The 230,686-nt window shown below is 47.9% G+C and carries 210 protein-coding genes, 1 tRNA gene and 9 pseudogenes (2 of these 220 cut by a window edge); 99 read left to right on the forward strand and 121 right to left on the reverse strand.

Annotated elements, in window-relative coordinates; all coding sequences use genetic code 11:
• Both KDW_RS15165 and KDW_RS15170 read right to left on the reverse strand, forming a co-directional pair.
• Positions 1 to 830 carry the 5' portion of a hypothetical protein gene (locus tag KDW_RS15165; RefSeq protein ID WP_151756732.1) on the reverse strand. 310 nt of this gene lie to the left of the window's left edge, so only the first 830 of its 1,140 coding nucleotides appear in the window; it begins with the start codon at positions 828 to 830; the stop codon falls past the left edge of the window.
• A gap of 246 nt (positions 831 to 1,076) precedes the next feature.
• A complete protein-coding gene (locus KDW_RS15170) occupies positions 1,077 to 1,325 on the reverse strand; it encodes a hypothetical protein (RefSeq protein WP_151756733.1) in 249 nt (82 codons plus the stop codon).
• 542 nt (positions 1,326 to 1,867) lie between these two features.
• On the opposite strand from KDW_RS15170, the gene KDW_RS15175 reads away from it, so the two are divergent.
• Positions 1,868 to 2,839: a helix-turn-helix domain-containing protein gene (locus tag KDW_RS15175; protein WP_151756734.1), complete on the forward strand. Its 972-nt coding sequence runs from the start codon at positions 1,868 to 1,870 to the stop codon at positions 2,837 to 2,839.
• A gap of 136 nt (positions 2,840 to 2,975) precedes the next feature.
• Here the strand turns inward: KDW_RS15175 and KDW_RS15180 are convergent, their stop codons facing one another.
• The 3 genes from KDW_RS15180 to KDW_RS35900 form a co-directional block, all read right to left on the reverse strand.
• Complete coding sequence (locus KDW_RS15180; RefSeq protein ID WP_151756735.1) at positions 2,976 to 4,121, reverse strand: tyrosine-type recombinase/integrase; 1,146 nt, start codon at positions 4,119 to 4,121, stop codon at positions 2,976 to 2,978.
• Between the two features lie 4 nt (positions 4,122 to 4,125).
• On the reverse strand, positions 4,126 to 5,283 hold the full coding sequence (locus KDW_RS15185) for a hypothetical protein (protein ID WP_151756736.1): 1,158 nt from the start codon (positions 5,281 to 5,283) through the stop codon (positions 4,126 to 4,128).
• A 147-nt stretch (positions 5,284 to 5,430) separates the two neighbouring features.
• Positions 5,431 to 5,742, reverse strand: a complete 312-nt coding sequence (locus tag KDW_RS35900; protein WP_151756737.1) for a helix-turn-helix domain-containing protein — start codon at positions 5,740 to 5,742, stop codon at positions 5,431 to 5,433.
• 374 nt (positions 5,743 to 6,116) lie between these two features.
• On the opposite strand from KDW_RS35900, the gene KDW_RS15195 reads away from it, so the two are divergent.
• Positions 6,117 to 6,332 (forward strand): helix-turn-helix domain-containing protein, encoded by a 216-nt coding sequence (locus KDW_RS15195; RefSeq protein ID WP_151756738.1) that lies wholly within the window; start codon positions 6,117 to 6,119, stop codon positions 6,330 to 6,332.
• A gap of 287 nt (positions 6,333 to 6,619) precedes the next feature.
• On the opposite strand, the gene KDW_RS15200 is transcribed toward KDW_RS15195, so the two are convergent.
• From KDW_RS15200 to KDW_RS15220, 5 genes and pseudogenes are all read right to left on the reverse strand, one after another.
• Complete coding sequence (locus tag KDW_RS15200; protein WP_151756739.1) at positions 6,620 to 7,093, reverse strand: hypothetical protein; 474 nt, start codon at positions 7,091 to 7,093, stop codon at positions 6,620 to 6,622.
• A gap of 64 nt (positions 7,094 to 7,157) precedes the next feature.
• A complete protein-coding gene (locus KDW_RS15205; protein WP_151756740.1) occupies positions 7,158 to 7,529 on the reverse strand; it encodes a hypothetical protein in 372 nt (123 codons plus the stop codon).
• 56 nt (positions 7,530 to 7,585) lie between these two features.
• A pseudogene (locus KDW_RS35905) lies at positions 7,586 to 7,840 on the reverse strand (ATP-binding protein); the annotation flags it as partial.
• A 20-nt stretch (positions 7,841 to 7,860) separates the two neighbouring features.
• The gene (locus tag KDW_RS34945) at positions 7,861 to 8,385 is read right to left on the reverse strand and encodes an ATP-binding protein (RefSeq protein WP_151756741.1); all 525 of its coding nucleotides are present in this window, start codon (positions 8,383 to 8,385) and stop codon (positions 7,861 to 7,863) included.
• Positions 8,373 to 9,773 carry a hypothetical protein gene (locus KDW_RS15220; RefSeq protein ID WP_151756742.1) on the reverse strand — a complete coding sequence of 467 codons (1,401 nt, stop codon included), beginning with the start codon at positions 9,771 to 9,773 and terminating at the stop codon, positions 8,373 to 8,375. The genes KDW_RS34945 and KDW_RS15220 overlap by 13 nt, the downstream gene beginning before the upstream one ends.
• A gap of 344 nt (positions 9,774 to 10,117) precedes the next feature.
• Between KDW_RS15220 and KDW_RS15225 the strand changes: the two genes are divergently transcribed.
• Positions 10,118 to 12,892: an NACHT domain-containing protein gene (locus tag KDW_RS15225; protein WP_162005254.1), complete on the forward strand. Its 2,775-nt coding sequence runs from the start codon at positions 10,118 to 10,120 to the stop codon at positions 12,890 to 12,892.
• A gap of 102 nt (positions 12,893 to 12,994) precedes the next feature.
• On the opposite strand, the gene KDW_RS15230 is transcribed toward KDW_RS15225, so the two are convergent.
• From KDW_RS15230 to KDW_RS15245, 6 genes are all read right to left on the reverse strand, one after another.
• The gene (locus tag KDW_RS15230) at positions 12,995 to 14,092 is read right to left on the reverse strand and encodes an alpha/beta hydrolase (RefSeq protein ID WP_151756744.1); all 1,098 of its coding nucleotides are present in this window, start codon (positions 14,090 to 14,092) and stop codon (positions 12,995 to 12,997) included.
• Positions 14,093 to 14,633: 541 nt separating this feature from the next.
• Entirely contained in the window at positions 14,634 to 15,176 is a 543-nt protein-coding gene (locus KDW_RS15235; protein ID WP_233097794.1) for an ISAs1 family transposase, read from the reverse strand.
• Positions 15,167 to 15,316 carry a hypothetical protein gene (locus KDW_RS33855; RefSeq protein WP_233097807.1) on the reverse strand — a complete coding sequence of 50 codons (150 nt, stop codon included), beginning with the start codon at positions 15,314 to 15,316 and terminating at the stop codon, positions 15,167 to 15,169. Before KDW_RS33855 ends, KDW_RS15235 begins: the two co-directional genes overlap by 10 nt.
• A 170-nt stretch (positions 15,317 to 15,486) precedes the next feature.
• Positions 15,487 to 16,299, reverse strand: coding sequence for a hypothetical protein (locus tag KDW_RS31765; RefSeq protein ID WP_162005256.1), 813 nt, complete (start codon positions 16,297 to 16,299; stop codon positions 15,487 to 15,489).
• Positions 16,300 to 16,657: 358 nt separating this feature from the next.
• Positions 16,658 to 17,215, reverse strand: a complete 558-nt coding sequence (locus KDW_RS15240) for a hypothetical protein (protein ID WP_151756746.1) — start codon at positions 17,213 to 17,215, stop codon at positions 16,658 to 16,660.
• A 16-nt stretch (positions 17,216 to 17,231) separates the two neighbouring features.
• Positions 17,232 to 17,687: a hypothetical protein gene (locus KDW_RS15245; protein ID WP_151756747.1), complete on the reverse strand. Its 456-nt coding sequence runs from the start codon at positions 17,685 to 17,687 to the stop codon at positions 17,232 to 17,234.
• Between the two features lie 377 nt (positions 17,688 to 18,064).
• Between KDW_RS15245 and KDW_RS15250 the strand changes: the two genes are divergently transcribed.
• Both KDW_RS15250 and KDW_RS15255 read left to right on the forward strand, forming a co-directional pair.
• Positions 18,065 to 18,604: a competence protein CoiA gene (locus KDW_RS15250; protein ID WP_151756748.1), complete on the forward strand. Its 540-nt coding sequence runs from the start codon at positions 18,065 to 18,067 to the stop codon at positions 18,602 to 18,604.
• Positions 18,605 to 18,653: 49 nt separating this feature from the next.
• The gene (locus KDW_RS15255) at positions 18,654 to 19,004 is read left to right on the forward strand and encodes a hypothetical protein (RefSeq protein WP_151756749.1); all 351 of its coding nucleotides are present in this window, start codon (positions 18,654 to 18,656) and stop codon (positions 19,002 to 19,004) included.
• A gap of 314 nt (positions 19,005 to 19,318) precedes the next feature.
• On the opposite strand, the gene KDW_RS34950 is transcribed toward KDW_RS15255, so the two are convergent.
• The 4 genes from KDW_RS34950 to KDW_RS15270 all read right to left on the reverse strand — a co-directional run bounded on the left by KDW_RS34950 (position 19,319) and on the right by KDW_RS15270 (position 22,033).
• On the reverse strand, positions 19,319 to 19,447 hold the full coding sequence (locus KDW_RS34950) for a hypothetical protein (RefSeq protein ID WP_269822446.1): 129 nt from the start codon (positions 19,445 to 19,447) through the stop codon (positions 19,319 to 19,321).
• 98 nt (positions 19,448 to 19,545) lie between these two features.
• Positions 19,546 to 19,896, reverse strand: a complete 351-nt coding sequence (locus tag KDW_RS15260) for a hypothetical protein (RefSeq protein WP_151756750.1) — start codon at positions 19,894 to 19,896, stop codon at positions 19,546 to 19,548.
• A 305-nt stretch (positions 19,897 to 20,201) separates the two neighbouring features.
• Positions 20,202 to 20,744 carry a hypothetical protein gene (locus tag KDW_RS15265; RefSeq protein WP_151756751.1) on the reverse strand — a complete coding sequence of 181 codons (543 nt, stop codon included), beginning with the start codon at positions 20,742 to 20,744 and terminating at the stop codon, positions 20,202 to 20,204.
• A gap of 137 nt (positions 20,745 to 20,881) precedes the next feature.
• Positions 20,882 to 22,033 (reverse strand): helix-turn-helix domain-containing protein, encoded by a 1,152-nt coding sequence (locus tag KDW_RS15270; RefSeq protein ID WP_151756752.1) that lies wholly within the window; start codon positions 22,031 to 22,033, stop codon positions 20,882 to 20,884.
• Between the two features lie 143 nt (positions 22,034 to 22,176).
• Here KDW_RS15270 and KDW_RS15275 point away from each other — a divergent pair, with 143 nt between their 5' ends.
• The 4 genes from KDW_RS15275 (at position 22,177) to KDW_RS15290 (ending at position 25,692) form a co-directional block, all read left to right on the forward strand.
• A complete protein-coding gene (locus tag KDW_RS15275; protein WP_151756753.1) occupies positions 22,177 to 22,404 on the forward strand; it encodes a hypothetical protein in 228 nt (75 codons plus the stop codon).
• A complete protein-coding gene (locus tag KDW_RS15280; protein WP_151756754.1) occupies positions 22,401 to 22,664 on the forward strand; it encodes a hypothetical protein in 264 nt (87 codons plus the stop codon). Before KDW_RS15275 ends, KDW_RS15280 begins: the two co-directional genes overlap by 4 nt.
• Positions 22,665 to 22,960: 296 nt before the next feature.
• The gene (locus KDW_RS15285) at positions 22,961 to 25,228 is read left to right on the forward strand and encodes an AfsR/SARP family transcriptional regulator (protein ID WP_162005257.1); all 2,268 of its coding nucleotides are present in this window, start codon (positions 22,961 to 22,963) and stop codon (positions 25,226 to 25,228) included.
• A gap of 11 nt (positions 25,229 to 25,239) precedes the next feature.
• Entirely contained in the window at positions 25,240 to 25,692 is a 453-nt protein-coding gene (locus KDW_RS15290) for a hypothetical protein (RefSeq protein ID WP_151756756.1), read from the forward strand.
• A 556-nt stretch (positions 25,693 to 26,248) separates the two neighbouring features.
• Here the strand turns inward: KDW_RS15290 and KDW_RS15295 are convergent.
• Positions 26,249 to 26,935 (reverse strand): hypothetical protein, encoded by a 687-nt coding sequence (locus KDW_RS15295; protein ID WP_162005258.1) that lies wholly within the window; start codon positions 26,933 to 26,935, stop codon positions 26,249 to 26,251.
• 854 nt (positions 26,936 to 27,789) lie between these two features.
• Here KDW_RS15295 and ppdK point away from each other — a divergent pair.
• Together ppdK and KDW_RS15305 are read left to right on the forward strand one after the other, a co-directional pair.
• Positions 27,790 to 30,564 (forward strand): pyruvate, phosphate dikinase, encoded by a 2,775-nt coding sequence (gene ppdK / locus KDW_RS15300; protein ID WP_151756758.1) that lies wholly within the window; start codon positions 27,790 to 27,792, stop codon positions 30,562 to 30,564.
• A 427-nt stretch (positions 30,565 to 30,991) separates the two neighbouring features.
• Positions 30,992 to 33,076 carry an AfsR/SARP family transcriptional regulator gene (locus KDW_RS15305; RefSeq protein WP_151756759.1) on the forward strand — a complete coding sequence of 695 codons (2,085 nt, stop codon included), beginning with the start codon at positions 30,992 to 30,994 and terminating at the stop codon, positions 33,074 to 33,076.
• A 9-nt stretch (positions 33,077 to 33,085) separates the two neighbouring features.
• On the opposite strand, the gene KDW_RS15310 is transcribed toward KDW_RS15305, so the two are convergent.
• Positions 33,086 to 33,946, reverse strand: coding sequence for a GNAT family N-acetyltransferase (locus tag KDW_RS15310; protein WP_162005259.1), 861 nt, complete (start codon positions 33,944 to 33,946; stop codon positions 33,086 to 33,088).
• A gap of 593 nt (positions 33,947 to 34,539) precedes the next feature.
• Between KDW_RS15310 and KDW_RS15315 the strand changes: the two genes are divergently transcribed.
• Positions 34,540 to 35,286 (forward strand): FkbM family methyltransferase, encoded by a 747-nt coding sequence (locus KDW_RS15315; RefSeq protein ID WP_162005260.1) that lies wholly within the window; start codon positions 34,540 to 34,542, stop codon positions 35,284 to 35,286.
• A gap of 129 nt (positions 35,287 to 35,415) precedes the next feature.
• On the opposite strand, the gene KDW_RS15320 is transcribed toward KDW_RS15315, so the two are convergent.
• From KDW_RS15320 to KDW_RS35915, 7 genes are all read right to left on the reverse strand, one after another.
• The gene (locus tag KDW_RS15320) at positions 35,416 to 35,970 is read right to left on the reverse strand and encodes a histidine phosphatase family protein (protein WP_198925276.1); all 555 of its coding nucleotides are present in this window, start codon (positions 35,968 to 35,970) and stop codon (positions 35,416 to 35,418) included.
• Positions 35,868 to 36,146 carry a histidine phosphatase family protein gene (locus tag KDW_RS35910; protein ID WP_198925277.1) on the reverse strand — a complete coding sequence of 93 codons (279 nt, stop codon included), beginning with the start codon at positions 36,144 to 36,146 and terminating at the stop codon, positions 35,868 to 35,870. The genes KDW_RS15320 and KDW_RS35910 overlap by 103 nt, the downstream gene beginning before the upstream one ends.
• Before the next feature lie 399 nt (positions 36,147 to 36,545).
• Positions 36,546 to 37,823 carry a glycosyltransferase family 9 protein gene (locus KDW_RS15325; RefSeq protein WP_162005261.1) on the reverse strand — a complete coding sequence of 426 codons (1,278 nt, stop codon included), beginning with the start codon at positions 37,821 to 37,823 and terminating at the stop codon, positions 36,546 to 36,548.
• 83 nt (positions 37,824 to 37,906) lie between these two features.
• On the reverse strand, positions 37,907 to 39,217 hold the full coding sequence (locus KDW_RS15330) for an RIO1 family regulatory kinase/ATPase domain-containing protein (RefSeq protein WP_151756763.1): 1,311 nt from the start codon (positions 39,215 to 39,217) through the stop codon (positions 37,907 to 37,909).
• 5 nt (positions 39,218 to 39,222) lie between these two features.
• Positions 39,223 to 41,337: an alcohol dehydrogenase catalytic domain-containing protein gene (locus KDW_RS15335; RefSeq protein ID WP_162005262.1), complete on the reverse strand. Its 2,115-nt coding sequence runs from the start codon at positions 41,335 to 41,337 to the stop codon at positions 39,223 to 39,225.
• A gap of 34 nt (positions 41,338 to 41,371) precedes the next feature.
• Entirely contained in the window at positions 41,372 to 44,404 is a 3,033-nt protein-coding gene (locus KDW_RS15340; RefSeq protein WP_151756765.1) for an ROK family protein, read from the reverse strand.
• A gap of 10 nt (positions 44,405 to 44,414) precedes the next feature.
• Complete coding sequence (locus KDW_RS35915) at positions 44,415 to 44,609, reverse strand: HAD family hydrolase (protein ID WP_151756766.1); 195 nt, start codon at positions 44,607 to 44,609, stop codon at positions 44,415 to 44,417.
• Positions 44,610 to 44,679: 70 nt separating this feature from the next.
• Here KDW_RS35915 and KDW_RS15350 point away from each other — a divergent pair, with 70 nt between their 5' ends.
• On the forward strand, positions 44,680 to 45,891 hold the full coding sequence (locus KDW_RS15350; RefSeq protein ID WP_162005352.1) for an IS256 family transposase: 1,212 nt from the start codon (positions 44,680 to 44,682) through the stop codon (positions 45,889 to 45,891).
• On the opposite strand, the gene KDW_RS15355 is transcribed toward KDW_RS15350, so the two are convergent.
• From KDW_RS15355 to KDW_RS15365, 3 genes are all read right to left on the reverse strand, one after another.
• Positions 45,847 to 46,527, reverse strand: a complete 681-nt coding sequence (locus KDW_RS15355; RefSeq protein ID WP_162005263.1) for an HAD family hydrolase — start codon at positions 46,525 to 46,527, stop codon at positions 45,847 to 45,849. The two genes, KDW_RS15350 and KDW_RS15355, sit on opposite strands and share 45 nt — an antisense overlap.
• Positions 46,528 to 47,868: 1,341 nt before the next feature.
• Positions 47,869 to 50,208: a DEAD/DEAH box helicase gene (locus tag KDW_RS15360; protein ID WP_151756768.1), complete on the reverse strand. Its 2,340-nt coding sequence runs from the start codon at positions 50,206 to 50,208 to the stop codon at positions 47,869 to 47,871.
• Positions 50,205 to 52,211: a site-specific DNA-methyltransferase gene (locus KDW_RS15365; RefSeq protein ID WP_151756769.1), complete on the reverse strand. Its 2,007-nt coding sequence runs from the start codon at positions 52,209 to 52,211 to the stop codon at positions 50,205 to 50,207. Before KDW_RS15365 ends, KDW_RS15360 begins: the two co-directional genes overlap by 4 nt.
• Positions 52,212 to 53,601: 1,390 nt before the next feature.
• On the opposite strand from KDW_RS15365, the gene KDW_RS15370 reads away from it, so the two are divergent.
• Positions 53,602 to 54,120, forward strand: a complete 519-nt coding sequence (locus KDW_RS15370) for a site-specific integrase (protein ID WP_151756770.1) — start codon at positions 53,602 to 53,604, stop codon at positions 54,118 to 54,120.
• A gap of 47 nt (positions 54,121 to 54,167) precedes the next feature.
• Here the strand turns inward: KDW_RS15370 and KDW_RS15375 are convergent, their stop codons facing one another.
• The gene (locus KDW_RS15375) at positions 54,168 to 55,520 is read right to left on the reverse strand and encodes a transposase (RefSeq protein ID WP_151756115.1); all 1,353 of its coding nucleotides are present in this window, start codon (positions 55,518 to 55,520) and stop codon (positions 54,168 to 54,170) included.
• A gap of 128 nt (positions 55,521 to 55,648) precedes the next feature.
• Here KDW_RS15375 and KDW_RS15380 point away from each other — a divergent pair, with 128 nt between their 5' ends.
• Together KDW_RS15380 and KDW_RS15385 are read left to right on the forward strand one after the other, a co-directional pair.
• Complete coding sequence (locus tag KDW_RS15380; protein ID WP_162005264.1) at positions 55,649 to 56,008, forward strand: hypothetical protein; 360 nt, start codon at positions 55,649 to 55,651, stop codon at positions 56,006 to 56,008.
• A 616-nt stretch (positions 56,009 to 56,624) separates the two neighbouring features.
• The gene (locus tag KDW_RS15385; RefSeq protein ID WP_151756772.1) at positions 56,625 to 57,254 is read left to right on the forward strand and encodes a hypothetical protein; all 630 of its coding nucleotides are present in this window, start codon (positions 56,625 to 56,627) and stop codon (positions 57,252 to 57,254) included.
• Here KDW_RS15385 and KDW_RS31770 read toward each other — a convergent pair.
• A complete protein-coding gene (locus KDW_RS31770) occupies positions 57,247 to 57,417 on the reverse strand; it encodes a hypothetical protein (RefSeq protein WP_162005265.1) in 171 nt (56 codons plus the stop codon). The two genes, KDW_RS15385 and KDW_RS31770, sit on opposite strands and share 8 nt — an antisense overlap.
• Before the next feature lie 269 nt (positions 57,418 to 57,686).
• Here KDW_RS31770 and KDW_RS15390 point away from each other — a divergent pair, with 269 nt between their 5' ends.
• The 4 genes from KDW_RS15390 to KDW_RS15405 all read left to right on the forward strand — a co-directional run bounded on the left by KDW_RS15390 (position 57,687) and on the right by KDW_RS15405 (position 64,701).
• The gene (locus KDW_RS15390; protein ID WP_151756773.1) at positions 57,687 to 58,493 is read left to right on the forward strand and encodes a hypothetical protein; all 807 of its coding nucleotides are present in this window, start codon (positions 57,687 to 57,689) and stop codon (positions 58,491 to 58,493) included.
• Positions 58,448 to 58,690, forward strand: coding sequence for a hypothetical protein (locus KDW_RS15395; RefSeq protein ID WP_151756774.1), 243 nt, complete (start codon positions 58,448 to 58,450; stop codon positions 58,688 to 58,690). The genes KDW_RS15390 and KDW_RS15395 overlap by 46 nt, the downstream gene beginning before the upstream one ends.
• Before the next feature lie 21 nt (positions 58,691 to 58,711).
• Positions 58,712 to 59,461, forward strand: coding sequence for a hypothetical protein (locus KDW_RS15400; protein WP_151756775.1), 750 nt, complete (start codon positions 58,712 to 58,714; stop codon positions 59,459 to 59,461).
• A gap of 98 nt (positions 59,462 to 59,559) precedes the next feature.
• Complete coding sequence (locus KDW_RS15405) at positions 59,560 to 64,701, forward strand: DUF6094 domain-containing protein (protein WP_151756776.1); 5,142 nt, start codon at positions 59,560 to 59,562, stop codon at positions 64,699 to 64,701.
• Positions 64,702 to 65,719: 1,018 nt separating this feature from the next.
• Here the strand turns inward: KDW_RS15405 and KDW_RS33860 are convergent.
• The 3 genes and pseudogenes from KDW_RS33860 to KDW_RS15420 all read right to left on the reverse strand — a co-directional run bounded on the left by KDW_RS33860 (position 65,720) and on the right by KDW_RS15420 (position 67,969).
• Positions 65,720 to 66,916, reverse strand: coding sequence for an RNB domain-containing ribonuclease (locus tag KDW_RS33860; RefSeq protein ID WP_151756777.1), 1,197 nt, complete (start codon positions 66,914 to 66,916; stop codon positions 65,720 to 65,722).
• Positions 66,904 to 67,284, reverse strand: a pseudogene (locus KDW_RS34955) (RNB domain-containing ribonuclease); the annotation flags it as partial. The gene KDW_RS33860 and the pseudogene KDW_RS34955, both read right to left, overlap by 13 nt.
• Positions 67,285 to 67,423: 139 nt before the next feature.
• The gene (locus tag KDW_RS15420) at positions 67,424 to 67,969 is read right to left on the reverse strand and encodes an NUDIX hydrolase (protein WP_151756779.1); all 546 of its coding nucleotides are present in this window, start codon (positions 67,967 to 67,969) and stop codon (positions 67,424 to 67,426) included.
• Between the two features lie 94 nt (positions 67,970 to 68,063).
• Here KDW_RS15420 and KDW_RS15425 point away from each other — a divergent pair, with 94 nt between their 5' ends.
• A complete protein-coding gene (locus KDW_RS15425) occupies positions 68,064 to 68,357 on the forward strand; it encodes a hypothetical protein (RefSeq protein ID WP_151756780.1) in 294 nt (97 codons plus the stop codon).
• A gap of 56 nt (positions 68,358 to 68,413) precedes the next feature.
• On the opposite strand, the gene KDW_RS15430 is transcribed toward KDW_RS15425, so the two are convergent.
• Positions 68,414 to 68,743, reverse strand: coding sequence for a hypothetical protein (locus KDW_RS15430; RefSeq protein ID WP_151756781.1), 330 nt, complete (start codon positions 68,741 to 68,743; stop codon positions 68,414 to 68,416).
• A gap of 578 nt (positions 68,744 to 69,321) precedes the next feature.
• Here KDW_RS15430 and KDW_RS15435 point away from each other — a divergent pair.
• The 8 genes from KDW_RS15435 (at position 69,322) to KDW_RS15470 (ending at position 80,058) form a co-directional block, all read left to right on the forward strand.
• Entirely contained in the window at positions 69,322 to 70,617 is a 1,296-nt protein-coding gene (locus tag KDW_RS15435; protein WP_162005266.1) for a hypothetical protein, read from the forward strand.
• 63 nt (positions 70,618 to 70,680) lie between these two features.
• Positions 70,681 to 71,028, forward strand: coding sequence for a divalent-cation tolerance protein CutA (cutA, locus tag KDW_RS15440; RefSeq protein ID WP_198925278.1), 348 nt, complete (start codon positions 70,681 to 70,683; stop codon positions 71,026 to 71,028).
• Positions 71,029 to 71,371: 343 nt separating this feature from the next.
• Positions 71,372 to 72,739 carry a hypothetical protein gene (locus KDW_RS15445; protein WP_151756783.1) on the forward strand — a complete coding sequence of 456 codons (1,368 nt, stop codon included), beginning with the start codon at positions 71,372 to 71,374 and terminating at the stop codon, positions 72,737 to 72,739.
• Between the two features lie 14 nt (positions 72,740 to 72,753).
• Positions 72,754 to 73,482, forward strand: a complete 729-nt coding sequence (locus KDW_RS15450) for a CHAP domain-containing protein (RefSeq protein ID WP_151756784.1) — start codon at positions 72,754 to 72,756, stop codon at positions 73,480 to 73,482.
• Positions 73,483 to 73,523: 41 nt separating this feature from the next.
• On the forward strand, positions 73,524 to 73,817 hold the full coding sequence (locus KDW_RS15455) for a hypothetical protein (protein ID WP_151756785.1): 294 nt from the start codon (positions 73,524 to 73,526) through the stop codon (positions 73,815 to 73,817).
• A 15-nt stretch (positions 73,818 to 73,832) separates the two neighbouring features.
• Positions 73,833 to 74,276, forward strand: a complete 444-nt coding sequence (locus KDW_RS15460) for a hypothetical protein (protein ID WP_151756786.1) — start codon at positions 73,833 to 73,835, stop codon at positions 74,274 to 74,276.
• Positions 74,267 to 77,125, forward strand: coding sequence for a VirB4 family type IV secretion system protein (locus KDW_RS15465; protein WP_151756787.1), 2,859 nt, complete (start codon positions 74,267 to 74,269; stop codon positions 77,123 to 77,125). Before KDW_RS15460 ends, KDW_RS15465 begins: the two co-directional genes overlap by 10 nt.
• Positions 77,122 to 80,058, forward strand: coding sequence for a type IV secretion system DNA-binding domain-containing protein (locus tag KDW_RS15470; protein ID WP_151756788.1), 2,937 nt, complete (start codon positions 77,122 to 77,124; stop codon positions 80,056 to 80,058). The genes KDW_RS15465 and KDW_RS15470 overlap by 4 nt, the downstream gene beginning before the upstream one ends.
• A 134-nt stretch (positions 80,059 to 80,192) precedes the next feature.
• Here KDW_RS15470 and KDW_RS15475 read toward each other — a convergent pair whose 3' ends face one another.
• The 4 genes from KDW_RS15475 to KDW_RS15490 all read right to left on the reverse strand — a co-directional run bounded on the left by KDW_RS15475 (position 80,193) and on the right by KDW_RS15490 (position 84,392).
• Positions 80,193 to 81,290 carry a restriction endonuclease gene (locus tag KDW_RS15475; protein WP_151756789.1) on the reverse strand — a complete coding sequence of 366 codons (1,098 nt, stop codon included), beginning with the start codon at positions 81,288 to 81,290 and terminating at the stop codon, positions 80,193 to 80,195.
• 273 nt (positions 81,291 to 81,563) lie between these two features.
• On the reverse strand, positions 81,564 to 82,553 hold the full coding sequence (locus KDW_RS15480) for a hypothetical protein (protein WP_151756790.1): 990 nt from the start codon (positions 82,551 to 82,553) through the stop codon (positions 81,564 to 81,566).
• Between the two features lie 163 nt (positions 82,554 to 82,716).
• The gene (locus tag KDW_RS15485) at positions 82,717 to 83,973 is read right to left on the reverse strand and encodes a hypothetical protein (RefSeq protein WP_151756791.1); all 1,257 of its coding nucleotides are present in this window, start codon (positions 83,971 to 83,973) and stop codon (positions 82,717 to 82,719) included.
• The gene (locus KDW_RS15490) at positions 83,970 to 84,392 is read right to left on the reverse strand and encodes a hypothetical protein (protein WP_151756792.1); all 423 of its coding nucleotides are present in this window, start codon (positions 84,390 to 84,392) and stop codon (positions 83,970 to 83,972) included. Before KDW_RS15490 ends, KDW_RS15485 begins: the two co-directional genes overlap by 4 nt.
• Before the next feature lie 296 nt (positions 84,393 to 84,688).
• Here KDW_RS15490 and KDW_RS15495 point away from each other — a divergent pair, with 296 nt between their 5' ends.
• Genes KDW_RS15495 through KDW_RS15510 form a run of 4 tightly spaced genes read left to right on the forward strand, consistent with a single transcriptional unit; the run spans position 84,689 to position 90,852 of the window.
• The gene (locus KDW_RS15495) at positions 84,689 to 86,344 is read left to right on the forward strand and encodes a type I restriction-modification system subunit M (protein WP_151756793.1); all 1,656 of its coding nucleotides are present in this window, start codon (positions 84,689 to 84,691) and stop codon (positions 86,342 to 86,344) included.
• 24 nt (positions 86,345 to 86,368) lie between these two features.
• Positions 86,369 to 87,610: a restriction endonuclease subunit S gene (locus tag KDW_RS15500; RefSeq protein WP_151756794.1), complete on the forward strand. Its 1,242-nt coding sequence runs from the start codon at positions 86,369 to 86,371 to the stop codon at positions 87,608 to 87,610.
• A 15-nt stretch (positions 87,611 to 87,625) separates the two neighbouring features.
• Positions 87,626 to 90,502, forward strand: coding sequence for an HsdR family type I site-specific deoxyribonuclease (locus KDW_RS15505; RefSeq protein ID WP_198925279.1), 2,877 nt, complete (start codon positions 87,626 to 87,628; stop codon positions 90,500 to 90,502).
• Entirely contained in the window at positions 90,499 to 90,852 is a 354-nt protein-coding gene (locus KDW_RS15510; protein WP_198925280.1) for a M48 metallopeptidase family protein, read from the forward strand. Before KDW_RS15505 ends, KDW_RS15510 begins: the two co-directional genes overlap by 4 nt.
• 248 nt (positions 90,853 to 91,100) lie before the next feature.
• Here the strand turns inward: KDW_RS15510 and KDW_RS15515 are convergent, their stop codons facing one another.
• On the reverse strand, positions 91,101 to 92,636 hold the full coding sequence (locus KDW_RS15515) for a hypothetical protein (RefSeq protein ID WP_151756795.1): 1,536 nt from the start codon (positions 92,634 to 92,636) through the stop codon (positions 91,101 to 91,103).
• A gap of 552 nt (positions 92,637 to 93,188) precedes the next feature.
• Positions 93,189 to 94,412, reverse strand: a complete 1,224-nt coding sequence (locus KDW_RS15520; RefSeq protein WP_151756796.1) for a helix-turn-helix domain-containing protein — start codon at positions 94,410 to 94,412, stop codon at positions 93,189 to 93,191.
• 298 nt (positions 94,413 to 94,710) lie between these two features.
• Here KDW_RS15520 and KDW_RS15525 point away from each other — a divergent pair, with 298 nt between their 5' ends.
• Positions 94,711 to 95,853 (forward strand): radical SAM/SPASM domain-containing protein, encoded by a 1,143-nt coding sequence (locus KDW_RS15525; protein ID WP_151756797.1) that lies wholly within the window; start codon positions 94,711 to 94,713, stop codon positions 95,851 to 95,853.
• Between the two features lie 509 nt (positions 95,854 to 96,362).
• Here the strand turns inward: KDW_RS15525 and KDW_RS15530 are convergent.
• From KDW_RS15530 to KDW_RS15555, 7 genes are all read right to left on the reverse strand, one after another.
• Positions 96,363 to 97,196 (reverse strand): PHP domain-containing protein, encoded by an 834-nt coding sequence (locus KDW_RS15530; protein ID WP_233097706.1) that lies wholly within the window; start codon positions 97,194 to 97,196, stop codon positions 96,363 to 96,365.
• Between the two features lie 75 nt (positions 97,197 to 97,271).
• The gene (locus KDW_RS31775; RefSeq protein WP_162005267.1) at positions 97,272 to 97,442 is read right to left on the reverse strand and encodes a hypothetical protein; all 171 of its coding nucleotides are present in this window, start codon (positions 97,440 to 97,442) and stop codon (positions 97,272 to 97,274) included.
• A 152-nt stretch (positions 97,443 to 97,594) separates the two neighbouring features.
• Positions 97,595 to 97,933: a cupin domain-containing protein gene (locus KDW_RS15535; protein WP_151756798.1), complete on the reverse strand. Its 339-nt coding sequence runs from the start codon at positions 97,931 to 97,933 to the stop codon at positions 97,595 to 97,597.
• Positions 97,934 to 97,954: 21 nt separating this feature from the next.
• Positions 97,955 to 98,152, reverse strand: coding sequence for a hypothetical protein (locus KDW_RS15540; protein ID WP_151756799.1), 198 nt, complete (start codon positions 98,150 to 98,152; stop codon positions 97,955 to 97,957).
• A 55-nt stretch (positions 98,153 to 98,207) separates the two neighbouring features.
• Positions 98,208 to 98,906: a YdcF family protein gene (locus tag KDW_RS15545; protein ID WP_162005268.1), complete on the reverse strand. Its 699-nt coding sequence runs from the start codon at positions 98,904 to 98,906 to the stop codon at positions 98,208 to 98,210.
• Positions 98,907 to 98,929: 23 nt separating this feature from the next.
• The gene (locus KDW_RS15550; RefSeq protein WP_233097707.1) at positions 98,930 to 99,367 is read right to left on the reverse strand and encodes a hypothetical protein; all 438 of its coding nucleotides are present in this window, start codon (positions 99,365 to 99,367) and stop codon (positions 98,930 to 98,932) included.
• A gap of 128 nt (positions 99,368 to 99,495) precedes the next feature.
• Entirely contained in the window at positions 99,496 to 100,257 is a 762-nt protein-coding gene (locus KDW_RS15555) for a helix-turn-helix domain-containing protein (RefSeq protein ID WP_151756802.1), read from the reverse strand.
• Between the two features lie 247 nt (positions 100,258 to 100,504).
• On the opposite strand from KDW_RS15555, the gene KDW_RS15560 reads away from it, so the two are divergent.
• From KDW_RS15560 to KDW_RS15580, 5 genes and pseudogenes are all read left to right on the forward strand, one after another.
• The gene (locus KDW_RS15560) at positions 100,505 to 100,801 is read left to right on the forward strand and encodes a hypothetical protein (RefSeq protein ID WP_151756803.1); all 297 of its coding nucleotides are present in this window, start codon (positions 100,505 to 100,507) and stop codon (positions 100,799 to 100,801) included.
• Between the two features lie 14 nt (positions 100,802 to 100,815).
• A complete protein-coding gene (locus tag KDW_RS15565; RefSeq protein ID WP_151756804.1) occupies positions 100,816 to 101,175 on the forward strand; it encodes a hypothetical protein in 360 nt (119 codons plus the stop codon).
• 65 nt (positions 101,176 to 101,240) lie between these two features.
• A pseudogene (locus tag KDW_RS15570) lies at positions 101,241 to 102,038 on the forward strand (radical SAM protein); the annotation flags it as partial.
• Positions 102,039 to 102,144: 106 nt separating this feature from the next.
• Positions 102,145 to 102,927: a hypothetical protein gene (locus KDW_RS15575; protein ID WP_151756806.1), complete on the forward strand. Its 783-nt coding sequence runs from the start codon at positions 102,145 to 102,147 to the stop codon at positions 102,925 to 102,927.
• 127 nt (positions 102,928 to 103,054) lie between these two features.
• Complete coding sequence (locus tag KDW_RS15580; RefSeq protein WP_151756807.1) at positions 103,055 to 103,507, forward strand: NUDIX domain-containing protein; 453 nt, start codon at positions 103,055 to 103,057, stop codon at positions 103,505 to 103,507.
• Between the two features lie 108 nt (positions 103,508 to 103,615).
• Here the strand turns inward: KDW_RS15580 and KDW_RS15585 are convergent, their stop codons facing one another.
• From KDW_RS15585 to KDW_RS15600, 4 genes are all read right to left on the reverse strand, one after another.
• A complete protein-coding gene (locus KDW_RS15585) occupies positions 103,616 to 104,803 on the reverse strand; it encodes a serine/threonine protein kinase (RefSeq protein WP_151756808.1) in 1,188 nt (395 codons plus the stop codon).
• Positions 104,804 to 105,304: 501 nt separating this feature from the next.
• On the reverse strand, positions 105,305 to 108,166 hold the full coding sequence (locus KDW_RS15590; protein ID WP_162005269.1) for a pPIWI_RE module domain-containing protein: 2,862 nt from the start codon (positions 108,164 to 108,166) through the stop codon (positions 105,305 to 105,307).
• On the reverse strand, positions 108,156 to 111,479 hold the full coding sequence (locus KDW_RS15595; protein ID WP_151756810.1) for a pPIWI_RE_Z domain-containing protein: 3,324 nt from the start codon (positions 111,477 to 111,479) through the stop codon (positions 108,156 to 108,158). Before KDW_RS15595 ends, KDW_RS15590 begins: the two co-directional genes overlap by 11 nt.
• A complete protein-coding gene (locus KDW_RS15600) occupies positions 111,476 to 112,828 on the reverse strand; it encodes a restriction endonuclease-related protein (protein WP_151756811.1) in 1,353 nt (450 codons plus the stop codon). Before KDW_RS15600 ends, KDW_RS15595 begins: the two co-directional genes overlap by 4 nt.
• Positions 112,829 to 113,048: 220 nt before the next feature.
• On the opposite strand from KDW_RS15600, the gene KDW_RS15605 reads away from it, so the two are divergent.
• Together KDW_RS15605 and KDW_RS33865 are read left to right on the forward strand one after the other, a co-directional pair.
• Positions 113,049 to 113,198: a hypothetical protein gene (locus KDW_RS15605; protein ID WP_162005270.1), complete on the forward strand. Its 150-nt coding sequence runs from the start codon at positions 113,049 to 113,051 to the stop codon at positions 113,196 to 113,198.
• Between the two features lie 9 nt (positions 113,199 to 113,207).
• On the forward strand, positions 113,208 to 113,651 hold the full coding sequence (locus KDW_RS33865; protein ID WP_151756813.1) for an AHH domain-containing protein: 444 nt from the start codon (positions 113,208 to 113,210) through the stop codon (positions 113,649 to 113,651).
• Positions 113,652 to 113,685: 34 nt separating this feature from the next.
• On the opposite strand, the pseudogene KDW_RS35585 reads toward KDW_RS33865, so the two are convergent.
• The 3 genes and pseudogenes from KDW_RS35585 to KDW_RS15625 all read right to left on the reverse strand — a co-directional run.
• A pseudogene (locus tag KDW_RS35585) lies at positions 113,686 to 113,754 on the reverse strand (site-specific integrase); the annotation flags it as partial.
• Positions 113,741 to 114,205 carry a tyrosine-type recombinase/integrase gene (locus KDW_RS15620; protein ID WP_151756814.1) on the reverse strand — a complete coding sequence of 155 codons (465 nt, stop codon included), beginning with the start codon at positions 114,203 to 114,205 and terminating at the stop codon, positions 113,741 to 113,743. The gene KDW_RS15620 and the pseudogene KDW_RS35585, both read right to left, overlap by 14 nt.
• Positions 114,202 to 114,708 carry a tyrosine-type recombinase/integrase gene (locus tag KDW_RS15625; protein WP_162005271.1) on the reverse strand — a complete coding sequence of 169 codons (507 nt, stop codon included), beginning with the start codon at positions 114,706 to 114,708 and terminating at the stop codon, positions 114,202 to 114,204. The genes KDW_RS15620 and KDW_RS15625 overlap by 4 nt, the downstream gene beginning before the upstream one ends.
• A 331-nt stretch (positions 114,709 to 115,039) precedes the next feature.
• Here KDW_RS15625 and KDW_RS35920 point away from each other — a divergent pair, with 331 nt between their 5' ends.
• The 5 genes from KDW_RS35920 (at position 115,040) to KDW_RS15650 (ending at position 124,696) form a co-directional block, all read left to right on the forward strand.
• Entirely contained in the window at positions 115,040 to 115,210 is a 171-nt protein-coding gene (locus tag KDW_RS35920; protein ID WP_151756816.1) for a transposase, read from the forward strand.
• Between the two features lie 962 nt (positions 115,211 to 116,172).
• Complete coding sequence (locus tag KDW_RS15635) at positions 116,173 to 117,546, forward strand: hypothetical protein (protein WP_162005272.1); 1,374 nt, start codon at positions 116,173 to 116,175, stop codon at positions 117,544 to 117,546.
• A 41-nt stretch (positions 117,547 to 117,587) separates the two neighbouring features.
• On the forward strand, positions 117,588 to 123,443 hold the full coding sequence (locus KDW_RS15640; RefSeq protein WP_151756818.1) for an RHS repeat-associated core domain-containing protein: 5,856 nt from the start codon (positions 117,588 to 117,590) through the stop codon (positions 123,441 to 123,443).
• Between the two features lie 360 nt (positions 123,444 to 123,803).
• Positions 123,804 to 124,223, forward strand: coding sequence for a hypothetical protein (locus tag KDW_RS32830; RefSeq protein ID WP_198925281.1), 420 nt, complete (start codon positions 123,804 to 123,806; stop codon positions 124,221 to 124,223).
• A gap of 363 nt (positions 124,224 to 124,586) precedes the next feature.
• Positions 124,587 to 124,696: transfer RNA gene (locus tag KDW_RS15650), tRNA-OTHER, on the forward strand.
• Positions 124,697 to 124,796: 100 nt separating this feature from the next.
• Here KDW_RS15650 and KDW_RS15655 read toward each other — a convergent pair.
• Positions 124,797 to 125,930 (reverse strand): tyrosine-type recombinase/integrase, encoded by a 1,134-nt coding sequence (locus KDW_RS15655; RefSeq protein ID WP_151756819.1) that lies wholly within the window; start codon positions 125,928 to 125,930, stop codon positions 124,797 to 124,799.
• 265 nt (positions 125,931 to 126,195) lie between these two features.
• Here KDW_RS15655 and KDW_RS15660 point away from each other — a divergent pair, with 265 nt between their 5' ends.
• Together KDW_RS15660 and KDW_RS15665 are read left to right on the forward strand one after the other, a co-directional pair.
• The gene (locus KDW_RS15660) at positions 126,196 to 126,468 is read left to right on the forward strand and encodes a hypothetical protein (RefSeq protein ID WP_151756820.1); all 273 of its coding nucleotides are present in this window, start codon (positions 126,196 to 126,198) and stop codon (positions 126,466 to 126,468) included.
• 271 nt (positions 126,469 to 126,739) lie between these two features.
• Entirely contained in the window at positions 126,740 to 127,783 is a 1,044-nt protein-coding gene (locus tag KDW_RS15665) for an RNA polymerase subunit sigma-70 (protein WP_162005273.1), read from the forward strand.
• 95 nt (positions 127,784 to 127,878) lie between these two features.
• On the opposite strand, the gene KDW_RS15670 is transcribed toward KDW_RS15665, so the two are convergent.
• From KDW_RS15670 to KDW_RS15680, 3 genes are all read right to left on the reverse strand, one after another.
• The gene (locus KDW_RS15670) at positions 127,879 to 128,187 is read right to left on the reverse strand and encodes an SRPBCC family protein (protein WP_151756822.1); all 309 of its coding nucleotides are present in this window, start codon (positions 128,185 to 128,187) and stop codon (positions 127,879 to 127,881) included.
• 32 nt (positions 128,188 to 128,219) lie between these two features.
• Positions 128,220 to 128,552 carry a VOC family protein gene (locus tag KDW_RS15675; protein ID WP_151756823.1) on the reverse strand — a complete coding sequence of 111 codons (333 nt, stop codon included), beginning with the start codon at positions 128,550 to 128,552 and terminating at the stop codon, positions 128,220 to 128,222.
• A gap of 182 nt (positions 128,553 to 128,734) precedes the next feature.
• Positions 128,735 to 129,274: a dihydrofolate reductase family protein gene (locus KDW_RS15680; protein WP_151756824.1), complete on the reverse strand. Its 540-nt coding sequence runs from the start codon at positions 129,272 to 129,274 to the stop codon at positions 128,735 to 128,737.
• A 406-nt stretch (positions 129,275 to 129,680) separates the two neighbouring features.
• Here KDW_RS15680 and KDW_RS34960 point away from each other — a divergent pair, with 406 nt between their 5' ends.
• Entirely contained in the window at positions 129,681 to 129,809 is a 129-nt protein-coding gene (locus KDW_RS34960) for a hypothetical protein (RefSeq protein WP_269822447.1), read from the forward strand.
• A gap of 174 nt (positions 129,810 to 129,983) precedes the next feature.
• On the opposite strand, the gene KDW_RS15690 is transcribed toward KDW_RS34960, so the two are convergent.
• The 6 genes from KDW_RS15690 to KDW_RS15715 all read right to left on the reverse strand — a co-directional run bounded on the left by KDW_RS15690 (position 129,984) and on the right by KDW_RS15715 (position 134,586).
• Positions 129,984 to 130,496, reverse strand: coding sequence for a DUF6398 domain-containing protein (locus tag KDW_RS15690; RefSeq protein ID WP_151756826.1), 513 nt, complete (start codon positions 130,494 to 130,496; stop codon positions 129,984 to 129,986).
• Between the two features lie 37 nt (positions 130,497 to 130,533).
• Positions 130,534 to 131,181 (reverse strand): Uma2 family endonuclease, encoded by a 648-nt coding sequence (locus KDW_RS15695; protein ID WP_151756827.1) that lies wholly within the window; start codon positions 131,179 to 131,181, stop codon positions 130,534 to 130,536.
• Between the two features lie 749 nt (positions 131,182 to 131,930).
• A complete protein-coding gene (locus tag KDW_RS15700) occupies positions 131,931 to 132,197 on the reverse strand; it encodes a recombinase family protein (RefSeq protein WP_151757383.1) in 267 nt (88 codons plus the stop codon).
• Between the two features lie 29 nt (positions 132,198 to 132,226).
• Entirely contained in the window at positions 132,227 to 132,814 is a 588-nt protein-coding gene (locus KDW_RS15705; RefSeq protein WP_151756828.1) for a PIN domain-containing protein, read from the reverse strand.
• 83 nt (positions 132,815 to 132,897) lie between these two features.
• Positions 132,898 to 133,338: a helix-turn-helix domain-containing protein gene (locus KDW_RS15710; protein ID WP_151756829.1), complete on the reverse strand. Its 441-nt coding sequence runs from the start codon at positions 133,336 to 133,338 to the stop codon at positions 132,898 to 132,900.
• A gap of 267 nt (positions 133,339 to 133,605) precedes the next feature.
• Complete coding sequence (locus tag KDW_RS15715) at positions 133,606 to 134,586, reverse strand: hypothetical protein (RefSeq protein ID WP_151756830.1); 981 nt, start codon at positions 134,584 to 134,586, stop codon at positions 133,606 to 133,608.
• Positions 134,587 to 134,758: 172 nt separating this feature from the next.
• Here KDW_RS15715 and KDW_RS35925 point away from each other — a divergent pair, with 172 nt between their 5' ends.
• The 4 genes and pseudogenes from KDW_RS35925 to KDW_RS15730 all read left to right on the forward strand — a co-directional run bounded on the left by KDW_RS35925 (position 134,759) and on the right by KDW_RS15730 (position 137,477).
• Complete coding sequence (locus KDW_RS35925) at positions 134,759 to 135,166, forward strand: DUF6585 family protein (protein WP_371876237.1); 408 nt, start codon at positions 134,759 to 134,761, stop codon at positions 135,164 to 135,166.
• A pseudogene (locus KDW_RS35930) lies at positions 135,099 to 135,291 on the forward strand (transposase); the annotation flags it as partial. The gene KDW_RS35925 and the pseudogene KDW_RS35930, both read left to right, overlap by 68 nt.
• Before the next feature lie 256 nt (positions 135,292 to 135,547).
• Positions 135,548 to 136,063: a hypothetical protein gene (locus tag KDW_RS15725; RefSeq protein WP_151756832.1), complete on the forward strand. Its 516-nt coding sequence runs from the start codon at positions 135,548 to 135,550 to the stop codon at positions 136,061 to 136,063.
• Between the two features lie 274 nt (positions 136,064 to 136,337).
• Positions 136,338 to 137,477, forward strand: coding sequence for a hypothetical protein (locus tag KDW_RS15730; RefSeq protein ID WP_151756833.1), 1,140 nt, complete (start codon positions 136,338 to 136,340; stop codon positions 137,475 to 137,477).
• Between the two features lie 279 nt (positions 137,478 to 137,756).
• Here the strand turns inward: KDW_RS15730 and KDW_RS15735 are convergent, their stop codons facing one another.
• A complete protein-coding gene (locus tag KDW_RS15735; protein ID WP_151756834.1) occupies positions 137,757 to 138,680 on the reverse strand; it encodes an ADP-ribosylglycohydrolase family protein in 924 nt (307 codons plus the stop codon).
• A 239-nt stretch (positions 138,681 to 138,919) separates the two neighbouring features.
• Here KDW_RS15735 and KDW_RS15740 point away from each other — a divergent pair, with 239 nt between their 5' ends.
• Positions 138,920 to 139,711, forward strand: a complete 792-nt coding sequence (locus KDW_RS15740; protein ID WP_151756835.1) for an alpha/beta fold hydrolase — start codon at positions 138,920 to 138,922, stop codon at positions 139,709 to 139,711.
• A gap of 91 nt (positions 139,712 to 139,802) precedes the next feature.
• On the opposite strand, the gene KDW_RS15745 is transcribed toward KDW_RS15740, so the two are convergent.
• From KDW_RS15745 to KDW_RS31780, 3 genes are read right to left on the reverse strand one after another with little or no spacing between them, the layout of a single operon-like run.
• The gene (locus tag KDW_RS15745) at positions 139,803 to 140,414 is read right to left on the reverse strand and encodes a site-specific integrase (RefSeq protein WP_307767752.1); all 612 of its coding nucleotides are present in this window, start codon (positions 140,412 to 140,414) and stop codon (positions 139,803 to 139,805) included.
• 21 nt (positions 140,415 to 140,435) lie between these two features.
• Positions 140,436 to 140,960, reverse strand: a complete 525-nt coding sequence (locus KDW_RS15750; protein WP_151756837.1) for a tyrosine-type recombinase/integrase — start codon at positions 140,958 to 140,960, stop codon at positions 140,436 to 140,438.
• Positions 140,961 to 140,999: 39 nt separating this feature from the next.
• Positions 141,000 to 141,206: a helix-turn-helix transcriptional regulator gene (locus tag KDW_RS31780; protein ID WP_162005275.1), complete on the reverse strand. Its 207-nt coding sequence runs from the start codon at positions 141,204 to 141,206 to the stop codon at positions 141,000 to 141,002.
• 487 nt (positions 141,207 to 141,693) lie between these two features.
• Here KDW_RS31780 and KDW_RS15760 point away from each other — a divergent pair, with 487 nt between their 5' ends.
• The 4 genes from KDW_RS15760 to KDW_RS15775 all read left to right on the forward strand — a co-directional run bounded on the left by KDW_RS15760 (position 141,694) and on the right by KDW_RS15775 (position 145,902).
• On the forward strand, positions 141,694 to 142,182 hold the full coding sequence (locus KDW_RS15760) for a DUF1579 domain-containing protein (protein ID WP_151756839.1): 489 nt from the start codon (positions 141,694 to 141,696) through the stop codon (positions 142,180 to 142,182).
• Between the two features lie 1,007 nt (positions 142,183 to 143,189).
• Positions 143,190 to 144,074: a tyrosine-type recombinase/integrase gene (locus KDW_RS15765; RefSeq protein ID WP_151756840.1), complete on the forward strand. Its 885-nt coding sequence runs from the start codon at positions 143,190 to 143,192 to the stop codon at positions 144,072 to 144,074.
• Positions 144,075 to 144,230: 156 nt separating this feature from the next.
• On the forward strand, positions 144,231 to 145,058 hold the full coding sequence (locus tag KDW_RS15770) for a MerR family transcriptional regulator (protein ID WP_151756841.1): 828 nt from the start codon (positions 144,231 to 144,233) through the stop codon (positions 145,056 to 145,058).
• Between the two features lie 55 nt (positions 145,059 to 145,113).
• Positions 145,114 to 145,902 carry an SDR family NAD(P)-dependent oxidoreductase gene (locus KDW_RS15775; protein WP_151756842.1) on the forward strand — a complete coding sequence of 263 codons (789 nt, stop codon included), beginning with the start codon at positions 145,114 to 145,116 and terminating at the stop codon, positions 145,900 to 145,902.
• A 292-nt stretch (positions 145,903 to 146,194) separates the two neighbouring features.
• Here KDW_RS15775 and KDW_RS15780 read toward each other — a convergent pair whose 3' ends face one another.
• Together KDW_RS15780 and KDW_RS15785 are read right to left on the reverse strand one after the other, a co-directional pair.
• Positions 146,195 to 146,983, reverse strand: a complete 789-nt coding sequence (locus KDW_RS15780; protein WP_151756843.1) for a DUF899 family protein — start codon at positions 146,981 to 146,983, stop codon at positions 146,195 to 146,197.
• A gap of 493 nt (positions 146,984 to 147,476) precedes the next feature.
• The gene (locus KDW_RS15785; RefSeq protein WP_162005276.1) at positions 147,477 to 149,075 is read right to left on the reverse strand and encodes an FAD-dependent oxidoreductase; all 1,599 of its coding nucleotides are present in this window, start codon (positions 149,073 to 149,075) and stop codon (positions 147,477 to 147,479) included.
• A gap of 134 nt (positions 149,076 to 149,209) precedes the next feature.
• Between KDW_RS15785 and KDW_RS15790 the strand changes: the two genes are divergently transcribed.
• Positions 149,210 to 149,851 carry a TetR family transcriptional regulator gene (locus KDW_RS15790; protein ID WP_151756845.1) on the forward strand — a complete coding sequence of 214 codons (642 nt, stop codon included), beginning with the start codon at positions 149,210 to 149,212 and terminating at the stop codon, positions 149,849 to 149,851.
• A 96-nt stretch (positions 149,852 to 149,947) separates the two neighbouring features.
• Here KDW_RS15790 and KDW_RS15795 read toward each other — a convergent pair whose 3' ends face one another.
• The 6 genes from KDW_RS15795 to KDW_RS15820 form a co-directional block, all read right to left on the reverse strand.
• Positions 149,948 to 150,430 (reverse strand): nucleoside 2-deoxyribosyltransferase, encoded by a 483-nt coding sequence (locus KDW_RS15795; protein WP_151756846.1) that lies wholly within the window; start codon positions 150,428 to 150,430, stop codon positions 149,948 to 149,950.
• Between the two features lie 102 nt (positions 150,431 to 150,532).
• A complete protein-coding gene (locus tag KDW_RS15800; protein ID WP_151756847.1) occupies positions 150,533 to 150,778 on the reverse strand; it encodes a DUF6429 family protein in 246 nt (81 codons plus the stop codon).
• A gap of 48 nt (positions 150,779 to 150,826) precedes the next feature.
• Positions 150,827 to 152,194 (reverse strand): hypothetical protein, encoded by a 1,368-nt coding sequence (locus KDW_RS15805; RefSeq protein ID WP_151756848.1) that lies wholly within the window; start codon positions 152,192 to 152,194, stop codon positions 150,827 to 150,829.
• 374 nt (positions 152,195 to 152,568) lie between these two features.
• Positions 152,569 to 153,420: a TrmH family RNA methyltransferase gene (locus KDW_RS15810; protein ID WP_198925282.1), complete on the reverse strand. Its 852-nt coding sequence runs from the start codon at positions 153,418 to 153,420 to the stop codon at positions 152,569 to 152,571.
• A gap of 364 nt (positions 153,421 to 153,784) precedes the next feature.
• Complete coding sequence (locus KDW_RS15815) at positions 153,785 to 154,318, reverse strand: GNAT family N-acetyltransferase (protein WP_151756849.1); 534 nt, start codon at positions 154,316 to 154,318, stop codon at positions 153,785 to 153,787.
• Between the two features lie 287 nt (positions 154,319 to 154,605).
• Complete coding sequence (locus KDW_RS15820) at positions 154,606 to 154,920, reverse strand: Ada metal-binding domain-containing protein (protein ID WP_151756850.1); 315 nt, start codon at positions 154,918 to 154,920, stop codon at positions 154,606 to 154,608.
• 557 nt (positions 154,921 to 155,477) lie between these two features.
• Here KDW_RS15820 and KDW_RS15830 point away from each other — a divergent pair.
• Genes KDW_RS15830 through KDW_RS36510 form a run of 4 tightly spaced genes read left to right on the forward strand, consistent with a single transcriptional unit; the run spans position 155,478 to position 157,470 of the window.
• A complete protein-coding gene (locus KDW_RS15830) occupies positions 155,478 to 156,068 on the forward strand; it encodes a DUF4291 domain-containing protein (protein WP_151756852.1) in 591 nt (196 codons plus the stop codon).
• A gap of 56 nt (positions 156,069 to 156,124) precedes the next feature.
• On the forward strand, positions 156,125 to 156,640 hold the full coding sequence (locus tag KDW_RS15835; RefSeq protein ID WP_151756853.1) for a hypothetical protein: 516 nt from the start codon (positions 156,125 to 156,127) through the stop codon (positions 156,638 to 156,640).
• A 38-nt stretch (positions 156,641 to 156,678) separates the two neighbouring features.
• On the forward strand, positions 156,679 to 157,155 hold the full coding sequence (locus KDW_RS33875) for a WapI family immunity protein (protein WP_233097711.1): 477 nt from the start codon (positions 156,679 to 156,681) through the stop codon (positions 157,153 to 157,155).
• Positions 157,156 to 157,188: 33 nt separating this feature from the next.
• Positions 157,189 to 157,470 (forward strand): hypothetical protein, encoded by a 282-nt coding sequence (locus KDW_RS36510; protein WP_233097712.1) that lies wholly within the window; start codon positions 157,189 to 157,191, stop codon positions 157,468 to 157,470.
• On the opposite strand, the pseudogene KDW_RS35935 reads toward KDW_RS36510, so the two are convergent.
• The 6 genes and pseudogenes from KDW_RS35935 to KDW_RS15865 form a co-directional block, all read right to left on the reverse strand.
• Positions 157,363 to 157,680: pseudogene (locus KDW_RS35935) on the reverse strand (pentapeptide repeat-containing protein); the annotation flags it as partial. The gene KDW_RS36510 and the pseudogene KDW_RS35935 overlap by 108 nt on opposite strands.
• Positions 157,677 to 157,913 carry a pentapeptide repeat-containing protein gene (locus KDW_RS15845; RefSeq protein WP_151756855.1) on the reverse strand — a complete coding sequence of 79 codons (237 nt, stop codon included), beginning with the start codon at positions 157,911 to 157,913 and terminating at the stop codon, positions 157,677 to 157,679. The pseudogene KDW_RS35935 and the gene KDW_RS15845, both read right to left, overlap by 4 nt.
• An 87-nt stretch (positions 157,914 to 158,000) precedes the next feature.
• A complete protein-coding gene (locus KDW_RS15850) occupies positions 158,001 to 158,714 on the reverse strand; it encodes a hypothetical protein (protein ID WP_151756856.1) in 714 nt (237 codons plus the stop codon).
• A gap of 524 nt (positions 158,715 to 159,238) precedes the next feature.
• The gene (locus KDW_RS15855; protein WP_151756857.1) at positions 159,239 to 159,538 is read right to left on the reverse strand and encodes a hypothetical protein; all 300 of its coding nucleotides are present in this window, start codon (positions 159,536 to 159,538) and stop codon (positions 159,239 to 159,241) included.
• Between the two features lie 202 nt (positions 159,539 to 159,740).
• Entirely contained in the window at positions 159,741 to 160,055 is a 315-nt protein-coding gene (locus KDW_RS15860) for a hypothetical protein (RefSeq protein ID WP_151756858.1), read from the reverse strand.
• Complete coding sequence (locus KDW_RS15865; protein WP_269822448.1) at positions 160,034 to 160,552, reverse strand: transposase; 519 nt, start codon at positions 160,550 to 160,552, stop codon at positions 160,034 to 160,036. Before KDW_RS15865 ends, KDW_RS15860 begins: the two co-directional genes overlap by 22 nt.
• Positions 160,553 to 160,978: 426 nt before the next feature.
• Between KDW_RS15865 and KDW_RS15870 the strand changes: the two genes are divergently transcribed.
• Positions 160,979 to 161,977, forward strand: coding sequence for a Fic family protein (locus tag KDW_RS15870; protein ID WP_151756860.1), 999 nt, complete (start codon positions 160,979 to 160,981; stop codon positions 161,975 to 161,977).
• Positions 161,978 to 162,051: 74 nt separating this feature from the next.
• On the opposite strand, the gene KDW_RS15875 is transcribed toward KDW_RS15870, so the two are convergent.
• A complete protein-coding gene (locus KDW_RS15875; protein ID WP_151756861.1) occupies positions 162,052 to 162,513 on the reverse strand; it encodes a hypothetical protein in 462 nt (153 codons plus the stop codon).
• Between the two features lie 272 nt (positions 162,514 to 162,785).
• On the opposite strand from KDW_RS15875, the gene KDW_RS15880 reads away from it, so the two are divergent.
• On the forward strand, positions 162,786 to 164,564 hold the full coding sequence (locus KDW_RS15880; protein WP_151756862.1) for a HEAT repeat domain-containing protein: 1,779 nt from the start codon (positions 162,786 to 162,788) through the stop codon (positions 164,562 to 164,564).
• A gap of 282 nt (positions 164,565 to 164,846) precedes the next feature.
• On the opposite strand, the gene KDW_RS15885 is transcribed toward KDW_RS15880, so the two are convergent.
• From KDW_RS15885 to KDW_RS15895, 3 genes are all read right to left on the reverse strand, one after another.
• Positions 164,847 to 165,158 carry a pentapeptide repeat-containing protein gene (locus KDW_RS15885; RefSeq protein WP_151756863.1) on the reverse strand — a complete coding sequence of 104 codons (312 nt, stop codon included), beginning with the start codon at positions 165,156 to 165,158 and terminating at the stop codon, positions 164,847 to 164,849.
• Entirely contained in the window at positions 165,131 to 165,625 is a 495-nt protein-coding gene (locus tag KDW_RS35940) for a pentapeptide repeat-containing protein (RefSeq protein WP_151756864.1), read from the reverse strand. The genes KDW_RS15885 and KDW_RS35940 overlap by 28 nt, the downstream gene beginning before the upstream one ends.
• A gap of 325 nt (positions 165,626 to 165,950) precedes the next feature.
• Positions 165,951 to 166,562, reverse strand: a complete 612-nt coding sequence (locus KDW_RS15895; protein ID WP_151756865.1) for a Uma2 family endonuclease — start codon at positions 166,560 to 166,562, stop codon at positions 165,951 to 165,953.
• A gap of 727 nt (positions 166,563 to 167,289) precedes the next feature.
• On the opposite strand from KDW_RS15895, the gene ltrA reads away from it, so the two are divergent.
• The 7 genes from ltrA (at position 167,290) to KDW_RS15925 (ending at position 173,931) form a co-directional block, all read left to right on the forward strand.
• Entirely contained in the window at positions 167,290 to 168,981 is a 1,692-nt protein-coding gene (gene ltrA / locus KDW_RS15900) for a group II intron reverse transcriptase/maturase (RefSeq protein ID WP_151756866.1), read from the forward strand.
• Positions 168,965 to 169,297 (forward strand): hypothetical protein, encoded by a 333-nt coding sequence (locus KDW_RS15905; RefSeq protein WP_151756867.1) that lies wholly within the window; start codon positions 168,965 to 168,967, stop codon positions 169,295 to 169,297. The genes ltrA and KDW_RS15905 overlap by 17 nt, the downstream gene beginning before the upstream one ends.
• Before the next feature lie 479 nt (positions 169,298 to 169,776).
• A complete protein-coding gene (locus KDW_RS31785) occupies positions 169,777 to 169,950 on the forward strand; it encodes a hypothetical protein (RefSeq protein ID WP_162005277.1) in 174 nt (57 codons plus the stop codon).
• A gap of 63 nt (positions 169,951 to 170,013) precedes the next feature.
• The gene (locus KDW_RS15910) at positions 170,014 to 170,688 is read left to right on the forward strand and encodes an AAA domain-containing protein (RefSeq protein ID WP_162005278.1); all 675 of its coding nucleotides are present in this window, start codon (positions 170,014 to 170,016) and stop codon (positions 170,686 to 170,688) included.
• A gap of 51 nt (positions 170,689 to 170,739) precedes the next feature.
• Complete coding sequence (locus KDW_RS15915; RefSeq protein ID WP_151756869.1) at positions 170,740 to 171,147, forward strand: hypothetical protein; 408 nt, start codon at positions 170,740 to 170,742, stop codon at positions 171,145 to 171,147.
• 24 nt (positions 171,148 to 171,171) lie between these two features.
• Entirely contained in the window at positions 171,172 to 172,362 is a 1,191-nt protein-coding gene (locus KDW_RS15920; RefSeq protein WP_162005279.1) for a DEAD/DEAH box helicase, read from the forward strand.
• A gap of 156 nt (positions 172,363 to 172,518) precedes the next feature.
• A complete protein-coding gene (locus tag KDW_RS15925) occupies positions 172,519 to 173,931 on the forward strand; it encodes a tetratricopeptide repeat protein (protein ID WP_151756871.1) in 1,413 nt (470 codons plus the stop codon).
• Positions 173,932 to 174,189: 258 nt separating this feature from the next.
• Here KDW_RS15925 and KDW_RS15930 read toward each other — a convergent pair whose 3' ends face one another.
• The 3 genes from KDW_RS15930 to KDW_RS15940 all read right to left on the reverse strand — a co-directional run bounded on the left by KDW_RS15930 (position 174,190) and on the right by KDW_RS15940 (position 176,019).
• Positions 174,190 to 174,657 carry a hypothetical protein gene (locus tag KDW_RS15930; protein ID WP_151756872.1) on the reverse strand — a complete coding sequence of 156 codons (468 nt, stop codon included), beginning with the start codon at positions 174,655 to 174,657 and terminating at the stop codon, positions 174,190 to 174,192.
• An 86-nt stretch (positions 174,658 to 174,743) separates the two neighbouring features.
• Positions 174,744 to 175,637 carry a class I SAM-dependent methyltransferase gene (locus KDW_RS15935; RefSeq protein ID WP_151756873.1) on the reverse strand — a complete coding sequence of 298 codons (894 nt, stop codon included), beginning with the start codon at positions 175,635 to 175,637 and terminating at the stop codon, positions 174,744 to 174,746.
• A 106-nt stretch (positions 175,638 to 175,743) separates the two neighbouring features.
• Positions 175,744 to 176,019, reverse strand: coding sequence for a hypothetical protein (locus KDW_RS15940; protein ID WP_198925283.1), 276 nt, complete (start codon positions 176,017 to 176,019; stop codon positions 175,744 to 175,746).
• Between the two features lie 189 nt (positions 176,020 to 176,208).
• On the opposite strand from KDW_RS15940, the pseudogene KDW_RS15945 reads away from it, so the two are divergent.
• Positions 176,209 to 177,419, forward strand: a pseudogene (locus KDW_RS15945) (IS256 family transposase).
• Between the two features lie 55 nt (positions 177,420 to 177,474).
• On the opposite strand, the gene KDW_RS15950 reads toward KDW_RS15945, so the two are convergent.
• Positions 177,475 to 179,058: an ISL3 family transposase gene (locus tag KDW_RS15950; RefSeq protein ID WP_162005113.1), complete on the reverse strand. Its 1,584-nt coding sequence runs from the start codon at positions 179,056 to 179,058 to the stop codon at positions 177,475 to 177,477.
• A gap of 482 nt (positions 179,059 to 179,540) precedes the next feature.
• Between KDW_RS15950 and KDW_RS15955 the strand changes: the two genes are divergently transcribed.
• Together KDW_RS15955 and KDW_RS15960 are read left to right on the forward strand one after the other, a co-directional pair.
• Entirely contained in the window at positions 179,541 to 180,149 is a 609-nt protein-coding gene (locus KDW_RS15955) for a Type 1 glutamine amidotransferase-like domain-containing protein (protein ID WP_233097713.1), read from the forward strand.
• Between the two features lie 229 nt (positions 180,150 to 180,378).
• On the forward strand, positions 180,379 to 180,993 hold the full coding sequence (locus KDW_RS15960; protein ID WP_151756874.1) for a dihydrofolate reductase family protein: 615 nt from the start codon (positions 180,379 to 180,381) through the stop codon (positions 180,991 to 180,993).
• 302 nt (positions 180,994 to 181,295) lie between these two features.
• Here the strand turns inward: KDW_RS15960 and KDW_RS15965 are convergent, their stop codons facing one another.
• Complete coding sequence (locus KDW_RS15965) at positions 181,296 to 181,742, reverse strand: ATP-binding protein (RefSeq protein ID WP_151756875.1); 447 nt, start codon at positions 181,740 to 181,742, stop codon at positions 181,296 to 181,298.
• 212 nt (positions 181,743 to 181,954) lie between these two features.
• Entirely contained in the window at positions 181,955 to 182,314 is a 360-nt protein-coding gene (locus KDW_RS15975; RefSeq protein WP_151756877.1) for an STAS domain-containing protein, read from the reverse strand.
• 282 nt (positions 182,315 to 182,596) lie between these two features.
• Between KDW_RS15975 and KDW_RS15980 the strand changes: the two genes are divergently transcribed.
• The gene (locus tag KDW_RS15980) at positions 182,597 to 183,757 is read left to right on the forward strand and encodes a PP2C family protein-serine/threonine phosphatase (protein ID WP_151756878.1); all 1,161 of its coding nucleotides are present in this window, start codon (positions 182,597 to 182,599) and stop codon (positions 183,755 to 183,757) included.
• 32 nt (positions 183,758 to 183,789) lie between these two features.
• On the opposite strand, the gene KDW_RS15985 is transcribed toward KDW_RS15980, so the two are convergent.
• On the reverse strand, positions 183,790 to 185,874 hold the full coding sequence (locus KDW_RS15985) for an amylo-alpha-1,6-glucosidase (RefSeq protein ID WP_151756879.1): 2,085 nt from the start codon (positions 185,872 to 185,874) through the stop codon (positions 183,790 to 183,792).
• 511 nt (positions 185,875 to 186,385) lie between these two features.
• Here KDW_RS15985 and KDW_RS15990 point away from each other — a divergent pair.
• Positions 186,386 to 187,300, forward strand: coding sequence for a peptidoglycan-binding domain-containing protein (locus KDW_RS15990; protein ID WP_170296547.1), 915 nt, complete (start codon positions 186,386 to 186,388; stop codon positions 187,298 to 187,300).
• 329 nt (positions 187,301 to 187,629) lie between these two features.
• On the opposite strand, the gene KDW_RS15995 is transcribed toward KDW_RS15990, so the two are convergent.
• The 3 genes and pseudogenes from KDW_RS15995 to tnpA (KDW_RS16005) all read right to left on the reverse strand — a co-directional run bounded on the left by KDW_RS15995 (position 187,630) and on the right by tnpA (KDW_RS16005) (position 189,569).
• A complete protein-coding gene (locus KDW_RS15995; RefSeq protein WP_151756881.1) occupies positions 187,630 to 188,637 on the reverse strand; it encodes a zinc ribbon domain-containing protein in 1,008 nt (335 codons plus the stop codon).
• A gap of 93 nt (positions 188,638 to 188,730) precedes the next feature.
• A pseudogene (locus tag KDW_RS36515) lies at positions 188,731 to 189,143 on the reverse strand (RNA-guided endonuclease TnpB family protein); the annotation flags it as partial.
• Between the two features lie 33 nt (positions 189,144 to 189,176).
• Positions 189,177 to 189,569, reverse strand: coding sequence for an IS200/IS605 family transposase (gene tnpA / locus KDW_RS16005; RefSeq protein ID WP_233097714.1), 393 nt, complete (start codon positions 189,567 to 189,569; stop codon positions 189,177 to 189,179).
• 326 nt (positions 189,570 to 189,895) lie between these two features.
• Here tnpA (KDW_RS16005) and KDW_RS16010 point away from each other — a divergent pair, with 326 nt between their 5' ends.
• The gene (locus KDW_RS16010) at positions 189,896 to 190,354 is read left to right on the forward strand and encodes a carboxymuconolactone decarboxylase family protein (RefSeq protein WP_151757385.1); all 459 of its coding nucleotides are present in this window, start codon (positions 189,896 to 189,898) and stop codon (positions 190,352 to 190,354) included.
• A gap of 223 nt (positions 190,355 to 190,577) precedes the next feature.
• Here KDW_RS16010 and KDW_RS16020 read toward each other — a convergent pair whose 3' ends face one another.
• The 3 genes from KDW_RS16020 to KDW_RS16030 all read right to left on the reverse strand — a co-directional run bounded on the left by KDW_RS16020 (position 190,578) and on the right by KDW_RS16030 (position 191,980).
• Positions 190,578 to 191,042 (reverse strand): SRPBCC family protein, encoded by a 465-nt coding sequence (locus KDW_RS16020; protein WP_233097716.1) that lies wholly within the window; start codon positions 191,040 to 191,042, stop codon positions 190,578 to 190,580.
• Positions 191,023 to 191,430, reverse strand: coding sequence for an ArsR/SmtB family transcription factor (locus tag KDW_RS16025; RefSeq protein WP_151756884.1), 408 nt, complete (start codon positions 191,428 to 191,430; stop codon positions 191,023 to 191,025). Before KDW_RS16025 ends, KDW_RS16020 begins: the two co-directional genes overlap by 20 nt.
• Before the next feature lie 88 nt (positions 191,431 to 191,518).
• On the reverse strand, positions 191,519 to 191,980 hold the full coding sequence (locus KDW_RS16030; protein WP_151756885.1) for an SRPBCC domain-containing protein: 462 nt from the start codon (positions 191,978 to 191,980) through the stop codon (positions 191,519 to 191,521).
• Between the two features lie 330 nt (positions 191,981 to 192,310).
• Between KDW_RS16030 and KDW_RS16035 the strand changes: the two genes are divergently transcribed.
• Positions 192,311 to 192,664, forward strand: a complete 354-nt coding sequence (locus tag KDW_RS16035; RefSeq protein ID WP_233097717.1) for a VOC family protein — start codon at positions 192,311 to 192,313, stop codon at positions 192,662 to 192,664.
• Positions 192,665 to 192,735: 71 nt separating this feature from the next.
• Here KDW_RS16035 and KDW_RS31790 read toward each other — a convergent pair whose 3' ends face one another.
• Positions 192,736 to 192,909: a hypothetical protein gene (locus tag KDW_RS31790; RefSeq protein ID WP_162005280.1), complete on the reverse strand. Its 174-nt coding sequence runs from the start codon at positions 192,907 to 192,909 to the stop codon at positions 192,736 to 192,738.
• A 116-nt stretch (positions 192,910 to 193,025) separates the two neighbouring features.
• On the opposite strand from KDW_RS31790, the gene KDW_RS16040 reads away from it, so the two are divergent.
• The 5 genes from KDW_RS16040 to KDW_RS34965 all read left to right on the forward strand — a co-directional run bounded on the left by KDW_RS16040 (position 193,026) and on the right by KDW_RS34965 (position 197,995).
• The gene (locus KDW_RS16040; protein WP_151756886.1) at positions 193,026 to 193,328 is read left to right on the forward strand and encodes a hypothetical protein; all 303 of its coding nucleotides are present in this window, start codon (positions 193,026 to 193,028) and stop codon (positions 193,326 to 193,328) included.
• A 719-nt stretch (positions 193,329 to 194,047) separates the two neighbouring features.
• Positions 194,048 to 195,148 carry an AAA family ATPase gene (locus KDW_RS16045; RefSeq protein WP_151756887.1) on the forward strand — a complete coding sequence of 367 codons (1,101 nt, stop codon included), beginning with the start codon at positions 194,048 to 194,050 and terminating at the stop codon, positions 195,146 to 195,148.
• A gap of 13 nt (positions 195,149 to 195,161) precedes the next feature.
• Positions 195,162 to 196,979, forward strand: a complete 1,818-nt coding sequence (locus KDW_RS16050; RefSeq protein WP_151756888.1) for a vWA domain-containing protein — start codon at positions 195,162 to 195,164, stop codon at positions 196,977 to 196,979.
• Between the two features lie 219 nt (positions 196,980 to 197,198).
• Positions 197,199 to 197,819 (forward strand): hypothetical protein, encoded by a 621-nt coding sequence (locus tag KDW_RS16055; protein WP_151756889.1) that lies wholly within the window; start codon positions 197,199 to 197,201, stop codon positions 197,817 to 197,819.
• Positions 197,820 to 197,866: 47 nt separating this feature from the next.
• Entirely contained in the window at positions 197,867 to 197,995 is a 129-nt protein-coding gene (locus tag KDW_RS34965) for a hypothetical protein (protein WP_269822449.1), read from the forward strand.
• A 21-nt stretch (positions 197,996 to 198,016) separates the two neighbouring features.
• On the opposite strand, the gene KDW_RS16060 is transcribed toward KDW_RS34965, so the two are convergent.
• Together KDW_RS16060 and KDW_RS31795 are read right to left on the reverse strand one after the other, a co-directional pair.
• Entirely contained in the window at positions 198,017 to 199,201 is a 1,185-nt protein-coding gene (locus KDW_RS16060) for an MFS transporter (protein WP_162005281.1), read from the reverse strand.
• The gene (locus KDW_RS31795; protein ID WP_162005282.1) at positions 199,173 to 199,436 is read right to left on the reverse strand and encodes a hypothetical protein; all 264 of its coding nucleotides are present in this window, start codon (positions 199,434 to 199,436) and stop codon (positions 199,173 to 199,175) included. Before KDW_RS31795 ends, KDW_RS16060 begins: the two co-directional genes overlap by 29 nt.
• Positions 199,437 to 199,681: 245 nt before the next feature.
• Here KDW_RS31795 and KDW_RS16065 point away from each other — a divergent pair, with 245 nt between their 5' ends.
• From KDW_RS16065 to KDW_RS16080, 3 genes and pseudogenes are all read left to right on the forward strand, one after another.
• Positions 199,682 to 200,275 carry a dihydrofolate reductase family protein gene (locus KDW_RS16065; RefSeq protein ID WP_151756891.1) on the forward strand — a complete coding sequence of 198 codons (594 nt, stop codon included), beginning with the start codon at positions 199,682 to 199,684 and terminating at the stop codon, positions 200,273 to 200,275.
• 171 nt (positions 200,276 to 200,446) lie between these two features.
• A complete protein-coding gene (gene tnpA, locus KDW_RS16070) occupies positions 200,447 to 200,839 on the forward strand; it encodes an IS200/IS605 family transposase (RefSeq protein WP_233097718.1) in 393 nt (130 codons plus the stop codon).
• Positions 200,840 to 200,869: 30 nt separating this feature from the next.
• Positions 200,870 to 202,383 (forward strand): annotated as a pseudogene (locus KDW_RS16080) (zinc ribbon domain-containing protein).
• Between the two features lie 57 nt (positions 202,384 to 202,440).
• Here the strand turns inward: KDW_RS16080 and KDW_RS16085 are convergent.
• The 6 genes from KDW_RS16085 to KDW_RS16110 all read right to left on the reverse strand — a co-directional run bounded on the left by KDW_RS16085 (position 202,441) and on the right by KDW_RS16110 (position 208,573).
• A complete protein-coding gene (locus KDW_RS16085) occupies positions 202,441 to 202,797 on the reverse strand; it encodes an SDR family NAD(P)-dependent oxidoreductase (RefSeq protein ID WP_233097719.1) in 357 nt (118 codons plus the stop codon).
• Between the two features lie 305 nt (positions 202,798 to 203,102).
• Positions 203,103 to 203,903 (reverse strand): alpha/beta fold hydrolase, encoded by an 801-nt coding sequence (locus tag KDW_RS16090; RefSeq protein ID WP_151756895.1) that lies wholly within the window; start codon positions 203,901 to 203,903, stop codon positions 203,103 to 203,105.
• 97 nt (positions 203,904 to 204,000) lie between these two features.
• Positions 204,001 to 204,972: a 3-oxoacyl-ACP synthase III family protein gene (locus KDW_RS16095; protein ID WP_233097720.1), complete on the reverse strand. Its 972-nt coding sequence runs from the start codon at positions 204,970 to 204,972 to the stop codon at positions 204,001 to 204,003.
• Between the two features lie 114 nt (positions 204,973 to 205,086).
• Positions 205,087 to 206,820: a thiamine pyrophosphate-binding protein gene (locus KDW_RS16100; RefSeq protein ID WP_151756897.1), complete on the reverse strand. Its 1,734-nt coding sequence runs from the start codon at positions 206,818 to 206,820 to the stop codon at positions 205,087 to 205,089.
• A gap of 95 nt (positions 206,821 to 206,915) precedes the next feature.
• Complete coding sequence (locus tag KDW_RS16105) at positions 206,916 to 208,016, reverse strand: methyl-accepting chemotaxis protein (protein WP_151756898.1); 1,101 nt, start codon at positions 208,014 to 208,016, stop codon at positions 206,916 to 206,918.
• Positions 208,013 to 208,573, reverse strand: a complete 561-nt coding sequence (locus KDW_RS16110) for a hypothetical protein (protein WP_151756899.1) — start codon at positions 208,571 to 208,573, stop codon at positions 208,013 to 208,015. Before KDW_RS16110 ends, KDW_RS16105 begins: the two co-directional genes overlap by 4 nt.
• Positions 208,574 to 208,948: 375 nt before the next feature.
• Here KDW_RS16110 and KDW_RS16115 point away from each other — a divergent pair, with 375 nt between their 5' ends.
• From KDW_RS16115 to KDW_RS16135, 6 genes are all read left to right on the forward strand, one after another.
• A complete protein-coding gene (locus KDW_RS16115; RefSeq protein WP_151756900.1) occupies positions 208,949 to 210,037 on the forward strand; it encodes an ABC transporter substrate-binding protein in 1,089 nt (362 codons plus the stop codon).
• Positions 210,038 to 210,523: 486 nt separating this feature from the next.
• Positions 210,524 to 211,126 (forward strand): pentapeptide repeat-containing protein, encoded by a 603-nt coding sequence (locus KDW_RS16120; RefSeq protein ID WP_162005283.1) that lies wholly within the window; start codon positions 210,524 to 210,526, stop codon positions 211,124 to 211,126.
• A 613-nt stretch (positions 211,127 to 211,739) separates the two neighbouring features.
• Positions 211,740 to 213,485 (forward strand): ABC transporter ATP-binding protein, encoded by a 1,746-nt coding sequence (locus KDW_RS16125; RefSeq protein WP_151756902.1) that lies wholly within the window; start codon positions 211,740 to 211,742, stop codon positions 213,483 to 213,485.
• Positions 213,482 to 213,703 carry a hypothetical protein gene (locus KDW_RS33885; protein WP_233097721.1) on the forward strand — a complete coding sequence of 74 codons (222 nt, stop codon included), beginning with the start codon at positions 213,482 to 213,484 and terminating at the stop codon, positions 213,701 to 213,703. Before KDW_RS16125 ends, KDW_RS33885 begins: the two co-directional genes overlap by 4 nt.
• Complete coding sequence (locus KDW_RS16130; protein ID WP_233097722.1) at positions 213,700 to 215,283, forward strand: ATP-binding cassette domain-containing protein; 1,584 nt, start codon at positions 213,700 to 213,702, stop codon at positions 215,281 to 215,283. The genes KDW_RS33885 and KDW_RS16130 overlap by 4 nt, the downstream gene beginning before the upstream one ends.
• A gap of 180 nt (positions 215,284 to 215,463) precedes the next feature.
• Positions 215,464 to 216,033: a GNAT family N-acetyltransferase gene (locus KDW_RS16135; RefSeq protein WP_151756903.1), complete on the forward strand. Its 570-nt coding sequence runs from the start codon at positions 215,464 to 215,466 to the stop codon at positions 216,031 to 216,033.
• A 53-nt stretch (positions 216,034 to 216,086) separates the two neighbouring features.
• Here KDW_RS16135 and KDW_RS16140 read toward each other — a convergent pair whose 3' ends face one another.
• Positions 216,087 to 216,305: a zinc ribbon domain-containing protein gene (locus tag KDW_RS16140; protein ID WP_151756904.1), complete on the reverse strand. Its 219-nt coding sequence runs from the start codon at positions 216,303 to 216,305 to the stop codon at positions 216,087 to 216,089.
• Positions 216,306 to 216,659: 354 nt separating this feature from the next.
• On the opposite strand from KDW_RS16140, the gene KDW_RS16145 reads away from it, so the two are divergent.
• From KDW_RS16145 to KDW_RS16160, 3 genes are all read left to right on the forward strand, one after another.
• On the forward strand, positions 216,660 to 217,091 hold the full coding sequence (locus tag KDW_RS16145) for a nitroreductase family deazaflavin-dependent oxidoreductase (protein WP_151756905.1): 432 nt from the start codon (positions 216,660 to 216,662) through the stop codon (positions 217,089 to 217,091).
• A 33-nt stretch (positions 217,092 to 217,124) separates the two neighbouring features.
• On the forward strand, positions 217,125 to 218,312 hold the full coding sequence (locus KDW_RS31800; RefSeq protein WP_162005284.1) for a hypothetical protein: 1,188 nt from the start codon (positions 217,125 to 217,127) through the stop codon (positions 218,310 to 218,312).
• 369 nt (positions 218,313 to 218,681) lie between these two features.
• The gene (locus KDW_RS16160; protein WP_151756907.1) at positions 218,682 to 220,613 is read left to right on the forward strand and encodes a serine/threonine-protein kinase; all 1,932 of its coding nucleotides are present in this window, start codon (positions 218,682 to 218,684) and stop codon (positions 220,611 to 220,613) included.
• A 473-nt stretch (positions 220,614 to 221,086) separates the two neighbouring features.
• Here KDW_RS16160 and KDW_RS32835 read toward each other — a convergent pair whose 3' ends face one another.
• From KDW_RS32835 to KDW_RS16190, 6 genes are all read right to left on the reverse strand, one after another.
• On the reverse strand, positions 221,087 to 221,299 hold the full coding sequence (locus KDW_RS32835) for an S-adenosylmethionine:tRNA ribosyltransferase-isomerase (RefSeq protein WP_198925285.1): 213 nt from the start codon (positions 221,297 to 221,299) through the stop codon (positions 221,087 to 221,089).
• Positions 221,300 to 221,522: 223 nt separating this feature from the next.
• On the reverse strand, positions 221,523 to 222,089 hold the full coding sequence (locus KDW_RS16170; protein WP_151756908.1) for a hypothetical protein: 567 nt from the start codon (positions 222,087 to 222,089) through the stop codon (positions 221,523 to 221,525).
• A 216-nt stretch (positions 222,090 to 222,305) separates the two neighbouring features.
• Positions 222,306 to 222,758 (reverse strand): FAS1-like dehydratase domain-containing protein, encoded by a 453-nt coding sequence (locus tag KDW_RS16175; RefSeq protein ID WP_151756909.1) that lies wholly within the window; start codon positions 222,756 to 222,758, stop codon positions 222,306 to 222,308.
• 26 nt (positions 222,759 to 222,784) lie between these two features.
• Entirely contained in the window at positions 222,785 to 223,543 is a 759-nt protein-coding gene (locus tag KDW_RS16180; RefSeq protein WP_151756910.1) for an SDR family NAD(P)-dependent oxidoreductase, read from the reverse strand.
• Positions 223,544 to 223,616: 73 nt separating this feature from the next.
• Positions 223,617 to 225,749, reverse strand: a complete 2,133-nt coding sequence (locus KDW_RS16185) for an acetate--CoA ligase family protein (RefSeq protein ID WP_151756911.1) — start codon at positions 225,747 to 225,749, stop codon at positions 223,617 to 223,619.
• On the reverse strand, positions 225,749 to 226,915 hold the full coding sequence (locus KDW_RS16190) for an acyl-CoA dehydrogenase family protein (protein WP_151756912.1): 1,167 nt from the start codon (positions 226,913 to 226,915) through the stop codon (positions 225,749 to 225,751). The genes KDW_RS16185 and KDW_RS16190 overlap by 1 nt, the downstream gene beginning before the upstream one ends.
• A gap of 254 nt (positions 226,916 to 227,169) precedes the next feature.
• Between KDW_RS16190 and KDW_RS32840 the strand changes: the two genes are divergently transcribed.
• Together KDW_RS32840 and KDW_RS33890 are read left to right on the forward strand one after the other, a co-directional pair.
• Positions 227,170 to 227,553, forward strand: a complete 384-nt coding sequence (locus KDW_RS32840; RefSeq protein WP_198925286.1) for an alcohol dehydrogenase catalytic domain-containing protein — start codon at positions 227,170 to 227,172, stop codon at positions 227,551 to 227,553.
• Entirely contained in the window at positions 227,445 to 228,305 is an 861-nt protein-coding gene (locus KDW_RS33890; protein WP_198925287.1) for a zinc-binding dehydrogenase, read from the forward strand. Before KDW_RS32840 ends, KDW_RS33890 begins: the two co-directional genes overlap by 109 nt.
• 49 nt (positions 228,306 to 228,354) lie before the next feature.
• On the opposite strand, the gene KDW_RS16200 is transcribed toward KDW_RS33890, so the two are convergent.
• Together KDW_RS16200 and KDW_RS16205 are read right to left on the reverse strand one after the other, a co-directional pair.
• Complete coding sequence (locus KDW_RS16200; protein ID WP_151756913.1) at positions 228,355 to 228,648, reverse strand: hypothetical protein; 294 nt, start codon at positions 228,646 to 228,648, stop codon at positions 228,355 to 228,357.
• 316 nt (positions 228,649 to 228,964) lie between these two features.
• The gene (locus KDW_RS16205) at positions 228,965 to 229,192 is read right to left on the reverse strand and encodes a hypothetical protein (RefSeq protein WP_151756914.1); all 228 of its coding nucleotides are present in this window, start codon (positions 229,190 to 229,192) and stop codon (positions 228,965 to 228,967) included.
• A 154-nt stretch (positions 229,193 to 229,346) separates the two neighbouring features.
• On the opposite strand from KDW_RS16205, the gene KDW_RS16210 reads away from it, so the two are divergent.
• On the forward strand, positions 229,347 to 230,686 hold the 5' portion of the coding sequence (locus KDW_RS16210) for an IS1634 family transposase (protein ID WP_151754429.1). The gene runs 301 nt beyond the window's last position; the window shows 1,340 of its 1,641 coding nt (coding positions 1-1,340); its start codon is at positions 229,347 to 229,349; its stop codon lies beyond the right edge, outside the window.

Below are 230,686 nucleotides of genomic sequence, written 5' to 3' on the forward strand. Positions count from 1 at the left end.
ATGGTTAAGAAGAGAGAGAACACACGCACACCAGCCAGAGCCGTGACCAGGGTGGCACTAAAGAACGTAGAGTTATGGGTGGCGCTGTAGAGGAATACAAACTGTGCTAAGACATCCATTCCAGCCACGAGCCACCAGAGCGCCGATTGAACGTGGACCGCATGTTTCTCGTGGCCCTCGACTTCCAGACCAGCGCGCCGCCGCTTAAACATGGCCTCCTTATTCATTTCAAGCAGCACAGTCAGATAGAGATAGCCAAAGTCCACCAGGACGGCAAACACGCCCGTCAAGATCGGGAGTACTTTATCTTGTGCGAACTCACCAGCATACAGGTGCGTGAACACCCAGTAGCTTTCTGGTATGGTGAGAAAGAGCACCGCCAGGGGGGCGAATGTCTTAAAGAGAAAAATGACCTTTGTCTTGATCTTGGCATTGATGGTCACCCCGCTATGAGCGCTCATCACGATCCCGACGGCCTGTGCTTGTAAACTGTCAATACTGGTTTCAGCTAAGACGGTCGTGTTCCCTGGTGCTTCTGGTGTGACCTCTGTGACGACGGTTGGAGCTGGTGTAAGCGCGACATTGTTCTTTGCGCGTTCCTGCTCAATGAGTTGTTTGGCCTGGGGGCGTAACTGCAACCTGACGGCTGTTGGATCAATGACCGTGGTGCCGTCGGAGAGCACCTGGGCAATGTCTTCATCCGTCGCGTACGGTTCAAAGTACAGGATCTCAATCGTACGCTGAAGCGCCGGATTTTTCGCTTGTTTTTGCGCACGCTTGAGCACTGTCTCTTCCCCAAATTTCTTGGTGAAAAAGTCTAATTTTGGCATCCGTGACCTTTCTCGTTTCTGTAAAATGTGGTGAGACAAAAATCATAGGAACCTCATTAAAAAATGTAGCAAGATCAGCAGCACCTCAACAGCACCTCTAAACCGTGCGCTATTCTCATGAATGAGGCAAGACGCTCCCGATTGATTGCTACGTCTTCTCACGTCATTCTCATGAAATTTTGCTCAAAAAAGAAGCGCGCAAACAGAAATTTACGCGCTTATCTTTTTTGCGATCATCAAAAAGGGCTACTCATCATCGCGATTTTTAGCGGAAGATAAGGCCTCTTTCTTCCCTTTTTTGATAGCGGCGATGTTGCGATTTTCCAACTTAATGTTCAGGGCATTGGCTGCATTTTGGCGTTTGTTGAGAGCAGCGAGAAGGCGGGTATAGGTGACGAGCATGAACTCACTATCAGCCTCTTCAATACCTTTCTTCATCTGCTCACGCAGCGCCATAAAATCGGTGTACTCTTTTGCGGTGACGGTCTCTGGCATAGCGGTTTCTCCTTGAATAAAGATTGGTCTTCACCAAAGCACAATTGCTAAGGCTCATCACTGCTAACCTCGTATGTAAAGCGCGATTAGCAGTATCAACCCAGCTTGTTTTTTCTGTAGGAAGATCGTCCCGGATCTTCCCAGGTCTAAGGCACGCCGTCCGCCTTGCTCTTTCATCTACCTCCTCTCTCGCAAGGTTCAGCGAATCCAAGGCCTTAGACCATATGGGAGTTCCACCCTCATCTCACCTTCAAGCGTCCGCCTGGTGTATGGCTTGTCCATCTTTTCCATGCTGGCCTGCTCAGTGAGCCTCTTATTAAGTTGTCAAAGTGCTAATAGTTTTACATAAATGATAAGTTGTAAAACTTGTAATGCTGTAGTTAGAGAATAGCATGGCAGGAAACGTATTGTCAATGAAAGTTGTACAACTTGTAAGAGTTGTAGGTATTTTTGTGCAACTTGCACAAATTGTAAACTATGGACAAGCCGTATATAATTAAAATAATTAATTGCTTGCATTCTAAAAAAAAGAGAGGCCAAAAATGAAGCTTGGAGAGTTGTCTAAGTTCTATTACACAGCAGCGGAAACGAGGAAGGCGCTTGGTATTGATCAAGATACTTTGCAATATTGGGCACGTAAAGGGAGAATAACCAAAGTCTTCTTACCTGGAAGATCACAAGCTGTTTATTCAAGAAAAGAAATTGATGAACTGGCAGATCAAATAGAAGCTGTTATCCTTGCCGAACAGCCTAAGACCATTGTTTTTAGAAAGGCTACTGTAAACGATCTTGATCAAGAGGCACAGTTAGCTCATTTGGTCTTTGGGGAAAAAGCCGAAATGCGCGACCAGCGCAGGGCATTCTTAGAAAAGAACCCTGATACCGATTATCATCTTTATGACCAGGGTACACTCGTGGCATATATTAACGTCGTTCCTATGGAGCATCAAACAATTGAAAGCTTCATGCAGGGCGAGCTTGGCAATATCTGGAACATCGATCTTAATGCAATTCAACAGTTTGAACCAGAGAAGCCAACTGAGTGCCTGATCATTGATATGGTCACAACGCCTACCGTCCCACCAGCAAAACGTAGCTTCTATGGCTCGCGTCTTCTGATTGGCCTGGCTAATCTCTTAGCTGATCTGGGTAGTCGAGGGATCAACATCACCAAAGTCTACTCAGCGAGTAGAACCCATACTGGTATTCAGATTTTGCAGAATGCAGGTTTTGAAGTCATTCATGATAGTGGTAATGGTCGATTTTCCTTCATGCTTGATACCGAAACCTCTGATGAGAGAATACTTAGAAAATATAGAGAAAACTTACAAGTTTGGAAAGACGGAAAAGTTGTACAAATTGCAGATAACTTAATGTCTGAGGGAATAAAAGCAAAGCAGTCAACCAAGGCCAGGAGCCGGTCGGGCAGAATAAAAAACCAGCCTCATCTACTTTGTGAGAGTGGGGGTACATGGTATAGATCGGCCTGTAGAGCGCGTTCAGAGCAGAGTTGAGCTTCGGAACCGAGTGTCGGGAGTTCGAATCTCTCTGGGCGCGTTTCCACTGAACTCGCTTGAGAAGCGGCCTCATTAAAAACATTCATTGCGCCTTCCAATGTCTTACAGTTACATTGACATCCTAGTTGACATCTCAGCTTTGATGACGTTGTTGTCTAAAAGAAAGCAGTGTATCCAGTCGTTGTGCGGCTTCCGCCTGAAGAGAGGGAAGAACGTGTGAATAGGTGTCCAGGGTGATGGAAATTTGACTATGTCCGAGCAGCTCTTGTACTACTTTAGGATGTACTCCTAGTGAAAGAAGTAAAGAGGCGCAGCTATGTCGTAGATCATGAAAGCGAATGATTGGCAGTCCGGCCTTTTTTAGAATTGGCCGAAATGATCTCCTTGTCATATTTCCAACCTCTATCGGCCTACCCAGCATATTACAGAAAACCAAATCATATTCTTCCCATTCAGGTCCTACTGCCAGCCGTTGCTCGTGCTGTTTTCTTCGATGTTGTTTCAGGCTTTCAAGCGCCGTCGCTGTTAACGTGATATTGCGACGACTCTTCGCTGTTTTAGGTTCTGAAAAAACAAATCCCTTATTGGAGATTCGGGCTATTTTTCGCTTGACTTGAAGGGTACCATTGTCGAAATGAATATCCTTCCATTGAAGCCCAAGGAGTTCACCTTGTCGCATACCTGTACTGAGTGCCAAAATGTACAGTGTTTCAAGTGGATCACCTTGAGCTGCTTCAAGGAAGCTATGTGCTTGTTCATGTGAGAGTACTTGCATCTCTTTTTTGGGGACGCGAGGACCTTCAATTAAGTTACACACATTACGTGGCATCAGGTTCCATTTTACTGCATCGTTGAATGCTCTATGCAAAAAGCGATGTATATGCAGGATAGTCTGAGGTGCATACCCTTCTTCCCTTTTTGTCTTGTAAAGTCTTTGAAGATGCTGAGGCGTTATTTTTTGTAGCGTTACTTTTCCCAGAATGGGAATGATATGTAATCTCACGAGTTCACAATAGCGAATATACGTTTTGTCTCTTAGAATTGGCTGTGCTGTATCAGTCAACCATGATGTTAGGAATTCACTTAGCTTTTGATCTTTGGTTGTGATCAAGGTACCCTGCATCTTCGCTTGGGTTGCTAATTGTAGCTCCTTAAGGGCTTCTTTTTGTGTCTTGCAATAGCTGAATTTCTTTTTACCTTCTTCAGATGTGATGACTGCTACCCAGCGACCATCTTTGCGTTGATAGACACTACCTTCTCCTTGTATACGGCGTCCCATACCATTAATTCTCCTGCTCTATTGTTAGAACTGTATCTGCCCTGCTAGTTATTTGTGTTAATGGTTCTGTGTTCTGTTTGTGTGATTGCTTGTGATTTTGTCCTTGTTGCTTCTCCTCATAGGCGCGTAACCATTCTAGGCATGTTGAACGCCTCACACGAGCACGTTGAGCTAATAGACGTCCAGACATGCGTTGTCCCTCCTCTTTGATGTCTTGATACGCTTTTAGGAGCCGGTCCTCCTGCCCCGCGGATGCCATATCGTCTTCTTCTAAGAATGTTTCTGTTACTGTTTCATCCTCCTGTTTGCTGATTACTTCCGCATGCTGTAGAGAATCCTGTATCTTTGATTGTGATTTCGGTTTCTGCTCTATACCCAGGTTTTCCTGATGTGAATCTTGATGAATATCTCTGTTGTTTATTTTCTCTGGTAGAGCAGGCAGCGGCGTGATGGCGAGTGTTACATTAGAAATTCCCTCTTCTTTGACGACCGTACGATTATCGTAGTGTTTTTGCAAAGCTGCTTCAAGCAGCCTTTCCAGGTCGTCCTGAGTGAATTGAGGAGCCATCCCTTCTTGAGGAGTGGTCTGGCACTTATCTTGAGCTAACTCAATTGTTTTATCAGTTGACTTCGTTGTCTTTTGTTGCTTTTCACCTTTTTGCGACTGTTCCAAGAGTGGAACATCATGGAGGCGACTCATAAGGACAAACCCTACCACTGCGATTGCTCGTAGTGTACTGAGCAAGCGGACATCGATGCCGATAAGCTGAATCGCTTCATGACTTGAGGTATTTACGGCATGACTAAAAATATCTCCTTCCGTAATAAACCAGGCAACCAATGTAAGCAGCATAGTCAGAATACTGTAGAGGAATAATTTGATCCAATCGCGTTGCTTTAAACTCTGAAAGACGGAGTAAAAGCTGACACCGAGACTTCCATCAATGGCAATTGCCTGTGTCCAGGCCCAGGCAATTGCAAAAGGGGTTCCATCTTTGAGCATGCTGCCATCTGATAGAAAGTTCGCGCTGCTTACAACCAATCCGGCAGTGAGTAGAATCTCTGAACTCTTTGCTATGAAATTGGCAATGAAACGTAAAAAGGCTTCATACCAGGCGAGGGAAATAAACTCTTCTAAACGTGAATATTTTTGTTCTGACACTGCATTTCCTTCCATACAAACTGACATCCGTAAGACTATACATACGTCTTACTGTGAATTTTTTCTTGATTTAGATCATCACCTCCTTCAAGGGTCTTTTGTGTACTCTTGCCGATATGTATGAGATACTATCTTTTGCGTTGAGCCCTAGCTATCCTGTTGCGTCTGAAGCCAATGATGAAGAGCTGTTGCGCTTATACGTACTGACCTGCCAAGATGAATGGTTGGTAGACCCCGGTTAATTAAGGTATACACATGAGCACGGCAAATGTTAAGTTGAGTAGCAACCTGAGGAATTGTTAATAATATCTGTTTGTTTGCTATCTCATCACTCTGTGTATTTTCTTGATCATCACTTGCAGAATTATGCAATGGATTCTTTTGCTCTTTAACTACGCGTTTAGAGTGTAGTGGTATGATACTTTGTTCACTCGATTGTGTGTGTGGATACGATGCCATGGAAATTCTCCAATTCTATTTCATACTTTCTATGTTGTGTGCCACGCAAAGCTTTTTGCCATGCTTATTGTGATCATCACATTTTACTTGCTTTGTATCCTACCATACATCAATCAATAATGCACTATTTAATCATTTTATGCTTATATAGTAGATATAGATAGTGCAATAGCTCCCGGCGCTGATTGATCGTTCTCCTACATACCAGATCTATAAAACTAACTTTACAAGTTTTTACACAGGTGGACAATCTTTGCTTTTATATGACTCCTTTCACTAAAAATGAATATCATATTTATGATATTCATTTTTGAATAGTCGTGTCAAGGGGAGGATATGCTAGAATAAGCCCAAAAGTATATGGAGTTACAGCCATGTTGCGGTTAAAAGTGAAAGAAATTGCAGAAGGAAAAAATATCTCTCAAAGTAAGCTCTCACGGCTTGCTGATATTGGCTATTCGACGGTACGGCGCATTTTTGACGATCCGTATTGCTCCGTGAGTATTGATACACTCAACAAAATTGCCCAGGCTTTAGATGTACCTGCTCTGAGCTTGCTTGAAGAGTCCGAGGAAGGCACTGCCAAATAAAATTTTGTATGGCATAAAAATGTCCCCTATTTTTGATGATATGCATCTTCAATCCGTGCCGGAAGCAAAAGCTTGGAACTCTTGGCCACAAAGGTAAAAGGGCTTCATACCAGGTAAGGGAAATAAGCTCTTCTAAATGTGACCTTTTTGGTTCTGACACCATACATTCGTTCCTCTCTTGGCAACGAGCTGAGAATCTCCTTTGCTTGAGATCCTCGGCTCGTTGTGTTTAATCTTAATCCTGCCATGACATACTGAGATGCTCATATGTACAATGCATTTACTATTTAGACCTGTTCATTTTCGGCTTTTGGTTGTTTCCGTGCAGGAAATTCTCGGTTAGCTTTTTGTATGGCTTTCTCGTGAGCTTCTTGCGCGTAGGTTGATCCGTATGCTTTGTAAAGTTGTGAATACAAGAGGCAGCGATTGATCTCTCCATATCGCATGAGCAGAGATGTGATCGATTTATGGTTGCGTTGGATGTATTCATGTTGTCTGTTGAGCGCAGCGGCAAGGTGTTCATGAAATTCGGCCTCAAGGTGAGTCACGAAGCGATACATTTCCGAATGAACAGCATTTTGTATGGTGTCGTTTATGAGAGGGAGTGCTTGCTGCTCAATGAGTTGACCATTGTAGCGCATCGTTTCCTGGCGTAATGTTTCCTCGATCAGCTCTTTGAGTGTCTTCTTCTCACGTTGTGCCTGGTCGGCGAGTGCCTCTTTGATATTCTCGTCAATCCATACATTGAGTTGCTTTTCCATGTGTTTTGTCTCTTTCTTTATTGTTGATGAGTACATGCTGCACAGATAAGTGCACGCTTTTTTCTTAGGACTCCTGTGGCGTGTTGATGAGCAGAATATAGCCTTGTTCAAACGTTTTAATTTGTAATGCGAATGGCGCCAACTTTCCATTGGTGTTGCTGATATGTTTGCGTAAGAGTTGTTTACTTGCCAGACCAATTCGCATCTGTAACTTCGTAGTATTGATATAGGAGAGCATGATCCAGGTGTCATGATGCATGATTGGCTTTTTATTCTCACTCAGGTATTGTTGGAAAAACGCTACACAAAGGCGATATTCAGTGGGTGTGAGTGGGATCGTGCACCCATTAAAGAGAAACTTCTGCCATGTTTCATTCATGGTAATGTGTAGCCCTGCATAGGTGAAATCAGTGTTCCTGGCTGTATGTAAAGGCATATGCGTTATCATTTCTCCTCTATTCAAGAATCAAAAATATTTGAGCTGTTTCTGGCTTATTCGCCATGGATTCGGTAGTCTAGTGCTTGCTTCATGTTGATCGCATGCACCAAGTGTTTATCTTGAAAACGGGAATATAAGCGTGGTTCCATCTTTTCCCAGCTTGTTGTGTTCATCGTGATGACCGTTGGTGCGTGGGCATTGTAGCGATAGTTTAAGAGTTGGAATAATTTGTCGTTGGCCCAGGCTGTATTGTTTTGGGTCCCAAAGTCATCTAAGATCAGCAGCTCCGTCTCACAGATCTGTTGAAAGCGTTCATCGTAATCTTGTTCTACCTTTGGGAGAAGGTAGCTCGTAAATCATCAAGCAACCGAGGAACAATCTGAAAGACAACCAGTTTTCCTGCTTCAAGCTGTTTTTTCGCAATAGAGACAGCCAGGTGCGTCTTTCCACATCCATATTCTCCAATCAGTGCTAACCATCCAGTTGGCTGATTGGCAAATTCGAACGCGTGTGTATATGCCTCGTGAACCCCTTGAAGAAAGGGATTGTAGGTGTGAAAAGAAGCATGGCGAAAGCGTTCTAAGGTATTCAATCCAGAAGCGTGAATAAGCTTTTGCTGTTTTTTCTGCTTGATTAGATCTACATGACAGTGACACGGGACTGGTTTTCCAAAGTCAGGATGTCCGAAGGGGACATCAACTCGAAGATAGCCAGCGTCATTACAGTGTGGACACATCTGTTTTGCTTCCTGCTTTATCGGATGATTATCGATGGGTTGTGGCAGTATTGCTTTGTTGTTGTGTTGATTTCTAGCTCGATCTCTTCTCTGTATGCGATCAATCAGGCGATCCATGCGCTTTGCTCCTTGTTCTCTGTGTTACTAACGCTTCCCTTTAAATGCATAACTTGCTGTATTTGAGGAAATTTTTGTGACCATTCAGCCGGACTGTGGATGGTAAACGTATGTTGTTCAAGCTGGATATTCACAACCCAGGCAGTGTCTCTATATACTGGCTCAGCCTGTAACTTATAGTCATAATGGTGACCGTCTTGCTTTACCTGTACAGTAAGCTGCTGCGCTTCTTGTTTGGTCATCGCCACCTTTGTGGTAGCAAATGAGGAATGTGAAATTTTTGGCGGTGATTCTAATGTGTGTTTAACTGGCTGACGGAAGGTGCATGTCTCGCGATGCCGTTTATGTTCCAGTATGGCATGGACGCGACGCTTTCCTCGGCTATCATGATTGGCTAGATCAAGCACAGTCATCCCACAAGCATCACGATGCTGCTTCCAGTAGGAGTCTGATCCATGAAGCCAGGCTTCCTGGATATCATTTACGTTCAGTTTTGGCTCTAATCCAAGGAGTTTTTGTGCCGCGTGGAGTTGCCGCGGGCGTTCTTGTTGACCAAACGGGTGTCCTCGTAGCACTTCAATGCGTTGAACAACTCCTTCTGCTGTTTCTGGTTTTTGGATATCAGACTGGTGTACTGGTGCATTCAGTGTAATCTGATGATCCTGAAGGTGCGCAGCGAGAGATGAAGTAGCGGCTTTTATTGTCTCTGATTCATTCCATTGGGAATGTGTGTCCTTAGTAGCTTCTTCTCTTCTCTTAGTAATATCTTTATTACTCTTACTCTTGTCTTCGTGAAAAATAGGGGATGAACCTTCTTCTGGAGTGCTTTCATGTCCGTTTTTGACATCGGCAATATTGCCGCTAAATTCAGCAATTTTGCCGGTATCTGGCGGCAATTCTGCCGGTCGGTGTCGGAAATATTGCCGATACATACCGGAAATATTTCCGCTTTGAGTGAGTTGATGCAACGTCGGCAAAATTGCCTCTTTTGTGGGCGGGGTTGTGATTCCTGTTTGTATCTGTGTCAGATGAACCGTATATTGATAGGTTCTTTTTGACACGGCGATGTCAATATAGCCACAGGCGATCAGCAAGGGGATGGCGACATCGCGCAGCGTCCGTTCGCTGATCATGTGATCCATCTCAGTAAGAATTTGCTGCTGGGTTTTGTAGATAGAGATACTGATAGATTGGCTTAGTATTTCTCCAGATACCTCTTTGGATTGATCGTGTTGTTCTGGCAGTTGCTTGAATTCCTGGCTGATACAGGCATGGTAGAGCAAATAGCTCAGTAATGCGGCTGCATGTTTGTTGCCAGTACAGGCTCTTCTCAGACAGGGCCGCATAATGAGTAGCTCTTCTTCTGGAAACTGGACTCCCCACTTCATATGCATATAGCTCTTTCTAATATGTAAATAATAATGAGAAACGTTTACACCAGTTGTAGAGGAATTAATTAGAACTCTTCTAATAAACTGATCTAGAACTTTCTGTACGCTATTCAATGTTTGAGCAACTTTGATTGCTCACCAACTGATTCAACTATGCCTGATTTTTGCGCTGAATGGGAGATACAGAACCTATACAATACCGATGATTCACCTATGATCTAGCTATGATGAGGAAAAATGTAGCGATAAATATGAAAATTCTCTATAATGGGTCGATACAAACTTTCAGTGAAGCACTATAAATGTGTCCTAGAAAGAATGAAGAGAGCTATTGCACCCTTATGGATAAATCAGAAAAAAAAGAAAGAGGAGTATTACGCCGCGCTCGACGACAACACGGTTTTACCCAAAGTAGCCTGGCGGCAGAACTAGATGTAGATGTTCAAACTGTGAGGAGTTGGGAAAGAGCAGGCCGATTACCATCTGTAAGGACGCAGAAAAGAATAGCCGAGGTATTGGGAATGCCATGGGAAGAATTAGCTGTATTTACATCTGTCCTTGATGAAGCAGAAGATGAAGATAGAACTGACGAATATAGCCTTACCCCAGAAATGGAAACCGATAGCCCTACTCCTACTTCGGAAGCCACTCCTCTTCCTATAGTTGATGAGCAGGCTGATTGGGATCAAGAGCCGGTAACAGTTCCACGAGATATCAATCGATACCGTATCTTGCAACGGATACGTTCACGTTGGATTTTTGGCGTGTTGAAGCCTCTGTCAGCAACGCCGCTTATACCATTACGTTTTCAGCAACGGCCAGATGCAACTGCAAACCCATGGCGTACCTCGCATGATTTTTCACAAAAGATGACTTTCTCTTATCCAGAAGGAACGCAAATCATTGACGTCTTTGATGAGGCTTCTGGTGAATTGCTTATTCTGGGTGAGGCTGGATCTGGAAAATCAACCCTGCTATTAAAATTGACCCAAAGTCTGGTGAAACGCGCATTGAATGATGATCAATTACCGATACCGATCATTTTTAATTTGCCCTCATGGGCGCAGAAAAGAGCGCCACTGATAGACTGGTTGATTGAGGAATTAAATCTCAAGTATCAAGTGCCAGTTGCGCTGGCGCGAACTTTAGTTACGAATGATCAGGTATTCCCTTTGCTCGATGGATTAGATGAGGTTGATCTACCTGTGCGGCCTGCATGTGTTGAGGCGATTAATGCCTATCGGCAGGAGCATGGATTAGTTCCGCTGGTTGTTTGCTGTCGGAGCGCAGATTATAATGCATTGCCAGAGGGTCTTGTCCTTGGCAATGCTATTGTGGTGCAACCATTAACGCATCAGCAGATCGACGACTATGTTTCTAGGAGTGGTGAGGATCTGGCGGCAATGCGTGTCGCCTTGCAAGCTGATGAGGACCTGCAAGAAATGGCCTCGACGCCATTGATGTTAAGTATTTTGGCATATAGTTATGGTGATATGACGCCTGAGGAAGCTCAAGAGCTTCACTCTTCACGTGCTATTGTGCTTGATCAATATATTGAGCGATTGCTTCGCCGTGAGACCAGACAACACTATCCACCTGAACAGATTAAGCCATGGCTTTCCTGGTTAGCCTGGCAGATGCGGAAGCATAATCAGACAGAATTTTATATTGAACGAATGCAACCTGATTGGCTTGGAAATAGTCCCCAACTCCATGGATATCAGAGGACCGTTATTCGATTTATCACCGTTCTCCAATGTATTGTTTTGGGCGCATTGGCCGCGTGGTTGAAGGGAGGGCTCAAGAACGGTGTGGTTGGTTCAGGGAATGGTATTCTGGGCCTGTTTGGAGGTGGTGAAGGCAATACGATGATGGGATGGATGGCACCAGGTATTGGAGGAGGTAGTCAAGGTGGTGCAAGCCTGATTATTATTCTGAGTATTGTGATCTGGCTTGTAACGATCCTGGTGGGTAGCCCTTCGATTCCAACTTTGACCCCACAAGCGATTCGATATGGTTTATTCAGTGGGCTGCGCGCTGGCTTCAAACTTGGAGGGGTCATCAGCATCATAGGTATTCCATTTTTTAGTATTGTTGGTGGTATTCAACATGGTATCTCATATGGCCTGGGTATTGGATTTTTCCTTGGCATACTAATGGGATTATTACGTGGAATGGGTGCAGGTCTACGCTACGAGGAGCAACAAAAGGAACCAGTGCCAGCGAAAAAGGCATCTTTTACGGATCGCGTGATTGATGGGCTTACCTTTGGCGTTTTTGGAGCGCTTAGTTTCATGGTAGTTGAGGAATTGTTACAGGTGAGCCAGCAATCAACCTTGATTTATAGCTGTATCGTCTTCCTCTTCTTTTTTGCTGCCTACGGATTTGGTGGAGGCACCAATTTATTTCCAGCGTTGGCTCAGACGATCAAACCGGCTGAAACCGTTTTATGGTCATGGTCCCATATGTTTGGGGATATGAAGGAAAATAGTAAAAAAAGCGTGCTCGTGGCGCTCGTTACAGGTATCTGTGTCAGTGTGGTTATTGCGTCTGTGACGAGCCTGTTCTTTTTCAATGTGCGTTATGGTATTCGGTACGGGCTCGTTTTCGGTACGATCAGTGGTTTAATTGTAGGCATTGCCGCTTTTCTCACCAGCATGCTTCAAAGTGGCTGGTCGAGTACGATTTTGCCTCCTGAGAAACACACAAAACCGAACGAAGGTATATTACGTTCGGGGCGGAATGCGCTGATTGGTGCCTGCTTTTTTGCTCCAATTGGAGGAGTTGCGAGTGGCCTGGCCTGTGGTATCGGTTTTGGCCTTATTGGACGCCTGCCTGCATGGCCAGTTATGGGCATGGCATTTGCCGTTATGCTTGCCATCATGTTCTTTGTGATCTTCGTCATTGCCCATGGAGGCATTGCCTGGATTGAGCATTACACCCTTCGATGGTATTTCTGGCGTGCTGGTTTTATGCCGCTTCGTTTTGTGCGCTTCCTGGAGACCGTCCAGGCGGACGCGCTGGTGAGGAAAGTCGGTGGCGGGTACATGTTTACTCACCGCTTGATACAAGAACATTTTGCACGGCTTTATGAACGCCAGGATGATCCTTCCTGAGCCTCGTAGGATAGATAATATTATGGGCATCATCAAGAGAAGAGACTATTGGCTATCTAGTTAATGGTCTCTTCTCTTGATGATCATGGATGAAGATGTACCTTAAATGGTTGCAGGCACCTGTGCCAGGAATGAGCGCAGTTTTGCCTCGTATTCCTCAGGATTTGCATTCCAGCACTGGGTGTGGTCCGCGTCTGCAATACGGTGATAGATAACATGGGGGTGAGCAGTAGCAAACGTATCGCTGACGGCAATGGGTGCTGTCGTATCGCCTACGCCATGGAATAAGAGGGTGGGTACCTGACTCTTCCCCATTTGATCAAGCGTATCGAAATGAATACCTGTTCTCATTGAGATAATCTTTTCTGTGATACTTGCCACGAATGAGGGAAGATGATTTTTCTTTACCAGAGCATTGATTGTTGCGCGCCAATTCAGCACAGGAGAGTCGAGCACTGTGGCTTGAATTGCGTGCGCATACGAGGATCGGTCCAGGAACGTTTCTACGATTGATCCTCCCAGCGATATCCCATAAAGTAGAATATGTTGAGCGCCATGCTCCAATGCGTATTTGACGCTTGCTTCAAGATCTTGCCACTCAGTATCGCCAAGATGTGTCAGCCCATCGGAGCTGGCTGGAGCACCTTCATCACCACGATAGGTAATATCAAGCAGAGGAAAACCCAAATTTGAGAGCGTCCGAAAGAAGCGCAGTCCCTGTTCTTGAGTTCCGCTGGCGCCATGAACCAGAATAGCCCAGGTATCCAGTTTGCCAGGCACAAACCAGGCAGGCAAGTCACCAGGAACACTGGGAATAAGAATATCTTGTATCGTCAGTTCTAGTTGATCTCTCAGTAATCCACCATAGATAGTTGTATTCCAAGCCACATTTGCGTTCGTGGGTAGCTTACCTGTCGAATGAACGAGCTTGCGTGTGACGGTCTCGGAGTCAGATGAGAGAATAGGACCAACAATAGCTTGTCCCTCGGCCCCCATGATGCCAAATACTCCTGGACGCCTGGTGTTTTTGGTGTTTTTGAGCGTAACCGTCTGATCATTGATAGCTGTAACTGGAATAGTCAAAGCTTTCGATGTGGGAGTACGACGGAGAAGTCTATTTGAGATGTACCAACTGATACCGATAATAGCAGCCAATATAATGATAAGAAGTACAAGCACAATAAGTCCGAGAATAAACATAATCCGTCCCTTTGATATGAAAAGTTCTGTATGGGGTGTTATTGAAGTGCTATCAATCGTGGGTAGCCCATCTGAAGAATTGCACGTGTTACCATACTATTTTTTGAACAAGTAAGAGTTCATGTTCTTTTTATCATATTTTTTCCAACATTCCTACTCGGAGAGGACCGAGTAGGAAAAGAGGATATCCATGACAGGGATCGATGTATGGAATACACTCTCCTATGAATTAAGTTTCGTGCTTAGCATCTCCGTAAAGAAAGGTATGTTGATTCATCGATTTCTGTTTTATCGGGGTGTTCAATACCAGCCTGCACATTAAGCTTGTGCTTCAATAAGTTTATTGCATTACACTGCATCAATGCTAATAAATACCAATAAATACCAATGATGCGCGACAATTTTTTCTAGAGAGTTCATTGTTGGCAGATTCAATATCCACGTATCTGTGACAAACCCGTATGTGTCTGCCTGGATAGTCACGCCGCTTCCATCCTCATGAAATTGGAAGGTATATGCACCTATCGGGGCTTTTTGAAAGTCAGAACCCTTGAAAAATCAAGTGCGCAGCATCCCATGGATGGGCGTCGTAAAAGCGTCGTTGCGACGCCACATTTTTGACTCCCAGGACATTCATACACGCTAGCATGGTGTTGTGAAGCACCGCGAGCATCGCAGGAGCATGCTTGGTTCGGATCTGTGATGCATCTTCTTTAAAGGTGACATCTCGGCGTCGATGGAGCCGATTTTCAATGGCCCAGTGGGCTCTGTGCAAGGTTCCAATGCGCTCAGCATCCGCTTGGGTGGGAGCGAGACTCGTGATCCCATAGTGCACTTCTCTGTTTGTCGGTGTTCCTTTTTGGATACTCGTTCGTTCAAGACAAAAAACTTGCCCAATGCCGCACCAATCCTGGGCCAGATAGTCACGCAAATCAGGACTACAGGTGGTGACACGAATATCCAAACGGCCATGTCCACTGCTCACATCCCGGTGGCATTGCCATCGCACATCGGCGGCATGATCCTCAAAAAAGAGCTTGAGATCTTTCCACAAGGTTGGTTGATTGTCCTTGGCTATGAGCAGGTACTTGCCTCCACTCCGAGTGACGTGCTGGCAAAAAAACGTTGCGTATACATCGCATCGGCGCTGAGAGTCCGTCCTTTGATCAGGTCCGGTGTGAGCATCTCTTTGAGCGCACTGATCTCGTTTTCTTTCTCTCTCATCTCGTTGTGCCAACACAATCCCCGTCTTGACCTCATAGAAAGTACATAAATAAACAGAAAAGTGGTTTAGGGGAAAGCGATACAAAGAGGAGGTAAGGCCAGGATATGTGTAAAAATGCACCGACCCCACACCAGGGGCGGTGCAAATCTTCTCCCTTCTCTTGCTGTTCCTAGCAATTGGAAATGTTTCCATAGGTATACCCCCGCCAAAACCATTGCCCTGATTGGTTGGGTTGTTCAAAAACAAAAACCTCACTAGCACCTTGAGAATCAAACTCGAGATGAGAAGAGTAGGATGTTCCAAGGTCATATTTCACGTTTGCATTCGGGATAGCCATAACCGCATGTCCATTTACGTATACTCCATTTGGCCCGTATAGACGGCCCGCACAATTGTAACCAGCAACCTCAGGTGTCCAGATGGGATCGCTGATTAATAGAGTCATATCCCCATTCACAAGATGGTCATGAATGAACTTCCAATCTAAAGGAGAGCCCTCAGCAATGCTTGCATATTGAAAATTGTTTGTATCTGTAACTTTCTGCACGGCATCGTAGTTTTTATCATCGTAGAGGGCAACACGAAAATTATGTAAAAATTTATCAAAATCCGAGGTCTGCAATGATTGATTTCTATCAGCAGTGGGCGTTGCAATTGACATTGGCGTGTGAGTAGGAGCTGGTGTTGTTGCGCCGGTTGTTTTCTGGACAGGGCTCAACACCTGAGAATACTTCAGCCATCCAAAGAAGGAACCGCCTCCAATTAGCAAGCTAACCAGAACCACAATCACGAGTGTACGCCATGAGAGGGTTGATGGTTTCCAATCTGGTGGCGGTGGTGGAATCGGGATTGGTTCAGAAAAAGCATACTGTGTTGGTTTTTTCTGGTCATACCACTTGGCATAGGACTCATAGGGCGATCCTGGTGTAGTCAGGTCGCTACCTGAATAAATAGTATTATCTTCTTGACGTTCATCATCCATAATGACCATCTCCTATAGAATATATATTAATATCGATAGACACTTCCAATACTTACGAATTGTACATCAAAGTCTAATGACCTGTATCAGGCACAAATATGCGCCGGTTCCTGGTGTATAGAGTCTGGCACTATGTCTAGTTATGAGAAGACCATTAGACGGTTTTACCGTCTCTCTTAGTACCCAAAATGTATCACTCAACACAGTAAGATCGTCTAACGGTCTTCTCATTGACAACAAAAAAGCAGGTATATTCCTCAAAAGAGGAACATACCTGCTTTTCCTTTGCCTAAATCCACAGTGCTAGCGGGCTCTGCTATAGCCCTTAAAGTCGAGGTAGTTTGGGAGGCATGCATATCTACCGTTTTCTTCTTCCGGCCGATCTGCGCCACTGATTCAACATTTTTTGCAGCTCTTGCCGATCTGCCTCACTGGGGCACTCGTACATTAACCCTTGTCGGAGCAAGTGCAGTTGGGCCGCATCGATTCGCTGTCGTTCTTTCCCCTGCATGAGTTTTTTATACTCCTCGCCAGGATCAGTCATAACGCTGAATTCGCTGACACGTGTTAGCCGCTCAATCAGTTCCTCATGCTCGAGAACAGGAAATGCAATAAAGTATTGTACATGCAGCACATTTGGGATGGTGACTTGAATATCTAGATAAAAGGTAGATTCATCTGGAGTCTCCGAATTGAGGAAATACAGCCAGCGTATTAGCTGGTCGCCTTCACCATACTGCTCATGCTTTTGCCACAGTGTTGCCACCTCTGGCTTGGGAAGCGCATCAATCCAGATGAGTGGGATCTGTGATGCATGAGAACGACCCGGAACTTGCATCTCTATCACAAGATCTGTGCGTACCATTAATGATTCGCGATGAACCTTCTCTTGGAACTCACGGCTGAGTGGATCCATTTATCCTCCTACTTTCTTACAGCTGTTCTGGTTGCATTGGCGCTGGCTGTGTTTGCTGATCATCGTGTTTTCGCTCATGTGAATAAACAGAGAGAATCCAAATTACAAACAACGGAGAGGCAATAGTCCCAGCAAATAAGAGCCCCTCTCCCCAGGCAATCCCGTTGGACTTGAGAATTGCGCCCAAGCCAATCACGAATAGGGTCCCTGCTAAAACGAAACAGCTTATAGCAAGAGTCCGAGTCTGTTTCCCCTTGCGCTGTTCTTTGATGAGCAGTTCGACAAAATACCACAACATCAACGCACCCTGAAGGAACACCAGGATGCTAAACAGAACCCAGTGATCTTGTAACCATTGGGGAGCAGCCACTCCCGGTACACGAAACAGTGCGCTGCCAATCCAGAGTGGAATGAACATAACCGTGATATAGATGTTCCGAAAAAAACGCCCGAGATCATAAGTAAGCTGCATGGTGAATATCCCTTTCTACAATACTTCTTACTACGCACTACTTGCAATTTCACTTTCTTATTCTAGCTTATATACTCCTCACTTGTGAAGCATTTCTAGTAAGTAAAAGTTAATTTTACAATACTATCTTGCCATATTTGGCAGAACCCTTACATTACCAATCCGCCGAAATCAGCTCTGAAACAAGCAAAGTGAGGGCCGCATACATATGTCATCGTTACTACTACATCCGTTAGCGCAATAGCTTGCCTATAATAAAAATTGCTTCTAGGGTGATTTTTACACGCATCCTTGTATATATTATCACTTTTCAATATAATATAAGCATCCATAACGTATATTGCTGTAAAAGATACTCCTAATGAAAAGGGGGCTCTATGCCATTCGTAGCGGAACATCGCACGACCGGAGAGCGCATCGATATTACTCAGCACAAGACACCTCACAGTGATATCAACCAACAGGATTGTATTTGCCCCTTGTGTGGCACTGACTTGTTCCTGCGTGTCGGGCTGATCCGCCAACCACACTTTGCCCACCGCGCCCAATGTACAACGCAGTATCAGAGCCACCCGGAAACCGCGGCCCATCGTCATGGCAAGTTGTATCTTCAACATCACTTGAAAGAGGAGTTCCCTGAGTACACCCAGGCCACGATCGAGTTAGAGGTCAAACTGCAGCCCATATGGCGGGTCGCCGACCTGTTGGTGACCTTTCCCACTGGCGTACGCCAGGCACATGAAATTCAACTAGCTGTGATTACAACCAAAGAGTTGGAGGAACGCACCAATGACTACACGTCCATGGGGATCGATGTTGTTTGGTGGCTGGGTGGCGAGGCGGATAAAGACCATAATCGGCAGTGGTGTGTCGAGACGTTTGGCTATAGCCTCAGCATTCAATATGCGCTTGAGTAGTAAGGCTGGCCAGATCTTGGTTCCCCGCTCGGCAGGAATGGAGGCTCCCGTGCTGCACACCTACCGCCTCTGGCCCAATGGCGATTGTGAAGAGCTGCTCTTTTGCTGCTTCTCACCTCCGCTCTACATGCACTCGCCCCCCATCAAGGCACCCCATGTCGTTGTCCTCCGAGGGACGCGCCTGACCATCGCCGCACTGAGTTTCCATACCGCATATGCGAGCGAGACCCTTCCTTCCTGGGGCCTCTTCTGGCCGCGGGCATGGCCATCTATTCGTACCCCCTTGCAGCGCATGATCCACATTCAGGGGGAGATCACGATGATCTGCGTTGCTTTGACTTCCAGGTCACCAGCCAACGATTTGAGCAACCGATCGTGTCGGTTGCGGCTGGCCAGCTAGCACAACAGCACAAAGATTCCCCCATATTATGGCACATCCTTAGGCAGCGCCTGATACGCTTACACGCCGCGGGGACAGCATATGATCTCACAAATCCTGCTGCGCAGCGCTTCCTGTACTTGTTGAACATGCATGGCCAACCCCGGCGAACTCGGGCCTTGTTGTCAGCCGTACAAGAAATGCCTGAGGCGTCGGTATCGGCTCCGGTACAGGAATCTCTCTGGGAGCAACCGTGGGATACAGAGGCAGAGGACATGCGCAGATAGACGTAAGCTTACCCTACAGGAGATATCACAAAGAATACATGTAAAATTTTATTCCGGGCGCTCCACCGTATCCAACCAGATGATAGAAAAGCCCTTTGTTGGGCTTCGATGCAGCTTGTCTATGTCATCTATCGGGACTGCGGCCCTGGATGCCAGTTCCATTTCTTGTTCATTCATTCTGAGCACTCCTTACCACGCAATCACCCACCGAAAAGCCTTGAATTGTTGGGCAAGTGGTGGGTGACGTGTATGGTGATTTATTTTACATGTGAGATTTATTGGTTAGAAGTAAGTAGGCTTTTTACTTTTAGGACTGCATCCGACCTGCCCGTGTCCTGTGGATTGTCGGTGTGCTCCAGAATGGAATAAATCACTTTTAGTGCCTCGGCAGGACACGATGGATTCAACATGAAGTCGTCACCATTATGCGCTAAAATATCGCTTTCAATGAGTTCGGCAAGAGTATTTGCTGGCATAGTGTGAACAGACTCATTATTCACAACAGCTTTAACGGCTTTCAGGGAATTAATGCTTGAGAGTGCTTTTAGGGCTGTTGATAGGCGCTCATAGGTGTATGGAGTATTGGCGTGGATTAATTCACCGTGTCGCGAATGTGTGTCTTGCATGCGTGGTTTCTCCTTTGCCTTAATACATGACATTTTACTGCTACCATACCATAAAATCTACACTTGCATATCCTTCAAGCTATCCAGTTCGCACCAGTCTATTCAGCGCTTTGTCCAACCGATCTTACCCGTTGGCGTACCTTGAGGAGCGAACTGAACCATCGTTACGAAGCCCGGCGTATGCAATACTGCTTCCGTAAATCGCCCGAAAGGTACCTTGCGACTCTTGAAGAAAAGCTCATCAAGGAAATATTACCATCATAGGTCTTTAACGCTTGTTTTGCTGTTCTTTTAGCCGACCTCTATTAGTCAGCTTTTATATGAATAGGTACCTCACTTCCAATTGTACTAGTTCCACTAGCAAAAGAAGATGATCCTTCAATATAAAGATCATAATAGCCACCTTTAAGTTGCTTTGGAAAGATTATACTACTTGTAAATGATTGGTTATTGCATCCGCTTGTGATAATTGGCTGAGATGATACAATAACTTGCCCTCTACTTGCGGCATTGGTGTTTTGTCCTGCAAGATGATCAACTGCATTCCTTGAAGGAAAAGGTCCATAGAGCATTTCTCGCATAACTGCTCGTTGAATTTTGTCGACTGGTGTTGTGGAGCTTTGGATATTTGGGCCTGGTTTATAAAGCGTCCAATTAATAATGATTCTGCTACCTGCTTGCGCTGGAATTCCCTGAGAAGGGATGACATGATAGGATGGGATATTGCTGTCAATGGCAAGACAAGGAACTGGTGCTGGTTGGGTTTTCGCAAAAGGTGATGAGCAAGCAACCACAAAAAGACAAAGGGAAATAATAATACTTATTACCTGAATAACTCGCTTAATCATTGCTCCACATTCTCCTCTTTTATGTGATTTAATGGTATCTTTTCGGGTTCCCTCCAAAAACGGGCAACTCCATAATGCTTTGTTATCATTGAAAGCGAATACCATAATAGCTTGGTGTTACCATAAGATTGCTCTTCTTACTTTTCTACGAGTGCGGTGTGGAGCTCTTTCATTTTGGCACTGCGCCCAAGTGGTGTCACCGAAAGTCGGTCATACATGCCCTGGATGCGCGAAATATGGCGTTTGGATTGATACTGCTGAGCCATTTCCAAACCACGGATGGCGTATTTGACTCCTTCATCGGTTTCACCAGCATAGGTATAGGCTTGCGCTTTGACGATGGTATAGGAGCCCATATCACGGAGTGGTCGGAAGGGCCGGAGCGTGTCGGTGATGGCATAGATATCCAGGGCCTTCAATGGTTGCCAGAGGATTGTATGTCCTTGTGCTTTTTCTTGTAATACTTCAACCAGATCAAATTGGTTGGAGAGGGTATCGAGCGTCCTCGGCGTATTCTCGACAATGTTCTGGGCTTCATCGATATTTCTCAGGAAACTCTGCTCGTCTCCATACACCGAATAGGCGCGGGCCTGCACTTTATACCATGTTCCTCGTACAAATGGAGAGGCTTTCATGGCCCATGGTTGAGCCATCGCAAAACGCCGGAATGAGGTTTCGTAGCGGGATCTCTTGCGGAGGAGGTCGGCCTGGTGTGTCATGGCCAGGGTGATAATGTCTGGATCCTGTAATTCCTCGCCTAATTCCAACATTTCTTGAAAGTGGAGGCTGGCTTCTGGCAGGCGTAAATGATCAAAGGCAATTTTCCCCAGCATTTCATGGGCGTATGCCTCTAATTCTTGCGCCGGGCGTACAAACTGACCTCGATATTTTGTAAAGGCATCCTCTAGTTGGAGTACAAGCTTTTCAAGATTGGTCACGATATCTGGCGTGCTATTATCCGCATTCCACACGATCCAGGATAATTTGATGGTTGCCTGTGCTGGCGACAAAATAGCGTGAAAGAGTGCGTCATCTCCATCTGCTGGCTGTATAGGTGCGGCCTTCATTTTTGGCATATGTCGCCCCGCCGCTTCTAATTTCTCCGGCGGGATCCCCAGAATATCAATCAAGCGTTGTAGCTGCTCATCTTGTCCCAGTTTGCGCTTTCCACGCTCAATCAGCGAAACATATTCTCGCGAGAAGCCCCATCTATCTGCGAGTTCTTGCTGGTTCCAGCCACGCTGGAGGCGATACGCTTTGACTAAATCCCCAAAAAGCTTGTTTTCCATCGTAGTAAACCTTTGTCTTGTTGTAACAGAAATGTAACACTCTCGTGACAGGTGTTACTACTCAAGTCGTGCATTCTTCTTTATTATGATAAATGCAATGTAGATATTTGTAAATAGTCATATGAACTGGAAAGGAGAACGCGATGTCAGATGTTGTCAGATTGCGTCAACGACTGCAAGATGAATACACCAGTATGCGCAATGGCATGCATGAGTTTTCTGCTGGTAATGCTCGTCATGAATTTATACGTAAGAAAATGCAACAGGCTGATCGCATTCAAGATCAATTGATGATGTTTATTGACGAGAGACAAGCGATCGAAATTGTCTGTACGACCTACAATCAGGTGATGGATAAGGTGCAAGGATGAAAGTAATACCAATTGTGAAAGAGTCTTCGCCAGTCACATTGCTGGCCATCAGACAGCAGTATAATCTTACGCATCCACAGACACCGATCACTAATGATGACCTTGCATCGTTCGCACAGGTTGCCCCTGGGGTTGTCTATGCTATCTCTCTGGGTGGCTATGCCTCGGAATCTGTGATTCAGCATGTCCTGGCAGCATACTCGGCGTTATCTGGTACACAGATAGCGCGAAAGCAGATCCAGATTAGGGAGGCTTTCTGAATACCCAACAAGATGGCGCTGGCTTAATGGAGAGGACACAATGATAGGCACATATAAAAGTGTTTAGCCAACGAGCATTCTCTTGGATGTTTTGCAAAAAGGTGCTTGCGAAGAAGCCTTTTTCATGAAATCCGGTCATGCTTACCACTGTTACTTCATACCAAATATCTGACGAAATCTATTTATTTACCGTTTAGGCTGTGATATACTCAAAAATATTGCCTAAAATGTTCTATTCATTAATAATCGAGCAGCAAATGATATTAAATGCGTTTTTTTGAGGAGGCCAGGAGATAGTGTTGAAAGAGATTTCTTTGAACGAGGAACCGCATGGAATATATCCTATTAAGTGGGTGCAAGCAGGAATTTTGGACAACGTTCCATCTCCATTAGTGAGGGTAACCACCTGCGGAAGCTTGAAAATCGAAGTATTATATATGGCGGATACTCAATCATCTTTAGGACACTATCATACTGTCTCCCTTGAACGTTCTCGTAAAGGAAGTAGTACAGGGCTTACATTACTCAAGATGCTAGCAAGCTTGCCTGGGCATTACGCATCGAAAGATTGGCTTACAGAGCATCTGTCTAGCACCAGAAATTACGAAAGCGATGATGAAGAAGAATGGGGGAGAGGATTTGTCCGCGTTGATAATGTCGTCTATCTCTTACGCCATTTACTCTGCTCCCAGAGCATCAGTTGGCATGAAAACGTACGTAAAGTGCTTGTAAGCTATGTGCGCAACCATCGCGAAAGTGGTCCCGGCTATCAGCTTGCAGGAGAACCGCTTCTCTGGCTTGATGTTGATAGTATTATTTCTTCTTTTAAAAAAGCAGTGTCCTTAGAAAAACAAGGAAAAGATGCATGTTCTTATTGGGAACACGTTCATGCTCTTGCATCAAAAGGGAGCTATCTGTCTGATGAACCTTATAGTGATTGGGCGAAGGACAAGCGTTTGGAAATCGAAGGGTATTTACGACATTGTGTGCATAGGATTCATCACTTTTATCTCTCTAGTGATAGAGAGAATAGAGAAGAACAGGCGATCATGCTTTTGCGCCAATATTGGCAGACCCATCTTACCGATGAAGATATACTTAGACCCCTGATGGAATTGCTTGGTAAGAATGCGCGTGTGCAAGAAGCCCTTGATTGTTATCAACGTTTGTGTGAACGATTAGCTATGGAGGAGGAAGCGCCTGACCCTCAAACTCTCGAGATAGCCCAGAATTTGCATTCACATCGAGGTCAGGAGAAAGATGAGGCATTGACTCCCTTCTCAATTGTCAATACACAGCCTATAATAATAAGAGCGGTCGGAAACGAAAACAGAGACGAAGCTAAACTGACCTTTATGCAGAAAAACGCCTCCGTAGAAAATGGGAAGCCTTTTTTTCTGCCTGACGGTTTGTCTCAAGCACCGTTATGGCGGCGTCTATCTCGGACCTTAGAGGACCATCACGCATCTCTCCCATTGTTATCGGCCGAGAATGATAAAGTACTGCCTTCTATTTCTACTGCCATCTCAGAAGGTATAATGACGGCAGCTGCACATTTAGGAGGAGGCTTTGATATGGATATGCCACGGCGTCAATTACTCCAACAAATTTTTGGTATGGCAACAGCATCAATTTTTTTATCTCCCTCTTCCTTACAAAGCACTGCGAGTAATATTGAGCAGTTTATTTCACAGTGTGATGCGAATATCTCTGGTTGCTGGCAACTTATGAACGGTTGTAATATTGTCATGGTGCAGTCTGTCCTGAGTACCTGGCTTCCTTCATTAGATCGATTAGTCAAGCAACCTTCTAAATATCAAAAAAAGCTTGCTCACCTTGCTACAGAAGGATACATCCTTGCTGGTTTAATCACGATCCTGCAACAAAATTATAGTGAGGCCGAATGGTGTTGCGTCCAGGCGGTGAACTATAGTCGTTTGGCAGATGATGTGAATTTGTACGTTGCAGCCTTAAAACATCTTGCAACCAAATATCTTGATGCAAACTATCCTCTCAAGATGCTACAGACATATCAGAAAGCCTTAAATTCCATCAATGATGTTTCTCCTCTATTGCGTAGCCGTACCTACTTGGGATTGGCTCTTGCTTATGCCCGTTGTAAACAGGAAAAAGAGGCGTTTGATTACCTGGGATTAGCACAAGAAACTTTTCCCGAAAAGCCGGAGGATGATAGCAGCTTTACGTTCGCTGATTGTGGAATTACATCATTGAATCATTATGGTGGATTGATTTATCTAGAATTTAACCAACCAGATAAAGCCTTACACATTTTTGATGAAGTGAATACCTTGCAATTGAAAGGTCTGGCCTCTGAACGGACCGTGATTGAGATTATGAATTGTCAGGCTGAAGCGGCTCTCATGCAGCAAGATTTAGAGCTATCCTCTACGCTTTTAGCGAAAGGGATAGAGGGAGCCATGAAACTTCACAGCAAAAAAAGATTGCAAGAAAGCCAGATGATCTATCAAAAAATGTGCCACCAATGGCCTCATGAAGCAAAGGTGCGAGCACTCGCCACTCTTTTTCCACCAGAAATGAATTAGGGAGATTATCTATGGCGGAGACACACGAATTTTTAATGCGCGCAATGGAAGAAAATTGGTTGCTAGGGAGACAAGCAGAAGATAAAAGAATGGCAATCGCCACCAGCAACTTTTTTGTTGCCTCGGTTGCACATTGTATATATGCTCTCACCGGGATAAAACGAAAAATCCTTCCATTGACTCTTTGGATGTTTCTTTCAGGTATCTATGGCATTATGACAAGCCTCAAACTTTATGAACGACAACAATTCCATATTCATCGTGCCAGGAAATTACGTGCTCGATTAGATATATTGCACCCAAATGAACAAGTAGAAGAATTGCTTGTCAAATCAGAAAAAGAACATAAAAAACAGTATCCATATCTCATCAATCTCCGCCTAAATGCTCTTTGGATCGGGTTGCATATAACAATAACTCTCTTAGGCTTTTTCTATAGCATCAAAGCTTTGATAAAGAAATAGTTATTAGTCTATCACTTCCCATACTTTTCGTTTCTGTACAAGAAGTTAGTAGCAAATGGAGATGAAATGAGAAAGTAATTTATGTGGAAGAAGGGTTGTTCACTGCGTCCTTAGAAGAGTATATTCGCTCTTCTAAGGACGCAGTGTTATCGTGTTAGTTCGTCTGGCACGCGATCATCGCGGGTGTTAGAGAGTGAGGAAAGTCAGCCAGGAGGGTAGGGGGCATAGAGAAGAGAACGTGGATATATGTGAGTCAATACGATCATACTAACCTTCTTTACCTCAACAATGATGCGTATCAGTATGATGTTTTTGTGTATTTTAATATCCAGAATTGATTAAATGCGTTTATTCCAGCAAAAAATGAAAAATATGGGTGCTCTCCCTCTACAGCTTCAATCACTGATCGGAGATGCTGCAACTGATTTGGTTATTGAGTAGTTGAATGCATCTCCTGAACCGTGATCATCTTCGATAGAGCGGTACTGCTAGACACTGACAGGTGTGGTAATGTTTATAGCACAACCAAGTGTGACGATTGGTGTTTTTTATGTGTTCAATGGTTGATTATCTGTGACTGTGAATCTTTATGAGATGTGGCAGGGGTTTCTTCTCCTACTTCACGAAGTGAAACATTGTGTATCCACACTTGCCCTCTGCCTTGTAGTAACAGGCCGAAGGCGATATCAAGACTCTCTCCTGGCACATCCAAAACTACCTCATACTGTTGCCAATCTTGCGTTCCTTGAATGGGACGATCTTGCATATTGTCGTAGTCCAGAGCATTGACCTGGGCACCATCGATACGCATCCAGAGTCCTGACCATCCTTCAATATTCTCTGCTTTGACCAAGGCTGAGAACTGAACGCGTTTTCCTAAATAGGGTTCAGCATCAACTTTCATCATCAGTGTCGCAAAGCCTTCGCCTGCCTGCTCTGTAGAGCGAAGGAAGACGCTCTTTGTGAGTGGTGTGATGTTTTCAATGTTTACTCCATGGAGGTAGTGTTGTGGGTGAGATCCAACCAGAAAGAATTTGCGTTCAATTAATTCCATGGTTGGTGCTGATGTTGGTGCTGGTATGCCATCTAGAGAAGAAAAGTCCCATGAACCTCTTTGGAGTGCTTCCCTTTCCAGTTTTGCCCAACGCTCTTGTAGTGCTGGACTCTTCTCAATTTCTTGCATCAAAGCTGTCGATAACACATTGGCCGCGTAGGATGCTGATGGGCTTCCATCAAGTGCCACACAGAGATCAAGTGCCTTACGTACTCGTGGACTCAAGCTGAGATAAATACGGGATGGTGCATTCATAATTTCCTCCAGTAATTTGGTGCTAATTTGTTGCTTATAAGCAACAAATTAGCACCAAATTACTCGTTTGTCAAGGCTCTGTTGGTTGAACACATTGTTTTCAGTCTGCGATGGTGTGCTATATAGGAGGAGAGTTGATAAAGGCGAGGGACAATCACCACTTGCACTTAACTGTGAAAAAAGAGGTATTTGTCTATGCATAAATATTTGTTTACGGACAGTCTCATATTTTTAGATGGCAGCATGTGGATCCCTGTGCTCTAGTTTTTATTCATGTTTTGCTTGTTCATTCCTCTTTTTTCATCGGTAGAAAAGTGGGTACTGAAAATGAGAACACAATGCCTTCACCCCAACCTCTCAACGAGCATGGCGCACGATTTGACGAAAACTGAACACGGCCGTGTACCTGTACTATTTACACTTATGCAGAGATGCCTGGTAGGAATGAATGATAAAATCCAGCCACCCCGCAGGAGTCTGGTAGGAGTTTGACTTGCTATGATCAGAGATAGCAATGTGCTTACAAAGAGAAGTGGCGCGAGGATGACTACACAGCATTAGAGTAGATCGTAAGATATTTTCGATAGCCACAGGATTACTACATGTCAAGTGATATGTCGTGATGAATATCGTCCTTTCGTTGCCAGCATACAAGGACTAGATTGCCATGGGATGACAGCAAAAAAAGTATAAGGCCATAGATAGAGAACGCAATCTAGATGAGCTCTTTGTGCCTGAGTACATTCGGCAGGTGGTCTCACAATAATGCATGCGGAGGATATTTTTTTATGACACAACAGATTACCCATTTGCAACTCGAAGAGGCAGTTAAACGGTCCCCTCGCAAATGGGTCTACCTTTTTAGCGAAGGCAACGCGAAAATGCGTGACCTGCTCGGTGGTAAGGGAGCAGGAGTTGCTGAGATGACGAATGCAGGATTACCCGTGCCTCCAGGTTTCACTATCACGACTGAGGCATGTAACGGATATTATGAGGCAGCCAAGCAATTTCCCGCAGGTGTCTGGGAACAGGTGCAGATGGCACTGCAAATTATTGAGCAGCAGACAGGCAAAGGCTTTGGCAAGAAGGAAAATCCTTTGCTCGTTTCTGTGCGCTCTGGTGCCAAATTCTCGATGCCAGGTATGATGGATACGGTACTCAACCTCGGCATCAATGACGAAACAGTGCAAGGACTGGTGGAGCTTACAGGCAATGAGCGTTTCGCCTACGATGCCTATCGTCGCTTTATCCAGATGTTCAGCAAAATTGTTCTTGATACTGAACCTCGTGATTTCGAGGCTGTCCTCGATCGCTATAAAGAGCAGGTTAGGGTCTCTAGTGATGCAGAACTTTCCGCCTCGGATCTCAAAAAAATCGTTGACGAGTTCAAGCAAATCGCAGAGCTTCAGTCTGGTGAACCCTTTCCAGTCGATGTTTTCCAGCAACTCCACAAAGCAATTGAGGCTGTCTTTTCCTCCTGGAATAATAAGCGTGCCATCGACTACCGCAACTTTAACAAGATCCCGCATGACTTGGGCACTGGCGTCAACGTGCAGATGATGGTATTTGGCAACATGGGCGATGATAGTGGCACGGGTGTAGCCTTTACACGTAATCCCAGCACAGGAGAAAAAGTTCTGTATGGTGAATATTTACTCAATGCACAGGGTGAAGACGTGGTGGCAGGTATCCGCACTCCATCCAAGATCAGCCGCTTGCAAGCTGATTTGCCTGCTGTGTATCAGGAGTTCCAGGAGATCGCGAACCGCCTGGAGCAACACTACCATGATATGCAGGACCTAGAATTCACAGTCGAGAAAGGCAAGCTGTACATGTTGCAGACACGCTCAGCCAAGCGCAATGCGTCTGCAGCCGTTAAGGTTGCTGTTGACATGGTTGGGGAAGGTTTAATCTCCCAGGAAGAGGCGCTAAAACGTGTCGATCCAGTTCAGGTCTACCAACTTCTACTGCCACGCTTTAATGATGAGGAGAAGTGGAAGGCCCGTCAAACAGGTCGCTTGTTGGCAAAAGGTCTGAACGCTTCCCCTGGTGCTGCATATGGTAAGGCCATTTTCAATGCGGACCGCGCTGAGACGTTGGGGAAGGCAGGAATTCCAGTGGTGCTGGTACGACCGGAGACCAGCCCGGATGATGTGCATGGAATGTTGGTGGCAAAGGGAGTTTTGACCGCTCGTGGTGGTGCAACGAGTCATGCGGCAGTTGTTGCGCGTGGTCTTGGCCTTCCTTGTGTTGCCGGATGTGAGGATATTCGTGTCTCCGAAGAGGAACATCTTTTCCGTGTGGTTGGTTCCAATGTTGTGATCAAAGAGGGCGATGACATTTCCATTGATGGTGCGACGGGTGAAGTCTTCGCCGGTATCATCAAAGCCGTTGATGCTGACTTTGACAAAGAGCTTGATCTGAAGACGTTACTGAGTTGGGCTGATCAGCATCGCAAGTTGGGTGTATTGGCAAATGCTGACAATCCTCGTGATGCCCAACGTTCTGTAATCTTTGGTGCTGAAGGTATCGGCCTCTGTCGTACCGAGCATATGTTCATGGAACAGGAACGCCTGCCAGTTGTGCAGAAGATGATCCTGGCCCAGAGCAAAGAGGAGCGCCAGGCTGCGCTGGATCAACTGTTGGCATTCCAGCGCGACGACTTCTTGAACATCTTCGAGGCGATGATCAATCCCAAGACAGGTGAAGGGTATCCAGTAGTCATCCGCTTGATCGATATGCCGCTACATGAGTTCTTGCCCTCCTATGAGGAGCTACTTGTCGAGACGACACGCTTGGAGATTCAAGGTGGTCACGATGCTGAGCTCAAAGAGAAGCAGAAACTGTTGGAAACGGTTCGGGCCATGCGTGAGGTGAATCCCATGTTGGGCCTGCGAGGTTGCCGCTTGAGTCTGCTCTTCCCAGAGATCAACCTCATGCAGACGCGTGCCATCTTTGAAGCAGCGTCACTGCTAACAGCCAGAGGAAAGAAGCTTCATCCAAAGATCATGATTCCCCTTATTGGTCATGTCAATGAACTCAAGGAAGTGCGTCGCCAACTGCAATCGGTGGCTGACGATATTATTCCGCAGAATCGTATTGACTATCAATTCGGGACCATGATAGAGGTACCACGAGCTACGGTGATTGCCGATCAGCTAGCCAGAGAAACTGACTTCTTTAGCTTCGGCACCAATGATCTGACACAAATGACCTTTGGTTATAGCCGTGACGACGCTGAGGGCAAATTCTTGCTCAAGTATGTTGAAGGTTTGGAGATTCCTGGTTTGAAGAATAAGGTCAAGATTCTGCCAGTGAACCCGTTTCAAACGCTAGATCGGGAGGGCGTTGGCCGACTGGTGGCGATAGCAGTTGAAATGGGTCGTCGTGCGCGTCCAGATATCGAACTAGGCCTGTGTGGTGAGCACGGGGGAGATCCTGACACCATTACTTTCTGTCATGAAATTGGACTTCACTATGTCAGTTGCTCACCATTCCGCGTCCCAATTGCGCGCTTGGCAGCAGCGCAAGCTGCCCTAAGCAACACCGAAAGAGATAAATAACAACGCACCTTTAGAAATACAAGTCAGCTTGAGCTGAGCGTTGATACCAGCAGTATCCATAGGAGGGACGACGCAAAGCGCGAGCGTCGTCCCTCTTTTTGCGCTCGTAAGTAATGAAGATTTTTATCCATAGATGAAGCTTGTTGGGTGCATTATTAGGGATGATGATACGTCGAAGGACTGACTATGTTGTCATGTTCGCATACCATTACCCAATCTCCTGGTTCGTAAAAATAGGCAGAATGCTCTTTATTCATCCAATATGATTAGAAGTGATATAATGCTTTCGTGTATGAAGGAGAGAAATAGATAGACAGACCTTTGCCATGAAACTTTATATTGACTGCTAGGGATTCTCTACTTTGCGACAAGATGAAAATATATGTGTACTCACAAAATATGGATATGGTGTAGGGAGAAAATCATTATGCAGAATCAAGGCGATACAATGCTATCTCACTTTCCATTACTACGCGTCCATCTCTGTGGGCCGTTGCAGATAACGTGGAATGATTCAGTCAGCGGACAGCGCCTGTCCGCTGATGATTCCTCTGGCAGTGGTCGAGATCGAGCCGCCGCCCTCTCTCTACTCGCGCTCCTGTTACGCCAGCCCAATCGGCGAGCCCACCGTGATTGGGTAATGGAACAGTTTTGGCCGGAGGGTAGCCGCAGTGTTGCCGTTCATCGTCTGGAGAACATTTTTTCCTGTCTACGCAAATTACTGCGCCCCCCTGGTGGGGATGAGAGCTTAGTGCGCTCCATCCTTGGCAAGAAGACCAGCGGTCCCACCTATTGTATCGAAGCTTACCCCAAGGTGTGGGTGGATATGGATGCCTTGACCTGTAATATCGAGCAGGCGTGCCGCATGGAGCGGTTTGGTGATGACGCGCTCCCCTTCTGGCAACAGGCTTTTCACTTGCTCAAGCGTGGCCCGTTCCTGGCTGATAGTCCTTATGAGCCCTATGCTGCCTGGGTCAATAACCAACGTGAACAACTCCATAGTAGTTACCGGCAATGTGTGCATGCCCTCTCGCGGCTCTACCTTGCCCGACATGGAAATGCAGGCAAGACTGAGGCCTTGCTCTTGCTGCGTACGTACTGGCAACACTACAAAACTGATGAGGATGCGCTACGTCCCTTACTGGAACTGTTGGGTGAGCAGGAACGCTATCAGGAAGCCGAGGAATACTATCAGCAATTGCTGCTGGCCCTGGCCGACCTTGGACCTGATGAGGAGGGACGGCCTCGCATTCCAGATCTACGCACGCAAGATATTCGTGAATATCTGAAGACGAAAAAACTACAACCAACACAGAGAGTGCAACATCTTCTTCCCATTTCATCTGCATTGCCAGTTGATCCACAACTATCTATTCCCCCACTTGTCCTTCCTCAAGAAAATCATGGTGGAGTTGATCTTTTTCACCTTGGGATTACGGCATTAATTTTGCATCAACAACAGTCCGGCTGGAATATTCATGAATTAGAACAACAAGTAACGCAAGCATTAGATAATATTATTCCCGAGGTACAAAAAATGCAACTTTCTCGACGTGACATTCTCCGTTTTATTGTGAGTATGCCTTTAGCATTGTATGACTTCACTGATGTTTCCCGTCAATCGTCCAAATTGGTTCCTCAGGAAATCATTCCACTGTATGCAGCAGGAATACCAGCTTGCTGGCGACTCTACTATGAAGGAGGGCAAACCCAATTGGAGCATGTTCTTCCACGCTATATTTCTCATTTGACACTACTCACGAGAAACCCCTCAAAGTTACAAAAAAACGCCGCAGGATTGCTCTCTCAAGCCTATCAACTGATGGCATTGTTAGCTCAAAGTCATGAACACTTTGATGATGCCATCGAGTATTGTCAACATGCAGCTTTTTATGGAGGATATGCAGAAGATGCCAATCTACAAGTAATGGCATATATCCGTCTTCAAGATACGTACTGGGAGCAGCAGGTATTTGACAAATGCTTTACAACATTGAAGCAAGCTGAACTTCTTGCCGAAAACACGACATTACTTTTAAGAGGACGCATCTTTGCACGACTTGCGAATATCTCTTCTTACCGATCAGAACTTACGTCAGCTCAACACTATATAGATCTTGCCCAACAAACCTTTCCTCAGCATCCAGAAATGGATCCAAGTTTTCTCTATAGTCATACAACCCACTTTGTCTTATATGCGAATGAAGTTTCAGCCCGCATAAAACTCGGCCAGTTGCAAAGAGCTCGAGATGCCGTCGTAAATGCAGAGAAATTTGTCCTCGGTCCAGCGAACCCAAGAAAAATAGATGTTACCCACTATCAAATCCAAGTCGCGGTGGCATTAGAGGACCTTGAGCAGTGTGCAGTTCTTTTTGAAAAACTGATCTATTATGTGAAAAAGTATGGACAGGAATTGGATCGGAGGAACACGTATACCCTGTATCAATCACTTCATGAGCATTGGCCACATGAAGCGCGAGTAGAAAAAATGAAACAAGCTCTTCTTTCCTAAAAAGAGAAGTTATTGATTCAAAAGATCAGACGTGAGATCAAGCTCCTGTTGCTCACTATAGGTCGTCCAGTCTGCTTTTGTATAGGCAAGACGAAGTCCCACACGCTCCATATTGTGCTGACTGCCTGTTCCGACACCCGCTTGCCCTACAATAAGCTCACACCCCTGTTTGGCTGCCCTATCAATGCGGGTTTGGAGCAGTGCTTTATGGCACCCATAGCCCCGAAAAGAGGGAAGCGTAGCAGCAAGCGCAAGATACCCTACCTGTTCATGAAGAGAAAGGACCGCAATAGCAACTGGTTTCTTGTCAATGAGGGCAAAGAAGCATTCGTTGCTTGATAGCGTCACAAGACCACATATACTGTCATGGACATAGTCATAATCAGGAGTCTTTGGAATGCCAAAACTTTTGAAATAAATATCGGCAAATATTTCTTTTTCTCCAGGCAAAACACCACGGATGGCAAGATGAGGGAACCTGGCTTTTTCTATAGCAGGAAGCCCATAAAGGACATTATAAAATCCTGATTGGTAAAAATCATTTTTTGCAAGATGCCAAAGGAGCGAAGGAGATGAAAGATGAGGAACAACCTCGAAACTACAACGAGCACCATAGTTACGATACCATTGAGTAATGTCATGAACAAAATGAGTATCATCTGCACTTATATGATGCACTCGATTGAACGTCGCGCTGTTTGCCTTTTGTGTCAATGAGGCTATTGCCGTCCCAAAGGAGCGAACATGTACACCATACAGATTATTGGAGAACAATGACAATAATCTGTGCTTTTCAGTCGAAAAAAAGGTAATGCTGGTTTCTAATCTGGTAGCTAGTCGTGGCGTCACAGGGGGTATGTGTGTATCCATGTGTGGAGTCTTCTTTCCAATGAGCTTTTTCCAGGCATCACAATAGGATACACCAGCTGCACTTGACACGACGAACATCGTAGCGTTCTAGCGTACCTGTCCTCCATGCAGGCCCTGTTTGTTTCCTGTAACGACATTCCTTTGAGTTACTCTGACTTTTACCTACGACTATTCCTATGTGGCAGTTGCTTAATGGCCCCTACATGGAGATGGTGTTTCCTTTGCCACTACTATAACATATAGAAACGCTCTTGAAACTCATTACATTTGGATTGAAAGATAGCTGTTCTCCAGGTAACAGTTCTTCTATATAGCTTTTATATAGCTTTAAAAATATGATCATTTCTGTTTTTATACGGATGAGGTCATGAACAATATGTCACCTTGAAGGAGCAGGACTAGAAAGCTGCCAGGTAGGAGCAACGCACAAGATTTCTTCGTATCGCAGGAATCTCGTAGGAGTCCGGCTTGTTATAATGTCAATGGCAGCAAAAGTATATTGTAAATTATATTACGTCAGAAGCTTCTCTGGCATTTTTTCATAGAGATAAGAAAGATAGGTATCATGGTTTGTTGTAAAGGAGGCTATGTTGATGTTTCATTTTAGACCAGGTACAAATGATGGATTGATATACAGAGGAATTTATGAACAAAATGAGTATCATCTTCCTCCATCCTTTGCGCGGACAGATCTCATTGTAGATGTTGGGGCGCATATTGGTTTTTTTACTTCTCTTGCGGTAGAGCGTGGCGCGGGTACCGTGTATGCAGTTGAAGCAAACGCAGAAAATTATCTGATGGCAAAGCAACATCTCGAACAATTTATACAACAAGGTCGCGTTCTGTTACAGCAAGGCGCAGTATGGAGATCGGATGAGAAAAGAGCTATGTTGCACCATAGTGGATATAAATGTGGTTTCGATCACCCTCATCCGGGCATAGAAGTGAATACTGGGGCTGGAAACGTTCTTTTTGGTCAGACAGGCGAGGAAGTACCAGTTATTCCCTTTGATGCGCTTGTTTGGGAAGCAACGCAACAGGGAACGCGTAGAGTGCGTTGCCTGAAATTGGATTGCGAAGGATCTGAATGGCCTATCCTATGTACCTCCCAAACATTGCATCTGATAGATGAGATTAAAGGTGAGTACCATGAAATTGGAGGAGCATATGACTCTCTGAATCCGCTTCTCCTATCTCTCCCTGGCTATAAACAATTTACTGTTGTGGAATTGGAAAAAATTTTATGTGAACATCATTTTACCTTTTCTCATACTCGCGCCACACGAAACGATGGATCGCCAGCGCCACGAGGAATGTTCTTTGCAACCAAAGTGGCATAACTATACTTCAAGGTTTTCTAACCAGGAGGTCTATCGCCTCTAGGAGGCAAACTACATCGATATATTGAAGCGTATGATAGTAATTCTTGTTGAATGAAAGGAGCAGCACAGGCATGGTACTGTTCCTTTTCATTGTTCCTTTGCATGTTGCTTGGTCGGAACTCGTACAGAGGGCCGATCCCCATCTGATTTAGGCTGGGCCAAGAGCTGTTCCCATGGGATGCGTGTGGATGTGCCGATATCTTGCAAATGGAACCCATCATTATGCTTTACCAGCTGCCAATGCTCCCCTGTATTGCCCTCACTGCTCTTTTTCCAGTGTGTTATCGCTGTATTGCGTGTAGAAGAACGTGTCGGGGGAAGTTCCCATTCATCCATATGAAAGAAGTAGAGAAACGAGCCGTCAATCACGCCACCGTGACAAACAAGAACAATAGTTTTTCCCTCATGCTCGCGCACAATTCGATCTAATGCTGTTCTCACGCGCAACATGAATTGCGCCCAACTCTCACCTGCGGGAGCTATAGGACGAAAAGGCATTGTCTCATAGTTCGGTTGGCCGAATCTCTCCCAGAAGGTTTCTATTGGCAGACCCTCAGCCTCACCAGGACGCAATTCCTGAATCTCATCGTCGAGATGCAGCGGTAACCCAAGCGCAGGAGCGATAATCTGCGCGGTCTGCAAGGCTCGGGGAATGTACTGGCTATCAAGACATCAGCCGCAATTTCTTTTGTCGCTGCCAGGCGATCACGGAGACGCTGGGCCTGTAAAATTCCTAGTGGTGATAAACCGCCGTCGCCGACAAATCTCTCGACTGCGCTCATTGCTTCCCCATGGCGGATAAGATACAAGTGAGTCATCAATGGTATGCTCCCTCTCTCAATTAAAAAAACGCTTGAAACAATTATACCTGAATGCTAGCTGGGTACATCTAGATATGAATTGTCGTTTGTCGGGAGCATTTATGTGCACAGTTCTGTTTCTGCTTCTCTCATGCTGAAGTGTTTGCTCAGAGAAAGCTGTGGGTAGGAGATAAGGTGACCTGATATGGCGCAGCATCATGGATGTTAGCAATACGAGCATCCATGAGTGATAATTGCATCTGTGATTTTTATTCAGTGTTTTGGAATTCCTGATTGGTAGCAAATTGGCAGGTGCCTATGAGAATATACGGTGCGTGAAGCACTCTCATAGCAATACCGATGGACTGAATTGATGACTGTACAGTCTGGCGAACGTGCTCTTTGATCAATATGCATCTAATGTATCTTGCTTTGTGCTTCTAGAATGGCTTTTGCAATGTCAAATGGTTTGATGTGCCCGAAGTAATTTGCTTTTTTATGTATCCACCCGTACTTTCTTATGCCAGGATACATTTGTCTTTGTAGAGCGTTTCCTTCGCCAAGAATGGTTGTAAGTTTTGGATATCCCCAATATCCCGGTCTTGTACCTCCCCAAAGAGTAATAATCGCAGTGTTGTTCCTTGGTTGTATGCTACTCATATCTCTTTCTGGCGTTATCTTTTGCGTTGCCGCCAGGTGCATCAGTCCTGTATCACCTGTAATGAAAATGTCTGCTTGATCGATAAGAGCTGTGGTGTCGAGCAAGTGTTCTGGCTGCAAAGCTGTTTCTACGACATATTGAATTTGTCTGCCATACAAGGCTTCAAGTTCTTTATACACTTGTTCATGAGCTTCGGGACATGTATACCCAGGTAGAATCCCAACAACTATGCGAGGATTGTGATGGAGCGCTCGCGCAATGCCAGAAACGAGCAATTCTGCTGGTGGTCTGGTAACTGAAGAAGAGGTATCAGCCCCGACAAGTAATAACAGTCCATCCGGTTTCTCTGCCTGTTCCTTCAGTTGAGCGACTCTCCTCTCTGCGTTGGCCACCCGGTGACGTGCCAGAAAGAGTGGCACAGGCTCTGCTCGATCATTTCTCAATGAAGGCTGAACAGCAAAATAGTCATCAACCAATACTCTGGTCCTTATATACTTCGGTATATCCTTTAACATGGGTAATGGTAGTAGCGAAAGTTTTTCTACGATGGCTTGTATTTCAAAATTGCGCAAACTGTTATGTGTGTAGTTTTGCCTTTTTCCAAAGAGTAACGCAAAGTTTTTTGGATCTTCAATAAAAATAGTTTCATATTCAGGTAGAAGTGCTGCGTATTCCAGCCGTATCTGGGTCATATGTTCAGATTGTTCGTAGAAATCTTTGGGAATCGGAAGAATGCGCATTTCTGTTCCATCAGAAGATGGAGTGGGTATGAATGACCTCGGAAGTGCTATCTGATACATTCTTGGATGATCGGCCACAATCTGTATTTGTACCTCGGTACATAAAAGATCAATCGTGGCGTCTGGTTGGTATTTCCAAATTCTGTCAGCCGTTTCTAGTGCGAATATCATATCGCCAATAACCAACCATGGTTGAATAAGATATGGTCCTCTCTTTGTTGTTGTTCCAGTGGATAGTACGCGCCATCGCTGGCGCCTTACGAATGACGCCACACAAATGTGAGGGTTGAGCATGTTCATCTTCCTTATATGTTACTATTTTGACAACTATCTTTGCGTGGGGGAAGCCTGATGTATAGCTGACCAGTCATCATGTCTTACGTGAGAGAAAAGCCACGTAAATATTCATTTACTATGTGCGCAATGTCCTGTAATGTATAGTTGTGAGGGTTATAGATGGAATGGAAAAGAAACTGTTGCAACAGCAGATCATATCGATTACCATTGCTGATTTGCGGGAATTCATCAAGCGCCACAAAACAGTCGAAGCTTTGATGCATTATCGCATGTTTCACCTCTTGTCTTTTCGCAAAGTGTTTCCTATACACTAAACGATACAAGCTGCAAAGCATCGCAAAGATGTCCCTGTGTCGATAGATCGTAGAAGTGTAAGGAATGGTCGGCGAATGCCTGAAGTCAATGAGCGCCGGGGTGTATTTATCAATGAGCCAATTTTCCTCGTGAGCATCGCCATGCGAAAGTTCGAGTGTTGAGTGCAAGGCAATGAGCTTGGACAAGCACAAAGCATACATCTGTAATGTTTCAGGAAGAGTTCTCTGTTGTTGTTCCAGTTGTTCGATGTAATGTGCGAAACTATCGCCTTCAATATACTCCATTAAAATGCCATTGAGACGAGCATCATACGATAAATACTGAGGTGTTGAAATACCTGATTCTTTGATAGCTGTCAGCATAGGCTGTAGTGCACGATAATTTTCCTCCAAGGCCACTTTTCCTAACTTTAAGGCGGTGACAGCACCACTTATTTGGTTGTGCACTTTAAGAACCACACTTTCAAATCCTTCCCCAAGAACCTCCGTAATTTGAAAGCATTCTGTGGAGAAAGACAAGGGGATATGATTTTCTATATGTGGCAACAGCGTTTCCAGAGACAAACTGGTGCATGCTTCCGTTTTCTCTCCAGGTCTATTTCCTTCGCAAATGAGTGCCAGCACCTTCTTACCCTCAATACAAAGGAAAGACGCGTCATTCTGGAATTGCCTTGCGATGGCCAGACTCAAGATATTTCCAGTTATCTCGTCCCTTAAGAAATGGTGATGCCATCCTCTGTATTCCATGCTGTATAAATAGGTGTAGTTTTGTTGAAAATCCCGACCGTTCTCTTCTCTACATGACGCTTTATACTCCACAATGGCACGGGCCACATGTAGAGATAATTGATGAGATTGTGCAAAAAGGTGTGTGTGTCGTTTGAGATAGCCTTGCAAGTTCCACACGTTTATAAGTGAGCCACTCTGGTCGCTCATAGCGTTTTTATTGCCAGAATTGTTACTCCAGGCCATAGGATCAAAGAGACATAAATTACAAGGCAAGCCTATCACCTCAAATCTGCTGTCTGTTGGCTTAAAAAATGCTCCATCATATGGATGCATCCCTGCTTTTTTCATCTTTTTTACACTCTCACGTTTTCATAGAGGGCCACAACATCGTACGCATCCTTTTGTAACACCTGGGGGAGAGCATATGTACAGCGACACTTTGCGATATACGCTTTGAACATGACAATCTCTTCTTGGCTACGTTGGGGTATTTTCGATGGTGGAAGCTCGCTGACCCACGCATAATTTGTATAGTTATCTAATACCTTTAAGATGGGACTGAGAGGGTGTTTGGGAGTAGAAATTAATCGGGTATACTGCTCATTTTTGATTGCCAGGTTGATGAGGGCATTCCTCCGACCTTGCTCCCTTTCATCATATCCTATCTGCCGAAGAAAAGGCACGAAAGCATTCCCATGCAGATAATCTATCACGTGTGCCAGAGGCATTGTTTCAAACGTTCTGTCCTGGGCCAGGTCTATGGCAATAGATGCGACTGTCCTCCCAAACTGTTCTTGAAGATAGTATGCGTCAAGTGTTGTATACTCCATGACGTCATGGAGTAGTAGAGCTGCGATAACCTGGGGATCAACAATTGATAAGTGTGTTATCGCATACTCAGCCATGTCTAAAGGATGAAAAATAAAGCGTGTGCCATCAGGCCGAAAACGTCGTTCTTTTTGCATCCCCTGATACGCATTATTGGCCACCAGAAAGGCCTTTTCAAGAAGCTTCCTCTCTTTGGCACACAATTCTTTATTCTTTATGGTTTGATAGCGCCCTTCTAAGGTTTCCACAATGGTATCCATGGAGGCTCTAATGGAGGCAAAGGTATTTTTTTTGTGTATACTTTTGGAATTGTATTGTGCTATTGCACGCATCCCTTTTCCTGTCAAGAATTCCCTGCTTTTTTGCGGAAACATTGAGGTGTACTCATCAAGGGTATAGATGCCCTTCCCCAGTAACCGGAAGTCAACAAGAATCTTGCCGATGTGAGTATGATGGATTGTGTTTCCTTTGGTTGCCAGCGCAAATACATGCGGTAATGCATTGAGGGAAACCACATGTGTTATCTGATCTAAAGGATTTATTCCGTATTTTTCAAATTCACCTCGGACGAGATAGGACAAAACCTGGTGAAATAATGGCTGAGTAGTGCCATGCACTCCCATAAGTTTAAGTGGCTTGCCATGCACGACAATATCCTTTTCAAGATCATCATGTCGTATGGAATAGAGATTCACGATATCTGAATCTGTTTGAAGGACTTCCTCTTTTCCGATACCTGCCACAAGCAGAATAGTTCCTTGTGGGTTGAGGTACTCGATGGCTTTTTTTACAGCACTCCCATGCGAAGCCACTAGCACATAATCTACACCGCCTATCGTTCGAAAATGCTGGAGAATCTTCGTGCTCACATCGTCGTCATCAGGAAAATAATAATCTGGTTTTGCTACTCTCACAGCATGGGCTAATCTGATTTGATCTCTGTTCACAAGCGTAATGGACTTTGCCTGATTGATCCTGGCCATGCAGGCTGCGAAGACAGCAATGCTTCCCGCTCCGGTAATGACGATATTTTTGCCCTGTAACAAATTCACTTCATCATCAGGCATTGAATCTGCTGTTGTGAGGTAGTGATCGTAGAACTCTCTTGGTTTGGGACCTCCTTTTCGCAGATAATCGAGTGCATGGAGTGCTACTGTCATAGGTTCCACTAAGGCCGCAGTTGCAGGGGCAATGCATTGAGTAGAGAGGTAGGCATCGATTGGGATAATTCTGCGCTGTGGCTCACACATCACAAAATCAGCAGGCACGCGATAGAATCTCCCCAAAACTCCGTCTAAATGCAAATCTCTTTTTTGAGCATCTGGATGGTTGCAATCGACCACCACAAACATACCTCTTCTGTAGCCTTTTTCTTTCGCTTTTTTTCCGACGTCAATAATGATCGCAAACGCTTCATGTCCAATTCTTCCGGCCGGAACTGGACGTTCCCCGGTATAGACCCGTAGATCAGTACCACAAATACCGGCGGCACACATCATCAATGTCATCTCTTCCTCGCCACATGGCTCGGGCAACTCCAGGTCCACCCACATTTGATAGGGTTTATCCCTTTGAATGACCTCATAAGGTGCCTCATAATGGCAGTACATCTTTTCCCATGCATCTAATGGATGAACCATAAAGCCTCCGTTTCTTGCTATTCCCTTGCTACTTTCACACGAGCACACAGTGATGAGCAATGTCATACTGTTGCCCTGTTGTTTGTATATCCGACTTAAATTTCTTGTTGTTGAGATCGGTAGACTTGAGATATTCAAGTGTTTTCTTCAGGACGTCAAAAGAAATATGTTCAATGAAGACCATTTTCCCTACTCGTGCAGGAATAGGCAGATGCAAATTGTTGCCTCGGGCAAGGCGAATGTCTGTGATCGATTTAAAGAGACTTTCCGCATCACATGCTTCATCGAAAATGGGCAACCCTACTGCCATCAAGACGTGAATGATTCGATTGCGCGTTTCCTCTGTACAATATCCTTGAAGGAAAGCAAGTTGCGCACAGATGGCCATATCAATAGCGACTGCTTCACCATGGAGAATTCGATGACCGCTGTTCATTTCCAGGCATGGGCTGAACGTGTGTCCAAAGTCGACTAATCGCTTGAGTGTTTTATCCTCATGTAAATTTGTGTGGAGTTCTTTCAACATCCAATATGTAGCAAGCTCAAGTAATGCGCTTGCGTATCTTCCTGTCTGTAATCGCTCGGGCATCAGTCTGTTGTGATAGTCCTCAATAATTTTGACAATTTTGGGTTCTCGAACAATTCCCATCTTGAGGACTTCTGCTAAACCTGCCCGCATATTACGCGGAGAGACGGTTTGTAAGAATGTAACGTCATTGAGACAGACAAGAGGAGCATAAAAGTCACCTAAGAAGTTTTTTGTTCCCTGGTAATTACATCCCACTTTGACCCCTATTCCAGCATCGATTACACCCAGGAGCGTGGTGGGAATTCTGATATATGGTTTTTCTGTGAGCGCAGCGGCAAATCCAGCGAGGTCCATAGTAACTCCACCACCGATACAGATGAGCATCTCCTTGGGATCGTAACCCATGAGGATTTGTCGCACAAGTGCTAAGACCTGGGTAAAATATTTGTTGTTTTCGCCGCCAGCATACACATAGTATCGATAATATATCTTATTTACGTTCAGATACCTCTTTATCTTTTCACCGTAGATGATATCTGCTGCTTCACTTATCACAACAAATGCCGCATTCCCTGGCACATAGGAGGACAAGGTGGTATTGTCCAGATCGAAAAGATGGTGTGCAAACACAACTCTATAGTGGTCTTTTAGGAGTGTTGTCTTGATTGTTGGCAGTATCTGAGGCGAATAGCGCTGAACCAGCGTTTCATCGAGCACGATAAAGCTAGGTAGATGATAGTTTGAGACAGAGGCTTTTGTTTCCTGGGCATCCATATCCACTGTGTTGCGTGATGTGGCCAGATCTTCGAGTCTATCATCGAGTGGTATGAAGATATGAGGAATTCCTCTCCGATAGATGGCAGCTGCTAATCCGCCACAGTGGAGAGTTGCCCTGCTTCCTATTGTTAGAAAATAATCTTTACGTCCTAATTTGAACGTTTTAGCCGCGAGAAGAAGCGCTTCAACATCCCTCATACTTATATCAGCAGTGCACGCTATTTTGTAGTGAGAAAATGAGAGAGCGCTTGTTTGGAAATAACCCCGCATCTTCTCCTCTAGTCTGAATGAAAGATGACTATCTGTGACCACCATCACCTTAGGAGTACCTTCGCTTCTCCTAGTCAATATGTTCTGCAGCGTTATATTTGATGGTTCGAAAACATTGCATGTTCGAATGTAGGAGGTATATTTTTCAGTACATGCCTGCATCTCAAAGACGGTTGAGCCACGGGTATCTATTGAGCGTGTTACTTCTCCCTGCAACTTTTTATCAAATTGTTGTTTTGCACAGACTGAACCAATCACTCCATCTAGATCATCACCGAGGGCCCATTCGACGTTCTTTTGAAGATATGTTTGTGCCTGTTTATCCTCTGATCCTTTACTTATATGCGTTATGAGCATTTCTAGAAACACTTTTTGGATAGATAAGACAAATCCACCCATAATGACAATTTTTTTTGGGCCTCGATTGAGTATCTCCTGAAATTGTGGAGAAAACTTCTCCATCATTTCATTGATATAATCCATCACAAATGCGTCTTTGTTATTAATCGCTATAGCTATCTCTCTGTTCGTTATCATTGTTGCCAGCAGAAATAGCTCATTTTTATTTTTCTGTAAATCTTGGATGGATAGGGATGTTTTTTGCAAAAATGTGGTCATTTCTCTATCAGAGAGATCGGCGTTTTTATGTATTAATGAGACACTAGCCGCAGATTGTAACTGTTCTTTTTTCTCTTCCAAAGACATGCTTGAAAAGCGTTCTCTGAGTACACCGCAGAGAGACGAATGGGCAAATTTGTGCAGATCATGGGAGGCACGCTCACGTACTCTGGTTTCTACAGCTTTTCCAGAAAAATAAGCGGTCAGGTGCCCTTTGCCTCCACAGTCACAATCAAGGGCCTCACTTGAAAGATCTACAGTTCTATGGCCGAGAGAAACAAGATCTTTTTCTCCAAAAGCGGATGCTGATCTGTTGAAGAGAGCATACCCCACTCCTGTACTAATGGTTACCAGTGCCAGGGTTTGAACCTGTGGATACAGTCGGGCATAACGAAAGGCCGCAGCAATGACATCATTAACAATAAACCATGTCATTTCTGGCTTCTTATTTTCTAATTGTTGTTTCAGGAAGAAAGAGTCTGAAATATCAGTCTCACCCCATCTGCCCCACGTAAAATACAAATCCGCTGCTTTTGTGATGACTGCATTGTCTTTGACAAGCCCTGCAAATGATACGACGCCGGAGCTGATTACCACCGAAGGGTTGTCTTTTTGTAACTGTTTAACTGCCTGAATGATGTATTCAACCAGGATGTGTTGTAATGTCTCGACGGAATAGGAGGGATAGCGTTTCAACGTTGGCGTGGGAAAGACAATGAGACCATGGTTTTTTGTCGCAATAGTTCTGACTTCACACGCGGTAAAATGTAGTTGTGTCTGGCACTGCTGATAACCCACCAGGTTCGAGTTACTATCAACAAGGCCAACTCGTGTTTGTGTGCCCCCAACATCTACACCTATGGAATAATGCATACAAGACCTCCTAGAAAAAAAAGACTTTTTCTATTTCTTCCAATTTTTCTGGCCATTGCTTTATGATTCTGTCTGGTTTACAGTCCAAGAGCATCAAGTAGTCTGTTGGCCCTGTCGCGATCGCTACGGTTTTTACGCCCACCTTTTGACCGGCTGCAATATCTCCAACAGCATCACCAATAGTGATGACTTGGAGGGTGTACAATACTTTGTGTAAGTGATCCTACAATAAGGAGTGAATGATGAAGAAGAAGATGGAAGACGGAGGCAAGCATATGAGCATTCGACCTGAATTGATTGACGAATTACTCAAAGAATGTACCGATCCTACCCAATTGTTGGCCGAAGGCGGTTTCCTCAAGCAGCTGACAGGCGCCCTCGTGGAACGGTGTTTGCAAGCGGAGATGGACGTGCACCTGGGCTATCCCAAACATGGGAAACGTGATGAAACGACTGGCAATGTCCGCAATGGCAGCAGCCGCAAGACGCTCAAGGGCTCACAGGGAGAGATTGATATCGTCGTCCCCCGCGATCGGCATGCCAGCTTCGAACCACTCTTGATCCCCAAGCACGAAACACGACTGGAAGGCTTTGACGAGAAGATCCTGGCCTTGTATGCTCGTGGCATGACCACACGCGACATTCAAGCGCAGATCCAGGAACTCTATGGGGTTGAGGTCTCACCCACGTTCATTTCCAATGTGACGGAAGCCGTCCTGGACGAGGTTCGTCAATGGCAGCATCGACCCTTAGAGACCCTCTATCCCATTATCTATGTGGATTGCCTGGTCGTCAAAGTGCGCGAAAATCAGCGGATCATCAATCGAGCCCTCTACCTGGCTTTGGGCGTGGATATGCACGGACAAAAAGAGTTACTGGGAATGTGGCTGGGTCACAATGAAGGAGCCAAATTCTGGTTGTCAGTCTTCACCGAACTGCAGAACCGGGGACTTAAAGACATTTTCATCGCCTGTGTCGATGGTTTGACCGGCTTACCCGAAGCGATTGAAACACTCTATCCTCACGCACGAGTCCAGCTCTGCATGGTTCATATGGTGCGTAATTCACTCAAATATGTGTCCTACAAACATCGCAAGGAGGTCGCGGCAGACTTGAAATTGATCTACTCAGCTGCCACGGAAAGTGAAGCGCAGGTCTACCTGGATCTCTTTGCCGAGAAATGGGATCGGCAGTACGCAAGCATCAGCAAAATGTGGAGAACCAACTGGAGTCATGTCGTCCCGCTGTTTGCCTTTCCCGAGGACATTCGCAAGGTGATCTACACCACCAATGCGATCGAGTCAGTGAACATGTCGTTACGCAAAGTCACGCGCAATCACCGCATTTTTCCCTCAGATGAGGCCGTCTACAAAGTGGTCTATCTAGCTATGCACAACATTGCCAAGAAGTGGACCATGCCGATCCGTAATTGGATACCTGCATTAAATTGTTTTGCGATTGAATTTGGGGAGAGATTTCCTCACTAAATGAAATGACATACACAAAGTACTTGACAGACTCATGACTTGTTGGCTGTTGGCATGATTCTCCTGCAGGATCTTTTGCAAGGTCTCCTCTTTCATAAGAGATGTTTCATTCCACATGACGCCAAAAACATCATCAAAGATATCTGCGATTGCCAGCATCTTGAGTATGTTTTCGGAAATATGTTGTAAATTTAAGGACACGGCATATATCTTTAGCCCTCTCTTCGCTTTTTGTTGTCTTAAAAAAGAAAGACTCCCATTGATGCCCGGAACAAGAGATACCCTTCTGCCATATTCGTAGAGCTGATTCGCAATGTAGAAATGCTCTGGATGATGAACTAACTCCCAATATCTGTTCTCTATCCATTCCACACACATCTGTCTAACATTTTCTCTTTCCTTCTCATATTTAAATTGTAGAAAGCCATCTTGTATCAAAAGATCGAAAAACAGGTCTAACTGTTGCGGAGCTGTTAAATGAAGGCTGGTTGTATATGCGTTCCAGCCCACTAAAAATTGCTCGAATGGAAAATGTATAGATGCATTTAAAGCAAACGTATTTTTAAATCTGTACAAAAGTTCGCTAAAAAGATATCCGTAGCGTTGATAGTTTCCATACCATACGGTGTTATCCAAATCTAACACAACTATAGTAGGCGTATTTTGCGTACATATGCTTTTCATCATTCAATTCAATCTCATAATAGTGATTTTCTGCTAAAAGCAAACAATCATTTCAACAAGAGCAGTGTTATTTCTAATCATAGCAAGAAGATCTCCTACCAGCTTCCTACTATATGGGAAATCCTCCCCTTTTTCTCCTACAGGATTTTCTGTCAAGCCATATGAGTCCTGACGATGAACACCACGTTCTGTTCTTGTGGGAGAGTAAGGCAAGGAGTACATTTAATTTTTTTCTGGTTTGATAGGAATGTTAGCAGAAAAGAGAATGGGAGTATTTCTGTGTGAGATGTGTCCCTGCAGAGATCTCAAACTGCTATAATGCGAGAGAAAATTTTTAGCATGTAATATATGTTTCTGGGAGATAATGGTTATGGATGAAGTGAGAGACATGAGCGTAACGAGCCATGCTCTCCAATTGCTCGTATCTAGTTATGTGGAGATTTTATATTCGAATGGATTGATCCCGTAACAAGTCCAGCTCTTTCGATACTGGACAGGTTTGGTGGTGGAAGAGATTATGGGCCTGCCCTCTCGTTGCTCAAATTATTACTGCGCCAACTACAACGACGCGCTCATCAAGACTGGATTATGGAGCAATTCTAGCCTGGGCATGGACTACATACAGCAGTCCATCGGCTAGAAAATATATTTTCTGTGCTACGCAAGCTGGTGTGTCATCCGACGACTGGCGAAAGTTTGTTGCGTTCTTTCCGTACGGGAAAAAAAGAATGGCATGATCTATCAACTGGTCTCTTTGCCTCTGTTGTGGTTGGATGTGGATGCTTAGGTGGGGAATGTGGAGCAGGCTGCTCGTATGGAACGGTTTGGAGATGATGCCAGCCATTTTGGGAACGTGCCTATGCGCTCGACAAGCGTGGTTCATTTCTGCCTGATGATTGGTATGTTGATTGGGGAGTACAGCGACGAAATGAGGTTGAGGGCTACTATTGCCAGACCATCCATGTTTTGGCTCATCTCTACCTGTTGTTTGCGATACCTTATCATTCCAGTAGGAAATATGCAGTAAAACTGAATGTTATGGTTATTGATGGGCATCTATTGGTGATGATGTTACAACATCATACAGGTGAAATTGATCAAACCTGGAAAGGTGTATGTTTCAACACTATCATAACTAATCGGTATCGAGCAACAAAAAAATCGATCTGGACCAGAATCCAGATCGATTTTTGGCAATGGGAAAATCGCTGTCCACGAGAGTGAAAACCTTTCCTTAATCAGAAAGAAAATTTTGGGATTTCATTGCCGACAGTTAGTCCGCAAGGTTTTTGCTTATACGTCGGGTTTCAAACAACGTGAGACTGCGGCATCTACTGAATCATAGTAGGCGAAGTCCCTATTACCGTTTGGCTTGAATGACCAAACGGTTAACCCAGTCGAATCCCTCTGTGGTCCTCCTTCAGTAACGAGTCCCGGTGAGACAAATCTCACATACACTCGTGGTGATGTTGGGCTGGCTGGTCGGATCTGAACGAGCTTCCTCATAGCGTCAGAATGCAAATGGGGGCCTTTTGTGTCGATTGCGTATACATCATTATCTGACCAAATAAGGAAATCTGGATAGAAGTTTTCTGTTTTTCCAGGCTCAACGAGCGGAATACCATATCCCGTCCGAGGAGGGTTTCTGCACCATACCAAGTTCGTCCGATCTAGCGCTTGAGCAAAAATTATCTCGTCAGCGTTGAGATTTTCATAGCCATCATGAAGAGCATGTTGGAATAGGGCAACGTCTTCAGATTGCTGAAGGAGTGGACCAACGACGTAAGGATTGGGTTTTCGGAGCTTAAGATAGACGTTCTCTACAAAAGCTTGGGCTACCTCTTTGGCGACGTTTGTGACATGTACTGAAGCATTGCTACCTAAACCGATCCAGGCATCGAACTTTGTCGGTGTGCCAGTACCACTCGATGTCATTGCAATACCAAGTGCTCCAGGATACACGCGGCGCACTTCACGAGTGAACAGCCATCGAGCTAGCACCATTGCAGAGTGTCCTACTTCCTCCCAAATGAATGATTCGTTGCCTGGTTGCCCCACAATTTTCTGAACGCGGGTAGTACGGCCGATACCCAATATGTTTGCACCACTATCATCTCGGTAGTCTGTCATCGTCGTGATACATCGATTAATTGGCTCTTCTGCGCTGTCTGTAATAATGGCACTAACTGGTACAGTTTTGACTGACTTAGGTTTGTATTCTTCTCTATTCTTTTTGCCAGGTGGACTTTTAATGAGTTTGATGCTCATGTTCTCATTCTGGATTTTCTTCTGGACCAATGAGACTACCTCATCGAACACACCCATTGACTCTACTCGGACATGAATCTGTGCCATATTGAGACGATCTGCCGGGTAGTGACGCCTTTCCGGTTGGCGTAAGAGGCGACCAACAACTTGCTCTGCTTGTACCTTTGAGCCCATACTCTTATCAATGTACGCGAAATAGATAAGAGGATCGTCCCAACCCTCTTGAAGACTCTGATTAAAGATGATATGTCGAAAATTCCCTTTTATGAAATCATCATAGTCGTTATCTCCACCATTGAATAGTATGAATTCATTTGGCAGTGGGAAATTCTTGTCCACTCGTAGGTCGGAATAAACAGCTATTTCGGCTGGGTCAACGCCAAGTGTCTCGGTGAGATGCTTCCAAATCCGGATAGGTGGAGCTTGGCGGTGAGCAAACGGCTGCTTGTGGTTATCACGTTCATCAGATCCTTCTACCACATTAGTTTTACAAATATAGACAGCTTTTGGCCGACCCTGAAGGCCAAAAGCTTTACCGTCTTGCTCAGTCTGTTTCAGTTCGTGAAGCATTAACTCGATGACCTGTTCCATGGGTGCTTGATGACCTACCAACTCAATAGTTGTCTTGATTAGACCAGAGTCTGCCACTGCCTTAGCATCAACTGTGGTCATAAGATCATCATCAGTTTTATTCCCTATCTTATAGAGAATATCTATGATTTCCTCGTTAAATCGTTTTGGAAGCCGTTGCGTAGCTGTTGCAAGGAGAAATGCATCAGGCTCTAACTCCATAAGCAAGTCCGTTTGTTGGTCGCTCAGGTTCTGTGCTTCGTCGTACACCACTATAAGTGGCCGACGATTGCCATCTGGATCAGGCCGCAACTGAAGTGCATTCCATGTTGACTGGGAAGTGTCATCAATCCCACTTTGGAAGACTTTGCGGCTCCCGTGTTCCTTGTCTTTCTGATTAAAAGTACCAACTGTGGCGAAAAATAGGAAGGGGTTACGCTCATGGGCTACCTCGGTTGAGTCGTATTCAGCAAGGGATCGAACGCCAAAGTCACTAATGAGGCTGTGTAGCCCTCCTCCTGTATCTAGATTGGCATACGTTTGTTCGACGACAACTGTCGCTTTCGATAACCAAAGAATGATAGGTTTAATGGAGATTCCATGAGATATAGATGCCACGGTATCGGCAAGAATAATAGTTTTGCCTGAGGCAGTAATAGATGAAAGTAATTGAATAAAAGGTATACGTTTAGTTGTTCGTCCTTTTGCAAATTCTAGTGGCTCATTATAGTACGCGATAACACGATCAGCAATCTGATCCGCGGCATGTGCTTGGAATTCGTATAAATCGATCATTCGTCGGCTTCCTCCTCGATGAAAGGTTCGCTACGCATATCGAGACCGAAATCGGCTAGAATGCGATCTGGAATTTGATAGAAGCGAATTCCATCGGTCTGATATCGATACAATCTTGCGTAAACATGATACGGAGCAGATTTCAGCCCTGCAAGTTCTGCTTCTTCTGCACAGGCCTCATAAACCAATTCTGTGAAATCTGTGTTGGAGTCTGGACCATCCCAAACAAGGAAGAAACCCTCATGCTCAGTATTTTGTGCGATGAGATACCTATAAGGTGTCTTGCCATTATCAACCCGTATGAGGTGATCTCCTCGACGGCTTCGGGTATCGAAGTGAGAAGCAATAACAGTATCAAGCATCTCGTCGCGTTCCATTCGTAGGAGGGCACCAGCATCAACCTTCTTGCCAAGTTTGAGAAACGAAAATCCTCCACCCAACTTTATACCTTTTCCATTTACCCAATCGCCACTGGCCGCTTTTTTGAGACGCTCTGCAGTAAGCGTCTGTGCGTAAGAGTCACCTCTCTGAGGACTTCCCTGTTCAATGAGGACGAATCTACGGTTGCTACCTGTAAGATAGTTCAACCCGAGAACAGCATGGCCCGTTGTACCAGATCCTCCAAAAGGATCAAGAACAAAACCATCGGGAGGGCACCATAATTGGATGATCTTTTCGAAAAGTCTCAATGGTTTCACAGTAGCGAAACCATGGTTGGGACCAACGATCGCGTCCAGCTCCTTGATTCCTGTTTGTGAGTGACCCGATTCCTGATGTTCCCATGAGACAGCACCCAGTTCCTCTGGTAGCTCGTAATCATCATTGGCCCAGTAAGTCATGGGTACAACACCCTTCTTAACTCGTTCGAGTGAACGTTTAGTTGTCGGGCGGCCCTGACCGTTAGGACCAAAGTAAATCTTAGGCCATGCGCCAGCAGCAAGGCGAGCCTCTGCCTTACATCGAGCTTCGTCTAATGGTTCAGCCAAAACAACTGCTTTAGCTGGCTTTAGTTGTGTGACATCAATGCTAAGCAACTCTGCCCGGACTTTATCATCTCCTAACGCACGAAGTTCAAATTCCACATTCCACTGGCGGAGAGTCTCAAGAAGCGTTTTTTGTGCCATTCTCCAGCAACCCATTGGCGGCGGATAGTGCAGTTCTCCCGTGAAAGGAGACTGGATGGCATACACCATTCCTTGATTTTGTCGACCTTTTCCTGCTGAAGCATCACCTGGACGCCAAGGCCCGAGAGGATCGCCGTCGGGGTTGGAATACTTAGCGTTCATCGACGCTGTTCGATTTAGAAGCCCTGTTCGAGCTTTGAAAGTGTCTTTAGCGTACACTAGTACATACTCGGTCGCTGTAGAGAGATGCTTGTTGTCGTTACGAGGTGCATATGACTTTTGCCAGTTGATAACACCTAGACGATTATCCTCATCAAAGAGTTCATCGAGCATCTGGCCAAGTCGGAACAACTCGCGGTGGTCAATACAGATGGCAAGAATTCCTCCTGGCTTTAGCATGGATTTCATCATTTGCAGACGTGGCCACATAAAACGCATCCATTTGGTATGCCGTGCGCCATCATCAAGAGAGACAAATTCACCTAGGCCAGGATCATTTGGATCTTCATCCCATCGGTCGTTGTAACGAAAATCATTGCCAGTGTTATAAGGAGGATCGGTAAGTATAAGATCAACATGGCCGTGTTCTTTGTAAAGAGTAACCATCGACTGAAGATTGTCACCCTCAACTAAGATGTTTCTTGCCTGTTCCGTTGGTGATCCATACCCAAGTGAAGGAACATTACGTGTAATGCGAGGTCGTACCAGGCGAGCAAGGCGGCGTGCACTAGACTTGCCCGCAAAGTTAATTCGTATGCCACCTCCGCTATTTACTTCGAGAATCTCGAGTAACTGGTCACGAGAAAGATCTTCCAATCGCAGTTGAGCGAACTTGGATGGAAGAAAAAGATCAGAAATCGCTGGGACTGTGTCTTTCATCGATTGGTTCCCATCTTTGGAACACTATATACATGTTTTACGGCTATTGCTGTTTTGTCGGACAGATTCAATTCTCGTAGAGAAGATAGGCGATTTTCTTGTGCGGTACGGCTGGGCGTGAGGTGAGAATACAGAGAATGATATGAATCGGGATCTAAATTCCACAAGAGTCCAATGATCTTCAAATGATACCTCCTTGTATGTTTCTGCTATATATAAATATAAAGAATAAATAATTGAGGTAAATATACCTCAGTACGATCATATTATATTATGAACTAATAAATTATAATTAGTCAAGTTTTTCCCATTTAATTAATATAAGTTGCTACTAAGTAAGATGCACCATACTGGTATTTGTCAGAATTTATACCCTTGTTTGTCGAGATTACTGGACTTGAGGTAGCGCTTAGTGTAGATGGTTGATGAGTTATCCCTATAGAATATTGTCCTATTGCTATGATCAAATCGTGATTAGTAACTACAGAAGTGATTTATAATCCTCTATGCTGTTTATGTATATAAATTAATTTGTAGTAATACTACCATTATTATTCTCGTTTAGACTAAAATAAGCTCACACAATCCCTTCTTGCAGAAATTGCTTGGTGGCGTAATGTTTCAACAAACCAAAAAACACATTGGATTGTTGACGGGTAATTGTTTTGCCGCTACGGTCAATTACTCAACAGCAAAAAGGCTGTTTTTTTTGCTTTCACAATGGCGTAATATTTTCAAACCGTGCAAGTACTCTGACGTCAAGGCAGAAGCGGAGTGACCTTGATATCAGAACGCTGCATGGTATACTCCATCTCGCCATTGAGAGGCCTATTATTCCTGAGTCAATAATGCGCCACAGACGGCAAAAATAAACGTTCGTTAACAGTGCTGCTTTTTAGTATTTTTATTGAATGTTCATGGCTTGTATCTTATTGCATAAACGAGTTTACATGTTTATTAACTATCTTTGTCTACTGCTGCCTGCTGGTGATACATGGCATAGACAACTCCTTTTCATAACATATATACTTTCAATGTTGTTATACCTGGGTTCTCAAAATGAACCATGGTGGTAGTGTTCATCACATTTGGCGTGAGCGCTATCATGTTTCGCATTCTTTGGGTGTCAAAGGATGGTGGGCTGGTCTCCACGGCTGTGAGTTGCTCCAGTAATTGACTAGTGGCATTTGTTTTTGTAGGTATCTTTCCTCTCTCAATAGTGAGCGACATGACTGTTTTTTTTCTCATATTGTGGGGATATAAACAGCAATGACAAGAAAATGAGTGTCTCGGAGTGCCTCATCACTTGTGGAAGTAGTGAAAGCTTCGCAACGTAAGTCTGAACATGAACATTATTTTGTAGTGCTTAAAACAGCTGAGAGGGAATGATATGGGCAATCGACGGGGGATTATCTATGAGGCGATTGCTCGTCTGGATCAGCGTATGGTTCCTGGTCAGAGTCGTTTTGCAGCTAAAGCGTCTGCCCGCCAGGCGGGGGAGCACTTCTGGACATTTTCGACGCAGACGATTCATTCACACCGTACACGTCAGGCCTATCAACAGCATGTGCTCCACTTTATCAATTGGACACGTGAGATCTATGGGATCAATCGCCTGTCCAATGTGGATGCTCAGGCCGAGGAATTGGCTACGGCCTACCTGACACAGCGAGTTATCGATCAGAAAAGTGCGTATACTGTGCAGGCTGAGCGTGCCGCCTTGCGACTCTTCTTCCAGCAGCAGGATCTTGCTGATACGGTCGCTATACCTCCTCGTAAGCGCGAGCAGATCCATCGATCACGTGGTGTGACCAAACAGGATCGACATTTTCAACCAGACCATTGGCAGAGTACGATTGCTTTTTTGCGCGCTTGTGGGCTGCGGCGTGAGGAGGCTGGAGCCCCATAGGTGCGAACGTAAGCAGTACTTGAACAATTGAATCAACGAAAAAGACCTCAAGCCGATGCCAGATAGAGCGTCTGGGCTAGTTGCGTGACCACTTCAGATTCCTGATGCACACGGTTTTGCGGATGATACCGCACGACCGGCTGCATCTGGGAGAGTGACGCTTGGATGTGCGACCAGGTCCAGGTACCCAGGATCATCGTGTGCAGGCTTTGAGCAAAGACGGCACACAGCGCCCAGGTACTCATCGGCCCCGCCACGCGCCCTCTCGCTTGCTCATGCAACTCGCGGCGTGCCTGGCTCACCTGCCGCTCCAAGAGGATCCAGCCGACCAGCATGGCTGCAAGTACCGCTTGATTACTTTGCAAATCATCACTGCGTAAGCGGTGTAAACGCACCAATTGCTTGATGCGCTTGAAGAGCAGTTCGATCTGCCAACGCGCCCGATAGAGCAACAGGATTTGCTCGGCTGACCAATGATCCGCTGACAGCGAGGTAAGTACCACCAACCAATCGGCGATCTGAATCGTCAATGCCTGGTTGGTGCGCCCATTCTTGCGGGCCTTCTCCTTTCGCTTGCTGTGCGCTCGCTTGGCTGCTTCTGGACTCAGATGAACGGCCACTAGACGCATCGGCTGCTGACGGCCACGCACCTGGAACACGACGTTGGCTTCTCCCTTGCCCGTTGGCTCCACGTGGGTCAACCAGCCAGAGAGATCAAACGGCGTCTGAGCATCGGCCTCAAGTAAGGGCATCGAGGACCAATGCAATCGGGTCACGACCTCAACGCCCTCATCGAGTTGATCGAGGATTGCTTGTCGACGACAGTAGGCACAATCCCCGACCACGATGTCTCCGCGTTGTCCATGAAAGTGCTTGAGCCCTTCGCCCACATGGTGATCCGTCAGCACGACCTGGTCGAGCCGTTTGCTCAGCAGTTCATAACTGCAGTGCAATCGGCGACTTTCGCCCGAGCGCTTCCAGGTGCGCAGATGGGTAGCATCCACCAGACGGATGCATCCGGTGAAGCCCGCAGGCAGATCCAGAGCCTTTTCTGGCTCGCTCGATCCCACCAGGGTTTGTACGATCGAGAGCAACCAATCTGAGGACTGATGCGTCCGTTTGGCCCACGAGCGGTCTCCATTGGTGCTCAGTCTCGTGCTCACAGCCCAGGCAGCGAGCTCGCGGAACGAGCGGAAGCAAAAGACGTAGGCAAAGATGCCACGCAGCAAATCGGTTGGGCAACGCAACCCATTGGAGCGTGTAAAGGCTTGATGGGTAAAGGCTTGTTCATTGACATCTGGTGGTAAGAGCGCAAGGATTTCTTGCCATCCAGCATCATTGATCTGGCCCAGGGCTTGCTCTGTGAGACATTTTTGCGTATGATGAGGTCGGCTTGACATGGTGTTTCTCCTTCGTCACGTTTTGGTTTTTTGTAACGATACCAGAGAAAGACCGTGTTTGGCCTCTTTTTTCGTTGTTCAAGTACTATTGTGCTTACGTTCGCACCTATGAGGCTGGAGCCCTCTTTGTGCGTGAGGTCTATTGGCAAAGTCGTGAACGCTTAGTTGTGTATGTCCGTAATGGCAAAGGCGGGCAAGCGCGTGAGGTCCTTGTCCTTCCAGGCCATGAACAGGCTGTCTGGTCTCGGGTAGAAGGGCGAAATGCCGATGAGCATGTCTTTGAACACCTTCCCAAAAACATGGATATCCACAGTTATCGGCGTGAATATGCCCAGGCCCTCTATCTCTGGCGAGCTTCCGGCCGCACGCTTCCTTCACCTCTCGGGCGACTCAAATCAAGTGACTATGATCGACAGGCTGCCCTCTTTGTCTCGGAACAGTTAGGTCATCACCGCCTGGATGTCATGCTCCGCCACTATTTACGATGACTGCTGTCCTTTTCGTATATCACAATGATTTTATGAATTTTTTCGCGGATATTTTTGATCTTCTGAATCTAGATGATATCTATTATCGTGGGGCATTTGATTTTCGTGGTACGCCGACGCCCGCTTCCACCCCTGATTTCGTCGTTGTTTTGTCTTCGGTTTTTATCTACAGTTCTTCTAGATAGATGATGTATGACACTCCTCCTATCGATAAAAGCAAACGAACACTGTCTTGCACTTTGTTGGTTTTGGTGATATACCACAAGTAATTACACTTTCTTGTTCACTGCAGCATATGCTTTCAATGATACGCATGTCTGTTACAGAACAGTAGGATGGTCTCTACGTCAGTGAGTTTCTCCTGGAATCGACCGAGCCGAATCTGCTTCCTTTGTCTTGCTTCTGATGGAGAAGATGAAAGGTATGATAAAGGATCACCCACTTTGCCTGTGAGTTCCTCCAGGAACGGGTTGATAGACGAGAAATGTTGAAGTATTTACAGATTGAAATGTTGAAATAACGGAATGAAAGAAAGGAGGGTAATATTCCAGTGAAGAGCCTGTAGGGTTTCTTTGGCCTTTCTCTTGTTGCGTTTATAAAAGAAAGGTCTGACCCCATGGCACTTAAAACACTCTTCACGACGCACGATTATACTGAACGTACCGCTTCCCTGAAGCGACATATTGTCTCATTGGAACGACGACGGGATGATGTGCTGCACCAAATTGAGGTCTGTAAGAAGCCAATCAATATGGTGTTGACGCTGTTTATTCCGCTCTATCGTCGTAGCTTGATTCTGGAAGTCAGAAGGCTTCGTCAGGAAGTTAGTTCTCTTGATGGCAAGATCCTTGATGTTCAGGCAGAGTATGACGCATTGTGTGCTGAGCAACAACAGCGTGCCCAGGTTCTCGAAGAGAACGAGCGCCTTGCTGAGCAAGAAGCACAGGTGCAGCGGGAATATCGTTGGATGATGCTCCAGGAGAATCAGCGCAAGCTCAAACGCCAGAAAGCAGCCCTTGAAAAGGCACAGGAGCACGATCGACTTCAAGAAGAAGCGGTTGCTCTTCAACGGCAGCACAAAGAATTGCAACAGCAACTCAGTGTGCTGCAGAAGCAATTAGGTGACAATCGTGACAAGCGCAAGCATCTGGATGATCGGATACCCAATCATATCCTGATTGATGCCGATAGCCATGATGTGCATTGTGATGAAGCCGTTGCTGTGGTTTCAGAAATCTTCAACTAGCATAGATCTTTTTAAAGAGGTGGTTCCCATCGGGAGCCGCCTCTTTTGTATTGCCTGGCGTTCCCGCCAGCACTGGCTCCCAATCCCGGGATTGATCCTGTTGGAGGTTTGATGTTTTCTTCCTCTCCGCGGGGACCACCGCCTGTGGCTCCCATGTTCTCACCTGATTCCGATTCCCTGACAAGATTGTGAGTGGTTCATCGGCACTGATTTCCGATGTTCCCTCTGTCTTCCCCATTTTTTGCACAAAAAGAAAGCCGCCTCAAGTTTTCCGACCGAGCGGCTTCTGTGGAAAGGAATCTTTCCTTATGGCTCCCAGCGTATCACATTCCGTTGTCTTTGTCGAATGGTTGTGTGGTGGCAGTGCCGTAAGCGATGGTTCCCGTTCTTGTTTTTCGCGTGCTGGGAACTCTCTCAGCTAGAAAAGGTTCTATGATGACTGCATTGACACTGGCCTCGATTGAACAGGCTTTAGCGCAACCTTTCGCTCCAGTGGATATCAAGTACCTGCCGAAATCTCCTCGACAAAAGAAATCCGGCGAATGGGTCTGTCTGGCGTTACCCTATGCTGATAAACGCGCCTATGAGGACCGTTTAAATGATCTGGCCTTTGGCTATTGGAGCACACCACATAATCCTCCCTATGCCATTGGGAATAAGTTGATTATTCCCGTGACGGTGACGCTCTTTGATATTGAGCATACTGATTACGGAGAAGCTTTTGCGAGTAGTCTCTCTCGTAAAGGTGAACTGCGTGAAGAGGAAAATAGCGCCACGGTGGCCTATTCTCAAGGATTTCGCCGTGCCTGTGCTCAGTTCCGCCTGGGACGCTATTTATACCTGCTTCCCAGTGTCTGGGTTCCCTATGATGCTACGACCAGAGCATTCGCATGGACCGAGGAGCAACGCCTTCAACACACCCTTCGCTTGTATAAAAAAGCGAACGTGCTACTACCGGAACCTCGCCAGGTCCAGGGATGGCGTTCCCGTGATGTATCTGAGGAACCAGCAGATAAGGGATGTGGCTTCCCGGAGACAGCCCCACTTCCAAAGCAGACAGCGGTATCGTTGGTTCCTGGTTCCGGAACATCATCCTCCACATCTGGCTCCCCCGCTTCGGTTCCGCCGGAATCAGTGGCTCCCATCCATCAAGAGGCGACCCCGAAGAGTCCAGTGACGGGGCGGTTCCGCAGATGGATCCGAGTGAACAGAAACGGCAGTGGCTTGAGCGTGAGTTGAAATATAATCGCGAGCGTATTGAACGGATCTGTGAACAGTATCAGGTTCGTACCCTGGATCAACTCTCCGAAGCCCAATTTGTCCATCTCGCGAATCGTATCTATGTGGCACAGCAACGGGCCCAACAGAAAAAGAACGGGAGCACTGCTCCTCGCCGCGTCGTTGCTGCATCTGCGCCAGCCACTGTGCAGCAGTAGTGTGAAGGAAAGGAATGTACTATGTTTGCTCCATCCATATCTCTCCGTTCTGATGTCGTCCTGACGCCACTGCTCACAGGAACGATCCCGGTTCGTCCCATCAATCCTGACGGATTTGTGGGAACGATTGAACAAGATGGGCAGGTGGTCAATGTGGCGGCCATCGCCTTTGATGCAGGACAGGTTGTGCTTATGAGTCTGGTCGGACGTGATACCAGCGTCAGCGCGGTTCTGGCTCAGATCTGGAAAAAGAAAGAGGCGGTGTTCCGCCATGCCGAGACGGTTCCCTGGCCACAAGAGGAGCAGTCATTTACACGGTTGGAGACGGAACGCTATAAAGAAATTGCGACCAGACTCCCTGGCTTAAAACTGGTTCATGCGCTCACCATCCCGTTGAGCGCCCATATCGCTCAGGGTATTCTCCAGGCTCCTCCAATGGACAAGCATCCTCAGCGTCAGAAGCAGTCGATCCCGGTGGTGACGCCGCGCTATGTGCTGGGGAATTTACAGGAAGAGACGCCTCATGCCTTGAGTTTTCTCGGACATTTACGGGCGATGCGGGTGGTATTACTCTATCGAGATGATACCCATCCCGAACGGATCCAGCTTTGGGCCAGTGCCTTATGGCATCGCGGACTCAAGCATCAGCTGATAGAAGCCATACCTGCATTGGGCGTACGTGGCTGGAAGATCCATCCGGATGTCCACCAATGGAATACGTTGATTGCCCAGGGGATCCACGAAGGCTGGCTCCCCTGGTCCCGTGACTGATCCTTTGCTACATGTAATGTCACTCTTTATCCACCCCGCTTGCTCACAAAGCAAGCGGGGTTTTCTTTTGGCGCACGAGCGTCTTGGAGATCTCTACTATGGCTCATGGAACCCTGGAAAACCTGTCGCATTCTTCATTTGTACGCACACCCACGAGTATCAGCGAACGTATCTATCGTTATCTTTTATCCTTCCCCTCTCATCCATCGGGAGCCACCCCTGCTGGTCCCCTGGTGACCGTGCTGGATCCGGCAGCTGGTGAAGGCGATCTTTTATTACCGTTGTTGGATCTGGATCTGACTTGTCGTATTGCCTGTACGGGCATCGAGATTAGTGCTGACCGTGCTGCGACGGCTCGTACCCGCCTGGCTCCTCTCTTCCCAACGGTGCTTCCCAGTGCCATTGAGGGGGTGAAGCTTCCAGACAAGAGTATCAGTCTGGCGGTCCTGAATCCTCCGTACTTTTTCGTGAACGGACGCCGTGCCGAGTATCGCTTTGTGACTCGAACGACTGAGGCGCTTGTGGATAATGGTATTCTGGTCGCTCTTTTACCGGCACGCTCCGCCTGGGATCACAAGATGGTGACGTATTGGAGCCGCTGGTTTGATGCGGTACGCGTCTGGAAGGTGCCATCGCTGGAGGAAGGCGAAACAGAGAGTCCTTTTGAGAAATATACCCAGATTGTGGTGGTTGGTCGGAAACGGGTAGCTCCGCGTGACCTGGATGATGCACGTATTCAGGAGTTGCTCGCCTATCGCTGGCGCAAAGATCCCAAACATAACGATGAAGAATATTGGGCAGGTCAGGTGGCTCCGCCAACTCTTCCTGCGATCCCGATCGATGATCCCTATGTGGTTCCCGCTGTTTTGTCGGCTCCCTATTTTGAAATCCAGAATGCTGATGAGGCGCTGATCCTGGAAACATTGTTGGGAACCACCGAGCAGCCCGGATCCGGAGCCCATCTCTCGGCAGAATGGGCCCAGGCTACTACCTGGCAAGAGGAGACATTGTTGGAGCGTCCGGCGATGCCGTATACCGGGGTCGCCCATGTCGCTGCCGAGATTATGACCGGGATGCTGGGAGGCGAGGTTATTGATCTGAATGGCACTCCGTATCTCTTAACGGCATTTGTGGGATCCGAATGGTCAAAGATGACTCTGGATGCGGATACCAGGGAGAATTTACGCACTAAAGGTGTCATCAAAGCGTCGGCCCGGCAGTTGCAGGATTATCCAGTGTTGGGTGTCCTGGATCTCTCAAAAGGGCAGACGCGCTATTATGAGGGCAACGCCGTCTTTGATTTCCTCTCACCCTGGATTTCCACGCTGGCATCGTATGCCCAACAGAAGCGGCCACCTCTGTATCAATTGGATCCCGAAGAGTGGGAACTGCGCGTGTTGACCCAGTTCGGGATCGATAAACAACTTCCCCAGGCTCCCTTTCCTGGACTGGCTCCTGCCCAGATGCATCGTGTCTGTGCCATGGGTCGAACCCTTGATGAGCGTGGACTCGTAGCCATTCAAGGTGAACCTGGCACCGGCAAGACCAGACTGTCGGCCGCGACAGCGGCCAGACAGGCGTATGCGTGGCAGCAGCATCGGACCATGAATGGTTATACACAGCCGCAATGGATGCGCCAGCTTCGCCGCGCCTGGCTCAAGAATCCCCGGACCCGCGCCATGTTACATCTGGAGCCAGTCTATGGCGAACGCTTGCCACAGAATGCTCACGGGGAAGCGCAGATTCGTGAGGAGAAGAGCACCAGGCAGATTGTGGCGTATCGCCGGATTGATTCAGGCGAACTGATCCTTCCAGAACAGGCGGGTCCACGCTCGCTGCCTGTGCTGGTGACGACGCCAAAAAAAGTGACGAAGGAATTTGCCCGCGAGATCAACGCAGCCTGGCCGCAGGCAGAGACCATCATGGTGCAACGCTATGATGATATCACGCACTGGTTCCAGCGTTGCGCGGTCAGTGAGGCTCCCGCCGTCATCGCCATCTGCTCCCACTCGCAATCCCAGCCACGTGGATCCGGCCGGAGTTGGGAGCCAGCTATGTTGGAAATGCACAGTACGGAACATTCTCTAGTGACGGAGCCAGCGGCCGAACTTTTACCTGGCCTGGAGGAAATCCTGGATCCACATGGCCAGCTGATTGGGTACCGCTCACGTGCCACCGGGGAGCCATTGGTGGAAGCGCGCACAAAAACGCACTATCGATGTCCGGACTGCTTTGGCCTGATCCTTGGGATTCCCGATCGTCTGCAACCAGCAAAAACGGATCATCGTGATGATGGTTCTGAGCTGTTACAGCAGGAAGATGAAGAGGAGAATGAGAGTCTGAAGAGCGTGGTGACGAGTCGAGGCTGGTTTGAGAAAAAGCCTCGATGGTGTACCTGTGCCCATACACGGAATGCGGAACGAACGCGCCAGCATCAAAAAAGTCTGCGCACACCCCTCTGGACCCAGGCGCGTGTGCAGACAACGCAGCAGAAATATCCCGCACTCTCCTATCAGGAATGGACACAGGTTATCGATACCGTGATCCAGCCACCCCTGCGCGAACGCGTGGCTGTGGATCATGTGGAAACTGCGCAAAAAGATCCTTGTCAGGTTATGTCCGCTCGGCAAGCCAGTCGTCTCACCCGCACCTCGGAAGGTATGGCAACCATCCAGGTGCATCATGCTGCCGATCCATTGTCTGTCGATTACTATGATCAGATTGCACCACCGCCAGACAGCTTTGGGGTCTATGAATATCTGAACCGTTTCTTCAAGGGATGTGTGGCCTTATCTATTGTCGATGAGAGCCATAATGGCCGTGCGCAAAACTCGGATATCGCTCGGGCCTTACATCGGGCGATGCGTGCCGCGCAATCGCACATGCTTACCAGTGGAACGCATTATGGCGGGGATGTGGCCAGTTTCTACTTTTACTGGTATCGCTTCAATCCCCGCTTTTGGAAACGTCTGGGCCTGACCTGGAAACAGGCGTCGGAAGCGCTCCATCGCTATGGCGTTATCCAGATGTGGGTCAAGGAATATGAGTCGGACGCCAGGCGTGGCAGTGGCAAATCCAATGTCCAGGTCTCTACGGTCCCTGCTCCAGGCCTTTCCGCCAAGTTACTCCCCTCTTTACTGGAAGATCTCTGTTTTCTGACCGTGCTGGATGTCGGAGCATTTATGCCCGCGAAAGTAGAGATACCAGAGATTGTCTCGATGCAAGATCCGCAGGTGGATGAAAAGGCGCGGCAAGCAGAAGAGATCCTGGTAGCGCCGCGCAAGGCGTTGGCGGCTCTCCAGCAAGAAAAACAGCGCCTCTTCGATGCCGTACGTGATGGCGTGACCGATCGTGAGGTTTTGCAAGAGTGGAGTCGACAAGAGGAGCAGGCCCAACTGGCCCTGATCCAGGCACAGGAGGAGAGTGCCCAACTGAAAGCCTGGGTACACGAGCATGACTTGCTTGGAGCCTATCTGGGCGTGGTGAAGTCGCTGGCCGATCGAGCCCAAAAAGGCAATCCCGCAGCCCGTATGGCTCAGGGGACGATTCCGCGCTGGTTTGCGGTCTTACCCTGCGAGAAACCGTATGAACTCTGGCAAACGAAACGCTCTATCTGGGGGGATGCCCAGGAAAAACAATGCCTGCTCAAAACGCCCCAATTAGCCTGGGATTATGTCTATCCTCTGGAAAAGCGCCTGCTTGAAGTCGTCCAGAAGGAAAGTGCGGAGGGCCGTCGATTGATGTTATATATTGATCAGAACCAGGAACGCTCCACCGCTCGTCGCCTGGAATGGGTATTGCAGCAAGCCGGCGTCAAAAGTTGGACCTTACCCAACACCGTTAAACCGGAGGATCGACAACAGCGTATCATCGAGTCCATGAGTATAGCTCCTGAAGGTGGTGCACCCGTGAGTGTGGCCATTGTTCCATATTCTCGGGTTAACGAAGGCATCAACCTCCAGAGTGTGGTTGATACCATCATCTGGGTGGAAATGGCCTTGAACCTGTTCATGCTTGAGCAGGCATCCAGGAGAGCCTGGCGATTAGGCAAACGCGAAGAAGTGCGTATCTACTATCTGGCCTATGCTGGCACCGTCGGACATCAAAAGATGCGTAAACTCGGAGCCCAAAGCGGGGCCGCCGCTGCATTCGCTGGTGAACCAGCCCGAGGAGCACTTATCGAAGAAGCTGGCGCTGACGAGACCACGCTTGCCCGCTTTTCCGCAACCGTTGAGGCAGAACTCCTCATTGACGAGGATGTATCATCCTCATCGCTTCTCTCGCTCCTCAGTAACGATGATACCAGCGAACTGACCCAGGCCTTTGAGCGTCGCGCCAACGAAGAATCCCAGGCACTCAAGCAAGGCCGCACCTGGTTTGGAGCCAGCGATACGCTCCCTGACCGCTTACCTGTTTTCTATAGTTCAATTCATCCAGATGTCTGGGCTCATACCCCAACCAAAACACCGGTCCAGCGTATCGAGGGTATCTCCACATTGCCACCACGCACAGATACCAGACTCAGTACCTCGGAGCCATCTCAAGAGTTACCATATCTATCAGAGGTGATCCTGCCTTCCAGCGAGTTACCTGCTCACGATGATCACACCCACCAGTCTGAAACATTCTCAGAAGAGATCGATTTACCCATGGCATTCACACCTGTAGCTTTAGATAAAGCACCCGTGGTGAACTCGACAGCGCCTACCCTGCTCTTCGGTAATGTTGATCACATCGCGTTGGCGCGTCAACGCGCTACCAGCAAAAAGAAAAAAGGTACCATCCGGAATCCGAAAAGTAACACCCAGGTTCACGTTCGCGATATTCCCATCATCACGCCATCAGAGGAGGTCCAGCAAACCATGAAGACACCTCATCGTAGTGCATCCCAGAAAAAGAGCAAACAGGTTTCAACCGCGCAATCACTCTGGGATTTTGTCGATACGCAGATCACAGAGCATGTGTCAGACCAATACAACCCTGAACAATCAACTCCTGTATCTTCAAAACCCACCATACGCTATGCCATTTGGCAAATAGATCTATTAGGAACCCTGGCCATACGCTACTTTGTCGACGACCACACTCCCGTCGAGAAACGCCACACCGGCTTCCATCGACAAGAAGAAGCCTTGGCCTTCCTCCAGCAAGCCAGACCAGACCGAAACTATCAGGCCATCACCTTCCAACTATTCAGCCATGAACTGGCCGAACGAGCAAAGAACGAGTGCCTGATTTAAGATTGTAGAAGAAGAGCAACAAGCAATCCTTTAAAAGAAGGTCCGCTTGTTGCTCGATATCTGTGATTTTGAACAACCCGTGCTTCCTTTTTGAGTAGCTATCACAAATACCGTAGTTTTTTAGCTTGTTCTTCCCTCGGGTGGTAAAAACTTTACTTTGAAGAGTTAGAAAACCGTATTTCGGATATTCATCAGGCTCTCCCTTGGAACAAAGAGTACCAAACCCTGAATCGATTGTGCGAGGGTTAAATCGATAGACATGATAGTATCTGATGAAAAAGACTGCACTCTACTTACTCAACACACTCCAAAAGCTTTTGCGTTAATTTATTTTGTTTGCGCGTTAATTTTTTTCTTTACCTGTGGAACTTAGGCGATAGAAATGAACACATCAGGGTCATCAGCTAATTCTGGGTTGCTTCAGTGCGGCGATTTGCACTCAGGGATGGCGGGTAGTAGCCTCTTAAAATGTACCGCTGCCTTGAAATATTTGCATTTTTTTGCGCAAAAGAGCAATTTAACCATCTTCTTTAAAGTAATCGGGGTCTGTTTCGAGTAATTCAGGGTATTTTTCAGCAAGAGATTTTTTCGAATCGTTTAAGGTGTAGATATCCTCTCTAAAAGGTATATACATAGTACAGTGTTCATCCATCTTAGAAAAAAGTCAGTGCAGTATGCGAAAAATAGCGGCAGCAAACTTACAGCATTATCTTGAACAGACAGGCAAAAAAGATACGAAGGAGCTATTGCAGATAGAAGATTAAGAGCCCTCACGGGGCTTGTTTAACTTTCCCTTTTTTTAGAGAGTACGGGCCTAAACCGTACTCTTTTTATAGTTTAATAAGCAGGGTGCCCTGCTAAATATTATTCTTTCGTCAAGCTACAGATTTACCATAAATTGTGCATAAGCAGCCCTCTAGCAGTTTGACCAACACGTCCAGGATCTTTTTCACCACAACATTCCCCGACGATTAGCTCCATCTGTTTGCCAAATTCTCCACAGAGATATTTTATCCCCTCATGTGCCCTCTTCTCCATCGGAGAAAACCGCTTGTGATTCTGGTGCAGAAACCTCTGGTGAAGACAACACGACTCCTGCAATGGTTGCCAAAACGTCTAAAATCGCGAGTTGTTTCGCTCGCTCTTTTTTTTCGGCGGTATATAGTGCGGAGGTATAAGTCTGTTCCAAATAGTCAAGAGAGACACGCGCCTGATAATATCCAGGAGAGGTAAAAGGCTGTTCGTATCTCCGCATAAACCACTTCCCTTGCTGTTGCCCAGTATTAAAAACCATTGATGCATAGGCCGGTTTTTTCTGAAGGATGGAAAATACTGCTTGCTTGATCTGTTGCCATTCTTGTGCACTATTAGGGAAGCGGAAAATGAGTGTGTATAAGTCATTCTCTTTCAGAAGCTGCTGTTTCAGTCTCCTGAGAATTTCTTGCTCAATTTCAGGGGTGAGGCTTTGCTCTTCCGCGGCTTTGCGTATCACCGTATGGAAGTGTTTTTGGTCAAGAGAGACAAGGGGTACTTTTTCTAATGCTGTCTGTAATATACCGTCATATTCACCGCGAAAATGCCATCTCTTCTCTGCCTTGATACCCCTTTCTTTTGCGTTGAAAGTGAGGGCCAGGTCTTCTAATTCGCTTGTTGTATAAGGAGAAGGTTCTCCTCGTAATTGGGCAAGGAGGATACGCTGGTTAACCAGATCTGGATAACTGCGAAGGGGAAAGAGCGCATGAATATAGGCCGATACATTCAGACCTCCATGACCCGAAATATTTGGACTATAGGTCGCTTTTCTTTGAGGATCAACTACTACATGATTTCTATAGAGGGCGGGAAGAGCTCTTACGGCGAGAGTGGAAGCGATGACCTGATTTGCCAGTATGATAAACTCTTGTTCCATGAGGTATGTTACAAAACGTTTTTCAGCATCAAGAAGAATACGCACACCATCCTCGGTTGTTACCCACCCATTTTCCAGGTCGTAAGAGGTTATGGCTCCATGTTCAAGTCGTATAGACCACAAATTCACTGCTGCGAGATAGGCGTCTTGAAACTGCGAAGAGAATGGCGCGGTTGGATCATCGCTTTCTTTTTGCGCTTCCTCGTAAGTAAACCTTTTGCGACTGCAGACAACAGTCTTCTCAAAGGATGGCTCTCCAACGTGATAAGAGCTATCAAGGGAAGAGTAAGGGTAAGTGTAGGACAAGGATGTGTTTCCAGCAGGCTCAGACTTCCTTCTGCAAGGGAGTCAGGAAATAGAGGCACAAAAACTTTTTCAGGGGTGTAATGCGCAAAAATTCTGCGTCTGGCTTCGTGGTCAAGCGCAGGGGTAGTGAGACTGTTTATAAACGAGGCGACATCTACCATGCTGATGAAAAGAGTCAGTCCTCCTTCAGCCGTTCTTTCTGACCAAAAAGCAATATCACAGATGCTGGTAGAAGGACTATTGATCGTGATCCCTTTGACTTCAGGACGTTCAAGAATCATGGTGGCAATGTGATCTTGTACAAGGTGACTCTCTCTAATGGCATCCTCTGAAAATGGCTGTGAGACTCTTTCTTCTTGGTCTGGCATATACCCGACTCCCGTTCTCTCTCTGATACCAACAATACACGCCTAAATCCTCTTTTCTAGCCAGGGTATCGGTTTTTTCTAGAAAATACAAGGAATAAAGGCTTTCAAACGTGTTCATTTTCTTCGAATGCTGATTGCCCTAAATAGTGATTATTCGAGGTTCTTCCATTCCTTTTTTTGTTTCTAGGTCGTCTTGATGAGTGTTTTCAGACAATGCTATTGATTGCTCTGTTACCTTTTGTGCTGCTGTAGGTAGGCTTTTTAAGCCGCTCATTAAAAATGAGGGGTAGAGAATGCGTGGTAAATCTTCTATATGGAACCATTTGAAAATTATAGGAATTGACCCTTCGTAAGCGGTTATTTGTCTATCCAATAAAGGTAGAGGCTCTACAGGTACTACCAGGTAGATCAACGCTAGTTCGTGATGTTTTCTTTGCTTGTTGTCTGCAAAAAATTGTTCGACTATCCAGAGAAGCCGATGAATACGGATCTCGATTGATAGCTCTTCCCGCATCTCTCTTTGCAAAGCCGTTTCGCTTGGTTCTAAAAGCTCTACTCCTCCTCCTGGTAACGTCCAGTAGTCACCATTGGGTTCTCCCTGTAGCAGAACATGCTCCAGAAGGAGTATAACTGCCGCAACACGGCAGCCAAAGCGAATGTTGTTTTCTGATATAAATCTTGTCATTGTTTGTGGTCTACCCTCCTCATCGAGGAAAATGTTACGGGTTACAGATTATTTTAGAAGAAATCATGAGTAAGAATAATGTAAATGAGTATCTATGTCAATACTGGCATGCTTCAGTCCAATCGCAGTTAGATTCCTGTGTTACCCATTTACTTTCCTTGATTATACTCTTGATTACGACAATATGCAGAATCGTCCAATTCAAGGGACGGCTGATTGGCAACGATATCAGGTGGTTTTGGATGTACCAGGAGAAAGTCTAGACATTGCATTTGGTCTCTTACTGCAAGGCAAGGGACAGGTGTGGCTACAAGATGCTTCGATCATTGAAGTAGGAAATGAGATAGACGTGACATCTCTTAAAGAAACTAATAACTTCGAATCGTAACTACTCATGTCCTGATAGCAGGTAGTACATACGCGTCATGATAATGCCCAACCTCTCTAGTGCAAAGGATCTTGTTCGCTGGTGCTCAATCGGTCTAAATATTCCTCTACAGTCGTTGTCTTATTGACAGCCATCTTTTCTAAGATGTATCCATGGTATTTGACCGCAGCCTCTTTAGAGCCTAGTCCAGGATTGTGTATGTTCCATGTCTTTTCGATCCGACCAAAGATATTCCGTTGGATCTGTACACCGCCTTGATCATCATGAAAGCGGAACGTATACATACTGATGCGCTCTACTCCTTCTGGTGACTCACTTGCCAGACCATGGCTCATCTTGTAACAGGTAAAGATGTTGGTGTTTACCCAATTGCCACCAGAGTTCATAAGAGCACGCTTTCTTTGCACAATTCAATCGTAAAGTCACTCAACAGATAATGAGTGTGTGCGATCTGGTTAAAAGCATCTACAAGCTTTAGAGCTATTGGTTCAGGGATGGCTATCCCAACAAAGAGGCAGTCAATAAAGCCAGGATTAATCAGTGTCTTAAAATACAAATCTTGCTTTGTTATATTCATGGCGACACACATTGAATAGAATCTCAACTTGCTTGGCTTGCCAACGTTTGTGCTCATATAATGCTACCTTTGTTATCCATGATGTCCAACGGAACCAACTGAATGTCTTAGAGAACCTGGCTCCGTATATGCTATGCCGCCGAACGTCACCAGGAAGAGCGCTATGCAGAATGAACTTGACTATCACCTTCATAAGATGGCAAAATTGTAGATGAGGATTATTGTTCAATTCAGCGTTCATATACAAGATAGCATGGTGATGATAAATAAAAACGTCAAATAATGGATAGATATTATAAAGTGGTCGTTTTTTATCAAACCTAATCCCAAAGTCTGCACAAGGTAGCAAAATATTGTATAAAGAGAGATACGTGAGGAGTGGTGCAATTGCTTAAGCTATCCAATGAAACAAAGCAATTTATGCTCGATGATGGGACAGTGGACTATGGATCGTTAATGCGCTATTGGCGTAAGCATGTGATGCAATGGAAAAGTGCTCAAATTCTTGCAGATGTGTATAATGAAATACTGATTGATGAAGAACCTCTGACAGTAAGAGCAATACAAAGAATGGAGCAGCATAATAGAGTGCCTATGGACGAAAAAAGACGTAGATTGCTTGCAACAATACTTAATATTCCTCCTGCCTATTTTGGTTTAACGCATCTCACTCCATACTCTTTGCCGATAAGCGAAATAAGCCTCTCGACTTTGCTGAACGCACCGATAGACATCAATGAGTACACAGCAAGGCTACAAGACCTTTGGATACATTGGACTGATTATGTAGTGGCAGATGTTTTAGTTGATGTATTAACCCGGATTCATTCTTTGCAAGAAACGCTGATCTATGGTACCTCAAGGCAAAGGAATTTCATTGCATTGCTCCTTTGTCAGTACCTCATCTTATATGGAAATATGAGAAGGGATCAGGGTTATTCCGATTCTGCAATTACCTTTTTAGACAAAGCCATAAAGTTAGCGAATGAGAGAGAATATCAAGAACTAGGGGCAAAAGCATTTTATTTGAAGGGATATGCTCATTTCGATAAATGGGGTATACAGGATGACAAGCTCAAAGATCGCAAACAACTTCAGCTTGCTACCAATTCGTTTCAATCTGCTTTAATGTTAGCCAGAAAGAGTCAGAAAAAAGAGGCGTTCAACGGGCCATTAAATAGCGCTATTGTGGCGGAATTAGGACTTGTTGGGGCGTATAGCGCGCAATCTGAAAAAGATAAGACGAAAGCCCTGAATACGATTGACGAAGCCAGCACTATTATTCAACAACCTAATTTTCATCGTGATAAGCAGTTTATGTATATCAATGATGAGTGGTATCATATCGATAAAGCAGAGGCTTACGTAGCACTTCAATGGGGGTATGAAGCGATACACCAATTGGACAACGTTGAACGAAGTAATCCCCAGACAAGGCGACGATATGTATACACCGATATCGTAGAGGCTGATGCATACCTCACGAAAGGACAGATAGAAATGTCTGTTGCTTCCGCAGAAAATGCGTTGGATTTTCTAGAAGATATTCAATCGTTTCTTTTTGTTACGCGCGTATCTAACATCTACAATACGCTTCGACAAGATAAAACATATGCTACTAGCCCTGATGTTGCTCGCTTAGGTGGAAAACTTCTCAAAGTTCAGCATGCTTATTTGTTTTAAAACAATGAAATATCTCTCAAGGTTGCCTTCCAATCTTTCTAAAGGGAATAGGAGGCTTTTATTATGAATGAAGAGGAACGAATCATGGATAGAGAGTGTATCGAGGTTCACACAACCATAGACACAAGAGAGGGTGAACAAAAGATTGCTGAGTCGCTTGTTGGAAGCCACCTGGCTGCATGTGTGCAGGTATCAGGCCCCATTACTAGCACGTATTGGTGGAAAGGCCAGATAGAAACAGCGCAAGAGTGGACATGTACAGCAAAGACAAGAAAAGATTTGTATAGCGCTGTTGAACAGGCTATTCGTGTCGCCCATAGTTATGAAGAACCTGAAATTGTTGCACACCTTATTGTGGCAGGAAGCAAAGGCTACCTTGATTGGATTGTAAAAGAAACGACAGCAGAATAAACGTGGCAACCTGTATCTCCTCCCGTTTATAAAGCCATCCTTGGTGCGCTCTCCGCACGTGATGAGACCGCTGATATCTGTCGTGACAAAAAAAGAAGCTCCAAAGCAGATCCAGATTTGAGGGATACTGAGAATGTTCCCCAGCCAGAAAGTGGGATGGAGGGAACACGCGAATATGCCTTTGACGGCTACTCTATGAAACTCGGCAAAAGTATTATTGAGTAGCCTTCACAACGATGCCCATTGAACTTCATCGCAATGCCCATTTCTTCAGGGCTATTTAGACTATTCTTTTTATAAAGCTGTTGTGTGTTTGCAACATGTGAGAAAGGATAGTGCTAGTGTGATTTATTTTCACCCTCCCCAGAAAACATCGTATGGTGTCACCTTGAAAGATGGATCTGCTGATACGTCCAGGCGACATACGTTCTTATTTGGTGTTTTCAAGCGAGCATTACGATTATGTGGATGGTGGATGGGCTCTCTTTTATGTCTGTGTGGCTTGCTTTTGGGTATATGGATCCTGCCACATATCGGTGAACTGCATGATTCAGTTGCCATCCCTGGACGTGGCCGTGCAGGTGTGGTAGAGAGCAATACTCCCCTGCTTAATCAGAAAATCTGTGGTCATCCAACTGTCGTATTTCAGCAACTTGGGTTTTCGAGCAAGGATGTCCCAACCACGGCGCTTCTTGCGCAACTGCCACTCCCACAGACGCATGCTGTTCAACAGGCTGGGGATATGAGTTATGATCCCCAAACGGATACTTTCTGTACGATTGGTTGGCGAGGTATTTATACCCGGTATATACAGCAATCTTCATTGCCTCCCGGCTCAGTTGAGACCGGAAATGGGACGGTGCCAGCTTCAACCAGTACGAGTTGGGTGCAGGATATTCTCAATGGATTATTCTCCTCGTTTGCCCATTCGTTTGCAGATTTTCTTCAAGGACTTCTGAGCTGGGCAAAGACTTTTGGCTTTATGTTTATTACGCCGGATGGGCTGACATATACTCAGCCTGTGGTCATCCATCTTCATGCCTGGATGGTTGGGGTGATGGATAGCCTCCTTGTGCTCGCGCTGATCCTTGGTGGCTATAAAGTGATGCTTGGTCAGCATGATGTCTTACGTGAGTTTGCTCCAGGTTTCCTCTTTGCTGCGATTAGCGGAACATTTAGCTTATTTTTCATCACGCAGGCTATTCAACTGCAAAATGCGCTGTGTGTCAGTTTACTTGGGGTTCTTGCCAGTGCGGGGGTCGGTGACCTTTCCTTACCATTAGGTGTTATCAACTGGGCGACTGCGCCTGCGTATGAAGTACTGACCTATCTGATTGATCTCTTGATGTGTGTGTGTTTGAGCATTCAGATGCTGGTCCGTATCGGTTTACTTGATTTCCTGATCGTGTTGGCGCCTCTCGGTCTATTGTGTTTTCGGCGTCTATGGATACATGCGTTTCTCTCTACCTTGTTGTTGCAATTCTTTCAGACGGTGTGTATTGGGTTGGGAAGTACACTCATTGCCAGCTTTGGACATGCTAGCTACAGCGTAATTTCGATGCTGGTTGGTATTGCGACCTTATATATTGCGTTCAAATTGCCGGGGATGATGTTGTCCAATGTCGTGCGTCACAGTGTTGGTGAAGTCCATCGTGATGCTGGACGAGCCATACAGACCGTTGCAGAGTTTGCAGTCTTCAAGGCGGCTTAGAAAAGGAAACGTACATGTTCCGGCTGGTAGGTCTGGTACTGACCAGTCTCCTTGGCGTCATGAGCCTGCTTGTCCTTGTTGTGGTTATTCTTCTCGCACCATTTGGGGCTGTGTTAACGAATCCTGTTGTAGGGTTTGGTGGCGGGAACCTGCCGTATGTATCCAGGTCTGGGGTTAGCGGAACGGAGATTGCGGCAGGCGCACAATTGCTTGCCGATCATGTCTATGGTCCCTGGGCCAATGAGTATGATACCGTCAATGACCCCTTCATGCGCTCGGTCGCGCAATTTTGGATTGACTCGTGTGGCTCCAATGGGGTGATCTGTTCGGTCGCTCAGAGTGGAAATCTCCAATGTGTCGAGTTTGTGACGGGAGCTCTGTTCTTGAGTGGTGTGCGTTTACCCTATGTTGATGATGCGATCAAATTCTGGCCGGCTTACGCCTCCCAATCTGGTTGGAAGCGTGTGTCTGTCGCGCAAAGTTATCCGCAGCCAGGAGATATGGTGATCTGGCAAGGTGGGGAGTTCGGTCATATCGCCATTGTTATCAATGTGAGTCTGCCAAGCAGACAACATGATGGGCTGGTGACCGTGGCACAAGGCAATGGGATGGGCAATCGCTGGGATGCTTCCCATCAAAGCAGTCCAGGTAACTGGTATAGCATGCCGTTGCATGCGAATGGAACGCTCGATACCTGGAATGGATATCGCGTATTAGGCTACATTCGACAAGACTCTAAATAAACCCCGAATTTTTTGTGGCTCTTTTTTGAAAGGATAAGATTATGATTTCTCTCGTTCCCTTTGCGTCTCTCTCAATGTTTGTCTTTTTGTCTGTCTTCCCTTTGGCCGATATTGGAACGGCAATTAGTGGTGTTGCTAATCTATTGGCTGGCTATCTGGGTGATGTGCTCATATTTGTGTTCGTGATCGCAGGCTATTTGTATATGACTTCGATTGGTGATGCCCAAAATGGGGTGCATGCCAAACGAGCCATTGGGGCAGCTGTTGCCGGTGGAATCCTGGTCGCTATCGCCGTCAAATTTGGTCCTACGTTGGCGGGTTTGTTTAAAAACTAATGAAAGGATGTGTTGATGGCAATCCCACCATCGGATGCACGCGACCCTGCACGATATCAAATCCCGACGCATCTCAATGTGCCAGATAGAATTGCGATCCCGCTACTTGGGATCACCTTTCATGTCACTGTCCGCCAGGGGCTGATCTTTTTAGTTGGATGGAGCACGGCTTTTCAGCTTTGGGGACATCTAGAAGGGCTGAGCAGTGCCGGGAGCGCTGGATATGTCACCCGCTTGTTCGTTGTTGCGTTTCTGGTGCTGGCAACCTTTGTTGTTGCCACACTTCAAGTCGGGGGACGGTACCTGGAAGTCTGGACAGTATTACTGTTGCGCTATCATCGGCATCCGAGAGTCTCGCTGTGGCAACCTGTGGCGCTGGAAAACAGCATTCAGAGCTCCTATTTTGACAAGAAACATCAGACGCAATATCACGAAGAGGAAGGAAGCGCATGGTTTTAAAGAATACCGTGGCGGCGCGGGCTGCTCGTCACGAAAAGGCATTGATACATACGCCAAAAAAAGGGAGTGTACAGGAGCGGTTTGTGGATGTGCGTACAATTCACGACCATATCCTCTGTCTGAGAACAAAAACTCCTGGATGTTTCGAGTATGCAACCATGTTGCAAATAGAAGGCATCAGTTACGATTTGAAAAGTGAAGAGGAACAACGGCAGATTAATGCATTATATCAAGGGTTTCTCTGTGCTTTGCCGTATCCTGTTCAGATCCTTTGGCGCGTATTACCGCTGAACCTGTCTGCTTATCTCGACCGATTCTCGTCGAAGGAGGGAGGACTTCAACAGGGCATTTGGGAACCTTTGCAGGAGTCGCATCGAAGGTTCCTGCAATACCTTGCTTCGCAGCGAACCTTATTAGATCGCAAGATCTATCTGATTATTCGGGTCAACCAAGCGGAGGATCAACCATCGCATGGATTGTTGTCGGGGAAGAAACGACAACACAGGCATGATGCAGCACTCTCTCTGGAACGAGCACGTCAGGAACTGGATCTGCGGGTAAGTGAGCTTATTCGTGTCTTTTCCAATATGCATGTGAGTGTACGCCAGCTCTCTGGAGAGCAAGAAGTTGCTCCCGTGTATTATTCCTGTCTCACTCCTCAACGAGCCGCCCTCTATCCTTTGTCCCAGGAACTGATCGAGGGCATTGATCGTCCAGTGCTGGCTCGATTGCCTCAAGAGAAAGTAATAAGCCAGAGGCAGAAGAACACAGAAGTACAGGAAAGGCAACAAGAAGTCTGCTCGACAGGTCCTCATGTGTCAGGCTTTGCACAACTTGCGGATCTGCTTGCTCCTGCTGCTGTCGTTGTCTCTCCTGATCTGATCAAGATTGAGGATGAATATGCCCGAACTATTGTGGTCTCGCATCTACCTCGCCTGGTTGCTCCTGGGTGGCTTAAGCCCCTGGCGGAACTAGATGAGCCGATGGAGGTGAGCTTTCATCTCCAGCCGCTCAATTCGGCCGTGGTGTTGCAACAGTTTCGACGACGACAAATGGAATATCAATCCTCGCGTTTGATGGCGCATAGGAAAGGTAATGAGGTGGATCCTAATCTCAAAGTTGCCGAGTCTGATGTCGATGTACTCATTGACCGGTTAGCCAGCGGTGAGGAACGGATGCTCGATCTTTCAATGCTGGTTGTGCTACGTGGGGCGAGTCGTCAGGAGTTGAACGAACGTACTGAGCGGATCCGCTCAGTCTTGCAGAATATGCTCTTGAAGGTACGGACGGCCCTCTTTGAGCAAGAACAAGGATTTCGTTCCTGCTTGCCCACTGCTCATAATGAGCTTGGGAAAGGAATATTGTTAGATAGCCGCAGCGCCTCAACTATGTTCCCATTTCTTTCCAATTCTCTCTTCCATCCTGATGGTATTCTTGAAGGCATCACACCTCAGGGGGATCCTGTGGTCCTGGATGCCTGGAGTCAGGAGATGGCTAATGCCAATCGAATCATTCTGGGACCTCCTGGCTGGGGTAAATCTCATCATGTCAAAACATCAATTGTGCGTATGGCTCTCAAATATGCACATGTTCAGCAGTACCATAAGGATGAGCAGGAGCCTCCTGTACAAAGATTTCAAGTGATTGTGATTGATCCTGAGCGCGAGTACGGTCGGCTTACGGCTGCGCTGGGTGGTCAGGTTATTCGTCTGGCTCCCGGGGCCAGACATCATATCAATCCTTTTGATCTTCCATATGTGAAAAGAGAGCAAGAACATCCAGGAGGAAATGAGCATGGAGATCGATTGGCTGATCATGTTCAGCGATTACATTCGCTGCTTGAGATCATGCTCGCCGATCGCACTCCTGATCATGTTGGAAAATTGACAGCCAATGAAAAAGGACTCCTCGATCGGGCCCTTTATGAGTGTTATCGCAAAGTTGGTATTACGACCGATAGCAAGACACATGAGCGGCCTGCACCCTTGATGCGGGATCTCTATGAAGTGTTGGATAGTGGGATCTGTGGTCCTGATCCTACCGCATTGACTGCACGTCTACGTCGCTATGTGCATGGTTCTCTGGCTGGTTTGTTTTCTGGCCCCTCCGATATTGCGCTGGAAAATGCGGTGATTGTCTTTGACATTCATGACATGGAGACAGAATTACGCCCGGTTGGTCTGTTTCTGGTCTCCAATTTTGTGTGGACGCAATCCTTTCAATCCAGTATTCCACGCCAGTTGATCGTCGATGAAGCCGCAACACTGTACCAATTTGAGAGTGGAGCACGCTTCCTGGAAGATCTCGTACGACGAGCGAGAAAACACTATCTTGGGGTGACAATCATCTCACAGCATCCAGCCATGTTTCGTGATAGCGCTATCCCAGCCAACTGTGCGACGCATGTATTGATGCGTCAGGACGCAACCTCTCTGGACCTGATCAGCACCATGTTTAAGTTATCCGATCGTGAGGTGCAATTACTCCGGCGCTTAGGAATTGGTGAGGCCTTATTGACGACCAGTGAGAAGCGGCTCCATGTGCGTTTTGAGACCAGTGAACTTGAACACATTCTGGCGACCACGAATCCTCAGGAAATTGCCAGTTGGAAGCATGATTCCCGCTATGCAGATGTGCAGCAGATTGTCCAGGGATTGCTGGCCTTTGATGGGGTGATAGATGCTCAAAAGAAGGATGAGAAGCTACACTCACGAGAGCATGATCATGAAAGGATGATCCCGTTACGCGTTTCTCGTCAGCCTAAGGACAAGTTACTGGAACCATCACCCTCTATGGCTTTGCCCACTGAGCACAAAGATAGTCCTCAGCAAGAAGAGGCATCGTTATGAACAATGCGATGCACATCTCCCCAGAGCAGACGTCGTCTGCTCTGGGGGTGACTGAGAGGCATGGCTATTCCATGTGCGTCATTCCACCCAGCCGTGGGCATGGGCAGGAGGTGGTGCAACTGACGGCTGCTATGCATAGCCTGGTTCTCAATGACCGACATCCGATTGCCCTGGAACTCGTAGGTACAGCAGAGCAGCGTCGTTTTGTGATTCGGGCTACCAGTCAGGAGGGCCTGGATCACGCCATCACGCAACTGCGTGCACGCTATCCTCTCGCATATTTTCGCAGCCTCCTGGCAGATGATGATCCTTTTGTTCTGCGTGCCGGTGAGACTATCTCGGCGATTGAACTCAAAGCAGGAGCAGCTGCCTATTTGCCTTTGCGATCCTGGACGGAGGATGAGCAGAGTTCTGATCATGCAATGGATCCTCTCCTCGGGGTCCTAGGTGCGCTGGATACATTACCCCCAGGAGTCCGTGTTATCTCGCAATTGGCCCTGGCTCCCGCTCCCATGAACTGGTCGCGGCGTCATCAACGCAAAGCGATCGAGCATGCATTAGAACCAGCGCGAGAAAAAGAACGGCATGTCCTCAGGGAGCAGCATCGGCCGATGGGAGAACGAGGACCCAGTCTCCCAATTTTGATGCTGGGTGCTCTGTTGCTTGTGGGAGTCATGACGTATAGCACCTGGAAAAACATGATGCCCATTTCATGGCAACAGGCCATAGCGGGTCTATTGCATGACATCATCACTCCACATCCTGGTGCCTCTAGTTTACCTGTGTCACTCTCGCTACCAGCGTTGATTGTCGCCAGTATTTTGGTTGCCCTCTTTATCGGCATTGATCAGCTCAGGAGGAGATATCAACGGCCACCTATTTATGATCAGGCACTTGTTGGACAGAAGACATCCCAAATGGCCTACCGAGTGCGCTTCCGTCTCTATGTTATTAGTGCGGATGACAGTTCGATTTCTTCTAGAAAAGAGAGGGATATTCAACAGAGCATCGAGCCGTTAAAAGAAGATAGAAGTAATCGTGCTGTATCTCAAGTGGGGCGTAGAATTCATATAGACATAATAAAGATTACGCATCTCTGCAAAATGTGCATGCAGCGCAATCGCCGCCACCATGTCCTGCTCGCTCGAATGGTCGCAGCCTATCGGCAATACCATCTGGCAGCCGGCAACTATTTTGTCCCCAGGCGTTTGTGGGGATTGCAGGCCAAAGGGTGTGTACAAGGACATCACGACCTCTTTCTGAGAGAATCAGGATGGTGGCGTGGTCTGAGATCCTCGCGGCACTTGATGAGTGTGGATACGCTCGCTTCACTTTGGCACTTACCTGCTCCTGAAACGTTATCTGAGCTTGCCAGCATGGAACAGACGGCGGTACGTACACTGCCATTACCTGTTGCACTCATTCATCAGCAGCAACAGGGCATTCCCATTGGACTCGCAGAACATGCTGGACATTGCCATGCAGTCACCATTCCGCAAGAAGTACTCAACAGCCATCTCTTTATTGGTGGCAAGTCTGGAGAAGGGAAAAGTACCTGTTTGGAATACCTGGCTCGTGAAGCCATGGAACAAGGTGGTCTGGTCGTTATTGATCCGCATGGTGACCTAGTAGATCATATCCTGGCTCTCGTGCCAGAACATCGGAGCCAGGATGTTGTGCTTGTGGATCTGTCCAACGATGACCATGTGATCGGTTTGAATCCGCTGGATGCCGCTCTGGGGCGGGGTCGTGATAAGGCCGTCTCTGATCTACTAAAGACCCTGGCGCATATCTGGGCCGCTTCCTGGGGATCTCGTATGGAAACAGCCTTTGCCTATGCTCTACGTACCCTCTTTGAGGTCAATCGTATCCATGTGGCCCAGGGGGAGCCACAGCGACAGTACACGTTGTTGGATGTTATGCTGGTCCTTACTGATGAGTCATTTTGTCATGCTTTGCTTGATCAGATAGAGGATCCGTTTATTTTACGCTGGTGGCATCTCTACTACGATCCGTTGAATGCACAGATGCAGCGTGATCGGAGTGATCCTGTCCTCTCCAAGGTCGCGAAATTTGAGAGCCTGATCGCACGCCGTATTGTGGGACAGGCCATCTCTACCATTAATTTTACCGAGTGTATTGAACAAGAAAAGATTGTACTCGTCAAACTGGCTAAAGGCGTGGTTGGTGAAGACGTGGCACGTTTACTCGGAGCAACGTTGCTGGGCCTTTTGCAGATTACTCTGGAGGAGCAAGGCAATCGTGTAGAGACACAGCGCAAGCGCCTTCGTATCATCATTGATGAATTCCAGACTCTCCAAGGTGTCGATTGGGGCGCACTGGCAGAACTACGCAAATATGGAGCAGCGTTTTATCTGGCCACACAATCTCTGGAATATCTGTCTGATATGGATGCCTCTCTTTTGCATGTTGTCCTGGCAAATGTCAAACAATATATTGTCTTTCATATGTCAGCTCAGGATGCGCTGACGATTCATAGCGAGCTGGGAGTAGAAGCTGAGGATATTGTGAATCTTGATCGCTATATGTGTTATGTCAAGCTTCTGTATCAGCAACATCGACAACCAACTTTTTCTATGAGACTTTTACCTCCTTCAGCTGGGGAAATACAACAGGCTGATTTGATCCGTTTAGCAAGTCAGAAGCACTATACGGTTCCAGCATATGTTGTGGACGCGCAATTACGAGAAGCTTTAGCTGCCGCACTTATGTTGATGCCAGCGTGGAATGAAGATGGTGAGCGAGCTGTCTCTATGGGAAAGATGGATACAAAACAATCAGATTCACTTGCCAGACAAGACAGAAAATATCGTGGGCGCAAGAGTGAGGATATGCGAGAAAAGGCCACCAGTCAACGAGGTAACCTTTCATCATCATCTTCTAAAGGAAAGCATATTAAAGATGAACCTTGAAGGCTAGTTGTCTGGATGCCACTCAACTTTCGTTGATTTGAGGCAGCGTGGTAGCTTATGAGAATATAATGAATGTGCTAGTAATAATACTCTCAGTTAGTGCATTGGGAGCAGCAATCTTTCTGTGGTACTGATTACTCTAATTCCTTTCTGTAAAATTGGACTGCATCTTCATATTCTTGTTCTTGGTCAGCAGGTGGCTCGCACTTCCGCAGGTATTTTTCCATGCGTAGTTTCTCCAGTACATTTTCACAAAAATAGCAGTAGAGTGAGTAGTTTGCCTTTATCCTTGCAGGTATCTCTTTCTGATGATGTTGAGCATTAGCGACCATTTTTTCTAAATGATCCTTTTCTTGAGGTCTTTTTTCTATTTGGCTTTGGAAGAACTTGGCAGCATGAGCCATACTAGTTACGTTATCATCAATCTTAGTAGTATCACCAAGACCAAAAAGCTCATTTAGCGTAAATGTAATAATCAAATACGTGAGTAAAAGGCCACTCATCATCCCTGTTTGTATTATTTGATGGCAACGTTGTTTAAATGCTGCATAGTCAACTCTGTCAATCTCAAGTTCAGCCATTGTTTCCTTGCCAGTGACTGCTTTTCGGTATCGTGGTTGGATCAGAAAGAGGTACGCCGTCCCAAACATTGCATCTCGCTTTTCTGGAGGTAGTTCATCTAAACAATCCAGAAAATATTTTAGCGTATTTATTGGCATGTCTTGAAGACACGCGATATGACTTGGATGTAGGAGCGCAAGGAAAGGGTAGTCACCTGAAAGTCGATATTTTTTTAGCAGGAGAGAGTGAGTAGCCGTCAATTTTTCTAGTTTGGGACGCTCCCAGATGACAATTTTGTAGGTGGGTTTGTTGTTTGCATTATATTTATCTATGTAGTCTTTGGTTGAATTGGAAAGAAAGTTAGATGCAATGATGAGAAGAGTATCGGGTCTTTCTGATGATGCCCATGCTAGTGCTCCTGTAAGTGCATCAACAGGCACGCCTTTTTGATAATGCTTACATTCAACAAACCATCTTTCGACATAAGGCTCGTCATCAATTCTGCGTTGGATTAACTGACATTCTAAATCTCGACCACTATCTGCTGGACTTGTTGCTAGACCTGTTCCTTTTCTCCAGTTAACAGAGCTAAATCCTAGAGCTACGAGCAAATCGTAACCAAACTGTTCAAATTCTGTGTCGTTTAAATGATTAAATGAGAATTGGTCCATGTGCACTCTCCAAAAGACTAGTATATAAATAACCTTTCCGAATACGAACAATTACAGGTAATAATTGCTAGATGATATTTTAAGGAGAAATCGTATTTGTTCACGAGGCCCCTGTCAAACTGTTCTTCTCAAAAAAGATAAATTTTTGAGAAGGAACGATGTTGATTTGATATTTCCTCATATGTGATTTTGAGCCATTTAGTAGTATTTAGTCAAACTTGTCTTTATTTAACAAGAATGATGGAGCAATTCGATATATCTGCTTTGTATGGTTTATATCCCAAAGTACGGTAATTTCCAAGATCTTGTTACATTATCTCCCGAAAATTGAATCTGAATTCTCCAATTCAGAAATGCATCAGCTTTCAGGGGACTTATACGCGTTAACAGAATTTTCGTGCTTTGGTTCGAACCATTCACAATAACTGATGGGGTTAGCTTATTTAGCTCATCTGGATAAAATATAAATGGCAAATCATGAATACTTTGTGCAATGTTTGCAATGGGTTCCCAAGGGGCTTCAATGCGGGGATTAGCAGGCAAACTTACATGATAATCTTGGGAAATAGCTTGTATTATTGCGTCTGCTAAATATTCGCCAATCATAAATAGATGTACAAAATGGTAGCGAAGATCTCGGTGAAATGAGATAGCATATTTGCCGCTGTGAATTTTCTGGTCAGGACCAACAGTACCTTGTTTATCAACACCTTCTAGGAAATAGCCAGCAATCCTTCTTTGCTTGTCGTGTTCATTTAGTGCATCATGCATCACAACAATTTGGAGTCGGCCATGTTCATGTTTTATTTTATTTACAATCGGAGCAAACGAGTCTCTATAAGTTTTGATGCCGTGCTTATAATTTCTAACTGTAGGATGCTTGACTGTTTCAAGCCATTTATCAGCAAATTGTATCTGTTTAGTTGTTTTAGATATAGAACATAGTGCTTTTAATATTTGATAGCCATCGTCTATGTGTGCCATACTTGCATCAAGTAGCTCTTTTTCTGCGCTTAAAAGCGGCCCAACATTAAAATCAGCATTATTGTTGGTAGTCCAGTCTACAGAGTATATCTTTGCATTTTCACGTAAAATATTTTCGAAAGCTTGTAAAACTCTATTTATTGAAATACTATAAATAGCTAATGGATGACGCAAATTGTGTTCAGTATGATGAAGCACTTTATCTGGAAGCACACATAGATAATTATAAACTCGTGGAAACAAATTACCGGCTTGGGATACGCTGTATGAAAATGCCATATTAAAAAATCTCCAGCTGCAAATATATACAAACCAATTTGTAACTGCGCAAATAAAATCTAACCCGGAGGGGCTCTAACTTCTGGAGCCTACTAATGATATTTTATTACCTGTATTGTTTAATGAACCTTTGTCTGATTTACATTATTTGAAAATAATTTATCTAGAAATCATACGTTTCATTATTTTCAAATGATTGACTGCCTATTTCTTTTTCGTCGAAAACACTTATTAGGAAAATTCCTTCATCTACGATAACAGCCACAAGATTTTGAAATCTTTTAGAACGTGGAAAAGTGCGAATTAGAACAATATCCCCTTGTAGGAGTTCTACCATCTGCTTACCAACATTTGGAACTAATGCAACAGTATCTATTGTCTCAACGATTTGACCAGGCTTGCAAGGATAAGTTGCGATAATTCCTCTGTTTAAGTGCCATATACGTCCATCTTTTCCTAGTGAGAGTTGTTTTTTGTTGTGGCCCTTTTTATCTTCTTTTTCTATTTCTATTTCTTCTTCAGCTTTAAGCGAGAGAGAAAGAAAAAGGCCAGAAAGGGTTGCAATAAAGAGACGATGGGTGGAATTGTGTACGAAGCGTACCCTATCATTCTCATCAATTTTATGTTTAGTAAAAGCTTGAGCTAATAAATATTCTAAGTCAGTAGCTTGGGGATCAACTCCTGTAACTACTTTGCGTTCTCTTTCTAGTCCTAATGTATTACTGTCTCCAGTTTGGCTGTGAAACAGATAAGGGTGATCGTAGCTGGGATAATTGATAATATTCTCATTCATCCATGAGGTTGTAAGGGACTTTTCCGCTACCTTTTGATCGTTTTTCTTTGATCCATGGTCCCATAACCTGAATTCATCAATTAAGGAAATCAGCCCTTCATCATCACATGAAGCGTTTACTGTACCATTGCGAGCTGATAGATTCATGCAACGTGCATCATGCCTTTTTTGTAATGATTTTGTCTCTACTTGTCCATTGGATTTCCAATCAATATCCATATTATAAAGGCCGCCTGTGGCTCCTAAAAACATACGGCCATTGTAAATAAGTAGATCTAAAATCATAGGATCAAGCAAATTTATTTCTTTTTGCTCTACTAAAAACTTCTCGGGGACAATTTCGATGATACCTTTGGAGAGAACATCGACTGCATTTAAAAATGTTAAATTCATTTCCCAGTTTTTCATAAGCATTTTGAATTGTTCGCTTGCTAACCAATCGTTGCGGGTGAAAAGTAATGTTGGTGCTGGTATGGTATCAGGGTGATGCTGTACTTCAATTTGTTCTATCATTTTCTCTAGATTGTAGATTTGAAGCCTACGATCCACTGTTAGTCCAATTAGGCGTCCCATATAGATGTAGACATCATCATACTCACCAGGTAAAAACAGTTTGACTATTTTCATATCAACCCCTTCACAATCTTTTTTGCCATTCCCCGAGAGATCTCATTTGTATCTGCCCAGAACTTCCTTACAAAATCATCTGATGGCCGAGCGCTGTATGTATGAAGAGGGTAACCATGCCAGGGGTCTTGTTGATTTGTAGGATGAGGGAACTTACAAATGATTTCGTTCTCAGTACCAAGGGATGTTTTAGCTTGATTATGTATTCCCCAGTAGTCGCCTTTATTATCTTGCCAATTTTTTTTGTCTGCTGTACAGAAGATATTATACTCTGTATCCCGTGAGATATTGGGATCCCATAAACTTTTTTTCCCTCCGGTTGAGGTACGGCTACGATGATAATTTAGAGAGAGGTAGTGTTTACCTGATAAAGTTGGGCCGAACAACTGTCCGTCATTATGTGTATTCATTACAGTCATATTGGTATCCATACCCTTTATGTGTTTTAGTACATCTTAATAAGAATACAGTATAATCTAAATGTTATCAATAACTTGTATTGATGCTTGGGACTTTTGAGTGTGGAAAAAGTTGATTAGATACTTATTATCCTCATACACCCTTAGACCAATCACAATGAGATGGTAGGAGCTGGTTCGTAAAGATTTATATTGCATACCAAAGGCTTTCAGATCCTGGTGTTTGCCTGTATAATAGTCATCAGAACAATTATGATGCATGTAATAAGAGTCTTATAGGATGTAGGTGATATATTTTGGCTCGTAGAAAAAGTAGTAACAGTACACACCGATCAGATGCCCAGGGCGCGAATCAGTCGATTCTTCCTCTGGCCCTTCAGTCTGATGGACATCTTTCTATTTCTGAACTGGAGACATGGTTGTGGGATGCAGCGTGTGTGATTCGTGGCGCGGCAGATGCCCCCAAATATAAAGACTTCATTTTGCCTCTGGTCTTCTACAAGCGTCTCTCTGATGTCTTTGAAGATGAATGTCAGCAATATTTTGAGCTCTATGGCAGCGAGGAACTCGCTTATGAATTTATCAAGGTGGACCATCAGCAGGCGCTTTTAGAGGGCCGTGCTCCAATGGTTCGTTTCTTTGTACCTGATGAATATCGCTGGATCAAAGTTCGTAATCATGGTTCGAGTGATCTTGGTGAATTTGTGACCAGCGCTATGCGCACGGTTGCTAATCTTAATCCAACTCTGAAGGGTGTCCTGGATGTCAAGGACTATAACGAACGTCAAAGTGGCGAGCGTACCCTTGATGATGGTCGCCTGGCAGCTTTGATCGAAGTAGTGAGTCGTCACCGCCTGGGACTCCATAATGCAGAGCCTGATATCCTTGGGCGTGCCTATGAATACTTGCTGCGTAAATTTGCCGAAGGGCAGGGCCAGAGTGCAGGCGAGTTTTATACACCCAAAGAGGTGGGATGGCTGATTGCATCCCTGATTAATCCCCACCCACAGAGCACTGTCTATGATCCAACATGTGGCTCTGGTGGTTTGCTCATCAAATCTCGCCTGTATTATGAGGAGCATGCTAAAGATAAAGCTAAATCCCCCCGACTCTTCGGCCAGGAGTTAAACCCGGTTACCTTTGCAATGGCCAAGATGAATATGTTCCTGCATGACTACACTGATTCTAGCTTTGCCGTTGGCGATACCTTCACAAAACCTGGCTTTGGTGCAGAAGGTTCAGGGTTGCAACAGTTTGATTATGTTGTTGCTAATCCTATGTGGAACCAGGATGCCTATGAGGAATCTTTCTATGAACACGATCCCTGGGGGCGTTTCCAACACTTTGGTTATCCTCCTCACTCGTCTGCTGACTGGGCATGGTTGCAACATATTTATGCTTCATTGAATGAACATGGCCGGGCTGCTGTCGTGCTTGATACAGGGTCAGTGTCGCGTGGTTCTGGTAGTAAATCCAGCAACCGTGAGCGTGATATTCGTAAGAAATTTGTTGAGGAAGACATTATCGAATGTGTGATTCTATTGCCGGAAAATCTCTTCTATAATACCTCTGCTCCCGGTGTGGTGATAATGCTGAATCGTGATAAGCTGATCGAACGCAAGCATCAGATATTACTTATTAACGCGTCGAACTATTTTGTGAAGCGTAAGCCCAAAAACGAGCTTACTGGTGAAGGTATCGAGGTGATTAAACAGGCATTTTATAGTTGGGAGGAAATCGAGAAGTTAAGTCGATTAATTACAGTAAGTGAAGTTAGTAAAGTTGACTACAATTTGAGCCCATCTCAATTTGTGGATGTGAATGATATTGTGACACATAGATCTCTGCGATTTATTATGGAAGATCTTTTAACTGTGAAATCTAATAGAGAGCAAGCTGATATTCAGCTTTCCAAATTGTTAGCCAAATTAAATTTAGACATTACATTCTAGAAGGGCTGAAGAAGTTTTTAATGGATGGGATTAGAGAATATGATTAGCCAAATAGAAGTTCTTGCAAATCAAGGGCAAAATCATTGGCAGGCTAAAGTTTTAGGGTCTGTTATAGATGTATTTGATAAGCAAAGAAAGCCATTAAATGATTCACAGCGTTTGATGATGAAGGGAGTATACCCTTATTGCGGAGCCAATGGCATTGTTGATTATATCAATGACTATCTTTTTGATGGGGAATATATCCTTTTAGCTGAAGATGGAGGATATTGGGGTTCATTTGATAATTCTGCATATTTAATGCGTGGTAAGTTTTGGGTAAATAACCATGCCCATATTTTGAGTGCACGAAAGGAAACAGTCGATAACCTTTTTCTTGTTTACTTACTTAATTATATGAATATTGGTTTGTTTATTACAGGCACAACACGTGGCAAACTTACTCAAGGGACAATGCTGAATATCCCTATCTTTTTTCCACCTCTTCCTGAGCAACGAGCTATTGCCCATACTCTACAAACAGTGCAAAACACAATACAGGTACGTTGCAAAGAACTTGAACTTGAACGTGAGCGTAAAGCGGCGTTGATGCAGTACCTCTTTACATATGGAACATGTGATGAAGTGCTAAAGCAAACAGAAATAGGAATGATGCCGAAGAAGTGGGAAATAGTAAGATTGGGAGAGGTATTTGAAACTCAGTTAGGGAAAATGCTTTCTCAAAAAGCCAGAACTGGAAAATCTTCCAAGCCATACATGCGAAATGCCAATGTCCAATGGGGAAGAGTAGAGTGTGAAGATGTGCTGGAAATGGACTTTGATGAAAGAGAAAAAGAAAAATTTCGGTTACAGTATGGTGATATTTTGGTGTGTGAAGGTGGAGAAATAGGGAGAACGGCTATTTGGAGGGATGAGCTTGCAGAATGTTATTTTCAAAAAGCTATTCACCGGTTGCGTCCTCGTGGAAATCAAATGTTGCCAGCATTTTTTCTCCATCATATGGAACGTGCTTTTAGACATCAAAATATATATGGAATTGCTGGAACACAAACTACAATTGCTCATCTCCCTCAAGATAAATTATCGGCAATGCGTATTCCCAAACCCCCAATTGATGAACAGCGAGAAATTGCTCAAATTTTAGATGCTTGTGACAATAAACTTTCAGCTCTTGAAAAAGAAATCACCTTACACGAAGAATTTTTCCGTACCATGCTCGAAGAATTGATGACTGGTCGCTTATCGGCTCTCCCACTGGTGGAGTAGTAAAGGAATTTTAGCGTGTGCAGTGAACGAAGGACCGTTCAGGTGCCAATGATTGGGTATGCTGTACAGATAGGTTGGCTGCCTCTGGATAGGAAAGTGGCTTTACGGCGGCGGCGAGGGGATGGTGGGCGTTTTTTATATGATACTTTGAAGCAGCAGTTGCTTGCACTCAATCCCGGTGTGCTTAATGAGCAACGAGCGGAGGAGGTAATACGCCAACTCAATCTTCTTAAGCCAACCATCGAGGGGAACCGTGATGCTTTACTCTGGCTCAAAGGAGAGAAATCTGTCTTTGTGCCTGAAGAGAATCGTGAACTCAATGTTCGTCTGATTGAATTTGAGGATATCAAACTCAATATCTTTCAGGTGACCGATGAATGGCGGCAGCGCGATGTCACTGGTCTTGCCAATCGAGCTGATGTGGTTTTTCTGATCAATGGTTTACCCGTTGCCATTGCTGAAACGAAGAAAGCAAATGCGACAGATGGCTTGTCTGCAGGAGTTGATCAGATCCGTCGTTACCATCAGGAAACGCCAGACATGCTGACCATTCCTCAGGTCTTTGAAGTCACACAACTGAAAGATTTCTTTTATGGTGCGACCTGGAGTACAAGTCGCAAGAATCTCTTCAACTGGAAAGAGGTCGTTTCAGGTGACTTTGAGCAGAAAGTGAAGGATTTCTTTGACCAGCGGCGTTTCCTGAGAGTACTACAGGATTACATTATCTTCCTCTCTAAAGAGGATATCCTCACCAAGGTTATTCTGCGCCAGCATCAAGTGAGAGCCGTTGAGAAGGTGGTGCGGCGTGTCGAGGAAGGCGAAAAATATCATGGCTTGATCTGGCATACGCAGGGGAGCGGTAAGACGCTGACAATGATCACTATTGCGGCTCGTCTGCTTCAAGCTCCAAAGGGTGAGAAGCCCACCGTCATCATGATTGTAGACCGCAACGAGCTAGAGAGCCAGCTTTTCAAGAATATCCAGGCATACGGCATTAACAACGTTAAGATTGCTGAGAGTAAGCGTGATTTACAGGACATTCTTGACTCTGACTATCGTGGCCTGGTTATCTCCATGATTCATAAGTTCGATAAGATTCGTGAGCGTAGTAATATGAGCAAACGGATCATCGTGCTGGTGGATGAGGCACATCGTAGCACAGGTGGTGGCCTGGGCGACTATCTTATGGGGGCCATCCCTAATGCCACGTATATCGGCTTTACGGGTACTCCTATTGATAAGCTCTCACAGGGCAAAGGGACCTTCAAAGTCTTTGGTGTTGACGATCAACAAGGTTATCTGGACAAGTATTCGATTGCCGAATCTATCGAGGATAATACCACGGTCAGATTGAATTATGCACTGGCCCCCTCGACACTGCGCGTTGATCGTGAGACACTAGAAAAACAGTTTCTCGATCTGGCCGATGCAGAGGGTGTCAGCGATATCAACGAACTGAACGCCATCCTTGATCGTGCTGTCGAGCTCAAAGAGATCATAAAAGCTCCTCAGCGTATTGAGCAGATTGCGCAGTATGTTGCCGAGCATTATCGTAGCACCGTTGAGCCTATGGGTTTTAAAGCGATGCTGGTAGCTGTTGACCGTGAGGCGTGCATTCTCTACAAAAAAGCTCTTGAGCAGTATTTGCCATCCGATTGGATCGAGGCTGTCTACTCTCCGGCCCACAATGATACTGGCGATCTCAAAAAATATGCGTTGAGAGAAGATCAAGAGAAAACCGTTCGGCGTGATTTCCTGAAGAAGGACAAACTGCCAAAGATCCTCATTGTCACAGAAAAATTGCTCACAGGGTATGATGCACCTATCCTCTATTGCATGTACCTTGATAAGCCGATGCGCGACCATGTCTTACTGCAAGCGATTGCACGTGTTAATCGGCCGTATGAAGACGAAGACGGCCAGGTCAAGCCTTGTGGGTTTGTACTGGACTTTGTTGGTATCTTCGAAAGGCTTGAGAAAGCACTTGCGTTTGATTCTGACGTCATTGATTCTGTGATTGAGAATATTGACACACTCAAACAACTGTTTGCCACCTGGATGAAGGAACTGGCTCCTCAATATTTGCCTTTTACACGTGCGCGTGATGACAAAGATATTGAGCGTATGACGAGCTACTTCTATAATGATAAAAAGCGGCGTGAAGAATTCCTCACCTTCTTCAGGCGGCTACAAAATCTCTATGAAGTGCTTTCTCCGACATCCTTCCTGCGTCCTTACCTGGAAGACTATGAGCGGCTAGCTGACCTCTATATGTTTGTTCGTCGTGATATTGATGCTGTCTCGCCTGATAAAGAATTGACCCGGAAGACGCGTGAATTGTTGCGCCAGAACACGACGAGCAGCCCGCTACAATTGCCGGGAGCGATTCGTGAACTTGGAGCGAAACAGTTGCTGATGCTCAAAGAAAGTAACGTATCTGACACTATCAAGATATTGAATTTGCGTAAACTGATTAATGTGGTCGTAGAGGAGAAGGCCAAATACGAGCCACACGTCATTCCGATTGGTGAGCGAGCTGAGGCGGTTACCAAGCAATATGAAGAGCGCCATATTGCGACCCAGCAAGCGTTGGATGACTATGAAAAGCTTGCTGAGCAATATGTTCACGCCAATGAGCAGCGGCAACAATTAGGGCTTGATGCCAATGCCTTTGCCATTTTCATGGAATTACAGCAAAATGGTATAACCAACGCAACGCCTGAGCATGCGAGGGCGATTGATGACCTCTTTAAACAGTATCCTGAGTACAAGTGGAATGATCAACAGATGCGCGAAGTGCGCCCACGGCTCTATAAGCAGCTTCACCCATTGTGTGGTGTGGTAAAATCAGTAGAAATAGGAGAAAAAATTTTCAGACTAGAGCGAATTTGAAACAAGAAGTAAAGACCACAAAGCAACATTTTAAACGCTGGACAGACGATGAAGAAATGCGTTGGTCTGTTCAGCAGTGGGCCACCAGAATGGGGGTCAAGATTCCCAACATCCGTTTCCAGATGATGGAAAATCAATGGGGAACCATGACACCTTCTGGCTGGCTCGCCCTTGATCCTATGCTCCTCACTATGCCCAAAGAACTAGGAGAGTATGTCATCGTGCACGAACTGACCCATCTCCTGGCCCCCAATCATGGCAAGATATTTAAGCTATTTCTGTATGCCTATATGCCCGACTGGGAAGAGCGAGAGCAAAAGCTGCAGGGATATTCAACCCCAAGAGCGTGATAGATTAAACACCCTCAATAGTGGGCCACTATCTGGCACTTAGCATTATGGACTGTTGAGATGATGCCAGACCGGTTGTAGTGCCACTTAAAAGCGGGTGGTGATCTGTAACAAATCCGCTATAAAGGTGATGGAGTTGCTGAGGGGGGAGCCGATTTTGCCCTGAATAGTGCGTCCTTGCCCCACGCACAACCAGCCATTTGTCAGGAGTATGGTTGTTACTCCTGACAAATGGCCTTTATTCTATGTTAGAGTACCTCCGTATGAGGATCTATTTGGATGGTAAAGACATTCGCAAGTTCATCAGAAAACACATATGTGTAGGAATTAAGTTCATTTTTATATCTGTAATAGAGATAACTGATGAAGGCCCAACTAGACATTTCTGGATCGTCCCAGTAACCACGCACGACACCTGCTAACTCGTTCGTCTTCAGTAGATACGCAAATTCCTCCATTTCATTCGCCGAGCATATTACAAATGGAGCTTGTTGCGTAAGTCCAGAATCAAGCCCTAAATGGAGTAATTTTCCCTTGACAATTTCTCGAAGCGTTTCAAGCTGAGGACCCATTAAACGCCAATTTTCTAGTGTAACAACACAAATAAATGGGCATTTAGTTGGATCATACGGATATTGTTGCGAGCGGTATTTACCATTTTTATATGCCTCAAGAGTTTGATAGGATTGCACTATTGCCTCACCAGCTACCTCAAGCTGAGCACGTAGCTCGTTATCATCTTGAATAGTTATCTGTGCACCGATGGTCATACGTTTAGTCTTGCACTCAATGAGCATAAAAGAGGTTGGCTGGTCGATAATCCAATCGGCACGCTTTGGTCGTGTATCAAGTTCTTCTGGATAAACTTTAACAAAACTATCGTTGAATGTTTTTTCAAGCATTTGACCAATGTAATCCTGGAACGAAGTACCAAATGCTTGATCGAAACCTCGCTCTTTTATGAGATCGTAAAACAATCCTGAAGTAATACGCCAGAAAAGCAGGGTAGGCATAGGGCAAATATGTACTAGCAGCCCATTTAATTTTGTAAAAATTAGTGGGTGGCTTTGCAGGGCATGGAACTGATACATGAATGTATCGTCGAGTTTACGCTCGGCTATTAAGCGCTGCTTCATTTCCTTCGTAGATAACGAATATAGCAGCATAAACTTATCGTAATCTGCATTGGTGATGCCTGATAATGCCAACTCATCAAGTGGATAGTTTATACCAAGGTATTGACTGGTATATTTAACCCACAAGCCAGCACCAATCGTAAATAGCTGCTTTGTTGATAGGCCGATCTTTGTTTTTACTATTGGCTCAACTGCAGCATGTCCAAAAATGCGACTGTAGCGAACTAGGCTCGTCTTACTTGGTAACTCGGTTTGATATTTGAACTGTCGATGGGCCAATCGGACTGTGATTTCCTGTAATATTTTTTCATCATCCACTAAATGTTGGGAAATATAATTATCAACCTCCCTTAGCTTGTCTACAAGGCTAGAAAAAGTGTTCCATTTACGAGCAGTGTCGCTCGTGGTTAGTTGAGGATTACAGACAATAATTGCTTCACGAGCAAGAACTTCCATTTCCCAGGGCAGAATGATCCACTCGTTTGAATATACGACTGAATGCACTTCCATATCTATTGGAAATGGGGTTCGTGTACGCAAAGTTCTAAAGGCAGAGTAAGCTCTGATCACGCCTAGTGTGTCGTTAAGGTCAAGCTTTCTCAGTGCGTTTCTTAATGGCGTCCAGCCCCCGTAAGCGTTGTTTAACATACAACAATTATACTATTGTCCCTCTTAAAAGAAGTCAGAACGAGCTGCAATAGTATTTATAGGCAGATCAGGATTTGTACAGGTCTAAGATGTGTGCTGTAAGCCACTTGTTTGTGAAGCGCATAATTCGTGCTAGTCTGGTTTTAGCTCACTACAAAGTTCCTCAACAACATACAACTAGTATTTGGTAAATGATCCCCAGGGTCAAAATTGTCGAACCTTGAGTCTGTTGTCCCACCTCGCCTGGTCCAGGGAAAGCGCGAGATGCGCGACATACTGACCACCAAAATTACCAACGACCGTGCGCAATAATCTGTGTCTGGAGAGGCTTTTCAGGCTATCAATGGTTGTGCTGCTCACCCTTCAGGGAAATTACCAGTTGCCCATGTATTTGCAGTTCCTCAAGATCTGGTCGTGGTCTGTAACCGATTGAGGTTAACTGGTTGTAGTCCTTCTCAAACCTCATTTTCATTGCGTAAGGCTTCTAGGTATTACAAATTATGGGAAAAGCGATCAAAATATGTTGCTTTATGATGCTGTGAATAATCGTTGTTAGGGAGCATATCTGTGTGTATGCGATGTCTCGTGCCACTGAAAGATATCTTCCAGGCTGGTCACTATAGTTTCGTGGGGCCACCTGGATAGGGTTTGCTCGTAGGTCGTGGTTAGTTTATTGAAGTAGAGTCGTGATCCTAGTTTTTTTGCCAGGGTTGCAGCCTCCTCCAAGACCTGTGTGCCGCTCTCAATATTGTTCTGGGCAAAGTCGATTTCTGCCTGATAATAGAGCAGGTCTAGTTTGGTGATGGGTTCTTTCTCACTGTCCTTATTAGTCCTTTGCAATTGGATTAGTGCTTGCTCAGCCTCTTTGGGTTGTCCCAGAAAGAGGTGAGTTTGAAGGTCTGCAAACACATAGAGAGCGTAATGGGAGGACCTCAGGTGCTGGTAGGCAGGGTCATTCTCTGGAACCTCTGGATAGCAATCATAGGCCATGCCTTTGGCTCGCATCGCTTCTTGAAGATTGCCACGCATGGCCTGAACTTCCGCTAGTCCAGCATAGGCACGTCCTCTCGACAGTGCAGTGATGCGTTCATCACTAAATAGTGAGACTGCCTGTTGATATGCGTGCAGGGCCGCCGTACTCCGTTTGCGATGGAAACCAATATTCGCAAGTGCAATGAGGGACGATACCTGCAGGTTCGGGTCTGCCGCCAACGCCGCAAAGTCATAGGCCTGACGAGCGAGTTGTTCCCCTTGTCCGAAGTTCTCCCGATCTGTGGCTATCTCACTGGCGAGTTGCAGCGCCAGTGAGGCCAGTTGTGCTGCTGATATTTGCTGTGGTCCTTCGACTGAGGCCAGATGAGCCGTGTGCGTTATCAGTATGGGGAGGAGATCCTCAACCTCTTGAGGGCGGCCCGCGAAGTAAATATTCTGACAGGCGATAATACTTTTTGCGTATTGAGCAAGTGAATCATTGCCCCAGAAGTGTTCCAACGTTTGTGAGACAGCACCGCTGGACAAGCCTGATGGCAGGAGCAGCCCACCAAGCACACCTGTGGCTATCTTTTTATTGACCTCTCGGCGTGAAAATGTCACAAAGCCGAGGTCTTCTGGTGACTTGTTCAAGGCCTGGCAGATGCGATTGATCGTATCACCACGCGGCATGGTCCCATTCTCGGCTCGTTCAACGCTCGCTCTTGACACGCCAGCCAGGTTCGCTAGAAGCTCCTGGCTGAGTTGCTGGTTCACACGTTCCGCTCTTAGCTTCTCGTTCTTCATGTCTGCTCCTTCCTTTATGATGCTGTACCAAGATTACTATAGCATATCCACGCACTTAATGCTTTGATTCAAGCATCAAATGAACAAGCGTTCTGCATTATCCTGCACAAGTGAGGGATAAGTGAAGGTTTAGTGATGCATTATATAACAATTAATTTATTAAACTAGATTACATGGATCAGAGAGAGAGCCCTTCATTCTATGGACTCTCTCCATAGAGATCCCTCCTCTATCCCTTTCTCTTTTTTGGTCTCTGCATATTGTTCTTGGACACGTGTTATGCTGAAAGGAATCACTTATGGTTACAACACTGCACAATCATCCTGACATTACAAGGAATGCGTCATCTCTGAAGTTTATGTGGTTAGAGATTACCGGAAAGTGCAATCTTTCCTGTCATCATTGCTATGCAGGCAGTTCTCCATCTGGCCATCACGGGCTTATGCATGAAAAGGATTGGAGACGAGTTATTATGCAGGCTGCCCAATTAGGATGTAAAAGCATTCAGTTTATCGGAGGTGAACCAACTGTCCATCCCCAACTCAATCAATTTATTCGTTTGGCGACAGAGCTTGGTATGAGGGTTGAGGTCTATACCAACCTTGTCTCTATCAAGCAATCGCATTGGCAAACGTTTCAGGATTGCGGCGTGAATATCGCGACCAGCTTTTATACCGCTAAGCCAGAGATTCATGAGGAAATTACGCAGGGAAAATCTTCATGGAAAAAGACGGTTGACAATATTCAGACTGTTCTGAATCGAGGATTACCATTACGTGTAGGTCTGGTCGAGATGCGCCCTGATCAAGACATCGATGAAACACAGCAGTTTCTTCAGCAGCTTGGCGTGACACGTGTGCGTGTTGATCATACACGTGGGGTTGGGCGTGGAGCCGAGCTGGTCCAGATTACACCTCGACCGGAAGATGAGTTATGTGGAGCCTGTGCCCGTGGACGAGCAGCTATTATCCCAGATGGACGAGTATTCCCATGCGTGTTTTCGCGCCATCTGACAATCGGGAACGTCCTCCAGAACTCGCTTGAAGACATTATTCTTGGGGAGAGAATGGGCAAGACGCGGGCACAGCTCACCCTCTTTTTCCGGAGTAAATTTCCTCAGCAACAGTGTATGCCAGATGATTGTGGGCCAAATACGTCCTGTTCTCCTGAAAGCGGCCATACGCCAAAAATGGAGTTCCCTTGTATGCCAGCGACTGAACCATATCTGGCCACACAAAATCTCTCGGAACTCCAAAACTGGTGCGAACCACATGAGTGTGACCCGAATTGTGAACCTGGCGAATGTAACCCCGACTTGTGTCAACCATCGCACACATGCATCCCTGATTTCAAAGATCCTTGCACTCCAGCCCAACCATGTTCTCCTGATGAGGAGTCCTGTGCCCCTGAATGGAATAAGTGTGGACCTGATGATCGCTAGTTTGCTCATTTGTCTTGATTCATACATTCATGGCCGTCTATCTGGTGGTAGGCGGTCCCTTCCTATTTGGAAGCATTCATATACTGTCTATAGACCAATCTGGGTCTGCATCTCAATTGGATGAGGATGTAAGGAGAAAAGACGAGTATGACCATTGAGAATATTATGTGTCCCCACTGTAAAGGCGTGATGGAACTCCGGAAACAAGACACGAGTTATACGAGCGGAAAGACGAAATATTACCATCGACAATTCCTGGTATGTCGCGCAGATGATATCTGGATGCGGCTAGAAACGCCGAAAGAATCATCAGAACAGAACTTCCCAACAAAATAAAGTGATAGCACCATAAAATCCATTCTGGTGGAACTGGAGCAGGCGATCCTGTCCCAGTTCTTTTGCATAAAGGGCCGGACATGGACAGTTTTTCTTATTATTGGTTTCAGATATTTACTAATGATGCCTGTTTTTCCATGCAGACCCCAACATTTCGCGACACATGTTTTAGCTCATTGCACCTGGATGCCGACATGCTCAAGGAGACGTCGACAGAGTTCGGCACGATACTTGATCGGCATGCGACCAGGAGGGCCGTGCGAGTCTGAGCCTGCACTGATCAGCAAGTCATGCTGTATTGCATAGGCCAGATAGGTTTCCACTTGTTCTGGAGAGTGTGTGGGATAGTAGACTTCGATGCCATCAAGAGGGATTTCAGCGCGCACTTGATCAAGGAGTTCCGGTGTGTAATTGGTGAATTCCTGAGGTTCTTGCAAACCGCGGCCTGGATGCGCAATCAAGGCAACTCCTCCACTTTGGTGTGCTGCCTCAACGGTCTGGCCTATATCCGCCTTCATTTCACAATAGCCAGCGTCGGTCAACAACGTCAAGGCGCTCGGCCAATCCGAGACCATACCCTGCTTGATCAACAATTTGCCACAGTCACCTGCCACCCGTAGATCTTGAGGATGTGGAAATCGGTAGCCTCGGCGCTGTAACTCTTCATACACTCGCTCTGCATTGTCTTTCTGGCGTTGTCGAACGTCATCTGCAATGGTGCGAAGTGCCTGATTATGAGGATCAAAACCAAAACAGAGGACATCAGCCATCTTTCCATGAAACTGGGCACTTATTTCTACAGCAGTGAGAACTGGCACCTGTTTTTGAATCCCCAGGTGTTGGATGCGTTCTACCGTATCTATGCGGTCGTGATCTGTCACCGCAACAAGGCCAAAACGTTCTTGTGCGAGATACTCAAAAAGTTGCTCTGCTGACCAGCGTCCATCACTATACGTGGTATGCATTTGCAAGTCGATTGGCGTAGTAGAGGATATCTGTAATTGCAAGTAAAACTCCTTTATGACGTTTTTAAAGAGAACAAGCACCAGTAAAACCGTGCTGTGATATGAGCACTTTTGCTCTCATGTATGAAAAAGCAGATAGCTCAAGCGCCCAACTTCTGGATTATTTCGCAAGGAGGTAGCTTGAAGCTGCTTATAGAGGGTCTTGATGCGCTCCACATTCACACGTGAGCGCATGGTACGGGCAAGAGGCAGCGCTTCTTCATCATTCCGATTGTACGTATTGAACATGTTGTCAAGCTTGTTTGTATCATCCTACTCTCTATTTGAATAGGCAGGTGTGTATTTGCTAATGAAATAATGCCTTTGCGAGAGATACTTAAGAGGCTTGCAAACATATTCGCAGGCCTCTCTATTTTATTACCCTATTGGGAGTGTTTCCTTTACCCCAAAACAAATGAAGCGCATGGGGTCGATCCGGTATTCTTTAGATAATGTTCTATCTGGGCAGGTATGATGAAGCGATCGCCGGGGGCAACGGTTTGTATTTCATCGCCTTTAAATTGAAAGGTACCTGTGCCTTCGAGGAAGTAAAAAATCTCTTCCATATCTTGATGGGCGTGGTTTTTTACATCTTCACCAGGCTCGACGTACACCTCATTTAAGAACATCAATTGAGAATTCACATCCTCATGTTTTAGAAGCACCTTTTTGAGGGCTCCATGGCGCGTTGGCTCTAAAGCGGCTTCAGAAAGAGAATATTTTGCTGCTTGTCTATTCATCAGGAAAATCCTCCAGTATATTTAGATACTATTTTTTCCAGCGCGATAGACGCTGGTGTGTAACCTTCGGAGAAACGCATTTTTGTTTACTTGTAGTCTTTGATGGGCCAGGAATTCTACTCTGTAGATTTTATCGAGAAGCGTTGGGAAATGTTGTTCTGCTGGTTTACGTAATTGATCAGTTAGCCGCAGTGCGCCTTCTGGATCGGTAAAGATCATACATTGCGCTTTTGATGTTTGTATGACAAGGGCAGGAATGCATAGTATTATATTTTTAGAGAAGATCGCCTTTTTCTCTGTACATCTTGATGCGTTCTTGCTCACTTTTAACGAGCGTGCGGTGTGCCTGAGAAAAAAACCAGGTGAATGGGTTCCAATCATCAGCATCGGCGTAGTAGTTAATAATCTCAATACCATAGGGTTGAAATACTTTTGCAAAGGTAAGATAGGTACGGAGTTGGTGAAATGGAGAGGTGACCAGAATCACGCGTCGCATATTGTTTCTTTTCACAATTTCAAGGACATATTCTGCGTTCTCTCTCGTATGTAACGATTCATTTTCTACAATAATATGCTCTTTAGAAACCCCTAGTTGTACTGCCCTGGCCTCTATATAGGTAGATCCTAACCCTTCATCCCACTTCTCTGCTGCTCCTTTCAGATCTTTCTCTTGAATACGCCCTTGTACAACCGCTCGTTGTAGCTCTTGTATTGATATCAAATTGGGCGCATCATTGATCTTCATAGAAAACCTTCCACTGCCAATAATGGAGGGCGCCCATCCGTCTTTGTAGAGCTGTACCGCAGTCTGAATTTTTCCGTCGAGAAACTTTATATTGCCTCGTGTCCCTGCGAGTACAACAACAGCATCCGCCTTTTTAAGTTTGTCTCGCAAGGCAAACCGTCGACCTTGTTTGTAGAAAACTAACCAGGAAAATAAAGGAAATACAAACAATCCGCTTATAAGGCTCATCAACAAAAGCCATTTTTTTTGCATTAGTTTAACGTAAGTGTTGCTCCTAATTGGGCAACACTCTTTTCCTTTCTATATGGAGAAGAATTTAACAAAGTATATAAATTCTTCACACGTGCAATTGTCTTCTGGGAACCAATGGTATGCGCAATGTGAAAGGCGTCTATTGCTGTTTCGGCACTTTCATCGATGCATCCCAGGCCATAATATGCCTCAGCTTTTTGTGCAATTAATCGTGCCCGTCCTCTTAAATGCATGGGGTTATACTGATGTAATCCAGTATTTAATAAGGGAAGAGCCTGCCCATACTCTTTTAAGAGAACCGCATTAACGCCTTTTTGCGCCATCACTGAGGTCGTAGTAATATCACAATAGCTGCATTCTTTTATACCAGGTTTCGCTATCAACAATTGTTCAGCCAAATGAATAGCATCCCACGATTGACGTTTGTGCTGTGACATGGCATGTGCTTCTGAAAGTCCTTGAAGAATGTATCCACGTAAACCAGGAAAATGAGCATCCTCAATAATAGACAGAGCACTTTCAAGGTACTGAATAGCATCTATAGGCTTTTGCTGCTGTATACATGTCACCCACGTCGCGCAAGTGAGGAGGATTTCAATTCATGATTATTCAATTCATCAGCAGCAATGTATGCTTTCATGTAGGCGTTATGGGCGTGAGTATAGTCCATCCTATCCCTGAAAAGACATCCTTGGAGTTGATAACTGATGCTAACTAAGGACAACGCTCTTGCTTTTTGTTGGCCAGCATCAGTTACTTTTGCAGTTCTTTCGACCTCAGTTAGCCAGAGGCTAAGGCCGTCCAAGGCTTGAAGCGTATCCCCTTTGTAATACGTTTCCCAACGCACAGCCACTTCGTTTTCAAAAAGCCCTATTTGGTCGTTATTCAACATGGAATTGATAAAAGGCTTTATGCTATCACCTAGCCCTGATAATACTAATGAAGTACCTAGCATATGAAGAAAATCGCGTCTTGCTGTAGTCATATTAGACCGCTCCAATTCTTGTACTACCTCCATTATAGCTTGTAAAACAGAGATAGAAAGCATAGAGATTACTTCTTGGAGTTGAGAAGCGTTTAATGTGGTTATAGGCGATGTATTTTTATGCTCGAAATGTTCTAAGAAACCCAGGTCTACAGTGGTTAGTCCAAACAACACACATAATTGCTCTTTGTAGTACTGGCTTGTTTCTCGCTCTCCCGTTTCCCATCTACTGACCATATCTTTACTCGTGCCAATCGCCGCGGCTACCTTTTTTTGCGACCAACCTCGAAGTTCTCTCTGATACTTGAGTTTGTGATTTGGTTTTTTCCTCTCGGCGTCCATTTGAAACCCCTCCACAAGAGTGTACTACAATATTTCGGTCAAATTATAACATCTTTCCCACATCCCATCTATTCGACATTTTTTGGCATGAAAACGGCATTTTATTTAATCATAAAAAGAGCTATCTTAGTAGTGGCAGATGAATACTATAGACCACACGAGACATTCCAGAGGGCTTTAAACAGATAGCCAGCACTCACTGCATCCATCATGATTTTTCACTACCCATTATTCAGGAGGAAGGACAATGTGGCCGACCCCAGAAATCTTTGAAGTTCATCGATATCATGGCTTGTCGAGCGAAACATGCAAGCGAATAGGGGTATATACCTTCCAATTTCATGAAGATGGAAGTGGCGTTACCATCCAACGAAACATCTGGGGAAGGATAGAAGCGACCTGGATCATCGCGCAACCTGACTTTGGTTCCGTTGAGGAGGCCGTAAAAAATCACTGGTCTTTACTCAATCGCATGGTCGTCAACGCTTTTGATGACTGTAACCAGGAACTACAAAGGCTGGTACATGAAAACAATCATCCATAGAAAGGAATAACCTCATGGGGAGAAAAAGCCCCTGGGCCACGACTGATATATTTAACCGCAACAGAAAATATAAGCATACGAGCGAAGATGAGAGAGGGTGCACCAAAAAGCGCATAGGCTTTTATACCTTCCAATTTCATACAGATGAAAGCGGCGTAACTATCCAGGCTGATACCTATGGGTTTGTCACAGATACGTGGATCCTGAACCTGCCAACCATGAGTTCTCCTGAAAAAATGGTCGACAATCATTGGCACTTATTAGCATTGATGCAGTGTAATGCCATGAATATATTGCAGCACAAGCTTAATGTGCTCACTGGGATTGAACAACTTGATAAAACAGAGATGGATTGCTTTTGGTGCATTTCCTAACGCTCCTTTCCGCAAATCTGGTCAGGCTTGATATAGACATGGCTGAATAGCTTCAGTTTACTCGAAGGTGCAATTTTGATTGTTCCTTTTGCAGCGAAATTTTCCAGATGCCTGATCTAAGCCTTAATGAGCTTGAGTTAATGAAAAATAATCTTCAAGGGGTTCAACGTGTCTTCTTGTCCGGCGGTGAACCACTCCTACGCAAGGATTTCGTCGAGATCGCAGAAATGTATTCAAGCGATTTCATCGTGGGATTGCCCACAAATGCAACCGCCGGAAAAGCTTTAGCACAAAAATTAGGAGGCGAGGTTGCTTTTGTCAATATTGGACTTGAAGGTCCTAGAGCCATTACAAACAAAGAACGTGGCGACTATAATATGATTATGAAAGGTGTTAGAGCATTTTACGAGGCTGGACTACCTTTATCATTCTCTGGGGTCATGTATCGTTCAACAATTAACGGTTTGCCATTTCTCTATCAAATTGCCGATATATTTGAGGCAGGCAAGATTAAGCTTATTATGCCTATTAAAAAAGGCAATGGGCTCTTTTTAAAAGAAGAGGAATTCCTTTCGCAAGAGGAATACGAGGGCCTTTTTCATAGCCTGACCGAAATGCGTCAACAGTTTGGGTGGACTCCTTCGGTGCGAATGACCACCTGGACGCCACAAAACGAAGGCTATTCTATCCTGGCCTATCCCAACGGGGAAACGTATGCGTGGCCTGTCTATGATGCTGAGGATAAAGTGATGTTTCTTGGGAACCTTAAAGAAGAAACCATTCAGGAGATTTGGAAAAAATACCCATTCAAGAAGAATCACCTTACAAAATACCTTGGGAAAAGTATTATGGTCGCTGAATAACGCGCACAAGATAACAAACATGATTATTGAGCCGACATTGAAACATGTTTTATGTCTCAATGTCGGTTTCTCATTGGGGCGATACTCCTAAAAAGGTTGGAAGATAATGTACCATTTTGAAAAAGAACTGGATAGCCATGTCCCATCCGTCATTGGATTTGATGTAGAGTGGACCAAGAATTTTAGGATCAAAAATGCGAATAAGGCTTTTTGTTACTCGGTCGTTTGGGTTTCTGATCTGGCAGTGTGCAATGTCAATTATTTAGAAGACACCCTACACTTTGGATTCAAGATGAATTACGTCGAGTCCGATGCAACCGATGAATGTCAACAAATGTGTGATGAAGCGAATAAACATGTTGCCTCATTTCTCAGTCCACGTAACACAGTTGTAGGCCATCAGTTTACCAGTGATATCGGTGTCTTGCTTGCCTGCAGTGAACACAAACTTGAGGCCATTGAAACATTAAAAAAATCCTGGCAAAGCAGAAACCAAACAGACGCAAAGCAGGTGAACGTTTTTGATACCCGTTACGATCTCCCTGACTCCAAAGAAGTAGAAAGTAATAAGTTGGTGAATGTGTGTCCCGTATGGCAACTCAATGTTCTGCAGCCAGAAATTCATGGGTCAATGACCAAAATGCAACGGGATTTTTACGCACGCAAAAAACAGCATCAACTTATCATGGAAAAAATTGCTGTTCTCAATATCCGTCACAGCCTTTCTTCGGTATTGCTCTACCTTTTTTATCTTCATGGTAAACCAGACCACATGGTAAACATTAACACTATTTTGTATCGTAACCTCAAAGATACCTTTGACTATGTTCGTTCACCAGCGTTTGCGACTCTACTCACGCCTTTAATACCTTCACCTGTATCCTACTAAAAACTCCCCAAAGAACGTGTGAGTATGCCCTTTGTGGCCTGGAAGCGATTCTGAGAGGTTTGGGGATAGGAGAGGCTAGTGGACAAAAGAAACGATGAGAGCCCTTCTAGGAAGAGGATGTATGCAAATGAATAGGTTATTAGTAGGTGTCTGGCGTTTACTGCGGGGACCGTTACAGTGGTACGCTTTATGGTTCGCACATCATAAATTTATTATTGGTGTTTCTGGGGTTATTCTTGATGATCAGCAACGCATTTTGCTTCTCCGACATACATTTTGGAAATCTGGATCTTGGGGCTTACCCGGTGGATATGCTGAACACAGTGAGAAACTAGAAGAGACCTTATGTAGAGAGCTAAGAGAAGAGACTGGTTATCAAGTGCAGGTAGAAAAGCTCTTACGTATAGTAAGTGGCTATAAATTGCGGCTAGAGGTGAGTTTCGTTGGCAATTTGATTGGAGGAAACCTACAGCTGGACCCAAAAGAAATTATCGATGCACGATTCTTTGCTATCGATGAACTCCCAGAAGGGCTTCTCCCATCCCATCGGGACATTATCGCGCTGGCCTTCTCAGAATAATCTGCGAAGCACCGACCGCTCCAAAAACACAAGCCGGTTCAAATCGCAAAGATCCTGGATACCTTGCCGGATTCTGGTAGCGGTTATCGACCAAGGGATGATGATCTATTAAGCTCTTCTTTGCTTTATGATGAGATGTATGAAAAATACGATGCCGAGGGAAATCGCAAAAGTGATGGTTACCGCCATTACAGATTGAGCTGATGACGTAGGAATGAACAGCTCTTTTTTCAGTCCGAACCCAATCGTTAAAAGCAGGAGATAAAGGATGATTGTGCACCCTAGAGGATAAACGATATGGGATACCATCCAATCGGAGACAGGTCTTTGTGGATGGGGTGTTTGAATAATAGCTATATGAGTGTGGGCTGGATGGCTGTCTACGGGTACAGTTGTTCTAGGTGAGTAGATGGTTGTTTGTGAGTGTCTATTTTCAGGATATGTTGTTATGGTTTGACTGACTGCTTGTTCTGTTTGCTGGTAGGGAGAATGTATTGCTTCTGTGAATGTCTGTACAAATGTATGGATATTCGCGTAACGGTGATCAGGTTCTTTGGCCAGGGCTTTGAAAATAATCTTTTCAACCTCTAGGGGTAGTGTGGGAACTGCCTCACGCAGTGATGGTGGTAGCGTACAGAGATGCTGTGTACATACTTCGGTAGTTGAACCTTGAAATGGCACCTTTCCACTGATCCACTCATAGATCATGATGGCTAGCGCATATTGATCACTAGCAGCGCAGGGCTTCCCTTGTAGCTGCTCAGGGGCCATATAGGCAATTGTTCCAATCGCAGCTTTCGTGCTTTGCTGTACTGTTTCCTGAAGGAGTGCAATGCCAAAATCACTGAGTAAGAGCTTATTATTTTGGTCCAGTAAAATATTTGCAGGCTTGATATCCCGATGTACTAATCTCTGATCGTGAGCATATTGAATCGCCGCACCAATTTGGGTCACATACGAGAGAATAGTTTCCAATGATAAACGCGTCCCCTGGGCGTGGCGCTCGCGAAGGGTTCCATGGGGAGCATATTCCATAACCAAATAGGGAAGCTGTTCAGACAGTCCAAATTCGAGCACGCGTACAATATGTGGATGATTAAATTGAGCAATGAGCTGCGCTTCGCGCTGGAAGTTTTCTATCGCCAGCGGATCAGCAAAACGTGTTTGTAATAATTTGATGGCCGCCTGTCGTTGAAGAAAGAGATGCTCACCGAGATACACATCTGCGAAACCTCCGTGCCCTATGAGTTGACACAGTTTGTAATTGCCTATTTGTCGATTCTTTACGTTTTCCATTTTTTGATCTCTTCTCTTCTTAATAGCGCATCCTTTCTTCTTATAGTAATACTATGAGGCACAAATATGCAAGACTTTTTCAGCCTTTTTTACTATGTTTGACCTAAATTTACCTTAAGGAAGGAGATTTTTGCTGTAGTTAGTGGAAAGAAATTTGATGACATCTATCGCCCTGTCTAATCATTGTTTTCTTGTTCAATTAGGGCGATCAATCGGATGGTCAGCAGAGTCATTGGGTGTAATGTATTTGACTTATGCGTTTGAAGTACAGCTATTAATGTGTAGCGTGAGCCCAAATGAGTCTTATCACGAGTTATTCGTAATGGCATACTAGGCATAAGTCAAATGCATTGAGTATTGGAGGTGGCATCTTAGTCCACCTGGCAGTGAAACCAGTTTTCTCAGATAGTGTTTCTGTCTCTAGCCTGCAGCAGATGCAAGCGGATTACAGCCAGATTGGCTAGCTAGTTTCTTTTCAGATGTAAACGTTGCTACCAGGAATTACTCACTAATCACTCTCGTTTCATCCTCATTTTCATCTTCATTTTCATCCTCATCTCCTTTCCACTCTTCAGGAAATATCCATGGCCCAATGACTGCGGCATATTCATCCATTTTTTTTGCGAACTCAAGAGGCAAAGGAAACAATGTCATGTCACTTGTTAGATATCCCATTTTACGCCATTGATCCACTGCGATAGCCCATGTTGCGGCATCATCATTCTCATGCAGAATCAATGGAATTATTTCTACTATTGAAGGTATCCTATAGTTCTCTCCTGGTTTTAGTTGTTTCCCTACCATAAATTTAGCTGCAGTATGAGGCTTTGAGGCGATACTGTAAAACAGGCGGTTAGCTTGTTTGTTTGCATCACCTTCTACCCACAATCCCTGTGTAGTTGTGGTGGGTTTCGCGCCTGGTATATACCACTCAGGAGTCTCGTTGCGCTGATTGGTCCGCAAACGAATCAATCGGAAATTGATTGGTAAAGATTTTGCTGAGAATAGTCGCTCACCTTTCTCAAAGCGTAATGCATCAAACGCCGCTTCAGTGTTATACAGACCAGGCCATGTACTTCGAGCATTCTGAGCAACGGCAAATGCCACTACGTTTTCAACCCCCTGTCTTGCTGATTCGTTTAAAAGAAACTGCCGAACTTGATTTAATGCATCTTGGCGCTTACGTTTCTTTACCTGTTCGGGATTTAATTGTGTTATCTCTAGTAGTGCTTGATGATATGGCCGAATCTGTCCATCATGAGGTAGCCATACGAATATCTTATGTTGCATGGTATGCATCAGAACTATGACAGGCAGATGAACACCAACTGCCGATCTGCGTTTTGTGATTCTTATGAACCAAATACCTAATACTAGTAAGGGATCTGGAATTGCAACATTAGGTATAGAAAAATTAATGGGAAAGGGTATATAACCGAGTTGACGTAACCCATCTTTTACTGCCGACTCACTTCTCGAACGCAATTTATCTAGGTCGCTTGCATCACTTGTGATAAATTGGGTAAGTCGTCCTGTACGAGCCATTCCCAGACGTAATGCATTCTTGGGATCTCGCTGGCCAAATTGCCGCCGAAGGTCTGGGTGCTTATAGTTTGGTAGTTCAACCAGTACAAGTGTTGGATAGCTTGCTGGTTCTAATTCTCGAAAAATTTTTGCTGCACGATCATTGGTATGAGTGTGGATCGTTTGTTTATTTTTCTTGTCAGGAGCGGGCAGCGGTGATCCAATTGAGTCAAGCGGAATAGTAACGATTACTAATTCGCCTCCATCTGGTAATGGTAAAGATTTTTGCTCAAGAGCCTGTTGTGGAAGAGGATCTTTAGCACGTTTTCGGGCTGGTTTACGCTTCGATTTGTTTTCTTGATTTGTATCCTCTTCGTATGACCATTCACTATTTGTTAGATCATCCTCATGTATTGCACCATCCTCTAGTTGCATCAAATCGGCATGATTTGATTGCTCAGACGTTTCAATCAATGGAGGACGCGGGCCTGTTAATAAGGCTATTATCCGGTCAACAAGCATATCTCTTACAATCTCTTTCTGCCAACGTACCTCAATCACGACTTTAGGTCCAACTGATTTTTCTAAAGCTGCCAGGCGATCATGTATAGCAATATCTCGTAAATCTCCCATCATAGGATGGGCCTCGATTTTGCGCGGTATTGGAAAAGATTTAAATGGTTTGAGCAATGATATCTGTGGAGCTAATATGCCCATAATTTGCTGGGTTATTATCTCCTGGACATCTGGACCTATACCCGTGCCTATTGGATGGTAACGGGTATTTCTGCACACAATGCCTATTTCAATGCCCTCATGTCCTGCAAGCCACTTCATTGGATGTTGCGTAAGTTCTTGCGCATTTGGAATAATTACACCAAAGCGTTTTGCAATTTGAGGGAGGTGATTTGTCCAGGCAGGTATACGTGGCGTGTTGCCTTCTACACGTATGGCCTCAATTGTCGCGACTGTAAAAGTTTTTGTTTGTGCCATATCTAGCAAAGCTTTTGATTGATGGAGATAGACACTTGTCTGATGCTTTAAATAGAGTTTGCCATCCTCTAAGCAACTTTCGCAGTGCCAGCGTCGTACACCATAATGAAATAGAACTCGAGGTTCTGGTATGCCAGGGGTGGTTTGTAAGGTAATATCTATGGTATAGCTATATCCATGCTTGCGGTGTTTCTTATCGATAAAATAAGCAGGAGGCCATGTCATTAGCTGCGCACCTGTTTCGACAGGGATACGAAGCAGCCTTTTCTCTTCTAATCCAACAGGAATACACACACAACTATTTACAAGCATATCAGCAATATAAGCTGGTAGTACTTTATAGGCTAATGGTGAAACATCTGCCGTTCCGTTATCACACACACCTTTCACTAGAGGTATTGTTGTCGACTGCCATTGTAGGTCTTGCAGACGAAGCAGTCCATCTACAGTCTCTAAACTCTCACATCCTCGATATGTTTCATTTAGCCATGCTCTGGTTAAAAACCACAATTTTTCAACGTCAAGTTCTTTGTAAGCCAATAACCATGAAGGCTGTTCACGCTGTCGGCTATCTATGTCTTCATCAATAGCGAACTCAATTTTTTTTCTTATTGCATTTGGAGCTCCAATCAAATAAGGAAGAAAGGTTGCAAGCGCCGCATTTAAACTCCGGATGGGAATCGTATTTGGTTTGTTGAGTCGATCGGTTTTTTCCGCCTGTAACATACTTAATAGATCTAGCCATTCTTCTGGAAATGACATTTTCACTAAAGAAAGATTGCGTAAAAAACTTTTGGCCTCTATAGTACAGGCGACAGGCTGTATAAACTCTTTTTTATGCATCATATACTCCTTGAATATTTTCGAATGCTTGGGCAGCTTCACCATATAGCGTTGTTGCAATTGCTTGCTCGGCTGGATCAGAGGCATTTATTGCTTGTCTAAGAATGCGTCGGAAACCGAGAAGCATGCTTGTTTTTTCAGTGTCGCCTTGACCCATTGGACTCTTTTCAGCCCAACGAGCATCGACAAAATGAACACGAGCAGAGGCTCCACCGCGCAGAAGCCTTCCAATACATTGCCAAACGAGTACAAACTGTGTCCACAGAAGCGGTGTACGCTCATCGTCATTCAACTCTTTGTACCTCTTTCCTTGTTCTAATGCTTCTTCCCATTTACCTGCAGCCTCTTGTCGGAGAAGTTTGCCTGCTTCGGTAGCGGAAAGTTGTTTCATTTTTGGAACATATTCCATAGACCAGGAATTTATTTGATGGATCGCAACATGGATATCACCAGGAACAGGATAAGGACGAACTAGAAAATACACACTTCCTATAGCAGCCTCTTGACCAATGAGAATATTATGTCCCCGTTCAATTGCTTGTAGTGGGGCCACTAGGAAGCGAGCGGATAGTTTTGGCATTTGATTCAGGAGACTACGCCGGAGTTTTCCGGATGAAGATTGGGGGGTCTCTTCACCATCCCCCTCACTATCTGGAATTAATGTTAATACCTCACTACCAGCGAACTCGGGATGTTGATCTGCCAAAATTGTCTCAAGTGCATTTCCAACAAACTCAGCTTCGAGGTAGCTACCGACGACCAGCAAGATACGTTTGCGATGAGGATCGAGCATGCTTAGCTCACTATCAAGCATACTTGGGCGGAATGCTTGGGCACGTGTAAGCATATCAACCATTGTTTGCAAATTCTTTAGTCGTAGATCGTTGTCTTCAATACCTGATACACGGAGATACCTGCCGGGTGCATTAGGATTGGGCAAAGGGTCATAGAAGCATTGAATACGTGTCTCTTGTGGAGTAGTAACCGTATGATCTTGTACTGGTAACAACACTGCATCAGGGAAGCGATGCAGATGATACTTCCATGAACCTGGTGCCCATGAGGTTCCACTGGTTAAGACAATATGTGGTCCAGTAATATCATCACTAAGCTTTAATGTGTCATGTAGATGGTACAAGAGGGAGCGGCCAGTGCCTCGCACATAGAAGAACCGTAGCTCTCCATTCCCATTTTGCTTGTTATCGTAATATTGAAAGCCAATGATAGAGCCCATTGCTGGTTCAGGGACCATGCATAACTGATCTTCTGTTGGATGAAAGAATAACCCTCCTGTACCTCTATCTAAATCTAGTCCTTCGGTAGCTGGCCATTGTAAAATCATCAATTGCATTGCATGGTCAAGGATTACCACAAGTAGCATGATCAAAAGATGTAATGCTAAATTGTCTTCTCGTGCCACCTCAAGAGGTGGATTATTACTATTTTGTTCACGAAGCCAGTTCTTCAGTTCAAGTAGTGCTTGTGGGGTATCGGATTCCAACATTTCCAGATAAACAGCACGATACCAGGCTGAAGGAGTTTCAATTTCCTCCACTTGACGCTTCCTATGGCGCGTGTTTTTTTGAATTACGAGTGGGCTAAATTTAAAATTTTGTGCCTGGTGAACAAAGTCATCCCTAGATAGGACAACATCTCGTAACTCCCATTCCAGGCGAGCAATTAATCGATCATGTGAGAAATAGGTATTTCCAAGCCATCTGCGTGCAGCCGAGTCTTTATCTCGCAAATGGATATAGAGACGATTCACTGCTCGTTGGGTATTGTCATGAGCAACGAGCCAACGATCAAGACCTGGATATTTACCAACAAGAGGTCGACCGGATCGGTAGACTTGACGCGAGACTTGGGTTGCTACACGATCAAGCCATGATTCTCCACGTTCTCTTACTAAGACCTCCATTGGAGCAAACCGATTATCAAATTGAACCTGGACTAAATCTCCTTCATCAATAAGCATGACATGAGCTTGTCTCATGACAATATCTGCATACTGCATGGTAAGGGGCATCAGGGGGACTTGAGGCCCACTTGCTAAAAGCGATGCAGGGGTGGCCAGCCAAATTCTGGCATCAGCAAGCGTGTGTGTTCTATAATGGATGGGACAGACTGGCATGAATGGGCAATCATATTTCTCATCTTCCTTTTCATCTTCCTCATCTTCCTCCGCTAGTGGGTGAAGCCGTGTACAGGGTTCTTCTCCTGGTGAAATTGGGCGAGCATCTTGTCTTAGGCCATCTAACGGACATATGGTAGAAAGAAATGGATACGAAGGATGATCTTGATCAATAGTGACTCCCATACGTGCAGCTTCAGCTCGATATAATCTATTGAGGTGAGTAATACGAGTTGTTTTCCCTACGAAGGGGACAGCTTGGAAGGTGTCTGGTTCAACTAAAGAGAAAGAGTGAAAAATTTTCTGTTCTTTAAAAACGGCAGCCACATCACTAAGTACCATCACAACGCGATACCCACGACGTGCTAAATATACAGCAAGAACTGTAAAAAGACTGGATTTTCCGCTTCCAACCATACCTATTAAGTGTATTAATCCATCCAATAAAATCTGTGTAGTTGCACGTAGACCCGTAGACTCAATGAGGCGGAATTGAATTTTTCTCATCCGTGCACCCCAAAATTGGTCAGCAGCCTCTGAGCCCTTTGGAGCAACGCGATCCATCCAATCTGCTTCTATTACCAAAGATTCTAATGAGATGGATAAAGGTTGTATTTCGGGGGAACGCTCTTGGAATTGGCTTACAGGGCGTAGCGAAATGGGCTCGACGCTCTGTGGTAATTCAACTTCATTCCATTCACGTTTCAGTGAAAAACGGTATCGCCCAGTAGTGGCATAATGTTTTTTCCGAACAGTCCATTCGGGCGGGATGGTGAGTGCTCGCGCAATTATTTCTCGTCTTTCGGGTAAAATTGCATTGTCTCTATTGAGAATACTTTGGTCATCTATACGATAGAGAGGATAGGGAGACTGCAACGTAGTATAGAGTTTTAGCCACTCCTCCCACGTGTGACGTCCCACTGGTCTTTGTAAATGAAGGCGAGCTATTATCAACGCTTTCCGTTGTTGTTCTGTTAGTCGATTTAAGGCTGGATAAGGCTGACCATTCAAGATGGTCCACGCCAAGAGGGGGTCTTCTCCAACAAAGTTTTGTTGGAGAAGTGTCAAAATGAGCTCAATATCTAATAACTCTGTGGCAAACAATGGTAGTGGTCCGTACACCTCTTGTAACGCCAATAAATCTTTGGCCAACTCTTTACGCCAAGCCCCTTTTTCTCTCATTGGTGCAAACGCTCCTTATACTTGTGAATTTCTTCAATCAAATCATTAATTGAAAGAACCGAAAAATTGTTTCCAGCTGCAGCATTTTGTAAAATATCTAAATAACCATGATATTCCTGGATACGTTGGTCAGGGATGGCATAAAAAGAACGCTGCCATTGAAGATTTCCTCTGTCATCTAAAGGGGTGAGATGCGATGCTAAAAGGTGTGGAAATTTCCAATCTTTTACATCAACTGCCCATACTGAATCGTCCGAAAAAAAGATCTGTAAGTCGTAAGCATCAAATCCAGGCCACAATTGGACAATAATGCCCATTTCCTCCAGCCTATTTTTCAATCCGATTTCGTATATTCCAGGAGCTACGACATAGCGTCTGATAGCAGGTCTGACACGAAAAAGCTTTCCAGGTGAGCCTTTTTTTGTCTTGATGGAGATTTGAATAAAATCACCCGTAAGCACCCGACATCTATCATCGCCGCAACACAAACGGCCTCTGGTGCGCTGAAGGGTCCAACCACAAAATCCACAAAGAAGCACTTTATCTGCCTCAAAAAAGGAATTGGGAACACGTTCATAGAGGTCAATGAAATGGCTCCCTAATGTGCCAACTTGTGGATCAAACGATTTTTCTAAGAGCTCTTCCTCAGTGACAACTGGGTGCTCGATAAGAAACTGACGAAAGCTCACATATGCATCTGGTATGCGAGAGTGTCTGGCATCTCCGAGTACAGCAACCATTATTTTCTGACATGCTTCTTGTTCTGCATCACAACGTGTGAGTGCATATTCTCTACAAAGAGATGTTGGCTGATTATTTTCATCAAGAAGGGCTTCATCTAATAGTAATGAAGGAAGGCTAAACCGAACGGGCCACTCTTTAAGAGGCATACGGCACAGTTCAAATGCTGCATGTAGGTGTCCTGGCGGATCGACGTTTCGCAAGAAACATTCCGCAGCTAACATATTGATGCCTCGTTGCCATGCGTCTGGGAAAGGCGCATGAAATGGTTGTCCTTTTGATACATCTGCTAGGAGTGATGTCAGCCCAGACGCAATTAATGTTAAAACTGTGTCTGGAATAGGAAAACCATCATTGTCTTTGCTTATTGGAATCTCAAGAACAGCCCGACCAGGTTGTGTTACGTGTAAAGTTCGAGAGCCCTCACCCCAATCTACGTAGGTTGGTCGCAGTTTTACTAATTGCTTTTGAATATTTCCACGAGAGCTGTTTGGATACCCTAAAGCTAACGTAATCTCAGCCAGGGAAGGGGGGCGACCATTATGAGCTTCTGTAAGGGAGACAATTTCGTGTAAGATGCGCTTATCGTAATCAGTTATTTTATGCATACACACCACCACTTCAATCATTATCCTAAGATGTTGTACAACGTTTGTTGTAAAAACATTTGTTATACAATTCTTTTTTATTGCACAGAATACATTTTAACAAATAATTTACGAAATACAAGCGATAGATAAATATAAAATAATACAGAACCCTTAATATATCTTTAAGGGTTCTGTATTATTTGTTCCTGTCGGACAACTGCGTCCCGGAATGTCTATCGTGAAAACCAATGGCCAACTCGATATCGTCACCGGCTGGAAGAGCGTGCCTGGTAGCCAGATCATGTATAATCTGACAGTCACCCAGGATCATACTTATATCGTTGGTCGCAACCAATGGATTGTGCATAATGCGAATTGTGCTCGATGACGTGGGTCTGTGAACGCTCAAGCAAATGAGAAAGCTTTCCACTTAATTCCACGAGCATTAGAAGGCGGTGCTACTGTTCAAGCAGCAGTAAGTCAAGGTGTTGATTTTGATGGAGCTGCAAATGGCGTTGCTATTGCCGATAATCCGACTGATGCGCTTGCGCGAGGTATCGTATATCATAGAGGGCCTCATGCACAATATAATGCTTATATTACGCGGAAGTTTTTTAATTTCGATGATCAGCGTCGTCCATTCCCTAAAATCTCACAGCGAGAAAGAAGCCTGAGAAGCCGTTTGCCAGGCTTTTTCTACATTGATGGGATGAGGCGCTCGTGTTCCTTGACCGCAGAAATGACCGCCAGGAGAGGCCGGGTGCTGTCAACATGGCATGAAATTGAAGCATGGCTTCCTCTTGCAGAGGAGGAAGGATGTGTGAATAAATTTCCAGTGTGACAATGATCTGGCTATGTCCAAGCAATTCCTGCACAATTTTCGGATGGGTTCCCAGAGAAAGAAGGAGCGTGGCTGTGGTATGTCGCAGATCATGAAAACGAATAGGTGGGTGGGATACTTGCTTTTTCTAATAATGGCCGAAATGATCTGCGGATAAGATTACTCACATGCAATGGTTTCCCGTTGGGGTTGCAAAAGACCCAGTGTCCTTCTCCGTTTTCTCTTTTTGTCTCCTCTTGAAGATGTTTCTGTTGCAAGCCGTGGCGTTGGAGAGCATCGAGTGCGATGGGCGTTAACTGGATACAACGTCGGCTGAAAACGGTCTTGAGTTCTGAAGTAATTCCTCCTGACTGTTTTTGTGAAGAACGATTGAGCGAACGACGAGCCTGAAGCTTCCCCGTGGTGAAGTCAATGTCGTCCCACGTGAGCGCTAAGAGTTCTCCCTGGCGCATCCCTGTCGTGATAGCCAGAACATATAAGGCTTCCAACTCGTCACCTTTTGCTGCTGCGAGAAAGCGTTTGGCTTCAGCGATCGAGAGCGCTTTGGCAATCATATGCCCTTTGGTTGACGAGGGGGATGGACTTTGTGGCAGACATTGTATTGGACGTGATGCAGATAGACAGCGTTCTCGAGCACACGACGCAGGAGCTTATGGATATTCAAAATCGTCTGGGGTGAATACTGCTGTTGCCGTTTGAGATCATAGAGCTGTTGGATCTGCATGGGGGTGAGTTTTTGCAGTTTGATTGGTCCAATGGTGGGAAGAATATGTTTGACAATGAGGTCGTGATAAGCTTGATAGGTTCGTTCTCGGACGCGAGGCTGTAAGCGAAAGCGTAACCAGTCCAGGAAAAACATTTCGACGGTTTCGTTGTGAGTGTTGGTCAGATTACCTTGCATTTTGGCTTGATTGGCGAGTTGAAGGGCTCTGACAGCCTCCTCCTGAGAATGTAGATAGAGGTATTTGCGTTTGCCATTCTCCAGGTAAACCGTTGTGACCCATCGTCCATCTTTACGGTGGTAGATACTGCCCTCTCCCTGTGCTCGTCGTTTCATGGGAACTATCCTTTCTGTTTTGCCCCAGTTTACAAAAGCCTTAAGCATGTCCTACTTCTTTTGTTATATTTGTAAATACAAATGCATGGATTATTTGCCCGCCTTGTGACAAGAAAAGCTGGCATAGGATAAGGGAAAAACGAATACCAGTTGGAGCTGGCTCAGCCGCAAGAGCCATCCTGACCTGATCAAGATCCAGTTTTCCACCACTGATTGCCGTTTGTGCGATTGTGTTCGTCCCATGAGCCGATACCCACGTCGAACACTCGTTATCAGATCACAGGCTCAACATGCCGCGCTCCAAGCTGCACGATAGCGGCAGCGTAGCGAAATGTTCCAACCGAGATATGCTCTGCGGGCTGGGATTGAGGCAACCATTTCGCAGGGGGTGCGGACCTTTGACCTGCGCCGATCTCGGTATGTGGGCTTGCCGAAAACACATGTACAGCCCCTGGCCATTAGCTACGGCGATCAATCTGGTTTGTCCTGTCGACTGGCTTGATGGCAACCCACTTGCTCCTACCCACATTTCAGCTTTTGAGAGGCTCTACAGGGCTGCCTGAGGCAGTTTGCCCAGCAGTGTCAAAAGTGGTTCAAGCTCAATCTTGATCTTCTCCGATGTTGTCAGTGGGTTTGGTCTTTTCGTGGTGAGATTGGCCTGGGGTTGGAGTGTCAGGAGTGACTCAAAACCTTTATCATAGACACTCAGCGTGCATGAGGCGCTTGCGTCTAGTTGTTCAATCCACTGAGCAAGCGTCCGTTCAGGATAGTAATCATGACTTTCCGTGCCTATGGTGAAGAAGTGAGGTCAGTGTTGTAATTCTTCTTGCCAGGCCCTTCCCAGAACTGTAACTCAAGCCATAACGCCAGAGCTGATATAGTACGTTTTGATACCATGAGCTTGTGGCAGGTTGAGGCTCGATATACGCTATGAAGTATAGTTAATCACCCGAAGACATAGGTGAACCTTCCTTTCATCCTCATCTTCTATTATAGAATAATAGATTAAGTTTGTTGAATACATATTATGGTATGATGAGAAATTTAAATCTATTACATTTTTTCTGTTTTACCATGGTTTTCGCCTCTCTGGATGTATGGACAGGCTTAGCTGTAAACGAAGTGCTTCTTTCTAATTTCGATACTTTTCTCTTTTTGTCTCGTTCTAATTTTTCTTAAAAACTTATTGCTTTCTAATATTTTTTATAGTATTATTCCTTCGGGTTGAAATATTTGATTTAACCTATGTTTATTTATTCATGGCACGTACCCTTACACGGTTAATTTAGTATGTTTTTTAATGAAATTCATCTTAAGTTTGAAACATTGTTTATGGACCCATATGTAAGCTGTACGTTATTTTTCCATGGATGCTCCTAAAGGATTGGATATATCCGGATGCCTGACTGTGACACTCCCCCTCTATTAAGGAAACCTGCCTATTTTCACCAAAGGCAGGTGCGTATGCCTAAATGGCGTATTTTCTATTGTATTTTTGTTTGTCTCTTTCTATTTGCAGAGCTAGGTGTCGGTTCTCTTGCACAACCTGCTTATGCTACACCACGTAAAAACCCGAATCCTGTTTTGACACCACCTAGTTGGTTAAAACCACCGCCAGTTAAACAATCGGTTGCGTCTGGCCTTCATGTGACTGGACACCCTGATCCTAAACCGGTTCCTATTGTGCATGGAAATGCGCAACATCTTTTTTCGGAAACGCTGCATCTTACACCGGCTGCGCAGCATTTCCTGAGTACAGATAAACAACTGAGTATTGATATTCCCGCTGGAACCGTCTCTGCTAGCCAGGTGCAAGCAGCGGGTGGCACCATTACGTTACATGTGGATCAGATGAGTGGGTTTTCTGGCGGTGCGGCAGGTGGTCACATCATTCTTGGTACGTATCAATTGCGCTTGGTTGATGCTGCTGGCAAACTGCTTACCACGTTGCGCCTGGCTCAACCTCTGTCTTTGCAGTATCACCTGCTTACAGGACAAAAAGGATTGGTGTGGGATAACCAGGAGGTGTATGCACTGTGGAATGGGGCAACTGATAACGTGCAAGGTGCTGCTGCGTCAGTCCCTTCTTCCAGTGATCCCATGGCTCGCCTTGCAACTGCTAGACAAACCATTCGGTCTCCTCGCTTGATGAAAACTAGAAAAGATGTAGCGAAAGAGACATGGAGCGTTTCTACCTCTCTGACTCCGCAAGAGGTAAGCCTGGCTCCTGCTCCCACTGTTGGAGCAAATACAGCCAAAGCTAATGCTCTGATGACAGCGGCGGCAGCGAGCAGTACGGTGACCTTTAGCACTGCTGCTCCTCAGGCATCATGGGGCACGGCTTCAGAACTGGGCGTTTCGCTTAGTTCCGGTAGCCTGGAATATAGTTATCCGCTTTCGGTGCCGGTTGGCCCGGGGGGCTTTACTCCTCCGGTCGATCTTTCTTACTCAAGTAGCGCTGTTAATGAAACCCACAATGTGCAGGCAGCCGCGCCTTGGGTAGGTGAAGGGTGGTCCTTGAGTCTTGGCTCGATAAGTTGGAGTCAGCTGAACGTGACTCCTGGTTCAACCAATCGGCTGGAAAATGTCTGGACAATTAATGATCCCGGTGGTGCAAGTGGGCAGCTTATTCCTCCGGACATTGATGCTTCAACGATTCCTACCTACAAGCCAGATATCACAACATTGCCTGGGCAATACCTCTGGCATTCGGCCCCGAGAGCCATACCAAAATTCAGGAAGTCAATTTTGGCGGACAACCGTGCTGGCATGTCTGGCTCGCCAATGGCGAACAGCAAGAATTCGGTTGCACGAATGATTCACGCCAATCTGCAGTGATCAATGGGACCTCGGTGCAATATCGGTGGGACCTCAATTTAATGGTGGACCGGTATGGTAACCAGATCCATGTGCATTATCAGCAGATCCATCCATCGTCAAGTGTGATTCGTGATGCGGTCGTATCCTCCATTGAATATGACGACCCAACTTGCCATCAGACGAGCTTTAACGGCGCCACCGCTGCTTGCAGCACCTGGAATCCGAAAGTCACACTGGTTTTCGATGCCAGTACCAAGGTGAATCAGCTTACGAACACATCGGGTGGCTGCGCCAACTGGACAAATACCGGCTTTCGCTGTGATGACCCGGTGGACCTTTCTAGTTCAGGAGGACTTCCTATTGCCTCTGCTGTCGATGCCTATGTCTTGAACGATATGCAGGTGCAAATTCAGGGACATACGCTCCAGAAGTATGTCTTTTCCTATGAGCAAACGCCGCCACAAAAGATCACCGATCCTCTGACAGGAAAACAAGAAAGTGCGGCTGGCTATTTAGACCTTACCCAGGTTCAGGAGCAGGGTGATCAAGGACATAGCCTCAATTCGCCTGTCCTTAATGTTTCCTATGTCTCGGGCATCCAGCATTATGAAGACCTTGGGATGACGGCGACGCCGACAACAAACTGTGGCGCTTCCTGGTCTCCTAAGAATTCGAGTGGACAGTGTTATCTCTGGTCACAAAGTTATAATGGGCGCTATATTTCGGTCTTTGACAATGGCCGTGGTTGGCATGAAGCGATTACGTGGAAGGAAGCGCGTGCCAACACCCATGGTGTAGATACCTCGAATGAGACGCTCAATGATACGTTTACCTGCGATGGTCAGGAGACATCGACGAACCTCTGCGGCCAGGCGGACGATAATCAGTGGAGCCGTATCGTTGTGCAACAACGCATGTCGGTCACCAATACTAATGTATCTGGTACCTGGAAATATCAGTACTCGCTTCGTACTGGCTGGCAGAATGGGTTCTGTTCCAACTGTAGCAGCGGCTTCACCTGGGGCAATATCAACGATGGCGACTACGCCGATTTTTATAACGGCCAGTTTTCCAGTTTTGCCTCCACGCTGGAATTTTTGCCAGATGCATCGTTCAAAAACCATTTCTTCTATTCATCCCCTGGTTGGGGTGTAGCGGAAAGCGGCATTACCTGCTATCGCAAAAATGGCATGCAATGTGCTGTGGTTCCGTACTGGAATCCTGATGTTGGTATGGCGGGCAAGGAAAAGACCGTCCAGGTTTATACCTCCGATTCCAAAGTACTCTCGGTGACGAACTGGTTCTACTCCATGAATTGTCCTCCAGCGGGAGTCGCGCATAGTCAAGTGCTAGATAGCTCGATTACGTTGGGACCACCCAATAACGTTGGCGATCAATACCTGAGTAGCGCGTTGGACGAGAACAATCCGGTGGTGGTTTGTGATTCTCGTATGACGGAGGAAGATGACTACCAGATTGATGGAGTAACAGATACTGCACACTTTATGACTGATCCACGTGTCGTGCATAAGCAGGTTAACTATGATTACGACACGGATAATCAGGGACCCAATCAGATAGCGGGCTACGATTATGGGAACCTGAGTGATACAGATGTTTCGGGTAATGATGTCAGCGGGCATAATGTCACGCACACAGCGTTTTATCCCAACGATAATCTAGCCAATGGGATCTACCTGACTGCTCTTCCCGAACAGACCCAGATACGTGATAACACTGATTATAGTAAGAGCAATTTCTATGGGTGTGAGCAGTATTTCTATGGCTCGAATAGTTCTGCGACCACGCCCGCGACAATTCCAGCTTTAACGAAGACATTAAGCTACCTTTCGCCCACGGATTGTACCGGGTCATCGGTCTCGACGCAGCATCTTTTTAATAGCTCTGGTGATGCGATCGCGGCTATTGATGGGGATAATCACTTGGGGTGCACGAGTGGGACTAGTCAGTACACCTCCTGCGCCACCTTTGATAGTTTTGGTACGCATATTATCAAGGCGACCAACGCCAAGAATCAAACGGTGACCAACACCTATGATGCTAGTTCGGCGGCTGGCGGTTATGGGCAGTGGCTCTTGGGTATGACAAACGCCAACGGGCAAACCATGTCATATCAGTATGATGAGCTTGGCCGCCTGATTGGCACTGTGGAACCAGGAGATAGCACAAGCGCTCCCACAATTACCTATACCTATAATAATGGCTGTACCAATGGTGGTACTGGACCGTGTGTTGAACTCGATACAAGTCGTCGCACCACTGTTGGCGGTGCAACCACGACAGCACGGCAATGGTTCGATGGGTTGGGGCATCTCCTGGAGACACGAACTCCTAGCCCGAATAGTGGCAAGGATATTCTCTCCTATACCCTGTATGACAATATGGGACGTGTCACTACGACTAGTTTGCCGTATGGCGTGCCTACTGGAACTGGTTTCGTTGCCCCTGATTTAACGAAAGCACGGACCGTCACCAGCTACGACGCTCTTGATCGGCCACTCGGTTCGGTGACCTACGGTGATGCCACAACCATTGTGACCAGTAGCAGTATCATCTATACCGTGGCTCAAGGTGTTCCCAGTTTCCAATATGATACTGCGACGCCGTTTCAACAAACAATCACGTTGGATGCCTACAACCATCAGACAATTGGATTTGCTGATGCGTTGGGGCGCACACGGTATACGCAGGCATATAGTGGCACTGGTACGACTGGTAATACCTATGCAGTGGTTCGTACGGTTCAGACAAATTACGATACCGCCAACAATGTGACATCTGTTCTGACGGAAGACGGAGCGCAGAAGAACCAGGCGTATTATTCCGCCACGTATAATGCGCTGGGGCGTAACACTGGCTATAACGATCCGGACTCAGGCGCATGTAGCGCTTCCTATTTGCCGCCCAATTGTCAGAACGCGTCTGATACTGCCTGGAAATTCACCTATGACGGCAATGGGAATATCCTTAGTCAGACAGACCCGCGTGGCCAGGCAACCTACACCAGCTACGATGTGCTTGATCGCCCATTATGTAAAGGCACGACAAGTGCTTCTGTCAGCCCTTGTAACAGTTCAGCCTACGCCACCTACTTCTATGATAGTTACGATAACAGTAGTAATCCCGGAGTCACCTTCCCGACGACCTGTACCGCTCCAACGGGATCATTTGCATCGTATCCCATCGATCAAAGGGTCGCTGAGACCTTTAATGGGACGCCAGGCTCTGGATCACGCTGTGCAGGCTATGACCAGCGCGGTCAGCAAGATATGCGTGGATTATCTGTCTCGGTGGATGGCAAAACCACGACGCAAACGGCGTACATGTCCTACAATGATATGGGGCAGGTCACCAGCCTGGTCTACCCAGACAATGAAACCATAAGTGCGCAGTTTAATACCAATGGCTACCTCCAATCGTCCTACTTTGGGACATCGGGGACACCTGATCCGGTTTCCTTCCTGGTCGGGCAGATGTCGTATACCGATAGTGGCCTCGTCTCTGGTATGGCCTTCGGTGGATCAGGTGCGAAGGCAGGGACGCCCACAGCGGTCTTTTCCACCGCGATGAGCTACGACGGAATTCAGCGCCCACAAACCACCAGTGCGACACGTGCTGGCGGGACTTTCTGGAGTCAGATGCGTGGCTATGATAACGTTGGCAACGTGACCAGCGTCAATACCACGCTGTCAACCACGGGGAACGTTCTCCAGACCGATTCACAGTCGTTCTGTTACGATGATCTGAACCGACTGGTGTGGGCAGGCAATAGCGGGACACCAACAGGTGGGGATCATTGTGGCAATGCCCCAAGTGGTACGACCATTGGAACCTATCAGCAGTCTTATAGCTATGATGCCCTTGATCGCCTGACCAATGGCCCGTCTGGCGCCACCACTTATGGTGGCTTCCCCATGCATGGAGCCGTAACTCTAGGTAAGATGCCCAACCAATATGCCAGTTATGATGCTATGGGCAACATGACGTGTCGGAACGTCGATACGACCAGCAATCATAGCTGCGATAGCACCCAGACGGGTGCCAAAATAACCTATGATAATGAGGGTCGGCCCAACACCTGGACCGCTCCCAACGGCACCGATGCCGATGACCAGTTCCTCTACGATAATGCAGGTAATCGCGTGCTGGAGCGGACCCGTACCGGGAGCACCGTTACCGATACCATCACCTTTGATGGACTGACCGATGTCTCCATCACTGGAGCATCCACCTCAACCACCAAGTACTACGCGGCTGATGGGCAACGCGTCGCCATGCGCAAAGACGGTACGCTGACGTACCTGCTCCCTGATCTGCTTAGTAGCACCAGCGTAGCTGTCACTAGTACCGGCACCATCCAGGCGGTGCAACTGTTCGCTCCCTTTGGCTCCACGCGTTACAGCGATGGAACGATGCCAACACCTTACAATTTCACCGGGCAACGGCTCGATAGCCTGACCGGGCTGTTGTACTACAATGCCCGCTACTATGATCCGATAAGTGGTCGTTTCACCAGTGCCGATGATGTGGTAACCAATAGCAATGGTAACGATCCCTATGCCTACGTTAGCGGAAATCCTGAAACCGCGACGGACCCAACCGGCCATCGAATGGAAGGTTATGATGGCAGTTCTGCCAACAACGAATCGGATGGCAATGGTGGCAACCGATTGACCGTCTACGAAACGGATGGCAGTAACTGGGCCAGTTTTAGCTGGAATAATTATGCCACTTCTACCTGTGTTTATGGATGTGGTGGCTATAGCAGCCGGGCAAGCCATAGTAGTGGGGGGGGACATAGTAGCACGAAGCACAGTACTGGTGGGCATGGAGGGAGTAAACATACTGGAAGCCATGCAGCTCCCAAGCCAACCCATCATGAGAGTATTGCCTCCACGGGGCTGCATGTTGTCGTCAAAGGACTCGACCTGTTCCTGGGTGTTTCCTCCATGATCAACGACTGGCACACGCTCACGAGCAATGATGCCGGTTGGTGGGATAAAACGATCGCCGCCGGAGACCTGGCGATGAACCTGGGCATGGACGTCTCCATGTTCATGGGTATTGGCGAAGGTCTGCGGGCGGGTGCTTTGGCCTTGAAGGGTGGAGAAGAACTGGCCGAGCACGGTGGAGTCGATCTGCTAGAGAAATCTGCGGCAGCGTGCGGTCTCAGTTTCTCCTTTGCGACCACGGTTGCGGTTGCGGGAGGAAGCCAGAGCATTGGATCTCTGAAGGTGGGGCAACAGGTCTGGGCCTATAACACCCAAACCAAAAAGATGGAATTGGAACCCATCCAGCATGTCATCGTTACCAAAGACAATGACCTGGTGGATCTCACTATCTCCACCCAGGCCCCGGCCAAACACCTGAGCAGCGAAACCATCCACACCAACAAGAAGCATCCCTTCCTCGTGGCCGGCAAAGGTTTTGTCCCTGTCGGACAACTGCGTCTCGGAATGCCTATTGTCGAAGCCAATGGACAACTCGGCGTGGTCACTGGGTGGAAAAGTGTACCTGGCAGCCAGATCATGTATAATCTGACGGTCACCCAGGATCATACCTATACTGTCGGCACCAATCAGTGGGTCGTGCATAACGATGGTGGTCCTTGTAAATTTGTCGACAAATATGCTGGTCATATATTTCGAGATGCAGATGGCCACCTATTAAACGATACAGTAGAAAATAGAAAGATGTTTGAAGATGCCACTAACGATGCTGCTAACTATCTAGGACCGGACGCTCGCGGCAACGAATGGTATGCTAAAATAATTGAAGGAGGTAAACAGGTTTGGGTAAGTGCTAGAAATAACGTGATTAGAAATGCAGGTGTAAATGATATACCTCACATTTATAATCCAGTTAGTGGGCTTTCTAAAATGATCACGCCCTGATACCTGTAGTTTATTATTGAGATCATGCTATATTGGTATTTATTTAGCAATTAAGCAGAAATAGACAAAACATAGTAACGTATAATTCTGGAACTCTCCATATCATTGGGCGTTCCAGAATTATACGTTACTATTCAGGAGCACATTTTGACGAATCAAAGATGGGGACTACAACATATAGTAGCCATAAGCTTATCAATGGAGCTAAAAGTGATTAATTTTGCTATCAAAATGGTTATTGGCTTATCAGTATCTGACAATTTTGAGCTCAAAATGGTATCTAGTGTACCTGAATAGTTATAATATTTATTAATTCGTGAGTGTAAGATTAAGACTTTCAATGGAAAATTTAGGTGTTATATGGAAAAAATGACCATCAAACAGGCATTTCAAGTAATGATATTGTATTTAGATTCCTATGGCCAGCGAATTAATTCAGAAGATATTGCTTCATTGCTGGGGGATTTGGATACAAATATTTGGGATGGTGATACAACAGGAGACCCCGCAGCTTGGTATGATTGGATGTACTGTGTTCAAGAAGTTTTATTAGCTGAAGATAAAGAAGCCAGACGAATAGTAGAGTTGCTGATTACTGACGAGAGAAATAAGAGAGGCAAAGATGTAGCAGGGAACGAAGTATACTTGAAAAATTTAGATGATGGAAGGCAGGCATGGGCATTGCTGAGAAATGGCCGTTTCTTGTTTGGAGGTATTAGAGAAGAGCCTAGGGAGTTTAATAATTTGAAGCCATTTACCAGCCCGAGGGAACCAATTTAATAATTTTACCCAAGGTGAGGAATGCTCAGCCAGGCGCTTCGGCTTTTGAAGGCCGTTCCCGCCTGGAAGAAGAACCCCCTCTCTTGTTTTAAGTTCTGCACTCCATACCGTACACTCTTTAGAATCTCAACTAAGGGAAAGTACCAGTCTTTTGATGCGTGTAACGTTGTATCAGCCAGCTCTCTACTTTTAATTTTTGTCTCAGGGGCCTACATTGCTCAAAATCTTGTGCTAAAAAACAAGCCAGAGCGGTATTTTTCGAGCTTATATAAGCATCGACAACGGTGGACTTTTTGACATTTTGTTGACATCCAGGCAAGTAGTCAACAATAGACAATCATAGCCAAGCCAGAAGCAGAGGAGGCGCTTATTTGAGCGTAAACATATGTCTGTAGACATTGGTAGAGAGATTTTTACCTCTTCTTTACGGTCTTCGGAACCGAGTGTCGGGGGTTCGAATCCCTCTGGGCGCATTACTCTGAATCCGCCTCTCAGGCGGGTTCTTTGCTTTTTGACCCATGCCCGGTCCCTGTACAATCCCTCGCTGACATCAACCGTGACATCAACGGATATTTAGCACCCCGTGTTCGTGAATAAACTGTTTAAGCGTGTGACTGCTTGCTCCTGCAGGGATGGCAATACATGCGAATAGGTATCCAGTGTCATGCTGATATTGCTGTGCCCCAGTAGTTCTTGCACAATCTTTGGATGCACATCCATCGTCAGCAGTAACGTCGCGGCGCTATGCCGCAGATCGTGGAAGCGGATATCTGGCAGCCCGGCTTTATTCAACAGCGGTTTAAATGAGCGTCGTAGGAGATTTCCAGTCTCCCATGGTTTGCCACGCTGATTGCAAAACACCCAGCCCTGCTCCATCCAATCGGCTCCGGCTTTCAGACGAAGCTCATGCTGACGAACCTTATGGCGTTTCAAGGACTCAAGCGCAAGGTCTGTGAGTGAGATGTTGCGCCTGCTTTTCACTGTTTTGGGTTCATCGACGACAAAGCCCTGCTTGCCAATGCGAGCGATCGTGCGCTTGACCTGGAGCCGTTTGGTCTCAAAGGAGAGGTCTTCCCATTTGAGTCCCAGCAGCTCACCCTGGCGCATGCCCGTCGTCAATGCCAGAACATAGAGCGCTTCCAGAGGATCTCCCTGTGCAGTGTACAAGAAATGTTTGGCCTGTTCCGCATTGAGAACCTGCATCTCTTTTCTGGGCACGCGTGGGGCATCCACCGCATCACACACATTGCGCGCAACCAATCCCCAGCGGAGCGCATCATGTAATGCCCGATGCAGCACGCGATGGACATGCTTCACCGTTTGCGGGGAGTATCCCTTTCGTAGTTCCCCATTGTACAGCTTCTGCAAATGCTGGGGCATCAACTGCTGGAGCTTGATATTGCCCAGGGCAGGAATGATTTGCCGATAGACATATTGTCGATAGCGAATATAGGTCTTTGGACGCAAGCGCGGCTGCGCGGTATCCTGAAGCCAGGTCTCCAGAAAAAAGGCAACCGTCTGATCTTTGCCCGCCAGAATTATGCCTTGATCCCGTAGTTTGTGCGCCTCTCTGATGGCCTTCACAGCCTCTTTCTGTGTCGCAAAGTAGGAATATTTCCGCTGGCCATTGTCTAAGGAGATGGTGGCCACCCATCGTCCATCTTTTCGTTGGTAGACGGTCCCTTCACCGTTTGCTCGTTTACCCATAGCGTGTATGGATCCTTTCTTTCTCGTGTTCGGCAAATGTCAGGGGATGTGTTTGTGTGAGCAAGGAGTGGCTTCATCACTGAATCTGCCTCTACCTTGATCCACTACCGTCTACCAGATCTATTACGAGCTCCAAACTATAATACATGATACGCGCCATGTTGACCAGACTTTATACTTCGATCCCAGTTGTTACCCTGGTAAAGCAACATAAAATTCATGTGTTTTTGTGTGTCTCGAATAATAGAGTATATTGGATACGCCGGTGAAAATTGATGTGGTTGTGAAAAATCGTGAAACATTCTCCTTATCTCAGCCCCAAGAGATTCGCACACTCATGCTAGATGAACAACATACTGATGTTCGCGTTGCCTCCGTTTATGAAATGATCCTTTTTAAGCTCCACTGGTACTATCAAGTATCTCGCCGAGACGGTATGACGAATGATATGGAGTGGAATGATATTATGGGTATGCTCAAGGTGCGCGTTATTGGATATGCCATTTTTCGAACAAGAGTTCAGGCATCTTCATCTTGAAAATATATGGAAGTTAGTACTTGTAGATGCGGGATTGATAAACGCTTGATAATCATGTAAGCTTCGCAATAATGGAAAAGGATGAAATATGCCTTTTCTTATTTTTCGGGTCGAAAAAAATGAATTCCCCAAATCGAGGATCGCGTTGGTGAAGCAAGAAATCGCCTGGAAACTTTCCGACGCATAAGTGCTCTACCCTACCGGTTGGAAGAAGCTGGAGTTTTTGCTCATTTTTCTCTGGATGAGTTGTGTCAAAAGGAGAGGTACTGCAATGGAGACGCCAACCCAAATCGCGCTGGTGTTTGCCGCTCAGAAGGGCGATCAGAAGGCATTCGAGGCCCTGGTGGACACATACCAGCGTGAACTGCTCGTGCATTGTTATCGGATGCTGGGCTCGTTCCATGATGCTGAAGACCTCGTGCAAGAAACCTTGCTGCGCGCGTGGGAGAAACACACGGCTCTCACGAATCCGGGAGCATATCGCGGCTGGTTGTATCGTATCGCCACCAATCTCTGCCTGGATAGACTCAGGAGCGCCCCTCGACGGTTCTTGCCACCAGAAACTCACCCAATGAGCCATCCCAGTGGCCCTGTGCCGCCACACCTACGGGAGCCGATCTGGCTGGAGCCATTCCCCGATGATGTGCTTGCTGATCAGCGCAGCGATCCGCAAGACCGTGCAGAGCGCCACGAACAAACCACTCTGGCTTTCCTGATTGCACTCCAGCACTTAACGCCAACGCAGCGGGCCGTTCTGCTCTTGCGCGAGGTGCTCTCTTGGGAAGCTCGCGAAGTGGCCGAATGGCTCAACCTCTCGGTTCCCGCCGTCAATTCTGCTTTGCAGCGGGCCCGACGTGCTATGCAGCAGCGCAACCTCGCAAGTCAGGCCCCAATGGCTCCGCCTCGCCAGAGCATCCAGGAACTTCTTGACCGCTATGTCACCCTGTGGGAACAAGCTGATATCCCCGGCTTCGTGGCGCTACTGCGAGAGGATGCCTGGTTTACCATGCCGCCGCGTCCCGCCTGGTTCCAGGGACGAGCGGCCATTGCCACAATGCTCGCGACCTACATCTTCACAGCCGGTAGGCAACGACGCCTGCTGCCCGTGTACGCCAATGGGTGCCCGGCTTTCGGGCTCTACCAACGGGAGGCCGGAGTACAGGTCTTTGAACTGATTGGCCTCGTGGTCCTGAGTGTGGATGGAGACCAGATTGCCAGCCTCGTTGTGTTCCTAGACCTGGAGAGCCTCTCGTCCTTTGCTCTCCCATCTACCTTGCCTTCCTCATTGGTAATTGAGGCGAAGAGCGGTTCTTGACCACTTCGAGGCTTCGGATCTGCTTCCTCAGAGGCGACAGCATGCTGGCGGCGCGTGATAGGAAGATGGCTTATGAATTGGGTACCTCCTCTGTGCTAATAGACATAGGGAATGCCTTTTCCAGTCTCAAGGTAGGACTTCAGGCTCGGCAGGAAGTATTCCCAGCCTGAGCACGTCTCCACAACGCTATAACCAGTGGAACCCACGAAGAGATCATGCTGACCAAAGAGCAGTCTGGTCCCATTCGAGATTGGCGTGAGAGCCCAGGTGATCGTGGACCCCTCCCAATCATGGGGAGAAAGCCTCACTCTCCAATGCACTTTCTTTCCGACTTCGAGGTCGGTAATCTCCATCTGAAAGACCCCTCCATTCTCAAAGCGAACTTCGGTGAGAGAGTTAATCATTCATCGTCATTCCTTTTTTAATACTGCAACGTTTAATCGGACGAATGGAGGCCCACTCTATTACCTTCTGAATCGCGGAATTGTGCAATAAAACCATTGCCGCCGCTGTTCTCTGCTTTGGGAAGCAGGATTTTCCCGCCAGCAGTCTCTATGCGTGATAACGGTCCGTCAAGGCTTTCGCCCCTATCAATATATATTATCGAACCAGTATCGGTTGGTTCGTAGCCAGTACCTTCAACGAGTGCCAACCCTGCACCCAGGGCTTTTACATCAAGCGGGAAAATACCGTATTTTCTTCCTCTTGGGATAGGTACTAGCTCAATACTGACCTCAAACACCGCCTCATAAAACTGCTTTACGATCAAACTCCTTTACGGGTAATTCTACCCAGTATACGGCGTTGCGCATATGTACTTGTCCTCCTTACGTATGTTGATAGCATTATGTCCTGTACCCTATATTTTAATGAGAGAGAGGTGCGGTCATAGCCGCGTTGCTCTCGGCGAGGATCTTCACTCCTGGCAGGCATGGGCGGAGCCGAATAGCATCAGTACCGCGGTTCATAGGTGAGCTTCACAATGCCTTTCGAGAAGCTCTTTGCTGCAACGAACCTCAATGTGGTGTTTTCTTCCTCCCGAAAGAACTGCTTCCCCCGCCCCACAACAAGCGGATGGATCGAGAGATCGAGCACGTCAAGCAAGTGGTGCTTGAGCAACGTCTCTGCGAGAAGACCATGACCATAGATGAGAAGATCCCGTCCTTCTTGCTGCTTGAGCCTGGTCACTTCAGCTACCACATCGCCTCGCACAATGGTCGTGTTGTTCCATTCGGTTTTTTCCAGCGTCGATGAGAACACATACTTTGGCATGGCATTGATCCTGTCGGCCCACGGGTCGGTGCGTCTCGGCCAAATCGCAGCAAAGCCTTCGTATGTGGTCCTGCCCATTAACATCGCGTCACACGCCAGTGCCTGGCCCAATCCGTCCCGCATATACGCATCATCACGGTACTCAGAAAATCCCGAGATGCCTGCTCCTGCGAAAACGCCGTCTACCGATACTAGGGTATATTCGATAATTTTCCGCATGATATGGTGTCCTTTCCTATCCTATTTACCTTGATTTGTCAGAGGTATCGATCTTCTTGCACTTATAAGACGACAAGTTGACCCAAAACTCATCGCAGGCTGAAGGCAAACATAGGAAGAGGGTCTTCCGCTGATTGATATTATAGAGGTAGGTGTTTAGAAGGGTTGATCTATGGCTCTCCATCGGATTTGGGGCAGGATGAGGTTATTTCGCTGTGATCCGCGCTTTTTCTGGCATGACTCCAAAGCGCGACGAGAGAGGGGCATATCTTGCCCCAACCGATCCCTGGTCGCCTCAGCATCAAATGAGCGGCCTTGCAGTCTGGTCTGTGCGACCAGCTAGAAACCAACCCCGATGCAACCCGAGAGCAGCACAGTCAGATGTGGGAAGCCAGGAACAGGACCAATGTCAGCCCCACTTCCATCAGTCGTTCCAGAATGGCATGAGGGTGGACACGAAAAAAAGATTCTGAGAGCCAGCGAACAGGGCGAGATGGAACGCACTGCCTGGCGAGAGCAAGCCAAAGCAACATAGCCACAGCGGACAATAATCTCGCGCTCCCGTCCATTAAAGGTACAATGGTAGATTTGCGAAAGGGTGTGACGGACCTGTTGTCGTCGTTCCCGATCATAGAGACTGACTGGCAAGGCTGTCACCAGACGAAGCTCAAAGCAGCGTTCAGGAATGAGGATACATGGTGCCCCCCACTCATGCATCAGGGATATAAGGGATCAACCCTTTATGGAAGGCGACCTCCTGAATCTCTCTGGGTGCATGGCGTATATCGATGATGAAGCCATTGATCTCAAGCATCCAGACCAGAGGATTCGTGTCAACCATTGAGGGAAGTGACCAATTGGGATCCATTGGATACATACCCAGGAGGTCACGGATCTGTTTAGATTTTGCCTGCATCGTGCTCGAACTGAGCTCGAAATACTCCCAGATCTGGCTTGCCGCTATGTGAGGGGTCTGTGCAGGATCAAAGAGAAAGTTGACCATGCCCAACGCATGAATAATCCCACATGCCCAGGTGGAAGTCTTCCCTCGTGCCAGTGGTGAGGGACGTTTCCGGCACAAGGTTGCCGTCAGCTCACGGCAGAGTTGGTGATACTCGTCATTTAAGGATGCCTGACTGAACGTATCCGTGAGCAGGGTGATTTCCTCGAAGCGCTGTTGCATCTCTTTGGGAACCTGTTGTGATGGACTTCGTTTGGCCATACATAACTTTCTCCTTTGATCCATGTTACTTTATTGACTAAGACCCTTCTTCGTCATCAAATACCAATCCTCGATACCACGCTGCAACCTCGATGTGTACATCAATACTGACGAGATCAACGGTGTCACCAGGTCCATAGTGGCGATAGAGCCAGGCCTTAGGATTGTTGGGGTCTTGTTCATTGCGCTGCCAGACTTCGACATACTGAGCAAACTGGCTGACCAACACGATTTCCTGGATAGTTTCCTGATTTTGATACGCTTTAAACTTTGCACCGCGATCTTTGGTTTCGGTGCCTGGAGAAAGTACCTCCACAACGACACGGGGCGATTCGATCAGCATATTATCTGATCTGCTATCCGCCACATCACAAGAAACCGTGACATCTGGATAGACAAAATGAGGTTTTCCATTTTTCTTTCGGGCAAGATATACCTGAACATCTGCTCTGAAGACGGTACAAGCACGCGATTGAAGGTGTGAGTCTAACGCGAGTCGTGCATTATACGCGATCCGATCATGCGCGACACTTCCACCGCTCATCATGTACGCGATGCCATCGATGTATTCGTATTTGCGATCGGGAGAGAGGTGCTCAAGTTCGTGATAGTGCTCTTCGGTCATCTTCGTCCCAGGACGATGCCACATTGGCGGTGTCGGATCGTCGCGGAAATTTGTCGCCATTGCTCTCCTTTTCCAGGAACAACGCTTCGATATCCTCTCCTGGATCGAAATGCTTCTTCCAAAAGTCCTGTGAATAGGCTTGTTTTACCCTACCATTGAAGCCCCTAATGGGAGATTCTTGCACGCCTTTTCTTTCAACATTGTAGGTATTACCCTGAAATGGATGAATTGAGTAGTCGCAATTACGCTTCTCAAGTATAGCATATGCAACAACTTTTCCACCATCATGGCGAGCCAGTCTATACTCAATGCCATACACCCTTCAAAATCTTGCAAAGAAGAAGGAGATCAACTAGGAACAGAATTTATTGATGAGCCTTTCTAGTGGCTCATCAATAAATTCTGTTCGGTTCTTTTCTGGAAGGACTTTACTATGCCATGGCAATCTAAGGAACTAGAAAGTGCTCGACTTAAATCTCTTAATGGAACAGGGAGTATTGCAAGATATTTAAGTAGATCATCCATTTTATCATCTTACGACGATTATCACTTCAATGCTTCTCTACGATGAGGCGGAAGTTCTGGCAGAGCCGAGGGGGAGACCAAAAGATTATTCAGATCGAAGCTGAGGAAATACATTGGGATAGTGCTTTGTGATATGAAAATAGACTGTAATAAAAGCTTATTAAGTAAAATAATCTTTGAAGCGTTTTTTATAAAAATAGATCACTGATGAGCAATCATTTCTGACCTTGCTCGCCTAACATTAATCTCTTTAACAAGCTGTAGGGTACGAAAATCAACCTTCGTTATCTTTGACACCGGGCTAACATACTTAGGATAAAAGACGTGCTAGAAAAAGCTTTCCATGATGCTGGAGTACAATGAGCATCCAGAATGTGAGAGATGAGCTTCCTACCTGGGGTTGTAGTATCAATCTGTTCCGTTAGGCTGATGAATTTAATGTCTCGCTCTTGGAGACGCTTGAGCAATTCGATGCGATGTGCTAAGGACTGTTCCACTCGATCGGGCTTCCAGACGACGAATTCAAGCCCTGACCTATGCTGAGAGACCAGGGCTTTTTATGTCTTTGGGCTTTTAAAACCTAATCTTGTATCTGGGGCCAGGAATAGGAAGTAGAGCTGAAATGCACACGAGCTAGAGCTACGAATCTTGGGGTATGTTGTGCTAGTATATCTAAAAGCTCAGGAACCGTCTTAGAAGGCTTACGCAGATCACCAGCTTGCTCTATTAAATTTCTAGCGACTACTTCACTGTTAAGGTAATGAAGGTGTACAAGAAAATCATCAGGAGACTGTGCTTCAATATCAAAAGGGGAAAGGCTATTGGAAGGAAAGTCTTTCAAATTCTGTGTTACAATAACTTGAGCTTGCACTTTAACAGCAGTTGCAAGTACATGTCGATCCTTCACATGATTAGACATAGAAGGAATTAATAATTGATACCCATTCACAAATGCTTCGGGAAAGCTCCGTTTTATTTCTCGCTTTAAGTGCAATGTGCCAGATTCTGTCATCCTCCCCTTTATTATCAAGTTTCGGCAAGTTTCTTCGAGAATTTCATCTGTAATATACAGTCTATATAAGTCATCGGCTGCCAACCTTAATAATATGTCACGTAATGAAGCAGGAAAAATGACATTTGCATCCAATACAACATGCAATGAAGACATCCACTACATCCTTTAAAAATTATGTGAGTTTCTCGTGCCAAATAGTAATATGCCTGTCTCATCCAAGACAGGCAAGGTTTGCACTAATCGTATACACCTTCATCTTCAGCAATGCGGGTCATTTCAGCTAATCCTCGCTTCCTTACCTTGGCCTGAGATTTTTTGTACGCTAACACATCACTAAAGCGGATACGGCGATGAGTACCAACCTTTGAAAAAGGCATTTTCCCTTCTTCAAGCAATTTAATTAGAAATGGTCGCGAGACATTTAAAAAATCAGCAGCTTCCTGGGTAGTTAGCTCTTTAGTAACAGGTATAATGCTTACAGCATTTCCCTGCAACATATGGTAAATGACCTGGCATAATGCCTGAAAGACTGACCCTGGTAACTCTATTTCAAATCCTTCAGGCCCAACAAGCTTTGGAATGCCTTTTTTTTGAGCACTGTGAAACACTCCGTCCAATATTTTTAACTTCGGCTTCTCACTTTCTTGCGGAGCAACCGGATCGAGAACGTTCTCCATATCTTATCCCTTCCTAACCTTCGTCATATTCTTTGCCAACTTACTTTACCTGGCAAGAATAATGATGATGGACCACATAAACAGTATACAATATAATCGAAATAAACGCAATATTCGCAATAATCGAACTGAACAGGAGCGGTGAATTGATTGCGAAGCTCGATGAAGCTTATGGTTAAGATTAATCAGAATCGCGTTCTCAACCATAAGTGATGTATACTACATCTCTGCCTTCTTTGCTATCGAGAAGAAAGCAGGTAGAGATTTTTATTTTTTGAGTAATTGCGAGAGATCGTACTGACGGTCAATGCGAATATAGGTATCTGGAATTGTTATTGTGTGGCCATCAAACGGCTGCAAGATGTAGTCAATGATGGCAGACCAGTGCTGAAATTTCATCTCAACGTCACCTGTTGCCACAAAAGTATCTATCAGGTTGGCCAGTTCATGGTCCCAATGCCGTAGGTCCTCTGCCAACTGAGGTTGTCCCTGCCACCATCTTCGTTGTAATTGATAATGGAACACGAGTAGATTCTGTAGATGGGTATGCATGAAAAGGAGCGCTTGTGTCGGCTTGCTTTGTATCTGGTCTTTCACGATATCATGAAAGTGCAGTGCTTTAGATTTGATGTGGTAGAGATCTTCAGGGGAGGCTGTGTGACGTTGGAGGTGACGGGCCTTCTCTTGCATCGCACAGATTGTACCCTTTTTATCAAAGATGATCTGGCTTCTTGCTATTGAAAGATTCAGGTGGCGACCATGCTGTTCAATTTCATCGTATGTGAGACTTTCAAACTTTTCCAGCGATAAAAAAACAAGAATAAGCGTGATATCCTCTATCAGGAAGTGCCTGTTACGAGATGAGGAAGATGGGTCGACAATAACGATGGCATACATATTGGATGGATTTTCTCGAGAGTTGGTGTCATGAGTGATTGCAGCAAGGCATCGTTCATCGCTTTCAAGACGTTGTATGGCCTGATAGGCAGGGCGAAAGCGTTCAGGAATTGTGAGCTTCGCCGTATATGTGAGCTCGTCTATCGATTCTTGTGCTTGCCATTCTGGGATTTTCGCCATGATCGCTTGCACCTCTTCAGGTGTAAAATCGTCTCTACGAGCACAACATAAGGCTGCTTGATGTCCATCAGGTAAATCGTGGCCTTCACAGCCAGCCAGGACATGACAATGGAAGCAGCAATTAGCTTGAATAATAGCTAATTCGCGGAGATGATGACACTGAATGATCATTGAGGATGCTCTTTGGGGATGCGCTAGAGCTGGCGCATTGTTACAAACAAACGTATCTATATTAGAGTATAAATGATTCTTCTGCCTTTTGCAACATTTTTTCGTCATCGATAATTTGTTTCCGCCAATGCGTTATTATTATTGAGATAATTTATGGAAGGATCCAATACAGATGATATCGAGGCATTTGCCGCATGACGTCTATCAATTAGCAGCAACATATACACTGGGCGAACCGATCAGGGTGTATCGCACGACGAAACGACCACAATTTAAAGTATATGGCTGGAGTATAGCCTTTACCTCTGTTATATGCATCATTGCAGCAGGCACTCAGATTCCTTTTCGTTTCACTCAAACTTCCCTTACTCTCTATGGTATTCTGGTTGCGATTATGTTATTTGTTGCAATTATGTTTTTGGGTTCTCTTCTGTTGCTTCGTAGGGCGACGGTTTATATTTGCTCGGCTGGTTTTATTTTCCATCATAAAAGCATGTATAAGATTGTACGTTATCCGCATCGTCCAGGACAACCTGAACACCCATACACCTGCTGCCCTGTACGAAGCGTTTCCTCCTGAAGAAGCACGGCGTATCCTGGGGCGAGTTGAGTTTTATTCCACACCGAAGCATGGGAGTTGGTTGAACATGGCCGAAATCGAGATCAGCATCTTTCAGCGCGGCTGCTTGCCTCGCCGCATTGACTGCCTGGCCACGTTGTGTCGGTACATCAATACGTTAGAACTCAAGCGCAATCGGGAACATGCGACCATTTCGTGGCAATTTACAACCAATGATGCTCGCGACAAACTGCAGCATCTCTATCCTGATCTGAGTAAGAACGTTCGCGCACACTGAAATTGGATGGTATACTCAAGAGGCGCACGGGTAAGACCCTGAGGAGAAAACGGTTCTCCCCACCACGAAACGGCGGAAGCACGGGAAACCAAGGAGCACCACTCATGGAAAGCTATGATGCCAATGGCTACACACAATGGATCAGATCGTTGTTGGAGAAGCTCGAACCCGCCCTAGAGAGCCAGCTGCAAACGATCGTCACTGCGCGCTTCCATCCTCACGTCGTCCTGCTTGATACCGAGGTTTTTCCTGATGGCCTGCGAGAAGGGGTCCCACTGAGGATGTTCTTGCTCGATGCCCACAATTCCGAAGTGTTTCATCACGATGCCACGTTTTTTCTCCCCTCCAGCATCGGTCTCTTAGAAGCGGTTAAGGAGGTCATTCCCCCGAGTGAGGAAGATCGCCAGAAATTGTATGAAGAGGCAGGCGTTGAGACCATCGAGATTGAAATGAGCACCCTGATTGAATGGTTTGTCGCATGCTGGATGCGAGCTGGTGGACAACATGTCACGCTTCCTGCCTATATCTGTCGTCATGATGACCAAGAGTCCTTCGATTTGCACCAGATGAAGTGGGTAGCTGATCAGCAAGGCAAGCACACCCATTTTCTCCCAGGATAGCTCCCGAGATCTCGCCCGACAGCGGTTCGCAAAACGATGGGATTCATCATCTCGAAGCGAGTGTTGCGGCAAAACCTAGCGTCCCTTGGCAAAACCCAACTGGATTGACCACTAGAAGAATGAGAATAGTATCAGGATGATGATATCTCAATTTGGCTCTCACCTTATTTATAAGCATAATGAGTTGATACATAAACTGATGGTTGTATGAAAGGATGTGGTAAAGGTACAATATATATAGAGAGTAAAGTAAGAAGTGAGCATATTTACTTTTATGGATGAAATGCAGGAAAACAAGGACGTCGAGCAGCCTCATATTTATATTTATGATTGTGCCTTTACCCAGGTTGCTCAGGGCAAGGATTATATTGTGTACCAGGCATGCGAGCCGCGTACACTTGGAGAGATGAAGATTGACCTTTTTCTTGAGTATGTTTCTGATAAAGGATGGTGGGGAGCTATACGTTTGAATGGACGTTTTATCATTCAACTGAAGCTTTCCTCTCAAGCTCTTTTTCCCACCTCTGAGATTGCGTTTCTGGTAACCGAAGAATTTCTTGCCGAGGAACACCGTGTGCATGAAGCGTTCAAAGATATGAAAGAGCAGAAACAAGCTCGTCAAATCTTCCATCATGTCCCACCCAGGCCAGTCGACGTTGATCCAGAGCGTTATTTTTCTCCTTCAGTGCTGGAAGTGAACGGAATCCTTTTTACCCTGTATCATCTCACCAATACTGAGGCCGCCTATCGACCCTGGGAACGTAGGCGCGTGGCAGAGGCAGCTATTGGTTTACGGCTGGCACATGTCTATGGAAAAGGGTGGGGAGCCCTCATCCTTTTTTCGGAGACACAGAGTGTGGAATTTGAGCCAGCAGCCGATCAACTGTTTCTCACCCCAGAGCACGCCCTGGAAACGCTGCTTGCATTCTGTGCTGAGGAAGAGAGTGTGCACAGCCTTGTTCAACAACTTGGAAAGATTGATTCCCAAGATTCCATTGTCATCACGCGTGGTAGTGTGCCATCTGTGCCTGCCAGGCCTCCTTTACGGATTGATCATAGAGACTTTGTGTGGCAAAAGCAGATGAGTGAGGGGCAACTTTATCAGGCGAAACAGGCTATGCGAGTCAATTTTCATAAAGTCTATGTCCAACTGATAGAGACGTGGCGGAAAGGATGGCTAGCCGGGGTGCAATTCCGCGATATCTCAGGCATCTATTTTGAGAAAGATGAAAACGTTGGATTTGCGACCCCAGAAGAAGCGTTTGCTGCGGCCCAACACTTTATTGCGCTAAAAACAGAAGGCTGGCGTATGCTGTACCATGCTCACAATACAAGGATCGCGCTGCAATGCCGGATTGGTCGATATGACCAGCTCATATCGATTAGCACAACGAGGGAAGTCTCTGACCAGTAAAAGATAACCATATTGTAACAATGTAGTCCCACCATCAGAGAAGTGAAAAGTACATTACATGTTCAGTTTTTGCAGGAGCAGGTAGACACTCTAGCATTTTTATGAGTGTAGAATAGAATGTATTGATTGAGTCTTTTTAAGGGTCAATCAATACATTCTATTCTGTCCTGGAGGAGCTTTACGAGCTACGACAACCTGAGGAACCAGATGATGTTGGACTCAATCCTTGCTTGTATGCTCGTTTGGAAAAGAAAAAGAGCCAGCTGGACTTGCAACCAGTTACTTCTGAAATGCCCAATCAGGCAATACTTCTCTCGCTTTGAGCCATGCAGGGGGAATGGGATCTTTGCTCGAGAGTGCTATGATTCCCCCAACCATCGCACAGTTCGTGTCGATATCTCCTAGTCCACTGAGTGTGAACCAGAGAGCCTCTTCGTAGCTTTGGAGGTGTTGTCCAGCACACCAGAGCACAAAGGGAACGGTATCCTGCGCTGAAATAGCTGAACCATTCCCCAATATAGAGATCGCTTCTTGAATAGGTGTTGTGCTGGAAAGGTTACGCGCCCGGCGAAGAGCGGTGCCTACTTCGCTCTCTGGTAGAGTAGGTAATACCAGGTCAAGAAACTCCGTATGCGTGAGATTCTCACTTGTGCCTCGCAATCGCCACGCCCAAGCTGCTGCGACGGCAATGGCTATTGCCCCAGCAACGCCTTCGGGATGGGTATGTGTCACTTCGGCAGAGCGTTTTGCTTGCTCAACCACCAGGTCGAGCGAATCGGCAAAATAGGCACCCAGCGGAGCCACGCGCATCGCTGCGCCATTGCCGAAAGATCCCTGACCGGAGAAGAGGTGTTTGGCAGAATCTTTCCAGGACTGGCCCTCGCCTATCTTTCGAAGTAGCCCGTGCATCGCTTCGCCATAGCCACGTGAAGCATCGTAATAGCGGGCAAAGCTCGAGGCCAGATGATCCTGGTCAATCGTTCCATAATGGTGCAGCGTGGAAAAGAGCGAAAGAGCCATCTCCGTATCGTCCGTATAGTACCAGGGAGGGGAAGGGAGCATCCGTGCAGCAATCAAATCAGGAGCGATGGTCGCGCTTAGCGAATCAACAAAGTAATGATCTCCGAGCGCGTCACCGACCGAGAGACCTTCTAAAGAACAAGCAGCACGTGTTAGTGGTTCATCATGAGGAAACCGTTTCAAGGTCAACTATCCTTTCACTTCTGCTAAGTATACTACCCGGACGCTACGTCGTCTCATGTTCCTTCGCTCGGTGCCCTCGACTCCACAGGATACTCCCGGCTAGTTTGACCTCTGTTGTTCTCAGCCTGCTCCCTCAGGCGATAAAGAGCAAGATCCGAGAAGTTTTTTCAGATCAGAGTGCTACACTGTTTTTACTTACTAGAGGGAAACAGCAGTTGATCCACAAAAGAGGAAACCCTATGAGAACAGTCATTTCTAAAGATGGCACTCCCATTGCATTCGATCAGTCAGGTCAGGGACCCGCACTCATTCTGGTGGCTGGAGCACTTTGTGCTCGATTATCCTGGTCTGGGCCGGAGCTCGCCAAACTCCTTGCGCCATACTTTACGGTCTATAACTACGACCGTCGAGGGCGAGGTGACAGCGGAGATACCAGGCCATATGCCGTCATGCGTGAAATTGAGGACATTGAGGTATTGATTGACGAGGCTGGCGGGGCGGCGTACCTGTATGGTCATTCCTCGGGGGCCGCTCTTGCTCTTGAAGCAGCCGTAACGCTTGGTGAGAAGGTCAAGAAACTTGCCATGTATGAGGCTCCTTACAATGATGCGAGTGAGGCGAAGCTTGCATGGAGAGCATACATTCAACACCTTACAGCGCTGTTAGCAGCAGATCGCCGTGGCGATGCCGTGGCGTTATTTATGGCGTTGGTTGGGACGCCAACTGATCAGATTGAAGCCATGCGTCATACACCGGCCTGGCCCCCGCTTGAGGCGATAGCGCCGACGCTTGCCTATGACCACACCGCTATTCTGGGCAATGATGGGGCGGTGCCTATCGAACGAGCCGCGCAGGTGCGTGTGCCAACGCTGGTCATGAGCGGTGGCGCAAGTTATCCCTTTATGTATGAGACAGCGCGAACGCTCTCGAAAACGATACCTCATGCGCAGTTGCGAACACTGGAAGGTCAAGGCCACGCCCTCGCTGACGACATTCTCGCCCCCGTATTGAGAGCGTTCTTCCTTGGATGAGGCAGTCCCAATTGAACACATTGACTGTTATTGCCCGCTTCCATGCGGGCACTTTCATTTTTTGTGCACCGATGATTGCCTTTTTTTCAGCTCATTGCCAGCAACAGGCGTCGTGTTCAGATGCTGCGGTCGTGAAGAGACCGTTCAGCCGTGTGACGGCCTGCGCTTGCAAGGATGGCAGGACATGTGAATAGGTATCCAGTGTCATGCTAATAGTGCTGTGGCCGAGCAGTTCCTGGACGATCTTTGGATGTATGTCCATGGTGAGGAGCAGGGTTGCTGCACTGTGACGTAGATCGTGAAAGCGAATCATGGGCAATCCCGCTTTTTGTAAGAGTGGTTTGAACGAGCGCCGCATGATATTGCTTGCTTCCAGTGGGTTGCCCAGTTGATTGCAGAATATCCAGTCCTGATCATTCCATGTTGCTCCCATCTGCAGGCGTTGTTCATGCTGGTGAACCCGATGGCGCCGGAGGGTATCAATCGCGATGTCTGTGAGATAAATGTTTCGCCGACTCTTTACCGTTTTGGGCTCATCGACGACGAAGCCCAGCCTCCCGATGCGCGCAACCGTTCTCCTGACCTGGAGCTTTTTCATGTCGGAGGAGAGATCAGCCCATTTAAGCCCCAGCAGTTCGCCCTGGCGCATGCCTGTGGTCAAGGCGAGAACATACAGGGCTTCGAGAGGATCTCCCTGTGCTATGCATAAGAAATGTTTAGCCTGCTAGGCATTGAGGACCTGCATCTCATGTCTGGGCACACGTGGGGCATCTACCGCGTCGCAGACGTTGCGCACCACCAGGCCCCAGCGAAGCGCATCGTGTAACGCACGGTGCAAGAGGCGGTGTACATGCTTCACCGTTTGTGGAGCATACCCTTTGTGCAACTCGCCGTTATACAGCCGTTGTAAGAGCTGCGGCGAGAGTTGCTGCAGCTTGACGTTGCCAATAGCGAGAATGATCTGGTGCTGTATCATGTGCTGATAGCGAATAAAAGTCCGTGGGCGCAAACGTGGTTGCGCCGTATCTTGAAGCCAGGTCTCCAGAAAAAAGGCAACCGTTTGATCTTTGCTGGCAAGCATGATGCCCTGATCTTTCAAATTATTGATTTCTCTGATGGCTTTTATTGCTTCCTTCTGTGTTGCAAAGTAGAGATATTTCCTCCTGCCCTGGCCTATAGTGATGCTGGCAGTCCAGCGTCCATCTTTGCGCTGGTAGACGGTTCCTTCACCGTTTCCTCGCTTGCCCATAGCTTGTATGCCTCCCTTTGTATTGTTCGTGTTGGCCACTTATAGCGATGCATTTTCCTGCTCTGTAATCCACTTCTGGAGGGAGTTGATGGAGATGCGTACGGATCTTCCAAAGCGAATCACGGGAGGCCCTTTTTGTTGTGCGAGCAGTAAATAGAGCTTGGCACGAGAAAGACCAAGACTCTGGGCCGCCTGTGGAATAGTGAGGAGCAATCGGGGCACTTCAGGTGCTTGTGCTGATGGCATGGGTTGAATCCTTTCATTGTTGTGATGGTTACGGGTTGTCTCTTCTCTCCATGGGTGTGATCTCCTCACAGCGTACTTCTTTCCGACCTGGAGCACCGGGGCATGGATGGTGTAGATAGGGAGGGAGGTCTCGTGTTTGTTTACGTTACTGCAGGTGTGCCCCGCTCTTCTCTCCATCGTTGCCTCTCTGCTGCCGCTCCTTCAGTGTTACGCTCGCATTGTCTGATGATATGCTTTCTTGTTTTCATCAGGCTCAATTTGGAGATATGTCAGGAAAATAGCAATGGAGCCAGCGTGTTGGCATCGAGCTGTCATGCCGAGTTCTGTGTAAAGACATGGATGAAAAATCTCATCAAGAGAAGTTGAGACATTGGAGGGATCATACCAAGTCAGCTGAATGAGGGCCAATATTGTCCACATAGGGGTATATACTCCGTATGAGTTCGCCAACAGGTGATGAGCGAACCTGAGAGAGGAGTGAAAAGACATGGATCAAAACACTGGTTTGCACGACTTTGATTTTTTTCACGGCTCATGGACGACGCAGAATAAGCGGAGAACGAACGCACTCTACCATAATCAGGAGGGCGTCTGGCAAGAATTTACCTCTACTGTTACCTGCACCCCCTACCTCGATGGTCGAGCCAATATCGACGATTTTGAGGGCACGTTGCCCGATGGCGAGGTACGCAAGGGCCTGGGGCTGCGCTCGTTCGACGAAGCGACCCAGCTCTGGTCGATTCTGTGGTTGGATAATCGCAACCCGCCAGATCTGAGCGCCGTGGTCGGCAAGTTTACCGATGGCATCGGTCTCTTCTATCAGGAAATGGAGACATTCGATGGCGTTCCCATACGTGTGCGCTTTATGTGGGATAACATCACTGAGAACACTGCACGCTGGCAACAGGCTTTCTCCTTCGACGGCGGCACAACCTGGGATACCAACTGGATCGCCGAACATACCCGCAAAGCCTAAGCTCACACCTATTAGGGGTTATACCATTTTCCATGCCAGAAGAGGTTTAGCGGAGATTCTGTCATGGAAAATGGTGGTCATTCTGAAAAGATGCTGATGAGATCGTATATGTGCCAATCCCCTTTCTCTAGGCATTCCTCTCATCAGGTGATTTGATGTTGTACCGACCGTTGCTGTACGCGTCCAGTGAAAGTGCGTACGTATACAGCACGCATGTGTATATAACACTTGAAAGAGTCAGAGTCCCGTTATTGTCCATGAAAAGGTGGACTCTGTACCGTACAAACCTGTATGCGGCGTTTTTCAGGCTCGTAGTGCATTGAGGGGTGGAATGTATTCCCGCATCTCGTGAAGACATGCAGTGAGATCCTCTCGGTTGGACTGAGCGCGAATAACCTACAGCTCTGCTGCCCCTGTGTTGCCTCTGTATTCCCCCACGGTGATTGTTATGCTAGTAGCGTAACAGTCTGGCGTATGACTCCTCATCTTTAGGAAAGGAGCTGGCCATATGTTTCACGATACTGTGCGATGTGTACAGTTTTACCATGTGGAGTTTCTCGTCCACCTTTGGGTTCAATTCGCTCCTGCTTTTGTATGCCTTGTGGGCATAGGAGAGATCATGTCGAGCTGGCTTTGGCACACAAAGAAACTGAGAGTGGTAATGGTACTGGCGGCGTCGCTCCCCGGTTCCATCTGTATGAGGGTGGGACGGTATGGTTGAGCGTGACGTGCCATGTATTGTACCTCTTTCTGTTGTTTCCTGGTAGCGTGTTTTCCTGTAGCTCTGTATCTGCTGTCCTTCTCTGCTCCTCAGGAGGAAAAGATTTTCCCCGTTTTATGGGGATATAAACAGCTTCGCTGCTAGATACTGTGTTTCGGGGCACCGATAGATGGCACCTGAGTGATGTTAAGACCTCGCAGAATTCCTTACCCTGACCATCGTTCTCGTGGTGTGGAAAGCAGCGTATCTATGAGCATATCGAATCTCGTTGAGAGGAGCCGGGCAGATGGGAAGTCGACCGAGTATCATTTACGAAACGCGTCTGTTACTGGATAGCTTGATGGCCATTGGTCAGAGTCGCTATCAGGCAAAGCAAGAACTGCGCCGCAGCGTGCCTGAGCAGTGCTGGCCGATTGTGACCGAGAAAATCTATTCCTATAGCACGCGAAAGACCTATCAACAACAGGTGTTTGCGTTTGTCAATTGGGCACGAGACACCTTTGGGATCCGGCGTCTGGCACACCTGTATGAGCGGCTTGATGAAGTGGCAACATGCTATCTCAGAGAGCAGGTTGCAGCCCAGAAGAGTCCCTATACCCTGGCGACGCAGCGGTCAGCCTTACGGAAAGTGTTTGGCAATCCACAGTTGGCCACTGACGTGGTCCTGCCTTCACGAGCACAAAACAAGATTACCCGCTCGCGTGCCCCGGTCAAGCAAGACACGCATTTTCAACCCGCGAACTGGCCAGCACAGATCCTGTTTGTGCAGGCAACGGGATTGCGTCGTGCCGAGCTGCGCGATCTCCTGGTCAAAGAGGTACGCTGTCATCCAGAGACAGGTCCAGTAGAAGTCTATGTCAGAAATGGGAAGGGCGGCAAAGCGAGAACGGTACCCGTCCTTGCTGAATATGAAGCGGCCATCAGAGCCCTGGTTCAGGGGCGCGATCCCAATGAGCATGTCTTTGACCATGTGCCGAAAGATATGGACGTGCAAAGTTATCGACGCGCCTCAGCACAGCAACGCTACCTGTCCCACGCGCCCGATCGCACGCTCCCACCAACGGGCAAGCGGCTCAAGCCAACGGACTATGACTTGACGGCCACGCACCAGGTCTCACGGGCCTTAGGCCATGAGCGCAAGAGTGTGGTGCTCAATCATTATCTTCGATGAGAGGTATCGTATCGTTGTGCGAGAAATAGTGGGGTGAAGATTATGGAGACGTTGCGTGCTTTGCCCATGCCTCCTCTTGACTTTCACCCTACCTGAACGTTGTATGCTTGTGACAAGAATTGGTCATGTATCTGTATATGGGCAGGAAGAGATGAGATGTTAAAAATTCGTGATTTTGCCAGGCTCGCCGAGGTGTCGATGACTACCCTGCGCTACTATGACGAGATCGGACTTCTCAAGCCGATCCAGGTCGATCCTGAGACTGGCTATCGATTTTACTCCATGGATCAGTTGCCGTCCCTGCATCGCATTCTCGCGTTCAGAGAGCTTGGACTGGGACTCACCCAGATCGTCGAGATTCTGGACGACGGCATGTCTCCTGAGGCAGTGCACGGGATGTTGTGGCTCAGACAGGCACAACTCCAGCAGCATATCCAGGCTGAACAGGAGCAACTTGTGCGCATTGAAGCACGGCTCAGGTCTCTTGAGCAAGGCACGTGTCTACCAGCCTATGAAGTCGTGCTCAAAGCGGTCAAGCCGATCACAGGGGTCTCCCTGCACCTGACAACGACAGATGTGGCGTCTCAGGCGCACTGGATTGGTGCCATCGAGAGTATGTTGCAGCGCTCCGGGGTCAAACCCATCGATCATCTGCTCGTCCTTCATGCTGGGCGTGAGGACGAGCACACTCCGGGTTCAGTGGAAATTGTCGCACCTGTTGACGCGAGAGACGCCACGACGCTGATCACACAGAGTGAGGGACGGCTGACACGGTGCGAGTTGCCAGCGTGTCCCCACATGGCGAGTACGTTCCATCATGGACATCCCTCGCTGGCGCCGTTGGCCTATCACGCACTGGGAACCTGGATGGAAAATAATGCCTACACCATTGTTGGATCACGCCGCAAGCTTCGCCTGCGCCGGGGCGAAAATCTGGACGACGCGCTGACCGAGATCCAGTTTCCGGTTGAGAAACTGGCATGAACGAGAGTCGCTCAGACACGTGCGTAACCAGCAGAAGAACGAAAGGAAAACGAATATGGGAAGGTTAGCTGGCAAAATTGCGATTGTTACAGGAGCGGGACGAGGAGTAGGGCGAGCGATTGCAGAAGCGTATCTGCAAGCAGGGGCAGCAGTGACGGTGACAGCAGCACGAGAACAGGCGGAACTCGAGCAGCTTACACAACAAGGATGGTCTGAACGCCTGCTGCCCCTGCTTGCCGATGTGACAGACCCACAAGCTTGCGAACAGGTCGTCGATCAGACGATCCAACGCTTTGGGCAGATCGATATTCTGGTAAATAATGCCGGTCGCGGGATGAAATACGTCAATGCATCGTTTCTCACCGAGCCTTCCCACTTTTGGGAAGTAGACCCTGCGACATGGCAGATGATCATTGCAACCAATGTCAATGGGCCGTTCTACATGACCCGCGCCGTGGTGACACGCATGCGAGAGCAGCAGCGCACAGGAAGTATCCTCAATATCAGTGTGAATTATGAGACGATGAAGCGGCGTGGTTTCTCACCATATGGCCCCTCGAAGGCGGCGCTGGAGGCGGCCTCTGCCATCTGGGCGCAGGATCTTGCCGCTGCCGGTATTCGTGTCAATATTTTGCTCCCAGGAGGGGCAACCAACACCGGCATGCTTCCTTCAGACGTTCCCGAAGACATGAGAGCGCGCCTGCTGCAGCCAGAGATCATGAAGGCTCCGGCGGTGTTTCTCGCTTCAGATGCCTCAGCAGGGGTGACCGGTCGTCGCCTGGTGGCCACCACATGGGATATGGCGAATCCCATGGGAACAGCGATTGCCGAGGGGATCGGATAGTGTTTTCGTACCATCATCTTGCCTTCGCTCCCATGATGCAACGCTGACAGCTTTGCGGCCATGGATGTGCTGGTAAATAGACGACAACGTGATGCTGCTCCCTTGGGGTCGCGACAGAAAAAACCGCCTAAAATCCCGTGAAGGACATGGTATCTGGAAAGATGTCCTTCATTTTTCCGTTACGAGGGGAATGGCAGAGGAGCAAAAATGGTGGAAAAGTGAGACCCAAGAGGGTGCAACGAGCTGGAGGGCAACTTCGGCGGAACACGAGCTCGTTGCGCATCCCGCGTGGTCACGGCTCGTTTTGGCAAAAGTCGGGGGCAGTGGCGCTAGTCCCGGTGCCCAGGTCGTCGGAGCGTCCGGCAGCAAGCCGGGACCATTGGGCGGTCGGGCGACCGTCCAGCAGCATCACGCCTTCCCGTTGCGGCCAGCCCTGGGGCGAGTCCTCCCAGAACTCCTGCCGACCGTAGACGGTTCGATCCAGGAGTCCATACGACGGTGCCATCACTTCATTGCCGCGCCCGGTGGTCCAGTACGTCTCGAAGACCTGGTCACCGTCTCGCACATAGCTGACCAGGATGCCGAAGTGCCGGTCTGCGATCAGCGGGTCCACGGAGTCCTGCGGCACCGAGTACCAGGGCATGGTCCAGCCCATGAAGTCGTGATAGCGCGAACTCTCCTCGTACGGGCCTTCGCAGAACGTGGCGTAGGTCACGTCGCGGGAATGGAGATAGGACAGCTCGTTGATGTGGGTGGTGGAGAAGGTGCAGCCCTCGCACTGGCCGCTGGCGGGTTGATCGAGGTGCCACATGTGATAGTAGGCGATCAGAAGCCTTCGCCCCTCGAAAACCTCCAGGAGCGTGACCGGTCCGTGCGGGCCGATCACCGTGATAGTGGGGTCCACCTCCACCATCGGTAGTCGTCGGCGAGCCGCCGCGATTGCATCGCCTTCGCGGGTGTGCGCCTTTTCCCGTACCCGCAGTTTGTCCAGTGGCGCCTGCCAGGTAGCCCGGTCTACCACTGCAGGCCATGCGGAAGTGTCGAGGCCTCTGGCGAAATGGTGCTGATCAGGTGTCTTCATAGATATCTCCTTCTTTCTTTTCCATGCTGCGCATTTAGGAGGACTTCTGGTGAGCAGAGATGCAACTCCCATGTGCACGTATACCTATTCTACCGGCTTCGATGTGAAAAAACTTCTTCGATCTTGCTCACATCTTCGGTCCGCTGCCCGTGCGAGAAGACGTGTCGGTGGTAGGCCAGGAGCAAAGACTTAGCGGAACCCATCAGAACTTTCTTACGGCTTGTTTGCCCTTAGCGGAATCTATGGGGAATTTATGTCGGGCCCCCATTGGAAGTAGCAAAAGAAGGGATACTCTCCTAGAGAGAGCATCCCTTTCCACCAGGTGTGTACGTTTTTCACCCCATAGAGGAGGCGCTTGATTTGAAGATGAAGAAGGTGGGCCTCAGGGATGTCTGGTTGGATGCTGTCTGTCTTCAAGAAACTGTTCTGTTACAACAATAATGCGCTCCTGCTCCCGATCCATTTTTAGCGAACGATGGGTTTGCTACGCGAGCTACACGCTCAAACCCACATGCAAAGCCGAAAGCATGCCCATAAGTTGCCGACCTCTATCCTCGTCAGGAATGCTCACACGAGCCGCCACGAAGCCGTCAGGCCGGACCAGGAGCATCCCATGTTCGGGCAATCCGGTTGCCTGTTGCCAACTCTCCTCGCTTGCTACAAGCTCTCCTTCAGGGCCAATACGATAGGCAGCCAGTTCAATGCCAGCGTGAGCAGCGCATTCCTGCGCCGCCTTGTGCCAGCCTTCTCCATCCAGGCCTGTCAGTAGGACGAAATAATGACCAGTAATATCAAGAGTTGAGATGCGTCGGCTTTGATACTCTACCCACACGTGAGGCACACGTGAGCCGGGCTGCCCTCTCAGCTCTGTATAGTCCCGTGTGCTTCCTTCTTCACCTGAGAGCACTGCTGACGAGGCATAGAAACCGAAGCGGGCCTGTAGCTCGTTGTCCGTCGTTTTTTCTCGGTCGGTGATCTCTTCCTGCTCGGCGGCAAAGCCAGCCACGTGACGCCTTTCCGTCTCGTAGGTCGAGAGCAAGGTGGCATCAGCATACCCCTGGAGAACGGCGGCCAGCTTCCAGGCAAGGTTCTGTCCATCCTGGATGCCCAGATTTGCGCCCACACCGCCAGTGGGCAGGATAATATGGGCCGCGTCGCCAGCCAGGAAGACGCGCCCCATCTGGTAGCGCTCAGCCAGCCTCTCCTGCGGCATCCAGGGGAGAATGCCCATGATTTCTACCGCAAGATCAGGGATCCCGATCGCTTTGCGAACCAGCTCCTGGCTACGCTCGACCGATGGGATCTTCACCTCTCCATGTTCGAGATATCCGGGCATCTGAAAAAGCCAGCGATCACGATTATTGATTGCCATGAGCAGGCCCGGCGCTTCAGGGGTCTCTATCGTACAGAGGATAAACTCGTGGCCTTGTACCAGGTCGCTCAGGTCTGCACGAAAATCGATGGCGAGTGTATGCATCTGTGACAATGTAAAGCTCTTCGTGGGGATGGCAAGCGTGCGCAGGGCAAGGCTATTCGCCCCATCCGTGGCAACCAGGTAGTCGGCACGGATACGCTGCTGCATTCCCGTCTTGCGATCCACAACGAGAGCCGTCACACCCGTCTGATCCTGCTCAAAAGACAGTAATTCGGTCTGAAGGCGCAGATCTCCACCTCGTTCCCGCGCCGTCTCAAACAACACGGGCTCCAGAGCGGCCTGATTACACAGACAGCCTGTGGCTGGACTGATAGCCTGCTCTGCTTCTTTCATCTGGTCGAACGTCTCAATATCTTTCCCATCCAGGTTCAGGCGTTTGACCTGTGCCATGTCGGCAGAGGCAAGAGTCTCGACAAAGATCTCACCCCTGCTCCTACTGAGCGGCTCGGCTGCCTTCCGGACGCTCTCTTCAAGCCCCAGCGCACGCAATACCTCCATCGTCCGCGCTCCCAGGCCAACCGGCCGGGGATGAATCGCGGTACCTGGATGTCGCTCAATGAGGAGATACGGAACCTGCTGCTGCGCCAGAAAGAGCGCGGTCGAGATGCCGGTTGGTCCGGCACCAACAATCAAAACCGGAACAGAGACATCTGCCATGATTAGTTTTCCTTTTTGCATTTTTCTATTTTTGCAGTCACTTAAATTTTTAAGTTACACTAAGTATAAACGGGATACAGAAAGAAAGTCAACCCAATCTTGCAGTCCAGTGCAAAAAGAGCTACAATGCACCTATGACACAGATACCAGGACGACGTGAACGAAAAAAGCAGCAAACACGAGAGAAGATTGCCAGAGTCGCGATGGAGCTCTTTATTGCGCGTGGCTTTGAGCAGGTGACCGTGATGGACGTGGCTGAAGCGGCTGATGTGTCGGTCAATACTGTCTATAATTATTTTCCGACGAAAGAGGACCTCTTTTTTGGACTCCATCAACCTATGGAGACTTCCCTGGCAGGAATCGTTCGTCAGCGCGAGAAAGGAGAACCATTGCTCACCTTTCTGCGTCATTTGCTGCTCGGCAGTCTCGAACCTATGAGAGCGTTATCGCCTCCAGAGCAGGATGCTACGCGACAGCAGGTCTTCCGGGTGATTCGGGAAAGCCCTACCCTACAAGCGCGGGGCCGACAAATGACCGAATCTGTTGAAGAGGATCTCGCCCATGCTTTTGCGGAAGATATGGGGAAGCCATTCGATGCTATCGTACCCCGGCTCGTTGCGCAGATGATCCTGACCCTGTATGCAAGGATCTTTGCGGAATACCAGAGGAGACGATTGAATGGCGAATCTTCTGAGGAGATCCATGCAGGTCTCTCAGCTATGGTTATGGCTGGTCTCACTCTATTAGAGCATGGAATCGATGCTTCCAGGGGATAAATAAGGGTTGGTGGTGTGGTAGATGAGAGAATAGTCTCATCGTGCTGGAAATGATGGGAGCCGAAAAGAGAAAGAATTTTTTTGAGAAGCATGCCTTCAACGCTGTTCTGACACGTGTATCCTTCCTGTTGTCTGGTAGCGTTGGAGCATATCAAACAAGATGTCTTCATCTGGGGCAATTCCATCGAGTGGGACTCGGATCATTGGATTGAGTTTCGAACCCAGGAACGCTGCTCGGCTGTCGGTCTGTAAACCAAGCAGCAATTTCCGGTTGTGCTGAAGTGTTCTTTGGCAATAGGCGATACCAAGCTCCACGCATGCTCCTTCATCGGGGACCCGGCCATCAAGCACAAACAAAAAGATATCACAGGCCAGAATCTGCTGGGTGTCGAGGTGGAAAAGTGCTTGTCGGCGTTCTTCTGGTGGCATGGCGTCGTAGGGTGGTTTGTTTTTCTCGACACCATCTCGTTGGGGCAAAAAAACAGTGAAGCCGTGCGCTTCCAGGCGCTGTGCCAGGTCGTCATTGAACAGGCGCTCCGCACGTGAAAAGAGGGGCGCGGCAAAGTAAAGAAGCATCATATGTTCCTTTTTCCTGAACGTATCAGGCGTCCTGCAAGGTCACGACTGACGTTTTAACCTTGTCGTGGGTGGCGAGACTGCCCGCAGTGGAATGGTGGAAGGCTATTCATCAGATGGATGGTCAAGGCCAAAATGATGTGCAAAGAAGTGCTCGGATTGGGCCAGTCCTTCCTGGGTGAACTCGATAGATTTTGCTTTATTCCGGGGATTTTCAATCCATCCCTTCTCGTAGAGTCTATTGAGGACATCCCAGTCAAATCCTTTCCAGGCGCGGTAGGAATCATGGAGCGTCAGTTGTAGTAGGGCGAGCACTACTTCGTCTATCTTGTCCTGGTTGTAGGTATCCATGGGGGTGACTCCTCTCATCTTGCACCTATAGTGAGAACGTGAATACATTTATGCTAAAGCTCTCAAGAGTGGCAGTAATTTCGACTTGTGTTGATGCCGTTCTGCCAGATCATTGAGGTAGACGTGCCATGTGTCATCTTGTCCTAAAAGGTGATAGGCTGTCCGTGCTTTCGTGAGCCAGTTGGCTGCGGCCTGATAGTACGAGGCTTTGGCTCCATTCATAATATGTTCGGCTTGCTGGCGGCACGCCTGGACAACCCATTCCAGGGCGGTCTGCTCTTTGAGTGCGGCGTCTACGACCAGTGCCACCAGCGTGTGCCGCCGATCCGTTTTCAGCACAGCAATGGCATCCTCAAAGAGATGCTCATGTAAGAAGATCTGGAGTAAGCCGTGCGCATCGGTGGTAGAAGGAGCCTGGCGTGCATTATCCAGGAGTCTGGCACGGTATTGGGGCCATTGGGTTCCGGCGATATGGGTGAGGTGGAGATAGTGCTTTAGTGTGGGCTCACCCTGAAAGGCAACCTCGCCCGCTTTCAGTGCTTGTGCCTGTTCTCCTATGCGCCAGGATTGATCACGCAGCCAGATGGCAAGCGGGACGTGGTCGCCATCAAGGGTGATGCCAAGATCGGCGATCTGAAGACCTTCTGATCGCGCGCCATGCGTCCATAACGCCTGAGCCACTGCCAGCGCGTCCTCGGCTGTTGTCAGATGGTGCTGTCCATAGGAGATCGCTTCCGGGATCTGTCTCTGTCGCACGAGCATGGTCACATATGCTCTGGTCTGGCCTTCTGCTTTGGCCAGATACAGGTATTCCTGAAACTTCTCCTGTTGTTCCAACACTACGAGGCGAGCCTGTGTGAGGAGAGGCGCATAGGCAGGAATCTCACCATCCCAGGCTCGCTCTTGGAGCGCTGCCCCTTGTAAAATACGCTGGAGGGGACTATAATCCCAGCCTTCACGAAGAGCGGCCTGCGGAACCGCAAATGCTTCACGTATGCTATGCCAGTCGGCAAGTCGTGTTTGCCAGATCGTCACCTGTTTCGCCCAACGTTTGCGCTCGGTGTCCGTCAGATCAACCTGGAGCACCGTCTCGGTCCACACCCTGGTGAGTTCCTGAAAGAAAGCGCTGACCTCACTATGAATATCATTGAGATGCATCCATTGATCAGTCAAGACATCAGTGACAGCCTTGAGTGTTAGCAGGGCCTGCCTCTGTTCATTCGCTTGTAGTTGTACGGAAGCAAACGCCACGAACTGCCAGATCTCATTGAGCACCGCATGAGTTTGACGTGTTGCCTCTCGTGGATGCAGGCGATACTGGTTACGAATCAGTGTGCGAATATGCTGACGTATCATCTTCGGATCAAGGAATATTGGTTGAGATGTGCGTATCGTTTTGTGTGAAGAAGGAGCCACAGGATCTTATTTCCTTATCTGATATATTACTCATCCTCAGGAGAAGCATGTGTTATTGTTCCTGCCTGTGTCAATACTCCCTGAGGTTTGGATGCGATCTTTTCCTTTGCATCTCATGCTCATTGTATCACCAGAAAGAAATAATGTGATATTGGGAGTGTTGCCAGGTCAGAAGAGCTTATTGGTCTCTTCTGACCACAATCAACACGCGATTTCAGAATAAACCTTTACTCATTGGTTTTGAACGACTCCCCTCTGCTTGCAGGAATCATATATTCTCCTTAGTTCTTCTAAAATCGCTCTCCCCTCTTTTTTTAGAGGGGAAAACGCTGGGAACAAATGTTGGGACCCCAACAAATGGTGGTGACGACTCATCATCCCCGATGATGAAGGATCTCATAGAGCACAACGGCGGTGGCAATAGAAACGTTGAGCGAATCGCTGCTCCCACGCATCGGGATACCGACGATGAAGTCACACAAAGTCTGTTGCTCGGATGAAAGTCCCTGGCGTTCGCTCCCCATCAAGAGGATCATGGGTAATGGATAATCGGCCTGCCGGTAATTCACCACCGCGGCATCGGATGCACCAACCACAGGATAGTGGTAAAGGCGCTTCCAGTTAGCAAAGGCCTGGAAAGAGGTTTTGACCAGGCGCTGCGAGAAAATCGCACCCATACTGGCGCGGAGCGCCGTCGGATCATACGCATCGGTCGTGTGATCAAGCAGAAACACACCACGGCAACCAGTTGCGTCACAGGTACGTAGAATCGTCCCCAGGTTGCCAGGATCCTGCACAGCTTCCAGAGCAACCCAGAATTCTTCTGGAGAAAGTCTCACCTGTTCCAATTGCTCCCATTGCTGGGAAACCACGGCTGCAATGCCCTGAGGATTGTCCTTGAGCGAAAAACTTTGAAAGACCTCACTGCTAACATAGAGGCAAGGAAGTCCCTTTTGCCTATGTTCTTGCAGCAATGCCTGTCCATGTCGGCTCCTCAACAATTCTGGCGCAATGAGGAGTTGACGCACACGTTGCGGAGAACGTAGCGCCTCCGTGACCAGGCGGAGCCCCTCAACCAGTGCCAGCCCAGTTCGTTCGCGTTCTGAACGCTTGAGAAGAGCACGAATTTGCTTGATTTTTGGATTGTTTCGGTTCGTGATGATTGTATCGGAAAAGACAGAAAAGCTCTGGTGCCGTTCTGTCTGAGAGTGATGTTGTTTTGCCATAGGAAACGCCTGCCTTCCAGGATGAAATGGAACCATAAAATCAAAATCTCAGCCGACCTCTGAAAAAAGGGGACAAGCCTATCAATGAAAGAGGTGGCAAAAAGGGGAAAGCCTGGTGCAAGTGCATCGAAAGAGGAAAAGAAAAGGGCAAAACAATCTGTCACTTATACAAATCAAAGCTGCATAAGTGCGAATATGAGAGAAACACTCTTCATATTGATCCGTGCCTCCTTGTAAGCGCTCTACTCAGGCTTGCAAGGAGGCAGGAACATTTGCTTGTACAATGCGTACATAACGTAATCTCATGATGAAAATGTATCAGGAAGCTTGGTTGATGTCAAGAAAGAAGCAAGGAGATTTATCCTTATTCTGGCTGTTCCTGACGTAAAATGCTATATAATACCATGTCATGCCAGGCGCCTTTACGCCATTGAGCTTGACGCATCTTTCCTTCACGTGTGAAATTACTCTTTTCTAATGTCTTCTGCTCTGCTTTATTCTCACTATCTGTAAGTGTCTCTATACGCACGATCGGGTAGGTTGCGAAAAGATAGCGCACTAAGAGTTTATGGGCCTCAGTTCCATAACCCAGACCACGATGCTCCTTGGCTAATTCAATGCCAAAAAAGTAGGCTATATTCCCTTGACTTGGACCATGCCTTACTGGTCGATAATCGACCATTCCTACTATTTGCTCACTGTGTGTTACAACAGCAAGTCGCGCATACGTGTCACTTATAAAACCATTTTTGTTAAATTCTTGTTCAATACCCTCGGAACCATGGAAACCAAAGAAGTTAAACTCACTCATTACTTCAGGATTATCAAAGTGCTTCTGAAGATATGCGATATCAGTACGTTTTAAAGGGCGTAAATAGATTTTTTCTCCTCGTATCATTTTCACATTTTCCTTTCACAATTTCGCTCCTGCTCACTTTTTGTCTTAAAACCTGCGTAACTGTCACAATTTACTATCTTCATAGTTGCATTCTTTGAATGGGAATGTCGCGATATGTTGTACCTGCAGTCCTTTTTCTAGTGCTAGCATAGTGGTTTGAAAATCATTGTTGGTGTTGTGAAGTATAGTTATATCTTCTTCCTATTTTCCTCAATCCATGAGAAACATCTAGCCAACGAGATCAATTTCGTGTGTTTGATGCGTGAATGATAATTTTAGCCCGCGCATTAATATCCACATAGCGAACGATAGATTTCTCGTGCGCGCTTCCTGTCTCCCGATGCCTGTCCCTCGGCCTGTTTCCAGAGAGAATAGCGCTCTTTCATACAGTTGCCGCAGGGCCGATAGCCTGCTTCAATGGCTGTTATTTCATCGGCGAAAAAGACGCGATGCTGGACATATTGACCTTTGGCGATGGCGCGATTCGCGCTCGGACAATCGAAGCGGCCATATATTTTTTCTCTTTTATAACCGCCAAATGTACCCTTCCGTGCACTCTCATACAGCTTCCCATCGGGGCCGACTAATGTATACATTTTCATTATTAGCTACCTTCATGTAGTTTCAATACTATTGCATTATTTAAATGAGTAGATAGATTTAAGCATATAAAATCTGTAATTGTCAATGTTTGTATTATTAGGAGCCAATATTTCTATAAAGATGAAGAAGGAGACTATGATTATATTGAGAGGAGAGATTAACAACTATTCATACAATAAACGTGTGAATAGAATCCCTCTTTTGCAAGAAAAATGGTTGCCCACCATCTGGGAGCACATGCGCGAACTGTTGGAACAACTTCACCGTATACGACTTTTGTTGAAAACATAGAGCGATTAAAGCAGCGTGTCGCTTTATCATGTTCAAACAAAGAACTCGACCGTTATCTATGGCTGGCTGGCCTCTATCTTCTGTGGAAGAGATATAATAAGGACGTGAAGGACGTAAATAAGAAGAAAAGATTGAGAATGAATGCAGAGGTTGAAGCACTCTTCAATGAGTTGTCGTCGGTGAATGCAGCAGAACTAGCTCAATTGTATCCCCTGCATCTAGAGAAATGATATGCAATCAGAGATTCTTCGTGTAAGATGTGGACATGAATAGCAATGAAATTCGCGCTCAGTATGACAGCAGGTCGATCACAGTCTATCAGGCCTATGCGAAGGCGATCGCCTTGCCTGCGATACAGCACAATCGTTTTGTTCCCCCGTTTTCAATGCATCGCATGACCTGGATCAAGCCCTCTTTTTTATGGCTCATGGAGCGCAGCAACTGGGGACTCAAATCTGGTCAGGAAATGATCCTGGCGATTCGCATGACACGGCAGGGTTGGGAGGAGGCGCTTTCTCAGGCTGTGTTGACCGCGTATGATCCTTCTGTCTATCGCAGTTATGACGAGTGGGCCACGCAATTTGAGCAGGCACGTGTCCACGTGCAATGGGATCCAGAACGAACGCTCCGGGGCAAAAGCCTTCCTATCAACAGCATTCAAGTGGGGCTGAGCCGCCATATTATTGAACAGTACGTTAATGAATGGACCATGGAGATTCGAGATGCAACCCCACTGGTGCGAAAGATCTATACACTTTTGCAAGAGGGCAAGGAAGCGAAAGCGAAGCTCTTGCTGCCTGGCGAACATGTGTATCCATTGCCACAAACCCTTGCCCGGCGCATTGGCATGAGATAGTAGCATGTATTGTGATATGGATATGATCAAGGGTATGGAAAGGTTGTTGCTGATAGATGTATACTTGCCGCTTTGTACAAACTATTGATGATGTCGCCTTGATGCTAGATGCGGTGCCTCTCGGGGATGTTCCACGTGGGCTTGGAACTCCATCACAATATTGCCTGCTGGAGGAGAACGGAGATCCTGTGATGAGGATTGATGTGTATGGAAACACGGGAGGATTCGCTGATATACAGATCTGGCACAACTGGTTGGTCATCGGTTTTGCGGATATGGTCCATTTTGTCTCTCTTGAGACGCGACAGCACTATTCTCATGCCTTGAGCGGATACTTTGGGCATCTCTATCCGCTTCAAGAGGCGCTTCTTGTCGCATCGGCCTCGGATCTGCTGTGCTTTGATGCGCAGGCCCGATTGCAATGGATCACGGAACATCTGGGGATTGATGGAGTCGTAATCATTCGTGTTGCAGGCAACATCATCTATGGTGAAGGCGAGTGGGATCCACCGGGTGGATGGCGACCATTTAAGCTCGCGCTATGCGCTGGACATATTGTTGCAGAACAGTAATTCCTCAGACGCGTATTTATTGGGAGAGATCAATTTTTATGAGGATTCAATCAGAAGATGATTTACACTTTATTCGCTTGACACTTCAAGAAGTGAATGTGCTCTACTATCCAAGTGTGCGTGTCCAGATCGAAGCCAGCGCCCATGGCTTCTCTGCCAGCATGGATTCTGTCTGGTGGAGTATCGATGACATGCACGTCTTCCTCACCGATCTGGTGCGTCTAGAGCAGCAGCGTGCGGGGACAGCCGTATTAGTCAGCATGAGTCCGAGTGAAGCTATTCTTTCCTTCCAGTCAGTCGATCGGGTCGGACATATGATTGCCAAAATCGATCTTACACGAAGTGTGTTCATCTCTTCTGGCGCTCAAAGTATCGATCAGCACCTCAGCGTTGCCTTTGATATTGATGTTTCCCTTCTTCCAACACTGATCAGATCGTTTGAGCAACTGATACCCCTTTTCAGAGGCGCCCACCCCTTTGAGAAAGATATCGGGGATAGCGCCCTGAGAGCGTAGCAAGGTTTGCATATCAACGTAGGAGCGCCCGCCATGCCAGACGCTTTCCAGACCCTTGACCTGGCTCAGGTCTACATTGCCCAGGTTGGTTCCCTGCAAGAGCGCCCGAGAGAAATTTGCCCCGGTCAGTACCGCCTCATTCAGGATTGCCCCTCTGAGGTGGGCTGCCGTAAGATCGGCCTCTCTGAGCGACGCTCGCTCCAGCACGGCTCTCAGCAGACTGGTTTTGACGAGCCTGGCCCCATCCAATCTGGCATCCCTCAGATTGGCGTCATCGCAGTCCGCTTTTTCCATGTTGGCCTGGGTGAAATCTGAGCCCCTGAGATTGGCGCTGGCCAGACTGGCGAAGTAAAGATTGGCTTGCGTCAGGTTCGCGTACACGAGCTCAGTATTGCGCAGGTCAACTCCTGAGAGATCGCTATGGTGGAAATTTGCCCCGTTCAGATGGGCTTCGATGAATTCGACTTCATGCAGTGTTGCGTCCGAAAAATCGGCCCTCGTCAGATTAGCATGAACCAGGCTCACGTGCGAAAGATGCGCCCTCGAAACGAAGCGCCGCTAAGGTTACTATTGCTGAGATATATGTTTTCAAGTAGAGCATGATCGAGATCGGGTTTTATCTGAGGATGTTCACGTCTCCAGCTATTCCATGCTTCCACCCCTTGTTGTAGTAGCGCAAGATGTTCTTGATTGGCCATCGATGTTGTTCCTCCATTCGTCATCGCGATCATACATCCTTGAATATCGTTGGCGTGCATAGTATTTTTCTTTCCTCTTCTTAACATAGAGATGCAGCAATTTACTGTGGTGCCAATCCTATGTCAGGAAGAGATAAAGTTGATGGGTTACCGGGAGGGAATCCAGATACTGGCGTCAGCAAAGGCAATATCGGTACGTTGTGATACATCATCGGAAAGAGCGATCGTCCCGATAAGACCAGTGCTATAGGCTGCGTCGGTCACGCTGGCGACGTGGTGCTGATTGATAAAGAGATCTAGCTTACTCCCATGTGCGACGACCGCGAGCAGATTGGCCGCTCCCAGCCGCCTATTGATGCTAGAGGAGACGCTTCTGGCAAGCACTGTCGCGTCAGTGTTCGCGCTCGAAAATAATATGAAGTTTCCCTTGTCGGACACGAGAAAGGCGTAAAAGTGTGCATGGGGACTTTGCCGGAAGATGATGCCGCCCAGATGACCCTGTTGCACGCTCACTTTTACCTGATAGGTGAAATCGCTGAAGCGTGTCCCGCCGTTGAGGCAGTATACTTCTGTATGCGAGGATGATTGATCGCTGGTCGAGACGTGATACATGTGATCGGCAAAATAGCACCCCTTTGTCGAATCTGATCCAGGGTCTCCATCATGGACATCGTCCATCCAATGATAGCCATGGGCATCACCGAGAGTGTTGTCGTGCATGGGATCACGTATCACCAGCAATTCCTGCTGCTGTGTGTACGGGTTCAACGTCATCGGAGCCCCGCTCGTCAGCGAGGGTCGTGTGCTGCCGTGGTGAATCACGGTCTCTACTGTATAGAGCCAGAAGACTATGAGTGCCAACAGGAGTACTGCAGCACCTCCCCGGCAAAGAGGATGGTGGACAGCTTTTTCTTCTTGAATGGGGCAGGCAGTGAGGAGTACGGCACTGGATGTGGTGGCGCGTGGTACTCGACGGTTGACGTCAACGGTTCCGGTGACGATGGTGTACCCTGGATAGTAGCATGTTGCTCAGGTTGAGTTTTCTGGCATTGGGAACAGACAGTGCTGTCATCGGGGAGCCGGGTGCCACAGAAAAAAACACGTCATGGTGATCCTTCTCCATTTTTTCAATGAAATAGCCACGTGCACGGTGGCTATCGTATTATAGGGGTAAATATATATGCATGTAAATAATAGTAGGTGTCAGTCAGTGTGAAATAAGAGGTTTTGATAGAAATAGATTCATTTCACTTATCGTATTCGTGCAGCTTCGCACTGTCAGGTGTATGAGCCTGTAGTATTTCCAGTTGTAGAGCCAGATCAGGTTGTACCAGAAGACGTAAGGTGGTTCTACACGCTCTGTGCTCGACTTTGTACATTTCCAACTAAAAACAAGCCGCATAGAGAAGCCGATCAAGCACGGAAGGCGAAAGCAGTCCAACAGCAGGGTCTCGGGCGGATGTCAGACTGATCTGCTGTTTCCACAGACGCAGTCGCACGGCGGCCAGAACATCATGGAAGGTGGCTGTGGATTTGCGATACCAGGCAGTCTGCTCGACGACGATCTCTTCATGGGAAGCCAGGTGCGTTCCAATAAGCGTGACGAAACTGTAGGTACACAACAGCAACGGCGTGGTACGTTCGATCGCCAGATCAGACCACTGTCGCTGGGTTTGGATGCCCAAATGAGCATGAGCCTCCTAAAGGTCGTTTCTATGGTCCAGCGCTTCATGTAGGTGAGAATAATGGTGAGCGGCTCCCAGCCCTGATTCGTACACAACAAGGCTTTGGGTTCCTTCTTGCCCGTTGGGTCGCGAATGAGAACCCAGCAGATGGACAAAGGAGGCTGCTTGGCACGATGCCACCACGCGATCCCGCTGCACCACTCTACCGTTCGCGTTCCTTGCCCATACCAGCAAATCTCTTTTTCTTCCCCACCGTGGTTGGATCCATGAGAACCTGATCCAGGGTGGGCTGACGTTTGCCCACGATTCTGGGCTTGCTTCCCTTGGGACGTTGCTCAACGGGAAGAAGAGCATCGTGGAAGGCATAATCGAACTCGCAGGGGGTAATCAACGTCACCTCACGCTTCACACAGTGAAGTCCCAACGCCAGGCAACTGTACGCGCCATCACCCAGCACGGAGATGTCGCGATTGGGCAACCAGCGATGCACCGCACTCACCATCTGCCCGGCCCACATCGCAATCGTCTTGTGCCGCTTGCCGGTGGCCAAACTGAAAGCGGGAGTGGTGGAGAGAACAACCAGAAAGGGCAACGCCAGGACTGCTTGGTCCATGAAGGGGTCACCACGACAGCCATCATGATCCAGCGCAGTCCATTGCTGCTCACCGATCGCTTTCGACTGGAAAGAGCACTATCACGAAAATTTCCTCGCTTGCTGATCTGAGGACCCCATCGTCGTTCCAGGGTCTCATCAATCACGATCGTGATGGGAGCATTCTTGGGAACCAGGGTTTCCACAATCAGCAAGAGTAAACACTGGCTTGCTGCCAGGGATGACCAGCGAGCACGATTGAGCACCTGATGATACTGGCTCCAGTTCTCATTCATCTGTTCCCCACTAAACCGCAAGGCGCTACAGACCGTTCGACGTCCATGAGCCAGTAGCGTTCCGGCGAGTAATGTCATCAATTTTCTCCACGTCGGAGCGGTAAACAGTGGCCGAAAAGGGGCCACAACAGCTATACCTGGCTTCAGGTAATGGCATGAAAGGTCTCCTTGAAGAAAGATATGCTTTGGTTAGCTTCTATCTTACCTCAGCGGAGGGTTCATGCCTTCTTCTTTAGTAAAATTGTACAAAGTCGAGCTGTGGAGAAGTCAGTCTGTTTGATGATCTAGGTAAGATGTCTTATTCGATAACTATTGTGCTGCCTCTTGTGTGCCCATGGGAAAGGGACCGAGGCGGCACTCTCTGCGCTCATCATCGCCTGCAATCCGCCGTCCATACGTGCCAGCTCGTCCTCGACATTCTCTTCGGAAAGTATACAACGGAGCATGATATTTTTATCTATCCGTTGTATAATAAACACAAAATATACAACGGAGTGAGCTATTTTTATCCATCCGTTGCATAGATATCTGATGGAAAGGGAGTGATACCAGGTGAGTAGGCAGCAGAAGCCGATTATGGACGCGAGGTTGGCGGCTCGTCTCCAACAGAAAAAGGCCATCGTAGATGGATACCGGCCGCTCCCAGCCGGGACCGTTGCCAGGCTCAATGAGGATTTGAAGATCATGTTGACCCACCATAGTACGGCGATTGAAGGAAACACCCTGACCCTGAACGAGACAGCAATGGTGATTGAGTACGGAATGACCGTTGGTGGTCATTCGCTCAGAGAGTATAAAGAGACAGAGAATCACGCTCGCGCCTATGAGTATATCGTGTCTCTGGTTGCTGGCAGCCAGGAGCCGATCACGCAGGAAACCATCGTAACCTTGCATCAGCAGGTAATGCGTGGCATTCTGGACGAAACTCACATGGGGACATGGCGTACGGTCCCGGTCTATATACGAGGAAGCAACATGACACCTCCGCCAGCCCGTGATGTTCCCCGACGGATGCGCGAGTGGGAGCAGTGGGTCAACGGGAAGCAAGGCCAGCAGTATGACCCGGTCACACGTGCTGCCATCGCCCATCACGGCTTTGAAGCGGTTCACCCATTTCCCGATGGAAACGGCAGGGTTGGCCGTCTCCTGCTCAATCTCATGTTGATGCGTGAGGGCTACCCGCCAGCTCTTGTGTTGAAAGATTGGCGTGTACGCTATATTCATGCGCTTGATACTGGCAACACGGGCAATTATGGTCCCTTGGTGAATGTAATAGGTCAGGCTGTTGAGGCGAGCCTTGACCTCTATGTAGAGGCATGCGTGACCATCCCTGCACCCGAGGAGGAGGACACCTTGCCTCTTCCAGTGTTAGCACGGGAGTTTGGGTACGACCCAGAAGCTTTGAGTTGGGCTGCTCGTTATGGTCGCTTAGAGGCGCGCAAGCAGGGGCGTAACTGGTACGCAACTCACGCTGCCGTGGCTGCATACCAGCGCCACGCCCAGCAGTACCGCCGACAGCATGGGCGCGCTCAGGGTGAGGAGGATTCATGACGAAGCTGATTTAAAGTGATCAGCTGATGTGGTCCGCTGCACACCACTTTTTATTTCCGGCTCCCACGTGATTCTCAGCGATTTTCTGTTGTATCTGATTTCTGCACGATAAACACTGGAGGGGCATCAGCGTGGATGCGTCGTACAACCTCCTGGAGGATTGCGCGCAACTGTGGTTCATGCTGGCGGATCAGTCCATCACAGAAGCGTTCCCCACGGCAAACAAGAAAGACAACATCTAACAGGTCCTGTGTAGAGAGTTCCTCATAGGAAGCTTCCACCTCGACTTGACGCAAGATGGGATTGGCCCATTGCCCCGCTTCACTATGGCGGTTATATGCACCATCTACACACATTGCCAGTTGTATAAAACCATCAGATTGATCTTCACGTTGTGGATCATCAACGTAACCGATCCCCAGAGCATATGTGGGCGGTCCCCATGAAAGTGGGCTAGCCAGGAGTGCTTCAGCCAGTTCAACTGGCCAGCACTTTGCCCTCTTGCCTAAAAGCACATCGTCTTGTCTTTCTTCCATCAAATTCTTCCCTTCGCCGATGTATATAGCAGGACCTCTCGGACAACCTTCGGCTATCTACCCAATTGTAAGCAGCGTATCTATGCCGTGAGAAATCGGGTTTGCTACCATATTTTCTGCCGAAAAAGAGTGCGTAGTAACCCCAGTGCCCTTCTCGCAAACGTACTTAACAGACCATCAGACTTTGATTATATAATACATTTGCATATTTTTGTGCACTGAGATATCCAGAGCGTGTATCTGGCACTGCATTGTTGAAAGGGAAATTGTTCTTGTCACATCAGCATATTGAATATCTGGCTCAAGAGCTTTACTCCACGAGCTCAGAAAGACGCAGGAAAGCGGCAGAGGCACTGCGTCAGCTTGGAGAACCAGGAGGGCAGATCTTGCTCGAGTCGTTTATTCGCATGATGCTACTTGATACGACCCCGCTGCGGGTGGCCTCGGCAGACATTTTGCGTGAATGGTGTGAATATGTCCCGCTCGAGCCATTGTTCCTGGCGATGCAGGATACCAATGAGCGGGTTCGATCTGCCGCAAAGTGGGTTCTGGCAGATGTCGGGGCACATGCTCCTCAGGAGGGCTTGATGCCTCATCTTACCGATCCTGATGCAGAAGTGCGCGAAGCCGTTCTCTATGCGCTTGGGACGCAGGCTCCAGTTGCCATGGTGCTGGAGGCGTTAGATGCGCCGGAGGAGGGATTACGTGAGGTGGCTACCTATCTGATTGATATGATGGGAGTGCAAGTACCTGTTGAGTTGCTCATCACTATGCTACAGAGTGAGAATGCTCAGAGGCGCGCTGCGGCAGTAAGAGTACTTGGGACTTTAGGGGAGCATATCTCTCTTGAACTCTTAATCGAGGCTCTCCAAGATACAGAGGAAAATGTCCGGTTGGAAGCCATCAGGGCTCTTGCCCGTTCAAGCGAACGGATGCCACAAACCGAGTTACGCACCTTCCTTGATGACGTCAATCAATCGATTCAGCGGGAAGCGACAAAAGTGCTGGCCAGCGTTGGTGATCCGGAGGCTCTCTCAATCATTGTGGGCTGGCTGCATGCAGACGATGAATGGGCACGTGAAAATGCCCTGGTCTGGTTATGTACACCAATTGTTGACATGGGAAATGCGATTGCTCGACATCTTCCTATTGAAGAATTGCTGCATCTGCTCAAGGATGAGTGGTGGCCGGTAGGATATATGACCGCCAGGATGATTGCGATGTTGGGTGTGGACGCACCATGGGCTGAACTGCTCGCTTTGCTGTCTGATCCCTTGCCTCAGGCATGCAACGCTGCCTTGCATGCCTTGGCACTACTAGGAGCAGAAATCCCTTTGAGCCAATATATTCCCATCGAACCTGTGTTGATTGTTTTGGATGACGAAGATAGAGAGATGCGTCGAAAAGCAGCCGAGGTGCTCAACTATTTTGATGTATCTGTGCCAGTAGAGAGGCTATTACTCCACCTCGACAATGAGAATGTGGAAATCGCAGGTCTCATCGCAAAGCAAGGACGGCAGGAAGGGATAGATATCCTTGTTGCCAATCTTCGCACGAGGGATCGAGCTAGTTTTGCTGTTGCAGCTCTCGGAGAATTAGGCGAACAAGCTCCAGTAGAGTCTTTGCTTGCCGCACTCCATACGAGTGATACATTTGTGCGTCAGCGTGTGGCAGTAGCCCTCTATGAGACCCACCCTGAACTGCTTCCACTGCTCGTGCCAGATCTCGTAGAAACGCTCTGTACCGGAAAGGTGGGACCTCTACTAGAGCCACAGCAAGACATCATGATTGCGCAGGCTCTGGCTGCGTTGCACAGTCCACACCCTACTCTGCTCGCGTGGTTTGATCAAGCTCTGGACAGTTCCTATTGGGAAGTGCGCATGTGGGCTATCATTGGATTGAGTGGGATGGCACCGCATGTGTTTGAATCAACTATTGAGAAGTTACAGCGCCTGTACAACGATCCAGAATCAGCCAGTGTGCGCGAAGCCGCGCACCGTACACTTGAAACTCTTGAGCTACGAACCGCTACGGATGAACATTGGGGGTAAGCCACAGGTTGTGAAAAGGTACAAAAAGTGAGGCTTTGAAAAACTTTCTGTGGGGATGGGCAAGAAGAGATATGTAGAGCGCAATAGCGCCTGGTTTTGTGCTCCATTACAAATGGATGATTTTTTCGTGCGCCATATATGTTCCTGATACCTCAGACTTGGATGTTCCCTGATGAGTATGATTTTTCGCATATGTATGTCACCCGCGCCTGTTTTTACTAGTTGTGTTCTTCTTATATCTTTCCCAGTTTTGTCTGGTTTCTTTCTTGCTGGCTGAATCCTTTAGGTAGATGGTCGATCCCATAGAGCGCCTGTGAAGTTCGTTTCTGGTTGCAGCGTTATTTGCATAATGAGGAGCCAGGGAATGTTCCGTAGATCCGCCTCTTGCAAGTTTGCTCCGGTCAGTATGGCGTCGCTTAAATTGGCCTTTCTGAGATCTGCCCAGCTCAAATCGGCCCCACTCAGATCTGAGTGGTCTAAGTTGGCGCCGCACAAATTGGCTTGTTTCAGGTCTGCCTCTTGTAAGTTTGCATGGCTCAATTCGATGTCACTCAAATCTACCAGGCTCAAATGGGACCAGCGCAGATCTGCCATTCTAAAGCTGGCCCATGTACATCTGCTCCACTCAGTTGTATCTCTATCAGGGTGGCTTGCAACAGGTTAGACATTCTTAAACGAGCACCCCTTAAGTCTGACCCACTTAAGTCGGATCGGTACAAATTAGCTCCACTTAAGTTGGCATTTCTCAAATCGGCCTGATTCAGGTTGGCCTCCCGTAAGTTTGCTCCCTGCAAATTGGCCATGTTCAAATTAATCCAGAATGAATCGATCTTCTCTAGATGAGCACCACTCAGGTTTACCTCAACCAGCTTCGCTCTGAAGAGATTGGCTTTATGTAAGTTTGCCTTTCTGAGATTTGCCCAACTCAAGTCAGTTCCGCGTAAGTTGGCTCTACTAAGATTGGCAGTGCTGAAATCGGATTTTGACAGGTCTGCATTGCTAAGATCTGGAATGACTTCAGGATAATTCAGTCTCCATTGATTCCAGGATAGTGCTCCCAACGTGAGTTGCTCAATATGTGTTTGATTGGCTATCAGGATACCTCCTCAGGTTTTATGTGCCGTTAGTATATTGGTCTACGAGCTTGTATATCTCACGCTATTAGCCATGCTCGCGCGAAGTGCATGATCCTTGCACGGAAGATGACAGAGATCCAAGATTCGGGGATTATGATACTCTTTTCAATTTTGATAGAGAATGCTTGTTTATAATATATTTAATGTATATACATATTTTATTCTTTTGAGCTGTAATACCTCTATGAGTGGGTAGAAGACTATGCTTGAGCTGTTAATGCTGATGTAAACATCAAGAGGATAATGAGGCTTAAAAGTTCCTTTGATTATGTGCTCTTTTCCGTTTGGCTTGTCTACGTGTCGCCTGGAGGTCCATGCCTCGGTAAAGGGTATCAACAGAGAACTGGATAGTGAGGTGTTCAAGGTTGACGGTGCTTCCTGGCCCGTAGGTGCGCAGTTTCCATCCATCATCTTCCCGGTGGTATACCTCTATCCATATGCTGAAGGAATCAACGAGTACATACTCCTGGATACTCGGATGTGCGAGGTAGGCACGAAGTTTTTCTCCTGTATCGATGGCCTCGGTACTGGGTGAGAGAACTTCAATGACTATGCAAGGATGAAGAATAGCATTGTCCAGAGCATGATCGCTTTCCTCACAGCTTACACTCAGATTTGGATAGACATAGTAGGACTCAGATAATTCCAGGCGAATGTCAGAATTATAGGTCCAGCAAGAGCTCATTTCTAAAGCTCGCTCTATGACAGCTCCCAGGCGGGAACTGAGCGCAGAATGGTAGGTGCTCCCACCGGCAAGCATCCGGACTTCTCCATCAAGATATTCATAGCGTGCATCCTGGCTGTTATTGTCAAGTGCCAGATAGTCTTCTCTGCTCATGAATAGATACTCTGGAAGCGCCATTGTTTCTCCTTTAATGCTGCTACTTTCTCATGTAATGGCTTAGTTCTTGAGAGCATACCATATTTTCTTTCAAAGTGTATGAGGGCCTTGAATATCGTGCGATGTGCTAATCGCTTATCTTGAGTGAGGAGCCTCAGAACTCCTCCAGGCAAGTGTCCAAGCCTGTCACCATCTTCTGCGTGCGTTCCTGGTAACGGGAGGGTGCGAAGCCAGAGGAAATGTCTAAGGGGAAGTTTAGCCACAAAGCGGAACCGGGCTAGGTGAAGAGCGGACGGGTGAACGCGAGTGAACCCTTGATGAGGCTGCGTTAGGCACTGGTCATCGGAATGTGGATAACAAAGACGATGATGTTGGGAGAAAGATGAAGGGACGGTATTCCTCTTCATGAAGGCTGGCAGGCGATATTCCTGTCAGCTAGGACACCAGACCTCCCCGCAGTAAAGAGGGCACCCACCCCGCTCATATCTCGGATATGCGGGACACAGGAACCCCGATAGGGTCTACTAGCAATGGTAGTCAGCCAACCGTAAGGAAGGCCTAACTCCCTAGCGGGAACAGGAGGAACCAAGAAGCGAACGCCGCCAGCCGTAAGGCAAAAGGGAAGACATAACCTGGCGGATAGGACCATCATAGCAGCTGGAGATATCCAGATCGAAAGGTCGCAAACGTGGTTCTGGTGAATCACCCAAAGAACGATGTGAAGATTACTCATTGAGGGAAAAGTTAGATGCAAGGCAAAACCTTAGCAAACGGAACCGAAACGCACCCCGACACCAACTGGAACGGCATTGACTGGCACCAGCAGGAGCGGCGTGTTCGTAATCTGAGACAGCGGATCTTTCGGGCAACCCAGGCGGGCGATGGGAAACGCGTCCGCTCGCTCCAAAAGCTCATGTTGCGCAGTCGTGCGAACCGTTTGGTGAGCGTGAGACGAGTTGCGCAACTCAACACTGGCAAAAATACGCCGGGAGTGGATAAGGTTCTCTTAAAAACACCAGCCGCCAGAGGTCGAATGGTCGATCATCTCGGTCACTACTTCCTTTGGACGGCCAAACCCGCGCGTCGCGTGTACATCCCGAAGGCAAATGGCAAACAACGCCCACTCGGAATCCCTGTAATGATAGACCGCTGCATTCAAGCAATGGTCAAGAATGCCCTTGAACCAAGCTGGGAAGCTCGATTTGAAGGATGTAGTTACGGATTTCGACCGGGTAGGGGGTGCCATGATGCTATCGAGAAAATCTACAGGCTAGCTCGCCCAAACAAGCGAAAGAAATGGGTTCTCGACGCCGATATCAAAGGCGCGTTCGACAACATTTCGCATGAGCACCTGCTCAAAACCATTGGAAGCGTTCCAGGGTGTGAACTCATCAAGCAGTGGCTAAAAGCAGGATACATGGATAAAGGAGTGTTTTACGAAACAGAGGCGGGAACGCCTCAAGGTGGCGTGATCAGTCCGTTACTCGCCAACATTGCTCTTCACGGAATGGAAGAAGCGTTGCAGATCAAGCATCGAAAACGTGGTGAACTGGACAGCAAACGAGCATTAGTGAGGTACGCAGACGACTTCTGTGTGTTTTGTGAGAGCCAGGAAGATGCCGAAAAGGTCAAACAGATCCTTACTGAATGGTTGGGCAAACGAGGGTTAGCTCTTTCACCAGAGAAAACCCACATTGTTCATCTGACAGAAGGGATCAACTTCCTGGGCTTTAACATGCGACACTACAAAGCCGCAAACACAAAAACAGGATGGAAGCTGCTGACCAAACCAAGCAAAGAAGCGGTACAGAAACATCGAGAGAAGATGAAGCAGGAATGGGAAGCGGTCCGAGGATGGACAATGCAGAAAATCCTGTGGAAACTTAACCCGATCATTCGCGGATGGGTGAACTATTACCGAACGGGAACAGCCAAGGAAACATTCAACAAGCTTGATAACTGGATGTTTTACAAAGAGGTAAGGCACGTCAAGCGAATGCACCCCCACAAACCCAAGAAATGGCAACAACGCAAATATTGGGGGAAGTTCAACCTGGACAGGCAAGACCATTGGGTGTTTGGAGACAGACAAACAGGTCAACACCTGCTCAAATACCGATGGTTTCCCATTGAGAGGCACATCCTGGTCAAAGGAACGGCGTCACCTGACGATCGAACCCTGAAAGACTACTGGCAGAGAAGAAACGCGGCAAAAGCCAAAGATCTTACACCCAGTAGGCAGAAGATCGCCAAGAGACAACAGGGAATTTGCCTGGAATGTCGAGAGACGCTCTTCAACGACGAGGAGCTTCATGTGCATCACAGGATACCAAAGGCAAAGGGTGGAAAAAGCAACTACGGCAATCTCGTGTTAGTACACGCATTCTGCCATCAAAAGATCCACGCTGGAGAGGATGTAAAAGATGAGCTATCGGGGTAGGGAAGTTCGTGATTTGCTTGAGCGGCTTGAAGGGAAACTTTCACGGGCCGTTCTGAGGGGGCCGAGGGGCAGCAATGCTCACTCGGCTACCCGACTGCTGAAAGAGCAACTGGGAAGAAGTGGGCCGTGTCGTGTCTATCGGGAGCAATATGTATGTATTCCGGGCCTGCCCTTGGTCGTTCTTGATGTGGTGGTTACCTGCGATGTTGGAGAGAGAGATAAAGACACCCGTCGCTGTTTCTCCGCCTTTGGGCAGCAGAGACGAGGCGTTGGTGCAACTCCAGACCACTTGAGGGCTGAGAAGAGGTGCCCGTAAGCGTCTGGTGAGCGTCCCCAAAATGGGAATGTGTTGACGCGTATGGCCTTCTCGCCAGAGAAGAAGCCGCTCTTCGAGCTGACTGCAAAATGGCTGCCTGGTGGGAGAAGCCACTCCCGCTTTGAAACTGGGAATCCATCCTGAAATAGAGCGACCTGCAATTTTGAAACACTCAATGCTATCGACAGGCGGTGTACCACTGAAATGATGCCTGCAGGTACCTTGCTCCTCACGTGCCCCTATACTCCTCCCCGTCTTTTCAGATGTTACTCCACACGTACCCTGTGCCTGCCCCACCGTTGTCCCCTCCTGTTTTGGTATGCTTGCTCGGGAGCCAGATGGTACGGGAGGTGGAAACCATAAGGTGTGTGCTGGCACTCATCAGGGAGCGTGTCCAGATGACTCGTGCCGTCCGTATAGATGGTCCGCTTTGCTGAAAAGGATAAGAAAAAGAAGCGTCGCGTGAGAAAGTGAGTCATATGCAACAGAATATCTTTCGTTCGAGCAGGGACCCTTGGCCAGAGATGGAGCAGGCGCTAGAGCGGGCTATTGAGCTCTCTGTAGGAAGAAAAGAGTACACCATTGCCGATGGGCGGCTGGTCTATGAGCAGCATCGTCACTATCGCTACGCTTTTACCCTGGCGTCGTCGTGAGACCTGCCCGACGGCACAGACTTCCAATTACAGAGTTCAGATTTCGACCACCTGCTCGTGGAGTTGTCGAACACGAAGGATGATTGTGTCACGATTACCGTCACACAGCGCTTGCCGGAGCGCACGCTCTCATGTGCACACCTGGTAATTGAACGTGCGCATCTCCTGCGCAAAATGAAAGACGTGTTGGTTCAGTTCCACGCTTCTCCTGGCCTCGGCCTTAAGCTCTTTGGATATCGTGAGTGCATCGAGGAGACCGTTGCGTCCTCTCTTCTTGATACGATCAGCGACGTGTTTGTTCCTGACGATGCACAGCACCTGGCGATCCAGCGTGCGCTAGGCAGCGAGGTCCAGCTGATCCTGGGTCCTGGTGGAACCGGCAAAACCGACGTGCTGGCTGCTATTGCCATGCTGCATGCTGTTCTGTATAAGCGTCGCGTTCTGATTGCCTCGCACACCAATATCGCGATTGATAATGCGATGATCCGTCTGGCGGCGTTCTTTCGCAAGCAGGGAATGGGCTGTTTTTTGGATAAACAGAACCTGGTCCGTGCGGGTAGTCCCCATCTGGCTGAATTGGAGACGGATGCGTACCGCCATGTGACGCTTTCCTCCATCGTCAATGATGAGATAGCGTTACAGCGTGAGGAAATTGCCCGGATAGAACGCAGGCGCGAAGAGGTGCTGTCCGCTATCGCCACGTATCAGGAAGCATTTCCTGGACATGCCCGTGCCTGAAACCAGCGCCAGGAGGAGCTGCTTTGTCAGCGGAAACGGGCCCAAACGGAATTGGAACGTCTGGAAGCCGAAGAGCAACGCCGCCTGACCCCCATCCTGGCACAACTTTCGTCGCTGCAACAACGCGATACCGAGGCAACCCAGGCCCTGAAGGTCGCGAAAGCAACGTGTCAGGCTGAGGAAGCGCAGCTTGAGCCGTTGAAGCAGTGCTATGACACGCAGTGGCCACGCTATGAGTCCGCCTGGAAAAAGCTTGCACAGTTGCGTGAGTACCCGCCTGTTGTCCGCTTTTTTGTCCAGCTTTGGACTGACGTATGGGAACAGCCGCTGGAAGCCAGTATCCAGGATCTTGCTGCGCCGCTGCGTACCCTGCAAGGCCAGATGGGCCCTCTCCAGAAGCGGGTTGCCAAAGCCACGCAGGACGCTGAGTGGGCAGAGAAACGACACAACACGCTCTAGGCCGAGATGGCCACCTGGACTCGAATGCGTGATACTCAACTGGCATCGTATCTGCAAGCGAAGGTCGCCCTGACGCAGGAACTGGAGGAACTGGAACGTGAACTTCAAGCAGGCCATGAGCACCTTGCAGCGCTCGAGCAGGCGTTGGTCAAGGCTCGGCACACGCGAGATGTGATCGAAGATGGACTGGCACATCTTGATCAGCACGTCGAGGAGGCCAAACGAGAGGTCGCACGCTTTGTGCTGGAAGCAGCGCAAGTGGTGGGGACGACCCTGACCGGTTTGTATCTCAATCCGACGCTGCTCAATCAGCAGTGGGATGTGGTTATCATTGATGAGGGTTCAATGGCCCCTCCTCCGGCCGTGATGATTGCAGCCCAGTGTGCACGAGACCATGTGACTGTTGTCGGTGACCCATTGCAACTTGCCCCCGTGTGCAAGATCAGAGATCCCAACGTTCCGCATTGGCAACAGGATCAGGACCTGGTCCAGCGCTGGCTGGGACGCGACGTCTTTTATCATGGTGGCTATACCCTGCAGCAGGCCGGATCTGGGACGCATCACTGTGTTCTCCTGCCCTATCAGAGCCGGATGCACAGCGATATCTGTGACCTGGTGCGTGATCTAGTGTACCAGGGACTCCTCAAAAATCGCCATCCCGCTGCGCCGCGCCCAACGTTTGGACCGGAGCCGGATCATGCAGTGGTGCTCTACGATACCGGAGGAACTGAACGGACGCTGGCGCTCAAGCCAAAAAGCGGCAGGTCGCGTTACAATCCTTATCACGCTGAGGTTGCGATCAAACTGGCTGAGCGGGTCTTGGCCGATATGCCCGGCAAGAGGCCGGAATGCATCGGGATCGTGACCCCTTATGCAGCTCAGCGAGACTTTATAAAAGAGTTGATCCGGGGAACGGCACTGGAAACGTACGCGCGCGTCGGCACCGTCCATGCTTTTCAGGGTCTTGAGTTCGATGTGCTCGTTTTCGACACCGTGGAGTCGCCGGGGATCAGGATCTCTCGCTTTATGAGCGATCGATGGGGAACGGATGCCATGCGTTTGCTCAACGTGGCGGTGACCCGTGCCAGGCACAAGCTCCTGATCGTGGCAAACATGAGGTATATTCGTCAGCAGCCCGCATCTCACCTCTTACCGCAGATGATGGAGCTGGCATGTCAGAAGAAGTGTGTCCCTGCAGAAATGCTGGATGCGTAGGTATTTCTCTCCGTCCGCTTTTTCCATGTTGGAGATACCTCAGCTTACGTAGTGCCAGGCGTATGTATCGGGGAGGAGTATTTTTTTCTGCAGCAAGACATCGTTTATAATCTCTGATAGAGAGAAGTCGTTTAATATTTTTATGTGAGAGTATGGATGCATAATAATGATATGACCGCGTTACAGCAGGCGCGACAGGCGCTGGAACAGGGGAATCCGCAGGAGGCTTTTCAGATTTTTCATCCGATTTTGAGCTATTCGGGAAAGACCTGGGAGCGAAGTGACTTCGTGGAGACGTGGAGCGTTTTTGCTGAGATCTCCGCAATCCTGGCGGGAGAAGAGTTCACCAAATTTGTGCATGCGGTTGTACGTCACCCTGAAGATGTGCAAGCTCTGTATAATGTAGGGTATCAATTGTTTGAGCAGGGGCTTCCTGACCTGGCGGCAACGGCACTCGCCCGAGCACATGCCCTGGATCCCGATTCAGCAGATGTCCTCAACGAGCTGGTAAGCGCCCTGGAGACTATGGGCATGAACGCAGAGGCCTGCCGTCTCCTCCAGGCTCGCCCTGAGGTCGTACAGCATAATTATCTGAGCCGTTATCTGCTGGCCTTTAACGCGATCATGAGCCGTGATCTGGAAACTCCACGCAACCTCCTTGCATCACTCCAGCAAGGGTCATATGAGCACCGAGAGGAACTGGCGGGTCGTATTGCGAGCATGTTGGCCCGCGCAGATGCGATCAAAGACGTTTCCTCACTGGACCAGCAGGATCTACGTGGCTGGCATTATGTCTTAACGGGTGCCTTTTTACTCCATCTCTCGCCGTATGGCTTTGATGAGGGCATGAATGGACGCTATGCTTTTGTGCAGGATACACGAGATCTTTGCCTGGAGGGCATCCTTCGCCTGGTAGCTGCCTTGAAGGAAATGGATATTTCCGTCCCACGCATCTTTGCTTTGCCTGAGCGTGGCAGCACTATTCTTGCCCAGGCCCTGGCATTGAAACTTCACGTTCCGCTGGTGTATTGGAGCGATGAGGGGCACACAGAGCCAGGCCTGATCGCCGCTTATGACCTGAGCCTGTTGGACGGTCCAACCCTGGTCTCGCTTCGCCAGCATCACCCAGGACAGGTGCTCTGGAGCCATGCAACCTGTTGGACGGAATCGTTCCCCTTCACCGCTGACGTGACAACCTTTCTTTATCAGGTGAACCATGCCCCCTGGGAGAGTCAGATGAGAGTGAATCCTGAAACTAAACAGGTGGAAAACACCCAACCAGATGAGCATGATGCAGCCATTATTGCGGCAGGATTGCTGCAAACGCAGGTGAATAACGAAGCATTAGAGGATGTGCCGAAGTTACAAGCCCTGGTGAAGACTGCTGCTACCACGCACGGAGCAGTTCTGCCGGCAGCCTTGAGCACACAGGGGCGTCGTCAGCAGCTATGGATAGCTCACCCGTCAAGAGTTCACGTTTCGCATAGATTTCTGCCCTGGGAGGACGTTTCCCTCCTTGCCATTCGGCAAGGAGGTGCGCAACAGCACATCCTTGCTCTTGTCGTTTGATCCAGAAAAGCTGAGGAGGAGGGGAAGCAGGCGACAAAGTGATGGGCGAGGCATGACAAAGAGCTCGATCAACAGTCCTTGCTACACATGTACATCATAAGATTGCTCGCAGAGAACAATGATCGCTCTTCTGTGGAACCGCATTGCCCTGGCGCCGGTGTGTGTGACAACCCGTGGGAGCGCAACGCCAGAGAGGACCTTCCAGATGGTCGTGGCTGCAATGGATGTGCCTCAAAACCATCCAGGAACCGTTTTTCCTCACGGCGTCCCTTTCGTGAGATGTCCAGGAATAGCAATATCGCCGATGAGAAATCCCTCTGGACACGGTGTGAAGGAATGATGAGTGAGGTGTGATTTTTGGGCTAACCATGGTCCAGCGAGAAGGGCGGCATGGTGCTTGTCGCGGGCATAGACAAACTGATATTCATCGAGCAGATGCGCCTCTGTATCGTGAGGGTTTGTTTCGCGACTTGCCCGTACAATCCAGAGAAACAGGTAGTCATCCCACGTGACGATATCCACCTGATCAAAGGGCAAAGGCAGGCCCGTATGCTGCGAGAGCGCGGCGAGAATCTTTTCCGCGCTCTCTCGATAAATCGGCTTATGCAGGAGCGCATGATAGACCGTGATGGTCCCAACCCCGGCTTGTCGTGCCAGCGTTGGGATATCAATGGGATAGCGCATTCTCAGGTGTTCCAGTGTTGATTTTTTCTTTCTCTCTTCCATTGCTCTCCTCGTAGTGATCGATACATTCTCCTGCCATGATGTCTGCTTCCTGCTTCCTGTAGAAACATGCTCCCTGCCAGCAGGGATTATTTTTGCCCATAGGCAATATAAAACTCATGGGTGGTATGGCAGGCTTCCCATTCCTGTGGGAGCGCCTCCAGGGTCGCGTCAAAGCTGGCAGGACCAACCCCACCGACCAGACAATAAAAGTTTTTGAGGCTCTGGAAGGCAGCATACATATCTTTCGCGTATAAGTTCCCTTCCTTGCCGCCCCAGGCGCCGACAGGGAGCTGAAAGGTTTTGGTGTGGATATGCCCTAAACCAACGCTGGCCAGCAGATCTCCCAGATATTTCATCAGTGTCAGGTCGATGCCTTTCCTGGCACTGGCTGCTTGTCCCCATTGCAGGAATGTCTGGGTACAGGCACCAACATGCTGATAGCCATTTCCCGCTTCGGCAAGCTCAATGTAGCCTCCTGGTTTGGTGACACGAACAATTTCTTGTAGCACGGCAGGCCACAGGGTCGATGGGATCGCACTGACGAGGAGGCGTTGATGGGCAAAATCGAAATGGTTGTCGGGAAACGGGAGAGGGTGCATGACATTGCCCTGCACGAAGTGATAGTTCTCAGGAGGCTGCAGCCCCATTGATTGCGGCTGTTCAAGGTCCAGGCCATACACCTGCGCCTGAGGAAAGTGGCGTGCGATGTCATGAGCCCATTTGCCCGTTCCCGTGCCAACATCCAGGATCCTTTGCACCGTAGGATCAATGGGCGCGTGATAGTGTCCTCCCAATAATTTGTGGAGGGTATAGTGCTGAAAATTAATGCGTTCCTCCTCACGCTCATCCTTCGGTAACGCATAAGGAACATCAACGCGATGCCTGCGCCCTCGGATAAATGCGACCGGACGGGTGAACAGATGATCAGGACAGGTGCTCCCTGCCGATTTTTTCCTGCGCAAGAACGAAAAGAGACCCATTTGTGTGCTCCTTTACTCGTGAGCCAGCCAGGCTCCTGAAAATAGTGTGAATAAGATCGAGTGTTGTGCGATGGTACGAGTGACCACTGTTATCCGATGGCATGACTCACAAGAGCTTGGGTGGTTCCTCTCCCTGGTGATCAGGGCTATTCGTGGTATTACTTTGAGAAGCATCTATGGTTTGCGTAATTAGCACCATGGCCTGCTCGCCGACATGGGTGCGCAATTCCTGATGAAGCAGTTCCATCCGCTCCATTTTGCTGGTAATAAACTGATGCTGTGAGACGCCCGACGCCGTCCCCGACAAGCCACGCCTGGCGGCCGTGTATTCCGCATCAATAAGCTCAAGTAAGCGAACAACGTCGCTGGGATGCTGCGGCATGCTATTTCCTCCTGATATGTACTATAACTCTATATAGAAAATGACAAAATGATGTCCTATCTACATATTGTCCATGTGAAAATATGTAGGTGCGTTTTTTAATAGTGGAGGGTGTACAATACTTTGTGTAAGTGATCCTACAATAAGGAGTGAATGATGAAGAAGAAGATGGAAGACGGAGGCAAGCATATGAGCATTCGACCTGAATTGATTGACGAATTACTCAAAGAATGTACCGATCCTACCCAATTGTTGGCCGAAGGCGGTTTCCTCAAGCAGCTGACAGGCGCCCTCGTGGAACGGTGTTTGCAAGCGGAGATGGACGTGCACCTGGGCTATCCCAAACATGGGAAACGTGATGAAACGACTGGCAATGTCCGCAATGGCAGCAGCCGCAAGACGCTCAAGGGCTCACAGGGAGAGATTGATATCGTCGTCCCCCGCGATCGGCATGCCAGCTTCGAACCACTCTTGATCCCCAAGCACGAAACACGACTGGAAGGCTTTGACGAGAAGATCCTGGCCTTGTATGCTCGTGGCATGACCACACGCGACATTCAAGCGCAGATCCAGGAACTCTATGGGGTTGAGGTCTCACCCACGTTCATTTCCAATGTGACGGAAGCCGTCCTGGACGAGGTTCGTCAATGGCAGCATCGACCCTTAGAGACCCTCTATCCCATTATCTATGTGGATTGCCTGGTCGTCAAAGTGCGCGAAAATCAGCGGATCATCAATCGAGCCCTCTACCTGGCTTTGGGCGTGGATATGCACGGACAAAAAGAGTTACTGGGAATGTGGCTGGGTCACAATGAAGGAGCCAAATTCTGGTTGTCAGTCTTCACCGAACTGCAGAACCGGGGACTTAAAGACATTTTCATCGCCTGTGTCGATGGTTTGACCGGCTTACCCGAAGCGATTGAAACACTCTATCCTCACGCACGAGTCCAGCTCTGCATGGTTCATATGGTGCGTAATTCACTCAAATATGTGTCCTACAAACATCGCAAGGAGGTCGCGGCAGACTTGAAATTGATCTACTCAGCTGCCACGGAAAGTGAAGCGCAGGTCTACCTGGATCTCTTTGCCGAGAAATGGGATCGGCAGTACGCAAGCATCAGCAAAATGTGGAGAACCAACTGGAGTCATGTCGTCCCGCTGTTTGCCTTTCCGAGGACATTCGCAAGGTGATCTACACCACCAATGCGATCGAGTCAGTGAACATGTCGTTACGCAAAGTCACGCGCAATCACCGCATTTTTCCCTCAGATGAGGCCGTCTACAAAGTGGTCTATCTAGCTATGCACAACATTGCCAAGAAGTGGACCATGCCGATCCGTAATTGGATACCTGCATTAAATTGTTTTGCGATTGAATTTGGGGAGAGATTTCCTCACTAAATGAAATGACATACACAAAGTACTGACTCTTCCTCACTTTCCGTGCTACTCTCTACTATGTTGCTTTCAAAACACGTTGGCGCAGTAATGAGAAGCCCCCTCGGCCATACATGGAACGCTTAATATACTTCAGTTTATTGATTTTTCCTTCGACTGGTCCATTACTATACGGGAGGGTCAGCGCCGCCTGAAGAGCAGAGGTTTCCTTTTGCAACCCTTGAGCGAAATTTTCCAACTCACTGATCCCACTGGTAAGACAGGTCAAAAGCCATGTATCCAATTGTTGGGCGCTTCGTTCCTTCATCATCGTGACAAACTGCTGGACTAATTCATAGGCAAGAGTGATCGACGGGTCATGGCGAATGAAGGTGAGCGTCTGTCGCTCTTCTTCATCTAAGCGTTCCAAATCACGAATGAGCAGCCAGGCGAGATGGCGAGGAGCTGGCAGATTCGGTGATGGCTTCGCCTGGGTTGAGGACTGGCTGGTAGCAGCAGAGGCTGCCTCTTCTTGAAGCTGAACCCAACGATAGATCATCATCCGACTCCCGGAAAATTCACGTGTTTGTGCTTCCTGCCATAATTGACTGACGGTGTGACACCCTTGTTGCCAGCGTTGTTGCAGATAGGTCCGGTAGGGGTCGAGGGCGCTTGTGGTGCGGGTGGCTCTTGCTCGTTCGGGAAATGTGGGAGCTTGCACAAATTTTCGGACCGTTTGTCGGCTGATCTTGAATTGCTTAGCGGTGCCCAGAATACTTCCACCCTGTTTGTAGTGTTCAACAACTTGCTCATAGAGAGCGTGACGTCGCAATCGTGATCCGTCGGCGAGCATTTTCTCAGTGCTCGTTCGTTTTTGGCGTAAAACAGGCTTTTCTGGGTTGTCTGCCAACGCCTTAAGTTGGGAGTGAATACGGTTAAGAAAGCGCTCGACAGCTTCACGAAGATTTTTGAGAACATGCCACCGATCGATGATTTGTTGCGCCTGAGGAGCGCCTTCCGTCGCCCCACGTAGGTACTCAGTAGAACGATCACGGCTAATGATTTCGACACCGGGATGGTGTCTCAACCATTCAGCAAGCGTTTCTGCCCGCCGATCCTCTAGGAGATCGACTGGCTGGTGACTCTCTAAATCTAAGAGAAGCGTGCCATAGGTTCGTCCTCGCCGAAAGGCAAAATCATCTACCCCCAGGACTCTTGGGGTAGGTCGAGATGGAGTTGCAGCTTTTTTCGCTCGTCGCAGAAGCGTGTCTGCGCTGACTGGCATGGCTAATTGATCGGTCAGGCGTGACCCCGCTTGCCCACTGAGAACCACTGCGATCGCGTCCAGAATCGTTCCTAATCGGGCCGTTTGCCGAGCCGAGACGGGAAGGGCTGACAACCGTTCCGCAAAGGTTTGTCGTTGACACTGCTGATTCTGGCAACGAAAACGACGTACCTGTAAGGCGAGCTGAGCGATGCAACCACTGATCGGTAAGTCTTGTGGTGAACGTGTGTAATAACTATGGACCCGATATGAGATCTGCTGACAAGATGGGCAAACTGCAGTTGGGCTGGTCGCAAAAGCAGTGATCTTCAGGATCGTTTCATCACTGGAAATCTGCTGGATCTCAAAACCGGATAACAAGAATGGAAGCGTATGCAAGAAGAAGCACCTCACACATGATTTGTTGGAATCGAAAATATTTCTCTTCTTCTTTTTCTACGAAGATGGGTTGCAAAATCAGCACGGAAAGTGCGGAAGAGCCAAAGTACTTGACAGACTCTTGTCTGATCTGCTATCGGCCATATCACAAGAATCGTGGCATCTGGATAGACAAAATGATGTGTCCCCTTTTTCCCAGGCAAGAGTCGGGCCGAGGATTTGAGCAAGATAGGAGAAGTTTTTTGCTTTGTCAGACGGTAGAATGTGTTGCATGCAATTAAGCAGCGGAAGACCTTTGTGCGCAATACGTCCAGGAGAGCATACGACTCACGTTGGGAGAAACGCACTCGTTACGTTCTGAGGTCGTTCTGCTTCAGTCTCAAAGAGAGGGACTGCCGGAGCCTTTCGGCTCCTATTCAATCGTCAAGGAGAGGGACTGCCGGAGCCTTTCGGCTCCTATTCAATCGTCAAGGAGAGGCATCATGAAATTTCTGCTCACCTCTGGTGGCATCAGCAACGACAGCATTTGTAATGCCCTGGTTGATCTGCTGGGCAAACCGATCGCCGAGTCCAGCGCCCTGTATATTCCCACCGCGCTGCACGCCAACATCAATGGTCCGACCATGCTCGCCCGGCTGATCCGCGGAGAGACCAACAGCGCTCCATTCCCTGATGGATACATCTCCATGTGCAACATGGGGTGGCAGACGCTGGGCGTGCTGGAGCTCACCGCGTTGCCCAGTATCGATAAAGAGCGTTGGCTCACGCTGGTCCAGGAGACGGACGCCCTGCTGGTGGAAGGCGGCGATCCCCTGTATCTCTGCTACTGGATGCAGCAATCAGGACTGGCCGATCTCTTGCCGGAGCTTGGGCGCGAGATGGTCTATGTGGGACTGAGCGCCGGGAGCATGGTGATGGCCCCCAGCATCGGGAGGACTTCGTCCGCTGGAAGCCGCCCACCGGTGGCGATAAAACGCTGGGACTGGTTGATTTTGCGATGTTTCCGCACCTGGATCACCCCTCTATGCCGGACAATTCCATGGCCAACGCAGAAAGATGGGCCGCCGGCATGCCGGTACCGTCATACTTGATTGACGATCAGACCGCCATCAAAGTGATCGACGGAGCAGTCGAAGTGGTCTCCGAAGGCCATTGGAAACGGTTTACGCCCTAAGTTTCGGATTTTTCAATGCTGCCTCTACCGCTGCCCGTCAAGCTAGATTTGTCACGAACAAATGGTAGGTTTTTTCAAAGAAAGAAAACACTGATGAACACACGTGATCAGCACCAAATGTTGCCAGATGTGGGAGGAACGGAGGAATGAGAAAAGTTATTGTACTCGAATTCATGACACTTGATGGTGTCATACAAGCCGGAGGCGGGCCAGATGAAGATACCAGTGGTGGCTTCGCGTATGGCGGGTGGCAAGTTCCATATTCCGACGATGTTCTTGGAACCGTCATGAAGAAGCAGATGAGTATGCCGTTTGATCTGTTGTTAGGGCGCAAAACCTTTGAAATTTGGGAACCCTACTGGCCGAAGCATGTCGACATATGGCCGGGCGCCAGCACGGCAACCAAATACGTCACCTCGAATACCAGGACTTCTAGCGAATGGCAGCCCTCCGTGTTTTTAGGCGGAGACATTGTGGAAAAAATCAGCCAGCTCAAGCAGCAGGAAGGGCCGGATTTACACGTTTACGGAAGTGCAAATCTCGTTCAGACGCTCATGAAGCATGATTTGGTCGATGAGTTCTGGCTCAAGATCTACCCACTGACGTTGGGCAGTGGAAAACGGTTGTTTGTTGATGGCCCCATTCCAGCGGCGTTCAAGGTAACGGATAGCAAAGTCTCCCCAAATGGCATCATTATCGTGAATTACGAGCGTGCCGGCGCGATTACAACCAACACGGTGTCAGGAAGCAGACATCCCTGAGGTCGCGAGGAGCATTCCCAAACTCACACTTGCTTCGACCGCGTATCACGCGCGACCGGGGGGGAATCGGCAGATTGGTGAACAGCAATTCGAGGTTGTGAGCCTGTGCCGATTTCCCACGTCGCTTTTTCGAGCTGTGAGATGTTGGCCAAGCGTCGGATACTCTTTTTGCTTTTATATAATCTTATTATATGACTTTTTGCTTATCGCAGGAGAATGATACAACTTTTGCTACCTCAGTACAGTTGGTATTGCCAATGGCACGTGCATGGTGGTGAAGCGTACAAGCCATACAAAAGATGCTACGCTGATAAGAAATACTTGATCAACAGCCAGGAGTTCTTATTGTCCAGTCGTTGATAGGACACTGTATCGAGTAGTTGCCGGGCAATAAAGAGTCCATAGCCATGAATGTGAATCTCATTGAGGTCGGGATCTACCGCCAGCCTTTCATTAAAAGGGATACCAGTGTCTATGAGATTGATTTTCAGAAAGCGTTCATCAGGATCAATCAGCAGGGAAATTGAGATACGCCCGGCCTCTGGCTTGTTCCCATAGGCATGCAATGCGCAATTCGTATAGATTTCATGGACGGCCAGTTGGATATTGTAGGCAGTTGTCTCCGGGTCAGGGAGACGTTTCACATGTGTCAGGAGTGCTGTGATACAACTGCCCAGGACATTAAGATATTTTAATGAGGCTGGAAAATCCAGCCAGATGGTATTGTTGAGCTCTGATTGGCTGCTCATTGTTGTATCCCTTTCACAATGAAGAGCGTCTGTTCATCAAGTTGACTGGCACCTGCGGTAAACTGGTTATAAACAGAGCGGCGCCCAGGCCTTTACCGCTCCAGAGCACACCAAGCGCGAGCCATGTCTCTGCAAGCGTTTCGATAACGGCGCTATGTGTCTTTAGCATATGCTGGAGAGGGTCATAAATGTCTTTGTAAGACATAGTAGCCTTAATTTTTTTCTGATAATGATTGTTGAGCACGTTCAAGCGCCTCTTCTTGAGTGGCGTAGATCGCAAAAATGCTATCGAGGCGCGTCAATTCAAAGATTATACGCACTGTTTGCTGTAAGTGGCAGAGTAATAGCTCACCCTGTTGTTGTCGATAGTGTTTCATGCCAATGACTAGAGTCGCAAGCGCAGTCGAATCGACAAAGTTGACCTGAGCAAGATTGACGATAAGATTGCGTGGTCGACCATCCCCCATTGTCTTTTGTAAGAATTTTTCGACAGCAGGTGCTGCATAAGCATCAAAGCGACCACCGAGTTTGAGTACCGTGACATCATTTATCAGCTCATTTGTAATATCCACTGTGAGCTCCTTTTTTCTCTTTGTGTTTTACTTTCAGTCAGGCCTTGGAAATGGAACAGATACTAATCGACGATGTCATCAATTGGTAGATCACTCGCGGCGGCATAATTTTGCTGCCCAATAGCTTCTCGGATGAATTTAATAAATAATTCATCCATCATTTTTGAGTATATCATTTATTTATGTTAATTTGCAAAATTAAAGATGTCAAATGTTATATTGTAGAGTAAAAAGTAAATAATCTGTTGCAACTCGAGTGTAGTATGTTTGCAGGAGGCAATTATGAAACAGGCAACAATCAGACAACCAAACAAAGCCTTTTTGGCTCAAGAGATCTTAGATTCGCTTGAGATCACCATGGCAGTTGTTGATACAGACGGAACAATTCTGGCCGTCAATGAAGCATGGAATCGTATGGCACGAGCAGCTTGTTCATCAGCTCAACTGAGCCGTACTCGTGTAGGAATAAATTATCTTCAGATTTGTAGAGAAGCGCGGGGAGCCTCTGTGGAGCTGGCTTCAGAAGCGGCTGCGGGCATTGAATCTATTTTAAGTGGAAAAGTACCATTATTTTCCTTAGAGTATCCCTGTTTTTCGCCAACAGAACAGCGTTGGTATCTGATGCAAGTGACCCCTCTTCCACAACACCGAGGAGCTGTAGTGGCCCATATTGATATTACGACGCGTAAACATCTTGAACTGCAACGTCAGGCCCAGTTTGAGAAAGCCGCAAGGATTCAGCTTCAACTCCTTCCAGAGAAACTGCCCCTGGTCAATAGTCTGGATATCTATGCATATTCACATCCAGCAGAACAGGTGGGAGGAGATTTCTATGATTTTCTCTCGTCTACTACGCATCCTTTTATCTTCACTATTGGGGATGTGAGTGGCAAAGGGCTGTCAGCAGCGTTTCTGGCAACAGCAATCCATACTATCCTTCATACAACCATGCGTGCTTTTCCTCTGGCAGATCCGAAAGCGATCATGGTTAGTCTGAACGAAGATCTCTATGATGACTTCACAAAAGTAGGGATGTTTGTGACCATGTTTACGGGTTGCTACGATCCCCAGACAGAACAGCTTATTTATGTGAATGCTGGCCATTCTCCGGTTATTCATTGTCCTGATGGTGGACCGGCTGTATTGCTGGAAGCCGAGGAAACTGGACTGGGTATTATTCCAACCAGTTTTTATGAGAATCAGCATATTCGGTTGTCCCCTAATGACGTGTTCGTTGCTGGAACCGATGGGCTCAATGAATGCTTCAATGCCAATGGTGAGATGTTTGGCTACGAGCGATTGCTCAAAACAGTAGAAATGCTAGCGGACCGGCCAGCTAACCAGATTGGTGTCGAGTTGTTCAAGGCTGTTCATCAATTCGCACACGGCTATCCGCAATCTGATGATCAAACAGTAGTTATTCTCAAAAGAATTGCTAATTGAATGTTGTTTCCCGAGGATGAAGAACTCACCGTTTACAAGAGGGGTTCACGTTGTAAATCATCTTCTGTAGGAATCGCTAGTTTGCCGCGGCTAAAAGCGTCAGCCAGTCCCCATCGCCCGGGTATATCATAAATATCCAGGCGTCCGAAAGTGAGAGGAACGGCCGGGTCAACAAATAGTCGGTCTCCGATGGGTTCTAAGCCAAGCAAGACTCGTATCATCAATAGTGGAGTGCCAGTGGCCCAGGCCTGGGGGCTGCAAGCTGTAGGATACTCAACTGGATATTTTGTTGTGGTACGTGGATAACCCGCAAACGCTTCAGGTAAGCGTCCTTTGAAATAAGATGCAGCTTCGAGCATACCCACCGCCAGGCGAGCCGCCTCTTCGCGGTATCCATACTTCCAGAGCCCCCAGCAAATAATTGACGTATCATGAGGCCAGACTGTACCCACATGGTAACCAAGTGGATTATAACCACCTTCGGACGTGGCCATAGTACGTATTCCCCAGCCTGAGAATAGCAATTCACTTAATAAATGTTGCACACAGTAATGAGCCTTCTCCTTATCAAGGATGCCGCTCCAAAGCAGATGTCCGATATTGGAGGTAAGTGAGTCTACCTTATGGCCTTCACCATCAAGGGCAAGAGCGAAGAATTTTCGTTCTGGTATCCAGAAATCTTGATTGAAACGTTGCTTGAGAATAGCCGCCTCCTGCTCCAATTGTTGGGCCAGAATAGGATCATACCAGAACTCTCTTGCCAGGCGGGCACAGCGGATTTTGGCATCATACACATAACCTTGAATTTCACAAACTGTGCGCGGCAAGCTCGAGAGTGTCCCGTCAGAATAGAGGATGGCATTCCATGAATCCTTCCAACCCTGATTTTCCAGGCCAGTTTCTTTGTTCGCACGTTCATATTCAATATAGCCATCTCCATTGCGATCTCCATACAACCTGATCCAATCTATTGCTTCCCTCGCCTCTTTTTCTAGTTTTCGTACAAGATCCCCATTACCGCTCCAGCGCTCATACTCGTCAAGCAGGATCAAGAAGAGAGGTGTTGAATCAGCGGACCCAAAATAGGGAGATTGGGGATACTCTTTAAACGTTGTTAATTCACCATAGCGAAGTTCATGCATGATTTTACCTGGCTCTTCATCGCGAAAAGGATCCAGTGTGGAACCCTGCCATAATGCCAGCGCGAGCAGGGTCGTTTCAGCAAGTTCAGGTACAAATGGCAAGGCTTGAATACTAGTAATAATGCTATCGCGACCAAAGATGCTCATAAACCAGGGAAGACCTGCAGCCGGCAAACTTTTTCCAGGAAACAATGGGGGATAGAAACGAAGCGCAGCCAGATCTATCAGGCTACGTTGATAGATGCGTTCGAGCCATTTCCATTCACATGAGAGGCGTGGGGCATTCTTTTTCCACTGATTCAGGCCGCTGATCAAGCCGGGATGGAGGAGATTGCTGGATGGCTTGACTACAGCGGGAGCTAGATTTTGTAAGAGAATTGCGGGCGAAATCTTAACACTAATGGTTGTTTTCCATTCATTATGGGGTAAGATATGAGCTGAGAATGTTAGACCCTGTTGATCAAATTTGGGATTATGTGTTGCGGTAATCAAGGTCTCACGTATATAGTGTTCTCGTTGATAACCGAGCACTAATTTATTGCGCCTGGTATTGACCCTTTGATACATCTGACCTTTTTTCTCTAATGCGTATTTGACTTCAAAAACATCTGCAAAGTCTGCAGCAGCATCAATGCGTATATTGAGATGAATTGAAATGTTTTGGTGGTTAAGCAGTGTAAGTTCTTCGCGAAAGCCCTGGCTTATTACACGTTTTCTTAAAATAGAAAGTGTTGTATCTACATATGAAACCTCAGGTCCAGGAACGAGAAAGAATTGGACTGCAAAATAGTCGAGATCATCGATCGATAATACACTGAGAGGGGCACCATCAATAGTTAGTAACCAGCGAGATAAAAAACGTGTGTCGTACGAAAAGAGTCCTGTTGGTTCATGCGGAGAGGCCTGGATATTTCCACAGGAGTCACTGACAACAAATGTGTTGCCATCGAGAATATGGATCTGGTTGCTCTTCATGGTAGTATTACTCCTTATCAGATCAATACCCGGCTCTATTAGCAGAAAGAGAAACATACCGAATTACGAAAAAAATATGTCAGATCCCTTCCATAAAGAGATCAAGCAAAGATCCAGATAAAGATTGTTAGCGTTAAGTCTGTATACCTGCTGTATGCTGTATGACCAGGCAGATTGAATTGGATTATTCTCATCGCCCAGGATCTTTGTGAGCAGAATATGGATCTGAGTTTTCCATGTTAACACGCCTGATCATATAACCTTGTTGACAGTGAAAATCCAATATATAGATGAGTGCGTTTTATGTCATAAACTTGATTTTTAGCAACAAAGTTGATTATACTATGTTGATAGCGGATATCAACGCTCTCCCGAGCATGGGTGTCGCTGACCATTCCTAATGCCTCGCGACTCCCTTTTTTATGTCCTGTACGTGCCTGGGGAGGCATACAGGATACGAAGATACATGGATGTACCCCCGTCTATTTGTGTAGAGAAAGAGAGCAAGGAAATGCGAAAACCTCTATCCCTCTTTTTGCGTGTTTCTCCTCTATTTGTTGCAGCCATCGTGATAGCGCTGCTTGGTGTCGTTCAAACGGTGCACGCCGCGCGAACCTGGCCAACCTATCAGTCTGGTTCGAGCGGGGAGAATGTTCGCTCTATTCAGTATATGCTTGTACAGCGTGGATATAGCCTGACTGTCGATGGACAGTTTGGCTCAGGTACAGCCTCCGTCGTGAAGAGCTTCCAGAGCAACAATGGCTTATCGGCGGATGGCATTGTGGGTGCACAAAGCTGGGAAAAGCTGATTGTGACGACTCAGAATGGTAGTAACGGAAATGCAGTCACAGCCTTGCAACGCCAGTTGAACGCACATGGCTCTAGCCTGACGGCTGATGGCTCTTTCGGTCCGGCAACCGAATCGGCGGTGAAGAGCTTTCAGAGCAGCAAGGGCTTGAGCGCCGATGGCATTGCGGGACTCGACACCTGGAGTCAGCTGGTTGGTGGCAGCGGAAGCGGTGGGAGCAACGGAGACAAACTCACGCAGAGTCAGGCCGCGAGCATGCTTAGCAATGCGGGCATCAGCGTTACATCCTCGGGCGGTTGTACTGACCGCAATAATTCAACTTGTACCTCACTTGACCAGATCCGACGAGGTACAATTGATGGGGTTATTGCGTTCAAGAACGCGAGCGGGTGCGCGATCACCATTACTGGCGGCACTGAAACAGGACACGCCAGTGGCACCTATTCCCACTGGAACGGTTATAAAGTAGATGTTTCACATACGACCTGTGTGACGAACTATATCCACAACCACTTCACCTACAAAGGGCTACGCGGCGATGGCGCACCAATGTATGACGACGTCTCTGGAAACCGTTACGCCGATGAAGGTTCCCACTGGGATATCACCTATTACTAAACCGTAGGGTCCAGGCACAGTTTAAAGGACCGCATGACCGGGGAAGGTATCTCCTGACAAGGCAATGTGAGCTAGAAGGTCTTCAGGAGAGCCCCTTCCCCGATTTTTTTTACCTCATCTCAGGTTCCTGCCCACTTTCGATGGAAAGGCTCATCTCTCCACCACTATCTCTTTCCTGCCTCCTCAATGCTATGCTCGAATGATCTGATGATGATATTTGCTTGTTTCCATCAGGTTCAATTCGTGCACATGTGACACTCCGCACGCCCTGAAGGGGCGGCGGCTTCTTCCACTCCTGCGTACGCCACTGTTCGAGATAGATAGCGTTGCTATGACTCACTGAACAGAGGTAATGGGCGAGGAATAGCTGAGGGCGCCACCATCCTGGCGTGATCCTCATGGGTGGTGCCATACCCCTTGCCCGTTCCATGCCTTCGTGCTCGGCGGCGTGATGGGCCACCTTCGCTGTTGGCATCTTGGGAACGAACAACACCTGATGATTTCTCATCCCTCTCTCCTGGACCCAGGAGAGGAGCGCGAGGCTTTTCCTGATGGTGAGCACGTGTACGCAAGCGCTGACCAATGACCACGCTCGCATTGCGATCGGCATGGCCCTTCATGCCACACGCAGGACACCAGGCCAATGGTGCCCCAGGGGTGTAGCCTTCTGGCTCGGGCCCCTGCTTGGCATGGTAACGTACAATCAGGCCATGACAACGGGCGCATTCGCGGCTCGTGTTGCGCGGGTTCACCCGACTCGTGATCATGCCCTCGTTCCACGCTTTATATTTGGCATTGGTGAATATACGCCCCTTCATCCAGAAGGCTCGTTTGCTGTTCCCTCGGCGACTGTAGCGGCCTTTTTGCGGCTTCAGCTTGCCCAGATGTTCAAATACCAGCACACTCGCCTGATGCTGACGAGCAAAGTGGACAATGCGCGCACTGATCAGGTGTGCCACCTGCTCATCCACATGACGGATTTTCTCCCATAATGCCACATTATCGGGTTCGTTTTCGGCCAGGATACCCGTCTTACGACGGTTGCGGGCGATCCGACCAAGCAGCCACTTCCTACGGCCATTTACGCGTTTGCCGCCACTGAGAAAGGTGGTGGCAACGGTCGAGCCGTCGGCTGTTTGGATGGTACAGACCGCCAGATGATGGTCGAGATTGAGATCAATGGCACAGATGCGTGTCTGGGCATGAGCCAGTTGCACAGCCACCTTCCCCGGACTGGTGAAGGTCTTTTCGACCGGGGTATGCAACCGCCAATGTGAGCCATGGCGAACCAGCGACGGACTCCCCGGCTCATAGCCATCGGGCAGGTCACGGCTCAAGAGCCGAACGTTGACCCAGATCCACCTCGCCCCTGTCCAGAGCTTGAGAAGAATGGAGGACGCAGTGCGCCCTTTCCACTGGCCCTTGTAGAACGTCGGCGACCGATTCCAGGTCCGCGGGGGAACCGGGGGTGCTCGGTGAAACGCTTCTTTTTGAGGGCCGCTTTCTCTTTGCGCGCACGCCACTTCTGCAAGCTCGTCTCAAAGGCATGGGCGGAGCCAAGAGCCGCGTGAATAGCGGCACGGCGAAAGAGGGCAGGAACCTGAGGAGCAATGACATCGAGCGGCATCACCGGATCGGGGTTTTCTTCCGTCGCATGGGTCAATGTCTCAAGGGCATGCAAGGCTTTGTGTGAGGAAAGCAACAGCACCTGCTCGTGAGCTGTGATGACCTCAAAGTAGAAGGAAGCCACTGTGTTGAACAATGCCTGGGTGGTCGTAAACCAGGCAGCATACCGGGATGGATACTGCATTGCTTGTGTGATGGTTTTCGTTGCCTTTGCCATGCGATGACTCCCTCCCTCCCTCCTTCCTCCCCGCTAGATTCCTTTTTGCGCATTGATATAGTGTTGAATGGTCTCAGCACTCACTGCACCAGCCGTGCTGGCAAAATAGGAACGGGTCCAGGTCGAAGGCATTTTCTTCATGATAGGGGCGAACTCCCTTCGTAAATGAAAGGACGTGATGCCCTTAAGTTCTTTCACCACATCAGCGGTACTTTCAGAAGGCCAGACGCGGATAAAAAGATGAATATGGTCAGGTTGAATCGCCAGGGTGAGAATACTCCACCCTTTTTCCAGATATTTCTCTTCGAGTATCTGTTGACACCGTTCTTTGATGGGACCCGTAAGAATGGCTTTGCGACGACGAGGACACCAGATGAGATGATACACAATAAGATGGACGCGGTGCTCGTCACGCTGATACTGCAATGTACTCGTCTTTTCCATTGTTGCAGTATACAGGAGAAAAGACGATATTGCAACAAGCGAGGGCTAAAGCCCACGAGAAACCCGCCTATCCGCCTGGGTTCAAACCACAGCGGCTTGCGGCGGGTTACGCTTATGTCAGAAAGATAGAAATGTAGTCAGCGTGTTGTAAGGACCGAGAGCAAATGGAGTGGTGTCACATCTGTCCGTGTTCTCTCGTCTTCTATACGAGCCTCTGAGAGAGGCCTTCAACGTACAGAGAAATACGTTAGACCCTTTAAAATGAAGCTGGAGCTTCTCTTCAGTAAAGACACCAATGGAGAATAATGATGCAAGCACGAATGACCAATCCAGCAATGATCCTTCCCGACGTCAAAACTGGTGTACAAGCCCTGATAAAGGCCACGAAACAAGGCGGCTTGCCACCGTCTCTACTTGAGCTTGTCCATTTGCGCGCGAGCCAGATTAATGGCTGTAGTTTCTGTGTTGATTCCGGAGCACGCAGCGCGAAGAAGGCAGGCGAGACCGACGAGCGCCTCTTCGCCGTGGCGGCCTGGAGGGAGGCTCCCTATTTCACTGACGCCGAGCGTGCTGCTCTTGCGCTCACTGAGGCCGCCACCAGGCTCGCCGACCGGGCCGATCCAGTCCCTGACTCGATCTGGGATGAGGCTGCCAGACACTTCGACGAAAAGGGCCTGTCCGCCATCATCGTTATGATCGCCACCACCAACCTGTTCAACCGCCTCAACGCTACCGTCAGACAGGTGGCGGTCCGCCAGACCTGGTAAAGACCCCGGGCCCCTTCCCCTCATCGCAGCCCGGGTCTGGTTTACTCCTGAGAGTGAACCAGGCCCGAGGAACTGCGAGAGGGGAAAGGGAGCGAAGCCACTTTTGCCGTGACGAAAAAAGACGCCGCATCGTGCCCCCGCTGCGATACGTGGGAGCAGATGCATTCAGAAATGTTTGGGAAGAAGTATTCTTCGTCGTTTCAGGTCCATATCAGTCATTGTCTCACGTTCTTTCTGGTTGAGATGCCCTTTCCCCCGTGGTGATCAAAGGCAATAAACTGCCCTGCACATGGCGGGTCCATCCAGATGAACAGACATCATAACACTCAACGGCGGGAACTAAACCCTCGTGAGTGAAGATGAGTTGCGTTTTATTGCCCTGTTGCGAGATGTCAAAACGAACTTTAGTGCCCGTCCACTCGCTTTTGTCTTTCACAAAATGAAGAGAGGAATCCGTGACAAGCCAGACGACTTTCTGGTCAGGAATAATGTCTATGACTTTCATTTTGCTATAATCGATGTCTTTGACCTGATAGATAAACTCATCATTAAGTTTGTCCGTGCTGCCTTCAATGTCTCCCCCCGTCCACCATGTGCGAACATTGGTGATGGCATTGAAGACTTCTCTGGGAGTCTGGTCGACCAAAAGGGTTGTGGTGAAACTGTGCTTATCCATGGTTTGGGTCATGTTCATCAATCCTTTCCTGAGGTTCAGTCATGCTCGTATGCTCTTCTTCCGTGGTAGATGGTGTGCTCGACTCATCAAGCAAATAGCTCCGCAGGGCAGCCAGACGCTGATCCCATTGTGCTTCAATGGCCCCAATCCAGGTTGTGGCGGCCTGCAATGCCTCTGGCCGTGGCATATACCGCCGCTCCCGGCCTATCTCGCGGGCCGTTACGAGACCGGCCTGTTCTAAGGTCACCAGATGTTTGATGATGGCTTGACGTGTGATGGGCAAATGGGCGGCGAAGCCCGCTGCTGTTCCTGAGCCTTCTTCGCACAGGTGTTGCAGCAACAGACGACGCGTGGGATCAGCGAGCGCCAGAAAGACTCGCTGCGTCTGTTCATCAGTCATCACCTGTTTCTCCTTTCTGACTTCGGCGAGATGCTCTTTCGTATCACCGCTAACAAGCAATACAAACGGGCCCAGGACCGTGCAGGCACTACACGACTGCCTGGCTTTGGAGGTAAGCATGCAACCCGTTCAGGCACTCTTGCCAGCCAACCTGGTTGACGCGTTTGGCTTCCTCTGTTGGAATAGGCTGAGGCAGGGAAGCAAATCCCGACTCAACCAGCGTCAAGAGGGTCCCTTCGGCGCGTTCTTCCAGGGTAATTTCCACCAACGTACCGGGTACGGTGGCAAATGTGAGTTTGGGATGACCAAGAGCATAGGAAGGCCAGCGAAAGGCAAAGCGCTGTATTGGCTCGATAACCTCGATCACGCCAGGATAGGGGCATGGTTCATTTTCCCAGGTAAATTGAATGGCACCGCCGACGCGAAAATCCATAGCACTCACCACCCCAAACCAACGGGCAAGCTGTTCTGGTTTGGTGACGGCATCCCAGGCACGCTGACGTGGGACAGGCAACAGCATGGTTCGTTCGATACGATCAGAAAGGATCATAGAAGCTCCTCTCAGGTGACGCAAAATGCGCATATCTTTTTATATATAGGCAACTATCAGGTTGCCTATCATGGAGTGTACCAGAAAAGCCGGCGATATGCAACCTTTAAGTTGCTTTTTTCTGGGATATCAAAAATAAGAGCAAGATTGAAGAAGTTTTGTCTCTCCTTCTCTGGTATAGTGCTACTTGTCGAGCACAGATGCCGTATGCCTGAACGCGTGGAGAGATGTGTAGCATGGACTCCGTGATGACTCGACACAGAAAGAAGAGGTGGAAATAATGTTTCATAGGGTCGAGGCAGCAGTATTATTCGTACAAGATCTGGCCAGGTGTGTACAACGTTTTATCAAGACACGCTGGGACTTCAGGTACAAGATAGCAATGACCATTCTACTGGCTTTCATATGGAAAACCAGTATTTTCTCCTGATGGAGATCTCAGCTGCCGCACACATGATCAGTGAGGAGGCACTTGATCTAAAGATCGAGGGCGGGCCTCGTGGATTTCTGGCCGCGGGTGTTGATGATGTTGACGCCACATACGAGCAGCTCAAAGCCAGAGGAGTCACGTTTCTCCGACCTCCCACTGACCAGTCCTGGGGGCTGCGCACAGCGTACTTCGCCGATCCAGAAGGCAACGTCTGGGAGATCAATCAGTCCATTAAATCAAAGTCAGAGGGATAAACGAAGTTGTCCTGTTGCACTCGTTTGTCATCCTCGTTTTATGGGCAGATCGCGAAGACTTTTCTTTCAGTCTATCCGGATAGACTGAAAGAAAAGTCTTCGCTTTCCTCTTGCGCCTGATCTTTTAATTGTTGTAATTTAAGCTTGAGCCCATCAGGAAGCTTTTTCTTGATCACTTTGTAACTAGCATTGGTCTGATTTACATTCAGATACAATGTGTCCAGAAATGCATCTAAAATCTTCACTATGCTACGCCTAGGTATTTCCTTCCAAATTGTTTAGCTTTCGCCAAAATACTGTTAAAATGGCTTGGATAATGACGTTGGGTGACTATAGAAAGAAAAGTGAGAAATAACCAATCATGGACGACAATACCAGAAGCAATATGCTTGGGAAAATCCGATCATTTCAAAGTACTTTAAGCTATATTGCTATATCTATTGGTATTTGCTGTACAACTTTTTTATGCATATCTGCCATTGAAAATAAAATTTATGGGCAGGCAATCTCTTATGGTTTTTTGACTATTTTTGAGTTTGTATTGCTACTAATATTGATATTCATCAACCCGATAGTATCTTTTTTGATAAAGCAATACGAATCAAAGCAGTCTAGTCAGGAAAAACAATCTAATGAACAAGAAAATCCAACAAGCGCCCAATGATGCATTTTGAACTATTGAAAATCTCTGTTTATGCTACACATAGCAGCGTCAAGTGTGGTTGGATACACACAGCATTCAGCCACACTATCTATGTTGAAAGATTTTTTGTGGTTATTTTCTCCTTTCATTTTTAGATCAATTGGATGGAGTTGAGTACAGATGATGATCCAGTCCTCCACTCGGCTCTCTAATGGCTCTGTACAGAAAATGGCTGTCGAAAGGGTTGGTAACAGAGGCAGTTAGCTGCTTTTTATTTTGATATCAACGTGAAATAGTGCATCAAAAAGCTTGACAAGCAGTTTTAAACTCAGGCACATTTTAATATATTGACAAATAACAATGTTCTGAAGAGTCGTCAGATAGCTAAAATTGATTGCTCTTGCTAAAACGTAACGGGAGGGACACATGAAACGATATATGACGATTTCTGGCTGGTCGTTATGTCCTACTCCAGCAGGTCTACACCTACAATAGCCCGTTGCGATCCTCTTGTGCCAGGTAACCGGCAGTTCTTCCACTGGTAGTAGTATAGTGCTACAGAATACGATCATTTTCTTGACTGTGTCCAGAAAAGTTAAGAAACGCAGGCATCGCATCCGACGGGCATACTAAAAAATTTCTCCATAGATATAGCTTCCATCCTGATGGTGATGGTGTCTTTTGCTGCTGTAAAAATCTGGCATGTGAGAAGCCACTTGTGAAAAGAAGAGGTAATAACATTGAATCCTGTTGTGAGCGTAACACAGAAGCAGCTTTATGATTTGCTCTTGAATGTAGCCATTGCACGCCCGGTGTTTATATGGGGACAACCAGGCATTGGTAAGTCGGCGCTGGTACAGGAGTTTGCGGCGCAGGTTGGCCTGCCCTGTGTCTCGCTGTTGGGAAGTCAGTTAGCGCCCGAGGACCTGATCGGTGTGCCGCAGATTATCGATGGTACCAGTCGTTTTTGTCCGCCACGCATGATTGCACGCGCCGAGCCATATTGTCTTTTTCTGGACGAGTTAAATGCCTGTACACACGAGGTGCAGAAGGCTTTTTATAGCCTGATTCACGAGCGCAGAATCGGTGAATATGCGCTACCGACGGGTTCAATCGTCATCGGAGCTGGCAATCGTGCCCAGGATAGCGCGATTGTCAAGCCAATGTCGTCGGCGCTGTTGAATCGTATGGTACATGTCCATTTGAAGGTCTCACACCGTGATTGGTTGGAGTGGGCGCGGGAGAGCGATATTCATCCGCTGGTGATCGAGTATATTCAGAATCGGCCGGATCATCTGTGGAGTGCGCCGCCCAAACACGAGGAGCCCTTCTCATCACCGCGCTCCTGGCATATGTTGAGTGATCTGCTGAAAGAATATGGGAAAGGCCTGCCATCCGATGAGACGCTCCTGGTGCTGGCTTATGGGACGCTCTCGCCACATCATGCCGGACAGTTCAAGGCCTTTATCAAGCAGATTCATAGCAAATATCAGTTGACGGCGCTCCTGAAAGGTGACGCAAGCTGGCCCTATAAGCCGGAGGATCGAGATATGCTCTACTTCCTGTCACAGTCATTTCGGGCCCATCTGCTCAAGAATTTGCCACAGGATAAAGGGATGGTCACGGATCACCATAAAGAACTGTCCTATCGTGCTAAGGCGCTGCTGAAAGAGTTGGCAGCTATCAATCTGGAGATGGCGCAGATGGTCGTGGCGAAGCATGAGGATAGTGAAAATGGTGAGGGCAGCGAAGGCTTGCCCGGCTGGTTCATGATTGAAGTCATCCGTGATTTACCGCGCATCGTAGATAAGCAAGAGCGTGAGGCTTTGAAAAGCAAATAAGAGGGAGTGCATAATGGCGACGCGTAAGAAGGGCCAGGTTCAGACTGATCCGGCCCAGCGCAATCGTAAGCTTGGCGAGCAAATAATGAATAATAGCCGCATTTTTTCGAATGTGGGCTGCTCTATTCATGTGGTGCCGAGCGAGATCTGCCCACGCGACGGCTGGGCGGTTGTTTCGAATGCTGGCTCCATCTATGTACATCCCACGCGGCTCGGAGATCCGCAGGAGTGGGCCTATGTGTTTGCTCACTGTATCCTGCATCTGGCGTTCGAGCATTTTCGTCCGGACTATCGACATATGCGGCAGCAGGAATGGAATACCGCCTGCGATTGCTATATCACCAGTTTTTTGTATGACCTTCAAATGGGAGAGCCGCCACTGGAACTGAAAGGCCTGGCTGAGGATCTGCGTGCTCACGGTTACGCGGGACGTTCGGAAGAGCGGCTGTTTGTTGATTTCTGCGACTTTGGCATTCCAGAGCACTTGCAGGCAATCGGTACTGCTGGCACGCGGCCTGATCTACGCTATGAGTCACTCAACGATCTGCCTGACTGGAGGAGAGAGATCAACTGGAGCAAAAACTTTGGCGAAGGATTGGTTGAGGCCATCAATGAAGTGATTGAGGATGCGGGCCAGAAGTCGTATTATGTGACCGGTAAGCGGCTGGATAGCGCCGCCCAGCGGGCGCGTAACTGGTTTATTGGCCGTTATCCTCTCCTGGGAGCGCTGGCAGCCTCCTTTGAGGTCATCGAAGATCCGTTGATATGCCAGCGGATGCAGATCAGCGTTGCGGCGGTGAATGTGAAGATGAAGGAGATTTATATCAATCCGCATGCTGGCTTGAAGGATGAAGAGCTGCGTTTTGTCATGGCGCATGAGCTGTTGCATGTCGGACTACGGCACGATGTACGATGTGAAGGACGCGACCACTACTTATGGAACGTCGCCTGTGATTATGTGATTAACAGCTGGCTGATCGAAATGGAGGTTGGCAACATGCCAAAGATCGGCGCGCTCTATGATCCAGCACTGAAGTCTGAATCAGCTGAGGCGATCTATGATCGGATCGTGACTGATTTAAGGCTCTACCTTAAGCTTGCCACTATGCGTGGTATTGGTCAGAGCGATATTCTGGATGAATCGGAGTGGTGGAAGAGTCAGGAGGGAAGGGATCTCGATGATTTCTATCGGAGCTGTCTGGCGCAAGGGGTGACGTTGCACCAGGACCAGAATCGTGGTTATCTCTCGGCGGGACTAATCGAAGAGATTCAGGCTTTGAGTCAGCCACCGATTCCCTGGGACGTACGCTTAGCCCAGTGGTTTGATGAGCATTTTCCACCATTAGAGAAGGTGCGTACCTATGCACGGCTAAGTCGGAGGCAGTCAGCCACACCAGATATTCCGCGTCCATTATGGGTGGCACCGCCTGATGACGATAATCGTACCTTTGGCGTGCTGCTGGATACCTCCGGTTCGATGGATCGTCATTTGCTGGCGCAGGCATTGGGGGCGATCGCCAGCTATAGTATGGCGCGCGATGTCCGACAGGTGCGCGTTGTCTTCTGTGATGCGGCGATCTTTGACCAGGGCTATATGGCACCTGAAGCTATTGCTGGCAGTGTCAAAGTGCGTGGACGTGGTGGCACGGTACTCCAGCCCGGGATAGATCTGTTGGAGCACGCAGGCGATTTTCCGCGTGAAGGACCATTGTTGATCATTACCGATGGCTACTGTGACCGCTTGCGTATCAAACGCGAACACGCTTTTCTCATCCCGCAAGGGAACAGGCTACCGTTTACACCACAAGGTGAAGTTTTTCGTATCACGTAAAAATTTGTTAGTCACCCATCATGAGTCACCCCGGAGTTTTGAAATAGAGGTTCCGGGGCTACAGCGTGAGGAAAATTTGAAGTTTTCTTGAGCTTTTCTAAACGGTCTTCAGGGATATTTTCTGTATAATACTCAGGATACAGGTTGACTAACCGCTGGTCAGCTATTCTCCATTTTAAGCAGATAATAAAATTGGTATTTTTTGAGGGATAATAAGCTATGTCATATGATCCGCAGATTCCATTTGACGATGGGCAGACACAGAAGAATCCTGAGCTAGAAGATATGTATAGTACCATGCCGATACAGCAAAATGTTGAAGCAGAGCCAGCAGGTTTCTTACCTTCTGACTATGAGGCACCCACTATGGCTTATGGACCACCAGCACCGCCACCATCCGCAGCCAGTGGGAATTTTTTTCAAGCTTTCCCGCCAGCCCCACCAATAAACGGAAATTTGCCGCCAGCCACAACTGAACCACGCAAAAAGCGACTGGCTAACAAAACGTTGTTAGGTACTGGTGCAAGTATTCTCGCATTGTTATTGCTTGTCATTGGAGGATTAGTTATCCTACCCAACCTGCCCGCAGGTGCTTCTCAGCAGGGATCTACTTCGACGCCGGTCGTAATGACAACTCCAAAAGCTAGCGCAACCACACCGGCGAATAAGGGTGGCAATGCGCGCTACCTGGCGCAGTATCGAAACACTATTCGCAGTCAGATCGCTCAGGGGTTGCACCTGCCGGTTGCGCAACTGATAGCGCGCTTGAAAGGAGGAGCCACACTGACCAGCATCGCCTCCGCACAGGGAATCTCCAACAGTCAGCTGCAAACAATGTAAAAAATGCTTTTCAGCAAGGTTATCAACCAGCAATTGATAGTGGTAACATGACGCAAAAGCAAGTTACCAGTTTGACGAACCGCATGCTCAAGCAGCCACAGACCCTTGATCGCTACCTGGATGTGCAGCCTCGAAACGGCCCAAAAGCTAAAGCCAGTCCAACCCCGACAGCTTAAACATGCCACCGTGTAGCATGTTTAGCTGAGCTCCGCGTTTGCTACCTCCTCGCTCTGTTCTGGCTCGGCTTCAGGTAGGTAGCGGTCGGCGTGGCCGAGGGGGGTGAGCGCGAAGCCAGCGGGTATCAAGATGACCAGGATACCGATGATGCTATAGATGAGAGCGACATTATGCGTCAGGTTGATCAGCCAACCACCGAGCAGGGCTCCCAGAGGGATGGCCGACCAGGCGAGAACGCTGGCGATACTGCGGACACGGCCGAGCATCTGTCTGGGGACGATGGCCTGGCGCAGGCTGCCAGTATTGATGTTGAAGAGGATGCCGCAGCCGCTGGCCAGCGCCTGAAAGACAAGCACGATCCAGTACTGGCGCAAGGACGAAATAATCAGGATCGCCAGTCCGTTCAGCATCAGGGCGCTCAGGGCTACCTGGCTAAAGCTCCAGCGCTTGCGCAGAGGACCCGCCAGCAGCGCGATCGCCACTATCCCCAGGCTCCCGGCCGTGTAGAGCAGCCCCACCTGGGTATCGCTGGCCGCCAGGCGCTGTTTGGCGAAGAGTACCAGCTGCGAGCCCTCGGTCGTAATCACAAAGTTAACCAGCGCCATCATGATTGAGATATTGCGCAACACAGGATGTCCCCACACGTAGCGCAGCCCCTCCAGCATATCCTGGAAGATCGTCGCGGTCTTTTTCTGCTCGCCCTCTTCGCTATTGAAGCGGATTGTGATTAGCGCGATCGAGAGGGCGGAGATCAGGAACGACGCCGCATCAAGCAGCAGCAGAACGGGCAGCGAGAGGAAGGCTACCAGCACACCCGCCAGGATGGGGCCGACTGTACTGGCGGCAGAGTAGCTGGCCTCGATGCGGCCATTGGCCGTCACCAGGTCGTCCTGATCAACCAGGCTAGGGACGGCCGCGAACTCGCTACTGTCGAAGCTGATACCGATTGTCGCCTGGATAAAGCCAACCGCGTAGATCCACCAGACCGAGAGCCAACCTAACCAGGCTGCCAGCGGAATAGTCGCGATGACCAGGGCTCGCGCGATATCCGCGCTGATCATCAGACGTTTGCGATCGATACGATCGGTCCAGGCCCCGATGAGCAGGCCAAAGAACAGGTAGGGTAGCATATTGACTGCCGTGGAGATACCAAGGTTTAGCGCTGAACCGGTCAGTTTATAGACCAGCAGTGGCAGTGAGAACATCGTGGAGGAAGGCGGCAACAACCATCTGAACCGATTGGCTATGCAAGGCGAAACGCCCTTTGGTGGCTTTCTGCAACGCATCACGACCCGGCCATGGTATATGGGTGAGGCGGGCAGCTTTGTGTGCCTCCATACATGCATCCCAGACCTGCGCGGCTTCCATTTGGGCCGCTTTACAGCGCTGGAATTGTCTGGGTGAGAGTTGATTCAGTTGATAGATTTTCACCGTTTTCATGGTAAAATTATAGCATGAATGAAAAGAGTGTACAAGAGTATAGAACCTGCCATGCTTGTTGATCGATTGCTTCCCATCTCATAAGGAACGGTGCTTTCATCCCTCCCCCTGAACGGGGAGGGACTTCCCGCACCGATTGTTAAGCTTCCGTGCTAAGGCGGTGAGCATTTTGCCGGTTCTTGTAGTTACTGTAAGAAGAGATGAGAGGAGAATACTGAAGAACCAACGTACAAAGGAGAAAGAACATGCGAAAAATTATTGTCTACAATATCATCTCTCTGGATGGGTATCACACAGGACCAGGTAACGAAGTCTCGGTCATGTTCCCCATGATGGGTGACGTCTTTGATACCTATAATGCCGAACTGCTTCGTGCAGCCGACACGCATCTTGCGGGCCGTGTTTCCTTCGAGTTGTTCCAAAGTTTCTGGCCGGAGGTTGCCGAGAATCCCGACTCTGAGAAGTGGACGCCCGAACAGAAGGAGCTATCAAATGCGGGCCAGTCCGTCAACACCATCGTCGTCTCAGATACACTGACAGGAAATCGGCCTGATATTCGCATCATCAGGCGTGCAGACGCATACCAGCAGATTGCCGAACTAAAACGCCAAACAGGCAAAGATATTCTGATAACAGGCAGCAGGACCCTCTGGAACGATCTGCTGGCGCATGATCTGATTGATGAGATCCATCTGATGATTGGCAACATCGTCTTAGGTGAAGGCATCCCTGTCTTCGTGGGCAAGCCTCCCGCATCACTTCGGCTTATCGATGTTCGCCGTTGGGAAGGTTCCGACAACATCCTCGTACGCTACAAAATCCTTTCCAAAAGTGTGTAAGAACCACCTGTCAGCCAATACACCAACTGCTTATGACATAAGCGTAACCCGCCGCAAGCCGCTGTGGTTTGAACTCAGGCGGATAGGCGGGTTTCTCGTGGGCTTTAGCCCTCGCTTGTTGCAATATCGTCTTTTCTCCTGTATACTGCAACAATGGAAAAGACGAGTACATTGCAGTATCAGCGTGACGAGCACCGCGTCCATCTTATTGTGTATCATCTCATCTGGTGTCCTCGTCGTCGCAAAGCCATTCTTACGGGTCCCATCAAAGAACGGTGTCAACAGATACTCGAAGAGAAATGTCTGGAAAAAGGGTGGAGTATTCTCACCCTGGCGATTCAACCTGACCTTATTCATCTTTTTATCCGCGTCTGGCCTTCTGAAAGTGCCGCTGATGTGGTGAAAGAACTTAAGGGCATCACGTCCTTTCATTTACGAAGGGAGTTCGCCCCTATCATGAAGAAAATGCCTTCGACCTGGACCCGTTCCTATTTTGCCAGCACGGCTGGTGCAGTGAGTGCTGAGACCATTCAACACTATATCAATGCGCAAAAAGGAATCTAGCGGGGAGGAAGGGAGGGAGGGAGTCATCGCATGGCAAAGGCAACGAAAACCATCACACAAGCAATGCAGTATCCATCCCGGTATGCTGCCTGGTTTACGACCACCCAGGCATTGTTCAACACAGTGGCTTCCTTCTACTTTGAGGTCATCACAGCTCACGAGCAGGTGCTGTTGCTTTCCTCACACAAAGCCTTGCATGCCCTTGAGACATTGACCCATGCGACGGAAGAAACCCCGATCCGGTGATGCCGCTCGGTGCCATTGCTCCTCAGGTTCCTGCCCTCTTTCGCCGTGCCGCTATTCACGCAGCTCTTGGCTCCGCCCACGCCTTTGAGACGAGCTTGCAGAAGTGGCGTGCGCGCAAAGAGAAAGCGGCCCTCAAAAAGAAGCGTTTCACCGAGCACCCACCGGTTCCCCCGCGGACCTGGAATCGGTCGCCGACGTTCTACAAGGGCCAGTGGAAAGGGCGAACTGCGTCCTCCATTCTTCTCAAGCTCTGGACAGGGGCGAGGTGGATCTGGGTCAACGTTCGGCTCTTGAGCCGTGACCTGCCCGATGGCTATGAGCCGGGGAGTCCGTCGCTGGTTCGCCATGGCTCACATTGGCGGTTGCATACCCCGGTCGAAAAGACCTTCACCAGTCCGGGGAAGGTGGCTGTGCAACTGGCTCATGCCCAGACACGCATCTGTGCCATTGATCTCAATCTCGACCATCATCTGGCGGTCTGTACCATCCAAACAGCCGACGGCTCGACCGTTGCCACCACCTTTCTCAGTGGCGGCAAACGCGTAAATGGCCGTAGGAAGTGGCTGCTTGGTCGTATCGCCCGCAACCGTCGTAAGACGGGTATCCTGGCCAAAAACGAACCCGATAATGTGGCATTATGGGAGAAAATCCGTCATGTGGATGAGCAGGTGGCACACCTGATCAGTGCGCGCATTGTCCACTTTGCTCGTCAGCATCAGGCGAGTGTGCTGGTATTTGAACATCTGGGCAAGCTGAAGCCGCAAAAAGGCCGCTACAGTCGCCGAGGGAACAGCAAACGAGCCTTCTGGATGAAGGGGCGTATATTCACCAATGCCAAATATAAAGCGTGGAACGAGGGCATGATCACGAGTCGGGTGAACCCGCGCAACACGAGCCGCGAATGCGCCCGTTGTCATGGCCTGATTGTGCGCTACCATGCCAAGCAGGGGCCCGAGCCAGCAGGCTACACCCCTGGGGCACCATTGGCCTGGTGTCCTGCGTGTGGCATGAAGGGCCATGCCGATCGCAATGCGAGCGTGGTCATTGGTCAGCGTTTGCGTACACGGGTTCATCATCAGGAAAAGCCTCACGCTCCTCTCCTGGGTCCAGGAGAGAGGGATGAGAAATCATCAGGTGTTGTTCGTTCCCAAGACGCCAACAGCGAAGGTGGCCCATCACGCCGCCGAGCACGAAGGCATGGAACGGGCAAGGGGTATGGCACCACCCATGAGGATCACGCCAGGATGGTGGCGCCCTCAGCTATTCCTCGCCCATTACCTCTGTTCAGTGAGTCATAGCAACGCTATCTATCTCGAACAGTGGCGTACGCAGGAGTGGAAGAAGCCGCCGCCCCTTCAGGGCGTGCGGAGTGTCACTAACTGGTCAAATTGTTCTTCGGTTGTCTCAGTAAGTGGCGCGTGAATACCAAAGCCAGCATTATTAATCAGGAAGTCAAAATCGTTCCGATTCCACGTGTGTTTGAGTGTTTCTTTTACCGCTTCTCCAAAGGCGGCAAAGGATTTTATATCCGATGTGTCGAGTTGTAACGCTACGGCTTTCTGACCATGCTGCTCAATCAAAGCGACCACTTCGTCAGCCTCTGCTTTTTTGTTATGATAGGTCAGAATAACATCTTGCCCTTTTGCGGCGATAGCCATCGCCATGTTTTTTCCAAGCCCACGGCTTCCGCCAGTAATGATTGCTATTTTCATGATTGTTTCCTTTCGAGAATACGTCTTACTCTTTCCTGATGATTTGCTTTGCCAGACCCGTGGCAATCTCACCTATTGCGCTTGCCTGTGCATCATCGCCACTCTGGACAGCTTTCCAGAATGTGCGGTTTTTTCGACAGGCAGAATAGTTTAAAGGGTGAGCATATTTTGTATGCTTGAAAGATTTGGGGGGATATTGCTTTTTAACCAGATAAAGGACGCGCCAGCCTTGATCCTGATACGTGAATCCGCCAGGAAGTTGGTTAGCTTGCGTGATTTTACTTGTAGATGGCCCGGGAGCTATGCTACAGGTTGGCTAGAAATGTGCTGATTGCGTTGTTGACAGCCTCTGGTTCTTCAACTGTTGATGTATGTCCTGCGTCCGGGATGATGACCAGTTGCGAACCAGCAATTTTGCTGTGGAGGCGTTGCGCGTTGTCCGGCGGTGTGGCGACATCCTGATCACCGACAATAATCAGGGTGGGAACATGGATCTTCTCAAGCTCATCATAGGCGCTCTGGCGATTAACCACGCCCAGAGTAGCGCGGGCGCTACCGATCCGATTGTTGTTGATAAGCCGTTGCCGCCACTCACGGCGCTGTTCGCTGCGTGTTGGATCCTGAAGAAATTTTTGTCCAAACATCGTCTTCATCACGGGTCCACTTACCACACTCATGCCGGCCCAACGTCCGATGAAAGCAAGCTGTTTGTACTGGGATTTATGTTCGCCTGCTTCTGGATCGGCGGAGGTGTCCAGCAAGAGGAGCGATTTGAGGAGTTCAGGTCGCCGTGCGGCAAGGCGCATCCCCACGAAACCGCCCATTGAGAGTCCAAGAAAATGGCAGGGGCCATGTCCAAGCACCTCGATAAGAGCGGCGGCATCCTCGTAGAGTGTTTCCATATCGTAGCCATCATGCGTGACTTCGCTCTGACCCTGGCCACGATGATCAAAGGCAATGCATCTGTAGCGATCGCGGAGCGACGCGACCTGCTTATCAAACATCCGACAACTCCAGAGCAGACCATGGGAAAAAAAGATGGTTTCGGAACCATTGCCATGTTCCTCATAATACAGTTCAGCGCCATTAACACGGATGCGGGGCATGCATCGCTCCTTTTTGTTACTCTTCTATCCTTTGCATGCATTGTACCACATAAATTTCTGTATGCTTTTTATCACCATCTGCCTGGGAAACAGTGCACTAGCGTCGAAAGAGCAAGGCTGTTTGATGATAGCCCACCCCAACCGCTGCGAGCACCAGATAATCCGCCATAATAGTTGGATAGTGATAAGCCAGTGTTACAGGGTAGGAGGCTAACGTCAGGTTCCCAAATTGCTCCAATGTATCGATATATTCCTTTGGTTGAATGCGCTCCTCCCAATGATCCATGAGCACGCGCGATGCCTGGTGGGTGATGAGTGCAATATCATTTCCTGTCAGGCCATGTCTTTTTAACAAAGCCAGGACCATATCGGGTAATCCCTGCATGGCCGATACCTGGAAGGAATGAATTCCCTCATCTTCAGTAATTTTATAGGTAGGAAGCAGACCATCACGTGCCTGCATTGTCATTGCACCATATTGTCCACTGAGCGTTTGTGTTGCATAATCCACCAGTGCGAAATCAGCGCCATCGCCAATAACTGCGGCCCCCGCGCCATCGCCAAGGCTGAGTGCATGCCCCTGAGTATAATCCATATATTTCGTCCAGTTGGTTCCGCAAACAATCAATGCGTGCTTGCTACAATTCGCTATGATAGCATTACACGCTTCAATCACGCTCAGCAAAAAGGTGCTAAACTCGTTATTGATGGGAATAACCATCGTATACTCAGAAAGTCCAAGTCCATTGTGAACAGCATAAAGACCATTGGGCGTATAAAATTCTGGTACCGATGCATAACCGTAAAGTCGATCAATATTTTTCACTTCTAGATTTGCTCGTTGAATTGCCTGGCGTGCGGCTTCTATCATCAACGTTTCCAGATGTTCGCCTTCTTGCAAGTAGCGACGATCTTTTAATCCAGTAAAGAGGTCCACTTCTGCTACACCCTGAGCATTCCTGGTTGTGATGATTTGCTGAAAAATAGGATCATCGTTGTAACGGATGTGGGGCGGAACACTATAGCCTGCTGCTTTGATACCTATTCTCTTTGGCTGATTACACTGCATCCCCTGTGATCTAACGGATGAGGACTGCCAGTTAAATAATCCCATCTTGCTTTTATATTCATCCTTCCCTACTTATAGGGATATACTATGAACTGATCAAATTAAGTTTTTACGCTATTTCCCAAAAAAAGCTTTGAGTGTATCTGCCCGCTGTTGTAGCGAACGAGGTATTTCTTCAAGATCCACGACCGCTTCAATCACACAGGGAACCCGTAATGCCAGCGCCTGCTTCAAGCTCTCTTCAAATGTTGCCAGCGTTAGTGTTTTGAAGGCATGCGCTCCCAGGTCGTGTGCAATTGCGCTGACATCTAAAGGCTGGCGAAAGACGGTCAGATACGATTTGCCAGTGAGCATGATTTCTCCATTATAGGCCATGCCATGTCCACTATTGTTGAGGACAACCCAGATAACAGGAAGATTATATTCTACGGCCGTATGAATCTCCAACCCGTTCATCCCAAATGCACCATCTCCCAGCAGGGCCACGACTGGCGTATTGGGGTTTGCGATCTGGCCGCCAATTGCGGCTGCAATCGAATATCCCATCGAGGCAACATTGGTGGCGAAGAACACTGTTCCTGTCTGGCGTGCTTCATAGAACTGACCAGCCCATGACAGACAGTTTCCATTGTCGACAAAGAGCAATGTTTCCTCTGGTAAAACCTCACTCATCTTTGCAACCACCGCCTGTGGTTTAAGCGTCTCACTTTCTCCCTGAAGCGCTTCTGCTTGATAGTAGCGAGGCAGATCTGTCTGCATCTGTTCCAATATATGATACGTCTCGCGTGGTTTTGTCGGCGGTAGCGTTATGAGCGTGTCGGAGAGTGCTTCGAGGATAGAGTTTGCATCTCCAACAATGCTATGGTCGACTGGATAAATATTGCCAATCATCTGTGGATCGAGATCAATCTGCACGATGGTCCGATTGCAGGACCCTAAGCGTGGATCCCAGCCATTGGTTTGGAATTCGCCCAGGCTGGTTCCAACAATGACTAACACATCAATAGCTTCGGAATAGAGATACGCTTCTGCCAGAGGATGACCCCCAAATCCAAAGACGCCCAACGAAAGGGGATGCCGTTCTGGAAAGGCACTCTTGCCTTTGAGCGTGGTGGCAACGGGAATATGTAAGGTTTCTGTAACACGCTGTAATGGCTCCCATGCCCCCGCAAGGTTGACACCATGCCCAACAAAGAAAGCAGGCATTTTAGCACTATGTAGTATCTGAGCCACTTGCTTGATGGCCGCTGTATCTCCTGCAGGCACAACATGCGAGCGATACGCTGAAATAGCGCGATCCATAGTCGTCGCGGGCTGTTTGACCACGTCAGCTGGAAGGTTGAGGTGCACAGCGCCGGTACGCCCTGTCAGGGCCGCACGGATCATGCGACGGATCGTTTGTGGCATTTGCTGTCCGCTTTGCAGCATCAGAGAGAGCTTGGTGGCAGCACGGTACACTTCAACCACATCCACGTTCCTGTTGCCGCTACTGCTATCCTGCACGCCACCCATCCCAAAGACGCTTGTGGAAACCTGAGCAGTCAATGCCAGCAAGGGAATCGAATCGCTATGGGCACTGGCGACCCCTGTGAGTGCATTTGTTGCGCCAGGCCCACTGGTCGCACAACACACTCCCAACCCACGTCTGACACGAGCGTAGCCCTCGCTCATGAATGCCGCTCCTTCTTCGTGTTTAGCCAGAATGGGTTGAATATGTTGCCTTTCATGCAGGGCTTCAAATAAAGGGACGAGAGGGCCACCAGGTACACCAAAAATATGGGTAACTCCCTCCTCCTCAAGCGCCTGTAACAGAACATGGATTGCAGGCAATACTGTTTTTGATTTCATTATAAATACTACCTCGCTATAAATGATAGAAAAAAAAGCACATATCGGTGAGTCAGAAGCCTCTCTTACAAAAGGGCTTCTGACTCGAAGAGAGCTTATGGCTCATCAGGTAAACGCACTACCGATTGTCCAAATATGGATGGTGCGTATGAAAATGTTTTGCCCTGGATCTCCACGATGAGGGGGTCAATTTCGGGAACTTGCGTAAGAGGCAAGCTTGGCGTCTGATTTGATTGCGTGGCTTGCTGAATGTTTTGTACGGTTGCGTTGACTGCCAGTGTCACGCGTTGTAGTTCTCTCTCTGCTCGTAATGCTCGCTGTAAACGATCAAGAAGCATATTTAATGATCGTGCGATTTGCCACAGTACATTGTTCTGGGTAAGGGGGGCGCGCGTACCGATATCTCCGTTTGCTACAGCGACATGGGTGTCTAAAATAAGCTTGATACCTTCTTCAAGCGTTTTTCTCTCTGTTTCTAGCTGCTCCTCTAATTTGGCTATCATCTCAGCACGGTCGGCGCGTTTTATGGCCTGAAATGCGCTACGCACCCATAACCAACTGACAAATGCTACAAGGAATTGCACACCAACTGGCCTTATCAGAATAGCGGCCCCTTGTGTCTGTAAGTCATGTGCCAGGGTTGCTGTATGCGGTTGCAAAAAGAGACTTGTTGAGATAATGCCGATATTGTAGAGCATGACGAGAAACACACTGCCTGGACTCAGGAGCGAGACCAGGAGTTCGCCAAAGACAAAAAGCTCATATTGCTGGATACTTGGTTCATCCAAAGGTTGGGTGGTAAAGATAATCGCGGTGAGGGCGAGCTCAAATCCGATAGTGAGTAGGAGGCCTGCAACTTCTGGTCGTTGCACTCGATTAAAAAAAACGCTTACCAAGCAAATGACCAGCATGCCTATATCAACCCAGATGATATAATGGTTAGGCACGACAAAACATGCAGGAATAAATAAAAGAAACATAATGAAGAGCCAGAAGATAATGGTGGAAAGCAGATGTGATTTGCGTGACGCCTCTCGTCGAATGAAGCTTGCGTTTGCAGGAGCTGCAGGGAGGGCTGTGTTGTCATACCACCATTGGACCAGGCCGTTGCGGCGTACAGGCTGTTCTATCAGATCATCTGGTGACCAGCGCTGGCTGTGTTCCCCCAGCGAGCCAGAAGGAATAGGGTTGTTCATACGATTTCGTTTCCTCCTTGTTGTGGAATAATGATAACTCTTAAGGCTAGAAGAATACGCAGGGCCTCATCGGTTGCACCAGGCGTAAGTGGAACTTCCCTTTTAATTTCATCAATAGATCTCTTTCCATCGATTGCGTCATAAACTGCGGACAACATATATTTTTGGGTCGATGTCCACCCGGTTAATCGCTCCAACTCTCTCTCAAGTAATGCTGTCTTCCTTGGTATTGGTGAGTACATTTCTTGAATAGGCGGCTCCATGTGCTGTGTGGGTGAGGGTGGTTCTGGTAGAGGTGTGAGCTTCCACTCGAATGGGCCACGCTCATTGTCTATACGTACGAGTATGTCCTTTCCTATGAGTTGATGTTGTCCGTTTTTCTCTATGGAACAGGATGTTACTTTTCCCTGACTCAGTTGAAGATATCCCATACATCGGCCTTTAATGCCGGGTACATGATTCAGTCTGGCTTGCAATAGGCCATTTCTCTGAAATCTTTCTAAGATGGAAAGACTGAACGCCAGTCCTACGCCTACGTCTAAAGGATCGTTTCCCAATTCCTTTCTCCTTAACAAGTGAATATTGCTGTGATTGGTCCTGGGCTGCCTCTTAAGCCTCTTTGGAATATCTATCTGTTATCGAAAAAAGGAAAAAAATGTTACGTTGTTCCGCGATGGGTAGTACCTCTGGCAAGAGTGCGTGTTTATATACAAAGCAAAGAAATGGTTTTCATTGGTCGCTCCAATTTTATGGAAACTATTGATATTTATGCAAATGTACTACTACTTGATTGTTAACCACTCATTATTGTATATAATAAATATGGATGATATATATGGATGATAGAAAAGAATAAGTATATAAAAGTGTCCAGGTAATTCAAACTATACTCATCCATTAAAAAAGTAATTGATATCAGAGAAAGAGCAGGGATGAATAGAGTGAAGCGTATCAGCTTTATTTCTTGTGCCACAATTATTTTAACAAGTGCTCTCTTAGCAACCTTACTATTTGTATCTACAAGTAAGTCAACGACAGCACGCGCCGACGCAACTTGCATCCAGTACGGAGCCTTTTTGCACAACGTCTCTTTTATCGAAGCTCAGCAACAGGGTTTTTTTGCCAAACAGGGACTCAATGTTTGCTACAATCAGGTGACCAGCTCAACGCAGCAGTTTAACAGTCTTCTCTCCGGTCAATATGACATTGTTGAAACTACTGCTGATAACGCGGTCAATCGCTATGTCAACTCGCAGCTTCCTGTACAGATCGAGGCTGGTATTGATCAGGGGGCCGGACTTGACCTGATTGTCAATACCGCCAATGGCATCCATAGCATTTCCGACCTCAAAGGAAAAACCGTGGCCGTCGATGCTCCCAACAGCGGTTATGTGTTTGCACTGGAGAAACTGCTGGCCGACAATGGACTTAGCCTGCAGAACGGAGACTACTCCTTACAGATTATTGGTGGCTCCCTGCAGCGTTTCCAGGCCATTTCTGCTGGTCATACCAGCACCGGTGATCCTGTGTATGCGACCATCCTGGGCACACCTTTTTCTGAGCAGGCGCATTATGTCTCTACCCTTAGCGATGTGGCACAGTTTTCATCCTCGATGGCTCCCTATCAGGGTGCAACGCTGGTGACCACGCGCAACTTTGCCCAGACGAATCCGCAGACAATGACCAAATTCATTGCGGCAATGATTCAGGGTTATAATTTTGCTGTAAATCCATTTCATAAAACTACTGTTCTTGCTGATATCGCCAGTACCGATAATGTCTCAACCCAGATTGCGTCCGATATTTATCGCGACTCTATCTGTGATGTCGTAAGAGGCGAGAACGGCGAGGAGTTATTAAACACTTTTGGGCTGGTTAACACGATCAACCTGCGTCAGCAGTTTGGCGGCTTCACTGCTCCGGTTGATAGCTGGCAGCTGGTGCAACCAGGCAAAGATTCACTGTATGATAACGAGTACTGGAATGCAGCACTCACCCTGGCCTTTACACCAACAAAATAACTGGATCAGATAATCAGAGGCACGTGGTAGTTATGCTAATTACTACGTGCCTCAACCATACGTTGGAACAATCTTTGCGGTGCCAGTGCTGCAAGAATCGCAGACCACATCGAAACGCCATCGCAACTCAAATGTGCCTCTCCTCTCTCTTCTACGTGAAATACTCCCGCTAGGATATTTCTCTGCAATATGATGTAACGATCCATATATAATTTCACCATACATGAGAAGTGTGATGGGATTTTATAAAAGATTGTAATTATGTGAAAAATAATGTATACTTGTATAGTCACATAAATATTTTTATGTGGTATGCCCCTCAATTATATCCTTCTTAATAAAACTGCACTCGGTTTACTTGCTCCTCTTTCTAACGATATCATTTCTGTTGCAGCCGCTCAGGGCTACTATGACAGTGAGCAATGGTCCTTCCCGAGCCATTTTTATATGTTGCAAGGAATCAGAACGGATAAGGATGTGAATCCTATGAGAAGTCAAAAACAACGCGATCTTCTGTTATCAGGGAAAAAACTTTGGAATGCATGGCGAAAAGAATTCCCTGATGTTCAGGCTGTAGAGCCTGCCCTTCATGAAGCGGATCTACACGGAATGGATCTGCGAAACTTTGATCTGCATGGTGCAGATCTTACTGAGGCTAATCTACAGGAAGTGGATTTGCGTGGTGCGGACTTATGTGGTGCAGATTTACGTGGTGCCAATCTGAGTGGTGCTAACCTGAGTGGTGTCAATCTCAGTGAGGCGCATCTACGTTGGGCAGATCTACGTAATGCCATGCTTGGTTATGCGGATCTGAGTCGGGCGGATTTGAGTCATGCCGATCTTCGTGGTGCCTTTCTGGAAGGTGCGCTTCTCCGGAATGCGCATTTTGATGAGGTGAATTTGTCTGGCGTGGATCTGAGCAAAGTAGATCTGAGCCGTGAGAATCTACGTACAGCAAAGTTAGTTGGAGCGATCATTGGCATTGTACGTGTGTCCAGCATGCCCGATACCAGCAAACAGCCAGTAGCGCCAGATACAAGCAGTAACGTAGCGCCAGAAGAGCTACAACCCGTTCATCCTGCTGCCTGACCTCGACTTCTCAGTCTACCAGGGAAAACAGGTGGAATAAAACTGCATAACCAGCTTATTCCACTTCCACTCTTTACAACGCTGCTTCTGCTGAACGAACACCCGGAATCGCTTACGCTATGAGTTGCGGATTCCGGGTGGTTGGATCTTTGCTATATCAGCTCAAAGTTTGACTTTCGGGAAAAGATAGTTTATTATATACATATCTTATTTTGGAGGTATTGTTTATCATGCAATTATTCACAGCTAAGGTGTTGCTAAGCTAAGTGAGCTGTGTCTGCAAGTAAATATGGTCGTTTGACGCGAATCATTCCTATGATTTCGCTTATGTGAGACCATCCTTTTCCTTCGATAGGCTACAGATAGATCTTTTTTTTCTGCTGTAGACTTTCTTTTTCGCTCTTCACAACTAGCCCACTTAGCCTCGTAAGGGCTACTTTTTTTTGCCTGCTTAGCGCATACAGCAGCGCATTGTCTCCCATTCAGCATCACCACTCTCCACATATATAGCCACGCTCTATCGTTGGCTAATCCACTATTCATATCAAAACTATGCTACGTCACAGGCTTATTCTGTGGAACGCTTTTGAGCGAAAGAAAGAAAATAGACTTTATGCATATTCAGTTGAGACGCTACTGGCGACTGTTGGCCCACTACTTGCGGCCTCAGCGGTGGCGGATGGGCTTGCTGGCTGTGATCCTGTGCGGCACTATTAGTGTGCAGGTGATCACGCCGCTGGTGGCAAGCCATTTTATTGACCTGGCGACCTCAGGCGGTGATCAGCGCGATCTGATCTTCATGGCGTTGTTGACCATGGTTCTGGCTCTGGCGGGACAGGGTCTGGCTGTTGCCGAAACCTATGTAGCTGAAAATGTGAGTTGGGCGGCTACCAATGCCCTGCGTACTGATCTGGTTGTGCACCTGTTGCGCCTGGATGCCACATTTCATACTGCCCATACACCTGGTGAGTTGATTGAGCGTGTGGATGGTGATGTTGGTACCCTGGCTCGCTTCTTCTCACGGTTTGTGGTCTACGTGTTAGGCAACTGTGTCTTGCTGCTGGGCGTGCTCGGGCTACTCTATCATGTAGACTGGCGTGTAGGCCTGGGGATGAGCGCCTTTGTTGTCGTGGCTTTGATTGCTATGCTGCGTATCCGCTCCGTGGCTACCCCTTCCTGGGCCGCAGATCGCCAGGCCAGCGCTGATTTCTATGGTTTCCTGAGTGAGTATCTGGCAGGCCTGCAGGATATCAAATCCAATGGGGCTGGTGCGTTTGTATTGCGGCGCTGTGCGGAAGTGATGCGTTCGTGGTTGGCCATCACGCGCAAGGCACAGATGTGGGGTTACGCCATGGTCGCTACCAGCCAGGGATTGTTTGCGCTCGGTACGGCGTTCGCTTTAGCCTTGAGTGCGATGCTGTTCAAGAATGGTACGTTGACCATCGGTACGATCTACCTGATCTTTCAATGTACTGAGATGCTCCGCCAGCCGACTGAGCAGATCCGCAATGAAATGCAGGATCTACAGCAAGCGGATGCCAGTATGGCCCGTATCGAAACGTTGCTGAGCACGATGCCGCGCGTGGTTGATGGTCCTGGGATTGCGCTACCTCCAGGTCCGCTAGCGGTGGAATTGGACGATGTTTCTTTTGGGTATGGTGACGACGCTCCGGTCCTGCGCAATGTCAGTATAGCGCTAGCGCCGGGTCGCGTGCTGGGTGTGGTGGGACGTACAGGTAGCGGTAAGACAACACTGACACGGTTTTTCCTGCGCTTCTACGATCCTCATACTGGCGTTGTGCGCCTCGGGGGCATAGACCTGACAAAGGTCCATCTTGCGGAGGTACGTTCACGTATTGGTCTGGTCACCCAGGATGTGCACCTCTTCCATGCCAGTGTACGTGACAATCTGACCCTTTTCGATGACAGCATACTGGATGAGCGCATTCGTGCTGCCCTGGAAACGCTGGATCTGACTGGCTGGCTAAAGGAATTGCCACAGGGACTGGACACACAGATCTTATCTGGTGGTGTCGAACTCTCCGCCGGACAGGCACAGGTGCTGGCCTGTGCGCGTATCTTGCTGCGCGATCCCGACCTGGTAATCCTGGATGAGGCTTCTTCGCGCCTGGATCCAGCCACGGATCGGCTGGTGCATACGGCACTGAGTCGACTGCTCGATGGTCGTACCGGCATCATCGTGGCGCACCGATTAGATACCGTCGCTTATGCCGATGACATTCTGGTCCTGGAGGATGGGCAGGTGCGCGAGTATGGACCGCGGCTTGCGCTTGCGGCTAACCCCAACTCGCGCTTTGCCGGATTGCTGCGGGTCGCTACTGAGGAGGTTACCATATGAAACGATTACCAACCTGGCGCTACCTGCTGGAAATGATTCGCTATAAGCCGTGGCTCTATCTGCTCCACGCAACATTGTGGAGCACAGCCAATATAGTAACGATTCTGGCAGGACTGCTTGCGCGTACCTTTTTTGATACCCTTACTGGAAAGGCACATCTGCCTGGGGCATTGCGGGACTTATTATATTACTGGTCGTGTTCGCCGTGTGCCGGGTGATCATATGGCTTACTGCTGGTTTTGCCGAAATCAACATGCGTTTCACGATGAGCGGATTTCTGCGTCGCAACCTGTTGCGACACGTCCTGGAGCGGCCGGGCGCGTATGCCCTGCCCTACTCCATCGGCGAGACCATTAGCCGTTTTCGGGACGATGCCTATCAGGCTGAGGATAGTGTCGATTGGAGCGATGAAATTGTGAGTGCGGGTCTGTTTGCTGTGGTGGCCTTCTTAATACTCCTGAGTATTGACGCTCGCATGACCCTGGTCACTATCCTGCCCCTTGTGATCGTAACTGCGGTTGCACGGCAGGCAAGTAATGCACTGGGCCGTGAAGCCAGCAGTCAGGCCACCAGCCAGGTCACTGGTGCCATTGGCGATATCCTGGCGGCAGTACCAACATTGCAGGCGGCGGGTGCTGAAGAGCGCGTCGTGGAGCGCTTCCGACGCCTGAACGAACTGCGCCGTACAACGATGCTGGCTGATCGCGTGGCGACGCAGATTATGGATGCTGTTACCGCTAACACTGTGAGCATTGGCACGGGTCTGATCATGTTACTGGCTGCTGCGAATCTGCGCAGTGGCAGTATGACGGTCGGTGATTATGCCCTGTTTGTCTTGTATCTGAGCTATATTGCCGATTTTACCGCTGATATCGGCCGGTTCCTGGCCCACTATCGGCAGACGGGCGTTGCGTTCGAGCGTATGGAGACTTTATTGGGTGATGTTCCGTCATCCTCACTCGTGGAACATGCTCCCATGTACTTGCGCGGACCACTGCCTGCTGTGCCGACTCCAACGCGTAGCGCGACCGATCAATTGGATCTTGTGGATGCGCGAGGATTGACCTATCGTCATCCACAATCGGGACGAGGGATAGAGGCAGTCGATCTGCGCTTATCCCGTGGGACGTTGACCGTGGTAACGGGGCGCGTTGGCTCGGGCAAGACAACGCTCCTGCAAACCTTCCTGGGCTTGCTGCCCTGTGAGGCAGGCGAGATCCGCTGGAATGGTCACATCGTAGATGATGCTGCATCTTTCTTTGTGCCACCTCGTGCGGCATACACGGCCCAGGTACCGCGCCTGTTCAGTGAGACGCTCAAGCAGAACATCCTTCTGGGGCAGCCCGATGATCCTGCAGCCCTGGCAACTGCCGTGCGGAGCGCTGTCCTGGAGCACGATATCCAGGTATTGGAGGCAGGATTAGAAACTTCAGTGGGGACGCGTGGCGTCAAACTCTCAGGCGGTCAGGTCCAGCGCACAGCCGCAGCACGTATGCTGGTGCGCGACGCAGGCTTGCTGGTGATCGACGATCTGTCCAGCGCACTCGACGTCGAGACCGAACGCGCCCTCTGGGAACGCATCTTTGAACAGCAAGGTGTGACCTGCCTGGTTGTTACGCACCGGCGCATTGCCTTGCAGCGTGCCGATCACATCATTGTTCTCAAAGATGGTCGGATCGATGCGCAAGGAACCCTGGATGAGTTATTAGCCACCAATGAAGAGATGGGAAAATTGTGGCGGGGAGATTATGGCAATGAGCAAGACCCACCTATTGTTGATGGTGTGGATCTGACATAGGACCAACAAGAGCGTATCAAGCGCTCTTGTCTGGATGCTTATGTTTAGCGTTCGCGTATATAAAGAGTATCATCTATGCTAAAATAAGGAAATTGATGCAAAACCGCACAGAGGTTGCCAGGAAATTCCTGGTAGCATCTGTGTATGGGTGTCTGGATGGTACTCGAAAGGGGGAATAGCATGTCAGAGCATGGCCAGTCACAGCACGATATATTTAGTCAGAGCGTTGTACGTATTGAGTCGTGGGGGAAGGGCGATCTTCTCCTCTTAAAGAAGTTGCTGGGTGATCCAGTGATGACCAGATATCTCGGTGGCCCTGAGAGCGATGAACAGTTGGTGAAGCGCCAGGCACGTTATGAGCGACTGACAGAGGCAGGCCAGGGACGGATGTTTAAGATTATTTATCAGTCTACAGGTGAGCCGGTCGGGTCAGTCGGCTACTGGGAAACCACCCATTATGACGAACACATCTATGAGATGGGATGGTCGGTGCTGCCAGCATTCCAGGGACAGGGTATTGCGCATGCAGGCACCACGCAGGCTATTGCCAGGGTTCGGTCTGACGGTAAATATCAGTTTCTACATGCCTTCCCATATATTGAGAATCCGGCATCGAACGCCCTCTGTCGGAAATTGGGCTTTACCCTTGTCGAGCAATGCGAGTTCGAGTATCCCAAAGGGAGTTTCATGCAATGTAATGATTGGCGTCTTGACCTTACTGCTGGCAGCGAGACCGCTATCGTGCAATGAGTAGTCAGCGCTTCGTGTATGGAAAATTGGAATAGAATCTGTTGAGATTGTTGTCAATCAAGTTTTGATGGGTCTGCAGCGTAGAATGCGGCATATCCACAATTCTTACAAACGACAGGGATCAATACGGTGCTTTCTGGAAAACTGATAAATTTTTTAATTTTTGGTAGTGTAAATACCACTATACCCGGACGCACGACTTTTACCTGAATACGCTCACCCCCACATTCAGGACATGGCCTGAGAGAAGGTTGTGGCTGTGTTTCGTTCAATGTTCTTTTCTCCTTTTTAAATAGCTATTTGTAGTTATAATACGATATAAAGGTTAGCCAGCGATACCTTTCTACAGGAAAGCATAACTTTCTGACGTTATAATGTTTTGTTCGCTATCTACCGTAATGATTTGTCCCGTCATGGTTTCTTGTTCCAGAGTTAAGCAGATTATATGGGCGATATCCTCGGGGTGGCAATGCGTTGCAATTCTTTATCCTTTTGTTTTTGTCTCGCATTTCACAAACATCATAGCTATGATATATTGAGCAATATAAAAGATCTGACCAGCAAATCAAGCAGGCAGTCAAGGTTGAATCAGGTCGACTTAAGAGCATCAGGAGGTGTATTTATCTATGAAACTTAATCCCTTCGTTGAAGCCATCTGGAAACGCATTGTCCAGTTGCATATTGCTCTCTACCGTCTGACAAAAGGTCGGTTTATGGGCAATCGTACCATCCTGATCACTACCATCGGGCGCAAAAGCGGGCGGTCGCGTACCCGGTCACTGTATGCGATCCGGGACAATGGCAACTATGTTGTGATTGCTTCCTATGGTGGTGCTCCTCAACATCCTGATTGGTACCGCAATCTGCAGTCCAATCCCAGAGTGATCGTAGAGGATCGCGGGCGTACTATTCCCACACTGGCCACTACAGTGACGGACGAGGATGAATACAGGCGTCTCTGGTCGCTCATGACTGCTATGTATTCTGGTTATGATACCTACCAAAAACATACCGAGCGCAAGATTCCAGTTGTGGTGCTGCAACCGGAAAAGCCATAATAGTTTCTTTCTGAAAGGAACCATAAAACATATATGAGTGAATATCAGTATTATGAATTTATGGCGGTTGATCGGCCTTTAACTGGACAGCAACTTAAAGAGGTCAATAAGCTGTCCAGTCATATTGATGCCTCTGCCAGCCATGCCGTGATTGAATATCATTGGGGCGATTTTAAACATGATCCTATTGTGGTGATGCGTAAATATTTTGATGCTTTTTTGTATTGGGCGAACTGGGGATCACCACAACTGGCATTTCGCTTTCCGCATGGCGCGTTACCCGCTGATCTGCTGAATGACTTTGATTGCGATGCGTTTGTCACCTTCAGTAAACAACAGGAGTATGATATTCTCCACTTTGACTTTGGCCAATATGAGGCCGAGGATGAATGGCATGAATATGAACTGGGATCGTTCATTGCTATTCGTAATGAATTGTTGGAAGGTGATTTGCGCTCATTATATATTGCCTGGTTAGCCAGTCAGGATATGATGCGGGATTATGAAGATGAAGAGGAGGAGTATGAAGCGGAGGAAGAGGACGATGAAGAGGAGGAGGGCAATGAAGACGATGAAGCAAATATTGGGCCGATCGTGCCACCAGGATTGAACCAACTCACCGCAGCTCAACAGGAGTTAATGGTTCTATTACGTGTGCCATCAGCACTCGTTGGAGCAGCCGCTCTTTATAGTGATGATGCCAGGTTGGCACCAGCGGACGATTTTATGGATTGGGTTCAACGATTACCTCGTGAGCGTTGCGATAATTATCTCGTACGTCTGGCAAACAATGAGCCGGGTCTGAGTCGCTTACTGGTGAGAGAATTACGTGATGCCAATCAACATGTGCAGTCAGAACAAACATCCAGGGAGACGCGTGTGCCTTTTACGGAGTTATTGACGAAAGTTGAGGCTATCGAGGCAAAAGAAGAATTGGAGCGGCAGGCACGGGAGCGACAAGGCAGGATGGATCGCTTGCAATATGTACATTTCCATCAGGATGAGCTGTGGAAACGCGTTGATGAGGGAGCCATGCGTCAGACATCGACTGGTTATGACCAGGCGCTTTCGTTGCTGGTTGAACTGCGTGACGTGGCTGATGAATATAAAGAGGTACAGGAATTTCAAACGCGTTTCAATACGTGGATACAGTCACATTTGCGCCGTCCTGCTCTCATTGAGCGTTTGAAGAAAAATAAATTTACTATCCCAAAACCCTAGCTCATAGCGATATGCGCATTATTTTTTCAGGTCTGCTTGTCAGGGGAGAAGAATCGCGTTGAGCGGCTACTATTCCTTGTTAGCGATTTTGATAAATAAACAATGGACTTATCCATGACGTGGTGTTGTCCAGTTGTTTTGACTATTTTAATGTATGTGGATCTTTTATTATGTTCCTCATAGAGTATAAATCAATGTAGATACGTTTTTCAATGTAATTGTATTTCTCAAAGCAAAAGATAAATTTACTAAACAAACGGTAAGTACTATCTTCTATACAAGCATGAAAACAGTTGACGTTATGTTTCTATTTACTTAAAATAGATATCCTAAAGCTTTATTTATATATACTTCAGGAGGCCCCTCGGAATGGCTGATCAATTGGTGCTTATTGGTAAACAGGTAGGAGATTACCGCTTAGAGCGTTTGATTGGACGCGGTAGTACTACTGAAGTATATGAAGGCCGGCACATACAGTCGCAGCGGCAAATGGCTGTAAAGATCTGGCATACACAATTGGGAGAGGCTGAGCGGCAGACTTTTCTACGCGAACTTCAGATGATCTCAAAAATGAGCCATACTCATCTTCTGGATATTTTACAATATGATGTGCAATATAATGTGCCAATAACTTATATGGAATTGTTGCCAAATGGTGCGCTTCGCCAGCGGCTGAAAGAAGGACAACGTGTACCTCTTTCGCTGGTGGTAACCTACATTAAGCAACTTGCTCAGGCCCTTCAATATCTCCATGATAATAAGTTGACCCACCTTAATGTTAAACCAGAGAACCTCCTGTTGGATGGACAAAACAATGTTGTCCTGGCGGATATCTGGATTCCTGCGATTGCGCATCACTTTGCATCCTCTACCAGGCAGTTTGGTCTGAATAATATCCCCTATATGGCTCCGGAATTATTTCAAAATCAGTCGAGCCCGGCCAGTGATCAATATGCTCTGGCAGTTATCGTCTATGAATGGCTGAGTGGCTGGCCTCCTTTTCAAGGTAAGCCTGCCACACTGGTGGAGCAGCATCGATTGATGGACCCGCCCTCATTACGCGAAAAGGTTGAAAATATATCAGAAGAGGTCGAGCGCGTAGTCCTGAAGGCTCTCTCTAAAGATCCGCAGAAGCGTTTTGCGGATATTACTGCTTTTGCGAATGCGTTGGAGGCGGCAAGCTATCAAAAAGCCAGTGCTCAGAAGACGTATGTGACTGCTCCTGCGCGGCCAGTAACGGTACCAGGACAGAGAACAGCCGCTTTCCAGCCGAACTCGTCGCCATCGCACTCGTCGCCGTCACACGCGTCGCCGTCACACGCGTCGTCGTCGCACTCGTCGTCGTCGCACTCGTCGTCGTCGCATTCGTCACCATCGCACTCATCGCCATCTCAGCCAGGTGTGCAACAGAGCAAGACAAATCAGACGGTTATGCCAGTCAGTCCGCTTTGTATATTAAAAGAGCCGATTACAAGTCTGGACTGGTCACCTGATGGCAACTATATCGTTACAGTAGGCAGTGGACGTGTGGTCTCGATCTGGGATGTGGCTGCTAAAAAAGCTGTGCAAACCTATCAGCGCCATCGCGGAAAAATTCAACGCGTGGCGTGGGGACCTCAGCAGATGCGTCATACCATTGCTTCAGCGAGTAGTGAAGGTAATATTCAGATCTGGAATGCCAAATCTGGTATGCAGCTTGCTTCCTGGTTAGAAGATGCTCCCATTCAGAACATTGCCTGGTCGCCAGATGGTCAGTTTCTGGTCTCGATCAACATCGCAGGCGACAATATAAAAATCTGGGATGCTAAAACCAGTAAACTGGTGGCACATTACAGAAGCAAGATCCAGCACTTACAGGTACTGGATTGGTCGGCTGATGGTACCTATATCGTGGCTGGTAATACTGAGGGCTCAATGCAGATGTGGTTTGTCGGTATTGCTATGAAAGACAATCGCGAAGCGTTCCAGCGCGAGCAAACGCGTGTCTATCAAAGGACAGCCGTGAATGCCATTAAAGCGCTGGCCTGGGCTCCTAATAAGGGCTTACTCGCTTATGGTGGAAGCAGCGCTGGCGTTGATATCTGGAATCCAATCACCGGTATCTCACCTGTGCATTATGACCAGCACAAAGACCAGATTAATGCTATTTCCTGGTCGCCAGATGGCTCTTCGATCGCTTCGGCCAGTTCAGATACATCGGTACAGGTCTGGGAATCCAATAAAGGAAAAGCAATCTGTATGTATCGTGGACATAGCGAGAGTGTCAACACCGTCAAATGGTCTCCCAATGGTAATGGATAGCTTCCGTAGTAATGATCACAGCATTCATGTCTGGAGCCCTAACAACTAAAGATCCAGACATAACTTTAACGCTCTGAAAACGCGACAAGCAATTGGTCAGCCTGTCGCGTTTTTTTGTTTGTTCAACGTTTACCACTTTATTTTACAGCAAAAAAAGAATAGCAATGTAGCAAACCAAAACGTTTATATGTACTAATCAGATGTCAGGCTCATTTGTTGAGGGTAGGGAATTATATATGGACGGAATGCTTGAAGGTTTCAGAGTGATCCTGTTTGAGATATATGCGCAAACCCTGTTTGACTCGCTACAGAAACTGGATACTTCCGCTGATATCTCGCTCCACCTGACCTGTTGATGGCAAGGCCTGGTATGAGTGGTGGATTGCAGGTCAGTATGGGATGAGTCCTACTTTTGTGGATGCTGTCCAGGAATGTATACATGTAAGTTAAACGAGCGGCTTAGTGACGCCATGTTATAGCGATACATAAGAAGAGCCCTTTCTCACCAGCAGAAAGAGCTCTTCTGGTGGCTCTACCAGGGTAATAATAGGTGGAGATCTCCAAAATTCATGCCAGAGGTAGCCATGTTCCAGTGCCTGGTGATAAGTAAGTTGCAGGTGGCTACGGGTCGCGAGAGCTTCTAGCATGGCCAGATGGGTGGCCTGTGGTTCGTGTGGCGTTGCCAACGTGTCACCCAGCCCTGCAGCTCAGAATATTCAGTATCTTCTGATCTTAGGGCTGATCATGTTTGCTGGCTTTGTGATCTTTGCCAACATGCTATTTAATAGGAAACATTAAGGAAAATAATAACTTGATCATTACCTGGAGCACCGAGCGCAACCCTACTTTAGCTAATCGGTTTATGTGAGGATGCCGTTCCCTTAAATGGCCCCTGCATTAGTTGTTGCATCACTGGTGTTTTTTTGCGATGGCGTCACCGGTCTTTTTTCGAGCAAGGAAACGTCCGGACAGGGCCAGCCAGAGCGGGAGTAAGATCAGTGATGGCAACAGTAGTAAAAAGGACAATGGGATAAAGGCGATAAATGAGTAGATGGCCAGATCCAGGGCCAGCAAGATACCGATGATACGCAGGGCGCCAGTGGTGTTTAAGGAGACCAGCAGGATCCACAGGGCGGCAGAGATATGGCCTCCATAACGCAAGGGCAGATAGTTTTCCCGGGGCGTTCCATTGAGTTGCATGATATCGGAGGCGATATCAACGACCAGCCAGCCATAGCCAGCGATACGCGCCCAATCTGGAGCAGGCAGGGCGGGGATGATTAGAAAAATACAGAGATGTTCGGCTACTGCCAGTATCGTTAATGGTTCAGCAATTAACGGAGCCGTGAGACCTGTGGCGTCTCTTAGCACGGGTATCAGATAAGTAACTAAATGAATTGCAAAGAGTACAGATGCCAGGTAGGCTGCAGTTGTGGCGCTTGTTACACGGTTTAAAGATGAAAAGTGCCATGACATAACATTATTCCTCTCTATATAGATAATTACTGTTTTTATTGTACCGTAATTTATCATGTTTTTATATGTAAAAGAATGGGAATTATTATAAGAGAGAGAAAAGACTTATGGGAAAATGGCACGTAAGAACAATTGAAGAAGGAGTGAATTAGTCACATGGAATAAATACCATTTTGTATGGACACTGGTATCTATTCCATGTGAAATTGTGCGTCGTTATTCGCGCACCACGATAATGGTTCTGGTATTCAGCACTGGTTGCTGGTGCTGATTCAGATAGCGGGTTTCCATGGTAAGGATATCCATGCTATAGCCACCGCTTCCCTGGCGCGTCTTGCCATCTACTAACGTGGTGGTGCCTGTGAGTATGTCATTGGGATAGATGGGGGCCAGATACTCATATTCTTCTTCACCGTGCAGGATACGGGCGACATTGATGCCGAGTTCTGCCATGCTACTGATTCTTTGCCGGTTACCCCAGAAGCTGAACATGGTAGGTGTGGTCGGCGAAATAGGCACGTCGGAAAAGCCAGCGGCCTGCGCGTTCTCGCGACTCTGGTAGACCGGATTGGGATCTCCAATCGCGCTGGTCAGCTCATGAATCTTGTTTCGCTGTACTTCATAGGTGAAGGGAGCGAATGTGTAGCCGATCTTGCTTGTGTCGAACATAATATAGAGTGCTCCTACTCTGGACCTTAGCGTGGGCCGCCGGCGACATAAATGATCTGGCCACTGACATAGCCGGATTCTTCTGAGGCCAGGAAATTGATGACGTTGGCTACGTCACGTGGCTGTCCTACGCGCCGGACCGGAATGGTTTTGGATGCGGCCTCAATACGCTCCTCGGGATCAAAGCCCATGCGGCGTGCGGTGGCGCGGGTCATCTCGGTATCAATAAAGCCCGGGGCGACAGCGTTGGCCGTAATGCCAAAGGGTCCCAGTTCGATGGCCAGGGTTTTTGTCAGGCCTTGCAGTCCAGCTTTGGCCGTGGCATAGTTACTCTGACCGCGATTGCCGAGGGCGGAGGTTGATGAGAGTGAGATGATGCGTCCATATTTTTGCTTGACCATTTGAGCCTGAGCGGCGCGACTGCACAGAAACGCTCCGCGCAGATGTACATTGATCACCGTTTCCCAATCATCATCAGACATCTTGAACAGCAAATTATCCCGGGTCACACCCGCGTTATTGACCAGGATATCTAGTTGACCGAAGCGCTCAACCGTCTGTTGGATCGCAGCCTCGACCTGCGTTTTATCCGTGACATTGCAAGAGATCGCGAATGCCTGTGAGCCTGTCTGCTCTATTTCACTGATAACCTGTGCACAGCCATCAGTATTAATATCTGCCAGCACGATACGGGCTCCCTCTTCTGCCAGGCGCAGAGCGGTTGCGGCCCCAATTCCTTGACCAGCACCGGTGACAAAAGCCACGCGGCCATCTAGTTTTCCCATAGTATGTTCCTCCTAAAATAAAAACACGACGATTTATTGTTCTAAGCTATTAGCTTCTCTTCCATCCAGTCAGTTATTCTTGCCAGGTGATCAAGACATCGAGCACTTCAATGCGGGTGGCATGTACGAGCAGTGGATTGATCTCCAGGACACTCAAATGTGGCATGAAGGATAGTGCCAGCCTGCTGATACGATAAATCACTTCGCACAGAGCCTGCATATCCACGCGCGGTTGTCCGCGTGCCCCTTGCAGTAGTGGTGCGCTGCGCAGTTCACACAGCATGTCGGGAATCTGCTCACGGGTTACCGGTAACATGCATACAGCAGTATCTTTGAACACTTCGGTCCAGATGCCGCCAAGGCCAAGGGTGAGGATTGGTCCCCAGAGTGGATCGCACACCACACTAACCAGTAGTTCGTTGCCTGCCAGGCGCATTGGAGTGACAAGGATACCTTCTATGATTGCGTCCGGTTGCCGTTGCTGGACACGTTGTAAGATCGCAGCGAACTCCTGACGTATTTCCTGTTCGCTTGCGACATTCAGACGTACGCCACCAACATCGCTTTTATGGAGAATGTCGGCAGACTGTATCTTGAGCACCACTGGCAAGCCAAACTCGCGCGCAGCCTGTACCGCTTCATCTGCTGAGGTTGCCAGCTGGCCTGGTACGACTGGAATTCCGGCCTGTTGTAAGATATGGCGCGCTTGCATCTCTGACCATGAGCCTGCTGCAGGTATGTAGTCTGGATGGATGGAGCGGGATTCTTCTACCGGTGCCGGGACGGATACTATATCCTTTTGATCCGACCACCAGGCAAACTTGCCCAATGCACGGACGCCATGGTCCAGGCCAGCCATAAAATGCATGCCTGTGCGTTCTACGACCATGCGCATGCCAGTTGGGAGATCGATGCAGGTATTGGTGGTCAGGAGAATCGGGCAGGTGGCAGCACTAATAATCTGGCTGAGATTATCATATTGTGGGAGCAGGATGGCCAGTGTTTCTGGCGTGGGTTCACGGCTACCCTCAACGGTTGTCAGATATAAGATAAAATCAATATTGGGATCGGTGGCTACGATCTCAAGGGCACGTTGTTGCAGGGTCGGGTCCACCACGACATATCCTGTCACATCCAGGGGATTGTGGCTGGTAGAGAAGGCTGGCAAGATTGTCTGCAGCCGTTCCACGGTTTGTGGCGCAAAATCCGGAATCTCAAGTCCTACTTCCTGCGCCAGATCTGAGATGATATCGCAGGCTCCGCCAGAAGGTGTGACCACGCCCATACGTCTTCCAGGCAGTGGACGTGTATAGCCAGCCAGGCCAGCTGTCGTCAGGAGATCTTCCAGTGACGAAACGCGGATCATACCCAGTTCACGAAAGGCCACATCATTGATGACATTATCTCCGACCAGTGCACCGGTATGGGCCCGGGCGCTGCGTGAACTGGCGTCACTACTGCCAATTTTTAGCACTACAATCGTTTTACCCAGCTGCCGGGCCCTGGCGGCCACACGCCGCAATTCAGAAGGTTGGCGCACGCACTCCAGAAAGAGCGCGATGGCGTGCGTTGTCTCATCCTCCAGCAAATAATCCACCACATCGGTGACTGAGATCATACTTTCATTGCCTAACGCTACCAGCAGACTGAGTCCGATGGCATGTGCCTGAGCAAAGGAGAGTACGGCGCTGGCGAGGGCTCCACTCTGCAACACCACGCCAACGGGACCCGCCTTGAGCGGTGGAGCGATCGGGAGTCCGTAGGGGGTGATCTGATCGGTAATATTAATAAAGCCGTTACCATTAGGACCCAGAATAGTCAGCTCATGGGTCCTGGCGAAACTAAGGAGCTCCTGCTCCAGGCTGGCACCTTCTGGTCCGGACTCGCTGAAGCCGGATGTGAGGAGCACAAAACGTGCGGTGCCCAGCGCGGCCGCTTCCTGTACGATCGAGAGGACATGCCGGGTTGAGACCATCACAAAGGCCAGGTCTACTACCTCTGGCAGCTCATGCAGGGATTTGTAGGCGCGTTGACCATGAATTATCTCACGATTGGGATTGACCAGGTAGATTGGGCCCGTAAAGCCGAAGGTGTTGAGATTGTCAAAGGTGTAGATCGACCAGCGCGAGTTATCGGTAGCGCCGATGAGCGCGATGCTGCGTGGACGAAATAAGCGTTGCAGTTGCTCACCTGTGACCGCCTCCATTACAGTGACTCCCCGAGTTTGACATGGCCACGCAGTAAGTTGCGCGAGATGATAAAGCGCTGGATCTCATCGGTGCCTTCAAAGATTCTCCAGAGACGCACTTCACGATACCAGCGCTCAACTGGAAGCTCTTTGGTGTATCCCATGCCGCCATGAATCTGCAAGACGCGATCGACGACGTGGTTGACCATATTGGAGCCATGTAGTTTGGCGATCGACGACGCATGGCGATTATCCTGTTTCTGCTCCGCCAGCCAGGCCGCATGCAGAGCCAGCCAGCGCGTCGCTTCGATCTCGACGTGTGAATCGGCAATCATCCATTGGATGGCTTGTCGCTCGGAGATCGGTTTGCCAAAAGTAACACGCGTCTGTGAATACTCGATGGCCATTTGGAGTGCTCGCTCTGCTACCCCGACTGCCCGGCAGGCGATGGCCCAGCGTCCAGCCCCGATCCATTGCATGCCAAGGTCAAAGCCACCATGCAACTGGCCTAAAATATTTTTCTCCGGAACACGTACATTCTCAAAATAGAGTGAAGCGGGACCCCATTCGCCCATGGTATGGATATAGTCGGAGTGCCAGCCCATGTCACGGTCTACCAGGAAACAGGTTACACCGCCACGGGCGCCTTTCTCGACATCCGTCACGGCAAAGACCATCGCAAAGTCAGCCTCATTACCATTGGTGATAAACACCTTCTCGCCATTAAGGATCCAGTGGTCGCCATCTTTGATGGCACGCATCTGGATATTGGCCGCATCCGAGCCAGCTCCAGGCTCGGTGAGCGCAAAACAGGAACGCCGTTCCCCATTGATGGTTGGAAGCAGATAGCGTTGTTTTTGCTCTTCATTGCAGTAGTAGAGGATATTATCGGCAGTGCCGCCGAAGGCAAAGGGGACAAACGTGCGGGCCAGTTCCATGCTGATTACAGCCGTCATCAAAGGACCAAGGTTCGCTCCGCCGTATTCTTCGGGTGTGTTGATGCCCCAGAAACCCAGCTCTTTCGCCCGGGCCTGTATCTCACGAATCTTTCCAGCCTTGATACCGGGTCGTCCTTCGCGTTCGTTGCGTAAGACATCGCTTTCCAGAGGCATCAATTCTTTTTTGACAAAATCGCGAACCGTCTGCTGGACCATTTTTTGTTCGTACGTCAGGCTAAAATCCATGTTCTGGCTCCTTTGCGCTATGGACTAAGACGTCGTCGTTGCTGTGACCGTCAGAATTGCCTTGTGCACAAGCGTAGCATATTTTATTTGAATATTCAATAGAACACTCCCTGCTTGCTGGATGGCTTGACTTTCAAGATTTCAGAAAATACACTGAATGTATAACGAGAATACATTTTTCTCCATCCGTGATCTTCTCAACCTGCATCTGATTTGACATCGTGGTACCTGCTATCGTTCCAGGGAGGAATATTATGCGCGTTGAAGCCGCTGTACTATATACCCCGGGCCAGCCTACTCCTTATGCCCACTCGAAACCTTTAGTGATTGAAGAAGTCGAGCTTGATCCACCGGGACCAGGGGAAGTGCTGGTCGAAGTTGTCAGTGCTGGACTTTGCCACTCCGATCTCTCTGTGATTAATGGCTCGATGTATCCGCAACTCCCGGATCCAATGATCCTGGGACACGAAGCCAGTGGTATCGTGAGAGAAACGGGTCCGGGGTACAAGATATACAGGTGGATGATCACGTGGTCTTTTCATTTGTGCCCATGTGTGGACACTGTCAATACTGCGCCATTGGTCGTCCGGTATTGTGTAAACCTGGCAATAGCGCCAATGGACGTGGCACACTGTTGAGCGGTGCGCGGCGTTTTCATACTCAAAACGGTCGCGATATCGCTTATTTTACCGGCACCTCCAGCTTCGCACGGTTTACCGTAGTGGCGCAGGAATCGTTGGTCGTGGTTGACCGCGCTCTTCCACTGGATAAAGCCGCCCTCTTTGGTTGTGCCTTGATCACGGGTGTGGGAGCCATCATGAACACGGCCAGGGTAGCGCCCGGAGAGCCAGTAGCTATTTTTGGGCTGGGAGGCGTCGGTCTCAGTACGATTATGGGGGCTAAACTGGTGGGAGCCTCACCAATTATCGCCATTGATATGTTGCCTTCCAAATTTGAGCTGGCCAGACGCCTGGGTGCTGATCACACTATCGCTGCGGGCGAGGGTGATCCCGTAAAGATGATTCGCGAACTCACCAATGGCGGGGTCGAATACGCCTTTGATGTCGTCGGCAACACCAATGTCCTGGCACAAGCCTTCAAGGCCACCCGACCCGGCGGCAAAACCATCGCCATCGGTATTCCCCCGACTGATAAATTTCTCTCCACTCATGCGGCCGCCCTGGTGCTGCAAGAGAAAACCATCCAGGGATCCTTCATGGGATCAGCTATTCCACGCCGGGATATCTCGCGGCTAACGCATCTCTATATGTCCGGGAAATTACCGCTGGACGAACTGCTTAGTCCATCAATTACCCTGGCCGATATTAATACAGGTTTTGATCGGCTTGCGCAGGGTAGTGCCATTCGCCAACTGCTTCGCTTCGTATAGTATATTTTAGCGGGTCACTGCACACGCATCGCGTTCTGTATCAGCCGACCTATTCTTTAACAGGGAGCAGTGCATCTCCGCTGTGGTAGTGGGTTGAGTCGATCACATTGTTTAGCCAGCCCTGTGTCTCGAATGGCATATGTTTGAGACCCAGGGTTGGCCGGGAGTAGCGTCTGATAGCAGGCTCACATGTGTGAGATTGTGTTGAATAGAGTGAGATATGGAGCTGTTTAGCTATACCCGCCAGCGTCCCGCTCTGTTTTTTTAGCCAGGAGCCACGTTTATGCACTGCAAATGGAAGCGGCATTAATGTGATCTGTGCTTCTGTACTTTCTTTCAGCATAAAGCTTTACCATCCCTTCAATCATCCCCTGATACGTATCCTGTTATCTTTCTATTAAAGCCTGAAGTATGCTGATTATAGCATGAGCATGTATATATGTATACAGGTATTTTGCAGTGTTTCAATTAAGAAAATATAAAAATTTTCTGGTAGAAAATGCTGGAAGTACAAGATCAGAAAAGGCTATTGCTATCTCTATTTTGTGATTATGTCCGGATGTACGGTTGAGGTTGTAAAAGCTGAAAATGGCGATGGTGCTAACGCCCTTGTTATCTCCTCTATCGCCATCATTTCCAGTTATTATAGAGGTTAGCTATCAGGATATATCATGTCTACGACGGACTGCCCGTAAGTAGGAGAGTGTATCTTTTCCCAGTGTGTTGGTGGGCGTCACATCAGTGATTTCATTGATATCATAGATCCCAGAGCGGTTTTCAACCATTTGTTTGCCGCGGAACGGAACCAATACGCCCTTTATCTCGCCATCTTTCGTCTTTGCCTGAACAAATTTACCCAGATTTGCTTTCACTTTTTTTTTGAACATTTTTCTGTCCTCACCACAATCTTTGTAGGCTAGAATGCGACAGAGCATTATTGTTATTGTTTCTCATATCTTATCCCACATTCCGCAGGGTAATTGACAGGAAATCTAAAATTCGATAAGGTAGTCTCAGCACAAAAAGGAGCAGAAAAAGAGCATGCAACGAGCTGAGGATTACCAGAACGAACGGTTGGATCATTTGGGTATTGTCGCGGGAGTCTGTCAGGAAATAGGCTTGGCCGCGTGGTTGGATGCCTTGGAACCGAAACAGCAACGTGTGGTGAGTTATGGAACTGCAACCGTCGCCATGATTCTCAACGGCTTGGGTTTTGCCAATCGCCAACTCTATCTGGTCCCACAATTCTTCGAGAACAAGCCGGTTGCCCACCTGCTGGGAGCAGGTATCAGCGCTGATATGCTCAACGACGATTGCCTGGGACGTACCCTGGATTGGCTCTACGCGCAAGATGTGACCACCGTGTTCGCTGGCATCGCCCATCAGGCCCGCCAACGCTTTGGGGTGAAAGCACGGCATCTTCATGTGGATACCACTTCCTTTTCGGTCAATGGAGCCTACGAAACCAACCAGGAAAACGAGCACGTGATTGCCATTACCCATGGCTACTCGCGGGATCATCGCGAAGATCTCAAACAGTGGATGTTGGCACTGGCGACCACGCATCAGGGAGATATTCCGCTCTTTTTGCAGCCTCTTTCGGGGAACAGCAGCGATAAAGAGAGCCTGGTTAAGGTTATTGCGGATCTGCATGCTCAATTGCGGCAGCAAGAGCCCGAAGAAAAAACCATCTACGTCTCCGATAGTGGTCTCTACAGTACGGCAAATGTGCGCCAGCTCAATCAAGCTGGGGTGAGGTGGGTCAGTCGTGTTCCTGAAACCAGCAAAGAAGCCAAAGCTGCCGTGATCCAAGCCGAGGATGCGTGGCAGCCCAGCGCTGATGGGACACGCAGCATGATTGTGCAGCAGATGGATCTGCCGCAAGGACCGGAGCGTTGGATCGTGGTTCGCAGTGTCGATGGGGTCAAGCGCGCGTTGCAGACGGCTCGCAAGCAAGCTGACAAGCAGGTAGACGCGTGGGCAAAGAAGCTGTGGCATGTGAGCACCAAGTCGTTTGCCTGTCGAGAGGATGCGCAACAGGCCTGGGAGCAGAGCTTGAAAGGCCTGCCGGAGTGGCTGGAAGTCTCGGTGGAACTCAAGAGCCAGGCGGTCTTTGAAGGACGAGGCCGTCCTGCTCGGGATGCGGAGCCAAGCGGGCTGCGCTGGAGTGTCACATCGCAGGTCATCCTCAACGAAACGAAGCTGCTGGCCTACGCTCAGCGCAAAGCCTGTTTTGTCATCGCCACCAATGTCGTGGATGAAGCGGACACCTCCAATGAGGAGGTGATCAGCCTGTATCTGGAGCAGGGCAGCGTAGAACGGGGCTTCCGTTTCTTGAAAGATCCCTTGTTTCTGGCCTCCTCGGTCTTTGTAAAAAAACC

It is taken from the genome of Dictyobacter vulcani, assembly GCF_008974265.1.
GTDB lineage: Bacteria > Chloroflexota > Ktedonobacteria > Ktedonobacterales > Ktedonobacteraceae > Dictyobacter > Dictyobacter vulcani.

Excerpts from the sequence above, each read along its gene's own strand:
- KDW_RS35920 (WP_151756816.1), top strand. The coding sequence starts at position 115,040 with ATGTTCCAACCGAGATATGCTCTGCGGGCTGGGATTGAGGCAACCATT.
- KDW_RS34945 (WP_151756741.1), bottom strand. The coding sequence starts at position 8,385 with ATGGATCGCCTGATTGATCGCATACAGAGAAGAGATCGAGCTAGAAAT.
- KDW_RS15560 (WP_151756803.1), top strand. The coding sequence starts at position 100,505 with ATGTGGCCGACCCCAGAAATCTTTGAAGTTCATCGATATCATGGCTTG.
- KDW_RS34960 (WP_269822447.1), top strand. The coding sequence starts at position 129,681 with ATGTCAGCCCCACTTCCATCAGTCGTTCCAGAATGGCATGAGGGTGGA.
- KDW_RS33875 (WP_233097711.1), top strand. The coding sequence starts at position 156,679 with ATGAGGATTCAATCAGAAGATGATTTACACTTTATTCGCTTGACACTT.
- KDW_RS16115 (WP_151756900.1), top strand. The coding sequence starts at position 208,949 with ATGAATAGAGTGAAGCGTATCAGCTTTATTTCTTGTGCCACAATTATT.
- KDW_RS15695 (WP_151756827.1), bottom strand. The coding sequence starts at position 131,181 with ATGGCGACAAATTTCCGCGACGATCCGACACCGCCAATGTGGCATCGT.
- KDW_RS15490 (WP_151756792.1), bottom strand. The coding sequence starts at position 84,392 with ATGACTGTAATGAATACACATAATGACGGACAGTTGTTCGGCCCAACT.
- KDW_RS16185 (WP_151756911.1), bottom strand. The coding sequence starts at position 225,749 with ATGGAGGCGGTCACAGGTGAGCAACTGCAACGCTTATTTCGTCCACGC.
- KDW_RS16105 (WP_151756898.1), bottom strand. The coding sequence starts at position 208,016 with ATGAACAACCCTATTCCTTCTGGCTCGCTGGGGGAACACAGCCAGCGC.
- KDW_RS15940 (WP_198925283.1), bottom strand. The coding sequence starts at position 176,019 with ATGCCGCAGCATCCCAGCGACGTTGTTCGCTTACTTGAGCTTATTGAT.
- KDW_RS15775 (WP_151756842.1), top strand. The coding sequence starts at position 145,114 with ATGGGAAGGTTAGCTGGCAAAATTGCGATTGTTACAGGAGCGGGACGA.
- KDW_RS15480 (WP_151756790.1), bottom strand. The coding sequence starts at position 82,553 with ATGGCATTTTCATACAGCGTATCCCAAGCCGGTAATTTGTTTCCACGA.
- KDW_RS15515 (WP_151756795.1), bottom strand. The coding sequence starts at position 92,636 with ATGTTAAACAACGCTTACGGGGGCTGGACGCCATTAAGAAACGCACTG.
- KDW_RS15395 (WP_151756774.1), top strand. The coding sequence starts at position 58,448 with ATGGATCCGAGTGAACAGAAACGGCAGTGGCTTGAGCGTGAGTTGAAA.
- KDW_RS15520 (WP_151756796.1), bottom strand. The coding sequence starts at position 94,412 with ATGAAGAACGAGAAGCTAAGAGCGGAACGTGTGAACCAGCAACTCAGC.
- KDW_RS15290 (WP_151756756.1), top strand. The coding sequence starts at position 25,240 with ATGGCGGAGACACACGAATTTTTAATGCGCGCAATGGAAGAAAATTGG.
- KDW_RS15920 (WP_162005279.1), top strand. The coding sequence starts at position 171,172 with ATGCGTGATACTCAACTGGCATCGTATCTGCAAGCGAAGGTCGCCCTG.
- KDW_RS15710 (WP_151756829.1), bottom strand. The coding sequence starts at position 133,338 with ATGGAGAACGTTCTCGATCCGGTTGCTCCGCAAGAAAGTGAGAAGCCG.
- KDW_RS15635 (WP_162005272.1), top strand. The coding sequence starts at position 116,173 with ATGCCTAAATGGCGTATTTTCTATTGTATTTTTGTTTGTCTCTTTCTA.
- KDW_RS15640 (WP_151756818.1), top strand. The coding sequence starts at position 117,588 with ATGGTGGACCGGTATGGTAACCAGATCCATGTGCATTATCAGCAGATC.
- KDW_RS15275 (WP_151756753.1), top strand. The coding sequence starts at position 22,177 with ATGTCAGATGTTGTCAGATTGCGTCAACGACTGCAAGATGAATACACC.
- KDW_RS15575 (WP_151756806.1), top strand. The coding sequence starts at position 102,145 with ATGTACCATTTTGAAAAAGAACTGGATAGCCATGTCCCATCCGTCATT.
- KDW_RS34965 (WP_269822449.1), top strand. The coding sequence starts at position 197,867 with ATGACGCAAAAGCAAGTTACCAGTTTGACGAACCGCATGCTCAAGCAG.
- KDW_RS15335 (WP_162005262.1), bottom strand. The coding sequence starts at position 41,337 with ATGGTTCATCCATTAGATGCATGGGAAAAGATGTACTGCCATTATGAG.
- KDW_RS15220 (WP_151756742.1), bottom strand. The coding sequence starts at position 9,773 with ATGAAGTGGGGAGTCCAGTTTCCAGAAGAAGAGCTACTCATTATGCGG.
- KDW_RS15420 (WP_151756779.1), bottom strand. The coding sequence starts at position 67,969 with ATGACAAGATTTATATCAGAAAACAACATTCGCTTTGGCTGCCGTGTT.
- KDW_RS15475 (WP_151756789.1), bottom strand. The coding sequence starts at position 81,290 with ATGGACCAATTCTCATTTAATCATTTAAACGACACAGAATTTGAACAG.
- KDW_RS15375 (WP_151756115.1), bottom strand. The coding sequence starts at position 55,520 with ATGTCAAGCCGACCTCATCATACGCAAAAATGTCTCACAGAGCAAGCC.
- KDW_RS15655 (WP_151756819.1), bottom strand. The coding sequence starts at position 125,930 with ATGGGTAAACGAGCAAACGGTGAAGGGACCGTCTACCAACGAAAAGAT.
- KDW_RS15250 (WP_151756748.1), top strand. The coding sequence starts at position 18,065 with ATGCCATTCGTAGCGGAACATCGCACGACCGGAGAGCGCATCGATATT.
- KDW_RS15800 (WP_151756847.1), bottom strand. The coding sequence starts at position 150,778 with ATGGATACCTACAACCAGGACAAGATAGACGAAGTAGTGCTCGCCCTA.
- KDW_RS16040 (WP_151756886.1), top strand. The coding sequence starts at position 193,026 with ATGGACGACAATACCAGAAGCAATATGCTTGGGAAAATCCGATCATTT.
- KDW_RS31775 (WP_162005267.1), bottom strand. The coding sequence starts at position 97,442 with ATGTTCAATACGTACAATCGGAATGATGAAGAAGCGCTGCCTCTTGCC.
- KDW_RS15365 (WP_151756769.1), bottom strand. The coding sequence starts at position 52,211 with ATGAAAGACACAGTCCCAGCGATTTCTGATCTTTTTCTTCCATCCAAG.
- KDW_RS36510 (WP_233097712.1), top strand. The coding sequence starts at position 157,189 with ATGCCAGACGCTTTCCAGACCCTTGACCTGGCTCAGGTCTACATTGCC.
- KDW_RS15370 (WP_151756770.1), top strand. The coding sequence starts at position 53,602 with ATGGGCAATCGACGGGGGATTATCTATGAGGCGATTGCTCGTCTGGAT.
- KDW_RS16010 (WP_151757385.1), top strand. The coding sequence starts at position 189,896 with ATGCAAGCACGAATGACCAATCCAGCAATGATCCTTCCCGACGTCAAA.
- KDW_RS15360 (WP_151756768.1), bottom strand. The coding sequence starts at position 50,208 with ATGATCGATTTATACGAATTCCAAGCACATGCCGCGGATCAGATTGCT.
- KDW_RS15955 (WP_233097713.1), top strand. The coding sequence starts at position 179,541 with ATGAAATTTCTGCTCACCTCTGGTGGCATCAGCAACGACAGCATTTGT.
- KDW_RS15790 (WP_151756845.1), top strand. The coding sequence starts at position 149,210 with ATGACACAGATACCAGGACGACGTGAACGAAAAAAGCAGCAAACACGA.
- KDW_RS15325 (WP_162005261.1), bottom strand. The coding sequence starts at position 37,823 with ATGCTCAACCCTCACATTTGTGTGGCGTCATTCGTAAGGCGCCAGCGA.
- KDW_RS15330 (WP_151756763.1), bottom strand. The coding sequence starts at position 39,217 with ATGAAAAAAGCAGGGATGCATCCATATGATGGAGCATTTTTTAAGCCA.
- KDW_RS16095 (WP_233097720.1), bottom strand. The coding sequence starts at position 204,972 with ATGCAGTGTAATCAGCCAAAGAGAATAGGTATCAAAGCAGCAGGCTAT.
- KDW_RS15965 (WP_151756875.1), bottom strand. The coding sequence starts at position 181,742 with ATGAGCAGCCAATCAGAGCTCAACAATACCATCTGGCTGGATTTTCCA.
- KDW_RS15270 (WP_151756752.1), bottom strand. The coding sequence starts at position 22,033 with ATGGAAAACAAGCTTTTTGGGGATTTAGTCAAAGCGTATCGCCTCCAG.
- KDW_RS35925 (WP_371876237.1), top strand. The coding sequence starts at position 134,759 with ATGATATCGAGGCATTTGCCGCATGACGTCTATCAATTAGCAGCAACA.
- KDW_RS32830 (WP_198925281.1), top strand. The coding sequence starts at position 123,804 with ATGGAAAAAATGACCATCAAACAGGCATTTCAAGTAATGATATTGTAT.
- KDW_RS15305 (WP_151756759.1), top strand. The coding sequence starts at position 30,992 with ATGCAGAATCAAGGCGATACAATGCTATCTCACTTTCCATTACTACGC.
- KDW_RS15545 (WP_162005268.1), bottom strand. The coding sequence starts at position 98,906 with ATGAGCCTTATAAGCGGATTGTTTGTATTTCCTTTATTTTCCTGGTTA.
- KDW_RS16030 (WP_151756885.1), bottom strand. The coding sequence starts at position 191,980 with ATGATCCTTTCTGATCGTATCGAACGAACCATGCTGTTGCCTGTCCCA.
- KDW_RS15455 (WP_151756785.1), top strand. The coding sequence starts at position 73,524 with ATGATTTCTCTCGTTCCCTTTGCGTCTCTCTCAATGTTTGTCTTTTTG.
- KDW_RS15500 (WP_151756794.1), top strand. The coding sequence starts at position 86,369 with ATGGGATTAGAGAATATGATTAGCCAAATAGAAGTTCTTGCAAATCAA.
- KDW_RS15580 (WP_151756807.1), top strand. The coding sequence starts at position 103,055 with ATGAATAGGTTATTAGTAGGTGTCTGGCGTTTACTGCGGGGACCGTTA.
- KDW_RS15690 (WP_151756826.1), bottom strand. The coding sequence starts at position 130,496 with ATGGCCAAACGAAGTCCATCACAACAGGTTCCCAAAGAGATGCAACAG.
- KDW_RS15815 (WP_151756849.1), bottom strand. The coding sequence starts at position 154,318 with ATGATACGAGGAGAAAAAATCTATTTACGCCCTTTAAAACGTACTGAT.
- KDW_RS15265 (WP_151756751.1), bottom strand. The coding sequence starts at position 20,744 with ATGATTAAGCGAGTTATTCAGGTAATAAGTATTATTATTTCCCTTTGT.
- KDW_RS15830 (WP_151756852.1), top strand. The coding sequence starts at position 155,478 with ATGAATAGCAATGAAATTCGCGCTCAGTATGACAGCAGGTCGATCACA.
- KDW_RS15875 (WP_151756861.1), bottom strand. The coding sequence starts at position 162,513 with ATGGAAGAAAGACAAGACGATGTGCTTTTAGGCAAGAGGGCAAAGTGC.
- KDW_RS16100 (WP_151756897.1), bottom strand. The coding sequence starts at position 206,820 with ATGAAATCAAAAACAGTATTGCCTGCAATCCATGTTCTGTTACAGGCG.
- KDW_RS31785 (WP_162005277.1), top strand. The coding sequence starts at position 169,777 with ATGCAACAGAATATCTTTCGTTCGAGCAGGGACCCTTGGCCAGAGATG.
- KDW_RS16065 (WP_151756891.1), top strand. The coding sequence starts at position 199,682 with ATGCGAAAAATTATTGTCTACAATATCATCTCTCTGGATGGGTATCAC.
- KDW_RS31795 (WP_162005282.1), bottom strand. The coding sequence starts at position 199,436 with ATGAAAACGGTGAAAATCTATCAACTGAATCAACTCTCACCCAGACAA.
- KDW_RS15705 (WP_151756828.1), bottom strand. The coding sequence starts at position 132,814 with ATGTCTTCATTGCATGTTGTATTGGATGCAAATGTCATTTTTCCTGCT.
- KDW_RS15170 (WP_151756733.1), bottom strand. The coding sequence starts at position 1,325 with ATGCCAGAGACCGTCACCGCAAAAGAGTACACCGATTTTATGGCGCTG.
- KDW_RS16135 (WP_151756903.1), top strand. The coding sequence starts at position 215,464 with ATGTCAGAGCATGGCCAGTCACAGCACGATATATTTAGTCAGAGCGTT.
- KDW_RS15230 (WP_151756744.1), bottom strand. The coding sequence starts at position 14,092 with ATGTTTATTCTCGGACTTATTGTGCTTGTACTTCTTATCATTATATTG.
- KDW_RS16180 (WP_151756910.1), bottom strand. The coding sequence starts at position 223,543 with ATGGGAAAACTAGATGGCCGCGTGGCTTTTGTCACCGGTGCTGGTCAA.
- KDW_RS15465 (WP_151756787.1), top strand. The coding sequence starts at position 74,267 with ATGGTTTTAAAGAATACCGTGGCGGCGCGGGCTGCTCGTCACGAAAAG.
- KDW_RS15225 (WP_162005254.1), top strand. The coding sequence starts at position 10,118 with ATGGATAAATCAGAAAAAAAAGAAAGAGGAGTATTACGCCGCGCTCGA.
- cutA (WP_198925278.1), top strand. The coding sequence starts at position 70,681 with ATGAATGAAGAGGAACGAATCATGGATAGAGAGTGTATCGAGGTTCAC.
- KDW_RS15565 (WP_151756804.1), top strand. The coding sequence starts at position 100,816 with ATGGGGAGAAAAAGCCCCTGGGCCACGACTGATATATTTAACCGCAAC.
- KDW_RS15785 (WP_162005276.1), bottom strand. The coding sequence starts at position 149,075 with ATGGCAGATGTCTCTGTTCCGGTTTTGATTGTTGGTGCCGGACCAACC.
- KDW_RS15175 (WP_151756734.1), top strand. The coding sequence starts at position 1,868 with ATGAAGCTTGGAGAGTTGTCTAAGTTCTATTACACAGCAGCGGAAACG.
- KDW_RS15670 (WP_151756822.1), bottom strand. The coding sequence starts at position 128,187 with ATGATTAACTCTCTCACCGAAGTTCGCTTTGAGAATGGAGGGGTCTTT.
- KDW_RS15195 (WP_151756738.1), top strand. The coding sequence starts at position 6,117 with ATGTTGCGGTTAAAAGTGAAAGAAATTGCAGAAGGAAAAAATATCTCT.
- KDW_RS16160 (WP_151756907.1), top strand. The coding sequence starts at position 218,682 with ATGGCTGATCAATTGGTGCTTATTGGTAAACAGGTAGGAGATTACCGC.
- KDW_RS15315 (WP_162005260.1), top strand. The coding sequence starts at position 34,540 with ATGTTTCATTTTAGACCAGGTACAAATGATGGATTGATATACAGAGGA.
- KDW_RS16120 (WP_162005283.1), top strand. The coding sequence starts at position 210,524 with ATGAGAAGTCAAAAACAACGCGATCTTCTGTTATCAGGGAAAAAACTT.
- KDW_RS15425 (WP_151756780.1), top strand. The coding sequence starts at position 68,064 with ATGTCAATACTGGCATGCTTCAGTCCAATCGCAGTTAGATTCCTGTGT.
- KDW_RS16175 (WP_151756909.1), bottom strand. The coding sequence starts at position 222,758 with ATGTTCGACACAAGCAAGATCGGCTACACATTCGCTCCCTTCACCTAT.
- KDW_RS31800 (WP_162005284.1), top strand. The coding sequence starts at position 217,125 with ATGAGTGAATATCAGTATTATGAATTTATGGCGGTTGATCGGCCTTTA.
- KDW_RS15935 (WP_151756873.1), bottom strand. The coding sequence starts at position 175,637 with ATGGGTCTCTTTTCGTTCTTGCGCAGGAAAAAATCGGCAGGGAGCACC.
- KDW_RS15765 (WP_151756840.1), top strand. The coding sequence starts at position 143,190 with ATGGGAAGTCGACCGAGTATCATTTACGAAACGCGTCTGTTACTGGAT.
- KDW_RS15310 (WP_162005259.1), bottom strand. The coding sequence starts at position 33,946 with ATGGATACACACATACCCCCTGTGACGCCACGACTAGCTACCAGATTA.
- KDW_RS15980 (WP_151756878.1), top strand. The coding sequence starts at position 182,597 with ATGAAACAGGCAACAATCAGACAACCAAACAAAGCCTTTTTGGCTCAA.
- KDW_RS16060 (WP_162005281.1), bottom strand. The coding sequence starts at position 199,201 with ATGTTCTCACTGCCACTGCTGGTCTATAAACTGACCGGTTCAGCGCTA.
- KDW_RS16170 (WP_151756908.1), bottom strand. The coding sequence starts at position 222,089 with ATGTCATGGCACTTTTCATCTTTAAACCGTGTAACAAGCGCCACAACT.
- KDW_RS15665 (WP_162005273.1), top strand. The coding sequence starts at position 126,740 with ATGGAGACGCCAACCCAAATCGCGCTGGTGTTTGCCGCTCAGAAGGGC.
- KDW_RS15555 (WP_151756802.1), bottom strand. The coding sequence starts at position 100,257 with ATGGACGCCGAGAGGAAAAAACCAAATCACAAACTCAAGTATCAGAGA.
- KDW_RS32840 (WP_198925286.1), top strand. The coding sequence starts at position 227,170 with ATGCGCGTTGAAGCCGCTGTACTATATACCCCGGGCCAGCCTACTCCT.
- KDW_RS15780 (WP_151756843.1), bottom strand. The coding sequence starts at position 146,983 with ATGAAGACACCTGATCAGCACCATTTCGCCAGAGGCCTCGACACTTCC.
- KDW_RS15390 (WP_151756773.1), top strand. The coding sequence starts at position 57,687 with ATGATGACTGCATTGACACTGGCCTCGATTGAACAGGCTTTAGCGCAA.
- KDW_RS15600 (WP_151756811.1), bottom strand. The coding sequence starts at position 112,828 with ATGCATAAAATAACTGATTACGATAAGCGCATCTTACACGAAATTGTC.
- KDW_RS15930 (WP_151756872.1), bottom strand. The coding sequence starts at position 174,657 with ATGGAAGAGAGAAAGAAAAAATCAACACTGGAACACCTGAGAATGCGC.
- ppdK (WP_151756758.1), top strand. The coding sequence starts at position 27,790 with ATGACACAACAGATTACCCATTTGCAACTCGAAGAGGCAGTTAAACGG.
- KDW_RS15240 (WP_151756746.1), bottom strand. The coding sequence starts at position 17,215 with ATGGATCCACTCAGCCGTGAGTTCCAAGAGAAGGTTCATCGCGAATCA.
- KDW_RS16125 (WP_151756902.1), top strand. The coding sequence starts at position 211,740 with ATGCATATTCAGTTGAGACGCTACTGGCGACTGTTGGCCCACTACTTG.
- KDW_RS15535 (WP_151756798.1), bottom strand. The coding sequence starts at position 97,933 with ATGAATAGACAAGCAGCAAAATATTCTCTTTCTGAAGCCGCTTTAGAG.
- KDW_RS15835 (WP_151756853.1), top strand. The coding sequence starts at position 156,125 with ATGTATACTTGCCGCTTTGTACAAACTATTGATGATGTCGCCTTGATG.
- ltrA (WP_151756866.1), top strand. The coding sequence starts at position 167,290 with ATGCAAGGCAAAACCTTAGCAAACGGAACCGAAACGCACCCCGACACC.
- KDW_RS16025 (WP_151756884.1), bottom strand. The coding sequence starts at position 191,430 with ATGACTGATGAACAGACGCAGCGAGTCTTTCTGGCGCTCGCTGATCCC.
- KDW_RS16020 (WP_233097716.1), bottom strand. The coding sequence starts at position 191,042 with ATGACCCAAACCATGGATAAGCACAGTTTCACCACAACCCTTTTGGTC.
- KDW_RS15180 (WP_151756735.1), bottom strand. The coding sequence starts at position 4,121 with ATGGGACGCCGTATACAAGGAGAAGGTAGTGTCTATCAACGCAAAGAT.
- KDW_RS15450 (WP_151756784.1), top strand. The coding sequence starts at position 72,754 with ATGTTCCGGCTGGTAGGTCTGGTACTGACCAGTCTCCTTGGCGTCATG.
- KDW_RS15680 (WP_151756824.1), bottom strand. The coding sequence starts at position 129,274 with ATGCGGAAAATTATCGAATATACCCTAGTATCGGTAGACGGCGTTTTC.
- KDW_RS35910 (WP_198925277.1), bottom strand. The coding sequence starts at position 36,146 with ATGACTCACTTGTATCTTATCCGCCATGGGGAAGCAATGAGCGCAGTC.
- KDW_RS16050 (WP_151756888.1), top strand. The coding sequence starts at position 195,162 with ATGGCGACGCGTAAGAAGGGCCAGGTTCAGACTGATCCGGCCCAGCGC.
- KDW_RS15725 (WP_151756832.1), top strand. The coding sequence starts at position 135,548 with ATGGAAAGCTATGATGCCAATGGCTACACACAATGGATCAGATCGTTG.
- KDW_RS15895 (WP_151756865.1), bottom strand. The coding sequence starts at position 166,562 with ATGGCGCTTCCAGAGTATCTATTCATGAGCAGAGAAGACTATCTGGCA.
- KDW_RS15350 (WP_162005352.1), top strand. The coding sequence starts at position 44,680 with ATGAGCATTCGACCTGAATTGATTGACGAATTACTCAAAGAATGTACC.
- KDW_RS31780 (WP_162005275.1), bottom strand. The coding sequence starts at position 141,206 with ATGCCATCAGCACAAGCACCTGAAGTGCCCCGATTGCTCCTCACTATT.
- KDW_RS16055 (WP_151756889.1), top strand. The coding sequence starts at position 197,199 with ATGTCATATGATCCGCAGATTCCATTTGACGATGGGCAGACACAGAAG.
- KDW_RS16090 (WP_151756895.1), bottom strand. The coding sequence starts at position 203,903 with ATGCCCCGCATCCGTGTTAATGGCGCTGAACTGTATTATGAGGAACAT.
- KDW_RS16205 (WP_151756914.1), bottom strand. The coding sequence starts at position 229,192 with ATGTTCAAAAAAAAAGTGAAAGCAAATCTGGGTAAATTTGTTCAGGCA.
- KDW_RS15340 (WP_151756765.1), bottom strand. The coding sequence starts at position 44,404 with ATGCATTATTCCATAGGTGTAGATGTTGGGGGCACACAAACACGAGTT.
- KDW_RS15810 (WP_198925282.1), bottom strand. The coding sequence starts at position 153,420 with ATGGCAAAACAACATCACTCTCAGACAGAACGGCACCAGAGCTTTTCT.
- KDW_RS15385 (WP_151756772.1), top strand. The coding sequence starts at position 56,625 with ATGGCACTTAAAACACTCTTCACGACGCACGATTATACTGAACGTACC.
- KDW_RS15905 (WP_151756867.1), top strand. The coding sequence starts at position 168,965 with ATGAGCTATCGGGGTAGGGAAGTTCGTGATTTGCTTGAGCGGCTTGAA.
- KDW_RS15960 (WP_151756874.1), top strand. The coding sequence starts at position 180,379 with ATGAGAAAAGTTATTGTACTCGAATTCATGACACTTGATGGTGTCATA.
- KDW_RS33885 (WP_233097721.1), top strand. The coding sequence starts at position 213,482 with ATGAAACGATTACCAACCTGGCGCTACCTGCTGGAAATGATTCGCTAT.
- KDW_RS16145 (WP_151756905.1), top strand. The coding sequence starts at position 216,660 with ATGAAACTTAATCCCTTCGTTGAAGCCATCTGGAAACGCATTGTCCAG.
- KDW_RS15585 (WP_151756808.1), bottom strand. The coding sequence starts at position 104,803 with ATGGAAAACGTAAAGAATCGACAAATAGGCAATTACAAACTGTGTCAA.
- KDW_RS15260 (WP_151756750.1), bottom strand. The coding sequence starts at position 19,896 with ATGCAAGACACACATTCGCGACACGGTGAATTAATCCACGCCAATACT.
- KDW_RS15885 (WP_151756863.1), bottom strand. The coding sequence starts at position 165,158 with ATGGCAGATCTGCGCTGGTCCCATTTGAGCCTGGTAGATTTGAGTGAC.
- KDW_RS33855 (WP_233097807.1), bottom strand. The coding sequence starts at position 15,316 with ATGAGAGAGAAAGAAAACGAGATCAGTGCGCTCAAAGAGATGCTCACA.
- KDW_RS15460 (WP_151756786.1), top strand. The coding sequence starts at position 73,833 with ATGGCAATCCCACCATCGGATGCACGCGACCCTGCACGATATCAAATC.
- KDW_RS16200 (WP_151756913.1), bottom strand. The coding sequence starts at position 228,648 with ATGCTGAAAGAAAGTACAGAAGCACAGATCACATTAATGCCGCTTCCA.
- KDW_RS15620 (WP_151756814.1), bottom strand. The coding sequence starts at position 114,205 with ATGATTGCCAAAGCGCTCTCGATCGCTGAAGCCAAACGCTTTCTCGCA.
- KDW_RS15485 (WP_151756791.1), bottom strand. The coding sequence starts at position 83,973 with ATGAAAATAGTCAAACTGTTTTTACCTGGTGAGTATGATGATGTCTAC.
- KDW_RS15925 (WP_151756871.1), top strand. The coding sequence starts at position 172,519 with ATGCATAATAATGATATGACCGCGTTACAGCAGGCGCGACAGGCGCTG.
- KDW_RS15405 (WP_151756776.1), top strand. The coding sequence starts at position 59,560 with ATGGCTCATGGAACCCTGGAAAACCTGTCGCATTCTTCATTTGTACGC.
- KDW_RS15730 (WP_151756833.1), top strand. The coding sequence starts at position 136,338 with ATGGATGAAATGCAGGAAAACAAGGACGTCGAGCAGCCTCATATTTAT.
- KDW_RS15985 (WP_151756879.1), bottom strand. The coding sequence starts at position 185,874 with ATGAAGAGCAACCAGATCCATATTCTCGATGGCAACACATTTGTTGTC.
- KDW_RS15590 (WP_162005269.1), bottom strand. The coding sequence starts at position 108,166 with ATGATGCATAAAAAAGAGTTTATACAGCCTGTCGCCTGTACTATAGAG.
- KDW_RS15760 (WP_151756839.1), top strand. The coding sequence starts at position 141,694 with ATGGATCAAAACACTGGTTTGCACGACTTTGATTTTTTTCACGGCTCA.
- KDW_RS15625 (WP_162005271.1), bottom strand. The coding sequence starts at position 114,708 with ATGAAACGACGAGCACAGGGAGAGGGCAGTATCTACCACCGTAAAGAT.
- KDW_RS15750 (WP_151756837.1), bottom strand. The coding sequence starts at position 140,960 with ATGGGCAAGCGAGGAAACGGTGAAGGAACCGTCTACCAGCGCAAAGAT.
- KDW_RS15280 (WP_151756754.1), top strand. The coding sequence starts at position 22,401 with ATGAAAGTAATACCAATTGTGAAAGAGTCTTCGCCAGTCACATTGCTG.
- KDW_RS15525 (WP_151756797.1), top strand. The coding sequence starts at position 94,711 with ATGGTTACAACACTGCACAATCATCCTGACATTACAAGGAATGCGTCA.
- KDW_RS15715 (WP_151756830.1), bottom strand. The coding sequence starts at position 134,586 with ATGATCATTCAGTGTCATCATCTCCGCGAATTAGCTATTATTCAAGCT.
- KDW_RS15770 (WP_151756841.1), top strand. The coding sequence starts at position 144,231 with ATGTTAAAAATTCGTGATTTTGCCAGGCTCGCCGAGGTGTCGATGACT.
- KDW_RS15430 (WP_151756781.1), bottom strand. The coding sequence starts at position 68,743 with ATGAACTCTGGTGGCAATTGGGTAAACACCAACATCTTTACCTGTTAC.
- KDW_RS15245 (WP_151756747.1), bottom strand. The coding sequence starts at position 17,687 with ATGCAGCTTACTTATGATCTCGGGCGTTTTTTTCGGAACATCTATATC.
- KDW_RS15550 (WP_233097707.1), bottom strand. The coding sequence starts at position 99,367 with ATGTCACAGCACAAACGTCAATCGTGGGATGCTATTCATTTGGCTGAA.
- KDW_RS15205 (WP_151756740.1), bottom strand. The coding sequence starts at position 7,529 with ATGCCTTTACATACAGCCAGGAACACTGATTTCACCTATGCAGGGCTA.
- KDW_RS15540 (WP_151756799.1), bottom strand. The coding sequence starts at position 98,152 with ATGATCTTTACCGATCCAGAAGGCGCACTGCGGCTAACTGATCAATTA.
- KDW_RS15200 (WP_151756739.1), bottom strand. The coding sequence starts at position 7,093 with ATGGAAAAGCAACTCAATGTATGGATTGACGAGAATATCAAAGAGGCA.
- KDW_RS15845 (WP_151756855.1), bottom strand. The coding sequence starts at position 157,913 with ATGCACGCCAACGATATTCAAGGATGTATGATCGCGATGACGAATGGA.
- KDW_RS15400 (WP_151756775.1), top strand. The coding sequence starts at position 58,712 with ATGTTTGCTCCATCCATATCTCTCCGTTCTGATGTCGTCCTGACGCCA.
- KDW_RS31765 (WP_162005256.1), bottom strand. The coding sequence starts at position 16,299 with ATGGATGATGAACGTCAAGAAGATAATACTATTTATTCAGGTAGCGAC.
- KDW_RS35900 (WP_151756737.1), bottom strand. The coding sequence starts at position 5,742 with ATGGCATCGTATCCACACACACAATCGAGTGAACAAAGTATCATACCA.
- KDW_RS15860 (WP_151756858.1), bottom strand. The coding sequence starts at position 160,055 with ATGTGGGCCGGGCAGATGGTGAGTGCGGTGCATCGCTGGTTGCCCAAT.
- KDW_RS34950 (WP_269822446.1), bottom strand. The coding sequence starts at position 19,447 with ATGAATGAACAAGAAATGGAACTGGCATCCAGGGCCGCAGTCCCGATA.
- KDW_RS15795 (WP_151756846.1), bottom strand. The coding sequence starts at position 150,430 with ATGATGCTTCTTTACTTTGCCGCGCCCCTCTTTTCACGTGCGGAGCGC.
- KDW_RS15740 (WP_151756835.1), top strand. The coding sequence starts at position 138,920 with ATGAGAACAGTCATTTCTAAAGATGGCACTCCCATTGCATTCGATCAG.
- KDW_RS15470 (WP_151756788.1), top strand. The coding sequence starts at position 77,122 with ATGAACAATGCGATGCACATCTCCCCAGAGCAGACGTCGTCTGCTCTG.
- KDW_RS15595 (WP_151756810.1), bottom strand. The coding sequence starts at position 111,479 with ATGAGAGAAAAAGGGGCTTGGCGTAAAGAGTTGGCCAAAGATTTATTG.
- KDW_RS16085 (WP_233097719.1), bottom strand. The coding sequence starts at position 202,797 with ATGAAAATAGCAATCATTACTGGCGGAAGCCGTGGGCTTGGAAAAAAC.
- KDW_RS16190 (WP_151756912.1), bottom strand. The coding sequence starts at position 226,915 with ATGGATTTTAGCCTGACGTACGAACAAAAAATGGTCCAGCAGACGGTT.
- KDW_RS15820 (WP_151756850.1), bottom strand. The coding sequence starts at position 154,920 with ATGAAAATGTATACATTAGTCGGCCCCGATGGGAAGCTGTATGAGAGT.
- KDW_RS15990 (WP_170296547.1), top strand. The coding sequence starts at position 186,386 with ATGCGAAAACCTCTATCCCTCTTTTTGCGTGTTTCTCCTCTATTTGTT.